This window comes from Enterococcus sp. AZ126, from assembly GCF_051714545.1.
Lineage (GTDB): Bacteria > Bacillota > Bacilli > Lactobacillales > Enterococcaceae > Enterococcus_L.
In genome coordinates, this window is sequence record NZ_JBIOSB010000001.1 from 692,055 (window position 1) to 922,740 (window position 230,686).

Here is a 230,686-nt window from a genome sequence, read left to right on the forward strand (position 1 = left end):
CTGCACCACGGATTTCCATAATAATATTTTTATCGTCATTGGGATCTGTAGGCAACAGTAAAATTTTGATCCGTTCTTCTAAAACTTCTTTTTCTTTCTTTAATTCTGAAAGTTCTTCTTTAGCCATTTCAGCCATTTCTGCATCTAACTTTTCACCTAATAATTCTTCCGTGTCGCTGATGCCTTCAACCACTTGTTTGTAACGACGATAAACATCCACTGTTTCACGGGTATTTGCTTCTTCTTTAGATAATTGCATAAAGCGTTTCGTATCACTGATGACTTCTGGGTCGCTTAATAATTCGCCCAACTCTTCATAGCGATCTTCGATTGATTGTAACTGATCGTACATAGTTAGTTGCTCCTTTTTAATTAAGTATCTGTCTTTTATTTTTCATTTTTTTACTGAGTTAATTATTTTTTACTTGTTCACCATCGATTGGCGGATGAAAATAGTGATTCCGACACACTGGATAATATGCTTCATTCCCGCCAATTTGAACTTGTGTTCCTTCATAAACAGGTTGACCATCGATATAATGTAGGTTCATCGTAGCTTTCTTATGACAGAACCAGCAGATTGTTTTTAGTTCTTCTAATTTGTCTGCATATAACATCAAGTATTTTGAGCCTTCAAATAATTCATTACGAAAATCATTCTTCAAGCCAAACGCCATAACGGGAATAGCCAGTTCATCTACGATTCGTGCAAAATCAATTACATGTTTTTTTTCTAGAAACTGTGACTCATCAACTAAGATACAATAAGGCTTATAATCCAGCTTTTGGATCAACTCATAAACATTCGTTTCTTTAAAAATAGGAATAGCTTCTCTTCTAAGGCCGATCCGGCTTGAAACAACACCTACGCCATCTCTAGTATCAAGTCCACTTGTCATAATGACAACTGGTTTATCTTGTTCTTCATAATTATGCGCCACTTTTAATATTTCAATGGTTTTTCCACTATTCATTGCGCCGTATTTAAAAAATAATTGTGCCATTACTCCGTCGTCACCTCTCGTTTAGTTCCTCTCGTATTTTACTATAAAACCAAAGTTTTTTACAGTGGTAAATTTATTGCTTATGTATTACAGAGTTTCTCTTAGCGGAAATTTTCTATATCTGCAGTCATACTTGCTCCTTTTTTTAAGAAAATAAAAAAAGGTAATCACTCCACTTTAATCAGTGAAACAATTATCTCATCTGCTTTATTAGCTATTTCTATTATATAATTTGGTCTCGTATGGGTGTAATTATCTGTCAGTGTTCTATCTTTACTTGCTTAGTAACGCTTTCCGAAAAAAATTTTTATCGCTATCACTAAAACATTTTTTTCGTTATTTAATTTGGGGGATTGTTATATCTGCAATTTAGTGATAAATAAGATATTTTTTTTCAAAGATTTGATGTCTAAATTACTGCTAAAAGTCATCAGATTAGTTTTAAGAGGTTTTCAGTCTGAATGATATAGAAGCTAACAACTCGTACCATAAAGACTTCTGTAGCCGTTAATAATAGGAATTCAAAAAAGAGAGAATAATCAATGTATTTGTCCCTCACACCCGATAAATTAAGTTTTTATAAGTCATCAAATTGCTCAGTTGTTTGTTTAAATGTTTGTTCCGCTTGTTTTACCCATTGCCCTTTTGCCGATGTTTTAAAACTAGATAAATAACTGGAACTTGTGCTTTTTAACCCGTTCATCTTTTCTTTTTCCATTTGATTAATCATTTGTTTACGGTTTTCAGCTGTTGCATGGCTTTGACTAGCCACAAATGTTTGAATTAACTTTTTTTCCAATTCTTTTCGGATATCTGCTAAATTTTCTTTTAATGCATCTAACATTTATGAATTCCTTTCTTTTCTTACTATTAAAATATCCTCTTCAAAGGACATTCTTTGTTTTCGATACGAAAGTCTTTGTTCTTCTTGCTCATCATCTAGTTTATTTAATGTTTTCTTAACGACCATTTGACCTTCTTCTTGTGCTTCCTGAAGGAATCTATAGGCTTGTTGCAATACTTCTGGTTCAGTAATTTCTTCTCTTTTTGCCATGTATCTCACATAATCAGCTAAACTTTCGATTTCTCTGCGAAACACCCGATTTTCCTGATGGACATCCTCTATTGTTTCTTCTATTTGTTGTTTTTCTTTTCTATAGTCTGTTTCTAACGCATCTAATTTTTTGGATAGCTCGCCTTCTTTTGCCATTACATGCTCCTTATCTGATTCGCTAACTCTTGGTCTGTTTCTAATTGTTTCGTAATTGACTCGCCTATTTTTTGCAACAACTCATCATAATTTCGGCTTATTTTTGTTACTTTTGCTAATTTTTCTTCATATTCATGAACTGGTTCTCTTACAGTGTTGCTTTCCGTTACGTTTCCCCTATCTAACGCATCCAGGCACTCTCCATATGATAAATGTTGACCTATCCCTTCTGCATTGGATTTAGTAGTTTTCCATAAATCCCCAGCATTCTTGATACCTTCTTTATACATCTGCTTGAGTTCTGTAATTTCACCACTAATTGTTTGTTTCATCCCTTTAGTGATAGCCATTGCTTCTGATGCATCCAGAAAAATCTCCTCTGATGAAGAAAGACCGCCACCACTTTTTATAAATTTTTTTCTCATCATTTCTATTGCGGATAACTGTTGAGTAACCATATACTTGGCTAATTGGAGACTTCCTTCTTTTGTAGCCTTAATGCTACCATCTTTATTAAATTCATATCCACCCCACATATGTTGGTCAATGAGTCCTACTTTTTGGGAATTTACTCTAATAACATTTCCTACTGACATTTTACCCGAACCATAACCGATTGCTATAATGTCTTTTGAATCAACATAATTAAATAATTTGTTTAGTTTTGTTAATACATCTGCTATTGCTTGTTGTTTAGGGGATAAAACACCATAAATATTGGGCCCTTCATAAAAAAAGCCACCTGCAATACGCAAACTATCTTTATCTGATAAATCTGAAACTGCATACTGTGCATTCATAGACCCAGTGAATGACCATAAACAAATACTTGTGCATTTGGATATAATTCCATGGCATTTTTTAAGGTTTCAGAGGATGATTGCAATTGTGGCATTGCTACAGCTCCACCACCATTAACCACTTGTATTCCTGTTGGAATATCATTTAGTAACCAGTCTTTTGCAGCATCTGATGATAACTCAAAAGAAGAACCACGATAAATTACCGTAACCTCTTTTACATGGTTTCTTTCAGATAAAGGCGAAGTTGGTGATACATAATTATCTGTAATAACAAATGATTGTTCCCCAGTGGATTTATCATTTACTTGAGATACATAACCTATCTTATTTTTCTCTTTTCCTATTTTTACTGGGTCTGATTCTTTATATGAATTATACTCTTGTTCAGCTATTTCCATTCTTTGTTTATCAGTGTAGTTATTACTCATCTAATTCCCCTCCAATAATCTTTCTAAATCTGAAGAATTTCCACCACCTTCATCAGTTAAATTCCCATTTTCATCTTTGTTGAGTGTGAAGAAAACATATAGATTAGATTTTTTATTAGCAAAAAGTGTTACATTTATCCCACCCATAGGATTATGTTTAATACTATCTTCATCAATTTCATACGATTTGATAATTCCTTCTTCTGTTAGTGCTTTCGGATCAAGTACTTTTAAACCATTTTCAAATACTTCTTTTGCTTCTTGACCATTCACAATCTTAATCATTTTATCCTCTTGTTTCTTATTGTCTAACATAACTTTCCCTCCAATCCCAATTATAATTATTACAATAATACCTATAACTACTAATAGCTTCTTTTTCATTTTCCACCTACTTTTTTCATTTACTAAACGAGTACTTATTATAATTAAACTTTAATTCTAATCATAATTTATTTTACCAAATGTACAATAAAATAGATAGTGTTGAAATTATGATTTTATTATACTAAGTTATTAATTACTTGCTGTAATTCAGTAACAGTATTGTTAATATCTAAGGGTTTTTCATTTTTTCATTACTCATTTTCTTTTCTCTCCTTTTCTTTGAAAAGAGTGAGTTCATCCTCTATAGATTGAGTTTGTTTTTTATAATGAATGGTATTTTCTTCTTGTTTATTTTCCAATTCTTTCATTGTACTATTCACAACCTTGTCCCCATCATCCTTACATTGTTCTAACAGATGGTATACGCTACTCATATTTATTGATTCACTATATTGGGCTTTTTGATAATGATAGCGGTAGTTTTCTGAAAGATTTTCTAGCTCACGACCAAACTTTTGCTTTTCATAAAACGCTTCTTCCAGCTCTTCTTCAATGTTTCTTTGGTTCTTTTCATACTCTGATTCCAACTCTGCTAATTGATTTAAATATGTTCTCTCCATCAGAGTTTATCCCCCTATTTGTCTGGCTAACTCTTGGTCTGTTTCGACTTGTTTATTTATTGACGATTGGATTTGCCCGATCAATTCATAGTATTCTTGTTGGATCGAAGATAATTCAGCTATTTTTTGCGCAAATTCTTCTTTTGGTTCTATTCGGACAAATGGCTCTGTTGCCCCACCGGCATTTAAAGAATCTACCACTTCTTCTTGAACTAATGTAGAACCTATAGAATCCCCCATTTTTACTGTATTCATCCATAACGTATCAAAGTCTTTTTTTGCTTCACGATACATTTTTTTGATATCATCTAGTTCGATTTGAAGGGTTTTACTCATTCCTTGTGTCAAAATCAATGCTTCAGCTGCATCTAAATAAATTTCTTCTGACGCTGATAATCCTCCACCACTTTTCAAAAACTTTGCTCGTAGCAATTCCAGACCAATTAATTTTTTTGTCGTATCTGTTTGAACTTTTTGTTGCGCTACATAAACTTTATTCAAGTCAGGCGTATGCCGGCGAATAAAATCCTGTTCTTTCTTTGTTAAAAAACCAGTGATATCATGCTCTTTGCCATTTTCTAGGATAATAATTTTTCCTGGATAGATACTTCTAGGAACTTCACCTGCAGCTTTATTTAATGGATCATTTTCAGACACAAAATAAATGATATTTCCGCTATATCTTCCAAATAAATCAGATAATTCTTGTTGATTCGACTTCTTTAGATTTCCTAATAAATTCATTAGAGGGGCTGAATTATAAAGTATAATATTGGGTATATTGTGTTGCATCCCCATAATAGTCCCATTTCTTCCACCTAAAGAATGGCCTGCGACTGTATCAATGGTATAGCCATTTGATTTTAAATCATTCATAAATTTGTTACTAGCATTAAAATATACAGAGGAAGGACCATCTCCTTTAAAAGCTATATTGCCCCATTGGCCAACATCTTTTGCACTCTCTAATTTGCCATTATCAAAGTTAGTACCTGCGAAACCAACCACAACTTTTCCTGTGTTGTTATCTAAAAATGCTACTCCACTTGAACTTGTTTTAGGGTCATAGAATGCATCTACTAGCTGGAGGTTAGAAGGGAACTGTCCATTATTTTTTAAATCGTTTATTTGAATATTTATATCCGAATTTGTTAATCCATTAACTTTTGCATTTTCAACTTCATAAGAAATAGTGGCTACTGTACTTGTTGCTTCGGAATCCTTCTTTAGTCCCTTATCTCTAATGTCATAATTACTCATTCGTAATATCCTCCTCTGATAGAGGTTGGAAATTTACATAGTCTCTAAAAACGATTGGCGGATTCTTAGAATAACGAATTTCTATATTTTTATTCCCTACTGAGCTACCTTCTAAATCACCCGTTCCTTTTAGTAATAACGTAGGTACTTTATCCATTGGGATATCATATCTTTCTCTCAACTCCTTAATATTTTGATTATCATTTGTTAATTGATATTCTAATTCATACATTGGAACTTCTGGGTTGTACATTTTTTTTATATTTTTATAATTATCTAATTTTTCAAAATTACCATATTGAACAAAAAATTGAAATTTTTGTATTTTCTTAGTGAGTTCATCCTCATTTAGCTCATTGACAGAATGTATCCCTTTCTCATCAAGGGTAATTGGATATTTATTTTCTTCAACTCCTTTTTTCACATCATCATAATACTTTCTTATGAAATAAAATCCTTTTGCTTTTCTAGTATTTCTATTTAACCTAAGTACCGCGCCTTCCGAATATACATCACCATCTACTTCATGGGCAATAGACATATTAGTTTGTAAAACCCAAACGCCCTTATCATCTTTATCAAATTCATCATCTCGATAACCTTCCAAATCGTAAAAACTCTCCAAATCTGGTGTTGGATACATAGCTAATACTTTCTCAAAACTTTGTTCAATTTCTGCTTTATTTTTTGTTTCACAACCAGTTAATCCACTCATTATCATCAGCCCTCCTAAAAACAAATATAATTTTCTCAAGATATTGTCTCCTTCATGACAGGATGAAATTTATTTACACTATAGTCAATATTTATTTTACCAAAAGTATCCTGAAATAGATAGCTATATATTACATTTTCGTTATTTAATTTTAAATACTGCTAATGTGAAAAAACATTTAGGTTCTATTTTCTTAGCAAAAAGTATTACATTTATCGTACTCAAAGTATTGCAAAACAACTCGAACTTGATTTAGAGTCGTAGAATGCATCTAATAGCTGAAGATTAGAAGGAAATTTCCCCTTTTCTTGTAGTGTATCAATTTGTTCTTGGACCTCTTTTAAAGGCACACTATTAACTAATGCATTTTCTACTTCACAAAAAATTGTTGATACTGCACTAGTTGCTTCACTATCTTTTTTTATACCTTTATCTTTGACTTCATATTTACTCACTTGTTAAATCCTCCTCAGAAAGAGGTTGAAAATCAATAGAATCTGTGAAAAATATACTTAATTTTTTATCAAATCTAAATTCTAACTGTTTATAACCAACCGAGTTACCTTCTAAGTCCCCAGTCCCTTTCAACAATAAAGTAGGTGATTTATCTGTAACAATATCATACTTGCTTCTCAATGCTTGAACATTGGAATCTTCATTTGTTAATTGATATTCTAATTCATACATTGGAACTTCTGGATTATACATTTTTTTTATATTTTTATATTTATCTAATTTATCAAAATTTCCATACTGAACAAAGAACTTAAATTTTTCAACCTTCCTTTTAATTTCTTCTCTTTGTACATTTTCTAATAAATGAAAACTATTTTCATCGTATATAACTGGATACTTTTCTTTCTCAATAGGCTTACTTAAATCATTAGAAGTTTTTCTAGTATAATAGAATCCTTTTGCTTTTCTTGTATTTATATTGATTCTTAGTAACATGCCTTCTGTAAATAAATCTCCTTCTTCTGTTTTACTCATTGAGAAATCAGAATTTAACACCCAAACTCCCTTATCATCTTTATCAAATTCATCATCTCGATAGCCTTCTATATCGTAAAAACTCTCCAAATCTGGTGTTGGATACATGGCTAATACTTTATCAAAACTTTGCTCAATTTCTGCTTTGTTTTTGGTTCCACATCCTGTTAATCCACTCATTATCAATAGTCCACCTAAAACTAAATATAAACTCTTTGCACTCTTCATGGTTTGTTTGCCTCCTAAAAAGGATAAAATACTATGTATAGCTAACAGTTTACCATTACTCTTACTAGTTGTCGTCATCTTTTTTATTAAAGTTTTAATTTAAATACTAATTGATCATATAAACTTACATCATTTATTTCTTAGTTATCATCTAACTCTGCTTAATTTCTATTTTTTATCTAGAATAAGACCTCGTACTTATCTAGTTTAGATAATACTTAAAAAAATCAATCTCAAATGGTTCATTTTTTTGCATATTTAAATGGTACTCTTAATAACTCTCTCAGCTAACTAGATACATGGTATTTTTTCGTCTAAATAAAGAAAGCGACAAGATCAAGACACATTTGCCTTGATCTTGTCGCTCAGTTATTTATTTTTGTGCGGAAGCAAAATTTGCTGCTTCTGTTCCAGATTGACGACCAAAGACGATAATATCCGCTACAGCGTTTCCGCCGATACGGTTTGCACCATGTAGTCCACCGGTTACTTCACCAGCTGCGTACAAGCCTTTGATTGGTGTTCCGTCTTCTTTTAATACTTCTGTTTTTGTATTAATTTTCACACCACCCATTGTATGATGGATTCCTGGTGCGATTTTGATTGCATAGTAAGGGGCTGTTGACAAATCATGATCCATCCCTGTCGTACGATTGAACTGTGTATCATCTTTTGATTGAACATCTTGATTCCATTGATCTAAGGTTTCTTTTAATTTTGCTTCTGGCATGTCGATTTTTTTGGCTAATTCTTCGATTGTATCACCTTTGACAACAAAACCTTGTTCATCATAAAAATCAATTGCTTTCGCACGATCACGAACGCCTTGATCAAAGACTAAATAGGCTGATTTTTCTGGTAATGCTGTAATTGCATCAGAAACTTTATCACGTGTATCCATTTCATTAACAAAACGTGTACCGTCTTGTGATACTAAAATTGCGCCTTCTCCACGAACCACTTCACCAATCAAATATGATTTTTCTTGTTGAACCGTTGGATGGATTTGGATTTCTTTCATATCAACGGTGGCACCACCAAGTTTTTCGATCATCTTGATTCCGTCACCCGTCGTACCTTCTTGATTGGTTGTTACATAATCTTTTAATTTTGGATCATATTCTTCAAGCATTTCTTTATTCGCACCGAAACCACCTGTTGTAACAATTACAGCTTTTGATTTGATTTCTTTGGTTTCTTTATCATCAAGTTTTACTTTAACTCCATCTACTTGTCCGTCATTCTCAATGATTTCAGTGACATCTGCATTCACGAAAAGTGGGATTTCTTCTTCTTTCACATTACGAACAAGTCCATCTACCAGATAGCCTCCGATTGCAGAACCATCAGCTGGACGGTGTGTACGTTTTTCACTCATACCACCAGTGATTGTTAAGTTACTTAATTCAATTCCTTTTGTATCTAACCAGTCAATTGCTCCTGCTGAATGATCCACGAAAAAGCGTAGTAATTCTTTATCGTTCGTTCCTTTTCCACCTTTTAACGTTTCTTCATAGAACTTATCATTACTATCTACGATACCTTCTTCTTTTTGATATTTTGTTTCAGAGGCATTCATACCCGAAGAAGATTTGATTGTATTTCCACCAGCAACTGGCATCTTTTCTAAAATAACTGGATTCATACCAGCCTCTTTTGCCTGCAATGCCGCCGTCATTCCAGCACCGCCTGCACCAACGATTATAATATCGTATTGATCTTTTAATTCACTCAAGTCTGTATAACCATTAGCTGAAGCGCCAGAAGTAACTTCTGTACTTTCTTTAGACGAATTACTTTTCTTCGCTGTTTTCTCTTGATCACTGGTACAGCCTACAGCTAATCCTGCAACTAGGCCAAGTGATAATATACTCATGATGATTTTTTTCAATTTTTCCTCACCTCAATAATTTTTGACCACACAATCCCCAATTCTTCACTTTAAAGATAACAATCAACCATCGAATGTGATTGTATTCACATCTTTTGAAGTAATTCCTCCTTTTTTTTAATCCATTACTTTGTCTATTAAAGAAAAATAAACAAAAAAATGTTACACCTTTCACAATAAAATAGCATATTCTGATCGACTTGTATTATATTCTCGTTTTTTTTAATCAATTTCTTATTTCTTCTAACCTATTCATTCTTTGTTTGCCCATCATTTATTTTCTGCTATACTTGACTTAATGATAATCAGGAGGTCTATTATGAATCGATTTCGACATTTATGGTTGGCTCAGCGTAAAGGAAGACGCTTTATTTCTAATAACTTTTCATCTATTCAAATAATTGTTTCATATTATATTATAATGACATTCGTTTCGTACTTACTATTTTGTTTACCATTTTTTAGAGAACCAGGTTCTCATGTTGTATTCATTGACATGTTTTTTATGGCGATCAGCACTGTAAGTGTTACGGGTTTATCCACATTTGATATTAATTCTGTTTTCAATGATCGTGGTGTGATTTTGCTGGAAGTGCTCTTTCAAGTCGGTGGTTTGGGTATTATGATGATTTCTACAGCATTTATTATTCTGTCCAAACGGAGAATTTCTCTAAAACAGCGTCAATTGATCATGACAGATATGAATCAGCCAAAATTAAGTGGTATCGTCCGTTTGATTCGAATTACATTTACAATTATTTTATGGTTTCAAGTAATTTTTGGTACATTCTTTTCGATTTATTTTTATTTTTCTGGCTATTATACTACTTGGTCAAAAGCAATTTTCTTTGGTTTTTATCAATCGATTTCGGCTGTTACAAACTCTGGATTTGACGTGACTGGAGATTCGATCATCCCATTTGCCAATGATTATATTTTTTTGTTGGTGATCATGTTTTTAATTTTTGTCGGTGGTATTGGTTTTCCAGTATTGATGGAGATTCGCGAGTGGCTGTTTTTTAAAAAGAAAAAACGTGGCTTGCCCTTCCGCTTTTCACTATTTAGTAAGATTGCGATATTAGCTTTTGTTATTTTGTTTGTTGGTGGGACGATTTTGATTTATTTGTTGGAAAAAGATCATTTATTTGTTGGAATGGGTGAGCTGCAACGTTGGATTACTTCGATGTTTTATTCTATGACTACTCGAAATGCTGGTCTGCAAATTAATGATTTAGGTGATTTTCAAGTTACAACATTGATTGTTTTTTCTTTATTGATGTTCATTGGATGTAGTCCAAGTTCTGTTGGTGGTGGAATTCGGACAACCACAGTTGCAATCATCGGTTTGTACTTATTTGCCTTTTTGAAAAGCGAGGATAAGATTAATGTGTTTGGACGTAGAATTGATGAAGATGATGTAAAAAAATCAATTGTCGTCTTTATGCTTTCGATGATCATGTGCTTTTTTGCCGTTTTATTTTTAACTGCAACAGAAGATCATCCGCTTATTGCGATAATTGTTGAAGTCGCTTCTGCTTTTGGTACAACTGGTTTATCCTTGGGTATTACTTCTGATTTAACAACAGTTGGTAAGTTAATGATCGCGCTTTTGATGTTTATTGGACGTATCGGCATGCTGTATACATTGCTGTTATTTGTACCAAAAGAAACGCGAGATATTGGTTATGAATATCCTTCTGAAAAAATTATTATTGGTTAAAAAAAGTGGTTGAGGCAAAACTGATTTTTAGTTTTGCCTCAGCCTCTTTTTCGATTAAATCATCACATTTACAATCAAATAAATCAAGAATAACCCTGAAATCAACCACATTGCTAATGGCAATTCCGATTTTTTCCCTGCAACCCACTTCGTCAATGGATATGCGACAAATCCAAACGCCATTCCATCAGAGATGTTCATCGTAAATGGAATCAACACAATCATCAGTATTGCAGGAAAGTAATCACTGAAATCATCAAAATCTAATGTTCTGATCTGTTGGATCATCAAGAAGCCCGTTATGATGATCGCTGGTGCCAATGCTGAATCTGGAATATAAGAAAGAAAAGGTAGAGCTAACAAAGCAAGGAAGAAACAGATACCACTCGTTATCGAGGTCAAGCCAGTTTTTCCACCTTCTTCAATACCTGTCGCACTTTCCGCTGCAGCAACAGTTGGACTTGTTCCAAAAACACTAGACAACAATGTTACAAATCCAGTTACCCGGTATGCCCGTAAATATTGTTTTTCGTCTGCTTCTGGCATCAAACCCTTAAGCAAACCCATTGACTCAAAAATCAAAATCATTGATAACGCAAATACTCCGAGTAAAAAGTTTTTAGAAAAGAACGAACTAAAATCTAATTGTAAAAAAATTTGAGAATAATGGCTTAATCCATTCAAAGAAAAATGTTCTGTCGGCGCTACCATATTAAAAATATTTGCAATAAGGGTTACGACCACAATCCCTATAAAAAAACTACCTTGAATCCCTTTTACAAATAAAATGACTGTTAAAACTAGTGAGAACAACGTCAACATCGTTAAACTGTTGTCTAAAGGTGCAAGCTGTAAAAAAGTGTGTTCGCCCCGTAAAATCAAATGCCCTTTTTCTAAACCAATCAAAACAAGAAAAAAACCGATCCCTACCGTGATACCTGTTTTTAACGTTTCAGGCACAACTTCTGCAAATAATTTACTAAGCTTCGTAAACGCAACCAATAAATACACGATACCTGCGCAAAAACTAACAGCCAAGGCCTGCTGCCAGGTCAAACCTAATGAAAAAACGAGTGTATAGGTAAAAAATGAATTGACGCCCATTCCAGTCGTTAAGACAATTGGTGCATCTGCAACGAATCCAATCAAGATCGATCCAATAATTGAAATAAAAATTGTTCCAAAAATCGTTAATTCTTTCGGCATTCCTGCTTCAGCTAAAATGACTGTATTCACCATAATGATATATGAAATGGCAAAGAATGACGTTGTTCCCGCTAAAATTTCTCGTTTTATATCTTCTTTTTTAAGTTTTTTCCAATTAAACATAAAAGTCCTCCTTATAATAAAAACAGAAATAGGCTTGCTCAGCTCTTAGAAATTGATGAAATCAGTTCTGTAGGTAGTGCTAGCCCATTCAATTCGATGTAGATTCACTGAATAAAATTATTTTTTACTCAAATTCCAACACAGTAAGAATAACATATTGAAAGCGCTTTTTGAAATTTCTAAAGTTTTTTTTATTTTTCCATATAATACTTACTACAGATCACAGCTACAATCCATTGATTTCATTTGCTGATTTTTCATAGATTTTATTTTTCATCGTCTTTTTTATTTCTCGCTCCTTGATATGATCCTAATATAGTAAGAAAGAGTAAAAGGAATTAATTTTTCTTTTTAATTGTGTTATTATAGATTGAGTTTATTCTTGCGTTTACTAATGATAGTTTATATAAATTGGAGGGCACTTTATGGGAATCAGAAGTCATGTAGCAATAGCTGCTGGAAAAACTTCTCAATGGGTATTGCAAACTTTCTTTAAAGGCGGTAGCAGTTATCCTGGAAAATTAGCATTAAAAATCGATCCACAAATTTTAGATACTTTAGCGAAAGATTATGAAATCATAGTAGTCACTGGTACGAATGGAAAAACCTTGACAACTGCGCTGACCGTTAATATTTTAAGACAGGAATTTGATCATGTATTGACCAATCCGACAGGGGCAAATATGGAACAAGGAATTGTTTCAACCTTTTTATCTGCTAAAAAGAAAGGTGCTAAAAAGAAATTTGCAGTTTTAGAAATCGATGAAGCAAGTTTAAGCCGTGTCACAAAATATATCGAACCAAAACTATTTTTATTTACCAATATTTTCCGAGATCAAATGGATCGCTACGGTGAAATTTATACCACATACAAACTCATCGTTGACGGTGCCGCTGCAGCTCCAAATGCGCCGATTCTTTGTAATGGTGACTCACCTATCTTCAATTCAATTGAAACAGTCAATCATAGAAAATATTATGGCTTTAATCATAAAGCTGACGAAGAACAAATGGCTCACTATAATACAGACGGATTACTTTGTCCAAAATGTCACCATATTTTACATTATAAGATGATCACTTATGCTAATCTTGGGAAATATTACTGCCCTAACTGTGGCTTCCATCGTCCTGAATTGGATGTTCAATTAACTGAGATGGTGGCCATGGATAATACTTCTGCTGATTTCGTGATCGATGGATCCCAATACAGTATTGGTGTCGGCGGCATGTATAATGTCTATAACGCTTTGGCTGCGACGTCTGTTGCCGAACATTATGGCGTTTCTCCTGAGAAAATAAGAGCTGGACTCAGCTATGACGAAAAAGTCTTTGGTCGTCAAGAAACCATCAATATCAATGGTAAATTATGTACCTTGGTGCTAGTCAAAAATCCTGTTGGCTTAAATCAAGTCATTGATATGATGGCACTTGCCCCTCACTCTTTCTCACTTGTTTCTTTACTAAACGCAAATTATGCGGATGGAATCGATGTTAGCTGGATCTGGGATGGTGATCACGAGTCATTTGCACAAATGAAGATTCCAGAAGTCATCGCAGGTGGTGACCGTCATAAAGACATGGCTTTACGTTTAAAAGTTGCAGGGATCTCTGAAGATAAATTAAAAGAAATTCCTAATTTAGACGATGTGATCACAGCAATCAAAGAACTACCAACAGAACATGTGTATATTTTAGCTACATATACTGCTGTTTTGCAATTACGTAAATTACTAACTACGCAAGGCTATATTACTAACTAGCCTATTGAAAAAAGAGAAATCAGAAATGAGGTAAAAAACAATGCCTAAAGAATTAGTTGTATGTCATTTATATGGAAATTTATTGAATACTTATGGTGATAACGGCAACTTATTGATGTTAAAATACCTTGCCGAAAAAATGAATGTAACGTTCCGTTCTGAAATCATCAGCATTCATGAGCCGTTTGATCCAAATAAATATGATTTAGTATTTGTTGGGGGTGGCCAAGATTTTGAACAGCTGATCATTTCAGATGATATCCAAACAAAAAAAGATACCTTGACTGAATACATTGAAAACGACGGTGTTATGCTAGCAATTTGTGGTGGGTTTCAATTACTAGGTCACTATTACATGGGTGCTAAAGGTGAAAAAATCCATGGGATCGGCGCTTTGGATCACTATACACTTAGTCAAGACAATAACCGTTATATTGGTGATATCGTGATTCATAATGAAGAATTTAATGAAACCTATTATGGTTTTGAAAATCATAATGGCCGAACCTTTTTAGGTAAAGGAGAACGTCCTTTAGGCAATGTCGTTAAAGGAAAAGGCAATAACAGTGAAGATGGTTCTGAAGGTGTCATCTACAAGAATGTCTTTGGTTCTTATTTTCACGGACCGATTCTTGCCCGCAATGAAAATCTATCCATTCGGTTGATCAAAACTGCGTTAGAGAAAAAATATAACGAGCCTTTCAATTTACCTCAAGAAATGGTGACAGCAGAATAAGAAAAAAAAGTGGCTAGGATATAACTCTACGAGTTATATCCTAGCCTTAAGTAATCCGAACAGATGCTTCTATCCCGACCTTTTTTTATGTTTTATGCATCCACTCCAGGCTCAGAAGCTATGATCGTCAAATCACCTTCAACACGCCATTTTGCGATATCATTTGGCAAAATAAAGCTGGTACCTTTTGTTAGTTCATAGCTTTCAGTCTTCGTAGTTTCAACCTCTTCAATAACCAATTGACCTACACCTTCAATAACTGTAGCTAATGTATACGGTGCATTTTTCTTTAAGTTCAATACACCATTGACTTGCCATTCGTAGACATTGAAAAACGGGGTATTTAAATACGTAATAATGCTGGATTGCCCTTGATTTTGTTGCTGAATTGATAATTGTGCCTCTTTTGCCGGAACTGTTGTTACATCCACAGATTGTTGAATGTGCAGCTCTCTAGCATTTCCTTGGTCGTCTTTTCTATCATAATCATACACACGATACGTGGTATCACTGCTTTGTTGTGTTTCTAAAATCATGATTCCTTTGCCAATCGCATGAATCGTTCCGCTTGGCACATAGAAAAAGTCACCCTTTTTTACAGGAACTTTCTTAAGCAAATCATCCCAGCGCTCTTCTTTGATCATTGCTTCAAGCTCTTCTCGGCTTTTCGCATTATGTCCATAAATAATCGTAGAACCCGGTTCAGCATCGATAATATACCAACACTCCGTTTTGCCAAGTTCACCTTCATGTGCTAGTCCATACGCATCATCTGGATGAACTTGTACAGATAGATCATCTTCAGCATCTAGAATTTTGGTCAATAAAGGAAAAACCTCCCCTTTAGCATTGCCGAATAATTCACGATGATTTGTCCAAAGTTCATCTAACTTTTTCCCTGAAAATTCACCATTTTCTACTGTACTAACTCCATGAGGATGTGCGCTAATCGCCCAGTCTTCCCCAATCTTATTATTTGGTAAATCAAAACCGAATACTGTGTGTAAACGATCGCCACCCCAAATTTTTTCTTGAAATACTGGTTTTAAAAATAAAGGTTGCTGCATAGTTTAGAGACTCCCTTCAAAATTTATACTCCTCAATTATACCACTAAAAAGAAAGCGATTCATCTTTGTTTGTTATTTTTTTCTATTAAATAAGTTTCGATGAGTTCATCTCTTTTTTTGATATATTCTGCTCTTTTATCCACTGGATGAACTCGATTAGAAAGAAATACAAATCCTTCCTTACCAATAGGATCGATCAATAAAAACGTTCCTGTATAACCAGTATGAAATAAAATCGACTGTCCCGTCAAATCAGTTTTCAAATCCCATCCTAAAGAGCGATGGCCTTTTTGATTAGGTGTTTGATCAATTAATAATGAGTGAATTGTATTTTTCTTTAATATTCGGTTCTCTTTATATAGCCCTTCATTCAAGTACATAGCTGTAAATTTTTTAAGATCAGTCAAATTAGTAAATAAACCAGCATTGGCTGCATGCTCTGCTAAAATAAATGCTTTTGGATCATGCGTTTGTCCACGAATCAAGCCACGAACCAGGTGATTTTCAGTCGGGATAATGGTAGAAGGATCCTTAGGTAAAAAAAGACTTTCTGACATATCCATCGGCTGTAAAACACGCTCTTTAAAAACCGTAATGACGTCTTTATCAAATAGTTTTTCTAGCATAAATCCAAGCAAAATAGTTCCAGTATCCGTATAAGCCACTTTTTGGCCTAAATCTGTCCCTGCCTGAACCTTATTGTATGCTGCTTTTAACTCCTCTTTTGATAATGCATCACGATTTTCAATATAACTTTGAATATCAGATGTATGTGTCAAAAGATGGCGAATCGTTATTTTTTCATCTTCAAAAGCCGCATAATAATTTTTAAACGGTGCATCAATGTTGATTGTTCCGGCTTCCATCAACTGTAAGACGACTGTTGTGGTACAAACAACCTTTGTCAACGAGGCAACATCAAAAAGCAGCGAAGGCTTTAAGGGTTCAACTGTAGGATAGAGTTGAGCATTTCCCCATGTGTGGTCTTCCGTCCCTTCATCCAGTACGAAAGAAAAGCTGGCACCAGGAAAAATCCCCTCATCAATGAAATCGTTTATTTTTTCTTTTGTTTTTTTATACATGATTTATTTTCCTCATTGTTTTTTCCCTTTTTTTATTTCTCTAATCTCTAACGAACCACCACTCAATTTCACTAGGATCATATATCGTTAAAATCGTTAGCTTTTTATCAACAAAAAATTCTTGTTTCTGCTTCTCCAAATGTTGTTTCAGCTTTTTCATTTCTTCTTCATGATTTATTGTCACAACAAAAAAATCTAAGCCTAGTATTTCTTCAGAAGTATCTACTTGTCTATCCTGTTTTTTTGAATCCTCTAAACGAATCCAAAATTTTTTATCATTTAAAGATAATGTATCAGCCGTTTTACCTTCAGAAATCATTCCTAAAATATCTTCATAAAATGAATGATGCTCTGCTTTATCTTGTACACATAATTTGAGGCAATCAAATCTCACATCTGCTGAAAGGCTAGAATATAAAATATCGCTTTGATCTACCAAGGATTGAATATCGAGTATTTCTTCTTTAAACTGGTCTGATGCTCCTTGATAGCTGATCTCTAATTTATTTCCTTCTGGATCTTCTAAAAATACACTCCTTCTATATTCTTTTTGTGTCGATTTAAGGATAGGATAGTTGTGAGCTGTTATTCTTCTTAAAAGACTGCCAAATTCTTCCTTTGTTGGAATCAGCAAAGAAAGACAAGCGGATTTCTCAACAAACTTTGTTTTTACTCTTTCAGAATCAGTTTCCTCTAATATCAATAATCGACTATTTTTCGCTTGCGATCCAAAGATAGAAAGATTATTCTCTTCTAATTTTAAAATAAATCCCAATACATTTTTGTAAAAACAAACCATTTTTTCCACATCTTCTATGTGAATAGCAACCGTTTTCACTTGCACATCTTTTGATAATTCAAAATTCTCCATTCGTCTTCCCCCTCGAATGTCTTCTTTATTTATTCTAAACATCTCAACTGAATTCAGCAAGCAAATGCTCTTTTAAACACCTAGCAAGTAGAGAACGTTTTTGAGAAAAAGATCGTTTTTTCTACTACATCACTCAAAAGAAGGGTATGAGCCAAAAGTAAAAATCACTTTTAGCTCATACCCTAGATACGAATAAATAATAAACACAGATACAAGCTCCTGTTTATTTCTCTAAATCAAAGACTCTCCACTCCATCCTTTTTACTATTTTATCTATCACTTAATTGTAGATAGCTTTGATCGGGTCCATTCTTGATGCACTGATAGCAGGAATGATCCCAAATATAACTCCTGTAAGAATGGAGACTACAGTTGATATGGTAAAAATTGATGGTGTCATAACTGGAACGATATTTACCAAACCACCGACTAATATTGAAAGAAGATATCCTAATCCAACACCGATCAATCCCCCCAGCAACGTTATAAAGGCTGCCTCCAATAAAAATTGCATCAGAATCATTCGAGGTTTTGCCCCAATTGCTCTGCGAATACCAATTTCTCGTTTTCTTTCTGTGACAGAAACGTACATGATATTCATCACACCAATACCGCCTACTAAAAGAGAAATTGCTGTGACCGCCATCAAGAACATCGTCACCCCACCAATTGCATCTTCCATTTGCTTTTGATTCTTTTGTTCTTGATCATTTTCCTTAAAAGTACCTTTAAGATCTGGGTGACTTTCATTTAAAATACTAACTGCTTGTGCAATAACTGTTTGTTTGTCAGTCCCTTCTTTTAATTTGAAATTAATACCGCTAATTGATTTTGACGTTGCCAGTTTATTATATGAGCTTCTTGATACAAAGCTACTAGACACAGCATCCCAATCTACAGAAATGTCTTGGGAATTCCCTAAAGATTCATAATCAAATGGTTCTAATATGCCAATCACTTTATACATATACCCGTTGATTGCAACAGCTTTTCCAATCAGTTCGCCAGGATCATCCATTTTCAAGCTTTGCTCAAAAATATCATGATTCAAAATGATTACATCTTTATTGATATCCCGATCATCAAAATCTCGTCCATATTTAATTTTGTTGTTTCCTTTATTAGAAGTGACCATTAGACTTGCTTTAGCCCCAAAATAATCCAACTCCATGCCCAAATTATCTCCCATCATTCCATCACCATACTGAGGATAAACGGATTCTACTCCATCGACATTTCTGACTTTTTTCATATCAACTCTAGAAAAACTATAATCTGGTTTTTCGTAAGTCATCATGCCAGAAAGACTTTCATCTTCCATAGTATAATGTAGCTTGACTACATTCGTATTCATAGCACTTGTTGCAGACAACACTTCTTTTTTCATGCCTTCTCCCAATGTTGAAATGGTTACAACCGAGGCAATTCCGATAATAATTCCGATCATCGTCAGAAAAACACGGAGTTTATGGGCTCTTAAACTCAATAATGTACTGATCAGTAGATTTGAGATCATCGAATCACCTCTTCTTCAAGAAAACGGCCATCTTTCATATGGATCACGCGCGTCGCATATTTTTTCATATCATTATCATGAGTCACCATCACGATTGTCTTGCCTTGACGGTTCAACTCTGTCAATAACTCCATGATTTCCGTTCCTGTTTCACTATCCAATGCGCCAGTCGGTTCATCTGCCATGATTAAAAGAGGATCATTAACTAAAGAACGTGCGATTGCTACACGCTGCTGTTGCCCACCAGACAATTCATTTACTTTTGCTTTTGTTTTTTCGCCTAACCCGACTAACTCTAAATATTTTTCAGCAATTTTGCGTTTTTCTTCATTACTTTTCTTCCCTTCATAGACGCATGGCAATTGTACATTTTGGCTAACGTTCAAGGAATTGATCAAAAAGAATTGTTGAAAAATAAATCCAAGATATTCATTTCGAAACTCTGATTTTTTATTTTCTGACAGCTTGGAAACATCCTCTTCTTTAAAAAGATAGTTACCATCAGAAACACGATCTAAAAAACCGATGATGTTCATCAAGGTTGTTTTTCCACTTCCAGATTTTCCCATGATCATAATGAATTCGCCCTCATTGATCGTAAGATCCAATGATTTTAAGACGTGCAATTTCTCTTTTCCAACAGGAAAATATTTATTGATTGCTTGCATCTGAATAAGAGGGCGTAGACTTTTTTCTTCTTGTATCATGTATACTCCTCCTATTCTTTAACTTCAGCCACTACTTCATCAGATTCTGTATTGTCATCTCCTACCAAATCGCCTTCTTTTACTGGTTTTTTAGAAGAAACTATAATTCGATCTGCTGACTCTAAACCGGAATTGATGATCGTATTTCCATCTTTTTCTTCACCTATTTGAACATCACGGCGAATCACTGAACCAAAATCGTTCACTAATACATATTTTTTCCCGTCTTGATCATGAATCGCTTTTTTCGGCACTTCGATTGGTTTATTATCGCCTAAATTGATCGTTGCCTGCATATGGTAGCCATTTTTGATTCCCTCTAATCTATCTAGAGATAATTTAACATTGTAGGTCGACATCGATCCATCAGTATTATTACTGTCACTTTGATTTTCTTTGGCCTCTGGAGGATTATCATCAATGTATGAAATTTTCCCTGTGACAGTTGTTCCACTTGAAACGACTGAAAGATTCGCTTTTTGATCCAAACCTATTTTCAATAAATCTTTTTCATTCACTTTTCCAGCAACATATAAACCATCTGATGTTAAACGAAGAATTGGTGCGTTTTCGTCTTTTACTTCGGGGATTGATACTCGCCCTTTGAATTTTGCTTTTGTTGAGATAAACTGATTCGTTGATAAATCAGCAATCGTTTGATTTGAGAATAAAATTTCTTCATCTACACTATCGATTTCTGCTTGGTGTTGTTCATTAATAGCAACACCTGTCGTTGTTCGATCTTCTTCTTTTGTTTTATTAAAATTATCAATCGCTCGATTCCATTTATTATAGATATTTTGTTTTTTTGTTGCTAATTTACTTAATGTATTATTTTGAGCTTCGATTTCTTTTGTTATTTCTTTATCTTCATACGTGAATAGTTCTGTTCCAGATTCCACAACATCTCCATTTTTTACTTTTATTTCAGGAGTGCTAGTCATTTTTGTATCTTTAGAAAATGCTTCAGCTTGTTCCGGTTGTACAACACCGTTAATATATACCTGTTCAATATCCGGTACTTCAAAATACTCGATCCCTAAATCTTCCCCAACTGGCTTTGCATTCGATTTAGCTTCTTTTTTCCCTCCTAATAAACTTGGAAGAAAAAAAATACCGATTAGTAGCAATACAACAATTCCTATAATGATCATTGTTTTTTTCTTCATCACTCTTCTCCTATCTCAATTTTTTAGTTATGATTTTTACTAACTTTGTTATCTTACTCTTTCATTTAACCATTATCCGGTTTGTCATACAAGTTACATTTTTGTAATTATCAGAATATTCAGTTTTTTAAAACTTGTTTTATTCTTTCATTATTGATTTCTCCACAGCAAAAATTGGGCGGGACAGAAGCGTTTATGTCCGAAGGATTTGCTTTTGCTCCAACCATTTATTCGGATCGCTCGTAGAGTGATGTGTACGCATTTTATTCTCTCGTCACAATTTTTATTTCCAAGCGCTCAGAATATTCTTGATTACTTTTATATAAACTTATCCTGATCAATATGACTGGATGTTTTATAAAATATACTAGCTAAATAAGTAACAGGATTTTAAAAAAATTTAGACAGTTTTATTGGACTGGACTAGTCACATGAATGTTCAAGTTACGTAAAAACTTTTCCCTGTGAAACGTCTATAGATAGAGTTAGTACTCTAAGAAGCTCTTTATGTTTTGAATTGTTCTTTTTCAGCCAAAAAGAAAAGCCTAGAGGGAGTTTTCTCTAGACTTTGCAATAATCGATTTAATTCTTTGGCTTTTCTTCACAAATAGTAGGTGAAAAAAGCTGTTTATATTGGCTATTGATACACTCCATTTTTCAACCAATTTAATTTTATTTTAAAGTTTTTAATGATTTGTTCAATATCATATTGAGAATTTTTTTCAAGTTGTCGATATCCTTCTACAATCGAAGAATAAACGCTATTCATGAGCATTTGCATCAATAGTTTAAATTCCACTTCGTTATGAATGGTTAAGTTAGAAAAGTTGATTGCTTTATAAATCTTATAGCCATGATATTTTTTTTGCCACTGTTCATCCTTTTTACCATTTGTGCTGAATTTAGGAGAAACTCGGCTATAGGCTTGATCATCCATATTCATAAAAAGATTTTGATAAAATGGGGCATGTTCCCCAGTCAATACTTCAAAAATCATTTTCGAAAAATACGTGGTCATCCCATCAAACAAATCACCATTTGCCTCTTTGATACATTTTTCAATATTTTTTTTACTATCTTGTCTTAATGATTCAAAATAGTAATAATACAAATCTTCCTTATCTTCAAAATATTGATAAAAACTACCTCTTGGTATCTCAGCTAATTTTACGATATTGGCAATTGATGCTTCTTTCAAAGGGGTTCTAGAAAATTCTATTGATGCTGCTTCCAAAAGTCTATGTTGTTTCTCCTCTGATAAATGAAAAAAAGTCTTTTTTGGCATTTATTACATCCCTTTCTTATATCACAGCTCAGCATATGACAAGGTGTCATATGGCACTTTGTCATTATAGCACCATGGAATAAAAAAGCAAGAGAACTTAGATTGAATGTGCTGAAATGTATCTTTTTACAAATAATTCATTAGATGAAAATCGTTAGAAAAACGAATGATTTCATCTTAGCTTACATTTAATACGTTCATTACTACATTTTTTACCTCGGCGACAACGTTTTCAAATGATTGATTTGCATTGATTATATAGCTGTTCGGATACGTGATCACTTTATTTTTATTCTGAATTTCTTGATCGTATAATGCACCGCGCTGTGTGATGATCACTTCGTCGTCTTCTCTTGTCTGTAATCTTACTAATACATTATTTTTAGATACCTCTAAAAAAATTGGAATAACCATGTTGCCAAATTGTTTTTCGATTTCTTGAAAGCCTTTGATCGTTAAAACATCATATGCATAATGATCCGTCGTTTTTTGAATCAACTCTGCGATTCCAACACCATATTGATTGCCATGATACGTATCATGTTCTGCTAATGCTCCTTTATCTACAAGCTGTTCAAATTGTTCTTTTGTTTCAAAATAATAATCTAAACCGTCTTTTTCTTCCTTGCGAATTGAACGTGTTGTATGTGAAATTACTTTATATTTTGAATTAAAAACGGCTTCTGCTACTTTCGTTTTTCCTGAACCACTCGGACCTATAATGACAAAAAATGGATGCTCTAATTTTTTTCTTTCCATTGGTCATTCCTCCTCACACCCCCACTATACAACAAGTAAGTGATGGCTTCAAAAATCATGATTAGACTGCAAAGAGAGAATTGTAAATTCAACATCTGTCTATTCTGAAAAAACCATCACTATTTTTGACTTTGACTAACTCTTTTATCGTGTAAAATAACCAGAGCAGTAGATCAGAATCTTCTTTGATCTACTGCTCTGGTTTATTTTTTATTTCAAGTCTTGGCCATTTGTTTCAATTACTTGTTTGTACCAATTAAATGATTTTTTCTCATAACGATTCATTGTGCCTTCACCGTTATCATCTAAATCTACATAGATAAAACCATAACGTTTACTCATTTCCCCTGTTGAAGCACTTACTAAATCAATACAACCCCAAGGTGTGTAACCCATTAAATCCACACCATCTTTAATCGCATCTGACATGGCTTCAATATGACGGCGTAAATAGTCGATTCGGTAGTCATCTGCCACATAAAAGTTTTCATCAACTTTATCGATTGCACCTAAGCCATTTTCAACGATGAATAATGGTTTTTGATAGCGATCATATAATTCATTCAACGCAATTCTCAATCCTTCAGGATCGATCTGCCAGCCCCATTCACTTGCTTCTAAAAATGGATTGCGTACACCGCCTAATAAGTTTCCAGTCACAGTATCTTCTTCTTCAGCAGTTTCATTGACGGCCGAAGACATATAATAACTAAAACCAATATAATCGACTGCATATTTTTTCATTAATTCTAAATCATCAGCTCCGATTTCTAACTCAGAAACGCCATACTTATCAAACATGCGTTGTTGATATGCTGGATACTCACCACGCACTTGAGCGTCTGTGCAATAGAAATTGAATTCTTGATTGTGTTCTAATGTTGCCATTTGGTTGACTGGATTTGCATCAATACTGTATGTTGTTGCGTAAATGATCATACAACCGATTTGCATATCTGGATTGATTTCATGACCGATTTTAACAGCTTTAGCGCTAGCTACAAATTGGTTATGCCATGCTTGGAAGATATTTTGATAATCATCAGCGCCAGTTGATTTGACCATTCCTTGACTTAACGCTGGGAAATGGAAGGCAGAATTGATTTCGTTGAATGTCATCCAATATTTCACTTTTTTACCATAACGAGTTAAGACAACTGTTGCATAGTTTTCAAAGAAGTCGATCATTTTACGATTTTTCCAACCGCCGTATTCTTTAGCTAAATGTAACGGCATTTCATAATGTGAGATTGTAATCACAGGTTCGATCCCCTGTTTCAAACACTCGTCGATCACTTGGTCATAAAACTTCAACCCAGCTTCATTTGGTGTCGTTTCATCACCTTTAGGGAAAATTCTAGCCCAAGCGATTGAGAAACGATAACATTTGAATCCCATTTTGGCAAATAACGCAATATCTTCTTTAAAACGACTGTAATGATCGATACCGCGATGATTTGGATAAATGAATTTGTCCTCATCGATTTCCCAATTAAACGTATCACTCCCTAAGATTTGAAAACGTTGTTTACCTCCTGGCATTGCATCTGCTACTGACAAACCTTTACCGTCCGTACGATAAGCACCTTCTAATTGATTGGCTGCAGTTGCACCGCCCCATAAAAATCCCTTTGGAAATACTGTTGTTTTGTTTGACATTTGCAATTCCTCCTAATTTTAGATACATAGCTTGATATCATAGAAATGTTATCGATTCTTTTGATCAACGAACAATTGCCAAGAAATCCTCTCCGTGTAAAACATCGACTTGATCCATGTCCAATACATCTAAATAATCACCACTATTTGTAACAACAACTGGTGTCACAATCGGATGCCCTGCTGCTTTGATTTTTTCAATATCAAATTGAATCAATAAGTCACCTTGTTTTACTTTATCACCTTGTTTCACTTTTATCTCAAATCCGTCACCATCCATTTCAACAGTGTCCATACCAATGTGCATCAAGATTTCTGCACCATCTTTTGTGGTGATACCTACCGCATGGCCAGTTGGAAATAGTGTTGTGATTTCTCCATCTGCTGGCGCATAAAGCTCCCCTAATGTTGGCTCAATAGCGATTCCTTTACCTAATGCACCAGATGAGAATACTTGATCTTCTACCTTGTCTAAAGGAATGATTTTTCCCGTAATTGGACTTGTTAAAATAATTTTATCATTTTTTTGACTATTTTGTACGTCTGAGCTCGTGCCGTTCGTTTTTACTGAAGTTTCGCTTCCGGCTTCTGGCTTATCATCGAATTTTAAAATAAAGGTTAAAACAAAGGCAATCACAAAAGCGATCACTGTGCCTATAACTGCTGCAACAAGACCCGATGTATCTTTTGTATCTTGTGGAATGAACCCTGGTAAACTCAATAAGCTAATCAAACCAAATACATAATTTTGAACATGGCTGAAACCAATAAAGGCACCTCCGACTGCACCACCAATACAAGCAGCGATAAATGGTCTTTTAAGTGGTAGTGTTACACCATAAACCGTTGGTTCTGTAATACCAAAGATGGATGTGATCGTTGAAGATAATGCTAAACCTTTCAGTTTTACATTTTTTGTCATAAAGAAGACTGCTAACGCCGCTCCACCTTGTGACAATACAGCTGGTAAAAGCATTGGTGCCATTGTATCTACACCACCACCTGCTGCTGAAAGATTTAATAACATGATCGGAACAAAGCCCCAATGCATTCCAAACATTACAAATACTTGCCATAATCCTCCCATAACTGCACCAGCAATCAACGGACTAACACCATAAATGCTATCGTATCCTTTTCCTAATAGATCACCTAAAATCGTTCCGATCGGGCCAATTGCAATAAACGTAACTGGAGCCATTACAAGAAAAACAGCTAAAGGAACACAAATGATTTGTAAGAAAGAAGGAATCACTTTCTTAAAGAAACGTTCAACATGACTTTGAACATATACAGCTAAAATGATCGGAATAACCGATGACGTGTATGCGCTTGCTCCGATAATCACTGGAATTCCAGCAAAACTTAACGTTTGTCCAGCTAGCGCCGTTATACTTGGATGAACGAGTGCCATTGCTAGACAGACAGCTAAAAACTCATTTGTTTTGAATTTTTTCGCTGCAGTAAAAGCTAAAAGAATCGGTAGGAACGTGAAAATCCCGTCTGCTATTGCAAAAAGAACAACATAAACACCAGATTCAGCAGTTAGCCAATCTAATGTAACAGCCAGCGTTAAAAAACCTTTTAAAACCCCAGCTCCTGCCATTGCACCTAAGAAAGGTGTGAATATAGAAGAAATAATATCGATTAACTGATTAAAAATATTGCCTTTAGGTCCTTCATCTTTTGCAGAATCATCATCGCCTAAACCACTATGTGCCATCAATTCTTTATAAACATCACTAACATGGCTGCCAATCACGACTTGATATTGACCACCGCTTTGAACTACTTGAATGACATCTGGATCTTGATTCAGTTTTTCAGTATCTGCCTTGCCCTCATTTTTTAATTTGAAACGTAGTCGAGTCGCACAATGGACGACGCTATTCACATTCTCTTCTCCACCGACAAGCGATAAGACACGCTCAGCAATTTCTTGATTTTTACTCATTTTATATACCCCTTTTCCTTAATTTTATATATAAAAAAACCTAAACTGAAAAAACAATGATTTTCTATACTTAAAAAATAAATATAGATCAATCGTTTGTTTTTTCAATCTAGGTTTTGCCTGCTAAACAGTAACAATCCGCTTCGATTGAAAATTAAATTTTTGATAGATAATTTAAATACTACATTTTTTTCTCTCCAGCTACTCGCTGAATATGAATAGTCAAATAAATCTGTTCTGCTTTATCGATCGGTTTTTGGTATTTTTTAACTAGATAATCATCGATCCTTTGAACTGATTGAAATGCTTTAGGATACTTACTTTGAATCAACTCGTAAAGAAAATCATCTTCTTCATCGTGTGCTTCATTTTGTAGATAACGTTGGGCAAAATATTGCAAATGTGTCACGATCCTTTGATAATTCAATGAATCTTCATCAAATAGCTTACCGAAATAACGGCTGATGATCGTTAAGATATCTCGCACCATCTCAGTAGCAGACATCGTCACTTCCATATTGCCATTGGCCTGTTCACTGTTGACAATGTGAAATGCGATAAAACCTGCTTCACTTTCCGAAAAATCAATGTTCAGTTTTTCCTTGATCAACGCTACGCCTTTTCGAGCTATAGCATATTCTTTAGGATAAAACTTTTTCGTTTCAAACATCAATGGATTGGGCATTTCAAGCCCTTCTTTGGCTCTCATAATGGCGTAATGCACGTGATCAGTCAACGTTAAGTAGATGTTAGATGAAAGTTCGATTCCTAAATCCTCTTCGGCCATGTCCACGATTTTTTTAACAATATCTACCTCTTCTAACGGAATATCCGCAAACAACTGCTGAAACTGTCCTGAAGTGATAGAGTCTTTTAGAACAAATTCTTTTTCAATGAACGTTGGATCGATCAAATCACCAATTTTTTTCTGAAATGCAAGTCCTCGACCCATACAGACAATCTCTTCACCTGATTCATTTTTTGTCATGACGACATTGTTGTTTAAAATTTTTTCAATATACATGATGAACCTCACTTTTACAAATACAAATGAAAAAAACCTAGAATCCGTCCAAAATAAAATGGTATGGAAGATTCAGGTTTTGCCTGCCGAACAGTAACAATCCTTATTACATGCACAGCATACCATTATTTTTATTCATTTGCAACCCTTTTCAAAAAAACAAATAAAATTATCCTCTGGGCAATGATTAAGAATTAGCAAAGTCAGATTGCAAACTTTCTGTAAAAGAGGTACAATCTTCCCAATAGTTTATAAATAATAAATTTTCAAAGGATGAATTCCATGTTTGAATCAATTTCTACACCCGATTTTGAAACACTTTACACTAAAAATAATCTTAATGTCATTGATATTCGTGAAACTGAAAGTTTTCTGCTAGGACATCTAGCGCACTCTATTTCATTACCCGCAACTATCTTGCCAAATATGTTAAAACAGTTAAATAAAGAAAAAACCTATCATATCATTAGTTATAGCGGACGCCGTTCTGAAATCATTGCGTCATTTATGGCCTCTAAAGGTTTTCATGCTGTCCACGTGATTGGTGGAATGAAGCAACTATCAACTGCTTCTTAGTTGGAAAAAACAGGTATTCAATAGTTGAATAGTTGTTTTTTTTATAGAATTTAAGTAAAAACATTGCTTTTCTTACTTTTTATTAGTAAAATAGTTTTTGTTTATAAATAATGATACTTAGGTATTCAAAGGAGATTTTATATGTCAAAATTACTTGTTGTTAAAGCACACCCACTTACTAAAGAGGAATCTCGCTCTGTCCGCGCATTAGAAACCTTTTTAGAAAGTTATCAAGCTCAAAATCCAGCAGATGAGGTCGATGTTCTTGATGTCTATGCCGATTTCGTTCCTGAGATCGATGAAGAGTTACTTTCTGGATGGGGTGCACTACGCACTGGTACTGATTTTACTGCTTTAAATGAAAGCCAACAAACAAAAATTGCACGTTTCAATGAATTGACAGATCAATTCTTAGGTGCTGACAAAGTAGTTATCGCGAATGCTTTATGGAATTTAAATGTTCCGACGCGCTTAAAGGCATGGGTTGATACTATCAACGTTGCTGGAAAAACGTTTAAATATACTGAAGAAGGTCCTAAACCTTTGACTAACGGTAAAAAAGCCTTACACATTCAATCAAATGGTGGTTTTTATGAAGGACAAGATTTTGCTTCTCAATATGTTAAAGGAATTTTAAACTTCATTGGTGTTGCTGAAGTTGATCAATTATTTATCGAAGGAATCGATCATCAGCCTGACAAAGCCGAAGAATTATTAGGTGCAGCAATGGATCAAGCGACAAATTTAGGAAAAACATTTTAAGAATACGAAAAAGTCTAGGACATAACTTTACGAGTTATGTCCTAGACTTAAGTAATCTGAATAAACGGTTGGAACAGAAGTAATCCTTTCGGAGATAATCTGTTCCAACCTCTTTTTTTATTCAGGTTTTTGTAGTTCTTCTTCTTCGTGGTATAAACTCGAAACATCCTTATACCATTCAAATATATGTGTAATTAGCACCTTAACTGCGGCGTAAACAGGAATACCAAGAATGACACCCACAACACCGAATAACTTTCCAGACGTCAACAGCACAACTAAAATCGTCACAGGATGAATATCTAATTGGCTCCCTAACACTAACGGTGAAATCACACGACCTTCTATTGTCTGTTCGATAACAAACACCACTAATACTTTAACTAATAAGACTGGACCACCCACAATTCCCAAAAAGACAGCTGGTACCATTGCTAGAAATGAGCCTAAATACGGAATCAAATTCAGAAAACCTGCTGTAATCCCCAAGGTAATAGCATAATCTAAACCGATAAAGGAAAAGCCTAAAATAAACATTACTGCTACGGCAAAAGCAACAGTTAATTGGCCACGAATATAAGAAGAAACTTGGGAATTGACTTCTCCTAATACTTTTAACGTAGGCTTGCGCATTTTATTCGGCAAAAACTTCATCAAATAAGGAGCTAATTGTTTACCGTCTTTTAAAAGATAGAACAATATAAATGGCATTGTGATGATTGCTACTACAACTGTTGCAACCGCTCCAACAAAACTTCCCAAACCTTGTACTGTAAATGTAGAAATATTACGAATAATATCTCCTAATGAACTACTCAACTTGTCCCCCATATCTTCTAACTGCGTTCGAAACTGGGCAAAAAAAGGATCGCTTAAAATCTCTTGCATTTTTTGATCGATCGTATCAATATATTGAGGAAAATGATTCCCAAAACTGATGGTCTGTTCTTGGATTTTCGGAACGATCACTACAAGTCCCCAGATGATCAACGCAATCACAATGATAAATAGGCCGATAATACTCCAAACGCGAGGTACTTGTTTTTTTTCCAGATAATCGACGACTGGATTCATTAAGTAATATAAAATGCCGGCCATGATCATCGGTAGACCAACAACACCGATGAACTGCCAAAGTGGCTTAAATAAATACGAAACCTTCGTAAAAACGAATAGGATCAACAAATTCAATAAAACAATCAATAATGTGGTCACGACTTGATTATTTAAAAACCAACGCCAAAACCAAGAAAGTCGCTTCTCTTTATTTTTCTCTTGTTCCATTCACTCACACTCCACGTGATATATATTCTATTGTTGATCCAACCTTGATTATTGGAAAATCATCTGGAGTAAGGTACAAGCCATTCACAATTGCATCATCTGCAGGCCTATCACCAAAAACCAAAGTCACATGTGCGATGCTATTTAAGTTATCGTTTGCAAAAGCCCCCACGTGATTAATCGTATATTCTTGTTCATCGATCTTTAATAGATCTCCTTGTTTCATTTCTATAGATTGGTTTTCTTGAAATTTTTGAATCACAGAATACTCTTTTAACCCCTCTGTGGCGCTCTCACCAAAAAGTATGATCATTGGTTCTTTTTCGTCTAATGCTCGAGCACCAATTTCAGTAACTATTGCTTTCATATACTTATCGCTCCTTCTGCAATTATTCACTCTTTATTATAACATATAACTTTTTTTCTTAGTTGATAATGTGGACTTTGTAAGCTACAAAAAAGACGAACAAGAAATTCAAGCATCTTGTTCATCTTGTCGCTTATAAAAAATATATCGTCTTCATTCACTAATTATCCTAATATCGTTACAGAAACTTGTCTCCTCCCCCAATTAATACACTGAGAGACGTCTGAGAAATGAAGATCGATAATGTTTCCTTTTATTGCACCACCTGTATCGCTGGCAATTGCTTCTCCATATCCTTCAACATATAATTTCGTACCTAACGGAATTACACTAGGATCAACAGCGATAGCCATCGGATCTACATATAGATCTTGTCCCATTGCGGTCAAATTCCCTCCACCAATAAATCCCTCATTACAGGAATAAGCTGTTGCTTCCATCATCATTGTTTGCTCTTTTTCTTTGGCTTTTTCAATTTTTTCTTTTTCTTCTTTTTCTATTTCTTTATTTAAAATATCAGTTTTTACTTGTTTAAAGGCTTCATTTTCCGTTACTGAATAAATCAGCGAGCTTGATAAATTTTGTGCAGTTTTTTCAGATACAACCTTATAGTTACTTAATCCCTTACTATCACTGTTTTTATGTTCTGCTGCATATACTGGTATTATTGATCCTGTAATAAAACAAGTAACAATAACTAAAATGGCCGTCCATTTTCTCTTCATTAAATGGTTTCCCCCTAAAATTCGTACGAAAGTTATCATATCACGCCACGAATGTTCAATGGTTACCATTTAATTAAAACTACGTTACAGACTGTTAGAAACCATTCTAAGGATTGTTACATTGGAAATAAAAAGAAAATTTCATTTTTATTTTACATTCTTTCAATTTTTTTATTACAAGAAACATTAGATTACAGAATAGTAACAACTACAAATATAAAAATGAATAAAAAAAATAATCCAAACAGAAATACAGTTTGGATTATTTTTACACTAAACACTTATTTAAAAAAGTCTAGAATATGAGTCCAAATTTCTTCTTTGAACACATCTTTTGGATTTCCTCCACCAATTACTCCATAACCGATCATTGTTCCGGCAACAAATAAAATAATCACTAAGGCAATCACTACTAAAACTTTCAACAAAGTCACTATAATATAGCGTGTCGAACTCATATCTACTTCCCCTTTTAGCTAACTGTTGACATTTTCTTTTCTGTCGCTTTTTCGTCGTTTACTCGTTCCACTTTAGCTCCTAATTTTTGAAGTTTTTTATGGAATTTATAGTAGCCGCGATCTAAATATTCTAAGTGTGATACACGAGTTATACCTTGGGCACGTAATCCAACTAAGATCAATGCAGCAGCAGCGCGTAAATCTGTTGCTTCTACAGCAGCACCTTGCAATGCTTGACTACCATTGATAATAGCAATATTACCATCCATTTTTACATCGGCATTCATTCGTTGCATCTCTTCTAAATGTTGGAAACGATTTTCAAAGACAGTCTCAGTTACAACACTTGAACCATCTGCCACCATTTGGATCGCAGTCATTTGAGCTTGCATATCCGTTGGAAAACCAGGATGCGGCATTGTTTTGACATCAGTTGGTTTGATCACTTTAGGTCCAACAACACGTAAACCGCCTCTTTCTTCACGAATCACAGCACCCATTTCAGTCAATTTAGAAATAAGCGGACGATTATGTTCTGGAATTGCTTCTTCGATCAGAACATCTCCTTCAGTCATTGCAGCTGCAACCATGAATGTTCCTGCTTCAATACGGTCTTGAACAATCGAATGTTCAACTGCATGAAGTTTTTCCACTCCTTCGATACGCATCATTTCAGTACCAGCTCCGACGATTTTAGCACCCATCTTGTTAAGGACATTAGCTAAATCAACGATTTCAGGTTCTCTAGCAACGTTTTCAATTACTGTCATACCTTTAGCTTTAACTGCCGCCATCATGATATTTTGAGTAGCACCTACGCTTGGAAAGTCTAAATAAATCGTATTTCCGATCAATTCATCGGCGATGGCTTCAATATAGCCATTTTTTTGAATGATTTTAGCACCTAATGCTTGGAAGCCTTTTAAGTGTAAGTCAATTGGACGTTTGCCAATTGCACAGCCACCAGGCATCGCAACTTTTGCATGACCATTACGCGCTAATAGAGGACCCATAACAACGATTGATGCTCTCATTTGGCTGACATACTCGTAATTTGCTTCGATGCCTAAAGGTTGTGTTGCATCTATTGTGACTTGGTTTTCTTCTTCATTAAATTCAATATCTACATTTAAGTGTTTGATTACTTGGTTCATTGTAAAAACGTCTGAAAGAATTGGTACATTATTTAATGTTGTTGTTCCTTCTTCTGCTAAAAGGGTTGCTGCTAAAATTGGCAATACTGCATTTTTAGCCCCTTCGATTTTCACAGTTCCTTTTAATTGGTTACCACCATGAACAATGATCTGTTCCATTTTGTTCCCCCCAAAAAAGTTAGAATTGGATGCTTCGCTCCAAAATCTTTTCTATTATACCACTAATTACCAACAAATAGTATCTTTTCTTTTTATTCATCATCCTTATGGGAAAAATACAATAAATAAGTTACGGCACAATGCAAGAAACTCTAAGAAAAATGAACTTGCAGTGAAACCAATAACAATTGAAAAAAGAACAATCAATAAGCGAACTTGAGAGGTTTGATGTATCTTAAAAAATTGCTCTACTCGAATAGATTGCATCGCCCAAAAACTAACGTATATAAACATTATATGACTGATGATTCGAACTAATGCATCAATACCAAAAAATTGCATAAATTGATCTCCTTAATTTAAAAGCGTAATGGGCTAATTTAGTCACAACTGACTTATTTCTAAAGCCACATACATAATTGCATAAAGATAGTTTATCATAGATTGTCTCAAACAAAAAATAAAGATTCTCGATTCTCATAAAATTAATATATGTATACTGATTTGACTTACAATAAAAGATAGAGTTTAAGACAAAAGTATTTTTTACTTTTGTCTCACCCTCCACTATTTTACGTATGTTTTGACACGTTGATTCGATTGATTGCTCGATGAAGTGCGACTGTTGCACGACGTAATTCATCAGAGTTTTCATTTTCTTTCGCTTTTTCAATCATGCGTTCAGCTCGTTTCTTAGCACGTTCTGCGCGGCTTACATCGATATCTCGTTCACGTTCTGCACTATCAGCAATGATTGACACAACATTATCACGGACCTCCATAATACCACCGTTCACAGCAATCCAATCGGTATGTTCATTCGTGTCGATTCTTTTTACACGAACTTCATCTATTGCTAAAGGAACAATGATCGGTGCATGTTTAGGTAAGATACCTATTTCGCCATCTGTTGTTTTTGCAACAACGATAGTTGCATGATGATCATAGACTAACCCATTAGGAGTAACCACATTGACAGTTAAATAATCCATTTTTGTGTCTCCTCCTTATTTAGTAGTTCAACGTTTTTGCTTTTTCGACAGCGTCTTCGATTCTCCCGACACTACGGAATGCTTCTTCTGGCAGATCATCGTATTTTCCATCAAGGATTTCTCTAAACCCTTTAACTGTATCAGCAACAGGAACGTAAGAACCTGGTTGTCCTGTAAATTGTTCTGCTACATTAAAGTTTTGTGATAAGAAAAATTGAATACGGCGAGCACGACCAACCAAGATTTTTTCTTGGTCAGATAACTCATCCATCCCTAAAATTGCAATGATATCTTGCAACTCACGGTAACGTTGCAATACATGTTGGACTTCTGTTGCAACGGCATAATGTTCGTCGCCTACGACTTCTGGCGCTAAAGCACTAGAAGATGAAGCCAGCGGATCCACGGCTGGATAGATACCCATTTCCGTTAAACGACGTTCTAAGTTAGTTGTTGCATCTAGATGGGCAAACGCTGTTGCTGGCGCTGGATCAGTATAGTCATCGGCTGGTACATAGATTGCTTGAATCGATGTGATCGAGCCTTTTTTGGTAGAAGTGATACGTTCTTGCAATTGTCCCATTTCAGTAGCAAGTGTCGGCTGATAACCAACGGCTGAAGGCATCCGACCTAGTAAAGCTGAAACTTCAGAACCTGCTTGTGTGAAACGGAAAATATTATCGATAAATAATAGCACATCTTGACCTTCAACATCACGGAAATATTCCGCAATCGTCAAACCAGTCAACGCCACACGCATACGCGCACCAGGCGGTTCATTCATTTGACCGAAAACCATAGCTGTTTTTTCAATAACACCAGAGTCTTTCATTTCAAAATAAAGGTCATTTCCTTCACGTGTTCGTTCACCAACACCAGTAAACACAGAAATACCACCATGTTCTTGAGCAATATTATGAATCAATTCTTGAATTAAAACGGTTTTACCAACACCGGCACCACCGAATAGTCCAACTTTACCACCTTTTAAATAAGGGGCTAGTAAATCTATAACTTTGATACCCGTTTCTAAAATTTCGTTGCTTGTGCTTAAATCTGCAAAATCAGGGGCTTTTTTATGAATGCCGCTACGTATTGCATCTTCTGGGAATGGTTCTTCCAAGTCGATTGTATCGCCTAAAACGTTGAATACACGGCCTAAAGTTTCTTTTCCAACAGGAACCGAAATTGGTTTTCCGGTATCGATAACTTCCATTCCACGCTGAAGACCATCTGTAGACTCCATTGCGATCGAACGAATAACGCCGTCGCCTAATTCTAATGCTACTTCCAGCACGACTTTTTGTTTTTCTTCGCCATTTTTGTATACGACTAATGCATTATTTATATCTGGTAAGGATTGATCTAGTGAAAATTCCACGTCAACAACGGGACCGATTACTTCAACAATCTTTCCTGAACTCATGTCTGTTTCCTCCGTTTCGTTTGAAGAGGCTATAAAACTATCGAGCGCTCGACAGTTTTATACCTAACGAGGTCGTAATAAAAACCTGTCTTCTCTATTACTTAGTAAAGACTTCAAGCCAAGCTGACTTGAATCTTGATTATTACTCTAATGCCGCTGCACCAGCTACGATTTCTGTGATTTCTTGTGTGATCGCACCTTGACGAGCGCGGTTGTATGAAATCGTCAAATCACTAATAATATTTTGTGCATTATCAGTGGCTGTCTTCATCGCTGTCATCCCAGCAGCATGTTCTGCTGTTTTTGCATCGATAATAGCACCATAAATCAAACTTTCGGCATATTGAGGCAACAAATTATCTAAGATAGCTTCCTCAGAAGGTTCTAGAATATATTCTTGCTCATATGTTGTTGCTTCTTCAGGATCTAAATCTGAAATTGGAAGCATCTGCTCTACTCGAAATTGACTCGTCAATGAATTGATATGGTGATTGTAACAAACGAACAATTCGTCAAACACTTCATTTTCGTACATTGAAGTCGCTGTCGAAACGATTTTTCTAACTTCATCAAAACTAGGCTGATCACTTAGGCCACGAAGTTCATATGCTACATTTATTCCACGGGCTTTAAAAAAATCTGCGCCCGTTCCGCCGATAGCAATCAAAACATACTCATCTTGAGATTTATGATCATCTGCCATCATTTTCATCGTTTGTTTCAAGATTGAACTGTTATAGCCACCGACCAATCCTTTATCAGAGGTGATGACGATATAACCCGTTTTTTTCACTGGACGTGATGTCAGCATCATATGATAGTTATCCGTTTCGGATACTCCTTCATGATCATATGAATCCAACACTTCTAGATCACTTAGCTGAGCTGCAACAAGATGCGTAACGATAGAACGGATTTTTGACGCATATTCTTGAAAACTTCTAGAAGCCGCTTCTGATTTCGTCAGTTTAGCGCCAGAAACCATCTGCATAGCATTGGTAATTTGGCTGGTTTTTTTCGTTGAAGCAATGCGTTGTTTGATCTCATTTAATGAAGCACCCAATTCTTGTCACCTCTCTTACGCATTTTGAATTGATTCAAGTGTATCTTTAGTTGTTAATCCTTCTGAATTAGCAGCACAAAAAATTTCTTTGAATTCATTGATTGCTGCATCTAAATCTTCTGATTTAGGTAAATCTTTTGTTGTACGGATCGTTTCAAAAAGTTCAGGATGCTTTCCATCTAAATAGTCAAATAGTTCTGATTCAAAATCTAGAATTTTTGCAACACTGATACTATCCAAAAATCCGTGTGTCAAAGCATATAAAATAACAACTTGTTTTTCTACTGCTAGTGGTGCATGTAATTTTTGTTTTAAAATTTCAACGGTACGACGACCACGATTTAATTTTGCTTGCGTTGCCGCATCTAAATCAGAACCAAATTGAGTGAAGGCTTCTAATTCACGGTAGCTTGCCAGATCTAAACGAAGGGTACCGGCTACTTTTTTCATTGCTTTGATTTGTGCTGAACCCCCAACACGTGATACAGAAAGACCGGCATCAACGGCTGGACGCGTGCCTGCATAGAACAAATCGCTTTCTAAGAAAATTTGTCCGTCAGTGATTGAAATAACGTTTGTTGGGATATAAGCAGAAATGTCTCCGGCTTGTGTCTCAACAAATGGTAAGGCAGTCATTGAACCGCCGCCTAATTCGTCACTTAATTTTGCCGCACGTTCTAATAGACGTGAATGTAGATAAAATACGTCACCCGGATAAGCTTCGCGACCTGGAGGACGACGTAAAAGTAATGAAAGTTCACGATAAGCTACAGCTTGTTTTGATAAATCATCAAAAATAATCAAAACATGTTTGCCGTTATACATGAATTCTTCACCCATAGCAGCTCCAGCATAAGGCGCAATATATAATAATGGCGCTGGTTGAGACGCACCTGCGTTTACGATAATCGTATAATCTAATGCACCATAAGCTCTTAACGTTTCAACTTGGTTACGAACTGTTGATTCTTTTTGGCCGATAGCAACATAAATACAAATGACATCTTGCCCTTTTTGATTGATAATCGTATCAATCGCAATCGACGTTTTACCTGTTTTACGGTCACCGATTACTAATTCACGTTGACCACGACCGATTGGTACCAATGCGTCGATTGCTTTAAGCCCCGTCTGCATTGGTTGATCAACTGATTTTCTTTGCATAACACCTGGAGCTGCTGCTTCAACCGGACGCGTTTTATCGGTTTTAATTTCGCCTAATCCATCAATTGGTTGACCTAATGGATTAACGACACGGCCGATCATTGCTTCACCTACAGGAACTTCCATGATTTTACCAGTTCGTTTAACTTTATCGCCTTCTCGAATGGTTTCAAAATCACCTAAAATAATAATACCGACATCATTGATTTCTAAGTTTTGCGCCATTCCATATGAACCATTAGAAAATTCAAGTAATTCTCCACTCATTGCATTCTCTAACCCATGGGCACGAGCAATTCCATCTCCAACATATGTGACAGTCCCAATTTCTTCAACTTCTAATTCTTGTTGATAATTCTTGATTTGTTCTTTAATCAAGGCACTGATTTCTTCTGCTTTGATAGCCATTCAATTCACCTCTTTATTGTGCTGAACGTTATTTTAATAACAATTCTTGGATTTGTTCTAACTGTTTGTGGATACTACCATCGATCACTTTATAATTGGCTTCTATAATTACACCACCAACAATATCTGGGTCGATTAAATTGATTAAATTAGCTCGTTCATAGCCTAAAAGTTTTGCTGCTTTTTCTTCCATTAATTGGTGTTGTTCCTTGGTCAACGGAATAGCTGTTGAAGCAGTACCTAAAAGCAAACTATTGTGCTCATCGTAACGTCTTTCATATTCATCAATCATCAATAATAAATCATTCATACGTGAGTAATTATAAACAACATATAAAAAGTTTTCCATCGTACCTTCATAATCACTAACTAAGTGCTTCATGATTTCATCTTTTTCATAAGGTTCCAAACGTGCATCACTTAGTATCTCACCTAAGTCGGGAACATCATGAAAAATTTCTCTTAGTGCGATCAAATCTTGATAAATGCTATCAGCTTCTTGGTTTTCAATTGCCAATTCAAACAAAGCTTTGCCGTAGCGTTTACCTACCGTATACTTATCTAACTTCATTTGACTTACCTAAGCCTTCGATATAAGAATTGATCAATGAATCATGTGCATCTGGAGTCAATTCTTTGTTTAATATTTTCTCTGCAATTTGAAGAGACAAATTTGCTACTTCATCTTTAACAGATGCTAATGCTTCTTCATGTTCTTGAGAAATATCAAGACGTGCTTTTTCTCGTAAACGTGAAACTTCATCATTTGTTTCTGCTAAGATTTTTTGGCGATTTTGGTCTCCATTCTCTTTCGCATGTTTAATAATATCTGCTGCTTCAGATTTAGAAGAAAGCAATTTTTGTTGACGTTCTTCTTGTAATTTAGCAGCTGCTATTCGAGATTGCTCTGCAGAATCTAAATCATTGGCAATTTTATCTTCACGTTTTTTTAACATATCAGTGATTGCTTCCCAAGCGAATTTCTTGATTAGAAGCATCAAAATTAGAAAAGCACCACTTACTACAATCATCGTACCTATTGTTGTACTTGGTCCTGCTTCACCAATTACTAAATAATTTAGCATGAAGTTTCAACTTCCTTTCTCTGCAATTCTCTGTGGTGATGTTGTTTAATTGGTTCTTTGTATGGTTTGGTCACCTTAATTGGGTGAAGTTTGATGTTTCTATTAATAGGTTACTTCTCTCTTCGTTCGCCAAGTACTGCTCAACATCTGCTTTTTTGTTTTGTTAAAGCTTTACAGTAAGCTTGTGTTCTTGACGGTCTGCTTTGCTTTGGAGAAGCTTGATGTTTCTTTTAATAGGTTACTTCTCTCTCTTCGTTCGCCAAGTACTGCTCAACATCTGCTCTTTTCTTTTGTTAAAGCTTTACAGTAAGCTTATGTTCTTGACGGTCTGCTTTGCTTTGGAGAAGCTTGATGTTTCTTTTAATAGGTTACTTCTCTCTCTTCGTTCGCCAAGTACTGCTCAACATCTGCTCTGCCAGAGGCAGTCGCAGTGTTTCGCAGCAAAGAAAGCAGCAACGCGTGGCGTTTTAAAAACTCAGCGTCCTGCCTTCTAAAGAGATTATTTAAGCACTAATAACAATGCAATAACTACACCTAGAATTGGAACCGCTTCGATCAAGGCTACCCCGATAAACATTGTTGTTCTTAATTGTCCAGCCATTTCTGGTTGGCGTGTCATTGATTCAATTGTTTTAGAGATAACTTTTCCGTTACCATACGCTGCTCCGACTGCTGCTCCAAAAACTGCGATTGCTGCTGCGATATAATTTAATCCGTCCATTTTTGTTTCCTCCTAAGAAATAGTTGTTTTTATTTATTGTTTATTCTTCGACTTCAACTTTGTGAGCCATGTAAACCATTGATAACGTTACAAATATAAATGCTTGAATTGCTCCTATAAATAATGAAAAGGCTAGCCAAATCATTTCAAGCGGTATCGCAAGTGGAATCGTCCAAAGTCCTACACTTGATACAAGTCCTGCAATCAGTCCAAGTAATACTTCACCCGCATAAATATTTCCATATAAACGCAGTGCCAAGGTAAGCAGGTTCGTAAATTCTTCCATCAACTTGATTGGCATTAGAAAAGCTACTGGACTTAAAAAACTATTTTTGAAATACCCTTTTAGACCAAAACGACTAACACTAAAGAAATGTGTTAAAGCAATCATGATCAAAGCTAAAGTTAATGTAACCATTGGATCAGCTGTCGGGCTCTTCCAATAAGTATAATCACCAATAGCGACTTTAGTCACTAAACCAATAATGTTCGCAACTAAAACAAACATGAACATCGTGAATGCTAGCAGGTGAAAATTTGTTACTTCTTTACTTGGCATATTGTCGGTAATAATACTCCGAACAAAATCAATGAGATACTCAATGACATTTTGTTTGCCTTTAGGTTTCAGTTTGAGATTCCTTGTGCAGAAATATACTATCCCGAAGACAACGACACAGGATAACAGAACCATCAAGCAAATCGTTCCATCAAACCAAATTGGCCCAATCTTGAAGAGTAATGTCTTCTCTTCCAAATTATTTCACCTCTTTTCCAACAAACTTGCCAGAAGCTTAAAAGGCTTCTATTTCTTAACCACACGTATCATACCACCAACACTAAATAATTTCAAAAGAATTTCATGAAAATTGGACACTTCTTTTAATATGACAAACTATTAAAGAAAATGTGTCTTATTGGTATTTGGTAGCACATAGGTCAGTTACTGAAAAAACGATGAAAACTCATCAGTTTCCTTACACTCTACCAAACTTTTCATATAAGTTAAAGCAAAGAAAACAAATATGCGAAAAAGAATAAATTTAGCATTGAAATTGTTTCATCTCATACATGAAATTCATACATTTTGATTTATTTAACGTAAATTATTTTTGAGTGTTCGGTTAATTTCACGATTGATCTCTTTACGTTTCAAATCTTCTCGCTTATCGTATTGTTTCTTTCCTTTTGCGAGACCGATCAGTACTTTGGCATAACCATTTCGTAGATATACTTTTAGTGGAATGATCGTGATTCCGGTATTTTTAGTCTCGGTAATTAGCTTAGCTATTTGCTTTTTGTGCAATAATAATTTTCTTGTCCGTAAAGGATCATGATTAAAAATATTCCCCTGCTCATAGGGACTGATATGCACATTGAGCAGGTAGACTTCTCCATTTCGAACTCTAGCAAACCCATCTTTTAAATTGATTCGTCCGTTTCTAATTGACTTGATTTCAGTACCTTGTAACACGATTCCAGCTTCCATTGTATCAACAACGGTATAGTCATGCCTAGCTTTACGATTTTGGGCAATCAGTTTCCCTTCCCCTTTTGGCATACCCATTCCTCCGCTTTCTATTTTTTCTTCTGTTTTTTTACTTTTTTCTTTTTAGCTACTTCTTTATAAAATGGCTTTTTGCCCTTTTTCTTGTTCTTCTGTGTAAATGATTTTTTATCCGTTTGCTTGCGATCAGAAGTTCTTCTGCGGCGACCATCTTGACGTTTTTTTTGTTTTGGCGTCTCGATTCTTTCTACTTCTTCTGCTTCAAGAAATTCAAAATCAATTTCTCTTGTTTCGGGATCAGCTTTATCGACTTTAACTTTAACTTTCTGGCCGATCTTCAGTGTCATTCCGGTTCTTTCGCCAACTAATGCCATATGATTTTCAATAAAATGGAAGTAATCTTGTTTCAAATTGTTGACGTGAATCAACCCTTCGATTGTATTTGGCAATTCTACAAAAAGACCAAAACGAGTGACAGAACTGATAATACCATCGTATTCTTCACCAATTTTATCAGCCATAAATTCTGCTTTCTTCATAGAATCGACTTCACGTTCAGTCTCAACAGCTCGACGTTCCATTCTTGAACTATGATCTGCAATGTCAGGTAAATCTTGTTCCCATTTTTCTTTTAACTTTTCTGAAACATTTCCTTCGTAACTACGAATCAATCGATGTACGATCAAATCAGGATAACGACGAATCGGTGAGGTAAAGTGAGTATAGTATTCTGCTGCCAAACCATAGTGTCCATAATTATCTTCTGAGTATCGCGCTTGTTGCATACTGCGTAGCAACATGGTATTGATCACTGCTTCTTCTGGTTTATCTGCTACTTGTTCTAAAACTTTTTGTAAGTCTTTAGGAGTGATATCTGCTTTCGTCCCTTTAACTAAGATCCCTAATACAGCTGCAAAATCAAAGAATCGCTGCATTTTTTCTTCTTTTGGCTGTTCGTGGATTCGATAAATAAAAGGGACTTTTAAATCGTTGAAATGTTTAGCTACTGTCTCATTGGCTGCCAACATAAATGATTCAATTAGCCGTTCGCCTACACCTCGTGTGCGTAATAAAATATCATGTGGATGTCCTTGTGAATCAACCAGTACTTTTGCTTCACGATCTTCAAATGAAATCGCACCTCGTTTTTCACGCATTTGTTCAAGAATATGATGCAGCTCACCCATTTCGTTAAACATCGCTACTAATTTTTTGTAGCGTTTCATCGTCTCTGGTTTTTGTTCTTCTAAAATTTCATTAACGGCTGTATAGGTCATACGTTCTGTTGTTTGGATCACGCTTTGGAAAATCTCATGGTTGACTACATACCCTTCTGGCGTTATCTCCATCTCACAACTCATAGTAAGCCTTGGCACATTAGGGTTCAGCGAGCAAATACCGTTAGACAATCTCTGAGGTATCATTGGGACAACTCGATCAGTTAGATAAACACTAGTACCACGTTCATATGCTTCTTGGTCTAACTCATTACCTTCTGTCACATAATAAGAAACATCTGCAATATGAACACCTAAAAAATAATTACCGTTTTCTAATTTGCGTACCGTCACTGCATCATCTAGATCTTTAGCATCTTCCCCATCGATCGTTACGATCATTTGATCACGTAAGTCTCTGCGGCCTTCGATATCTGCTTCTGAAATTGCATCAGGTACGTTGTCAGCTGCTTCGATCACTTCATCAGGAAAGCTTGTTGGAATCCCATGAGCCACCACAATCGATAAAATATCCATTCCAGGATCATTTTTGTGACCAACCACTTTTTTGACTATTCCCTCTAAACTCTTTGGGTACTCTTTTTCAGGGTAATGAGTCACTTCAACGATCACAATACTACCATCAACAGGTCTGATTCCTTGTGCAGCAATATTAAAGGTCAAACCAGTCATTTTTTTATCTTTTGGAACAGCATAACCATATAAGTCAGTCTCATTCACTTCTTTTTCGTCATAGGCGATAAACTCACCGACTACCTGCGTGATTGCACGAGTTTTGATTGCGATGACTTTTCCTTCCGCTCCACGGTCTGAAAAAGCATCGGCCGGTTGAACGATATCGATGACAACAATATCACCATCCATCGCAAAATTGACGGCTTCTTTTGGAATATAGACATCTGCTTCTTCTGGATCAATCGTTACAAAGCCAAAGCCACGTTCATTCGCACGAAAAGTCCCTTCGATATCTCCATTTTTTTGTGGTAGACGAATCTTACCTTTTTTATTGAATTCTACTAATTTTTCGCGTTCCATCAAGGCTACAGTCTGAACAAGTAATTTAAAATCTGAGCTCTTTTGCAGCTGCAAGCCTTCCGCTATTTCTTCCATAGAAAAACTTTTTTTCGTGTGCGTTTCCATAAAAGATAGGATTTTCTCCTTGATTGTTTGTTTTGTCATTCTTTCTCCTCATTCCAAGACAATGTATTCAAAAATGCGGATACATCTTGTTCTAATTGTTTATGATCTGGTCCAATCGTCAGCACATGTCCGCTATTTGGATACCAGTTTAATGTAAATCGTGTTTGCTGCAGTGCTTGGGCTGTCTTATAGACACCCATCGGATCAATCATTTGATCAACTCCTGCCTGCCCCATAAAAACGGGAACCGTAATTTGACCAAGCTTAGTTGCGGTCTTTTCCGAAAAAGTTTCAATATCTTTTAATTGAACACGAGAGGCTTCTTTGATTTTCACCATTCGTTTCACCCGTTCTTGATCTGAAATACCCGCTGTTTTTAAAACTTTATCGGCATATAAAACGAAATTTTCTGGAACACTATTTTTTACTGGAAAAATTGGTGAACAGAAGAAACCACCTCCGATGATTCCTTCTACTTGATCCGTTAGTGTGTTCATTGTAAAAATACCACCCATTGAAAGGCCAAAAACGGCTATTTCTTGGTAACCTTTTTCTTTTAAGAATTGAACGGCATCTAGTGTATCTTGCCACCAATCATTGGTTGATTTTCCCAATATATCTTCTGGTGCAACTGTTGCATGTCCAGAAAAATTAGGAGAATATACGGTGTAATTTTCTTTTTCTAAATAACGGCTCAACATCCGAACATCGTTGCTGCTTCCTGAGTAGGCATGCAAAAGTAATACAGCACGGGAACCATTTTGCGTAAACAATGGTTTAGGTAGACTTATTTTTTTCACTATCTAATTCACCTCATCCTCATTTTAGCACATTATCCAGTGAAAACCTTATGAAAAGAAAGATGTTGCACGAACTTTTCACTAATGCTTATCCAATTTTTTTTTAAGAAAAAAGCCCCTCAGTAAATGAGGGACTCCAAAGGTCTTACTTCGATGATAATAAAGCTAAAATAAATAATAGTAACATCCAAACAGCACCAATGATTGCTGTTGCGCGTTGCATAACAGCTTCAAATCCGCGTGCTTTTTGTTTACCGAAAAGTTTATCTGCGCCACCTGTAAATGCACTTGCTGCACTGTTTTGTTTACTTGGCTGCATCATAACGGCAATAACCATCACAACTGAAAGGATGATTACAAGTGCTAAAATAAAATTATACATAGTCTAATTCTCCCTTATTCACAAAATACATCTATTATACTTTAGCATATTTTCAATACAAATACCAGCTGTATTTATATAATCTTGATTTTTTTCTTCTATATTGAAAGAAAAAATGAGGAAGGACCAAAAATATTTACTTTCAAGAAATAGGAAGGAATTTCTGAAAATTGTTCTTTAAATTTTTGATGACTTTCGGGTTATTTCCGAACGGACTGTTTTTATATCACTATTTATTAGGTTCTTAAAACATCACTGTATTCAGGTTTTGTATCGAATTCTTTTTTAGCAAATGGACACAACGGAATAATTTTTTTCCCCTCACGCCGTGCTTTTTCTACACCGTTAAATACCAGTTTCTCAGCTAATTTTTGTCCTCTGTACGTCGGATCAACAAAAGTATGATCAATGATCATGATTTTATCTCCAGCATTTGACCAAGTCATTTCACCAATTTCATGATTATGATCGTTTAATAATACGAAGCGATCTTTTTCTTCTTTGATTTCCATTGTCATTTCCCGTCCTTTCGAATATATTTTAAAGCACCACTTGGACACGTATTAATTACACGAATATTCTCTTCCACACTACCATTATCCGTAATGATCCATGGTCGTCGGCCTACTTCAAAAACATCTGGATTACCGAAAACACAATTACCGATATGAGCGCAAATATCCTTACTGTAATAAATATCCAGTCCTTCTCCTGTATATTTACGGTACCCTTGCGATAAAAGTCGTTCTTCTGTTACATTTTTATCATTAATTTTACTTCCATCCATCATGTTTACCTCCTAATTTAAAAGCATAGCGGGCTCGTTCTGCTCTGTCAGAAAAATAGGGAAAGCTGAGCGTGGTGCTTTTTGCCACAAACAGATTTCATCTTTTTTCCGAAGAGCTAGCCCGTGAAGCTAGATAATAAAAGCATAGTGGGCTCGTTTTGCTCTGTCAGAAAAATAGAAAAAGCGGACTGTGATATTCTTTCTTTCGTCCAGTATTTATCTATCCACGGAGTCCTTACTATTGCAACATTCTTACTTACAAAACAATATTAAGTTTGATGAATTAATTCTAACAATTCAAATAGGTAGTTGCAACTATCTGTTCTCTTGATCTTATTATTTTAAATTAAAACTACTACTCAATCATTTTTTGCTCGTAAAGAAGAGAGAATAGACACTGTATCCACCACTTCTTGTAAAACCGCACCAAATAATGCTGGAATAATTCCTGTACTTGCTATAAGCATTAAAACTGTACAAATCAAAATACCGATCAAAACCGATTGTTTTGCGATTTTCATAGTATCTTTAGAAATTTTCACTGCTGCACTGACTTTTTCTAGATCGTCTTTCAATATTACGACGTCTGCTGTTTCACTCGCTGCAGTTGCCCCATGAGCACCCATGGCAATTCCAACGTCGGCAACAGCTAATGAAGGTGCATCATTTACACCATCTCCCACCATGATCATTGGACGTTTAGAATCAGGGATTTTTTTTAAGGCATCAATTTTATCTTGGGGCAAGCATTCTGCGTGAACTTCAGTAATTCCAACTTCTCTTGCAATGTCATCTGCTACTTTTTGATGATCACCTGTCAACATCAGCAAGTGGTCAATATGCAAGTCGCGCAATTGCTCCATTGTTTCTTTTGCTTCTGGTCGAATACTATCCGTAAAGGTAATATAGCCTAAATAATGTTCTTCTTGAGAAATGTAAATAGCAGTCTGATCCTTGACCTCTTCAATTTTTCGTTGTGAAACAAATGCGGGTTTGCCGACACGAATCATTTTCCCATCTATTATCGCTTTAACACCTGAACCTGTCATTTCTTCTAGACCGGAAACCTTTTTTAATTTTTCTTGTGCAGAAACAGAGTCTATAAGCGAACGTGCTAATATATGGCTCGATTCTTGTTCTGCGCTTGCCGCCAATATTAGTAAATCATCCGCAGAAAGCGTACCTTCTGGAACAACCTTATCTACAGATAATGACCCCTTTGTGATCGTTCCCGTCTTATCAAAAGCAACTGACTTTGTTTGCGCCATTTTTTCTATTGTGGTTCCAGTTTTTACGACAATCCCGTTTCTACTTGAACGGCTCATTCCAGCAACCAACGCGATTGGTGCTGCTAATATTAGTGGACAAGGGGAAGCTACAACTAATACTTCAGCGAACCTCGTTGGATCTTTTGAACTATACCAAGCTACCCCTGCGATTATATACGCTATAATCGTAAAAGGCACTGCATAACGATCAGCCATACGCACAAAATTAGCAGGTCTAGCTTCTGACTCTTTCACTAGTTTCACAATCGTTTGATATTGACTATCTGCTGCACTTTTTTCAGCTACCATTGTAAGAGAGTGATCACCATTAATTGAACCGGACATCAAAAAATCGCCCGTTTTTTTGTTCACTGGATGTGATTCACCGGTCAAAGAAGATTCATCAACAGTTGATGCCCCATTTGTGACATGACCGTCTACAGGAACAATTTCGCCTGGTTTCATAACAAGCTGATCCCCTACAACGACTTTTTCTGCCTCAATATCTGTCAATGCACCACTGATTAGCTGATGTGCTTTTTGCGGCGAATTATCCAACAATGATTTTAATTCTTTATTGGCTTTTTTTGCTGCATAATCTTCAAGAGAATCTCCGCCTGTCAACATGATCAAAATCATCAAACTAGCCCAGTATTCTCCAACTGCTAATGTTGCAATGATCGCTGTGATTGCTAAAATGTCTATACCATATTTGCCAGATTTCAACGTCTTTACCATCTCGATCAGCATTGACAACGCCATTACAGAACCTGTAATAACGATTACTCCATAAGCCCAAGCTTCTTGATGAAAAATAAATTCAAATAATAACGCTAAAACCCATGTTGTGATCGTGATCATCAATTTTGTCAAATGTTTCATTTAAGCCACTCCTTTAAAAAACGAACTTATCATACTAAGATTACACTTGGTTAGATAAATAACAAAGGTAAAAGACTTAAATGAAAATGATTGTCATTCTTTATTAGGATGTTTTCTACTAAAAAGGATGTGAGACAAAAGTAAAATCTACTTTTGTTTCACATCCTAAATGCGAATAAACGCTGGGATCACAAGCAATTTATTCTTATGAAATACTCCTACCCCAGTCACTTTCTATATAGTTAAATCACTCTTTTTTTCTTCTTCGTTTTTCTATTTTCTTTCCTTTTCTCAACCTCATATATCGCTCTTGTCATAAGTAAAGAAATGTAGTTAAAAATAGAACGACTACCAAGAACCAACGGTAGGTAGAACATAACATTTCTTGTAAACAGTGACGTCAACATAAAGAAATCACCAAAGAATAAGAAACATGCAATAAAGGCAATCAATAAAAGACTGATCATTATTTGTTTTTTTAAATCTAACGGTCGAGCTGCTCTTAATAATACTTGAAATCCTACACAACCTGTAAGCAAGACACACATTGTAGAAACATCTTGTTGTGATAAATCAAACCAGATACCCGCAAGTTGCAAGACTAAAATATTAAATACAACAGTCAACGCTCCGGGAACTGAAATTCGCAATATATTCGTCAAAAAATGCCCTTTGATCCGTTGATAATTCGGCTCTAGTGCCAAAATAAATGAAGGAATTCCAACAGTTAATGTATTGATAGGTGTAAGCTGTAATGGTGCAAATGGATAAGGTAAAAATAAAAAGATAAATGTTACTGCAAGAATCGCAGAATAAATTGTTTTTACCATATACATCGATGCAACACGTTCGATGTTATTGATGACTCTACGACCTTCATTCAGTACTTGGATCATTGAACTAAAATCTGAATTTAGTAAAACTACATCTGATACCGCACGAGCAGCATCACTTCCACTGGCCATTGCTACACTGACATCAGCTTCTCTCAATGAAAGAATATCATTGACTCCATCCCCGGTCATACAAGTCGTATGCCCATTTTGCTTCAAGGCTTGTATCAACTCTCTTTTTTGATAAGGGGTTACTCGACCAAAAACCGTTTTGTTTTCCACTAGTTCATTAAAGTTCTCTGAATCAGAAATAGTACTCATATCTACAAAATTTTCTGCTCCAGCAATTCCTGCTTGTTTCGCTATTTGCGAGACCGTGATCGGATTATCTCCAGAAATAACTTTTAATGTAACGTCTTGTTTCGCAAAATAAGAGAATGTATCGACTGCATTTTCACGAATCGTATCTGAAATAATGAAAATTCCAACTGTTTCTTTTACTTGAGGCAATTCAGGTTTTGTTAATTCGTCTGAGAAATGGACTAAAATCAGGACACGATCACCTTGCTCATTATATGGTGCAAGTTTTTCTTTTAAATCCTCAGGAACTTCAGAATAAATAAATTCTGGTGCTCCCATAACAAATGATCCCTTTTCTTCAAATGTTACACCACTCCATTTTCGATCAGATGAAAATGGGATCACTTCTTTGACATTCCATACAGATTTGGACAATGGGAATCTGCTTCTAAGAACTTTTGCTGTTGCATTTTGATCCGATAAGCCTGCCATCATTTCACTCATAGCAAGTTCTATTTCAGTTGTTGGAAATCCCGCTTGAGGAATCAACTCTTTAAAAGTCAATGTACCATCTGTAATGGTTCCTGTTTTATCCAAACAAATGGTATCTACTCGAGCAAGAGTTTCAATACAAGATAGGCGTTGGATTAAGGTCTGTTTTCTAGCTAAATTAGCTGCTCCTACCGCAAATGCCACACTAGTCAATAGCATCAAACCTTCTGGGATCATACTAATTAACGCACCAGAAACACCTAAAACCGTTTTGGGAAATGACTGCGTAGATTGATATTGAGACCAAAATAACAACAATCCGATTGGAATGATAGCAAACGTTAATCCCTTAATCAAAAGATTCAATGAATTCATTAATTCAGAAGTTGAACGTTTCTCCGTTTTCGCTTCTTTAGATAATTTGGAAACAAAATTATCTTCACCGACTGCAGTGATTTTGACAAATCCTAAACCTGAAGTGATAAAACTTCCGCTCATGATTTTGTCGCCATTTTGCTTCATGATCTTATCTGATTCCCCTGTTAGTAGTGACTCATCAACTTCCATCCCTTCTCCATGAAGCACAATGCCATCTGAAGGAACTTGATTCCCCAAGGTCAAAACTAATACATCTCCCAAGACAATTTCATCTTGAAAGATTTTAATTAATTTATTGTCTCTTAAAGCAGTCACCTCTGCTTTATTTACGATAGATAACTTGTCGATAGTCCTCTTTGCATGTATTTCTTGAATCACACCAATTGCTGTGTTGATAATGATGATCCAAAAAAATAAAGCATTTTTAGGATAGCCGACAGCAAACACCGCTACTGCTAAAAACAAGTTAATGAAATTAAATAGCGTTAGTGAATTATCTAAAACAATTTGCTTTGTTGTTCTAGATAAATCCTCAACCTCTTTGTTGATCTTTCCTTGTGTAGAAAGTTCCTGTACTTCTTGATCAGATAAACCTTTGATATCTGATGGAATCCGAATATCATTATCATTGATTGGTTGTGCCTTTTCTTCAGACGAAACAAACGCCTCATTATCTATATCTCTTTTTTTCCTAAACAATTTTTTCATATTTTCATTCACCTTCTTATTACTGTAATTAAGCCAATTGTAGAGTATATTCTTGATTATTTCAGATAACTAGTTTAATTTTACACTTTTTTTAACCATTTGAAAAAAATGAAGGAGATTAGATTTAAAACCAAGAGTAAAAAAAGAGATTGGACAGAAGCGTTTATTCGGACTTCTTAAGGGGAGGTTATGACTCGTAGAGTTATGTTTTAGCCTCTTTTTAATTGATTTTGATAAGTTCTCTCCTTGGCTATTTGAGTAGGGCAATTCTCTAGTGTGTCAAATTCCAGTTTATATATTTTTAATGCACTCACTCTATATTAGAGTGAGACCTTGTACTGTACGAGAACCAAATCAAAGAAAGTGAGATTTCAATCCACTCACTCTATATTAGAGTGAGACAAATGAATCTGGAACTAACTTTTGGGATTTTATATTTCAATCCACTCACTCTATATTAGAGTGAGACAACACATAAGTGACACTAAGCTAAGCAGCTGGGAAATTTCAATCCACTCACTCTATATTAGAGTGAGACCTTGCCATTATTTTTACCTCCTATTGGTTGTTTTATTTCAATCCACTCACTCTATATTAGAGTGAGACATAGATAAAGCTAAAAAAACAAACGTGATCAATATTTCAATCCACTCACTCTATATTAGAGTGAGACAGTTTTTTTGATCAGATAATTCTTGTATTCTTTTCATTTCAATCCACTCACTCTATATTAGAGTGAGACAGGTACTTACTTTACATTTGTTTCTAAAGCAGAAGATTTCAATCCACTCACTCTATATTAGAGTGAGACGTCGGCACTCTTTCATTAGGAGATTACTCCTGGAAAATTTCAATCCACTCACTCTATATTAGAGTGAGACGGCTATGCGACAGGAAACTTAGTCTATGGTGATTGATTTCAATCCACTCACTCTATATTAGAGTGAGACTCGTGTAGATGCTGGAAAATTAAAGTCCATCATTATTTCAATCCACTCACTCTATATTAGAGTGAGACTGTGAAAAAGAAGGTTTATTTGCCAAAATCTCCACATAAATTCCTAATTCCTCAAATAAATCCAAGTAAACATTAAATAAAAATGAGAAAAACAATTAAATCCAGCTTTTTTCTCTTGAATTTTGGTGCGAATCTGTCAGTGATTTCATGTTTACTTGAGGTTCGCACCAAAAACATCTATTTTTTTTTCTCTTACTTCCAAAAGTTATCAAAAATTGAAATGGGCATATGGCGTTTATGCTGCGTTTTTTTGTACCAGCTTTCGATCGTTTCTTTCGCGTTCCCTGATATTGTTTTTCCTTCAAGATAATCATCAATATCATCATAAGTTACCCCAAGCGCTACTTCATCTGCTACCAATGGTTTATCATCTTCTAAATCAGCAGTTGGAATTTTTGTATACAGCTCACTAGGTGAACCCAATTCTTTCAGCAACTCCTTACCTTGACGCTTATTCAAACGGAATAATGGTAAAATGTCTGCTCCGCCGTCACCATATTTTGTATAAAACCCCGTAATATTTTCAGCAGCATGATCTGTTCCAATCACAGCGCCTGCTTTCTCTCCTGCAATCGCATATTGAATGATCATGCGTTGACGAGCCTTCATATTCCCTTTATTGAAATCATTGATAGAAACCCCTGATTCTTCAAGAGAAAGTATACACGCATCAATTGCTGGCTTGATATTTACACGTAAAGAAACATCTGGTTGAATAAAATCTAATGCTTTTTTGGCATCCGCTTCATCAGCTTGTTCGCCATAAGGCAGGCGAACAGCAACAAACTGATACTGCGCATCTTTTGTTTCATCACGCATCTCTTCCATCGTTAATTGAGCAAGTCGTCCAGCTAGTGTAGAATCTTGCCCTCCGCTGATACCTAAAACAAATGTTTTTAAAAAAGGATACTTATATAAATAATTTTTCATAAAATCAATACTTTTTCGGATTTCTTCTTGTGAATCGATCTGTGGTTTTACACCTAGTTCTTCGATAATTGCTTTTTGTAATGGTTCCATAGAAAATCCCTCCTAATTTAAAAACGGAACAAATCGGCTGATCGTGTAGAAAATTAGCACTTTTGAATTGATAAAATCGAATTCGGGCAGAGCGCTAGCCCGCGCAGATCAGATGCTATTTACCTACCTTCACTCAGTGCTTTTACATCTACTCGTACTTTTTCAAGTAAACGCATTTTATGATTCCAGCACTCAGTCGATAAATCAACTGGATATTTTTGTGGATTAAGATCACGTTTGTATTCTTCCCATAGTGAATCAAGATTTTCTTTTGCGTAGCTTTTGATTTCTTCTAAAGTAGGCATTTCGTAAACTCGTTTTCCATCAACAAAAATATCTTGTAAAACAGCTCTCGCTTCAAAATCTCTGACTGTCTTATTAATAAAGGTATGGACTGGATGGAACATATAGATTTCTTCTTGCTTGCGTGGATCTTCATCCCACAAGGTGACATAATCACCTTCGGATTTTTTATCTGACTTCCGCGTAATACGCCAAACTTGTTTTTTCCCAGGTGTTGTCACTTTTTCTGCATTACTTGAAAGTTTGATAGTATCTTCCATCTTGCCATTTTCATCTTCAATTGATACCAATTTAAAGACCGCACCTAAAGCGGGTTGATCATAGGCCGTGATCAATTTCGTTCCAACGCCCCAGACATCGATTTTAGCTTTTTGCATTTTTAAACTTAAAATCGTATTTTCATCTAAGTCATTTGACGCATAGATTTTAGCTTCTGTGTAGCCTGCTTCATCTAATTGTTCACGCACGCGTTTTGAAATATAAGCCATATCCCCACTATCAAGACGGACGCCTAGAAAATTGATTTTATCGCCCATTTCCCTTGCTACACGAATCGCACTTGGAACTCCTGATTTTAAGGTATCGTAAGTATCCACTAAAAAGACACATTCTTTATGTGTTTGCGCATAAGCTGTGAAGGCATCATAATCATTTCCGTAAGACTGCACCAAAGAATGTGCATGCGTTCCACTGACAGGAATACCGAAGATTTTACCTGCTCGAACATTACTTGTCGCATCAGCTCCGCCAATATAAGCTGCACGCGTTCCCCAGATCGCTGCATCTAATTCTTGTGCCCGACGAGTACCAAATTCCATCAAAGGATCGTCCTCAATAACCGATTTAATTCGTGCCGCTTTTGTTGCAATCAGGGTTTGAAAATTTACCATGTTCAAAAGAGCTGTTTCGATTAGCTGACATTGCGCTAAAGGTCCTTCAACTTGAATCAACGGTTCATTATTGAAAACTAAATCTCCTTCTAAAGCAGAACGAACGGTACATTTAAATTCAAACTCTTTTAAGTACGTCAAAAAATCTTCCGGATAATCCTCTACTTCTCGAAGATAAGCAATATCTGTCTCTGTAAAAGTTAAATGCTCTAAATAATCGACCAGACGTTCCAAACCTGCAAAAATAGCATAACCATGATTAAAAGGCATTTCTCTAAAATAACATTCAAATACAGAATGTAAGTCTGCTCTACCTAATTTCCAATACGTTTGCATCATGTTGATTTGATACAGATCAGTATGTAACGTTAAGCTATCATCATCATAAACTTTCTTCATTTCAGTCTGCCACCCTTTATTTTTTCTAGAATTTTAATTTCTATTATAACAAAAAACTGTCTTTTTAACTAAAAACTTCTTTTAAGAAGCTTTTTTCTTGAAGATAAAAAACTTGCTGAAGAAGTAATTCAATACAACCACAGCAACTTGAGTCACCATTTTTGCCCAAAAATCAGAGATGTGCATCCATTCAATCATTAAAATCATCAAAGCCATATCAACAACGAATGATAAAATACGATACCAATAGAATAGTAGCATTTCTCTAACAAAAGAGCTAATATCCTCATGACTACTCGCAAAAACAAAGTACTTGTTTGTGAAAAAGGCAAACAACACTGATAAAAACCAACCAATTGCATTACTTATTTTATAGTCGATTTCTAATACATCCTTACAGATGAAAAAAATAACTATATTAACGATCGTCGTCGCCACACCAAAAACTAAATATGAAATCACTTCTTTATATTTATGAAATAATTCTTTCAACTTTCACGCTTCCTTTCGTTCCTCTTCTTATTTTATCAAAGTTAGAATAGAAATCCTACTGATTTTCCAGTTTCTCATATTTAATTATTGGTTTAGGAAAAAGTAATAGTATGAAATCACTTTGTTGCGATGCAAACCGATACGTTTAAAAAAGTAATTAAAAATGTTGCTTCCAATTACAACAAAATAATTCTACATAATTTAAACTCCCCAAAAAAAGTTAAATTACAACTTTTTCTGAGGAGTTTCTAGTTTATGAGGGAGTAATATTTTTTTGAATCACAATAATATCTTTTCGAGGTGCGCTAAATGAATAGCCTTTTTGTTGCATTTCATTTTTAACACCTATTTGAACTGTTACTTCGTCTCTTGTCGTGTTCAAAAGTTTTTTGATTACATATTCGACCTCTTTTTTAGCAATTTTCTTTTTAGTGTTGATCATAATGATATCGATCTTATCGAATGCATCAGCGTAAATAATTTGTGTACGATCGAGTGCATATAATTTAAAAAATTTAATTGCTTTAGTGCCAAATACAAACTTAGTGATATTGGGATAAAAATATTCTAAGTCCAGGTTTCGATTAATGGGGGTTTCAATTAATTTCATTTGTCTAGCTCCTTAATTATATATAACTTCTCTTGATAATCTCACATAAAAATTTTACTCTTTCATCTTCGCTTTGTAAATCAAAATATTCGTTTTTGTAAATAAATATGGTATGCTAAAAAACTGTTGACCTTTACGTTAGGTTAAGGTTTATACTAATTTCATACAGGAGGGGAAAAGATGGAATACACAATTAAAAAAATTGCTGAATTATCCGGAATCAGCACTCGAACATTGCGGTATTATGATGAAATCGATCTTTTAAAACCTGCACGTATCAATTCTTCTGGATACCGCATTTACGGAACGAAAGAAGTAGACAAACTGCAACAGATTCTTTTTTATCGTTCAATGGAGTTAAAATTAGAGGAAATCCAAAAATTGCTAAACACACCCAACTATGATCCCAAATACGCGTTACAGGATCATTATCGACAATTATTGGAAAAACGTCAGCAGATCGATCATCTTATCCTCACTGTAGAAAAAACATTGCGTTATCAAAAAGGAGAATTATACATGACTGACAAAGAAAAATTTGTAGGCTTTAAACAAAAAAAACTACAAGAAAACGAACAAACATATGGCAATGAAATCCGTAAAAAATATGGAGAAGAAACAGTAGAAGCATCTAATCAAAAATGGTTGAATCTAAGTGAAGAGGATTTTTCCAGCATGGAAACAGCTGAAGAAGAGATGCTTGAAGCCTTAAAAATCGTGATAGCGACCAAAGAATATCATTCAGATAAAGCTAAAACTGTATTTTTAAAACACAAAGAATGGCTACAGTATACTTCACCAGCCTATTCACCTGAAATGCATAGAGATTTAGGCCAAATGTATGTTGGTGATGAACGATTTGCGGCTTATTACGATGAACGAGCAGGAGCCTTAGCCGCTCAAACTCTAAATCAAATTATTCAAAATTTTGCAAAATAAACAAAAGATTCTTTAAACAATTAAAGGATTAAAGTATTTTAAGGGTCAAAAGTGTTCTTCTTTAAGCTACACCTTTGACCCTTAAATTCTTATGTGTACTAGCGAAAATCATTTCATTTGTTTTGAATGACTAAAATAGACCAAAGAAAGCAAATCCAAATAAAATCAGTAAAAAAATAGTTATTGCTGCTGATTTAAGTCTTCGTTTTCTCCGTTTCGCAATAAAATTGGCATTTTTCAAAAGCTCTTGTTTATAACTAGCAGCATACTTGATTTGCGTGATATCATAGTAAAAAAATTGCAATGGTTGTTCTAAGGTTTTCTCATCTAATTCATTCGTAAACCCCACTAATAATGTATACTGTCTGATTTTTGATGGGAAGTTTCGGGAATTTTTCTTTTTCAACTTTACAAATAGCTCTTGATCATCTAAAAAGTAATACGCTTGATCATCTTCTTGAACTTCGATCGATTCCATTTTTTGAAATTCTGCAGGTAATTCTCCTTTAATCTGCTGGAAATACCTTTCAAAGACTTCTGCACGTAAATAACGAAGAATATAGACAATTAAAACTATCTCAATAAGAAATAATAACACCAACACAGCTCTAACTATTGATTCAGATAAACCGATAGCAATAGCTGTTACCAACATGATTGCTAAAAGACTCATTAAATATTTTTGATACTGTTTCATGTACAATTGTCTGATGCCTGATTGATAATATTCTAGATCATGTTCGATATTCTCTTTGATTTCTTCCATTGTTACTCCTCCCACTTTACAATGTACTTTTTAACTTCCAATGATTTCGTCAAAAATAAAGGTGCCAACACCGCCATCTAAGCAATCGCCAATAATCAACTGACACTGCTCCTTTACAATTTCCTTAGCATTCCCTACTGCAACTGGAATATCGACAACTTCCAACATGGCTAAATCATTTTCACCATCGCCGATACCAAAACTACGTGCATCTGGATAATTTTTCATGAACTCATTAATAGCATTGCCTTTGCTACTCTTTGGATTAACAATTTCCAAACATTGTGTAAATGAAGAAAAAACATCTGCCGACTCACTACTCAATAACTCGCGCAACGTCTCATGCTCTTCATCGCTTGCTTCCATCAATTCTATTTTCATCACTTTTAATTCTGGATGTTTTTTCAAATAAGTAAATGGATCTTTCACATGCTGACATTGTTCTTTGAAGAATGCTTCTTTGAAGTCCATGATTTGCTTGCCAGTTTCTCCCATTGATTCAAGCTTTTGTCTCAATGCAAGTATATTCATTTCGTAATTTTCAACTGGTTTCAAAATGATTCCTTCATTCGTATGGATATGATAAAAAATAGCTCGTTCTTCTAAAATTGCGATGACTCTTTCACATTCAGCCATTGATACACAGTGATTGTACTGAATTGGTTCACCCACCAACTTATGTCCACCACCGTTACTAAAAATAACATCACACTCACTGTCTAATTCATTCATCAATTCAGTCAACTGCGCATAACCGCGCCCACTGATAAAAACAAAATGATCACCCTGATTTTGTAAAGCATAGATTGCATCATAGTTGACTTTTGGCACTTCACCGCCTAAATCTTGGAATGTTCCATCTATATCACAAAAAACAATATTCATTGGTCAAACTCCTTTTTCCTATCGATACATGGCTCTCTTTTTATACTCTATCCTTCATAAAAAAGCATGTATTTTATATTTTTAACTCTTTGAGTATAGCATAAAATCATTAGGATCTTTTTAAATTTATTCATAATGATCAATGAATCAATCCAGCTATTTTCTACTTGGTAATTTTTTTCATTTCAACTAAGCAAAAATAAATTCTTTGATACGGTTGGATTTCATACTGTGGTAAAATGATATATCTCAAATCTAATAAAAAGGAGCACACTTATTGGACTCAAAATCTTTTTTCTCTGGTAGCCAATTGAAATGGATTGCTATTATCGCTATGCTGCTCGATCATACTGCAAAAATCATTTCTTTTCAGCCCTCTGTAACACTGTCGGTTCCGTATGCATTTGAACCAACTACAAATAATTTGATTGATTTAAGCCAAGCTCTTTTCCCCGTATTTATTATGATCGGAAGGCTGGCTTTCCCTATATTCTGTTTTTTACTGGTAGAAGGATTTATTCATACTTCAAATACTAAAAAATATCTACTCCGTTTATCCCTATTTGCTTTCATTTCTGAAATACCTTATGATCTGGCTTTTTCACATCGAATAGTTGATTTGAAAAGCCAAAATGTCTTTTTCACCTTATTGATTGGTTTGTTAGCCATTATCGGTTTACAACGATTAAAGAATCACTCAGTAAAGAATATTTTTTTCTCTATCATTATAGTAGGATTAGGAATTTTTGCAGCGCAAGGGCTGCATACCGATTATGGCGGTTGGATTGGGGTTTTGTTGATTGTCGTTTTGTACCTATTTAGAGATTTTCATCTGTTTAAATGTGTTCTTGGAGCACTTATTCTTTTACAAAATAGTTGGTTTGGGTTGATTGCTTTTATTCCCATCTATTTTTATAATGGTCAGCGTGGAAAGCAATGGAAATATTTTTTTTATTGGTTTTATCCAGCTCATTTGTTGGTGTTAATAGGAATTCAACAGTTTTTGATTCTGCCTTATTTTGATTAGTTCAGAATTAGATTGAAAAATTAACTATTTTAATATAATTCGAAAACTGTATTTTATACTAAAAAAGGGTGTGAAACAAAAGTGAAATCCACTTTTGTTTCACACCCTAAATGCAGATACGAGTTGGTTACAGCAGCAATTCCTTCTGAAATAAGCTGACATTCGCAAAATTTGAAGGTCAATTTCCGTAAATTCCTACTTCTTTCTCAGGTTTAGCGCTTATGTCCCAGCTTCCCTTATTTTTACATCATGCCGCCCATCAGTCCGCCGTAAGCTAAGCTAGTTCAGATGGGTGTGAAATCTTATTAAAAAAGGGTTTGTAGTTCTTTTTTCTTTAGGAATAAAATAGGCTAGTTTGCACTTGTGTGAAAGTTTTGCCCCTTTTTTGCCCCTTTTAATAGCTTAATCCCTACTAAAAAAGTGGGGATTTTTATTATTTAATTAGGTAAAAGCCTTGACAATATATAACGTATGCGTTATAATGAATATATAGTTAAGGAGGTGGAAAAATGATAGACGACATAATAAAATGGCTAACAGCTCTCACGCTATTAGCCACAGCAATTCTAAACTTCTTAACAGCCACCAAGCAAGCTAAGAAGAAAAAGAAACGCAAAAAGTAAATTGATAGAGAGGGGTAACCCCCTCTTATATCTCCATTATATCAAAATATAAGGAGGAAAACAAAAATGCTAATATTTTATATTATTGCAGCTGTAATAGCAGTTGCGGGGCTCGTCTTAGCTATTAAAAATTATAAGGAGAACTAGATATGAAAAAGGAAAACAGCACGCCAGAATCACAAATTAGAGCAAGTAAAAACTACAGAAAAAGAATCAACTCCGATGAAGAGAAAAAAGCACATAGAAATTACATGACAAGTAAGAGGTCTGCTAAGTCGTTCATTAACACGAAAGCTACGCTTGAAGACTTAACGGAACTTGAGCTACTGATCGCAGAACGTAAAAACGAGTTACTAGTTTAATCTTAACGTTTTGTTTGGTATACTTATATAGAAAATTATATTAGGAGGATTATTATGAAAAAAGTGATTTACGGAGTTTTATTAATATCTGTATTTGGGCTTACAGCTTGTGGGAATAATGAAAAAGAAACGTCTTCTAGTAGTAAAGTTGAACAGTTAGAATCGAGAGTTAAAGATTTAGAGAGTAGTTCTAGTTCCGATGATAAGCACATTGATAGGACAAAGGATGAAATACTATCAGAAATTAAGTCAGATGCAAATAAAAAAATAGTGTCTGCTTTTATCGATAATGGGTTAAATGTTTACAATAATGGGACAGTTGCAGTCTTAGAAACGGAGAATACATCTAATGATATCCCAGAGTACTCTCCCGTTTATACGATGAATTTTGCGGAACAGAACAACGACCCTAATTTGTATTTTACGATCTCTATATTCGGTTCCCTAGAAGATTTAAACTCAGCCTACGACCTTAAAAGTAGTGAAGAATATGATTACTATTTATCAAAAAATGATCATATAAATGCACTAATGATTGGAGAAGCTGTTAAAAAATCAGATGAAACTGAAAATATTTTCAACAAATACAAAAAAGTCTTTGAACAAATCCAATAAAAAACAAGCCTACCTCAAATGAATGAGATAGGCTTTTTATAATTTCTTTTAATTAAAACTAATCAATCATATTTTTTCCTTACTCATCTACATTTTTCCAAAATGTTTTTGTGTTAGAGTGGACTTTGACTGTATATACTTCAAACGAAAGAATCACTGGATTCTCATGTTTTAATTGCTTTTGATATGTATTCAAGCGATCTTCAATCAATCTAAATTCTTCTATTTCCTCGACGCTGAAAGTTCCTTTTAGTAGCAAGCTCTCATGCCTCGATTCATTGTAACAGCAAACATTTCCTTTTTTGTCCTGCTGAATATTTTTTATAGTTTGTCCATCGCCATCTAAATAAAATTTTAAATTATAAAATCCTGCTCTTATAATTGGTTTTGACACAATAATTGTATTTGGGAAGCCATTACGATCATTTGTAGTTATCAAAAAAGACTCACAAGTTGAGAGCAATTCTTTTGCTTTCACAATAATATCATTTTTCATCTGCCATTCCCCCTATTTATATTTTAATATAACACAATATATAAAGGGCATGTTAGTATAAATAAAAAGGCTCTTTGTCAACTAATGTTGGTGAAGAAAATCCAAAGAATTAAATCAATTATTGTAAGGCCTAGAGGAAAATACCTCTAGGTTTTTCTATTCGGCTGAAAAAGAACGTTACCAAAGCATAAAGCAATTCTCAATTTAAAGTTATAAAAGTTACGAAACCCATACGCATTTCTCTTTAACACTTTGATATGGTTGTTCAAGCATTCCAATGGGCCATTGGAATAGGATAATTCTAGAGCATGCTTAATTTCATTTTGAACTTTCTTAAAGGTAGAAAAAACTGTTTGGTAATAGACGGGAAGTCCAGAACAATCTTGTTCTAATAGCGAGTGGAATCTTGTGTAGTCTCGTGTTTGTACCGCATAAAGAACGTTCTGATAACAGGTGTAACCAGATTTTAACTCCTCATCATATGCAAGGAGTCGATCAACGAGTTCTGTTTCTGTTAAATAGGTGCGGAAAGAAGGACGCCATTGGCGTTTTTCAAAATCGAGCTTCGATTGGTTCTTTTGAAGAAGTTTCCAGCACTTCTTCAAGTGTCGATATTTTTTTGCCTCTACAGTTCCTTTCTGGAGAAACAGATTCATTCGTTGAATGCGGTGTTTTAAAAAGGTTCGTCCAATGTGTTGGACAATGTGAAAGCGATCGAGAATAATCTGAGCCATAGGAAACAATTTTTTGACGAGAGAAAAATAAGGAGCGTACATATCACAAACGATATATTTTACACGTTCACGAACAGACAAAGAGAATCGTGAAAAATAACGTTGTAAAAAGGACAATTGACGGTTTTCAATGACATCAATTAACTGCTTTGTTTGACCATCCATCATGATAAAACTCATAGAAGCAGCGACCTGTTTAACCGATTTAAATTCATCAAAACAAAGGACTTCAGGCAAGGTCAGGCGATTGATTTTTTTCGGTTCATAAAATTGTTTCAAGACGCGATAGACAGAAGAAACAGAGACCTTCTTTTGACGCGCAATCTCACTCATAGACGTGACCTTTCTTAATCGATCGGCAATGGATAGCTTCACTTTCTTAGAAATCGAACACCCTTTTTGGATCAGACTTGTTTCAGCGACGAACGTTCTTTCACAGGAATAACAGAAGAAACGGCGTTTCTTCAAGCGTAAATACGTTTGATACTCAGACACATCGTTCATTAAAATAAGACAAGTCGTATAGCCCCAACGAATAATCTTTCCTTTTTCTTTCTCTCCACAATGAAGACAGGAGTGGGCTAAATAGTCTAATGTACCAGAAAATACCTGACAAATTCGTCCCTTAATGCGTTCTTTTTCTAAAGAATTTTCAGTAAAAGTAATGTTTAAGTCTAGAATATCTAAGGTATTTTTGATAAGATTGGTGTAAGACATCTTGATTTCCTCCTTTTAATTGGTTTTAGTCGACTTAATTCTAAAGGATATCGGGATGTCTTTTCTATTATTTTGCATTAAAAAAAGATGCCGGTGATTTCTCACCAACATCAGAAAGTATAGAGCCAATAAAAAACAACCCTATCTCTCAGTTTGAGGTAGGGTTGTTTTACAAAAAATCAAATTATTTACCAAGTTCTGCTTTTACTTTATTTGGAACGTCACTATCTGGAACTTGAGTGGGATTATTCACTCTATCTGTACTTATTTCTGCTTTAATAAAAGCTCCGGGGTCAAATGGCTTTGGATTTTCTCCAGACAGTTCAAAATCCATTTGCTTCTTATCTCCATTTTCTTTTACGAATATAACTTTGTATTTGTAAGAATAACTACCGCTCACTTTTTTACCATCTAAATCTAAAGTTTCGGCTTTCGTAGGTATTTCATTTGGAACTTGCGCATATGCTGTTGTAGTTTTATACGTTTGGTTGTAATAATTGAATCCAAAATATCCAGCAACACAGAGCACAACGATTCCAATCAGTCCAAGTATTTTCTTCATACTTTATCACCTCATATAATTTATTATAATTTAGTTTAGCATTTGGCGACCGATTTTCACCACATTTATAACTAACAAATTTGTAACTTTTATATCAGTCATATGAATCCTTTGCGTTGTATACTACAGACTATCAAAGATATTTTTACCAAGCAAAAAATACCGCTCTTGATGAGAGAGCGGCACGATTGTGATGAACGTATAGATAGGTACGTTCTTTTTTAATTTATAATGGTTGGGTGGGATTGTCAAAAAATTCTGGCCGTTTTGAATTAACTAGTTTGAAGTTTAAGAGTTCAGAGGATGCTACAGAGTTGTATCGATTACTTGTATTGAGTGCGGATATTGAGGACAGGATAGCAGAATTGTGCGAAAAAAGTGTGTAAAAATAAACCTACCTCGATTAAGAGATAGGTTTTTATATTTAGTCTAATACCCAATCACGTTTTTAATTACAGTTTTAATATCTGGAAAAAATGAAAATCTGTTGATCATATATAATAATGAAAAAGCAATAATCAACACTACTAAACCAATTAGCATCATAATTCTATATTTATCATAAATTGATAAAGATTCATCTACATATTTTTCCTTCAATCCGTCATAAGACAAATTGTTATCCTTTGCATCACCTATAACTCCTAACTCTTCAGTATAATTCTTCAAACTAACTAATAACGCCTCTTTTTGTTTTTTCTGATAAAAAATTAAAATGAAATTTACTATAAAATAGATGATATAACTTAAAAAAACTAGGTTAAGAATAGCAGACGTTTTTGAAGAATTAATGTTATTTAGCAAGCTTAGAAATATAGTCCCCAACAAACTCAAAATAACAGTTCTGAATTGTGTTATTAAAGTATTGGTTAAATCCTCAACCTTTCTAGCGGTACTAATGAACTCCTGTAATAGTTTATTTTTTTGACCTAGAAACAATTCAATTTCATCTTGAATGTATAAGTTAAAACTGAAATTCACAGACTTTAATATCTCTTCAATTTTTTCAACAAAGATTTTAGTATCCGAGTTTGTATCTAAATAAATCGTCATTGTGTTCCTTAATATTTGCAGTTTATCCTGATGTTTATCAGCATCCAATATAAAATCGAAAAGTTCACCTATTAATTTTTGCTTATCCTTTGAGATAGAAAAAGGCGTTATTTCCATGATTATAGTCTTGTGACCTCGTATAATATACTTTCGACTCTTTAAGTTTTTGTTACATACAATCCTAACAAAAGTACTTAACAACTCTTCGCTCACTCTGTCATAACCTTCATTATAAAGGTCGTTTTTCCATGTAATAGGATATTCCCAAAAATCTTTCAGTTTTACGTCGTCATAAATTGCGCTATAAATTTTGTTAAATTTCTTATATTGATCTATAATAAATTCATCTATTTTCTCATAAGTAATTCCATCTTTATCTTTATAGGGACATATATTTAGAAAAGGTGATTCAAATCGAGGACCCGTGCCCAATAACAAAAAAATATTCATCTTATGCTTTTTGCATACCCAATCTAATCGTTTCATAACATAGAAGAAGTTTTCTAAATTTAAAAATAGATAGCAATTACTTTGCTCTGTATTTGAAAAATATAATTTTTTGTTTATTTTCGTGATAATTTCCAATGAATCTTTTTTCATTCTATAAGTATCACTTGTTTGCTCTTTTAAATCACTAACAGAATGAACATCATTATACTTTTCTCCATTAATAAAAAAATCTGTAGAAACCATTCCCTCAATGGCTGGAATAGAATTTATTATACTTGTATCTATATCACACAAAAATAACTCTTCTTTAAAAATTATAGTGCTAGGAGATTCACTTGACACAAAATCAGAATACTTTTGGATAAATAAAGTCATTTCTCTAATCTTATTTTCCTCAACCATATTCTGTTCAACTCCTTCTCACTCAAATGAAATTATTTTTTCTCTTCCAAGCCTGCTTCCGGATAAATAGTAAGTACAAAGGTACCGTCATCCTGATAATTCTTATCGTATAAACCGTCATCAGCATCAGGTAAAATCTTAATTTCAATACTTTTATCAATTGATTGAAAAATTGTAGGGTTAATCTTTTCTACTGCAGGAGAAAATCCTGTTACCTCTCCAGGATATTTCCTCACCAAAGTCCTCTGAACCATACGCTTATACTCGCTTAAATCAGCATCTCTGCTTTCTTCGGGTAATAAATCTCTCACCAATGAATCAAAATCATTTTCCAAAGTAAAATACTCCCCAGTTAATAACCTTTGCTTAAATCTCTGATTAAACTCCATGAATATTTCTTTTGGTAATACATCCTTAAAAACAGAAACCATTTCTTTCTGATATTCAACAGTCAAATTTCGATCATCTGGTAGTATTTTAACATTTAAAAATTCTTCCATAAAATACTTTGCTGGTTCATTCGAGCTTTTTTGTCTATCTAGAGCAAAAAGATGCAAATCATTTTCAATATATTCGTTTTTACATAAAATAAGAGCGGCCTTATGCAGTTTTTCTCTTTTCGAAGGAAGCATTTCATTTCTCACTTTTATCGTTAAATCATCTCGTACTTCAACACCAGTATCGGGATCCATTTTTAATATACCTATATGATTATTTCCGTCTATAGAGTAAAGCAAAACAAACAAAGAACCATCACTCCTAGAAGATGTCCCCATCATAATTTTTCTCAACTTAAGTGCCATTTTTTTTGATTCATCAACAATAACTTGATCGATATTATCAACATCTTCCAAATGAGCGTATATTCTTTCGACATTACTTTTTATAGTATTTCCTTCTAAATCCCAAAATTGACATTTCTTTACAAACCCCTGCTCTCGTGACTGTTCGATATGTGTAGTAAAAAAATCAAAAGCTTCTAGCCCCTCTTGTTCATTTTCAAATTGAATCAGTGAATCAGCTAAGATAGCTCTATCCCCGCCATTTTTTTCCAAATTTAACTTATGTGCAATTATTTTAGAAATACTAACTGTCATATTAATTCCTCCATTTATTCATTACTATATGCTATCTACATTAAACCAGAAGAAAGTCAACAAAACAATAGTTTTATCAACTTTCATAGCATATATAACAAACTAGAGGTTATATTATTATTATAACACAAACGAAACAGGAACACCAGTTCTTTTTTCGGGTTTCCTCGATTTTTTTTTAGGATAGCTATATTCATTTCACTTGTTGATATGTACCGCCCTCCAATAAAGGAGGGCTATTTTAAAGCACTTATTGTAAAAAAAGTATTGACTCACTTTCGAGCTTATTGTAAGATAAATTCAACTCAATCGCGATGAGTAAAAAAAGGAAAGAAGGTTGATTGTATGAATTTAAAGAAAATGATGTTGGTATTTAGTTCTATACTATTAGTTGGTACTTATTTTTTGCCTGTTTCCCAAGCGTTCGCGAACGAAATTGTTTCCTCGCAATCTCAAAGAAATTATGACGACGAAATTTATTCTGGACTTTCCGAAGAAGGTAAAGCGCTATTTAAAGATAATCAAAGTAATTTAAATGAACTACGCCCTCAAGCGAGAGGTGTAAAGAAAAAAGCTATGGTTTTGGCTTTAAAATATGGCGGTAATTTACTTAGTAAAGTTGTCGGAATTTTAAGTAAGAAAAATGCAAATTTACTAAAAAAACATGCATTTTCGTTAGGTACATTTCTTGACTCGATCTCTACTTCGATCGAAGCGCGCTTAGTTTCTTTCATGATTCATGAATTAAAAATTCCCAGTTCTGCCGCTCGCACCATTGCATGGGCAATAAGCCAGTTCATATTTTAAAGTGAGGTGTAAAATTGAACAGTAATATCCAAAATGAATTGTTGAAAATTAAATACCATCAAAAATTATTGCTTATGATTACTCTGGAAGAAAACAAGGAAGAAACGCTATTTTTTCAAGGAGTCATAGATTTCGATTTGAGCGAAATACAAGTCAAAAATATTATTGAGATTGTGCAAGATGGTGAAATTGATGATTTGAAAAATTATCTTTTAAAAGAAAATATAAATTTTGATATCCATGCTTTGTTAAAATCCATGATTAATCAATCTATATTAATAGACAACTCAAAAAAACTTTTACTTGATCTAAATTAACTATGTACAAGCCCTCCTAAATAATCAGGAGGGCTATTTTATTACTTCCTTACCAACTTAATTTCAACTGCTTCAATGCCTTTACGTTGCCCAATAATACCGGCTTGTCGACCATCGCTTACCCACTCAGACCAACCAATTGACGATTGGTGGACACGATACACAATCTTGTACTGTTTAGCTAACTCACCGTTTAACGTCAACTTGATTGCTTCCATTTGTAAAGCTTTTCCTGTAGTTCCGTTAGTTCCTTTTTTATATCCAGTCCAACCTTTTTGCGCTATATGCGCATCAATGTTGACCCAATCTAATGAGTTATTGATCCGCACTTCGATTGCCTCTGCCGTGTTACTCTGTCCAGTTGATCCAGCAAGTTGGCTGTCTGCTACATATAAACCCCAACCGTGTTTTGTAAGGTGTAGACGATAAGATAGACCAACGGTTGGTGCTACATAACCGAGTTGTACAGGTTTGTCCTGGTTGTATTGGCTATATGTCCGTTTAACAATTTTAGACTGCGGTTGAACTGGTGCGCCGCCGACGTATCTGTAAATAGTTATTGGCGGTTGTCCGTTAATAGACCAGATAAAGTCATGCGGATTTACAGTAATGCCGTTATAACCGTAATTACAATGGATAATATTATCGTTATCATCTACAAAAATACCTGTATGGCCTGCAGCACCTAGCGTAAATCCTCGTTTGCCCCAGATAAAGACATCCCCTCGTTTGGCTGGATAGTTGCCATTTGTGTCAGGTTGGACTTGTTGCCATCCGTTACGCTCTAAATCATTAAACAACGTCTCTGTGTTGCCGATATTTGAGTTTGGTGGTAAAAAGCCCCCAGCAATTAATGCATAATAAACAGCACTGGAACAGTCATAACTTAATGGGCCATAACGGTAAATCATGCTATAGGTTACACTACCTTGTCTGTCAGACATCCATTTTAATGATGTATTGATATCACTCATCTTCATCACCCTTTCGTTGGTCGATTAAACGACTAAATAGTTGATGTAGCCCTGTTGAAGCAAGACCACTTAAAGCGCCATAAACAATGTTTTCTAAGCTTACGCCCTGATTTGCTACACAACCTAAAAAAGCCCCCAAAAGAGCTAATACAGTCGGGATATATTGATTACTTACTTCATCTAGCCATTTGATATGTTTGATGCAATACCCCACAATTAAACATGCAAGGACTACGATTGCAATATAGTATTGTTCTAAATCCATTATTTTTCTCCTCCTTCTATTTTGTCTATTCTTCGGTGGGCTTGTTTGGTTGATTGCTCAACAATAATCAGTCTTTCTCGGCTTTCCTTGTTTTCTTCTCGTATTGTCTTTAAATCATTTTCAATTCTCGTAACACCATTATTAATATTGCGAAGATCAACTAACATGCCAGTAGCTTCGGCAGCTTCTTTTTTGTCTTCTGATTTTTGATTTCTGCGGTAATTAACCAAGCCAAAATAGATACTTGCACAAATGGATGCAACTGTTAAAAGCACCATAATTTCAATTTTCATATGTCACCTACTCTCTAAATATTTTTTAATTAAGCTGTTCGTACCCACATATACACTGCATAATATGGTGGTAGATTGCTTTGCGAGTCGGATTTCCCTACAACATTTACACCTCCGCTTTGCATTCCTGATCCTGATTTAAAAGCCATTTGAGAGCTGTTAGTTGTATTTACTGACCATTCCGCAGCGTATGGAACATTTTTGCTATCTAAAGAACTAGAAGTGAGTCTCAATTGTGCATATACAGATCCATCACCTAATTCATGAATATGATTTTCTGCTCCTCCTATTTTTTTGGCCGTACTGAATTTTGTATTATTTTCGTCTACGCCTACAAGCATCCTCCCTTTAATTCGCTCCCATGTGCCAGTGTAAACAGTATTCGGATCGAAGTCTTTTAATACATTACTGATCACTGCCCCAACCTCATGTATCTCCTTTTTCACCACTTCAAAATTTTCTTGTATCGTTTCAGCGCTATTATCCATACCGCGATAAATTTTCTTTAGATCCATTTGTATATCCTCCTTTAAATAAACAGCTCAAACATCAACGATCGTTTCGTTTCCTCGTCGATGATCAAGTAATGTGTGTTATCAATTTTGACAAGATCGCCATCCGTTCTGTAAGCAAACGGTACAGACACGACACATGTTGTCGCATCTTTATGTGTAACTTGCGAAGCTACAGATTGGCTAGCAGATCCGCCGAATAAACCGACCGGTTCTGTTCCTAGCGGCATTACCCCTAAACCGTACGTCCATGTTCTGACATTTACTGTTGGCGGTGCATTCAAAGAATGGTTAATCGTTACATCAAATCCAACCGGAACATAAGTGATGAGTAATTTTTCTATATTTTCTAAACGGCCATCTAAAACAGGAAAAGTACCATAAGTTTCACTATCCCTCGCGTTGATCACTTCGCCGTCCACAGTTGCATTAGCTATAACATCCACCATCTGACGTTCAATACTAGTCTGGCGTTGTTCGACCTGCTCTTGACGCTTCAATGTGTCTTCAGATAAATCTTTTATTTTATTAAACAAAACGCTTGTATATTCCATCATTCTGGCTAAAGCTTCACGAACATGCCGTCTCCACATCTTAGTTCTAATCCAGAGTGCGAATTTTTGTGATAGTTCATCAATTTCACCGTGTTTGATTGCTTCTTCTACTTCATCTACATCTGTAGGATCCCTATATTCCACCTCAGTGTTCTCACCCGTCGGCTGTGTATCATAAAATTTTTGTTCTGGCATTTTTTACACCTACTTTTTCTGCAATTCTTCGATAATTTTTTTCAAATCATCAATTTCTTTTTGCTGTTTCTGTAAATTACTATTTTGTGCAGCAAGTTCTACTTGTTGCGCTTGGATAGTAGTGCCTTGATTGCTAAGAGTTTCTCCTTGCGCTGTCACATTTGTTTGTAACTCTGGTATCACTGCGGTAGCTTGATCCAATTCGATTGTTTTTTCATTAAATGCAATGGCTTGTGCTTGCAAATCAGCGACGTTTTTACCACTTTCGGTGATTCTTCCTTTAACTGTTTCAAGAGTTTCTTGAAGACCTTGATATCCAAGCTGATATTGAGAGAGTGTTTTCTTTCCGGTCCCGATAGTCAGAGTGATTCGTTGAGGATTCAAAATATCAATTTTTTTCTCAATCACTTGTAATGATTCTCTACCATAAAGAAGTTCATTTTCTATGGGATAAGAATTACCGATTTGGATCATTTCGTATCTACTATCCAACAATCCTAGTTCTATTGCTTCTACGGTCCACGTCACCAACATTAACCGCTGAGCTCTCAAGTAGCTTTCACCTCTACGTTTCAGAGTATATTTATCCGTTATATTAGGGAATTCAACTTCTCCCTGAATAACTCCAAATTTATCAACTAGTTTTTGATCAACTAAATAATCCTTTCCATTGTTTAGACTTCCAATTGTTACCTTAGGCCGGGAAAAATCCGTTCCTATGTCAATTTCGCTTGACGTCTCAATATCTTGACCAAGCGGCACGATCCTAGTTACTAACTCTGCTACGTCAATATCTCGTTCAGCACTTTTTAAATTTTTTGTTATTTGTAATGGTGTAGTAGATTCTGAGCCATAATCTGCTAAATAATCCAGATATAATCTACCTGCACTGGTTCTTAAAATAAAATAACCGCCTAAGCGGTCTAGCAACTTATCTTTAATTACTTCTGCTGTCTTACCATAAGCAAAACCACGATAAACAGGTTCGTCATCATTTACAGTCACTTTTCCTAAGTAAATTTTCTTGTATGCATCTACTTGGCTGTTATGAGTGTTTAATGCCCGTTCTAGAAAATTACTCACCGTCATCAATTGTGGTTTTAAATAATTCTGTGTGCTGTCATACAAATACGCTTTCTGATCCTCGCAAAGAATCTTTTCCACAAAATTTCCGTCTCCATCCATTGCATTCGTTATCTTGGCGACTCTTCCGCGAAACAAAACACTTTTATCAGGACTTTGTACAACGACCATGTTTATAATTGGCTCTATTTTCCGATAGGCTGGATTATTGATATTGATAGCAAAATCAAACGTACTGATCCCAATACCTTCAAGCGATAAATCCAATTCACCAGATACAATTTTATTGCCATAATTAGCGGGCTCATGGACAACCAAGCCCTCTTTATCTGTAGCATGACTATAAAGCGTAATCCTGTACATCAGACCATCACATCCTGTTCCATCGTAAAGCTTATATGCCCAGTACCAAAGACAGTTAAATAGTTTTCACCCCGATTTAACTTGAAAAAGATATCTGTGTTCTCTCCTTGCTTCACTTCAATTCGTAAGCCATCCTCTAATAAAATGAACATCGATGCGGTAGCTATTAAAGTCGGGCTTGTCGCATTTACTCCCTCATTTACTAATAATATTTTACGTTGCCCACGCACCCAGAAGCCTGTCCATTGATCAATTCCATCTACAAAGTAATCGATATCGAATTCATCGGAATAGCCGTTCGCATTTTTTAAAGCAAAAGGATAACAATCAAATACTAAAGACAGGGTTAATGAATTGTATTCATGACTGTCTTCTGCTGTCACGCTCTCGCATTTCCCGAGCCAATGGCATCCGTCTAACCAGGTATCATAAATGGGCATGATTTCATTCAACATTAACTGTTGTTTCGCTTCTTGCTCCAACAGCTTACGCTGATCATAAATTACCTGAGGCCGGTAAAGTTTGATTTCTACTTTTCTATTTTCAAAAACACGTTCTCCTAATAAACGAGAAAAATCATACACACCTTGCATATAAGGTATCGATTCAATAATTTCTTGTTCATCTGGACTAGGAGCACTATGTTCTATGACGTAAAAGCCAGATTCTTTGCTATTAAATCGTCCCATCTCCACGTACTCAATAATTTCCGTCATGATCGATACCTCCTAGCATAACTTGCTTGACCCCCTAAAAAACCGTCCATTTGATTGCCTATACCTCCAACCAATGCACCATTATCCAATACAACTTTCATATTTTTGATTGTATCAACCATTTCATCCAGCGTATTTTTAAGTTGGTTATTAGCCTGATACTCAACATTAAACTCAGTAGATACTTTGTTCGTTTTGTCTGTTACGGCTCCCTGTATATCATCAATCATATTTCTAGCACTAGCTACAGCAAGCTTTGTGTCTTCTTCGATACCAACCGCAACTCCTTGAGCAATAAATTTGCCGACAGTATCTCTGAATAAACGCGAAGGAGATTTTATTTCAGCTTTCTTCTTAGCTTCTTCGTTTACTGCCGTAACCAAATCTTTCATAGCACTAACTGCACCATCTTTTCCAGCCGTTATCCCTGTCGCCACACCAGCTGCCATGTTACTTCCTGTAGGTACAAAGTCGACTGATCTAGCCCCTAATTCTGCAGAATTGGCAAGGTTCGTTCCTGACGCTTTTGCGTTTGGATTCTGTTTGTTGATCCCGCTAACAAAACCACTACCGTTTGCATTTCCCGCAGCCTCATATTGACTTTTCTCTTTTTTAGCCGCATCCGAACCGGACCTAGCGTTATCCTTCGATACTTTTATTGTGTTAGGCTTTTGAGATTCTTGTCCTTTATTTAAAGATTGCATTAAGGTTTTCCCTACAGCATCCATATCTGTAGTTCCCGACTTCAAACCGTCTAATAGTTGATTTTTACTAGTTTGTCCGTTCGTAAACATTTCAGGCGGTAGAGCATTTAAAGTGTTCACAATATCTTCTTTGCTCATATTTGCCCATAACGAAGGGTCATTTGTCATTAACCCCTGCACTAATCCATTACTCGAATCGACACCGCGTTGGCGTAACAAACCTGATAACAACATCATTTGAGCATCAGTATCTGCACCCATCTTGACGTAAGATTGATAAATGCCTGCCAATTGCGTATCAGTTACGCCTTTCATTTGAGCCAATCCATTAGCGACAGTCAAAGCCTGCTCTTGCCCACCTCGTGACAAAAGATCAATAAGTTGAGCACCTTGAGTCATTTCAGTTTCAAGTATTTGAGCGTTGTTTTCTTGTAAACTAGTTATTTGGCTTTGGAACGCCGCTTTTTCTGATTCTGTTTTAGCTTTGCTTCGTTGCTCTTCCAATACTTTTATCTGGTCATTGTTTACCTTAGTCTGTTCAGCTTGTATCTCGCCTAGTGTTCTAAGACTATCAACAGCCTGCTTCCGTTCTTCATCGCTCAACCTTTGCCCATTAGCCATCCGACTAACCGCAGCATCCACAAAGTCTTGATTCTGTTTGGTTAATTCTGTTCTAATACTTTCAGTTCCTTCTTGCAAAGCTTGTCGTTGTTGGTCGTTCAATGCTTGACCTTCAACATTTTTATTTTCTTTTAGTTGTTTAGAGTAATCTTTGTATACAGTCAGCATGTCGTCATTACTTTTTTTAACTGTCTCGGTATACAAAGCTGCTGCATCCGCATAGATTTTTTGTTTGGCTTCCTCTGATTTTCCTTCTGCCGCCTCGATTTGTTTATTGTAATTATCGGTTGCAGACAATTGTTTCTCTTTGATCGAGTCAAGCAAATCAAGTGTAGTCTTAAAATATTTTTCTGTTGCAGTATTCGCACTTTCCACATTGAATGCATCTGTTAATTTTTGTTTCGCTTCATCTAATTTCGCCGAATAAGTACCTAAACCATCATTTGTCTCACCTATATTTGCTCTTAATGCCTTTATAGTTTCACCAGCTGTATTCGTTTCTTTGCCTAATTCTTTTGTTGATTCAGCTACGCCTTTCATAGCTGAATTATCAATAAGGTTTTTGAAATCGTCTTTGATTCCTGATAAATCATTTTTCATGTCTTTGAATGCCTTATCAGCACCTTTATTATCGCCTTTCATTTTTGCCCAAAGACCTTTGATAGCATTTCCGACTGCCGAGGCTGTTTTCACTACAGCTACGCCAGCAAAGACTAAAGACCTAAAACCATCTACAATTGAGGCTAATGCCACTAATAAAGCGCCACCCAAGATAATACCCAACCATTTAAATGAGTTACCTAATACTTTAAGAACAGGTTCAAAACCTTTGAACATGGATCCTAAACTTTTAATCGAATTACCTATTGCACCAAATGCAGATTTTGTGAAGCCTTGAATGTTCTGGAAATTCGACCTCCATGCTGCAACTAGGCCAGCAATTGCAACTCCTAGTAATAGGATTAATGCAGTGATGGGATTAGATAACATTGCGGTTGTTAAAACTCTTATTGCTGATACCCCTGCAGATGCCATTCCTTTAAAACCTAGCCCTATAACTTTGGTCGCATTTACCACACCATTGCTAAAAAACGGAAGAATTCCACCTGCGCTTATTATTGATGTGTTAAGATTTTTTAAATTTCTAACTGGACTCGCCACCGAACTTCCAAACGCTATCATTCTCCTCTGCCCCATATTAATAGCTGAAAGAAAATTTCTAGATTCTGGAACAAACGCCATAATTGATTTCGTAAAGGATTCAAAAATATTGGTTTTTCCAGTGGAGTGCAGTAGTTTTGTAGCGTTAAAAATCTCTCTATTTTTTAACACGAATGTCCCCACTCCATTAGTGAAAGTTGATAGTCCACTTTGGAAAGAATTGAACAAACCGCTGAATGCGCCTTTGGCAATAGTAGCCCCATTCATTAACTTAGTACCAAGTTCAGTGTTTAATTTAGAAATATCTCCAACTAAAGCTAAAGCTGACGAACCAAATGAAGCAAAATATCCTCCAATGCCATTAACGATTTGCAGCCCTTTAAAAGCAAAAACAAGCTTAGGTATTTGAGTTATCAATAACCCAATCTTATCCGCATTAGCAGAAATATAACCTGAAAACTGGATAATTTTAGCAGAGACTATTTGAACAGCATCTCTAAAACTCTCAATAGTTCCTTTGCTAGTTATAAATGCTTTACTAAATCCAGCCGCAGATGACAACACGTCCGTGAAAGCATTAGAAACAGCTGGCGCTATTTGTTTAAACGCTTGTTTCAAAATATCGATATATGGAGTGAGTAAAGTAAGATAAGCCTTAACCTTTTCAGCCATTCCTCCTACGGCAGTAGCAATTTTGGTCAAGTTTTCTTCTGCAAATTTGCCAGTAGCTGCAATCCATTCTTTGATCGTCAATCCGGTTAGTTTCTTAGCTAGTTCATCAAACTGAGTGATCATGGCCAATACACCACGAGTAACCGCCGCACCCATGTTGTCAATTACCCCACGCCATGTCGTACCAGCATTTTTAGCAGCACCAACTACTTTTACAACACCGTTAGTCCCTTCTGTCATGGCTGTTTCAACAGTATCCAGGAAGTCTGCAGCGCTTATCTCACCTTTTGATAAAGATTCCTGAACATCGTTAGAACTACGACCCATTGCTTTAGCATACATACCTACCGCATCAATACCGACATCAAACAATCGGTTGAGCTGATCCATTTCGACTTTCCCTTTAGTTCGCATTTTAGCTAATGCATCGGTAACGCCTGACAACTCATCGTTCGTACCTTTTCCGTATGCGCTGACTGCATCCGCCCATATGCCAACGGATTTAGTAGCTGCACCGATTTCCATTCCGCGGGAAACAAAGTTTTGTGTGGCTTTTGCTGCGACATCCAAACCATATGCTGTACCTTTCGTGATGCCTTTTAGGCTATCTAGACCAGCAGCCGTTTCTTGTGCAGAATATCCCATTAATTTCAATGTTTTATTAAATGAGTCCATCGTATCCGCACGACCCATCGCGGCCGATATTTTACCTGTCACTGTAGATACTGCCATACCAGCAACCTTTACAAGACCCATAGCACCCGCAATAGATTTCATGCTAGAAACAACTCCACCTGCGCTACCTGTAACTCCTTTTGCGCCAGAGCTAAACTTTCCGAGCAAACCACTAGCTTTTTGAAAGGTAGAAGTAAACCCATTATCTTTTGCTCGTAGTACGGCTGTGACGCTTTTGGATTCTGCCATCTAGTTTCCTCCTTTCCTCTGTGCTACAAGCTCCTTGGCTTGCTGTAATCGTGCCTGCATTTCATACAAGTCTTCTTTGGCTTCCTTTTTACCTTCTTGGCCAAACGCTCCTAAAATATTTTTTTCATTTTTTGAATGTGGATAAACATCTTCAACTTCTTTGTATAAAAATTTATCACCTTTTTTATTCATGGTTTTGAACATGCGATTTGCCAATCCCGCAAGAAATATATCTCGTGCCTTATCATTTTCGTTAAGTTGGTGCGCTTTCATTCTTAAACCGAACTCCCAAGGAGTCATACACTCAATTTCTTTTAAAGTGATTCCTTGGAAAGAACGAAAACAAGCTAAAACTAGTTCGTCATAGCTTGCTCCATTGCTGTCTCCACTTGATCTTCTGCCATTTGCATCATTTTCTCGATTGATTCTTTGATTTTCGTCACTCGTTTCTTCAACAATGGCGCTGATATTAAGAACCCGATAAAATTTTCAAATAAATTCTCCACCTCATCAGATGTTTCGAGGTAGTTTATAATATCTTGTTCTGACAATTCATCATAAGTAACTAGACTAGCTGATAAAACTTGCTTTAAAGATTCAGGATCCCCGTCGATTAAACCACCAATCAATAAGGTCAATCGATCAACTTCTTTCGTGTCGTTCGGTAGCGCATTAATTTCATTCAAAAATTTAAATCCAAATACTAAAGGGTATTTCTTGCCATCAATTGTAACTACTGCTTTTGTTGCTTTCTTAGACATATGTTTTCCTCCTAATATAAAAAGGAGAGGGATAATTTCCCACTCCTTTACTCAGTTACGGTTATCGTACTTGTTGCTGTTTTCCCATTAATTGTTGTTGCTGTAATTGTGGTAACACCTTCTGCAATACCAGTCACTTTCCCTTGTACTGGAGTAACTGTAGCCACCTGAAGATTAGACGATATAAACTGCACCGTTTTACTATGTGCCTCTTCAGGTAGTATGGTAGCTATTAACGTTTCTGTTGCCCCTATTGCGATAGTTACATCTGTTTTATCCAATGTGATACTATCGGGGCTTACTACTTTGGCGCTGTTTGTGGCTCATAGATTGCTTTTGGTTCTTGTGGTTTCGCATCAACGATAGTATCGTAGAAGAAAGCTTTTGCTAGTTCATCATTCTCTGCATCGACTGTCGCTTCACCATTTACTAGTAAGCCATTTAAATTAAGCGTGGTCGATACCGTGGAGTTACTTTCTGCCTCCGCAGCATCAGGAAAATTGCCTAAAATACCAGTACCATATTGCGCTTTGTACTTACGTTCTTCACCTTCTACAGGATTATCAAAAAAGATTCGCCACACTTCAATCTCTTCACCTTTTTCGTATGCGTATTCAAGCATATTAAAGACATCTGTGTTCGTTTTCAGGAATTCCATTTCGATATTTGACTCAATGCTACCACCAGAAGCCACGCTTCCATCTTTTGTAGCTTGAGTATCCACATTAGTTTCTCGGTTATAGGTATGACTCATTTCTAAAGCCAATATTCCTGCTTTTTTAAATGCCCGCTCTTTTTGTAAGCGGAACATTAATTTGACATTTTTACCATGAATTGCTTTTTCCATATTATTATCTCTCCTTATTATTGGAATTGTAATGTTATATCTAAAACACAATGGACAAGGTTAGTTCCACCTCCACTAGTATTTTCATAAAATGTTTGTGTGTCGCTAGCAATCGCTTGCCAACTGAAATGTTCAGTGCTCCTAGTTTCGTATATCGCTTTTTTGAGTTCTCCAAGCATCCGATCTGCTTCACGGCGTTTGTGATCGTAGCCGAAAACATGAATAATCAAGTTTGTTTTCCCAAGTGTCCTTGTTTTCGTTTGTTGGTCATTACTAAATTGCTCGCCTATAAACACATATGGGTAGGAGGCCTCATCATCCGGTAAATAATCATACGTTTCAAAACCTAATTTTTCAGAGGCTTTGAAAATACCATCGTAAATCTCGATATAAGGATTATTCATTTCATCAACCTCTCTATATTTTTTAAGAACTGTGGCCCAGCTACATTCTGAGCTTTCTTCATATAAAATTTCCCATAAATATATCGTGTACCGTATTCTTGATATGCGGCATAATCGGCGGAAGCTGTAACTTCGCCGGTCATTCCACCATCTTTAATTGATGGTGTTTCTGACCTCTTTAAATAACCAGTTTCTACAGGAGTATTTTTAGCTGCTTCTTTTGCCATAAACGCTGTATCTTGTTTGACTATCGTTTTGACATCTTCCAGCTTCCCTGCTTCTACAACTCCATTCAAGAGGGCTTCTATGCCTTCAAATCTTATGTTATAGTTCCCCACGATGCTCAGCTCCGTAAAAAGTTGATGCGTTTCTCAAACGTTGGCTTTTTACAATTTTGTAATATTTTTCATCAATTTTGAACCACCCACTACGATACTCTAAAGGTCTGCCAATTCTAAAAATAACTATCTGCTCTTTTATATCAGGAAACATGTTGGAAATTTTTTCTGCACTTACCTCAGTAACATTGGCAAAATAGCTGTCTTGTTCTGCTTTTTTACTGTCAAAGTAAACAATCCGTTTGTCGTACCTCATAGAAAATTAGCAACCCCTCTCCTAGGAGTAACATTCTTTTCTGCTTCTTCTTTGGTTTTCCAAGCTTCGATATCATCTTGAAACTCATCTAAAAGCTTTCCATAGTTGATTGTTTCCCCTTCTTGACCATAGGAGTTCATTCCTTCGTTCCCTTTTCGGTTAAATCGTTTAATGGTACATTCCACCACTATATAGTTTAAAACCTCAGGAACAGCATCTAAGAAACCTAGGCGAACGTTCAATTGCTGAGTAATACGCTTGATAAAATCTGTCAATTGTTTGTCTAAATCATCTTCTTCTATTTCCAGCGTCCGCTTAACTTCAGATAAAATAGTTGATTCGTCCATAAAAGCCTCCTTCTGAATAATAAAAAGGCTAGTCAATGACTAACCTCTCCTTTATTTCAATGACGGCAATACTGTAGCTTGAAATACGTTGTCTGCTTCTGGGAAACTTGGTAATGCAGTTCCAGCAGCTTTAGTCCATGTTCCGACTGGGTCAAGTTTTTCTTCGTAAACCATAGCAATAATATTGCCGACTTTATAATCATTTGAACCACCAGACAATAAACGAGATTCTTCTGGCGTCACTCCGAAAATAGATTCACCGGGGTTTTCTGATCCAAACATAACTAATTTATCCTCTGGGAAATACCTTTCCTTAACCAAAATTCCTGATGCATTTTCTTTATTGTATTTTGCATCGTATGTCGCAATAGTTGGCAACCCAAACTGTTGTAACATTTGATTTAACGATCCAGGAGTAGGTAATAGTCCAGCATCTTTGAAGTATGCCTTTACGCCTGTATTTTGTAAAATAGCATTACGAACTTTAGTTGATGTCAGCATTCTTGTAGGCATAGCATCTAAAGTTGATGCCCATTCTGTTAATAATCCGATAATATCTGTATTTGCTTTAGTAAAGTCAGCATTCGCTTGATGTTCTTCTGGAACGTTGTAGTCAACAACCAAGTCTAATCCATTCTCATCAAGTGTTACAATACCGTTTGCTAAAACCTCCATACGCATTTTTTCTACACGAGCGTTTACAGAACCAACCATTGAATATACATCGTTGTATACTTCTTGCTCTAAATAACGTTGTTCTTCCGCAGTGCGTGGGTTTCGTAATGCAATTAGATCCTTTTCTTTCAATTGGATTTTACGTTTGATAAATGCTAGTTCTTGAGCGCTTTTCGAAGCAACACGAGAAGCGATCTCTGCCTCTGTATCAAATGCGTGAACGCTAGCAATTGTAGGAATCTTAGAACCCGCTTTTAACACATCAAATTCTAATCCTTGTACTTTTCGAGACGGAAACAGTGACTCTCCTAATAGAATTGGTGCTTGACGATCATTTACATAATCTAATACATTTTTTTGTGAAAATAATTCTGCAATATTTGCCATTTGTTTATTCCTCCTATAATTTTACATATTTAATTGTTTTATAATTCTTTCTGCGATTAATTTGTGTCCTTTATCTCCTGGGTGAGTAATCCAACTATCATTGGCTATGATCGTAGTATCATCATCATAAGTGATTGTCATTCCTTTTGATCCCTGATTTACGGTTACGTTTAAGTCAACTAAAGGTACTAATTCAGCGCCGTACTCATTTGATAGCTCGTTTAAAATGGGTTGCATTACGCTCCCGAAGAATGCTCCCACTGTGACGATCCGCGCGTTTGGACATTTAAAGATTAAATCTCGCAATAGTTTAGGGTATATTGTTTTAAAGTAATTGCGACGCTCCTCCGTGTTTATGTTGTCGCCAATCTGCAAAATAATCAAATCCAAATCAGCCGAAAATTGATTTGCATTTGCAGTCATGTACGCGTCGTAATCACTTTGTTTAGTTCCCGTTTCTAACGTACCTACATGCAGTTTATTAAATGCTACAGCGCTATTTTTTTCTTTAATCGCTTCGGTCACATGGTGATAATAATCGGCCTTACTACTGCTAGCACACATACCAAAATTGCTAACACCGTGATCACCTTGACTGATTCCTAAAAGCAAAGAATTTCCCATAAATAAAACGTTATTAGGAATTGTTGGAACCGCACTTAGTTCTCCGATATCATTAACGTTCATCTTAAATTTTTTCCCTACATGCGAGATAAAAGGAAAGCTTATTTGTTGATCATCAGACTTTTTAGGCAAACGAGCATCAATATTCCCTAAAATATTCGTGAGACTTGGATCATAAATAGATAGTTGCTCAACGTCTTGTTCGACGATAGTTAAAACTGTTATTTTGATGGTTCCTGCGTTTGCTGTGCCAGTTCCATTATTAACCAATATTCTAAATGCTTTTGCATCGTTATAGACTGCATACCAAGGAGCGTCAAATTCAAAGCTATAATTGATTTTTCCACCAGATTCAGCAGCTACAGTCCCTTTCCTATCGTATTTCCAAGAATTTGCCGAGTTTTGATAACCAAGTTGCACCGTTGCTGAATCTATACCCGTCACTTCTGCTTCTATCGATACTTTTAAGAAATTACTATTTGATTTGAAAATGGGTGCTAACATACCGCTATTTGCATTTGTACTACTGAGCGTTGCGATAACACTGCCCTTTGAATATGCTATTGTTGCTCCAGCGAACAACGCCCAACCGCTAGTCATTCCTGTTAAACTTTCTTTTTCTGTGTTGACTACTTTTTGTAATCCAAGTTCACTTTCAGTAGTTAAAGAGTTTTCAACTCCATTTTCAATATTGTTAAGGAGAGCTGAAGCAATTTCTTCTTTTGGTCCCCACACATGTTTTTCGTACATTCTTACACCTCTATCCTGTTAAGTCTCTGTCTGTTATCCCCTCATCTGTCCTTGCGATTCGGGGAGTCTTAGGGCGTATGTGTTGGTAAAGCTAACATTTTCCCTGCAGCATCATAAAACTTAATTTCTCTCATTGCTATTTGCGCTTCGTCCGTCGGTTTAACTGGTAAACGCTCGATTAAGATATGTCCTTCTACAATCACGCCTACCGGTTGCGATCCGTTTGAAACATCCACATCATTGATCGTGATTCCTTCTGCAGTAGCGTCATTTTTTGGATATACAGACCCAGCCGGCAATACACCATCAACTACTCCTGCCGTTTTATCGTCCGCTTGTTTAGTAAATGAAATAAACTTTTCACTTTTGAAAAAATTAATATCTTTAACTGTTTGAGCTTTTTTTACATAAACCATTTATATTCCTCCTATTTAGTTGCCCAAGGATTAAGCTCAGGCTGTTTAGTTTTATTGTTGGCTTCTTTTGCCATTTGCGCACCACGAGAAAGAGTAGCTGACGTTGTGCCGTCGAGAGGTAGCTTAGACCCTAAACGTTTTTCAAAGTCTGCTTTGATGACTTCTCGTTCTGCTTCAATGGAAGTCAAGTAGGTTTTAACATTGTTTGAGGTCGTTTCTGCATCTTCAGATACAATCAATCTCAACATTTCTTTAGTAGGCTTAGAACCCTTATCGGAAACCATTCCACTAGCTGTTTCTGTCATTTCAGCTAACGCCTTCTCTCTTCTTAGATTATCGATTTCCGCTTGTAGTTTTTCTTTCTCGTAACCTGCTTTTTGTTTCTCGTCCATTTCAGCTAGTTTCTTTGCCTCGTCCTGTTCTTTTTGCTGTTCTGCCTTCCACTTAGCAAATTTAGCATCAATGATTTTGTTGACGTCTTCATCCGAATATTTTTTATCGGGTTCATTCGTCTCTTGCTCTTTTTCTGTTGCTTCTACAGTTTCTTCGGTAGTAGTGTTATCCGGATTATCACCACCGCCATTTGATCCTGTATCTTCCGCAAAAAACTGCAAGTTCATTTTCAATTTTGTTCTTTTCATGATAATCTTTCCTTTCCCATACCTTTTAACGTGGATAAATGCTTGCACTTCCATAGCTTTTAAAGTCATCAATGCTTGGACATAATAAAAAGCCTAGTGATCTGCCAGACTTACTCTTCCATATAATTCATTTCATCAATCAATTTTGATTTTAACGCTTCAAGAATCCCGATCATTTCTAAACGATTGCTCAAGGAGTAAGCCGTCACAAGCTCTTCGTTTTCATCGATTCCCACAACTGCTATTTGTTCCATATTCGTATGATTAAGTTCATCAATAATTGTTTGAACAGACACTCCACGTTCCTTTTCCTGTCTTTTTGCTAAAATATTATCCATAAAATCTATCAGTCTTTGTCACGACTAGACTTGAGCCTCCCATTTCTTAGCGAAATTTTCTTTCGATTTTTTGATCTTTTCAATTAGATAATCAATTCTGTCTCTCCAAGCCTCGTTGATAAATGAACACTCTTTACCTTGTAGATATGTCTTTGTTCCGTCTTCATCAGAAACAGATGCGAAATCGATGTGCATTACAGTTTGTAATTTTTCTAATTCCTCTTCTAATCCGGTGATAACTTTTAACTCTGCATTAAAGTCTTCTACTATTTTCTCGATATTCATCATTACACCTCGCTTTCTACAAAGGGAATTATGCTACAACGACAATTTGGATGAATAGGTGGCGCATTGTACCCTCTCTGAAGTTCTTGCAACAAGTATGATTTACCACGTTTAGATAAACAAACAGGACAAGCACTACTTTCAGGCACGAACTCAAATCGATCATAGCCAGCTTTTTTTATACAGTCAGCTTGTACAAACGTCTGCAAGTTTGTCGTCTCTGTCACCAACAGTCGCTTAGCTTGCGAATAAGTGGCATCAAAAGCTCCGCGAACATCTCTTATAAATACTTTGGGATTTTTACCCGATATTAGAGCCTGCCGTAGAATCCTATTAAGCTCCGTATTAAGTATTTCTCGGTGATTATCCCAAACGTCCATGAAATCAGCATATTCGTGAGAACGATAAATAAGCGCCTCAATTTGCGAGTTAGTCAAATTGATAGACTCTCCAAGTATGCCGCTTTGTCGTCTGTATTCTGTTTGTATGTTTGTCCTGAACCATTTGTACATTTCTTCTGCTGCGAGATCACCCATCTTAGCTATTTCTAATTCGATTTCATTTTGCAGTAACTGCAGACGATTGATCCGCATTTTTAAGTTGTACATTTTTAAATCTTTATTTGCCTTACTAGTAAAGTCGCGCTTTTTCACATACTCTTTAGCCTTGCTGGAAAAAGCTTCTACATCCATTTTACTAGCTCGTTTCCTTGCTTCAGCATAGGTGATTCGTTCTTCTTCAGCATACTGATTCCAAAACGATTCGATATCTTTTGATATTTCAAACCGAGCTAACTCAAGTTGATTTTTTATCACTTGGTTTCGTTTCTTCATCCGTCTTTCGACTTCTTGAGCGTTCAACCTCTCTCGATTCATCCAGTGATTCTTCGCCATCGTTATCACCTACTCCGCTAATTAAATTTTCAACAGTTTCTTTGCGTTCAGAATCTTCTGTTCTTTCGCTAACGACCCTTAACTGCTCCTCTTTTACCGGAACACCAGTTAATTTTTCAGCCATCTCAAATAACGTTTCATCGGATACAATCCCAACCATACCAGCAATAACTTTCATGATTTCCTCATCAGATTGCGGAACGTTCGGAGTAAAGAGGATCTCAATTTTATTTACTTTGTCATACAGTGAGTCTGGTTGCTTATCTGCAGACGCAAAAATAGACTTCACCTTATCGACGAAGCCTTGCGGTTTATTCAAATTATCTTTTAATGACCAGGAGTGAGTGAGTAATCTCAATCGGCGCATGATAGCTTTCTTCACCATACGTTCTTTGTTTTTCCTATCATTATCACTACCCCAGCCTTTAAAGCGGAATCCGATTCCAGATTGATTACTTCCTATATTTTCATCGGTGAAATCAATTAATGATGTGAAACGTAACATATCCGAAACTAATCGGTCGTTGTAAGCTTCAGTCCCTTGGGTATCATATTCTTTTTTTAGATAGCGTGCATCTGGTTCACTTCCCGTTTGCCCTTCACCATAATATTTTTTATCACCTAATACTAATAGTCTGGCTTGTAACATCTCTTTCAAAACTTCGCTTTTAGAGTTTTCTCCTTCTTCGTCCGCTGCCGTTTCCGGATTTCCTTTAATGAGCAAATATGCCTCTGAAGAATCCTGTTGAAAGTTTGCCATAGAAGATTGAGACAGGTCGTAAGCGTCAATATTATCTAAAACTGTTTCGAAATCACCTAGACGTTCATCGTTGTTAATCCATTCGTTAATTTGAACTGTATTAAAATACGTTTGTTCTCTATCGATTAAAGTCGAGTTATCATAGTCTTGTTCTTTTGACTCATACTGATAAAAATAACCATCATTCGCATAAATATCTATATAACTAGTTACTTCATCATTAAATTTAACGTTATAATAATGTACACCACACACCGAATTCTTATTTGTAGATGTATCATAAATGATAAACGTTTCTTCTGCGTTGAACTTAACCATCATTTCTTTTCCGAATTCGTCACGCCCTATATATTCAAATGCTCTTCCCAATGCAAGCACATCATCTATCACCAATTGATTGTGGTAATCTTCATTTGATTGGCTAGAAAATTCATTAATCTTATCAGCTATAGTTTTATCGCCACTATACTTTAAAGGATTACCTAAAAGTACACCTTTCTTAAAATTAACAATAAACCTACCCCAATCATTGGCAATTTTATTGTCGGCGCGATCGCTGCTTTTGTCTTCAGTGAATTTAATATTGTTTTGAGCGATTGAGTATCTCTTTAACTCTTGCAATCGAGGAACTTGTTTTTCTTGATGATGTTTAACAAATGTGACAATCATCTTGAAGATATCCTCATGTTCAAAATCAATCACTTCCTCTACAGAACCGTCTGCATACTCCATTGTCCTTTTGGGAAGTTTTTTAACTGGAACTCGATATACTTTGTTTGCCTCTGCGTCAAATCGCGATCCGTTTAATAATTTGATTGTCATTTAATCACCTACCTAATCCTAATTTCTTGAATGTATTTATCGTTTTCTTGACGTTTATTGGTTCTGGTTGTTTTTTCATATCCTCACTAAACGCGTAACGCGTAGCATCAATCGTGTGATTGTCCTTGTCCTCAAGCCTAGGTTTGGGATTACCATCTTTATCGGTCTGATAATCAATATTCTCAAACTCTCGTGCAATATTCGGTGTTCGCAATGGATCGATGCAGATAAAATCTAAATCGTCCAACCATTCCTCACCATATTCCACCGAGTCGGGGCCTTTCTTAACACCAGTTATTTTTTTAATGCCATGTTCATTTGCTAACTCAGCAATAGATTTAGGTTCAGCCGAATCAGCAAACATCCTGTCTGACTGGTAGCCCCTATCATTTAATTTCTTAGCAAACTCACGGTTGCTGATCTTAACGCCGTATATTTCATCAATTGCATAGATGCCATTCTTCTTCTTGTCGTAATGCCAGCGAACGAATGCCAACGGGTCAGTAGCATAACCAAAATCGACAGCGTTGCGGATGTTATCAAAATTAGCTACCATCTCATCTGTGATAGATCCTGCTTTAACTTGTAAATTGTCAAACGGCACAACACCAGAGCCGATTGCTTTGCCGTCATATTCCCATTCGGCGCGCCTAGGATTACGTTCTCTAGTTGCTTCTACCTCACTAAGAAATTCTTTAGATATAAAGGGATTATCTCTATACGTAGAATGATGCACAAAAGTATTTTTAGGCTGAAAACTTGTCTCATATTTCTTATTAACCCACGACTGTTTTCTTTTCGGCGGATTGTAACTGTAAAAGAATTTATAAAAAAGACCATCCTCTAATTCTCCACGTAGTAGAGAGTTAGTGATAGTCGTTACTTCGTCTTCATTTTTAAATTCAGCCAATTCCTCTATCCATCCTATAGCAAATGGAAATCTTGCATCTTTTAATGATTTAATTCGTTCGGGATTCTGGGCACCTCTGAAAATCATATAGTTGCCACGAGGAAGATACGTTATTTTTAATGGTGATTTGTTGCATTTAAACAGATGTGTCACTCCTTGTTGCTCAATCGCCCATTTCATCTGCTCATACAGCGATTGCTCAAGCGTATTGTCTACATAACGAATACCAACAGCATTTACAGCAAAGCGCATTAATAACTGCGTGATAATGTGTGCAATGTCGGATGATTTACCAGAACCACGACCGCCTTTACAAATAATGTTGAGAATATCTGAGTTGAGAGTGACTCGCCAAACCGAATGGAATTTCTTTGGTAGTAATTCCGATAGTTTTTTTCTAGCCATCGTCATCACCTATATCATCCTCAAAAATAGGGGTTTGAATATTAGTCACTTCTTGTTTACTCACTGGTGCAAACCCTCCACGATCAAGTATATCTTTTGCTGCATTGAACCTTACCATTTCAGATCGAGCAGTCATTAAAGCTAACATTGTGTTTAACGCTTTGCCAGATGATTTACCCATTATCTGTTGTATATATTCATCATATGCTTTTGTAAAATCTTCATCTTTTAGCCAGTTATACAAAGTCTGTTCGCTTACCTTTAGTTCTTCGGCGATTTCTCTCCGCTTCAAAGAACCTTCAAACAGCATATATATAGCCTTTTGATGCTTTTTATTCAGTTTCAAAAAATCACCTCCAATCTAAAATAAACTAAACTAAAACAACCGCCACGAATGACGGTTAGTTACGCTGTACACACTCCATTATTTTCTTTGTATAAATTTTTTAATTTGCCGAATATTCTTTTGATTTTCTTCATCCTATTCCCCTCCAAGCAAAACATATCACAGGTCATTATTTTTAAATTCAATAATTCTTTTAGAAGGGCTGCTGTATATAGTTCCTGGTGCCGAAAGTATCTTTTTTATTCTCTCTATGAAAATTCTTAACTTAAAACTTTTTTGGGAATGTAACTTATACTTTTTAATCACATAAGCTGTCTCAATCTTGCTAAGTCTTACCATTGAACACATCCCCTTTTTAATTTTATGTAAGATAAAAAGCCACCGCATAAGCGAGTGGCTCTGTTTAGTTCAATTTATAATGCAATTTCTTTTGCTGATTTTTCAAGAACCTCAAACTCTTCATCCCATAAATCTATTTCAGTTAAAAAGCCCTTTAGTATATGGTACTCAGAGGAATTCATCATAATTGATGCCAAAGTCCCACTGTACTCTTTATCTCTTTGAACTTGTTCCAATAATGATTGTACGCTGTTCCTAATGTCAGAGAACGAAGAAGTATTTTCTTTGCGCTCTTTCGGAATACTATTTTCGATTTTCTCCAATTGTTCAATTAAAGTATTGCCTAGTTCGAATCGCCTCAGCACATTCCTATCCAAATTATTCAAATTAAGAATTTTTATAGTAGCTTTTCCTACAGAATCCTTACCGATTAATCTAAAATTTTTCATTTCCAAATGTTCGTTTGGTATATCTATGGTAGGATCGATTATTTTTTCTGTCTTAGGATCATGATTTCCTTTTTTTATATTACATGTTTTACAAGATGGTAATAGATTATCCCACTCTACTACTTTGTCTTCATAGATACTTTTCGGAAAGAAATGGTCCACTTCCATGTATACTCCTGGAACCTCAAGCGGGGCTTCACAATATACACATTTTTTATTAGACATTTTCAATAATTCTTGCTTTATAAAATCCTTATTCCAAACAGGTTTTTTAGTATTTTTATATTCACTTGTGAGTTTTTCAACTTTTTCTTTGGTAAGTTGATCTGGTTTCGGAGTCCTAATTAAATTAATCATCTATTAATCCTGCCATTTGTATATCAATAATTTGTTTCAAAGGACTAATTGGATGCAACATTTCTTTTAATTCTATTGCAGTCTGTTTTATAACTATATCGTCACCATCGTCCAAAGCCTTTTCAAACTTTTCAAACGTCTCGGTATATACATTATTTTTTGTTTTCCCAACTCCCATGACATCTGATAATATTTCTTCCAAGGTCCAGCCTTTAAGCCCGTATTTACTTAGGTTAAGTTCTTTAATACGTACTTCATTATCTTCACTCTGTTCTAAAGGGATTATTTCGTCATTTTCAAGAGCTTGCAAAACACTTGGACTATGTGTCGTCAGAATAAACTGAGCTTTTTTAAATGTCTCCTTTAAGATTCTAATAATTTCATTCTGCCATGTCGGATGTAGATGTAAATCAATTTCATCAATTATGATAACACCTTCAAATTCACTAGCAACTATTTTATCATTAGGAAATCTGAACTCTATTTGCGAAATTATACCGATCAAAATAAATAGAACTGCCTTGAAACCTGCAGACTCATATTCAAAATAAACCTCGTTTCCTCTATCATTCATTATAATTTCATACGTTTTATAATCTGCTTTTACAAACGATTTATTAGAATCAATAATATTAAATACTTGTTTTATTAACTCATAATTCTTTACTTCGTAATCTTCCATATCTTCTTCTCGACCAGATGTTAAATATTTAGTGATCAGCCACGTTTTCAAATAAATAGACTGTATGTTTTTTTCATCTTGATAAGCAAGTTGTTCCATATCCGGATTTCTTGATAATGATTGTATGGATTGATATTTGATATCCCTGTTTATTGAGAAATATAGAATATTAGCTGTGTTATTAATTCTCGGGTTATACAAATCCTGATTCTCTGTTTGTGTTACTTCATTTGGGGCGATAGCACTAATGGTTACTTTCGTTTCTTTTGACTTAGCAGAATTGTCGTTTTCAAAATAAATAACTTTTAACAATCCTTCAGTTGTCCCAAATTTCTTTTTTAATTGATTGTTTCTAATATAGAATGGAGCTATCAATGTATTAATAATTGTAGTTTTCCCGACTCCATTAGATCCACAAATCACATTCATTCTAGGATTAAATTGGAGTTTCAAATCTGAAATATTACCTATATTTTTAATTTCAATTTCTTCAAATTTCATGCTCTCTCCTATATATATCTTTTTATCTATGATTATACCTCCCTTCATTAATTATTACTACATTTATAGTTTTACCTAAAATAAAAAGACCAGCTAAATGACTGATCTAGTGATTATGTACGCTCTCCGAAGAGAGGTTAGCTGCTACTGCAGCTCTTCTTTAATTTAAAGCACGACGGAGATCGAACAATCCGAGATCATTGCCTCTGTCATACCAACTGAGATAACAGGGCTCGAACCTGTGCCAACCTGATTAACAGTCAGGCGCTCTACCAACTGAGCTATACCTCAATTTATCCTTTAATCTATAGCCAGATGTTACCTCGACTATAGACGACCTTTCAGAAGGGTCTTACGTTAACTTAATAGTTGATTTTAAACTTTCTTAATCTTTAAGTTTCGTTTTAGTTTTTATCGTTATTATGATTTTACGAAATAAAACAAGGAGATGTTCACTATGCTAAAAACAATACTTTCAAAATTAAAACCAATTTCAAAAGATCTAGTATACGAGGTTGCTCTTTTAGGTGGTGCGCATCTAATATATGAATTCGTTAGTCATTTAGTATAATAATAACCCACCCACAGACTGTAAACTAGGTATTTACCTGTGAGTGAGTGTTAAACCACCTACAACACTCATTAATTCCAGTTGAATTTAGCTTTAATAGTTGTGTAATTGTTTGCTGTAGGTGATTTATCTTTGTATTTCATAATATCAATATATCATTATATTAAGGGTGTTGTGTGCCGTCTTTTTACCTAGTTGTGTGCCTAATTTACACCCCCATTCGTGCCGTCACTTCAGATTGAACCGTTTAGCTAAAGAATTAACGAGTAAGGAATCTTGTTTTTTGCATGCATCTTCTGATAAATGGATCAACTTTGATACTTTGACCCAGTTAGGCAACTCTTTAGGCCTACGCTCTTTGCTTCCGTTGTCACTTAAATATCTGTTCCTAACTAGATTAACTGCTTCATCTGAAATATCTTCAAGAAAATTATCTACAACACTCACATGCTTAACAGTAGCTAGAAACTCTTCATTGGTCCATACTCGTTCAGCTTCCGCCTCTTGCGGTGCAATATTTGAACTAACTCTTGAACCGCCGATATTTTCATCCGTTTCTTGATAAGGATAACGCAAGCTTTCTTCAATCTTTTTAATTTGTTTCTTTTCGTAATTGTGAAGACGCAGAACTTTTCTAGCATAGTTTCTAGCTTCTTCGCTTACTTTGTAATGTTTGCTCAATCCGCTACCCCTCCTGTATTATTTAAATAGTCCACCAAACGCCTGCTGCCTGTTCATGGACCCGTTGCGTTTAACACAATACTCACACATCAGCTATCGCCACCATAAACCACAATCGCCGACGGAAACGGCGCACGATCTCTTTTTTGTCCGTTGTCCTCAAAATATAAACGACCTCTTAAAAACTCGATCTCTGCTTTACCAAAAATGTAATCATGCCAATAACTTGTATCTGTCCTTGCTGGTATCAGGAAAACAATTGTACGATCTGGTTCTCTTTGATGCTCTTGCCATGCTTTAGCAAGCCACTTGCCTAATTGTCTACCGTATGGTGGGTTACAAAATACATTACCTTGCCACTCTTGGCTTAGTGCATCATCCTCAGCTATAAAATACTTTGGTAGTTTGGCATTGCCGTGACTTGCTGCTGCATCTAAATCAAAGTGATATTTATTGTTTAACTCGTTAAATAGATCCTGTGGTGTTTCCCAGTCTTGTTTGTTGCTTGTAAATAAGGCTTTATTTTCCATATCATCACAAAGGAGTAAAAAGCTTTTTAGTGTCGGCCGACAAACCTCCACTCCTTTCTTGGGTTAATATTCAGTTGATGCTAATAAAAATGGTACTTCCACCAAGGTTTTTCCTTTAAATCTATTTCTGAGTTCTTGCTGCAATGTGTATCTGTAGTAAAATTCAAAAGTCCTAGTAATCATTACTTCTTTCTCGCCAACTTTTAAAGGTTCGTGATTTTCGTGTGTACGACCAAAATTCAATCTTAAATAATCTAATTTTTCTTGATCGCTTACGTCACTATCTTGTTCAGCGACGTATTTTTTTGTTCCGTCGATTTCGAAAGCAGTCACTCCACACTCTTCGTCGCCGTATTCTTTTTTTGACCATTGCATAGCTTGTTCTTTACTGACTGCAACTACTAAATCACAATCATCTACCATATAAATATTTACTCTTGATAAATTATCTTCCATCCCTACTCATTCCTTTCACTTGCCTTTGTCTTTGTCTTTAACAATATAAGCGTCACCAGTATAGGTGATACTATAAAATGTCCCGCATATTTCGTAATTACTAAACACCCACATTTTACTCATTGTGATTCCTCTACCTCCTGCAGTTCTTCGGCTGTTTGGATGAGTTTTAAAGCTTGGTTGTCTTTTTTTATTACTGTACCATCCGCAAAAGTCACGTGACTATCATCTATATCAATAACTGTTTTAGTAACTCCGCATATTTCAGCTTCATCTCCATATTCAAACTCATCCACCTTACGCCCTTTAGCAGCAAACTGCTTGGCACGCTTAAACGTTGCTATCTGCTCGACGGTGGCTGGGTGTAGAGATGCATTTAGCAGTATATCTAGACTGCGATCCCTCTTAAATGATGCATCATGTAACTTAAAAAAAACTGTAACTTTATTTATTGCAGTAATTTTATAAATTGCGTGATGATCCGCGTAATACTCCCCGACCGCAAATGCTGGTTGGTGGTCATTCATGATTTGTGACCAAAGTGTAGGACTATTGTTATTATTTTCAATATCTAAATCTGGTTGGTGGTTCGATTGATACATAAACTTTTTAAGGTTGCATAAAACGGCTAACTCATCCGAGTTTAGTTCATCCCGTTTTTCTAACAATTTGATACTGGCTATTATATATGCTGTTTTCTCTGTCATTGCGAGTCCTCCCATTCCTTACGAATCCGATTTAACTCTTGATCAGCTTCTTCCTTTGTTTCAAACTCTAGCATTTTGCTATCTTTTATAAATGGACTCCAACCGCCTATGGTATTTTTCTCGATTGTATATTTTCCGATTGGTGTTTCAATCACCCTAAATTTTCCGTTACAATAAATCATTCTGCTTCCTCCTCAACTTCGACAAGTACATCTGACCAAGCATCTAATGTTCGCTCGAATAACTCGTTGGTAAAATTCATCTCACCATTTTCAAAAATTAATTTGGTGTAATCTCCCACATATACCCTAGCTTCGTATATTCTTCCTTCTTCACAGTAACGATCTTCTGCGCTAAAATTTTTAATACATCTAAACGTTCTTACTGTATAGGGTCTTTCGTATATTTTGCTCATTCCGTTTCCTCCTCTATAAATACCTCACCGATAGTACTATCTAAAAGCGCCTTAATTTCTTTAGATTTCTTTTCATCAAACGCTCTAGCTTCTTCACGGCTGCCAAAGCCACAATATGATCCGTTAAAGGTTTTAACATAATTTTTGTTTGTGCCATTATTTGACAGGATATAAATTAGTTTCATTCTGCTTCCTCCTCTAGCCAACCCTCTAAGTCTTTGATTAGCTCTTTAACTAGTTTCCTGTTTAATGGTGCTACATAAAAATCATCTTTGACTTGGAAACAGATTTGTTTATGCTCTTCATCCTCGAGAATTGACAAATTATTACTGCCTCTTATACGGTAATTTTTCAATCTTTTCAATTTTCTTCCCCCTCTACTGGTACAGCAAACGCCCAGTAACGTTCGCCGATGGCTTTGATTTCTTGTTCTGTGAATTGCCCCATCTTATAATTTGATTTGCAATGGCTGTTAAAAGCATCTAGCCAGCCTTGCTCTTTATTGTCTGTTGTGATGATAAATTTCATTTCTCCACCTCGTTTTTTGCTCTATCCTGTGCATACTTCATAAACTCTTCGATTGTTACGCCTTCTTCTTTGCATATTTTCTTAATTTCCTCGAAGTGATAGCCTTCTTTTAACTCAAAAGTTTCAGCATCACGATATGGGCGGTTCGCTTCTTCTCTGCGATTCCAAACGTTTTCCAATTTTTTCTCCATTATTTCTCCACCTCGAGTAATTCTGGATTTGCATGAATGTTTCCGATTATTATTAAATCCGCCGTGCAATTATTGGTGTCTGCAACATCATCAAAACTGTAAGAATCAAAAGGATTAATCCCATCAATGTAAAATTGATAGCAATCTTTTTCTACAGCCCCGACGTAACTATATTCGCCAGTCGTTTGTTTAACCACGTCCCCCTCAAATATCTCCACACCATTCTTGTCTTTTAGCCCTGTGGATTGCATGAGGATGACTTCGTCTGTCCGATACCACATCTCGCATCCATCAACTCCAATAGGCAAATCATCATTATCTCGAAAACTCAATTCACACACTGGTAAAACCTTGTTTATACTTTTTAAATACGCTCTAAACTTCGGTTCATTCATTCGGTTCAGTCCTTTCAGCATTTTCAAATCTCAATCCGCTTGGATGTGCTGTCTCTTTCTGTATATATGTTCCAATGCTGTTTCTGTTAATGTCATACTTGATAGACACTTCTTTTCTCGACGGAAACCATTCTTTCGTTCCGTCTGGATGGATTACATTGATTGGCTTGGATCTTCTTCCCATTGCTATACGTTCCTCGGCATCATTCATTGTTTTAACAATCTTATCTACCATGACCTCCGCTTTCGGATCGCCTAAATCCATCTTGATTAGGTATTTTCTTAAAAGTTGCTGCCTTGCTCTACGCTCATTCATTTTTATTCACCTCTCAGAAAGGAAGGTCATCATCAGAAATATCAATTGTCGAGCTTGCCCCACCAAATGGATCATCATTTAGCGGTGGCTTGCTCGGGTTAAAAAACTGTTCTTGTGATCCTTGGCTATTATCTTGCGTTTTAAACGTGTTATTTTGATTTGATGAACAATTACCCTCAAACTTGTTTGAAACGTCTGCATTTTGATTCTGCGACCCCTGAGCGTTATTTCTATCTTCATTCGCTTGTCTGGATTCTAATAATTGGAAATTCTCACAGACTACTTCAGTTACATAAACACGCTGACCTTGTTGATTCTCATAGCTTCTCGTTTGAATACGACCTGTTACGCCTAACAATGTACCCTTACGCGCATAGTTCGCCATTGTTTCAGCAGGTTTACGCCAGATAACACAGTTGATGAAGTCTGCTTCTCGGTTTCCATTTGCATTTGTAAAGTTACGGTTGACAGCAAGGGTAAAGGTTGCGACAGCTGAACCGCTGCTTGTATATCGTAAATTCGGATCAGCAGTTAACCTACCAACTAGTACAACATTGTTAATCATTATTTTCCTCCGCTCTATTCATCCTGACGGGTGTTACGAGATACAAATATTGTCCTTCTTTTATTTCCATCGTCATCGGTCTGACAGATGAATATAAAGTCATCTCAACATCATCTGCAACGTAACGATCTTTTGCATCTAATAAAAATTCGCAAGCGTCTATAATGTATTGCGCTTGAAAAGCAATTCTGAATGGTGACCCTTCGACTCTCGCATTAACTTTGATTTGTACTGGTTCTCCGTAATTCATTTTGTCGTGATAATTTATAAACTTAATGACATTATCAGAAATATCCATCTCAATAATTTCATTGGCTTGAGTATTTAATGCTTTAGCAACACGCAATAAGACTTCCAGACTTACAGTCACCGTGGTTTTTTTATTCTTTTTATCAGGCAACAATCTTTTTAAGTCAGGGTAAGGTTCCTCTTTAATCTCCATCGTCTTTACATCTTGATTAAATGTTTTATTGTGTTCATGGAAATTTTTAATGTATAGCACTCGGTGTGAGTCAGTCGCTGCTAGGCTTCCATCTTTATCGTAGTGCGCGCACTTTAGAATCGGTCTAGATTCAAATTGTGATACTGCTCGTTTTAGGTGTTTTAATAATTTATTAGATTTCATTGTTTATTTCCTCCACTTCTATTTCGTCTAAAATAGTTCTCTTGCCTTGTATAATCTCAATTGCTTCAGTCACGTTTCTGGCTACTCCGTTTAAAATCCCATTTTCATGAGCTGCCAGTAAAAATGCTTTTTGATCATCACTCAAAACTCCATCTGATTTTTTCACCTCAACGAAAAACAGTTTGTTATCGCCTTTACGTGAGCCAAATAAATCAGGGAATCCCTTTTCTAATCCAAAGCCACGAGTTTTATAGGTGAGCTTCTTTCCACTGTCAACTTGCCAACAGCGGTGACCAATGGCAATTAATGAGTTCTTGATTGATTTCTGGATATCTAGTTCTTTCATTTTTTACTCGCTTCCCACGCTGCAATTTGAGCGTCCAACGCTGCTTGTTCCTCTTTTGACAACTTAGCTTCTGGCGTTGGATTGGTTACCGACTCTGGCATAGTCTCTTCTCTGATTGATTGGCGTTGGTAGCTTCCTTGCTGTCTTGGTTTGCTATTGAGTTGATTAAGGTAACTCTCAAACTTGGTACCAAACAAAGTTTCAGGTCTAAGAAATTTCTGCATGTCCGCATCATCGAGCCATTCTTGAGTCTTTTTATCCACTACGGTATAAAAGTCTTGCTCAGAGAACCCCTCCGCTAGGCGTGCTTTAATTTTTTGCTGTGTTGCTTTAGTTTGGTATCGATAGCTTGTTTTGGCTTTTAGGTTTAGATAATCGATAACTTTTTTATAAATTGGTGGTTCGGTTGGCACATCGTCGGAGCTATCCGACAATATATCTATACTCTTATCTCTTATCTCTAACTCTTTCTCTAACTCTATACTCTGGGCGACATTTTCAAGACATCCGCTAGACAACGTCTGGACATTGTCCGTTTTCGCTCTTTGCAGTCTTTTTTGTTTTGCATATTCTGTTTCCGATCCAACAAGCTCATTTAATTGATTTATATATATTTCGCCACCATCTAATATCTGGATTAGACCGATTTTTTTGAAGATATCCATAGCTACTTTGATAGTGTCAACAGTAGAATTTGTTATCTTGGATAGTGTTTCTGCATCATAAGGAATTAGCATATTGCCCACATTTCTTGCTAAGATGCCGTCAGTTTTTAAAGACTTTAGACACAGCTTTAGATATATTAGGCAATACTCTTTCCCGTTCGTTTGTTCTTCTAACCATTCGATAGTGTCTTCTTCGAAAAAGTTTTCTTTTAGTTTGAGCCAGTAATAACGTTTTTTTTGTTTATCTGACAACGTACATTCCCCCGTTATTAATCTTCGATAAAATCAAACAATGTTTCCTCTTGCGTTTGTCCAGCTCCGTAACTGTAAAACTCGTCACTTTCGCCATTTTCTTCAATAGTTTCTAATTGCTCTTGTAGATCGCTTAGTTCATTTTCCATTTGTTCCAAATATTTAAGTTCAGTTTTTAAATCTTCCTCTGCTGATTCAAGCTCGGATTCTAATTCATCGACATCATCTTCGGCACAGCCAACGGTTAAATGTTGCTCTATTATTTGAGCTTCAAGTTTATATATTTTGTCTTTTATTTCTTCGATCATTGAAAGGTAACACTCCTAACTATTCATCTTTCACTGTCATTTTATAAATTAAACTTTCTTTTAATTCGTTTCCTACAATGACACTTTTCGTTATTTTTTCTACATTAATATCGCTTTTGGAAGAATGAGCTGCTATAAAAGCAAATGTTAGTATTTCAAGTAATATTTTCTTTTTATCTGACAGAGATTTTCTAATCCGTAGCCATTCTCGTTCAAAATCCGATGCCTTGTTACTGACCATATGTCACCCTCCTATCCTTAATTTCTTAATTGTTTCGTTTTTTAATTTGATACCTTTAACATGATATTTAGCTTTAAACGCTGTTAAACCAATTGTGTGTTTTTCCATATGGTGACCATGACACAGACCAGCAAAAGTATATTCGCTATGATCTACTTTCTTTCGGCTCCTACGGCCTAATGCCTTATCAAAGTGGTCAATCTCGGCTCCTGTTTTACCGCAAATACAGCACACTCTTTTAGTTATACATTTGTAAAAATAATACTCTTGGTTAGCTGGTAGAATCTCATAGCCTTTTTTAAACGGGATGTTATTTTCAAAGATGAAATCTAAAATGATATCAGCTAATAAATTAGCATCGCTTACTGTAGATTTGGAATCATCAGCGAGGCTTATATTTCGTCCGCTAATGCCCTCGAATAGAAAGTAGAAGTATTCCTTCAAATCTTCTGTTGACTGTCCATAATAGAGGAAAATATCCCCTATCAGCGCATAAATGAAATTACGCTGTTGAACTGTGAACCGCCGAGGGTCAATAAAGCGTACCTCGATGATCCTATCGCCTTCGTAACCCTCGTACATGGTCCTCAATCGATCGATATTCACTTGCTCGTTAATCTCTGCTTTTATTTCGTTGCCTTTAAATAATTGAAGCACTGCTGAGTATGTGTCTAACAAAGGTTTAAGCATTTAATTCACTTCTCTTTAGCTTCTTTTTTCTGTATTTTTTCAAAGTGAGTACGTAATTCATTTGCATATCGGATAAGAGTTTCAAATTCCTCTAAAGTAATATCATCTATAAAAGTTTGGACACCTTTTTTTCGTAATAAGCTTGCTGTCACTTCTTCATCGGTTTTCTCTTGTAATTTAGCTAATACTCCAATAAGAATTTTAAGTGATTGCACTTGCTCTTCTGTCGCTTTCTTAGGCGGCTGCAGCTTAACTCCTTCTAGTTCTGGATCTGATCCAGTCGGAATTTGGAATAGATTTGTCAAAGCATATTTCAATGCTCCTGTTTGAGCTTTATAAACTCCCTTGTCACCTGCATCTTGTCCAGTTCCAACACCTTTAAACATTCTAGTTTCGCCTGTCTCAGCATCTTCTATGGTATAAATCACTTCAATTGTCGTTCTGTATTCAGTCTTGCCTTTAGCTGTTAGTACTTCAGCAACATTATGGGAAACAATGTCCGAAAATAACGCTAACTCTCTTTTGGCTAATTCTTCACGTATAACTTGTTTAATATCACTCTCAGTAGCGTATGCATATTTATGAAAATCATTCCATCCTGTTTTTGGAATACGTTTTACTTCTTTTGTGATTTCTGCTATTTTGTGGATTAACTTTTTTTCCTCACTCATTGTTTATTCAACCACTCTTTCCCGCTGATAATTTCTAATTTCTCAGCAATCAAATTTGATGGGTCATATTCATCTAATGCAGTCATAAAGCCTTCTTGACTGCCAACAAATTTTTTCTCAACATCCTGACACTTGAAATACATGACGAAAACCCAATCACTCTCATATACAACATTTCCAAAATCATCTATATTCCAATTCGCTGTATCGTCTATTTCATCTCCATACTCCTGGTAAAACTCATCTGGCGGAGTAGTCAAATAATGATCCAATGCATCTGCTTCTTTTGGTGTCATTGTCAAAATCCACCTTTCCGTGGTATACTTTTGTTAATATCTTTTGTTAAGCGACTAACTAGGATTGCAGTCCTGTTGGTCTTTTTTTGTACTTCCGTGTAGTTTCCGACCGCAAAACGGACAATATTCAATTCTTACGGAAGAAACGAACACACCGTGTTCAAACAGCATTAATCTATGATTCTGATATTTGTTGCCTTTCCATGATTTGCCGATTCTGATTTTGTAGTTACGATTTGTTCGATCATTCCATATTCTCCGATTATTCAATCGTTTAAATTTCCTGCCTTGTGATGGCTCACAGTGATCACACATTTAAAAGCCTCCCTTATGCCGAGTCACGCATATCTTTAATGATGGTTATAGTTGCTGTTGACGGTTGCCAATTGTTGATATACTCATTTACTTTGTCAAAATCTTTTTGACGTAACTGGCTACGCGTAGAAACACCAGTAATTTGTTTAACTCCTGTGTTGATATCCTTATAAAGCGTTGCTAGCTGATCCTTGTTGGTTGCGTTATACCCTCTAGCGATTTCTTTTACTCTTTGATTTACTCTACGTCCGATATATCCGTAATCACTGGCATCAATCTTGGTATTTTCTTCAATTTCTGTTACTCGATCAGCAACTTCATCAACTCTTTTTGCTGTGTCTTCTTGAAATTCGTACATAAGTTTTAATTTGTCTCTTGGTGATTGTGGTAGCTGCTCTCTCTGTTTAATATGGGTCTCCATATCGTTAAAACGTTCAATATATTCCATAGCAAACTCATCGCCCTTAGAACCTGTCATTCTAGTACTAAAAAGTTCACAGCCTTTTTTTGTTAGCAAGAAGCAAGGTCTATCTTCTCCTTTGTTATCTGTATAGCTAGATTCGATAAAAAAACTGACCAGCGCATTTTTGCTCTTGTTGGCACGAGAAATAATTTTCCTAATATCTCTCAATACTTCTTTGTGATTTCTTTTAACCATTTTTGCTACTTCACGGCTATCTAATGTTTGTTCTAATACTTCCATGATTATTCCCCTTTCTTAAAAGTAAATACTTGTTCGATCGGAACTTCAAAAACTTCCGCAATATCATGTGCCAGTAGCAATGATGGATTGTACCTGTTTCTTTCTAGCTGAATGATCGTTTGTCTAGATTTACCCACCTTGTCAGCTAACTGCTGTTGCGTCATGCGATGCATTGCTCTGTAAACGTGAACGGAACTCTCAAATCTTGTTTCTTTCTTTGTTTCGTTAATTTCTTCTGACATTTTAAAATTCCTCCTTAATCAATAATTTTTCTTTTACGTCCATTAACTTTGATAATCTTAGGTAACTCAAACACTTTATTAAATACGTATACGGCTATCATGAAGAATCCAAATAACAGTGATTGACGGAACGAAAAGCCAATAAGTATAGCTAACGGTGTATCTAGTAGTGCATTAATTAGTTTGTGTTTCATTTCTGTCGCTCCTTTCTTAAAGCTTCTTGTTAAACTTCAGCAAATATATTAATATGCCTATTCCACCAAATAACTTAACTATGTTGAAGATCGCAGTTAGAACAATTATTATTTTTTCTGAAGTTGAGTAATGATTCATTTCGGCTACTCCTTTCCTAAATTCATGTTGTTAGAAATCATTCACCTTGGTATACTTTATCTATCAGCAAGTGGTCTGCTGAAATAAATTAAGGTGGTGAATTTATATATGGCTAAAGAAATCATTAAACCAGGTACAGATAACAAACCTGGAGGAAATTACAAAGAAGTAGGTCCTCGCGGTGGAAATGTACCTAAAGGTAGAGAAGTTCATATTGATCCAGGCGATCGACTACCTCCTACACAAAAACCAGGTAATGGTTGGGTTAAAAAGTAACCCTTTAAGTCGCTGTGACTGCAGCGGCTTTTTACAGTACAATTCTTTTTTTAGAAAAGCAGTAAGCTTTACCGAAAAAGTTTAATTGAATCCATGATTCAGCATATTTAGTTTCATTTTCAATATACTTAGTAATATGATGTTTAATCATTAATATTCCCTCCTCCTGATTTCTGTATTCTATCTACTACACTCCCCACCCACATCACCGCTAAAAACGCACACCCTTGCACCGTCTCGCCTGTGGCAAAACAGATGATTGATATGGTTAGTAGGATTAGGTTAGCTGCTACTAGTAGTATTGTTTCCACATTTCTAGCCTCCTTGGTTGGTTTTATTCAACCTTTGATAAATCCTTACTTTCACCCTTGCCAGCTTCTGAAACTTCATCTTTAAAGACTCCTTCTAACTCAACTCCGTGTCGTCGTCCAAAAGCCTTAATCAAAATATTCATCGCTTTGCGTTGAGCTGCGATGCTCGGTTCCCCATTTGTTTGAATTGTAGTTTTTACCAATTTCAGTTCCTCCTTCTAGGCTGAATTTTTCGTCTTGTACGGTTTAACCGTAATTCCAACTAAAAAAATAATATCATCGTACTTAACTTCGAATTCCTTCTCGATCTTATCAATCTTGGGAACATCAGGAAACGTTTGCCCAATTTCCCATTTTCGCCAAGTATCGGCCGATACACCGATTGACTTTGCAGCTTGTTGCTGAGTATATCCTTTATTAGCTCTGAGTGCTTTTAAAGTTACTTTCATGAGCCTCACCTCCTTTTCTTAATGTTATGATAATACGGTTAAACCGTAATGTCAACAGTTTTACGTATTTTATTATGGTTAATTCGTATTAATTGATATATTTTCTTGATTATATTACGGTTTTGACGTATAATTTTTTTTGAAAGAGGTGTTTATTATTAGTAATTTAGGTAATAAAGAAATCATGGCGAAAAATATTGTTAAATATATGGAGTTAAACGGCGTTGACAGAAATAAATTATCTGCCGATTTAGGAATTAGTTATACAACTATCACAGATTGGGTTAAAGGGAAGACTTATCCTAGAATTGATAAAATTGAGATGATGGCAAATTATTTCGGAATTAACAAATCAGACTTAGTTGAAGAAAAGAAGTATACGGATGAAAACACTCACTCTACCGTTTATAATACAGTTCTCAAATTAATGGAAAATGATAATCAGGCTTTTACGGATATAATAACAAATCTCGAAAAATTGAATGATGATGAAATTGAAATAGTTAGGAATATGGTTATTTCATTAAGTGCACTTAAGAAGAAAAAAGACTGAATAAGCTCAGCCTTTTTTAAAGTTTCAAAATTAATTCATAAAGAAATTTAATTTTTTCTATATCGTCGATTTCATTAATCATTTCTTTAATTAAGTCCCAATAATCCATACCAATACCTCCATTATTTTTAAAACTCCCGATAAAAATAAAAAGACAGTACATAAATTGCATGTACTGTCTCAAATTTATAGATATCTTACACAACCGTATAACAAATAGGCTTTATATTGACACAAAGTAAAAATATATGATGTTATTATGTCAATAGTTTGTTATACTAAGATTGTTGTAGCGATAGCTACATTATTAGAGTAGTACACTAAAGCTATATCTTTAGTGTCTGTTCCTGACGCTCGACACAGGTTGGTAGCCTGTGGATGTTGGGAACAGCTCTTTATTTTTTTTTGCTTTATTATGTTACCAACTTTTTATTTAATACTAAATTATAACTGATTTTTTTATACTCCAGAAGTAATAACGTATACTGATATTAATCCGCTTACCGCAGCAATTAAAGTAATCATCCTATTCCCTCCTCTATTCACATTTAAGAAAGTAATGTTTGCAAACTAATACGTCTCTATAGGTAAAGAATAACAAACTGATACCATAAAATAAAGAGCAATTTATTGATTTGTGAAATTGACATGTAAAACAGCTTTTTTTATTAATTTTATCTTATTTTATATTTTTAGCACGATTCTCATGTTAAAATCACATTTAGAGAGGGTGGAATACATGAATATAGGCGATACTTTACGTTTTTTTAGAACTAAACTTAAACTATCTCAAAAAGAAATGGCGCCAGAGTACATGGACTCATCAGCGTATTCAAGAATTGAAGGAAATGTAAGAAGTATTAAAATAGATGAGCTTCAAAATATTTTCGATAAAACGGGTATAAGCTCAGGGGAATTTTTCCGTTTTTTTGATTTAGATGATAACCAAACAAAGTTTAAAGATTTATACATTTATTGCGCTACCCACTTAGACAATAAAAGTAAAAAAAATAAACTACTTGATTATTACAAAAATTTAAAAACTATAGAACATAAAAATCCCACACAACTATCGAATTACATTGCTGTAAAAAACTACTTTGGATCACACTGGGATGAAGTAGATGAAATTAATCAACAAGAGGTTGATGATATTTTTAACGATTTGATGAAAAAGAAATTTTATTTGCAGCACGATTACATACTTGTATCTAATATAGCAAGATTGTTTTCTGCTAAGCAAATTGACTTAATCATTCCTAGAATTATTCCTGTACCGTTTGAAAAAAATAGAAATACTGAGACAAAAAAATTCGCTCACAACACTCTTATTAATATCATATCGCTTAAACTTTATGCTATGGATCATACTGGAGCTGAAAAGTATATAAAATTAGCACAAAAACAAAACAAGATGGAGACAGACTATAATTTTAAACTCAACTTACAATACCTGAATAACTTACTACAATACTTAGTTACAGGCGAAATGATTTATATTGAACGTGTCCATGATTTTATCCATATTCTAGAGGATATTGGAGAAAATCTTCATGCCAATCTAGTAAAGAAGGAAGTAAAAATTCTTACTCATGATAAAGATAGCGAGAAGATGTTGAATAGTTATGAGGTTGGCTTATTTAAACAAGATTAATATGACTAATGTAAATTGCGTAGTTTTTTAATCTCTTTCATGATACAATCATATTGTAAAAAATATTATATTTGAAAGAGGTAATCAACATGTCTTTTTGGGGTAATAATAAAAAAGCACTGAACCAAGATTCAAAATCATTCGATCCTGATAAAAAAATTGGAAATTATATGTGGATTGACAATAAAAATAATTTATTAATGATTTCTACAAAATATATGATGAAACCTAAATACCTTTTGAGATTCGATAACATACTTCGATACTCAGTATATCAAGATGACAAAGAAGTGACAAAGAAATCTGGATTAGGTAGAGCCGCAGTCGGAGGAGTATTGTTTGGTGGTGCAGGAGCAATTGTAGGAGCGCTCACAGGTTCTGAAACAAAAAAAGTTACGTGAAAAATCTTTGGATAGTTTTAGAATTAGATGGTAAAGATACAGAGAGCAAAAAAGCAATGATTCCGTTTATTAATATGTCAAAAACAGATACTAATTCTCAGCTATTTAAAAAGTTCGCTAGAGACTTAGAAAGTTGTTTATCTGTTTTAGATGGCATTTTGGCTCTAAAAAATTCTTTGAACAGCTTGGACACTCTAAGAGAGATGAAACAACTTTTAGATGATGGCATAATAACTCGAGGCGAATTCGAAATGAAGAAAAAAGAATTATTGAATTTATAACAGACTAGCCTTCCGGCTTTTCTTTTTTACAGAAAGGAAAAACCCTTATGAAACGAGCAGCACTTTATATACGAGTATCTAGTGACCAACAAGCGAAGTTTGGTGACAGCTTGCGAGAACAACAAGATACATTAAATGAATATGTAAACAGTCAAAAGGATATCATCGTTCATTCCGTCTATGTTGATGATGGAATAAGTGGTCAAAAGTTGGATCGCGACGAATTTACCAGACTATTGAATGATGTTAGGCACGATCAAATCGATCTAATTTTATTCACTAAGCTTGATCGTTGGTTTAGATCACTAAAACATTACCTTAATACACAGGATATACTTGAGAAACACGAGGTAAACTGGCTTGCCGTGTCTCAGCCTTATTACGATACGACAACCGCATATGGCAAAACATTTATAAATCAAGTGATGTCGTTTGCTGAGCTAGAAGCCCAAATGACTTCTGAACGCATGCTTTCCGTATTTAGTAATAAAGTAAAAATGGGCGAAGTTATTTCTGGGACAACTCCTTTTGGTTATTCAATTGAAAATAAAAAACTAGTGTCAAATGACCAAGCACCGATCGCCAAAAAAGTATTTGAATTTTATGACGAACACGCAAATCTAAACAAAACATCACGGTATTTGCTTGAAGAGTTTGGAATCCAAAGAAACACGCAGTCAATTCGAGAAATGCTGAAAAATACAAAGTACATTGGAATTTTTAGAGACAATGAAAACTACAACGAGCCAATAGTGAGTAAAACACTTTTTGAATCAGTAAATAGGCAATTAAAAATGAATAAAAAATCGAATACAAAACACGAGTACATTTTTAGTGGTCTATTAATCTGCGAAGATTGCGGAAGAAAAATGAATGCTGGAAAAAAAGCTTACTACTCAGCCAAAAGGAAAGACGGCACACGAACTCGATACCCTCATGTATCTATTTATAACTGTCGTTACGCGTATCAAGTGCCTAAATGCCCGAACACGAAAGTTTTGAAAGAACACATTTTAGAACAATACTTGCTTAGCGAGATTCCAGTCTTGCTGAAGCAAAAAGTTAATAGCATTAATCAAAAAAAGAACAATGATAACGACAAACAAAAAAGGCGGCAAGCCATAGAGAATAAGCTTGAACGTTTGAAAGCAGCTTACCTCAACGAGATTATTGGGCTTGATGAATACAAAGAAGATCGAGCAACTTTAATATCACAACTTGAGAAAATTGAAAAAATTGAAATACCAACCATAGATACAAGCATCTATACAAAATTTGCTGATATAAACTTGGAAGAACATTACGAAACTTTATCTTTAGCCGAAAGAAAACAGTTTTGGCGATCACTCGTCAAAGAGATAACCTTTAACAAGAACCGCCAGATAAAAATTGATTTGATTTAATTATATGCGGACGACGGGATTTGAACCCGCACGAGCTAAAGCCCACAAGACCCTCAATCTTGCATGTCTGCCGTTCCATCACGTCCGCTTCTGCTAGTCTACGAACAGGTGGTCACCTGTCTGCCATTCCGCCATGACCGCATTTTATAACTAAGTATCTACTTTCTAAATCTATGATAAAATACGCTCAAGTTTTTGTCAATCTTTCAAGAAAAATTCAATATTTTACTTTTACCATAAACGAATATCATCTTTTTTGCCTATAATCATATACCTGACACAACGCATCATACGATCGATCCACTTTTTCAGGTATTTCAATTGCGCCAATATAATTGCTTCCCTCAGGTCCATAACCGTTCTCATCATTTCTAAGCCGTGGAATTTCACCTAAAACTAACGAAAGAAAATAATCTCTGCTCCACAATCCATTAAGTCTATCTTCTTCAAAAATGATTTCTTCATTAACAGCTTTGACATATGGAACAATCGGAACATAATTTGTAAAAACAGCAGTTGTTTGTTGCCATTCTTTTTCAAAAGTTGCTTTGATTCTTCTTTGTAAAATAGGATCTTCCAATAATAAAACTTTTTTTGGATTTAAGCCTATAGATTTCACTTTATTTAATGAAAACAGTGCATTTTCACCAGAATTAGTGGAGGTACTCTCGGTTAAAAACAAAGTCTCATCTAAGTTATACTTTTGCTTGAAATACTCTAAATACATTTCCGTTTCACTTACATCATTAACCTTGATACCCATATTTTTAAAATTTTTCTGTAAAAATGGTGTTGCATGCCCAATACCGCCAACTAGCATAAATAAAGGTGCTGTTTTATTTTCAAATAATTGAACTAGTTCATCAGCTAGATATGGAAGACTATTGCCAGCTAGGATCGCAAGATCATATTCTCCAGCTATTGGTTCTTTTGCAGATAAATAGTTAATGACGGTGTTCCAATGTTGAATCATCTCTACTCTCCGTTCTGCTAATCTTATTATAATACCGTCTTTTCTATTTTTTGAAAAGACGGCATAATGTTACTTTATAGCTATAATTCTATTAGTTTTCCATGGCACTTTCCGCAAACATAGCGTTGCGTATTGACTCTTCGTTTTCGTAAAATCAATGTTTGGCATTTTTCGCACTGGTATTGATGGTAGGACTGTGGCTTTTGCTCCACTAATGGACGAACATAGCGACTTCCGCCGGTTTGTTTCAGTAACGATTTAAATTCAGGATCTTTGTGTTGATAGCCTTTGCCTTCTAAATGAAGATGATAATGGCATAATTCATGTTTGATTACATTGATTAATTCTGATTCCCCATAAAATTCAAATACTTTTGGATTAAAATCAATCTCATGTGAGCTTAAATGATAACGGCCTCCAGTTGTTCTCAAACGACGATTAAAAAAGGCCTTATGCTGAAACTTTTTACCAAATGAAGCCAAAGAAATCTCTTCGACCATTGTTTGCAATTGATCATCTGTCAATTCTTGCTTTGTTGATTGCCTTTCTTTAGAAAAACGACTCAAGGCTATTCTTTCCTTTCAGCTTGTGGCAACATCGTTAAGCTGATGCGCCCTTTCTTCGTGTCTACATCTTCCACCCATACAGTCACTACGTCTCCAACTGCAACAATATCGGTAGGGTGTTTAACAAATTTTGTGCTCAGTTTTGAAATATGCACTAAGCCATCTTGCTTCACACCAATATCAACAAAAGCGCCAAAATCAATTACATTACGAACCGTCCCTTGTAGCTCCATTCCAGATTTAAGATCTTCCATAGATAAGACATCTTTTCTTAAAAGAGGAGCCGGCATTTCATCACGCATGTCTCTTCCCGGTTGAACTAAAGCTGCTACTATATCTTTTAAGGTCTCACTACCGACAGCTAATTCAGTCTCTAATGCCGTTAAAGATAACCCCTTAATGCGTTGTGCAGCATCTGGTGTTCCAAGGTCTGCTAATTTCACGTCAGCTTTTTCTAAAATGGCTTTAGCAACATCATAACTTTCTGGATGAATTCCTGTATTGTCCAAAATATTTTTTCCATTTGGAATACGCAAAAATCCAATCGCTTGTTCATACGCTTTTGGTCCCAGACGCGGAACTTTTTTAACTTGATTACGAGCAGTGAATGCCCCATTCTCATCACGATAGACCATTAAATTTTGAGCAGTTGTTTTATTTAAACCTGAAATATGTTGTAATAGCTGTGGGCTAGCAGTATTAACGTTTACACCCACTTGGTTTACAGCGGTCTCTACAACAAAATCCAATTGTTCTGCTAACCGTTTTTGTGATACATCATGTTGATATTGACCCACACCGACTGCTTTTGGATCAATTTTTACAAGTTCAGCTAATGGATCTTGCAGGCGTCTAGCGATACTGACCGCACTTCTTTCTTCAACCTGCAAATCTGGAAATTCAGTTCTTGCCACATCACTTGCTGAATAAACTGAAGCTCCGGCCTCATTAACAATCACATAAAAAACATCTCGTTTGATTTGTTTTAATTGTTCTGCAACAAAAAGTTCTGATTCACGACTAGCTGTTCCATTACCGATCGCGACCATTTCAACCTGATATTTTTCGATCAATTTATTAAAAGCAGGACCAGCTGCTGCACGTTTTTCTCCTGAAGCTGGTTTGTGAGGATAGATTACTTGGATGGCTAACACTTTACCAGTTGCATCAACGATCGCCATTTTACATCCAGTCCGATAAGCAGGATCGAACCCTAAAACAACTTTCCCTTTAAGCGGCGGTTGGAGTAATAGATTCCGTAAGTTTTCGCCAAATATACTGATCGCTTGTTCGTCTGCTTTTTCAGTTAATTCATTACGAAGCTCTCGTTCGATTGCTGGACCAATAAATCGTTTGTAGCTATCTAAATAAGCAGTTTCAACGTAGGCTGCAGTTGGTGACTGCTTGTTGCTGCCAATTAATTGTCGTTCTAGGTAAGAACTGATTTTTTCTTCTTCTACCAAAATGGTTACTTTCAATATCTCTTCTTTTTCACCGCGATTTGTAGCTAAAACTCTATGAGAAACCATTTTGCTAACAGGTTCTGAAAAATCATAATACATTTCATAAACCGATTTTTCATCTTTTTCTTCATCTTTGACTAAACTAATATATTGACCATGCTTAAAGGTAAAGTCTCGAATCCAAGAACGAAATTTAGGTTCATCAGATACACGTTCAGCGATGATTTCATGCGCACCTTGTAGTGCCGTATCTGCTGAATCAACTTCTTTTTCAGCATCAATGTATTTTTCTGCTTCAGTGATGACATTTCCTTGCTCCGGAAAACTCATTAGCCAGTCTGCTAAAGGCTCTAATCCTTTTTCTTTAGCAATTGTCGCTTTGGTACGACGTTTTTGCTTATAAGGACGATACAAATCTTCTACTTGCTGCATTTTTGTCGCTTTTTGAATGGATTTCGCTAATTCATCTGTCAATTTGTCTTGTTCATCGATCAGACGTAACACTTCTTCTTTGCGTTTTTCTAAATTGCCTAGATAAGTATAACGCTCTTCGATTTCACGAATTTGAACTTCATCCAAACTACCTGTCATTTCTTTACGATAACGTGCAATAAAAGGAACAGTATTGCCTTCGTTCAATAAGGTCAGTACTGTAGTTAGTTGTTTCGGACGATACTCTGTCAATTCTTTTTGAAGTAAATCAACTACTTCTTGGTTATACGCTTCTGCCATATTTAACTACCTCTTTTCATTCAACATACTATTTCATTTTAGCATATTTCTCGGATGAAATATAGGACAAGCATAAAGCGTAAAAGAGGCTATGACGTAACTCTAAGAGATATAGTCTGGCCTTAAAATGGAGGGAGCAGAAGCAACACCTTCTTAGATAAGTTGGCATTCAAAAAAATTTGAAGAGCCATTTTCGTGAACTCCCACTTTTTTTTTGATGATTAAAAATCAGGCTGCCAGGGTCCCTTGACATTTTGATATTCAATATCTTGTACGATTCCATTTTTGTCAAAAATCACTCCATGAACGGAACCACCAAAAACAGCTCCACCATCTATCCCAATTTTATTATCGGATAACCATAAATCGGTTGTCTCCATATCACCATGAAGCATTGGTGTGATCGTATGACCAAAAACAATGGTTTTTCCTGTATTATTTTTACTTTGATGAAACGCTTCTCTGATCCATATAAAATCATGTGGGCTCGTTTCACGCCAATCTTTTTTAGCCAAGTCTACACCTGCATGGACAAATAGATAGTTCTCCCATTCAAAATACAATGGACGTTCAATCAAAAATGCAATCAATTCTTTATATCGGCTACGAATCATCATACTGATTTCTGTTGGAGAATATTCTTCCGTCGCTCCTTTATGGAGTAAACTTTCCATCGTTTCTTTACCGCCATTTCGAATATAACTAGTAAACCAATCTTCTGGACTTTTTAAAAACTGTAGAAAGTATTCTTCATGATTCCCTCTAAGATAAACTGCCCCATAATTTTCGACCAATTCTTTTCCAAGTAAAAAACTCTCTTTAGTCTTGGAACCTCGATCATTTAAATCGCCGATCAATACTAACTGATGCATCTTCGGATCAAAGTATTGGATTAATTGATTAAATAACTCATATTCTCCGTGGATATCACTGATTGCATAAACAAGTTTTTTCATAAATCCAGCCCCTTTACATCATTCTTTTCTTTTATTATATCGCAATAAGAAGTTTATGATTCAGATTAACAATCGAAAAAATGCAAGAATAGTCATTTATTTAGTAATATCGTAAAAATTGAAACTAATCTTAGACTTTTCATGAAAAAGAGAGTAAAATTATTCAAATGACAATATGTCATAAAATTTAGTAGGAAAGAGCTGAAATTTATGAAGAAGAAAACTATTTTCGGTATTCTTGCAGTTTTAGTTGTTGCGGTTGTTATTTTCTTGGTCGTTCAAGGAAATTCAGGAAAATCCAATGCTGTCACTGTTCGAAAAGGAGAAATAAAAAAAGAAACAATTGTTGAAAAACTTTCTACAACGGGCACCTTGATCCCAAATCAAACTCAAGCACTTATGGGGACAGGTAAAGTCGTCGATGTATTCGTTAAAACGGGTGATAAAGTAGAAAAAGACAAAGTTTTAGCAACGTACGACAACGGGTTACAGTTGATTGCTGGATTTGATGGTACAGTCACTCAAGTCAATATCAAAGCAAAACAAGCTGATACAAATGCGCAACAAGGAAGACCTTCGATTCAACTAGATGATCTTTCTACATTAAAAGTCCAACTACAACTAACAAATTCAGAAGCTTCAGCTGTAGCAATTGACCAAAAAGCTGAAATAATAAGTGGTAACCAAACATTTTCAGGAAAAGTCGCTGAAAAAGACCCCGCTGCTCAAAGTACTCAATCAGCTACAGGTACAACAGCAAGTTTAGCTGCTATCGTAAGCTTTGATCAAGCACCAGAAAACCTATTTTCTGGCTTTGATGTCGATGTTGATATCACAACTAATACAGTTGAGAACGTTCTTGCTTTGCCTATCGAAGCTTTGACATATAATGACAATAATGAACCGATCGTTTACGTGATCAAAGATGGTAAAGCGAAAGAAACAAAAGTTGAAATCGGCATTCAATCAGACAAATTGATCGAAGTGAAAAGTGGACTAAAAGAAGGCGAAACAGTCATTCTTTCTCCAAATTCTGATGTCAAAAACAATACTGAAGTAACCAAAGAATAGAAGGTGAAATGATTGATCGATTTAAAAGATGTAGTAAAAATCTACCGTACTGGTGGCGAAGAATTGGAAGCTTTAAAGCATGTCTCCTTGCATATTGCAGAAGGCGAATTCACTTCTATTATGGGTCCTAGCGGTTCTGGTAAATCAACCATGATGAATATTCTTGGTCTGTTAGATCGTTTTGATGAAGGTACTTATCACTTAAACGGCCAAGATGTAACGAATTTAACAAGCAACGAAAGTGCTCGCGTCAGAAACAAAGAAATCGGTTTTGTTTTTCAATCGTTTAATTTAATGCCACGAATGTCTTTACTAGACAATGTTGCACTCCCTATGGTTTATTCAGGAATTTCAGCAAAAGAGCGAAAAGACCGAGCATTGGAAGCATTGAGAAAAGTTGGTTTAGCGGATCGTGTCGCACATAGACCAAATGCTATTTCCGGTGGTCAAAAACAACGTGTCGCTATAGCCCGTGCTATCGTAAATGATCCAGCTGTTTTGATGGCCGATGAGCCTACAGGAAATTTAGATTCAAAAACAACCTTAGAAATCATGAAAATTTTCCAAGATTTAAATAATGCTGGTACAACCGTGGTCATGGTTACACATGAGCCCGATGTAGCGCAATATACCAAACGGATCGTGTCTTTTAGAGATGGAGAAATCATTGATGATCAGCCCGTATCCGAGCGTAAAACACTATAGAAAGGAGCCGTTCTCATGGGAATTATTGAAAGTTTTAAAATGGCGATCGATAGTATTTTAGCGAATAAAATGCGGTCGTTTTTGACTATGCTTGGAATCATTATCGGAATTGCAGCCGTTATCGCGATATTAGCTGTCGGTAATGGGGCAACCAGTCAGATCACCGGTACATTTAGTGATTTAGGTGCTTCTACGATATCCGTTTCCACTAGCCGAGATGCAACCGATAGTCAAAAAATCACGAGTAAGGATATCAGGGCATTAAAGGACGGTATTCCACAAATCGATTATCTCTCTCCGGTTGTCTCGATTCAAACAGTCGGAGCCACAAATGACAAATCCAAAGCAACCTTAGTCATGGCTGGAACCCCTGATTTGCAATACACGAATCAAGCAATGGATAAAGATATTATCTATGGTCGTTATTTCAATACAACGGAATACTCAGAAGCAAGTAAAGTAGCTGTAATAAGTGCTGATACGGCTCGTTACTTTTTCAACGGACGAGAAAATGTCATCGGTGAGAAAATCAACTTACGCGGGCAAAAAGGACAAATCAGTGCTCGAATTATCGGTGTGACTAAAAGTACCGTAGAAAAAATGGTGGGTTCCTTTGATGAAAAAGAAATGATGGGCTATATTTCAATTCCACTGACAACTGCAAATACTCTGAATCCAGATGCAACAAAAATCACGAGTTTAACTGTAATTGCCAAGTCTAAAGACGATATCGATGCCGTTTCTAAACAAATCGTAAATATCCTCTCTGTACGTCACAATACAGTTGGTGAAAAAGTCTATACTGCAACGAACTTTTTACAAGCACTCGATCAAGTAAATAATGTTTTAGGTTTGTTTATCAACTTTATTGCAGCTGTTGCTGCGATTGCTTTACTTGTCGGCGGTATCGGTGTGATGAATATCATGCTGGTTTCAGTCACTGAACGAACCAGAGAAATTGGAACAAGAAAAGCATTAGGTGCAACAGATAGTAACATCTTATTCCAGTTTTTAACAGAATCGGTTATTTTATGCTTGATTGGTGGACTGATTGGATTAACTTTAGGCGCAATTTTGGCGGTGACTGTCGCTAGTGCTTTAGATATTACTGCTCAGTTTACTTTAGGCTCGATTGTTGCTGTACTCCTATTTTCAAGTGCTATTGGCATTTTCTTTGGTGTTTATCCAGCTAGAAAAGCAGCAAAACTTGATCCGATCGAAGCATTACGATACGAATAATTGTTCAATAGTGAAAAAATCAGGACGAGATTCAATTCTCTGTCCTGATTATTTTAGCTACACTTCTTTTTTCATTCCTGCTGTGATGAAGTTAAACAACTCCTCAGGAATTTGAAAATGGCCAAATCTCAAACGTGATCGATATTCCTGCCACAACGGAAAATCTGCAACTGCCTGTAGTGGCACGGATTGAATATTTTTCAAAAAATCAATATCTTTTCTATCTGGAATAAAGCCTGGAGCCATTTCAAACGGATAGGCTTCTCCTGGTAAAATCTGTCCCAATGCAATGAACTCTTGGCAAGGTTCTTTGGTTTTCAAACTTTGTTTGGGTGCATAATAAATCAGCCAATCCCCCTCCTTCATCCGATTTAGAGGAGCTGATTTTCCGTGACATAATTGGCAAAAGCCACCAGCCACACCAAGTTCTACATGATCTTTAGAGGCAACGCCGATCCAATAATTCATACTATTCACCCCTTTTCATTTTTATAGATTAATGGTTTTTCTACTGCCCATACCTAAGATCATAATTGCCTGAGTGAAATGAATTTCATATAATTCCAGCATAGTTCCGGCTTGTTTGATATTTTCTTCATAACTTGGAATCTTTTGAATCCATTGGTCTGCAACATCAAAAACGGTTAAATGACTTTTTTTCACTTGAGCGTAATGCACTCGAATATGATTGGTATTTAAAGTTGGGATCGTTGTAAAGGCAACATTCGAATTTTTTTGAAACTCAGTAATTTTTTCATTTCCTTTGAAAGTCGAAAAGAAGAGACATTTCCTATCCTCATCATAAAAAAAGCTGACGATTCTTACATTAGGTATTTCCTCAACACTTGTTGCTAGGGCGATCTCTGTTTGCTCACTCATTATTTTTTTAAAAGTTTCTGTTATTTTCATAATCTTTTTACTCCTCATTTTTCATTTGTCTGACTGACAAGTTTAGTCTAACAAACAAACCCTGACAACTGATTGTCAGGGTTTGATAAATTTTTTATTTATAATTTATTTAACGTCCAAGTAACGGTATCACCATCTTTTAGAAAGTATTCAACAGCTCCTACATCAGGTTGTTTACCGTTCACATCATACATCCAATATTTACTCGCTTTTGCATCTTGCAGGTGCCCATCGATCCCACTGATAAAATCTTTTGCCATTTCAATTTTATAGTTTGTCTCCATAACAGTTTGTAATGATTCATCTTTTTTGACTTTCACTTCTTTTTTATCAAACTCTTTATCGTCTTCCTTCAAGATAATTGTGACTTTAAGCTGATCTTCGTTTGTTTTGGTTTGATCCTTTTCGTCTGTTGTTTTGCCACATGCTCCCAATAAGAAGAGTACCATAACGATCATGGCTGTTTTTATAATTTTTTTCATTTTTAGTTCCACCTTTAGTTAAATTATTTTATATTATATTTGATTAAAATTCGTTGAAGTTTTGTTTGAATTGATTTAAAAAGTAAACACAAGAAAAAAGCATTTGCAAAACAATATGAAATTGTATAGGGTACAGCAGTCAATAATAATGCCAGATATCGCTGCCAAGAAAAATAGCGATCTATCGAGAAAACGGTCCACACGTCCATAAAGAAGGAAAAGAACAGGCCTGCTAAGATTCCATAAAGGACTAAAAACCAGTAGCTTTTCCTAAGAATTTTCTGTATCCAAGGCAAACCAGCAACACAACCAATTAATCCCCAAGAAAACATTTGAAATGGTGTCCATGGTCCTTGACCAAATAATATATTCGACGTAATTGCAGACAATGAACCAACTAAAAATCCTACCTCAGAGCCTAAACAAATTCCTGAAATAATAATAATTGCCGTCATCGGTGTAATCGCTGGTATCATATAAAACAAAAACCTGCCCAAAACTGCAATAGCCGTCAATAAGGCAATCAGGACTAATTCTTTACTATTGATCTGCTTTTTTTCATAGCGGTAATAGATTGGGACGCAAGCACTGATTGCTAAAAACATAGAGATAATCTGATATTGACTAGTTTGAAATAGTAAAACACTCATAATGCCTAAAATAAGGAGAAATAATAATTTTATTACGATCCTTTTCGTCTCTTCTTTATTCATCAGAAACCTCTTTTGCTACTTTATAAGCGTCAATAACTTGTTCCGTTGTAACTAAATCGTCAAAGAAGTCACGAGAGATTCGACTAGCTGCAGTCGTATAAAATGTATGCTGGCTAAAAAATTCTTTTGGTGTCGCTGTTGTCAGTAAATTATTTTGAAAAAAGAGACCACAACGATCAGACAATTCTGCAGCAAAATCTAAATCATGCGTTACAACTAAGATTGTTTTTCCTTGTTTTGCTAATCCCTTGAGTAATAAAATCAACTGTTTTTTTCCATAGCTATCAATTCCCTTTGTCGGTTCATCCAATAATAAAATTTTCGCATCAACTAATAGTAATTTACCGAGTGCTGCACGTTGACATTCTCCATTACTTAAATCTAGAGGATGTTGTCCTAGGATTTCGTTTAAATCAAGTCTATCAGCAACATTTTTTATTCGTTTTAATTGTTCTTGTTCGTTTATTTTTTGATTGTGCAAATAATATTTATAATCCTCAAATACAGAATCTTTGATAAAAAGCATTTGCGGTTCTTGCGGTAAATAGCCGATCATTTGCCGCATTTTTTTTATTGGTTGATTTAAAACAGAGATTTTCCCGCGATAACAATCATAGATTCCAGCAATCACTTTCAATAATGTGGTTTTTCCAGTTCCATTTCCTCCGACTAAAGAAAAAATTTCTCCCTCGTATACGTCAAAATCTACACCGGCTAAAATATCGCGACTATTTTTTTCATAACGGAACCAAGTGTTTTTCAATTGAATACTTTTATTTTTTGATTGTTGATCAACGAAGGAGTGCTTTTCTTCTTTTGTCACCCCTTTAGAAGGAACATGCCTGGCCAAGAACTGCTTGCCTTGAACGACAGTGATTGGACATTGCTCAGATAATCCACTTGCGAGATAAATTTGCGTCGCACTAGGCAGACTGACAACAAAGCGACTATGATCGGTCTCATTTTTTTTGATTTTATTTGAAATATTTCTTGGGTTATCAGCAAAGATTATCTGGCCTTCATTAAGAAGAACGACTTTATCTGAATGAGAAAAAACAGATTCTAATCCATGCTCTGCTAATAAAATTGTTAAACCCATCTCTTTATTTAATCGTACAAGTATATCTAGAAATGTTTGTGAAGCAATCGGATCAAGCTGAGTTGTCGGCTCATCTAATATCAAAATATCTGGTCTCATAATCAAGACAGAAGCAAGATTGATCAGCTGCTTTTGCCCACCTGATAACTCACTTGTTTTATATTCAAGTAATTCTTGAATACCTAAAAAATTGGCCATTTCAGCAATTCGACTCTTAATTTCAGAAGCAGAAATGCCAATATTTTCCAGTCCAAAAGCCAATTCATGCCAAACTCTGTCTGTCACAATTTGATTTTCTGGATTTTGCATGACATAACCAATTTTACTTGTTGAAAAAAAATCTGGAAGGTCAGTTATTAGTTCATTTTTCAAATAGATTTTTCCTGTCTGACCACCGGCTGGTGTCAATTGCGGCTTCAACATTTTTAACAATGTTGATTTGCCGCTGCCAGAAGCACCACAGATCAAAATAAACTCACCTTGATCAATTGATAATGTCACTTCCTTCAAAACTATTCGATTACTTCCAGCATATTGAAAACTCAAATTCTCGATTTTAAGATAGTCCATGCGATCACCTCTCCAACTCGATTGAATAACGGTAAAAATGCTAGAATGAAAACAACTAAATAATTTAGCCAGTATTGCTGTACTAATAAATAGGAATGATCATAATACGGATAATAATTAAACTGATAACGACCATTCACCATGCCAACTATAAAAAAAATACCGGAGAGAAGAAATAGAATCAAAAGCAACATATCTGTTTTACTCAAACGATAACTTAGTCGACTGCTTCTAGTCATCATTCCATAACCTCGTGCTTTCATTGAATCAGCAGTATCCATTGCATTTTCTAATGACCAAGAAAATAATTGCCCAAACAAATCCAATCCATAAAATGCTCGATCACTAAAGCGTTGTTTTGGCATCTGCTGAACGGTTGTCTGTACTTGATTTAACTCTCGATAATAGTTTTGAAGCAATGGTATAAAGCGAAAAACTAGTGCTAAAATCAACGTAGCTTTAGGGAATCGTTTACCAAAAAGATAAAAAAAATGCTCGGAATCAATTGCTGCTTGTAAATTTTGGAAACAATAAATCACCGTTGCAATCATCATTCCCATAAAAAAACCATAGATAAATGCTTCCTTCGTAATCGGTTTGTTAAATAAAAAGAACAAAATCGTTGCTCCTCGGTGAACAAATAAAGGATTAGTTATCGTTATAATTGCTAAAAAAAATAAAGGATAAAACACCGATTTCTTTTTCTTCTCTTTCAAATGAACTAACTGGAGGAACAAACTCCCAAAGAAGCAAATACTTAGAATCACTGGATTTGTCGTACTCATTACTATCAAAAGCATTACGAAATAATAGCTAAAAAGGACTAATGGATGATATTCTTTAAAAAGAGCTTTGTTCATATCAGACTTCCTCTCTCTACTAGTTATTCGTTATTGAACAATAAAAAAATGTGACCGTTATCCTTTAATAAAATACCATGAGTATCCTTAAACAACATTCACATTATATAAATCTAAATAACGAATGTCAACATTTCTTGACTATCTACTGATCCATACCGATTTATTCATTTATTCTCACCACAAGAGATACTTTTTCGCTATAATAAGATGAATGATTTGCTGACACTATACAAAGAAAGGAAGCACTCCAATGAAAACAGAACGCTTACTCGCAATCACGATGATTCTATTAGATAAAAAACAAATCAGTGCTTCTCAATTAGCTAAAACACTTGAAGTTTCCGTTCGGACGATCTACAGAGATATTCACTCTCTTAGTGAAGCAGGAATACCAGTTACCACTTTACCTGGCATAAATGGTGGGATACAAATTATGGATAATTACAAAATAGATAAAAATTTTTTCACCTCTTCTGATATTACATCTTTACTGATTGCTTTAGAAAGTTTGTCTCAAAATGTCTCTCCGATTCAAATCAACCAAACGTTCGAGAAGATAAAAACACTTATTCCAGCAAATTTTTTAGAAGAAATTGAATTCAAATCCAACCAAATTGCAATCGACTTGACACCATGGACAAGCAATCATACACTACAGCCGTTTTTAGAAATTATCAAAACTGCTATGGATCAAAGCCGCTCATTATGCTTTGACTATGAAGATAACCATGGAAGAAAAACAAAACGAATCGTCGAACCTTATCGTCTAGTTTTAAAAGAAATCAGTTGGTATTTACAGGCTTATTGCCTAGAAAAAGAAGATTTTAGAACCTTTAAAATCTCAAGAATACAGAATTTAGCCTTTTCTTCTACTTTTGTTCCCCGAGAATTTAAAGCACAGCCATTAGGACATGAACCGTTCTATGGTAAAAAGTTTACGCTCATTACACTCAAAGTAACCAATAAAATCAGAGAACAACTGGTTGATAAATTTGGGCCGTTACACTATTCTCCTTATAAGGATACTGAAAAATTGATAGTTTCATTTCCTTTTATGGAAGATGACTTTGGCTATAATTTACTTTTAAGTTTCGGCAATCAATGTGAATGTCTCGAACCACCTCACGTTAGAGCTGAATTAAAAAGTCGTATCGAAAATTTACTCGAACTCTATCAAAACAATTGAAAATGAAAGAGCCTTTCCGTTGGCGCTTAGAAAGCATCAATGGATAGGCTCTTTACTTTTATTTCTTTTTCTTACCGCCAAAAGCATCTTTCATTTTATCAAAGAAGCCTTCTTCTTGTTGTTCACTTACCGTTTGACCGCCGGCTTTCGCAAATGCGCGTAAAGCTTCTTTTTGTTCGTCGTTCAAGTTTTTCGGTGTAATGATTTTAACTTTCACATGCTGATCTCCATTAGCTCCACCACGTAAGCGCGGTGCGCCTTTACCACGTAAGCGGAAGTTTGTTTCTGTTTGAGTACCTGCAGGAATTTTTAATTTTACATCTCCATGAACAGTCGGTACTTTGACCTCATCTCCAAGTGCTGCTTGTACAAAGCTCAATGGTAAATCATAGTAGATTTCTGAACCTTCACGGTCAAAAATAGTACTATCTTCTACGCTGAATACAACATATAGATCACCGTATGGTCCACCATTCATACCAGCTTCTCCTTGATTTGCCAAACGCATTTGTTGTCCATCTTCTACGCCAGCTGGAACATTGACTTTTACTGTATGTGCTTTTTTCTCATGTCCAGTTCCGTGACAAGTTGGACAAAGGTCTTTGATTTCTTTACCTGTACCATGACAAACATCACAGGTTTGGCGGCTCATTACACGACCAAGTGGTGTTTGACGTTCAACATTGATCGAACCAGAGCCATGACACTTGTGACACGTTTCAGGATGAGTACCAGGTTTAGCCCCGTTCCCACCACAGGTTTCACAGTTATCTTCTCGGTTATATTTAATTTCTTTTTCTACACCAAAGATAGCTTCTTCAAACTTAAGGTTGACTGTATATTGCAAATCTGACCCTTGTCTTGGAGCTGTTGGATCTACACTACGCGACCCACCACCAAAGAATGAATCAAAAATGTCTTCAAATCCACCAAAGCCGCTACTTGAAAAGCCGCCTCCGCCAAAGCCGCCGAAACCACCAGCACCTCCACCGTAATTTGGATCAGTACCTGCATGACCATATTGATCATAAGCAGCTTTTTTCTGTGAATCACTTAAAACTTCGTATGCTTCAGAAACTTCTTTGAATTTTTCTTCTGCACCCGCTTCTTTATTGATATCTGGATGATATTGCTTAGAAAGCTTTCGGTAAGCTTTTTTTATTTCGTCATCTGAAGCACCCTTTGATAAGCCTAGGACTTCATAATAATCTCTTTTCGTAGCCATTAGTTCCCCTCCAACTATTATTCCATTTATTAAAAAAGGATCGACGCCAATTTATTTATATAAAAACATCGTTGTAATCATACCACAAATTATCCTACAAATAAAGATAGGCAAAGACCAAAGCGATGACTTTGGTCTTTGCCAGCTTATTAGCGATTATTTGTCGTCGCCGTCTACTTCTTCAAAGTCAGCATCTACAACATCATCTGCTCCACCTTGTGCAGCTTCTGGATTTTCTTGTGCTTGTTGTTGCGCTGCTTGTTCATAAAGTTTTACTGTTAAGTTTTGAACGATTTCGTTTAATGAATCACGTTTTTCTTTCATTTGTTCGATATCGTTTGCTTCAACAGCAGCTTTTAACTCATCACGAGCATCTTCGGCTTTTTTCACTTCGTCAGCGTCTACTTTGCCTTCTAGTTCTTTCAATGTTTTATCAACAGTGAATAACAATGCGTCAACGTCGTTACGTAAGTCAACTTCTTCTTTACGTGCTTTATCTGCTTCCGCATTTGATTCAGCATCTTTAACCATACGTTCGATTTCATCATCTGACAAACCTGATGAAGATTTGATTGTGATTGTTTGCTCTTTTTGTGTTCCTAAATCTTTCGCACGTACGTTTACAATACCATTTTTATCGATATCAAAACTTACTTCGATTTGAGGCACACCACGAGGAGCAGCTGGAATATCTGTTAATTGGAAACGACCTAATGTTTTGTTATCCGCTGCCATTGGACGTTCACCTTGTAATACGTGAATATCTACAGCTGGTTGATTATCAGCAGCTGTTGAGAATGTTTGAGATTTACTTGTTGGAATCGTAGTATTACGATCGATCAACTTAGTAAATACGCCACCCATTGTTTCAATCCCTAATGATAATGGTGTTACGTCTAATAATACAACGTCTTTCACATCACCTGTGATAACTCCACCTTGGATTGCAGCACCCATTGCGACTACTTCATCAGGGTTAACTGATTTGTTTGGTTCTTTGTTTGTTTCTTTACGAACAGCTTCTACAACCGCTGGAATACGAGTAGATCCACCCACTAAAATAACTTCGTCAATTTCAGAAGGGTTCAAACCAGCATCTTTCAATGCTTGACGTACAGGAGTTTTCGTACGTTCTACTAAATCACTTGTTAATTCATCAAATTTAGCACGAGTTAAGTTCATTTCTAAATGCAATGGACCTGCGTCTCCTGCTGTGATAAACGGTAAGCTGATTTGAGTTGAAGTAACACCTGATAAATCTTTTTTCGCTTTTTCAGCAGCGTCTTTCAAACGTTGAACGGCCATTTTATCTTTAGATAAATCAACACCATTTTCTTTTTTGAATTCTGCTACCATGTAATCGATGATTTTATTATCAAAGTCATCTCCACCAAGTTCATTGTCACCGGCTGTTGATAATACGTCGAATACGCCATCACCTAATTCAAGGATCGATACGTCAAATGTACCACCACCAAGGTCAAATACTAAAACTTTTTCGTCTTTATCTGTTTTATCTAAACCATAAGCTAATGCTGCAGCAGTTGGTTCGTTCACGATACGTTCCACTTCTAAACCAGCGATTTTACCTGCGTCTTTTGTTGCTTGACGTTGTGCATCGTTGAAGTAAGCTGGTACTGTAATAACTGCTTTATCAACTTTTTCACCTAGATAATCTTCTGCGAAGCCTTTTAAATATTGTAAGATCATTGCAGAAACTTCTTGTGGTGTATAAGATTTGCCATCTGCTTCTACTTTATAGCCCGCTTCACCCATGTGACGTTTGATTGAGGCAATTGTATGTGGATTCGTTACAGCTTGACGTTTTGCAACTTCACCAACTTGAATTTCTCCATTTTTGAATGATACGACTGAAGGTGTTGTACGGTTACCTTCTGGGTTTGCAATGATTTTTGCTTCTCCACCTTCTAATACTGCAACTGCTGAGTTTGTTGTTCCTAAGTCAATACCAATAATTTTACTCATAATTAATGATCTCCTATCTTCTATTTTAATTTTTTTCAATTTATATTATACAAACATTTTTTTGCTGTTACTGTGCAACAACAACCATGCTTGCTCGTAAAACGCGGTCATGTAATTTATAGCCTTTTTGTAACACTTCAACGATTGTATCCGCAGGTACTTCGTCACTTGCTGGAATCGTTTGAACTGCCTGATGTAAATTAGGATCGAACACTTCACCCATTGTCGGGATTTCTTCGATGCCTTCTTCTTTCAAAGCAGCTTGTAAACTTTCAAGAACCATTGAGATTCCTTTTTTCAAGCTCGTACCTTGCTCATCGTCAACTTCTATCGCCATCGCACGTTCTAAATTATCGATAGACGGCAATAATTTTTTACCTAAATCTTGCGAACGATAACGAACAAGTAATTCACGTTCATTTTTAAACCGATTGCTCATATTGGCAATCTCAGCGCGTGCTCTTAGAAACTTATCTTCCATTTCTGACAATTCAGCGTTCGCACTTTCTAGCTCTGTCATTTCTATTTCTGTTTCAGAAACACCTGAATCATCGATAGCTTCCATGTGTTCTTCTTTTAATTCTTCATTTGTTTCTTCTTTATTACTCACTCTAGCAACTTCCCTTCTCATTTCCGTAGAATTAATAGAATTCTATATTTTCAACTTTATACTTATTGATCCAAAAACCGATAATAAGCACCAAGTTTTGAAGCTAATTCATGGCGGAAAACATCCACCAAACCAAACATTTTTGAATAAGGCATACTTGTGGGGCCTAACAAGGCGATAGTCCCTTTGCCGTGACCCGAGACTTCATAGGTTGCTGTAATCATGCTCATATGATCAAGTAAATCATTTCCTATTTCTGAACCGATTCGAATCGCTATTTGTGTATCGGCTTCTTCATCAGCTGTCAATAAATGAGTAATTTCATTTGTATTTTTCATAAAAGAATAAACAGATTTTAGTTGTTCGATGTTCTTTTCTACACCGAAATCTAGTAGATTCATACGACCACTGACGAAAACTTTTTCTTCAAACGCGTGTCCTAACATTGCATCAAATAGATTCATCATGCCATCTGGTGTTTGAAAATAACGATGTAAAATCATTGGGATTTCCGTACGTAGACGATGATAAACTGTCAGTAACGGTTGTCCTACCAATTTGTCATTGATTATTTGGGTCATCTTTTCCAAATCCTGACTTGATACAGATGACGGAATCGCAAATACTTGGTTTTCTACGTTGCCTTTATCTGTTACGATAATCGCGATGATTTGACGCTCATTTAATGGAACGATTCGAAAACCAGTCAATCTTCGTTCTTTCACTTCAGGTCCTAACGAAAAAGCAGTATAGCTTGTTAGGTCAGAAAGGATCTCAGCAGATTGTTCAATGATATCATTGATTTCATGAAACTCTTTACCAAAGGAATGGCGAATCGCTTCTAATTCATCATGTTCAACTTCCGCTGGACTTAACAAATGGTCCACATAATAGCGATAACCATCCATTGAAGGAATTCTACCAGAAGACGAATGTGTCTTCGCTAGCAATCCGTGTTCTTCTAAAGCTTTCATATCGTTACGAATTGTCGCAGAACTCGATTGAATGCCTTCTTCCATTAATTTTTTGGAACCTACAGGATTTCCTGTATTTGTGTATTCTTGGATGATAAGTCGCAAAATATTCTTTTGTCTTTCCGTTATCATAGTTACCACCCTTCATTAGCACTCATGTTGTTCAAGTGCTAATACAATTATTAATATAGCAAGTTCTCACAAAATTGTCAAGAGAAAAACAAACTTTTTTAGCACTCTTTATCATCGAGTGCTAAAAAAATAAAAAAGAAAGAAATCAGAGCCATTTAAACTCTAGTTTCATTCCTTTTTATTTTCCTATTCTTTATCTATGAGAAATGCTTCAAACACATCATTTCCTACGAAAAGTCCTTGTTCAGTGAGTTGGATATGATCTTCATTCTCCAACAGCAACCCTTTTTGGACCAACTCTGGAATCGTTTCTTTGTATACATGATCCAACGGTAAACCAAATTTCTCTTGGAAACGCGATTTTGATACGCCTCTCATTTTTCTCAAACCTAGAAAAAGTTCTTCTTCCATTTGATTATTTAATGTCAATAATTCTGTTTCAACAGTAGGCAATTGATTTTCCTTTAATGGTTTTAAATAGTGTTGTATGGGACCATGATTACGATAACGAGTATGGCCTAGATAGCCACTGGCTCCAGCTCCAAAACCATAGTAATGGTCATTATTCCAATAGACCAAATTGTGCTGGCTTTCTTGACCTTTTAAAGCAAAGTTACTTACTTCATATTGATGACGTCCTGCTTTTTCCATCGCAAGGATCGTTTCTTCAAACATTTGCGCTTCAACTTCCTGATCAGGTAATTGTAAGCGACCTTGACGTACCCAATTCATAAACATTGTTTTATTTTCTAAAATCAGTGAATACAATGAATAATGAGGTAAATCAAGCTCGATTGCTCGTCTTAAAGTGTCTCTAAATCCTTCTAATGTTTGGCCAGGTAATGCATAAATCAAATCAATACTTACATTCAAGAAGTCTTCTTTTTCTAAAAATTTCATTGTATCATAGACATCTTCAGCCGTATGTTTGCGACCAATTTTTTTCAAAAGCTGATCATCAAATGTTTGAACACCCATTGATAAACGGTTGACTCCATACTCTTTCATCACCTGTAATTTATCTTGTGTTAAATCACCCGGGTTTGCTTCCACTGTGAATTCATTTCCAGCTTCTATCGGCAAAAGTTCACGTACGCCTTTTAACAACACAGCCAATTGATTAGCCGATAAAGACGTTGGGGTTCCACCACCTATATAGATTGTTTTGGTATCTTTGCTTGGATATTGCTCTTTTGTCAAACGAATTTCGGTCAAAAGACTTTGGATATACTCATCTACTGGCTGACCTTCTAAAAAAACTTTATTGAAATCACAATAATAACAAATGTGTTCACAAAAAGGGATATGTATATATGCTGAAATGCTCGTTGTATCATTTTTCACTGTTTTTATTCCTCCAATTTGAAAGTCCTCTACTCTATTATATCTGTATATAAAAGACCCACTTCATCTTACCATATTCAATCATATAATGTTCTAATTTGATTCAATAAATTCACTATTTAATGTACAAAAAAAAGACACCTTGGTTCATTCCTAGAATCCAAAGTGTCCTAAAATTTCCGATTAAAGTAACTCTTGATATTTTTTCATATATATTTTTTTGATTACCGTTACTAAAAGTAAATACGCAATGATCGTTGGTATTAAATAGAAAAAGTAATTTCCTGGTAAAGGTGCAAATCCAATCGTTGCGCCTAAATTGGTAAATGGTAAAATTGTACCGCCTAAAATTCCAATTGAAGTGACCAGTGTCAATATACCTGATGCTCTACTTTGAAGGAACGGGATCTTTGGTGTTCTTAAAACGTGAAGCACCAACATTTGTGACCATAAAGATTCAATGAACCAACCTGCATGGAAAATCGCAATAAACAATAATTGCTTATCTGCTGTTAATGAGAAAAAGCTGCCACCCAAAATTGTTGGACAAATTATGAAATACATAAATAGATAAGTGACAATATCAAAAATAGAACTGGTCGGTCCAAACCATCTCATGAAAGAACCAATTGATTTTGCTTCCCATTTTTTTGGTTTTTCCACATATTCTGCATCGACATTATCCCAAGGTACAGACATACATGATGTATCATAAATTAAGTTTAAGAAAAGAGATTGAATCGGCGCAACTGGTAAAAAAGGTAAGAAGATGCTTGCTGGAATAACAGAAAATACATTACCAAAATTGGAGCTTGCAGTCATTTTGATATATTTCATGGTATTGCTAAATACTCTACGACCTGATATAATTCCTTGCTCTAAAACCATCAAATCCTTTTGTAATAAAATAACATCTGCCGATTCTTTTGCAATATCAACGGCCGTATCTACAGAAATGCCTACATCTGATACTTTCATGGCTCCAGCATCATTAATACCATCTCCCATAAATCCAACTGTTTGATCATTTTTTTTCAATGCTTTTACGATTTTTGTTTTTTGGTCTGGCGTTACTTTCGTAAAGATATTGTATTCAGTAACGATTTTTTCTAATTCAACTTCAGATAACTTACCTATTGCTGAACCATTGATCATTCTTTCAGTTCCCAGACCAACCTCTTTACAGACTGAACGTGTGACTAATTCATTATCTCCAGTTAAAATTTTTACAGAAACACCATTGTTTTTCAATGCTTTGATTGCCGCTGCCGCTGTTTCTTTTGGAGGGTCTAAGAATGCTAAATATCCTTGTAAAACCAACTCTTTCTCGTCTTCTACAGAATAATCATCTAGTTGATTATTGACTTTTTTATCAGCAATGGCCAATACTCGTAAGCCATCTTCATTTAATTCTTTGACTGTTTTTAGTACTTGTTTTTTTATCTCTTGCGTGAGTGGAATAATATTTCCCTGCTGGTTAATGTAAGAGCATGCTTGCAGCATCTCTTCTACTGCTCCTTTGGTGATTAATAGGCTTCGATTGGATCTTCTATCTTTAACAACCACACTCATTCTTCTACGATTAAAATCAAAAGGAATTTCATCTATTTTAAAATAATCTTCTTCGTCAATGGATAATTCTTTCGATGCTGCTTCAATAATCGCTTTATCAATCAAATTTCGTAAACCTGTCTGAAAGAAACTATTCAAAAACGCAGAATGCAATATTTCATGATCCTCTTGACATGAAGTGTTGTAATGGTACTCAAGAATAACCTTATCTTGCGTTAGTGTGCCCGTCTTATCCGTACACAGAATATCCATAGCGCCAAAATTTTGAATCGCATTGACGTTTTTCATGATCGTTCCTTCTTTGGCCATATCTCTAGAGCCTTTGACTAAATTTGTGGTAACGATCATCGGCAGCATTTCTGGAGTAAGCCCTACAGCAGTTGCGATTGCAAACATCAGCGCTTCACTCCAATTGCCTTTGGTTATTCCGTTTATCAAAAATACTGCTGGCGTGATGACCATCATAAAGCGGATCAATAACCAGGTGGTTTTATTTACGCCTATTTCAAAACTCGTTTTTTTATCATCATCTGCTACATCTTGTGCTATTTTTCCAAATAATGTATCATCGCCCACACGAACAACTACACCAATCCCGCTACCACTCACAACATTGCTCCCTAAAAATAGTAGGTTTTCAAAATCCGTTTGACTGTTCCTTGTGGTCACGACATTTTTAACTTTCTTTTCAACTGGAAAACTTTCTCCTGTCATTGCAGATTGAGAAACAAACAAATCCTTGGCATGGATCAAGCGGAGGTCTGCTGGAATCATGTCGCCAGCTGAGAGCTTCACTAAATCACCACAAACAACTTCGTCCATCGGGATTTCCATTTCTTTATTTTCTCTAGTAACAGTTGCAGTAATCTGAATCATATTTTGCAGTTTGCTGACCGCATTACTCGATTTTACTGATTGGACTAATGTCATCGTGCCACTTAATAAAACCATGATCAACATGATCAAGACACCCACAAGATCTTTTTCACTTGGTTCCGCGTACACATATTCAGTAAAAAACGAGATAGTTGCAAGTATCATCAATACTACAGTGAACGGAGTGACATAAGATTTTATCACCGTATAAACCAATGATTTCTTTTTATCATCAGTGATTTTGTTTACACCAAATTGCTCTTTTGAGCGTTTTATTTCTCTAGCTTTTAAACCTTCCCACGAGGATGAAAAATTTTCCAGTACTTTATCAATCGATAGATTAGCTAATTTCTGATACGCTTTTTCATGGATCATGTTCTTCATTTCTTTTTGCATCTAGATTATCCTCTTTTCTTTTAGTTGAGTTTCGCTTTATCGAACTATCTTCCGATATGATAACCACATCCTTTCCACACAAAAAGAGCGCACTGAAAACTCAGCGCACTTCGCCATGAGTCTTCACATTCGTTGAGTTTTGGCACTATACAACGTAAAAAGCCTAAGCTTTTAGCTACCTTAAGAAAAGCCTTAATTCGACAGTTCCTGTTCTACCCATTGGCGTCTCTCGACATTTTTGGGCAGTAGCCTATGTTTGTATAGGAGCCTCACCTAACAAGAAGAATTACATCATCAGTTTAATGAATTATTATTTTTTTTGATAGACAAAAAAAGGAATAACGGTATAAGAATAAACAGATAGCCTATTGACTCATCTTTTTTTGTGATGACTTTACGAACGAAGATTTAAACTTCGTTTGTAGAAAATCCATCCTTCTTTTTACAAAAAAACTTAGCCTTAAAGAATCCGAATAAACGATAGATGCAGAAGTAACTCCTTCGAAAATAAGTTGAAATTCACAAAAAGGAATAGCACTATAAGTAAATCGTAATGGCTTAGATTTATCTTCAAGACTATAATAAATATGAATAAACGCTTATGTGCCAACCTCAACATATAAGCGATCGTTCGTCATTTTTATCAGAAGGTAATATCCTGATAGAAGCCTCTTCAATTGGTCTGCTACCAATTAAAGAGGCTCTTTTCCTGATTAATCCATAATAATTTATACTTGTTTTGAAAGTTCAATAATATACTATTAATTTTTTATATATTTTTTCTAAAAAAGAACTATTTTAACTAAAATTATTTTATCTTGTATATGATTAGAGTTTTTTTCACTCAAGTGAAGGAGATGAACGAATGAAATTAAAACATCTAGATTATTTTTTAGAACTATGTAAATACAAAAATTTTACAAAAACCTCAGAGGAATTAGGTATTTCTCAACCTTATTTGAGTACTCATATTCGTGAATTAGAATTAGAACTAAATGCTCGATTGATAACAAGAGGCCACAATACCAATGAATTAACGCCAGAAGGATTTGTTTTAAAAACAAGAGGAGAAACGATTTTTCAGGAATTTGAAATGGCTATTAAAGAAATAAACTTACTGGTTCATACTGGAGAGACTGCAAAGATTAAAATTGGGACTAATTTAGCTGACACTGATTATTTGATTGCTAAATTACTAACAGAATTCCGTAACTATTACCCGACTGTTTCACTTGAGTATAGTTATTACGAAAATTTAGAAGATGTGCTTGAAAAAAACGAAATAGATATCGCAATTGGTATTCTATCTGAAACAAACACGAAAATAATAAGTGATTTGATATTCTCTGAATCCTATGTCGTCTTTACGAGTAATAACAATCAACTGGCCCATTTGAATGAAATATCAGCCGATCATTTGAAACAAATTCCTTTGATAAACTATTCGAAACAGATTTACGAAAAAAAAATAATCAGTTCATGGATTGAAACGAACTATCCACAGCTTAAAGATAATCGATATTATGAACTCCCTTCGACAATTTCAATATTAAACTTAGTTGATCAGGATTTTGGGGTAGCATTCCTCCCATACTCGCTAACAGAATCGCTTCCTCGTTATTTGAATGTTGCTTCTGTTGAAATGCTTGAAGCACCTTTTAGAAATATTTCTATCGGCTATTCTAGAAATACTTCACTGTCAAAAACACACAAACATCTAATTGAACAGCTTCAATATATCTTTTAATTTGCCTTTTGAAAGGAGTCAATGGTCATGGAATTAACGCATCTGAACTATTTTTTATCTCTCTGCGAAGAAAAACAATTCACGAGAGCTAGTAATAAGTTGAATATTTCGCAAGCTGCTCTAAGCAAGCAAATAAAAAATCTTGAAGACGAAATTGGAACAGCTTTATTTTTTAGAAACAGTGGAGAATGTCAACTTACACCTGCTGGAAAAATATTAGAAGCGCATTGTTGGCGTATCAAACAAGAAATGTCCTATATTTGCGAAGAAATTAATGATCTTTCTACCACAAAAAAAACTGCCAAGCCAACCTTAAATGTTGCTCTTTTTTTAAATGATCTAGAATTTAAATTAATGGATATTCTTTCTTCTTTATTTCGTGAGTATGAAGAGTTAAAAGTAAATACCATAATTTCAGATAACATCTTCAAGTCACTGGAAACAATGGAATGCGATATTGGAATTGGTCCTTCTGTAAAAAAAGTCCCCGCTGAAATAAATGAACTAATTATTTATTCAAATGAATACAATATTATTGTACGAAAAGGACATCCAGTCTTAAACAATAAAACACTCACTTTGGACTTATTCGACAACTATCCTTTTGTTTTTTTCAAAGAAAATTTTCTTGAAACAAAAACTATTTATAATTGGATGGCAATAAATCTTCCGAAAAGATCTCAAGAATATGATATTCAAGTTGATACGACTGAATTGATTCTTTACATTGTAAACAATACGGACACATTTTCTATCGTTCCACAATATTTAGAATGTCATTTAGATGATTTCAATATTGCATCCATCAATCATGAAACCCTCCCAATTAGAGCGATGTCTATTTATTATCTTAAAAATAAATACATGAACCCTCAGCTAAAACAAGTGTTGTCTTCATTTACCAATACTTCATTTTAATGACTACTACAAACAAATCAAAAAAACTCTAAATATAGACGGAAATTCATAAAAATCTAGATAATAGTTTTTATAAATTTCCGCATACTCCTCAAAGCTAAACACTGTTTTCAACTAATTGATCAGAAATTTAAGGGATTATCATTTTAAAAAACAAATTTGTGTTGCTTAATTATAATCTGTAGTTAGATTGTTTATTCCTAAAGCCTCCATCTTCTTAAACTCGCTTTGTGGAACCCCCCATAAATTAACAGACAATCCTTTACTTTGCGCTTTAGCTATCAGATCTGCTCGATCAACAACACAATCATATTTGATATCTAAACCAGCATTTTCACCTAGAGTGCTTACTTGATCAATCATTTGCTCATCTAAAGTAGTCGCTAAAAACTGAACTTGAGTATCTGGAAGACGTTTTTTCATTTCAATCAAATTGGGATAATCAAATGAGATTATTACTGCCGTATCCGCCATACCGTATGCACTAATTAAATTTGCTAGACTATCGTAATCACTTGATTCAAGGTTTTTGGCTTTGATCTCAATAAAAGGGATACTTTTTTTATTATTTATAATCGTTAGAAAGTCTTCTAACGTAGGAATCACTAATTGATCTTCTGAATAATTTTGCTTATTAGCTCCTTGATCGATGTGAAATAAGTTTATTTGAGCTAATGTCAGATCCTTTATTTTTCCTTTACCATTGGTCATTCGATCAATCGTTTTATCATGCATAATGACCCATTGCTTATCTTTCGTCAGCCAAATATCGGTTTCAATTCCCCAGCTATCGGATTGTTGAAAGGCAGGGATAGAGTTTTCAGGTGCAACTTTGTGATTGCCACGATGTGCGACATAGCGTATATCATCCATCATTTCATTAATTTCACTATTATCCGCAGAAATGTATCCTTCAGTTGTACGGTATATTTTGTTTTCTGAATTAAAAGCGATACCCTTTACGTAAGCTATACTATTCGTTGGTAATTGCTTAGCAACTTTTGACAAGGTTCTATCCTGAAAAAGGGTTGTTTCTTGCATGATACGGATCCGAACAGGACGATTAAGATCAATTGCTACTGTGCTCTCTTCTCCTTTGGCTGTTAATCCGTTCGTTGCAGTTAATTCTGAATTCACATGATAAACACCATTATTAAAATCAAAATCTTCGTAATCAATATGAACGTTATAGGTATTATCCATTTGTCGAATTCCTTCATATATTTTTTTATCGCTTTGATCCTCTTTGTGCCAAACAGAGACTTTGACTTTTTCAATCGTTGCCACACTTTTCGTTTTGATGTTTACATCAAATTGACCTTTCCCCACTTTAGAACGATCAATTTCAGCTTCTATAGTTGGCTGTTCCACGATGAATTCACCAAACTCAACAAGTTCCGTTTTTCCATTTTCTTTTGTAATCAAAAGTTTAATTTGATACCGTCCAACTTCTTGATGATTTTTTACGATAATATCCGATTCCCAGGTATCACTTTCAGGCTGATAAACACCTTGATAAAGCTTTAGATCGTTTTGCCCATTTAATTCGCCAAAGGTTGCAAATTCAACTTTTTTTATATGTTTCACGCTAGATAGATTTGCCTTTACTCGATAAACAGTCTGTTTATTGTCTTTATTTATTAAATGAAAAACTGGACGAGGTACAGGATATTTGATCCCCATATTTTGCACTACAGAATCAATCATATGTTCTGAAAATTCCCCTTTCACTTGACTTCCATCCATTAACGTTTTATGTTTTTTTTGAAAATCGATTGTATCTAAGTCTAATTTTACCGATAAAAAATGATAACCATCATAGGAAGGGTTCGTATTATCCTGATAATCAATGTTGATAGAAAACCAAATAAAGGAAGAAATTCCACCTAAGATAACTACTATAAACAAAATCAAAAAAAGAAATAGCCTTGTTTTTCTTTTCTGGTTTTCCTTTTTCTCCATACATTTCCCCTTAAGGTAAATTATTTTTTCTTAACTATCCTATTTATAGTATACAATTTATTTTTATTAAATGTGGAAAAGTCTACCTTTTATCTTTATTTTAAGATTGAAAGTAAAAATCGTATAAACAGTAGACGAAAATCCATCTGTTTATACGATTCATTAACGATTACTCAGTTTCACTGGAATCTGAAAACCAGTTTAACGAGTCTTTTTCAAAAAATAATCGGCTGTATCTTGTTCGTCTTGTTTTAGCTGAACGATCAAATTTTCTGCTCCATCAAACTTGATTTGGTCGCGCAAATAATGATTCCAAGATACGGTTACTTGTTCGCCGTAAATATCTTGATGGAAATCTAAGATGTAGACTTCCACTGTCAACTCGCGACCCTCACCAAAAGTATCATTGTGACCGATCGAGCCCATACCAACATGCCATTTTTCTCCAACTTGGATTTTGACAGCGTAAACTCCTACTCTAGGCAGACGAACAGTACTCTTCACTTTAATATTAGCAGTAGGAAATCCTAATAAACGTCCTCTGGCATCACCATGTACAACAGTTCCATCAGTTTCATAGACATAACCGAGTAATTCAGTGACCTCTTCCATTCTTCCTTGTTCCATCAAATCACGAATCCTTGTAGAACTGATTTTTACACCAGCTAATTCTTCTTTACTTACCGTTACGACTTCAAATCGATCGTTGGCATATCCAGGTAAATGGGCAACATCTGCAATTTCTTTAGGACCATAGGTATAATCAAAACCAGAAACTGCAACCGCTGCATGAAGTCCGACAATATATTGATCTACAAATTCCTGTGGCGCTAAGTGAGCAAAAGCAGAAGTAAATTCGATCACATACAAAATATCTACACCTAAGTTAGCCATCAACCGTTCTTTTTGTTCCAAACTGTTCAAATATTTCATATTTTCAGGTAAAACTTTTTGAAAAACAATGGACGGATGCTGATTAAATGTCATTACTGCCAGTTTCAAGCCTTTTTCTATTGCAATTTTTTTACCTGTTTCAATCACTTTTTGATGTCCACGATGAACACCATCAAAAAAACCTAATACCATCACAACATCATCTTCTGGGATCTGCTCCGAATTATAAGGATGTCGAATTGGAATAATTTGCATGATAAAACTTCTTTCTATTAATTATTTCGTAATACTTTACTGGGTTTTAATACATTGGGTTTAGTTGGATGAGCCATATATAAACTCACAACTTGATCTTGATAGAATAATGCGACTAAGTCTTGCGGCATCTCCTTCAAAGTCAATTCAGTTGGACTTAAGCGAACACCATTTTTGACTTTTTGATAAAGCTCATCCGCTAAATCAATGCGCTGAAATTGTTCGATAGCTGTTTCGATTGGTAATAGCGTTTCGTTGATTTCATTTTGCGCCATTTTTTCTGCAACTTGTTCTAACGTCAAGCATTGTTCAGCTGTTAAGCCACCGCTTGCCGTACGTGTTAAGTCGGACATATGAGCTGGCACTCCTAAAGCAAGGCCTGTGTCTACAGATAACGTTCTAACGTAGGTTCCTTTACCGCAAATGACTTTAAAACGCCACCGTTGCGTTCCTTTTGTTTCATCAAAAACAGGCTCACTCGTGCGTTCAAAAGAATAAATCGTCGCCTGTCTCTCTGGGCGGTCAACTTCTTCACCGTTTCTGGCATATTCATAAAGACGTTTGCCATTAACTTTAACCGCTGAAAACATTGGTGGAATTTGTGTGATAACACCTGTCATCGTCTGCATAGCATCATCGATTTCTTTATTTGAAAAAGCTTTAGACAGAGCTACTTTCTCTACTATTTCTCCACTAACATCTTCTGTTGTCGTAGAAAAGCCAAGTGTGATTTCTCCTTCGTATGTCTTGCCAGAGTCAACCATATATTCAATGACTTTCGTCCCTTTACCGATACAAATAGGTAAAACCCCAGATACATCAGGATCTAAAGTACCGCCGTGACCAACTTTTTTCGTATGTAAAATTTTCCTTAGTTTGAAAACACAGTCATGGCTGGTCATGCCCGCTTCTTTCCATAAAGGTAAAATACCGTCCATTTATTCGTTCCTCCAAAATTTAAGTATCAACTGGTTTATTATAGCATAGAAGCAGATAGGAATTCATTTTTTTAAAACTCATTTTGATCGATAATAAATTAAACAAAAAAATAGCTACTAGAAATGAACGATTACAACCACAGATAAAAAGTGTGAAACAAAACGAGTAAAAAAGTTTTGTTTCACACTAGTATCGTTAATGTAAATTGAATACCATTAAGTATTATTTTTATGCAGAGTGACCCACAATTACACCGCCAGCATATCCAAATCCAACACGTGTCATGCCAGGATTCAACTCCCAATCTCGGTGACCTGTACCAGATGGTGAGTCCATGTTCGTCTCATTATACCAAGCCATGATGACAGAATTACCTGGAGCAAACAAGAAGGCAATCACTTCATCTCCCCTATTCCAATGATCTGCTGGTACTTTGTAATCTTGCATGATCGACGAACGACCGCTTGCTGCAGCTGCAAGTCCTGCATCCCAGCTCACTGGATTCAAGCCATGAGCTGCTCGTAAAGAATTTAGCGCTTGAAACGTTGCATCCCCAGAAGTAACCGGCGGAGTTACTGGATCATCAGGTTTTTCTGACGGACCAGTGCTTCCTTGATCATTTCCATTGTTTCCTTTGTCAGGTTCATTCGTCGATTGATTCGTTTCATTAGTATTAGAAGGTGCCGCAGTATCCTCCGTAGTATTTTCGCTTTGAACAGTTGTTTTTTGCTCATTTGCAGTATCTGTCTTAGCCGTCTCAGCTTTTTTTACTTCTTTTTTCTTTGCTTCATTTGCAAGCTGAACTTTTAATGCTTCTTGCTGTTCTTTTAATAGTTTATTTTTTGAACTTTCAGCACCTGATGTTTCAGAATCGACTTCTGCTTTTAAAATATTCAAATCTGCTTGTTTGGCAACAAGATTTTCTTTTTCTTTTTCAAGCTGAATCTCGGCCTTTTCTACATTAGCTAAATTCGTTTGGATATCCGTCTTTTTACTTTCAACAAGAGCTTTGTCTTCTTTTTGTTGTTTAACTAAATCATTATTTGCTGTCATGATTGAGGAAATTGCTTGTACTCTTCCGACTGCATCCGTAATAGATTCTGAATTTAAAATCATATCCAGAATTTGAGTTCCTTGTCCATTGACTTGAACATTTCTTCCTTGTTTTTGAATTGCTTCAGTTCTTTTATTAATTCGCACATCTAATGCTGCGATGTCTTTTTTTAATTGTTCAGATTTCTGTACTAAGTCTGTCTTTTGTTTGTTTAGAGCAATCCCATCATCAAAAATAGACGAAATTTCTTCCTCCAACGAAGTAATTTGCGCTGCTACTCCTTTTTGTTTTTCTTTTAATGCTGTAATTTCTTTGTCTTGTTGTTCTATTTTTTTATCAGTTGTTTCAGCTAATGAACTCATTGGTACTATTGTTCCTGCAACTGTGATCATACTAACTATTAATAATGACAAATTCTTTTTCTTCACTATTAACCCTCCACTTTCTTCAACAGTATCTTTAATAAATCTTATACTCTAAATAATACCATACATTTCATTTATTAGATCGATAAAAGTGTTACAGTTCATTTCAATATAGTTACAAAAATAATTTTATTACAAAAAATAAGTAAAAAAGAGGCCAAGACACAAACACTTCTGTCCCAACCTCGAAGCCTCAACGTATCTTACTATAAACCTTAAAATAGGAAAATAGAGGGTAAACTCGTCTGTCGATGAGCTTACCCTCTAATCTTAGTATGTTTTAGTTAATCAAGTTTTCTATTCACCTTGATTCAATTTGCGGATCAAGTCATCAATATGGTTTCCATATTGAACAGATTCATCTTTTTCAAAAATTAGTTCAGGCGTTTTGTAAAGCGTCAAACGTTGTCCTAACTCTTTACGAATCAACCCTTTTGCTTTATCCAATCCTTGTTGCGCTTTTTGTTGATCAGAAGCTAGATCAGATAACAAACTATAGTAAATAGTCGCTTGCTGCAAATCTCCAGTTACTCGAACATCTGTAATTGTAATATCTTGCACACGTGGGTCCCTTACACGTTTTCTCAATATATCATTGATTTCACGCATAACTTCTTGACCTACTCGGCGGTCACGATAATTTGCCATACTGTTTCTCCTTCTTTCTTACTTTATTTAAAATTATTGTTTGATTTCTTCCATAACAAAACCTTCAATTACGTCGTCAACTTTAAGGTCATTGAAGTTTTCAACCATCGCACCACATTCAAAGCCAAGTTTAACTTCTTTAGCATCGTCTTTGAAGCGTTTCAAGCTAGATAGTTTGCCTTCAAAGATAACGATTCCGTCACGAATCACACGAACGCCACTATCACGACGAATAGAACCTTCTGTTACGTAACACCCTGCGATTGTTCCAACTTTAGATACTTTATAAAGTTCACGAACCGTCATTTGACCCGTAATTTTTTCCTCAAATTCAGGATCAAGCATCCCTTTCATCGCTGTTTCGATTTCTTCGATTGCTTTGTAGATGATACGGTGTAGACGAATATCAACTTCTTCTTGATCTGCTTGTTGTTTCGCTTGCGGTGTAGGACGAACATTAAACCCAATGATGATCGCATTACTTGCTGCGGCAAGTGTCACATCACTTTCATTGATTGCCCCAACAGCCGAATGAACGATTTTCACACGAACGCCAGCAACTTCGATTTTTTGCAAGCTTGCAGCAAGAGCTTCCGCCGTACCTTGTACATCTGCTTTGATGATTACATTAACGTCTTTCAATTCGCCTTCTTTTAGGCTTTCGAATAAGTTGTCTAATGTTACGCGATTATTTGATGAACGTTGTTCAAGCTGAGCACGTTTGCCACGTTCTTCACCCGCTTGACGAGCTGTTTTTTCATCTTCAAAGACAACGAAACGATCTCCTGCTTGCGGTACATCATTTAATCCGGTAATTTCAACTGGTGTTGCTGGACCAACCGCTTTATCACGGCGCCCGATATCATTTGTCATAACACGAACACGTCCAAATGTGTTCCCAACAACGATCGGATCTCCAACTTTTAGAGAACCTTGTTGTACAAGTAAAGTTGCAACAGGACCTTTCCCTTTGTCTAAACGGGCTTCGATCACTGTACCAATTGCGCGTTGAGTTGGATCAGCTTTCAAATCTTCTACTTCTGCAATTAAAAGAATATTTTCTAATAGTTCTTCAATATTTTGGTTAAACTTAGCTGAAATATTTACAAAGATTGTATCTCCGCCCCATTCTTCTGGGATCAAGCCATGTTCACTTAATTCTTGTTTTACGTGATCAGGATTCGCTCCTGGTTTATCTACTTTATTGACCGCTACGATGATCGGTACTTCAGCAGCTTTGGCATGATTGATTGCTTCAACAGTTTGCGGCATAACACCATCATCTGCTGCAACGACTAAAATAGTGATATCTGTGATACCAGCTCCACGAGCACGCATACTTGTAAAAGCAGCATGTCCTGGTGTATCTAAGAATGTAATTGGCTTACCATCGATATCGATTTGATATGCACCGATATGCTGAGTAATACCACCAGCTTCACCAGACGTTACGCGTGAATTACGTAAAGTATCAAGTAATGTTGTTTTACCGTGGTCAACGTGTCCCATGATCGTTACAACGGGTGGACGTGTTACAAGGTTTTCTTCAACTAATGCTTCTGGTTCGAAGAATTTATCGATATCAGCAACATCGATTTGAACTTTCTCTTGCGGTTCCATACCATAATCTACTGCCAGTAATTCAATCGTTTCTTTATCTAATGATTGGTTTTGGTTGACCATAACACCCATCATAAATAATTTTTTGATGATTTCAGCTGGCTCACGGTGAATTTTCTTCGCGATATCTGCTACGTTCATTCCTTCTGTATATTCTAATACATCTGGCAATTCACGGAATTTACGTGCTGGAACTGCTGGTTTTGTTGATTCTTGGTATTTGCCTTTTTTACCTTTTTTGTTGAATCTGTTGCGGTTTTGGTTATTATAACCACTGCGGTTACGATTTTGACCGCCTCCACCGAAACTATTGTTGCGATTCCCAGTATTCGTATTGTTACGATTTTGATTTCCTTGGGTATTATTACTATTTTGTCCTTGTTGCGGACGGTTTTGCTGTCCAGATTGCGCAGCTGGACGATTTTGGTTGGTATTTTGTGTGTTGCGGTTTTGGTTGGTACTTTGAGTACCACCTTGTGTATTGCGATTTTGATTGTTTTGTTGTCCTGCTTGTGCTGGACGGTTTTGATTTTGATTGTTTTGTTGCGGACGATTTTGCTGTCCTTGATTTGAACGGTTTTGAGTCATATTTTGGCTGCTTCCTTGCATGTTTCGATTTTGGTTGTTACGATTTTGGTTATTTTGTTGTCCTTGTGCTGGACGATTTTGATTGTTTTGTTGCTGTGGTCGATTTTGGTTTGGTCTATTTCCATTTTGGTTAGCTGGTTTTGGATTTGCTGGTTTTGTTTGCCCGTGACCACTCGGTGCTTGTGGTTTTGCGGCAGGTTTTTGTTGTGCATTTACAGGTTTATTGCCTCCAAATGAGTTACGAAGTTTGGATTCGTCCTCAGAGGAAATTGCGCCCATGTGATTTTTCACATCCATACCTAAAGCATGTGCTTTTTCGACAACATCTTTACTCGATTGATTGATTTCTTTTGCTAGTTCGTAAATTCTTTTTTTCCCCATGCAATCACCTTCCTAACCTTTGATTAGTTCCTTGAACTTCGTCGCAAAGCCCTGATCATTGATTCCGATCACCATACGTGTTCTGCCGATCGCTTGACTTAACTCTGAATGTAAAAACGACTCATTGCAAGAAACGTTGTAATAGGAACATTTGTCCCTAATTTTTTTTCTTGTATTCTCACTAGCATCGGAAGCGACAAAAACGAATTTTGCTTTATTGCTCCGGATATCACCGATGGTCAATTCTTCACCGGTCACTAGTTTTCCAGCTCTCATAGCCAAACCTAGTAAATTTAATATTTTTTCTTTATTCATTGCCAAACAACTCTTTACGTGCTTTTTGATGTTCAACATAGTCTAATAATTCTTGGTAAAAAACATCTGTCAATTTCGTTTCCAACACACGGTCTAAAATATGTTTATCCCAAGCTTCCTTTACTTCTTTTGGCTCAAGTGAAACATACGCTCCGCGTCCCGGCATTTTCCCTGTTGGGTCGATCGCCACTTCGCCTTCTTTAGAACGCGTGATCCGAACTAGTTCTTTTTTAGGTTTCATTTCACCAGAAACAACAGATTTGCGCATCGGGATTTTTCTTTTTTTCATTTTATTCCCTCCAAATCGTTAGACTTGTTCTTCGTCTTCTACTGTCTCTTCTTCAAACTCAACATTTTCGTAATCATCAGCTGTCATGTCAGATAAAACGATTGCTTCATCGTGCGCCTCTTCAAGTGTCTCTTGATTTTCTGCAGCTTCTGCGTAGTAGGCTTCCATTTCAGATTCTGGTTTGATGTCGATTTTAAAACCAGTCAATTTAGCAGCTAAACGTGCGTTTTGACCTCGTTTACCAATCGCTAAAGATAACTGATAATCTGGAACGACTACAGTACAAGCTTTGTTGTTGTTTGGATCAAAAATAACGTCTACGACTTGGGCAGGATTCAATGCGTTGCTGATGAATACTGCTGGGTCTTCACTCCACTCAACGATATCCATGTTTTCACCTTTTAATTCGTTCACGATTGCTTGTACACGTTGACCTTTTGGCCCTACACATGTTCCGACAGGATCGATATTCGGATCTGATGAACGAACAGAGACTTTCGAACGATCACCAGCTTCACGGGCAATGCTCACAATCTCCACAATTCCATCATACACTTCCGGGATTTCTTGTTCAAATAATCGCTTCAATAAGTCTGGATGGCTACGGCTAACAAAAACTTGCGGCCCTTTTGAAGTGTTCTCAACTTTTGAAACGTAGACTTTAATACGGTCATGGGGTTGATAAAATTCATTTGGCATTTGATCTTGCTTAGATAAAACAGCTTCGATCTTTCCTAAGTTTACATAGATGTAGCGGCGGTCTTGTCTTTCAACAATTCCTTGCATGATATCATTCTCATAAGCACTGAACTCGTTATAGATAATGTTTCTTTCAGCTTCACGAACACGTTGCAAAATAACTTGCTTTGCCGTTTGCGCTGCGATTCGACCGAAATCTTTTGGTGTGACCTCAAAACGAATTTTATCGCCCATCTCATAAGCTTTGTTGACTTCCATCGCTTCTTTTAAGGACACTTCAAGTTGTGAATCAAAGACTTCTTCCGTTACTTCTTTTACAGCATAAACATGGATGTTGCCTTTTTTACCATCAAATTCTACTTCAACGTTTTGGGCTTGCCCATAATGTCTTTTATATGCGGAAACTAAAGCTGCTTCCAATGCGTCAATCACAATCTCTTTAGAAATACCTTTTTCAGCTTCTAATGCATCTAGTGCATTTAACATTTCTTTGCTCATTTTTTTATCATTTCCTCCTACTGTCTAAATGAAAGGTGAACGGAGCTGGTCAACCTTTTGTCGGTCGATTCTTACAACTCGCGATAAGCTTTTGCTTGATCGTTTTACTTCGTTTAAAACTGAATTGCTAAACGAGCTTTTGCAATGTTATTTCGTTCGAATGTATAATCTTTTACTCTTGTTTTGATTTTGACTGTCAAGGTCAACTGATCTTTATCGATTGTTTTTAAGATACCTTCAAATTGTTTTTCACCATCGAACATTTGATAAAGTGAAACATGAATGTATTCTCCAACTGCTTTTTCATAGTCGCTTTCTTTCTTCAACGGACGTTCAGCTCCCGGAGAGGATACTTCCAAAAAGTACGCTTGAGGAATCGGATCAGGATCCATAGAATCAAGTTTTTCGTCTAGCTGTTCACTAACAAGTGCACAGTCTAAGATATCGATACCGCCTTCTTTATCAATAAAAACGCGGAGAAACCAGTCTCTTCCTTCCTTGACAAACTCTACTTCTACAAGTTCAAAATTTTGTTTTTCTAAGATTGGTGTGACTAACTCGGTAACAGTTTCCACAACACTACTCAAAATTTTCGCCTCCTTCGAGATTTATGTAACGTACTAGATCATAGAAAAGCGAAACGCTGGCTTAACCAGCTAGACCATAGAAAAACGAGAAAAATCAACGTTTTTTTCTATTTTCTTCCTATGTTACTCCATTAAAAAGAGTGAGCAGAAATCCGCTCACTCAAACTAGTATCATTACTTATAATGTATTCTAACACATATTTTCTGAAAACTCAACTTTACGTCATTAGAAAGCCATTTATCAGCAATTATCTTTATCCAAAGAAACATGCTTCACTTTTTTGCCCATTTGTTTTACTATTGATAAGAAAAGTTGAAAGGAGCGTCGTTATGTCTCAAATACAAGTAATCAAAGTAACAAAAGAAACGATGAAAAAAATGCAGACCTTTTATGAAAAACATCGTTTAAACAAAACAGTTCCTTACTCTGAATTTGTTGCCAGAATTGGAAATACGACAATTACAGCTTACACCTCTGGAAAAGTGGTTTTTCAAGGTTCGGATGCTGAAAAAATAGCAGCAAAATGGGGCAGTTCACTTAAAACGAATAAAAAAACTAGTTCATCCTCAAAAAAAACAACAACTTTACCTGCTAATTTCAGTAAACTTTCGGTCTTAGGCAGTGATGAAGTGGGCAATGGTAGTTATTTTGGCCCCGTTACTGTTTGTGCAGCTTATGTCGATAAAACCATGGTCGAAAAGTTGAAAGCTCTTGGCGTAAGAGATTCTAAGGAGTTGACCGATCCTCAAATCATCCAGCTTTCTAAAGTGGTCAAAGAATTGATTCCTTATAAACTACTAATTGTCGAACCAGAAAAATACAATCAGATCCAACCTAAATACAACGCTGTCCATATGAAAGTCGCCTTACATAATCAAGCGATCCACTTATTATTACGTGACATCGAACCAATCAAACCTGAAGCAATCCTGATCGACCAATTTACACCAGAAACAAATTATAAAAAATATGTACGAAGTGAAAAAAATCAGGTCAGCGAAACGTTATCCTTTATTACGAAAGGCGAACAATACCATGTTGCGGTCGCAGCAGCTTCAATCATCAGCCGAGCAGCCTTTTTAGAAGAACTAGATAAAGAATCTGCAGAATTGGGCATGAAAGTACCGTCTGGTGCAGGAGCGACTTCTGATAAGGTGGCCGCTAAAGTAATCGCTAAAGGTGGATTGGACTTACTAAGTAAATATGTAAAACTTCATTTTGCCAATACAGAAAAAGCGAAAAAAATTGCTGCAAAATAATAAAAAAGAAGATGTGACGAGACGCTTTGACTTTTTACAGCTTCGAATTTCCAATTAAAAGACGATACAAAAGTGCTTAGTTCTTTCTTATTTTTGAGAGCTAAGCACTTTTTTGTCCACCTGTTTTTTATTATTCAGCTTCTTGAATTTCTTTAGCTAAATCAGTATAATCGATTGCTGCATGAATAAACGTGTCATCATTTTCAGGAAAATGTTGCATCAATGTGTCCATCGGCTCGATTTCGATCGTTCCTTTTTCTAATTCAAATGCTATCAAATGACCCCCGAATGTTTGCTCATCGTCTATAAAGTGCAGATGAAAATCTGCTGCTGCAACGCCTTGAAACAACTCTGGCGTGAAAAAACCAACGATAGTTCCTGTAGTATTTTTTTTACTAAATTCGGGTTGCTCCTTAGATGCTTCAACTAGTCTTTTATATGGTTTTTCTTGTTTAGCCATTGCTCGAATACAGACGTCTTTAAACGTCCCATGTATTTTGATTGCGTGAAAAAGATTTTCACTTCTCAAGTGTTTACGAATCAGCTTAATGATTTGTGCGCTGTTTGCTTCACTAGTCACAGGTATAGAAAAAGATGGTCTAAACATTGTCACTGCGGCATATGGAGTCTTTTGTTCCTCATCTAGATCGATCAAAGCACCATCTTCTCTTCCTTGATAGGCTCTTCCATTTAAAATGATCAATTCTCCATCTAAACCTGATAAAGTACCAATCCCAAAATCCCCTTTTTTTAAAATGTTTGCGATTGTCTCAGTCCCATCCATCAAACCTGCCATTAATGCACCCAACGTTCCATGCTGATATAAGACTGCTTCTTCTGTCATTGTTATCCCCTTTCTGTAAAACTGATCTTGTAAAATTGTTTTATAAGCATTTCACTCTTTTTTTAATCGATTGAGATTACAATCATAGTTAAAACTTCTGCATATCTCACAAAATCGACTGGTAAAAGTTCATATCAGAAACACGATGCTTTAATACTTAGTAAATTTATCTCTATTCGCTTCAAAAATGTAACTAGATTGATCATTTATCAACTTTTTTCACCATAATTCCAGCACCTTTTCTGCTTCATTCCACGTTGTGTCACATTCATTTTGAAAACAGATTACATTACGTTTCATCACTCATAAAAATAGAATATTCGTAAAAAATTTAAATAAAAACATTATCTTTTTGATACAGTTTTCAACTCTGTATTATTTTTTATTATAGCACGCCTACTATTTTTTTGTTTACTCATTTGTCTGACACCCATAAGTGAAGATTTAGCTGAAACAATCGTTCCTCTATTCTTTATTTCTATTAACTTTTTTCTTTATATTTAAGAAAGAGTAAAGAATATAGATAGATGTATTTTTTTGGCATATTCACTTTTGTAGCGTGAAACCTCTAGACGATGGGATTTCTAGTTTAAAATAAAAAAAGTCATTATAAAAAAAGCATATTATAAAAAAATTAATATTTATCTCATTGACTTCATTAGAGATATTTACTATATTTAAGACGATCTGAATAACTTGTTAGGTGAGGCTCCTATGGAAACACAGGCTACTGCTCAAAAATGTCGAAAGACAGGAATGGGTAGGACAGGAATTGTCGAATTAAGGCTTTTCACAAAGTAGCTAAAAGCTCTGCTTTTTACGTTTCATAGTGCTAAAACTCAACGATGAGAATGATAAAAGGCTCTTTTTTGTGCTGAAATCAATCCCCTTCGCTGAGTTATTCTAAGCGGAGGTTTTTTGTTTTTGTAAATAATGTTGACAGGATTCTTACTCTTTAAAGGCGGAGAGACAAATCAAAGAAGGACTGTTTTCTTCATTTTATATTATCGATCGTGAAGATTCTTCTTTTATTTTGTGCCTGTTGTTATCCATTATTTTTTAGTCAAAATACCCTTTTTATCCCCCATCTAAATCAATTCCTAATGCCAAGCTTTATTTGATGATCAATTAAAATGATTAGCGAGGAATAAAAATGAAAACAGGAATGAAATTTTTAGTTTGTATACTTCTTTTGGTTCTCTTGATTATTATAGGAGTCGGCAGTTATACAGCAATCAGCTTTCATAATGGGAAAAAAATGGCTCAATCACAGGTAAACAAGAACAAGAATAATGATTTTTCTGGTGATCAGCAGACGAATATGAAAGAAATCACGATTATGATCATAGGTGATGACGGTCGAGAAGATGATGAAGATGGGGGACGCGCTGATACCTTAATGGTCGCCCACTATAACAGTGAAACAAAGCAACCCATATTAATATCAATTATGAGAGATTCTTATGTTTCAATACCGGGACATGGTTTGGAAAAAATCAATGCAGCCTATGCATATGGTGGAGCAGAATTAACGAGAAAAGTGCTTAATGACTCGTTTGGATTACCAATCAATTATTATATTTCAGCTGATTTTAATAATTTCATCCAACTGATCAATGAACTGTATCCAAAAGGCGTTGAAATCGATGCAGAAAAAGAGATCAATTTAGACAATGTCGATATAAAAAAAGGCAAGCAAATCATGGATGGCAACACATTGTTACAATATGCTCGTTTTCGAATGGACGAAGAGGGCGATTTTGGTCGCGTAAGAAGACAGCAACAAGTCATGGATGCTTTGGCTAAACAGTCCAAAGATGCTTTACCTCTAGCACAACTTCCAAAAATTGCTGGTGAAGCTGTTGGCTATTTGGATACAAACATACCTACTAACGTACTTATAGACTTAGCAAAAGATTTTCTTAAAGGGAATGTAAAAAATCTTGAAACATTATCTGTACCAGTTAAAGGGAGCTGGGCATTTAATGACTACACTGATGCCGGAAGTGTATTGGAAGTCGATGAGAAACTAAATGAAGAAGCGATTCATAAATTCTTGAATGATGGAGAAAGTCAATGAAACAAGTAAAGAGATTATCCAAACTTCATTACTTAGATTTTTATATTTTGATCCCTTATTTTATCTTATGTGTCGTAGGCATATTAATGGTCTATAGTTCCAGCTCTTACCAATTATTAGACAGTGATCTTGGAACTTCTAGTAAAGCAATCAAACAAATGATCTCTTTTATTTTTAGTTTAGTTTGCATGAGTATTGTGTATCGAATTAATTTGTCTGTTCTTCGTAAACCTAAAATCATGTATTTCATATTGGCACTTACTTTCCTTTCCATCATTGCCTTGCCGTTCATTGGAACGACAGTTGGTGGCGCAAAACGTTGGATCAACCTAGGCGTACTTTTGTTTCAACCTTCTGAGTTAGTTCCTTTAGTCATGATTTTATACTTGGCTGCAAACTTATCAAAAAATGATACCTTGGTTCCCTTTACGTTTAAAGACCATAAGCGATCGCTATTAGTCTCACTTTGCTTTATCCTTTTTGTCGCATTACAACCAAATATCGCAGGCGCTTCAATGATTTTCATACTTGTACTAGCCTTATTTTTATTTAGCGGTCTGTCTCCATTATTTACGTCACTGGCTTTAGTTGGCTTCATTGCGGCGAAACGGTTAGGAACTGTTCTTTTATTGTCGATTCCCACTAATTGGATGCCTCAAAAATTCAGCTATTTGGTGACAAGATTCGAAGTAATGCAAAATCCTTTCATCGACCCAACAGGGAAAGGATTCCAAACATCAAATGCTTACTATGCAATGCATAATGGCGGTTTTTGGGGATTAGGATTAGGAAATAGTATTCAGAAAAAAGGATTTCTTCCTGCCGCTGATACAGATTTCATCTTTGCAATTTGTATAGAAGAATTAGGATTGATTCTTTCTATCGGTATCTTATTTGCCGTTTTCTTTATTGTTGCTCGTTTATTCTTACTTGCAATAAAATCAAAAAATCTTTACTACTCTTATCTCTACCTTGGTTGTGGTATGTTGCTTTTACTTCAAGTGTCTGTAAATGTGGGCAGCCTGTTGGGTTACATTCCGATGACTGGACTTACCTTCCCTTTCATCAGCTACGGAGGCTCTAGTTTGTTAATACTAAGTATTACTTTAGGCATCGCTCTTAATGCACGCGCAACTGAGATCAGAGAAACTTATGAGCCGCAAGGAGGGATTTCATGAGAAAAGCATTACCTGCAAAAAGTGAACCAGTAAACTATGCCCTCCTCTTACCTGTTTTTCTTTTGATAATTATAGGATTTGTTGCACAGTATGGTGCTTTTCATGCTGATCCTGCTGTAGAATCTGTTATGCCTTTATTGAAAAAACAATTTTTATGGACTCTTTTAGGATTAGCGACAATGTTCACCACGATGTTTATTCCTATAAAATATTTATGGAAATTTACGCCAACGCTATATGGTTTATCCCTTTTTTTGATGGGATTACTGGTAAAATTTCACGATCCCGTTATGGCGGCGGCTACAGGAACAAAACGTTGGATTCGGCTGGGACCATTTTCATTTCAACCCTCTGAATTTATGAAACTTGGTTATATTTTGATGTTGGCCTATATTGTCACAAGAAGAAGACAACGCTCTGAAAGTCCATCAACTTTAAAAGAAGATTTTCGTTTATTGGGTGAATTATCCCTTGTCAGCCTCCCTGTCTTCGGATTGATGTTTTATCAAAAAGATTTTGGAACAAGTTTAGTTTTTATTTCGATTTTCCTTGGGGTAATCCTTGTATCTGGCTGTTCTTGGAAAATTTTGACGGTTGGTTTTGGGACTTTAGGTGTGCTTGGCGTCAGTGGTATTTTATTGGTTTTAACGGAGCGAGGACAAAAAATGCTTACCTATCTTCATTTCCAACCCTACCAATTCAATCGCATCCATGCTTGGCTTAATCCTTTTGAATATGCAGATTCGATTTCGTTTCAACAAGCAAGAGGTTTGACCGCAATCGGTTCTGGTGAAATGGTTGGACAAGGTCTGACAAATCTACAAGTCTATGTGCCTGTTCGAGAGTCAGATATGATTTTTACTGTAATTGGTGAAGCTTTCGGTTTTGTCGGGACCTGCGCATTGATTCTTTTGTTTTTTTACTTAATTTATCAAATGTTGATTTGTACATTAAATGCAAAACGTGAATTTTATGCCTATATTACGACTGGTGTGATCATGTATTTCTTGTTTCATATCCTTGAAAATATAGGGTCTAATATTGGATTGCTTCCATTGACGGGCATTCCTTTGCCTTTTATCAGTCAAGGCGGTACAGCTTATTTAGCTAATTTTATTGGCGTTGGGCTGATTCTTTCGATGTATTACCAGAAAGAAAAAGACTAGAGTATTCTTTTATTCATATTATGATCGGATTTGGACAGAAGTATTTAACCGTTAAAGTTATTAGGACTTCGCTTCTGTTCCCACCGTTTATCTGAAATCCATGTGAGTGAGATGTAACTGAAACAGTTATGTCCCACTCACATTATTTATTTTTAACTAAAATTCGAATAATGGAAATTCTTTTATCAGTATTCATAGAATATGCTCGTTATTAAAAAATTTTATAGAATAAATATATGATTAAAATGCACGTCCCATATTGTAAAGCTGTCAAAACTACAGCAAAAAGAACTCTTTTCTTATTTGGTCTTGTTTGCTCGATAGATGTGTAAATTAGTCGAATTAATTGAAGACTATAAATAGCCAGCGCAATAAATAAAATAGCAGGAGTTTTTACTGAAAAGAAGTAATTCAAGACACAGTAACTAGCTTGTGTTATTAATCCAACATAGAGCCAGCTGATTTCTTTCGACTTTGACACTGCTAACACCCCATTTTTTAAAGTAAATTTAGCATAAAAAAAGACGATTGATTTTATAAAACACTAAACTTGATGCCTACACTAGACCGAGACAAGCATATATAGACTATCTAACAAGGAACAGACTTTTTCTACCACATATCCTAATATAGAGCCCGAAATAAAACTGATCTGTGGTTTTGTTTCGGGCTCTTCAAATCCAGAATCTTTCATTATTTATCTCCCCAATCTTTTCAATAAAGAAAAAATAAATACTAAGAAATTCGAAACAAATGCTGGATCAGGAAAAATGATCAATGATCTGATTCTTTAGATTTAAGCTTTTTCTTGCGGACCTCTTTCGCCAATTTCTCAATGATAAATATCGCTGGGATTTGAGTGGTAACATCAGATTGGTCTATTTTTTCAATAGAAATATAATAAGGAATATTTATATCTGCTAAGCGAGCAATTGTTGATTTACTGTTATTTGTAACGGAAATTATTGAACTATCTGATAAATTTAAATGATTCAGGTACGTAATTATTTCATTTGTTTCGCCAGATACAGATAAAGCAATAATACACATTTTTTTTGCAAGTGTACTACTCAAATAATTAATAGGATAATTATTGGGATCTTCTATGCGAATAGCCATATTGAATAAAGAAGAAAAATACAACGCACCATACTCGGCTACTATATTAGATGTACCAATACCAATAAAAATAACCAATTCTTTTTCAAGTAATAATTATACTGATTCATCTATTTTATTTTTAAAAAAATTATCACTGGAACGAGTGATAAAGGTTATCAACTCTTCTTCTAACTCCGTATTATTCGTAGGTACACTCCCTTCTTTTGATGAACGAACGTATGCTTGTAAACGTATTTTAAATTCTGAGTAGCCTGAGGTTTTAAATTTTTTGCAAAACCTTAAAATACTTGCTGTACTTGTATGCGTATTATCTGCCAGTTCCCGTATAGACATTTTGTTCAACTCATCGAGATGTGAAATTACATATTTGTAAATAATTATATCTGTATCATTCAATACAGGGGTTTCCTCTAAAAATAACATATTATCTCCTTTGAATTTTAACAACGTTTTAGTATATATAAGCTTATATAAACACATGTCACATTTTGTGTCAACACTGTTACAAATGACAAAAGAATTACAATGTAACCGTTTCCTTTCCTTGTATATATTTTAGTAAAAAAAGAAACTATAATAAATAAAAAATAAGAAAAGAGGAATTATAGTGAAAAATGGTATTAAGATAGCCACTATTGGTGGCGGATCAAGCTATACACCAGAATTGATCGAAGGATTTATAAAACGTTATCATGAGTTACCTATTTCAGAACTTTGGCTAGTTGATATTGAAGCTGGTCGGGAAAAATTAGAGATTGTTGGCGCTTTAGCAAAACGTATGGTAGAAAAAGCTGGTTTACCAATCAAAATTGAATTGACTTTAGATAGAGAAGAAGCATTAAAAAATGCTGATTTTGTAACGACACAATTTCGCGTAGGTTTACTTAATGCACGCGAAAAAGATGAAATGATTCCATTTTAAAGTTCATTCTATTTTTAGTGACAGAACTTTTAGTAAAGGTTAATTAATAGCAATAATTTCTACTCGCTCAGCTAAAACCCAACCTGTCATACTATACATAAGAGGCCAACCACTATTCTTTTTTCTTCTAGTAAATCTTTATTACTTGAAAAAAAGTGTTTCATATCCAGCTTATCTAAATCTAAAATAATGCTATATAGTACTTCATCACTAAATTGATGCGCAATAGCACCTACAAATTCAATTCTTCTATTTGATTCTTCATTAGTTACATCAATCGTAAGTAGGCTATTTTTGAGATTAATATTGTAGTTTAAAATTTCGTAATCGTGTAGTGAGTTCATATTTTATTATTTTCCTTTTTAGCTTAGTTACCTTTTATTATTTATTCAAAATTATATTTTCAGGCTCACAGCCATTAATAATTTCAATGACAAAATAATGAAAGTATTCATTGCAAAATCAGTTTTCTTTAAGATACTTACTTTTCAAATCCATATATTCTTCATAAGCTTCATCTATTTTTTCTTTACATATTTTCTCCCATGAGCTGGCTAAGAATTCCTTCTTCTCACTGGCGTTCTCAACATTTGAATCGATATCCATCTCGCCTCCAAATCCTATACAATCTTCCACACCATGAACAAAGCCATTTCTTCCTGCATATGCTATTTCATGTTCTACAATAGTGCATCCTTCACTTGAATCAATAAGGTCTTTAAGTTTTGTTCCTTGTTCTAAATCTTGTTTCAAGTCCACATCATCGTCCAAAAAGAGTTCTATTAATATATGTTTCATCTTCATTTTATAATCCATCCTTATTTTTTATAATCATTTTTCGTAGATGACCTATTTGTGTGCTCTCATTATCGCATCTTATACAAATATGAATACTTAACACTATATATGTAAAAACCAGAAACCTTGTTAATTTAAGATTTCTGGTTTTTACTATTTAAGTCCCTGTTCTATCTCTAATGCCAGAACTATTAATAAAAATTACTTAACATCAATAATTTCCACTCGCTTAGCTAAAACCCATCCATTCATTCCATATGAAGAATATAAAACTTGGTAAGCTACATTTGCATTTCTGATTTCATTTTCCAGTTCCTCGAAGGAATCATACATGTATGAACCACGCTCTTTTTTCTACTTGCTGTAACAACCCTTCATTTTCTGAGAAAAAATCATCGAGTGGTCTTTACTCTAAATCTAAAATCACACTATAAGGTATTTCATCATAAAACTTATAAGTAAAAATATTATGAAATACTACTTGTTTTTCCTTTATGTCATTACTTATTTCTAAAGTTATCTTTTTTTCTTCGAAGTTTACAGTATAACTTTTTATTATATAATCATGCACATTCTTCATATCTACCATTCTCCTTTTCCATCTAGACTTTTTTCCCGATTTATTAAAAATAGATATTGGGAGACTTAACCATTCTAAACTAGTATAAACATACCAGTAAAGATACATAATAAGGTATAACTAATGTAAAATAAGGACATCATACGGATACAAAATAGCTTTCAGTTTAGCATTCAAAAAATCAAATGTTCTGACGGTGGCTTTTATTGTCTTGTTATTCAATAAAATTCTCATTTGTCCTAGCCTCTTTTTTAATGCCAAAATTCATAATAATACGCTTCATCATTTATTCAAAATTGTAATATCAGGATCAATAACACTTATAACTTCAATGACAAAATTAAGTGTGATTATTATATAGTGTTTCATATTTAAGTGCTCATATAAGCCTCCACTGGTTTTTTTTATAAGATTTCCGAAGTCTCCATCTTGCATCTCATAAATAACACTTTCAAATCCTTGTCCTTTAAATTTTTCAATTTCCTCATCACAGAAAATTCCTCTGAGATACATACCTTCATCAGCAACTCGCATAGCTTTAGTAGCGAAAAAATCAATTACAACCTTTTCCTTTTCATCTTTTCCGTATTCTAATTCTAGAACCAAACCATCCATATCACCACTTTTAATACTTACCAAATAGTCATGTCCACAGTGCGGTATCACTCCAGAAAATCTATCTATCCATTTTTCCATAATGTTTGAGTCTCCTTATTTGTATCTAATTTTGATTGCTGGTTTTCCATTTGGCCTTTGTATCTCAATTGTTGCCCCACCAGATTTACTTGTGGGTCTAACAATTACGGTTCGACCATCTTTTAAAGTTCCACTCATTCCATCTCCATTACTCAGATTTGACACATCATCTAGGTCTAACGAATTGAAATCATCCACGGCATCTGCGTAATCTCCAGGTTTTTCAAAATTTTTAGGATCATTTCTTTTATTTGTAGTTGTATCCTTTGCATCTTTCAAAACATTATCAATTGCCTTTTCTGCAGCTAAATTGATAGTAGGCACATTATTTATTTGATCCACAATAGATTGTCCGACTTTTACTGCTCCAGTCCCTTTTTTAATAGCATCCGCTATTTTTCCAGCTTTTCCGAGATTTCCTAATATACCGCCAAATCCAGGAGCAAGGGGCATTTCATTTTTCACAACTTTTATTTTTTCAAATTTATACTGATTTTTACTTAAGGAGTCCTTACATATTTCTAATTGAGCATATAGTTCTGGATACTTATCTGGAGAAACAATTTTTCCATCGTTCATCAGATACCAATGACCTAATTCATTTTTTACGATTTCGTACCCATCTAATTGACCAATCGCTTGTTTTACTTGTGCATCTTTCACTTTTTGTTTCATCTTTTCACGTTGCTTCCAACGTGTGTGAATAGGCTTGGCCCACGTCATATCTAAACGCTTCAAGTCAAATGTTCCTATTGCTGGATTCCATGCTTTAGAATTGGCTACTTGTGCTAAACCTGTGTTAAATTCTTGCTGACTCGCTTCATAATCTGAAAAGAAACCTGCTGATTGACCATCGTATGCATGAAATTTTTCTAATTTCTCTCGTCGTTTATCAATACTCTCACAGGCATTGATATATCTCCGTTCTAAATCTGGTCGCGGTGTTTTAGCGGTACTCATTTGGTGGTCTAAACGCTGCTTTAACTGCTCAAACTGATTGATTTCTTCTAGGATCAAATCTTCATCCGTATCAATCCCACTGACAGTTCCTTGATATTCACTAAGAAACTTTTTATGTGCACTTTCCAGCGCTTCACCTGTCATTATAGCAGATTGACATAACGGTGTATAAGCGACCATAAAATAATTTTTAGCTAAATCATATGCCTTACTGGAAAGCGGCGCAGATAGAAATAGTTGAATACTAGCTTGTAATGAATTGATGGCGTGATTGGCTTGTGTAGTCAATTGAGACGCTTGCGCTGATCGTGCCTGCGCTTCACTCACGTAAAATTTAAGCCCCATTTTCTTTTTCCTCTGATTTCTTCCAAAAAGCTTGTTGTTCTGCCTTTAGACTTTCTTCTTGATCAAACAATATTCGTTCATCTTTTTTTAGCTGAAGGAGTTGTTCATCAAATTCTCTTTGGGCTTTTTTAGCGAGATGAAGGCTATCGTCTCCTCTTTCTTCAAAAAAAGCTCGTTCCTCTGCTTCACAGTTTCCTAAAATAAAATTATAAGCAGCCTGTTCTTGTTACTGCAACTGGAAAAATTCTTCTTGTTGCTCTTCTATGTAGCGTTGCTCTTTTCTAATCGCTAACTGATCCTCTTGCAATTGTTCCAATCGAATTTTGAACTGATAATTTTTCCGATCAAATTCTTGTTGTTTCTGGATTTCACTCATAAAAGACCTCCTGGAAGATTAAATTTTTGTCAATTGTGCAATATTCTGATCGATTCGTTCAAATTCTTGCGCAACAGAATGAATGTTACCACCAGCGGAAACAACGCTGGTAGATAATGTCGCTAATCCTTGTTGATAGTTATTAATTGATTGTACAGCTGGTGCATTGCCTGAAACGTTGGTGCTAGAAGCCGATACAGAAACACTTATACTATTTAATGCACTGGCAGACTGACTAAAGGAAGCCGAAATACCACCGGCAATACTTGAATTACTATTAATAGCCATTTTGTTATTCCTATATAATCTTATTGTCTAATTTAGTTTATCATATACTAGATAAATTATAAATATGGAAACTAGATTAAAAAGAAACTATAGTGGCGTGTTTAAACAATCATATCAAAGTATTAAAAAGAAATACCTATGGCTTTCGTAACTTCTATAATTTCAAATTAAGAATTTTTTTACGTTTTTGGCACAATTTTTTTCAAGAAAACAAAAAACCTAGAGGGAAGTTCCTCTAGGAATCATACAAATCAATTTAATTATTTGGATTTTCTTCGCCAACATCAATTGACAAAGAGCTATTAAATTTCTATTCTTCTTCTTCCGCCATGAATGTATTGAATACTTCTTCAATCATATCCCATTCAGCATCTGTTTCGATTTGTTGTAATTCGCCTTCTGTTCCTTCATTGTTTTCGATGTAAGCATATGCTTGCAACTCAACATCTTCTTCTTCTGGAACACCAGCGGGATATAGAAGTACGTAATTTTTACCGAATTCTTCTTGTCCGTCAACGGTTAAAAGGATTTCGTATAATGTTTCATTTCCTTGTTCATCAACTAATGTGATATGCTCATGTCCTTCATGATCGTGATCATGGTTGTGCTCTTCTGTCATTGTCTTGCTCTCCTTTTATCTTACACTTGTATTTACAAGTCGATTAAATTTTATTGCTAGCACCGTCTAAATAATTTTGTAAAATCATGACAGCAGCTACTTTATCGATTACTTTCTTTCGTTTCGCTCTGGATGTATTAGCTTGTTCTACTAACATGCGTTCTGCCTGAACGGTGGTCAAACGCTCGTCTTGATACGTAACAGGAATTTGAAACAGCTCTTCGATTTTCTTACCATATGCCATTGATGCTTCAGCTCTAGGTCCGATCGAGTTATTCATATTCTTCGGTAAACCCACAACAAAACGAGTCACTTCGTATTCTTTAACTAATTCTGTCAAACGTTCAAAACCAAATTCTTCCTGCTCTTCATTGATCCGAATGATTTCCACACCTTGTGCTGTCCAGCCAAATGGATCACTGACAGCGATCCCTACAGTCTTTGAGCCAACATCAAGTCCCATTACTCTCATCGAATAGTGATTCCATGATCAGATAAGTAATACTTAACCAGCTCTTCCATGATCTCATCTCGTTCGTGACGACGAATCAAATTTCGAGCGTCTTGATAACGAGGAATGTAGGCGGGGTCTCCAGAAAGCAAATAGCCCACAATCTGATTGATCGGATTATATCCTTTTTCTTCTAAAGCCTTGTATACAGTAGCTAGAGTCTCACTTACTTCCTTCTTACGGCTGTCATCAAAATCAAAACGTACAGTTTCATCTGTAAAACCCATTTATCTACACCTCACTTTTATTCTATTCATACAGTCTCATTCTACTAAAAACAAAGCGAAACTACAAACAAAACTTAATATTTTCTTCTATATATTAAAGATTTTCTTTAAATTTAACAAAATAAGCTGATTATTCGATGGCTAAACTGCTTTTGGTCTTTGTTTTGATTGAAAGAAACTGAGAATTTTTTATATAACATGTTTTTTTATTGTATACTATACTAAAATCTTGAATACAAAATAAAGGAGTATTTTATGTTTATTTGGATCATCTTTGTGTTTAGTGTGTTATTCATTATCTTATTTCGTTTTTTTCTAAGTCAGTCAAAAAAACCGTCTGGAATCATTGGAGTACTAATGATGAATTTGTGGAACCCTGTTTATCTTCCCTTAGTTAAATGGTCCATGAGTAAGATTAAAATAAATGATGGCACTACTATTTTAGATATTGGTGTCGGCAATGGCGCTTCAAGTGATTTTCTTTTGCAGCAAGCTCATTCATTATCTTTAATAGGTATCGACTTTTCGGAAGCTGCGATCACACAAGCCAAAAAGAAATACGCTAACAAACAGATTCAGTTTGAACTAATGGATGTTCATTTTCTTACATTTGATTCTGAACGCTTCGATTTCGTTACGGCTTTTCAAACACATTTTCATTGGACGGATCTACATCAAGCTATACATGAAATTCATCGCGTTCTTAAACCTAACGGTATTGCTGTTTTTGCTTGCGAGACAGCAAAAATCAATTATTTTTTACCAGAATTAAAAAGAACAGCTGATTTTCAAGCTAAAATGTCCGGCTTTGGCTTTGTATTGGTAGATCACTATGGGACAGCTAAATGGAGCCTGTTTATTTTTAAAAAAATAAAATGATACCAAACGAAAAAGTCGTTTAATATCATCCTTTTATCTATATGTTTGACATAAGTTTGACCATCAACGCCTTTTGAGCATGAAGACGGTTGGCTGCCTCTTGGTAAATTACAGAGTGAGCTCCATCTATAATGTCAGCGGTCACTTCTTCTCCTCTGTGCGCAGGTAAACAATGCAAGAATAAGTAATCTTTTTTGGCTTGAACAGCTAATCGATTATTGATTTGAAATGTCTTGAATACTTCTTCCCGCTCTTTTTGTTCTGACTCGTCTCCCATACTTGCCCAAACATCTGTTATTAAGACATCTGCATTTTTAGCCGCTTGATCCGGGTCATTTACTATTTCGATTTTACTACCGCTTGCTTTTGCATTTTTTTTGGCAAGCTCAATAAATTGAGGCTTTGGTTCATAGCCTTTAGGTGTTGCGATCGTGACATCCATCCCAACTAAGCTACCGCCAATCAGAAATGAATGAGCCATATTATTGCCATCACCAATATAGGTTAATTTGATTCCTTCTAGTTTTCCTTTTTCCTCATAAATCGTTTGGAAATCTGCTAGTATCTGGCAAGGATGGTGATCATCCGTTAGTCCGTTGATTACTGGGATCGATGCTTCTTCTGCTAATTCTGCGACCATTTTATCTGAATAGGTCCGGATCATAATTGCATCAACATAACTAGACATAACGTTCGCTGTATCTTTGACAGGTTCACCTCGTCCCATTTGAGTATTTTTTGAATCTAGAACGATTGCTTGACCCCCAAGCTGAATAATTCCTGCTTCAAATGAAACGCGGGTTCGTGTGCTGTTCTTTTCAAAAATCATAGCTAGTATTTTTCCAGCTAAAACACCACGATAGGCTTCTGGATCGGCTTTAATTGCTACAGCAAGTTCAATGATCGATAAAAAATCCTCTTTTGTTAATTCGGTTAAATTTAAAATACTTTTGCCATACATTGAATTCATCTATATTACTCCTTTTACTAGAAAATTTAAGTCAACTCATCCTGACTCACCTATGAAACGAGATTATTTAAAACTTTATCTAGTATCGCTAATCCTTTCGTAATTTCTTCCTCAGTGATCGTCAATGGCGGTAGCAGTCGTAAAACGTTTTGACCAGCTTTTAATGTGAGTAACCCTTCTGCTTCTAATTGTTCCAATGTAGCATTTAGTGTCTCTTGGTCAGATACTTCAACACCGATCATCAGCCCTTTCCCTCGAACCTCTTTGATTATCGGATTATTTTCTGCAATTTGGGTTAAACCATGAAATAACTGCTGCCCTTTTTTTTGGACATCCTGCAAAAAAATTGGTTGATTGATACGCTCAACAACTTTATAAGCAACACGCATCGCCAATTTATTCCCGCCAAAAGTCGAACCGTGGCTGCCTGGCCCAAATGCTGTTGCTAAACTAGCCTTACCAACCATTGCCCCAACTGGGATCCCGTTTCCCAAACCTTTTGCCAGTGTGAAAATGTCTGGATCGATTTTATAGTGTTCATAAGCATATAAAGTACCTGTTCGTCCCATTCCCGTTTGGATTTCGTCAACGATCAGTAAAGCCCCAAATTTATGACAAAGTGATTGAACCGCTTGAATCCATTGTTCATCTGCTGGAGATACACCACCTTCCCCTTGGATCACTTCCAGCATAACAGCCGCTGTATGGTGATCGATAGTGGCTTTTAATGGTTCGATCTCATTAAAAGGCAAATAGACAAAATCAGGAACTAAAGGTGCGAACCCCTCATGGATACTATCTTGACCTGTCGCACTCATTGCGCCATATGTTCTACCGTGAAAAGAATTCACAAACGTGATGATTTTACTTTTCCCCGTTGCTTTGCGTGCTAATTTTATCGCCGCCTCATTTGCTTCTGCACCACTATTACAAAAATAGCTGATATAGTCTTTTCCATTCGCCAATTTCTCAGCTGTTTGTTCCTGTAAATGATTTTCATATAAATTAGGCGTATGCCATAAAAGATTTGATTGCTTCAGCAATTCTTGATTTAATTCCGGATCATTATAACCTAAGTTCATTACTCCGATACCACTAGTAAAATCCAGATAGTCTTGCCCCTTTTGATCGGTCAGAGTCTGTTTAGCTCCTTTGATCAATTCTAGTTCTTTTCTTTTATAATTCGGAAATAAATAACTCATGCAAAGACCTCCTTTGATTTGATGATCGTACCAGCATGCTGGATTTTATTTGTGATGTGAACTTCTTTTACGCCACCTTTAATCGCCGTTACAGCACTTTCTAATTTTGGTAGCATACCGCCTTTGATTATTTTAGCTGTTTTCAATTTGGGTACTTCGCTTGTAGAAAGTTCTTTCAACCATTGATCGTCCCTTTTCACTCCTGGGACATCTGTCAATAAATATAATTTTTCAGCTTGTAATTCTTCTGCCACCTTACAAGCTACATGATCAGCATTGATATTAAGCCATTCGCCATTTTTTGTTAAACCTAATGGTGCAATGATCGGAATATGTTTGGTTTCAAGCAAATGCTCCAACAATTCTGTGTCTACTTGTTTGACTTGTCCAACTGCACCTAATGTATTCTTATCAAGATATGCGCCAGTAATGATTTGACCGCAAGAAGCATTTAAACCAACAACTGAAAATCCTTCTTGTTGAAAATGAGTTGTGATCATCAGTTGGACTTGACCAATCAAAACCATTTGCGTTATTTTCAAGGTCTCTTCTGTCGTTACACGGAGTCCATCTTGAATCGCTACAGGTATATTCAAACGTTGCATCATTTCAGATATATAATGCCCTCCGCCGTGAACGATCACGACTTTTTTCCCTTCTTTTTGCCATTGATCGACTTGCTTGAAAAATGATTTTGTTAAGTTATCACTAGCTACTCCGCCCATTTTTATAACGATGACCTTCTTCATACTTGCCACTCCTTCTAAGTTTGACTTCCTCATTTTATTTACTGTTTAATTTTTATGGATAAATTGGTAACTGATCCAAGCCGCATCTTTCATCAAATCCTGCAAAAATATTCAAATTTTGGATTGCTTGTCCAGCCGCTCCTTTACCTAGATTATCGATGACTGTTACAATTGTGATCATATTCGTTTTTGGATTGTAGGCAAGTCCAATATCGCAATAGTTTGAGCCGATTACTTGTTTAAGTACTGGATATTGTCCGACTTCTTGAATCCGAATAAACGGACTTTTTTCAAAATGCGCTTGGTATAGCTGAACTAATTCCTCGTCAGAAATTGGTTGTTTTAATTTTGCATAGGCGGTTAAAAAAATTCCTCTGGTCACAGGAATCAACGAAGTTGAAAATTGAATCGCTGAAAGCTCCGGAGCCCATTTTTTTAACTGCTGGACGATTTCTGGAATATGCTGGTGACTATTCATTTTGTATAGTGTCATATTATCGTGAGTTTCAGAAAAATGAGTCATTTGGGATAGTCCTTTTCCCGCACCCGAAATGCCTGATTTGGCATCGATAACTATAGAATCTAAATCAATTTTGTTGTCTATTAGTAAGGGTGCTAAGGATAATTCTGTAGCGGTCGCATAGCAGCCTGGATTGGCGATCCATTTTGATTGTCTATTTTCTCGATATTCTGCTAAGCCGTAATCAAAATTTTGAATTACATTCAAAGGTGCTGGACTCGATCCGTACCATGTTTCATATTCACCCACTTCTTTTAAGCGAAAGTCTCCTGATAAATCGATTACAGGGAAATTGGCTGCAATAAACGGGAGAGCTAATTCTTTTGAAATACCGGATGGTGTTGCTAATAGGACTAAGTCACTTGTTTCCATGATTTTTTCTGGATTAATTGTTTCTAGAGGCAAAGAAACTAGTTGTTTCAAATGTGGATTAACATCTTCTAATGATTTTTTATTCATTGAATGACTGTGAATCGAAGCCACTTCAACAAATGGATGTTGCTTTAGGTAGCGTAAAAGTTCCAACCCACTATATCCTGTCACACCAACAATTGAGACCTTCATCTTTTTCACTTCTTTTCATTTTATTTTTTTAAAACACGTGTTGTTTTTCATATTATAAGTTTTTTGATTAGACAAGTCAACGGTTATTTATTTATTTTTTATGAATTAATTAAATAAATATGCAAAAATAACGAAAGCATTCATTTTAATTTGAATAAAAATAAATAGACTAGGATAGAACTCTACGAGTTCTATCCTAGTCTTAAGGAATCCAAATAAACGGTGCAGCAAAAGCAGATTCTTCAGAAATAAATGCTTCTGTCCTAACCTCTTCTACTTATTTTTTTAGTTCTAGTTTCCTTTATATCTTTTATACAGAAAGATAAATCGTGATTGTTCCATCTGCATTATATTGTTCAACATCACTTAAATAACTACGTCTTTTTTCTAGCGCTTCGTCTCCCCATATTTTTTGCCACGTTTCTCCTACGCCTTTAGGAGTCGCCTCTGTTACTACAATTTCTACATACTCACCGGCATGAATGATTGAACTATCAGAAAAATCAGCTTGCTCATTTCCTATCAATAAATCATAGTCTCCTTTAAAATTGCTTTCATAATTTGAATAGACCGCGAAAAATCCTCCCTCTAGTCGCATCTCAGGAACTTTATTCCATAAAGCAATAATTTCGTCTAAACGATGATTATTCGTTCGGATTTTTTTTCCTTTAATCCTTTTTTCTGTTAATTGAATGGCCATTTTATTCACTCCTTTTACATTTATGAGTTGAGCATAACACAAAAATACTGACAACTATCTGTCAGTATTTCAGTCAATTTTTAAATTTTTATAGATAAAATTGCACCATCACAATTCCGACTAAAATAAAAATACCTGGTAGATAATTTGACACTCTGATTTTAGTAATTCCCATAATATTCAAACCAATTCCTAAAATCATCAATCCACCGATTGCACTTATTTCACCCATCAGTAAATCCAATAGTTCTTTAGGAATATAACGCATCAAAACACTAGCAAAAACAGCGATAATACCTTGATAAAGAAAAACAGGAACTGCAGAAAAAAGTACCCCCACACCTAAAGTCGCGGTCAACATAATCGACATAAAGCCATCCATCACAGCTTTGGTCAATAGCGTTTGATGATTGTGTGCAACACCACTTTCAATTGCGCCAATGATTCCCATAGATCCAATCAGAAAAATCAGTGACGCTGTCACAAACCCTTCAGCAAAATTGCTACCCGGTTTTGCATATCGTTTTTCTAGCTTCAATCCAAGTGCATTCATCTTATCTTCGATTCCCAGTACTTCACCAAGCATTGCACCTAAACACAAACTAATCAGGATCACAATAAAAGATGATGTTTTAAACGCCATCTGAATACCTAATACTAAAACCCCAAGCCCAATAGCTTTCGTCACAGTGTCTTTCATTTGTTCTGAAATATTTCGTAAAACCGCTCCAAGTAGACTTCCAAGAGCAATTGCCACTCCATTAACCAAAGAACCCAATAAAATCATTTTTTCATCCCACTCTTTCTATATTTTCACACTTTTTCTTATTATACGACAAGAAGTGTTGAAGGGATATTCCAATGTTTAACTATTTTTAAAATAAGGAAATCGTTTTGCTATTTGTGCACAATGATTGAGAGATATTTTTATTTTTATTGTTCCGTGCTATTTTTTCTCTCAATAATCAACTATACTAATCTTAGATAAAATGATACAACGTAAAAGTGAGGAAAATAAATGACTACCATTGATATAGAAAAAGTCTTGGAGACCTGTTTACTGGCAGGTAAGATCATGTTAGAAAGTGATGCAGAAATGTATCGAGTCGAAGATACTATGAGTCGAATTGCTTTAGCATCTGGAAATTATCGCCTTGTAAGCTACGTCACACAAACAGGTCTTTTCGTGGGGCTGGATGGAACATCAACAATTCGGATGGTTCAAATTTTAAATCGTTCGATCAATTTGGAAAAAGTTTCCACAATCAATCAGCTTTCTAGAGAATATGTTGTTGGATGTCTTACATTAGATGAGCTTCTAGAACAGCTCAAAACGCTAGAACAAGAACGTAAGTTTTTCCCCTTATGGTTGAGATTTACCAGTGCCGCTATCGTCAGCGGAACAATCATGATTTTGTTTGGTGGCGTCTGGGCTGATTTGCTCTTAACTTGTTTAATTGGCGGTTTGGGTTATATTCTTTATTACTCCAGTTTAAGAGTGTTACGTATTAAATTCCTATCAGAATTTTTAGCTGCCTTCTTTATTGGTTGCGCGGCTCTTTTAAGCAGCAAAATCGGGTTAGGAGTTAATCAAGATATGATTATTATCGGCTGTGTAATGCCCCTTGTCCCAGGTGTTCAGATCACAAATGCATTGCGCGATTTACTAGCTGGACATTATCTATCCGGTGTGTCTAGAGGAACAGAGGCCATGATGACATCTTGCATGATCGGTTTTGCCATTGCATTTGTTTTCCAATTATTTTATTAGAAAAAACCTTTGTTGTTTTAGCAAACTCATTTATAAGATATAAGAATTTGGAGGTTTTCAAATGCTCAATTTACTGATTCAATTTTCCTTTAGCTTTTTCGCTTCAGCAGCATATGCCATCCTTACAAATGTGCCTAGGCGCTCTCTAGTTGCTTGTGGCTTATCTGGTGCAATTGGCTGGATGCTGTATTGGCTTTCAACTCAATTAGGTGCTAATGCTGCACTAGGCTCTCTCTTGGGTGCCTTGAGTGTTGCAGCTGTCAGTTTTGTCTGTTCACGAAAACTGAAATTACCTGTAACGATTTTCAACATCCCGGGAATGGTCCCTTTAGTCCCTGGTGGTCTTGCTTATCAGGCGGTAAGAAATGTCGTTATCGGAAACTATGAAACAGCGATTTATTCAGCCGTACAAGCAGTCATGATTGCAGGCGCAATAGCTTTAGGTTTAGTTTTATCTGAAGTGTTGAATCATAATATTCGCAACTTTAGAGAAAAACGAGATATCGTGAGTTTAATTAGAAAAAAAGAAGATAAAAAACACTAGCATTAATTACTAAAATGGGGTGAATCGATGAGTGTTATATAACTACTTTCATGAAAAATAATTAGAAAGGATAAAAATCTATGATCAAAAAAATCAATAACTTATCCCCTAATGAATTAGAAGAAATAATACAGATTTGGCTGACAGCTAATGGTGAAGCACACCCTTTTATTCCAGCATCTTATTGGCGAGATAATCTTGATTTTGTAAGAGAACAATTACCTCAAGCTACTCTTTATGTTTATCATGAAAAGAACAAAATCATTGCATTTTTAGGAATGAATGAACAATATATTTCGGGAATTTTCGTAAAGCGTCCTTACCGAAGTCAAGGCATCGGTCAAAAGTTGCTCAATACAGTGAAGAACAATCATGAAAGGTTGACACTTTCAGTTTATGCGAAAAATCAAAAAGCAGTTAAATTCTATATGAATCAAGGTTTTAAACAACTTAATGAACAACTAGATAACACCGGTGAACTAGAATACCATCTTGTTTGGGAAAAATAGACAAAAGGTTGTGAAACAAAAGTAACTGCTACTTTTGTTTCACAACCTAAATTAAAATAAACAGCCACAGCAGTTTTTAAAACGAACGGTAGACATACTGATTTTTCGGCTCTTCTACTTTCTTCACTTTTGTGACATCCACCATCGGAATGTCTCGTTTAAATGGGGCATAATAACCAGAATGGATCGTCCCGGTCAACTCTACCCAATCGTTATTTTTAAACGTCTGTCCTTCTGGCATATGCGTTAATAGGCCAAATACCCCAGAATCCGCTACACAATGAATAATTCCAAAACGGAAAACAAACAAATTCGCTTCCTCATTTTGAGAAGAATTAAATATGAATCCTTTGTACGTGATCGTCTTTCCAATAAACTCACTTGGATAATTATAGATCAATTCCATGACCTCTAAATAATTTTCTTCGGTGACTATTACGCTATTATCTTTAATATACCGTGTCAATGCTTGCTCCATTTGCTTATCATAATCTGTTTTGTCAAAATAAATGCTGGTATCCGGCTTTAAATATTGCGTCTCTACATCTGGATCACCAACAGATTCTTTACTTAAAGGGAAATTAAATCCCTTTGCTTCCACAATCGATGTATCTAAACTAACTGTAGGAAACATAAACCCAACAACTAAAGGTAATGCCAGTAAAATATAAGCAATTCCTCTTTGGTAAGGCTTATTTAAGCCATGATCGTGCTCATCGTCATGATGATGGTGATCTTCAGGTTTCTCTTCTTTATTCCAAAGGATCAGCTGTACCATCGCTAAGACAAACGAAAGAACCATCGATAAAGTAGCTAAGTAGCGATAATGTACATTTATATACTGATTCAATCTACCCGATACTTGTAAAAACATCATCAATGTCGTATAGCCAATTAAAATCAAAAATCGAATCATCTACTATTCCCTCCTTAAATTGCCAATGCGTACAAACTGACGACCAATGTTACAATGCCGACGAATTTTAACATAAAAGATGTTTTAAAATAACGCTTCATCATCAGTAAATTTTTGATATCCACCATTGGGCCAAAGACTAGAAATCCCACAACCGGTCCATTACCGAATAAACTCAATAACGATGAGCCGATAAACGCATCTGCTTCAGAACATAAAGATAAAGTAGCTGCTAAAACAAGCATCACAAGTATCGCTAACAATTTAGTATGCCCTAACTGTAACATTGCACCTGTCGGTAAATATGTCTGCATAGCAGCAGCTAATAATGAACCAAAAATTAAGTAACGTCCTGTATCAAAAAATTCATCAATCCCATGTGTCAGTACTGACCAGCTCTTACGCCAGAATGTTTCTTTTTCATGATGATGTTCTTTTGTCTCTATAACACAAGTATTCTCAATCGCAGATTCCTGTAAAATAGGCTCTTTGTTGACATAGGCCAACCAAACACCCACAACTAGGGCAACCAACATGCTGCCTAGAACACGCCAGATAACAAATTTAGCAGAATTTCCAAAGGCAATATAGGTTGAAAAAAGCACAATGGGATTAATGATCGGTGCCGTTATCATAAAAGCGAAAGCCGTATATGTCGGCACATCTTTTTTAACAAACTGATGCACGATCGGTACGATCCCGCATTCACATGAAGGGAAAAAGAACCCTAAGAAACTTCCCACGACGATCGACAAAAATTTATTTTTAGGCAATATTTTTTTGACCCGTTCTGGCGTTAAAAAGACATGTAAAGCACCTGAAATCACACAACCAAGCATGACGAACGGTAAGGCCTCGATTACGATCGATAGAAAAATAGTACCCATTTGCAAAACTGAATGAGGTAAAAATTGAAACATAAAATTCCTCCCACTGCTAAAAACAACACCAGTAATCAATCATTTTACGGATGCTTTTTTTAACACTCCAAAATATAACTAACTATACTGCACCTATCTAAAAAAAACAAGACACACTAGAACTTATTAAAAAATCTATAATCTATTCATTGGATAACAAAAAAATATAGGGCAAGAGACAAAACCTATCTGTTTTGTCTCTTACCCTAATCAACTTTTTCAAACGCTCAACTTTATCTATCAGATGGCAAATAACTCTGATGCTGATTCAGGATCTGTGTCATAAACATTAAAATCAAAATTAACACCTAAACCTTTTTCAGCTAAAATTGACTCCATCGCCATTCTAGCATGCTCTTTAGTATTATTCTCTTTACTCAAATGACCTAGATAAATTCGTTTCGTGTGATTCCCGATCACATCAGCCATCGTCAAGGCACCATCATCATTCGACAAATGTCCTTTATCGCCCAAAATTCGTTGTTTTAAACTCCAAGGATAGGGTCCCATACGTAAAATCTCAAGCTCATGATTACTTTCGATCAAGTATGCATCTGCATCTTTGATCGTTCCTCGTAAATGATCATTGCAATATCCTGTATCTGTCAGCATCACAAACGAACGATTGTTTTTAAAGAAACGGTAAAATTGTGGAGCCGCTGCATCATGAGAAACACCAAAACTCTCAATATCCATATCACCAAATGTTAAAACTTTTCCCATATCAAAAATATGTTTTTGCTCCACAGCAACATTTCCAATCAAAGGATCCATCGCTGCCCAAGTCTTTTCATTCGCATAGACATCTAATTTATATTTTCTAGCAAGAACACCCACGCCATGAATGTGATCCCGATGCTCGTGTGTGACTAAAATAGCATCCAAATCTTCTGGTTTGCGGTCGACTTCCGCTAGCAATGATGTGATTTTCTTTCCACTTAGTCCTGCATCAATAAGCAGCTTTTTGTTCTCTGTTTCGATAAAAAGGGAATTACCTGTACTGCCACTAGCAAGAATGCTGATGTTGAAAGCTTTCTCTTGACTCATTTTGTTTTTCGCTTCCCTTCTTTGTTCTACAGCTACTTATTATACAACTATCACTACTGATTTTCCACCTTTGGTACACTATTATTTGTAATGATTGTATTGCTCATAGCGTTGACCTGTTCTATCTGTAGATTACTCCCGCTGGATTTGACGCCAACAAACCATACAGGGACATATACATTCTTCTCGCGAATTTTATAAATTCTTGTATATGCTAGCTTCCTGAAAGAGATTTTAGCATTACTTGGAATTTTATTATTGATGTATAACGTTTCAATCGCATCTCGTTCAGATGATAAATCCGTCTTATCACGCAGCTCTTCAATCCCTTGAATATGCATTTGAGTATATTTATAGATTTTATATAAACCATCCGACTCATCAGAATTTTCCAATTTTAATGAGATTTGTGCTGTATCATCTTTAAATGGGATACTTTTATAGTTTTGAGAAACAATAAGTTCTGGAAACTCTCCGTCCAAATTAGAAAAATCAGCTAGGTAATGGTATTGACCTCCAAAGAGAACGCTATTTTTATCATTTAAAAAAGCTTCAAGTGATTTTTCAACATTTTTTTCATCAATAAAGTAGCTCGTTTGAGCATAATTCATTTGGGGATAGACTGTCAACAAATTATCGACAATTTCAATCCCGTTTTTAAAGAAGTTTCGGTCTCGTGTGTCCTGTTCAGATTGAATAGCATCATAAAAATTCGTCTGCTCACCACTTAAATAGTATCCTTCTTTTTTTTCTCCAGAAAGGGTTCCTTTATACGAGATGCCATCTTTGTTTAAACGTTTTTCAATGCTGTCTGTCTGATCAGAAAAAGAAACATTATTTTCTTCTTTTACTCCTGCTTGGTAAATACCAAATAAAAACATATTCAAGCCCAAAAAAGCGACGAAAAAAATCCATTCGATTCGTTTGAAGTCCATTATTCCACCTCCAAATTCGCCAGTTGTTCCAGCAATTCACGTTCTGGATACCATTTGTTTTCATAGCGAATGTACCATTCTGGAGTGAGATCGACAACTTGCGTAATTTCTTCGATTTTGTGCCAAGTATAACCAATCATGACCGAATTGATTTTTTCTGAATCCGCACCAGCAGCAATCAGTTGGTCTAATAAGTTTTCAGTACTTTTCAAAACAACTTCATCCTCTGAAGGAATTGGGACTTGAATCGTATCAACACTCGTTTCAATTACCACACTCGACTTTTCAGCCTTATCATTACCGATCGTGATTCTAACTTGTCCTTTATCATTTTCACTAAAGACTGGAAATCCTTCCACAAACGTACGATAATTAATCTCATTTTCAGTACGATCAAAGTAACGAATATTCCCCATATTTGTTCCTAATTTTTTTATATAGTTAAAACTGTCAGAATAGATATTATCCTCAGCTTTTCTGGAATCTAATTCACCATCAAAATGAATCGTTCCGAGTTTTTCATCTGCCGTCAAGCGTTCACTTCCACTCGTATAGGATAAATCCTTACTATCCTCATTGGTTTGAATGTTTTCTGTGTTAGAGAAAAAAGCATTGCGAAACTTCGTTACAGGTTGAGAAGCTAAAATATAACTATATTTTTTCATTTTTTGATTCTCTGACAAATAATAATGTTTGCTAGTAACTGTTTGTTGTTCTGAAATTGGGTTATATTGTACTCCGACTTTGTTCATTAAATTCAAGACTTTTTCGTTATCCATAGCAATGGATGCTTCATAGATATCTTTACGATCAAAATCCAAGAAGCGAATCTTATTTTGAGTTAAGTCAACTTGAATACAGGTAAAGTAAATTGGATCTACATCAATATCCGTCAACTTGAGATCTAATTGATAGACAGAAACATATTCTTTTAGCAAGAATGGCCCTTCATAGAGCAGTTCAAAGCCTTGGCCCATCGATAAATATTTTTCAAACTGTTCTGAATCACCTGCGACAGTTTGAGTCAATTTTCCAAATGAGCTACGTTTGATTTCATTTTGAATATTTGTGATTAAATTCTCACTCGTATTCATTTCTGCTTTTCCATCTTGCATACGAATCAATTGTAATGGTAAAAAGACATCTGTATCAATTCTTTCGTTCACAACAGTTGTCGCAAGTTGGGGATCATTTTTGAGTGGCTGTTCTTTTTTTGAGGAACTGAGCCAAATGCTGACTGAAAAATACAAGCTGAGCATCACTAAAAAGATCAAACCGATCCGTACGATTTTTTCAGTTGTTTTCATTCCCACCAATCCTCCTCATACGGTTCATAAGGCAAGGATATATAAAAGGTAGAACCTTGACCTTCCTGACTTTCTACCCATATTGCACCATTGTGGGCCTTTACTACTTCTCTTGAAATAGCAAGACCTAGACCCGTTCCGCCTTGTTCTCTGGCGCGGGCTTTATCTACACGGTAGAAGCGCTCAAAAACCTTGTTGACATCTTTTTTAGGAATGCCTAATCCTTGATCTGTCACACTAAAAACAACATTGTTATGTGTTTCAAGTAGACGACATGTGATTTCTCCGCCATCTGGAGAATATTTAATTGCATTATTTAAAATATTGTCCAAGACTTGAATTACTTTGTCTGTATCTAATTCCACCCATAAATCACGTTTAGTGAATTCTCTGTGGATCGTATAATTTTTATCATTTGTTTCGATCATCATATCGAAACGGTCTAAAACAAAATTGATCAATTCATTAAAATTAACATATTCTAGTTGTAATTCACCGTTGCCAGAATCCATTCTTGAAAGGTTCAATAAATCATTGATCATGCGAATCATACGATCTGTTTCTTCTAGTGTAACTTTCAGGAAATTAGGGGCAACCTCAGGATTTTCCCAAGCTCCTTCACTCAATGCTTCGATATAACTTCGCATACTGGTTAAAGGTGTTCGCAACTCATGAGAAACATTAGAAACAAACTCTCGACGTTCCCGTTCATTCTTCTCTTGTTCTGTTACATCATGAAGTACACATACGAGACCCGTAATAAAGCCAGACTCCCGACGGATCATTGCAAAATCAACACGAATGATCATTTGATCTTCTTCCATTGAAGATAGCGAACGATCAATCAAAATTTCTTCTGGCTCTTCTAATAATTTTCGCAATGTATAATCTGTTTCTATATCTAAAAGCTCCAATAAGGAAGATCCGATTACATCTTCGTCTTTGACATTCAATAAAGAGAGCGCCATTTCATTGATTGTAATGACCTTACCTCGCCTGTCTGTGGCAATAACGCCATCTGTCATATGAGCCAGTACACTGTCTAAACGATTTCGTTCGGCTTCCATGGTTTCTTGTGCTTCTTCGATTCGTTCAGAAAGTTGATTGAACGTTTCTGCTAACTGACCTAATTCATCTTTCCCATAGACTTTGACTTTTCCAGTGTAATCACCTTTGGCAATTCTTAGCGCTTGTTCTCGCATTTCCCCAATCGGCTGAGTGATTGATCGTGCAATCAAAATAGTCACAATGATCGAAATCGCCCCAGAAATGAGTGACGCTGTGAAAAAGATTCGAGCGGTATCTGTGATTTCCTGGTATTTGCCTTCCGTATTACTCTTAACATAAAGAACCCCGATGACTGTATCGCCAGTCGGGGATTGGATAGGCTGAACATTGATGTATACACGTTTATCATTATCAATCGCTGAATATTTCTTAGCACTGAAATCATTCAAATCACGATAATCATTCTTTTTACCAACGATCCCTTGCTGATTTAAGTCACTCGTCGCTCTTACGATGCCTTTATCATCAACCACACGGGCTTCGATCGTTTCAGCTCCTGAAAAATCGTTTAATGCCTTTTTTAAATTAGCATCGATCTCTGTTCGATCACGCTCTTTTTCGCCCAGCTTTGCGCTAAGAGTACTTGATAATTGGTTGACTTGTCGATCAACATTTTGTTTGTAGTCATTGATTGTTGTCGATTCCAACTCACGGATGAAGTATCCGCCAATAATTTGAATGGCAATCAATAATAACAAAATAAATGATAAGGCAATCTTAAAATTTACCGATTGAAAAAAGTGAACTTTTTTCTTCATAAATCACTACTCCTGTTCAGGGTTTCGAAGATAATAACCAACACCACGTCGAGTAACTAAATAGGTTGGATGACTTGGACTATCTTCGATTTTCTCTCTTAAACGACGCACAGTCACGTCAACCGTCCGAACATCACCAAAATAATCGTATCCCCAAACAGTTTGCAATAAATGTTCCCGCGTCATCACTTGTCCGATATGTTTTGCTAAATAATAAAGCAATTCAAATTCACGATGTGTCAGTTCGATTTTGCCTCCTCTTTTTGAGACCATGTAAGCTTCTGGATGGATTGTCAAATCTCCAATAGTCAGTTCTGATGGTGTTGCTGATTCTGTTTCTTTGGCACTACTTGCGCCACGGCGCAAGTTCGCTTTGACACGGGCTACGAGTTCGCGATTAGAAAATGGTTTCGTTACATAATCATCGGCTCCTAATTCTAACCCTAAAACTTTGTCAATTTCAGAATCTTTGGCCGTAACCATAATGATTGGCATATCATATGTTTTGCGGACTTCTCTGGCTACTTCAAGCCCATCCATTTTTGGTAACATTAAATCAAGAATAATTAAATCTGGTTCTACTTCTTTGACTTTTTCAACAGCTTCTTCGCCATCATAAGCTGTGAAAACCTCGTATCCTTCTTTAGTAAGGTTGTATTTCACAATTTCCGAAATCGGCTTTTCATCATCTACAACTAATATTTTCTTCATAAGAGGCACCTCTTTTTTATTTTGTCTTTTCATGGTTTATCCATATTCTCTCTTATTATACCTTATTTTGTCCACTGTTTCATCTTTGAGAAAAAATCCTTACCCTTTCTTATCTATATCTTGCAAAAACAAAGTCTTTCTGGCTATAATTAGGGATAAGTTTTATTAGAAGGAAGCGATTAAATGAAAGCACCACGACTGCAAGCAGGTGATGAAATTCGAGTCATTGCACCATCTAGCAATTTTTCACGTTTAACAGATTTAGGTATTGAAACCGCTCAGAAAAAAATAACTGATTTAGGATTTAAGGTTACATTTTCTGAACATATAAATGAAGAAGATGTAATTGGATCTTCTTCCATCATGAGCCGAGTCAAAGATTTGCACGCAGCATTTTCAGATGACAATGTTAAAGGGATTTTAACGGCTATTGGTGGTTTCAATAGTAATGAACTGCTGCCTTATCTTGATTTTGAGTTGATCAAGCGTCATCCAAAAGTTTTTTGTGGGTACAGTGATATCACAGCTTTATGCAATGCCATTACCGCTAAAACAAAATTACTTACGTACGTAGGTCCTCATTTTTCTAGTTTTCAAATGGATGAACTGCAAAACTATCAAACCGAAACCTTTTTACAGGCCACGACAGATGAGAAAGCTTTTGATGTGTCTGCCTCTGAATCATGGAGCCAAGATGAATGGTATTTACCTAACCCCAAACGGACCTTATTTGCCAATGACTGGAAAGTTTACAGCCGCTGTGACACTGTTACTGGAACTTGCTACGGCGGAAATCTAGGGACATTTCAATTGCTTTTCGGTACTCGTTTTTTACCAAATCTTGACAGAGCTATTTTGTTCGTTGAAAATGCCGAAGAGGATGATTACCATGATTTTGCTCGTGGTTTGGCCGCTTTACTTCAAGTCGTCAAACATCCTCAAGCCTTATTGATCGGACGATTTCCAAAGGAGACATTGATGACGGAAGAACGGCTTTTAGCTATTTTATCAAAATATCCTTTATTAAGAGAAATTCCTGTGATTTACGATATGAATTTTGGTCACACCCAACCAATTTTTACGATCCCGATCGGCGATCAGGCAACGGTCGATACTTTTCAGAAAAAAATTACCTTTTTTTAAAAATAAACACATGAATCGTTTCTCTTCAGAAAAGCAACGATTCATGTGTTTATTTTTTATATTCATTTTCTATTTCTTCTTATAGTTACAGATAGCATTTTTTGTAAATCCACTGGTTTTATCTATTTTTTGTATTAGAATCCACTCTAAAGATCGTTTACTAAAGGCTTCTTAGGTGATCACTTAAAATTAGTCTAAAAGCTGGATTCCAATTCCTAAAAGACCTGGTCCAGTGTGAACAACTAATGCCGGACTGATTGTTCCAAAATAAATCTTTTCTGCTTGAGGAAACTCTTCATTCAGCCTTTTGTAAAAACTTTCTGCTTCTTCTACCGCTTGTCCTTGGGCAACGGCTAGTACAAATTTCTTATGATCCCCAATAAACGCTTTTACTAATTCAAATGTTTTGTCCAAACTTTTCTTTCTACCACGCGCCTTAGCTACAGTATGATAGACACCTTCAGCATTACAAGAGATAATCGGGTTTAATTTTAGTGCATTTCCTAAAATCGAAGCAACCAAACCAATTCGTCCACCCTTTTGTAAATACTCCAATGTTGCAACATTAAAAAATACTTTTGCTTTCGTGACATCGTTCGTTAATCGTGTTTTGATTTCATTCCATTGAAGATCAGATTCAATCAACTTAGCAGCCTCAATCGCTTGTAAACCACTCCCGATTCCGATATTTTTTGTATCCAAAACAAATGTGTCCAATCCTTCAAATTCTTCTGCAATCAAACGAACCACATTAAATGTGCCACTCAATCCGCTCGAAATTGTAACAGCTAGTACTTTTTCATAGCCATCTGCCTTCATTTTTTCGAATATGTTTGTAATTGTTTGACCATCAGGTAAGGATGTACTTGGGATTTCTATAGGTAAACGCTCATAAACTTCTTCAGGTGAGATATCTACTTTGTCTGTATATGTACGATCTTTATAAATAATTTGTAATGGAATCATGTACATTCCATATTGTTCAACTAATTCTTGTGGCACATCTGTTCCAGAATCTACTAATAAAGCAATTTTTTCTTTATTCATTCACTTGTTCTCCATCTTCTTTTAAGTTTTTTTGTGCTAACTCAATAACCTTTTCAGTAAATAATTTGGTAGCAAACGATAAAGTCGCGCCTTTTACGATTAAATATTCTACTGGTATTGGTCGATCAAACGCTGCAACTGGTTCATTGTCTAATGCCTGAGCAACCACTACTGCTATAGCTGCCTCTTGCTCGTCGCAAAATAAATTATACGCTTCACGAATACCAACGGCCGAACCTTGATACAGAATCCCTTGCTTAATTTCTGGTATAGTCAAAACTTGTTTTAATAGCGTAATGGCTATTAAAAAAGCTAAATGTTTTTGATTGTATCGTTTTTTATTAGGAGCTGGAATCAAACCCAGCTTAACATAATTATTGACCATCGATGACGTTAATAATGTGTGTTTTTCCTTTAAAATAACTGGTGATAAATATCGTTCAACAAGCGTGATCACTTGATCCATGTATAACTCTATTTCGGGTAGTTCATGCCATCTTGGCAAGTGGACATCTACTAATTCTTTTCCCCAAACTTCTAAAGAGGATTTTATCTCACTCATATGCTCCCTCCTTCTGCTTACTAAAACAGTTTAACATTCTTTTCAAAAACATTCAATCTAGTATTTAAAACTAGATGAAAAATTATAATAAAAAGAGGCTAGGCATAACTCTACGAGTTATACCCTAGCCTTAATAAATCCGAATAAACGGTGGGAGCAGAAGCAACTCCTTCGGAAATAAGTTGAAATTCAAAAAAATTTGAAGAGCAATTTTCGTGAGTTTCCTCTTATTTCTCGGAGCTAAACACTTCTGTCCCAACCTCCTCTATCGTATCTGCTTCATATTTCTTAAAAATCACTAAAGCCATCATCATCTTCAGTGTTAGGTTTGTATGAATCAAACCAAAATTTGCTTCTTTTTGGCATATCATGTGAATCAAACAGATCACGAGGATCAAACCCTGAATTCATTTTACCAGCAGTTCTGCCAAAACCGTGACCATGACCTCCACGTCTACAATGCCTATTATGTCCTCTAAAATCACGTTCCTCTTCTGGAATTTCTGACTCTAGTGCTTCGAGTAATTTACTCATGATGATCTTGAAAGATTTTTGTTCCGATTCTGATAAAACATCAAAAATCGTTTCTTCTTCTTGCTTACTATCATCAGCTGCTGCCATTCCTGATTCGGTTAAACGAATCACCATCACACGACGATCACTTTCCAATGGTTCACGGCTGATATAACCATTTTTTTCTAGTTTTCCTAATAACTCACCTAGAGATTGCGGACGCATATCCAACAAATAAGATAGTTCTTTTTGGGTTGTTTCAGGTTTAAGCTTTAATAAATTCAACACTCTTCCTTGTCCTCTATGTGGATTACCAAAAGGTCCATTTTCTCTGCGGCGCTTCATAAAATATCTTTGCATCATTACTTGTAGACTTAGAAACTGTTCCATCAATGTTTGTTCTTCCATAATCGATTCCTCCATAAAATATTACTATAAATCAGGTACCTGTCTTTTATTATAAAGGTACCTGTTTAAAATGTCAACATACAATTTTATACTTTATTTTCAATCGCTTGATAAAGTTGATCCCATAAAAAAAAGCACCAGAAGCAACTCCTCGAGTATGCTTCCAGTAACTTAAAATACTTTTTTCAATTGTCTTTTTCCGAATAAAATCCCAATAAAGAAGAATAGTTCCAATAGAACAAAAAATAAAATAAAACTATGCATAAAATATTCTTCTGGCAAGACATTGATGATCGGATCAGTCATTGGATCAAACAACCAATCATCATTATTAAAAAACACGCCATGAAAAGCCACAAAAAATTGATCAAATCCAATAGCCATCAATACACCCAAAAATACTGGAATGAACATTCCCCACTGAAACGGACGAATCAATCGCCAGACTCGCTTTGTCTTGATCAAGTGGAAAACAAAGAACGCACTTGGAATCACTGTCACGAGTAATACGCCATAGCAGAGTAAAAACAGTCGTTTTACTTCGTAAAAATGAAAGGCACCACTTTTGGATACAGGAAAATCAGATAATTTCAAGGTATGATTAAACGGATTGTTTAAATAGGCCATCAATTCATCAAAATTTTTCAACACTGTTGGTTTATCCATATCTACATAATTTAAAATTTTCAACGAATCAATATCAAAAACATATAACAAACGGAAATTAATAGTGATCGTAATACTTAAAGAAATAATGGTCAAAATCAAACACACGATCCCAGCTCGCTCACGCCAAACCCAGTTTCTGTCTTTCATATCAAAACGTCCACTCATCTAGACTATCAACAACATATGTGGGCTGTTCAGGTAAGCTAGAAATAGCAGATTTTGGTGTAAAGCCTGATAAAACCAGTAAACTATCAATATTATTTTGAAGACCTGACTGAATATCGGTTTCATAATTGTCGCCAACCATTATGACATCTTCTTTCGTCATTTTCATGACTTTTAGTGCTTCATTCATGATGATTGCATTTGGTTTTCCGATCATAACTGGTTTTGTCTGCGTTGCCGTTTGCACTAGAGAAATGAATGAACCTGCTCCTGGTAACAATCCACGTTCGGTTGGAATACTTTTGTCTGGATTCGTGCCAATAAACGTCGCACCATTTCTGATACAAAGAGCAGCTGTCGCCAATTTTTCATAGTTAATATTGGTATCCAGACCGACAACAACATAATCTGGTTGTTCTTCATCCCACTTAAAGCCAGATGACAAAATCAAATCAACCAGTCCAGTTTCTCCAATCACGTAGACACGATTGCCTTTTCCTTGTTCTTTCATGTAATCAATCGTAGCTAGGCTTGCTGTATAAACAGTTTCAGCAGAAACATGGATATCAAATTCTTGTGCCAGTCGCAGGGCTACAGCTTCTGGTGTTTTTGTTGTATTATTAGTCACAAAAAGAAAGGGTAGCTTCGATTCTTGCAAGCGTTCAATAAATCGTTTTCCTGCTGGAATGACTTCGTTGCCTAAATAAATCGTGCCATCTAAATCAATTAAATATCCTCGATATTGTTTTTTCACAAATAATTACTCCTCACGTTGACGAATAGTAAATGAGCGGCCTTTGGCATCATTCTCTTTCTTCCCAATGACTGCTTTTTCAGGTTCACTTTCTTTGCGATTTTTGATCACTGGTTTTGCTTTATTAGTCACAGGTACACGCTTTTCTTGTGTGTGCGCTTGATTTTGATTTACTGGTTTTTTGTTTGGCTTTTTGCGACGTGTTTGTTGTTTTTCACGTTTCCCACCAACTTGTTCAATCACAAAATAAGCACAACCAAAGTTGCAGTACTCATATAAATAATCTTCCAGTGTATCGATTCTCTGTTCAGGAGCCGCTTTACGATTAGAATCGTTGAAAAAGCCTTTCAAACGAAGTTGGTCATAGCCCCAGTCACCCACAATATAATCATACCTTGAAAGAACATCACTAAAACGTTCTCCTAATCTTTCTGCATCGAAGGCTTCTCGGTGATTTTTCACTAAAAGGTATTCCCGTGAACCGATTGAAACGTGGATATCATCCACGAGTGTTACGATTTCACCTTTTTTCTTTTCTTTGACCGGTTCTTCTTTTATCTCTTCAAGGACAGCCGTCATCTCTTCTGTTAGGGTCGCTGTCGGTTCTACTTTGTGTTTCGTTTGTTTAGCTGGTTTAGTTGATTTATATGGTTTTTTTACTTTATCTGTCATTTTTTCACCGCCTAGATTTTATTATACCTTGTTTTTATAGGATTGGGTAGTGCTCGCTCAAGTAGTTGCCTAAGACTGTTCGGATAAATTCAGGAAAGATAAATTCAACCTTTCCTGCAAGTTCAATTGTCGGAAAAAAAGGAATAAACATAAAATGATCGACTGTTGTAAATGTATAGTTACGTGTTAGATTGATCGGCTGATCTTGCCATAAAACTTGTTTTTTCTTTTTATCATACGCTATACCATCATAATAAAGTTCTCCAAATACTTTACCACGAAAGCCCATTCCAGTTATCGGAAACTTGCGCAAATAGTGACGATTCTTTTCCATCTCTTTAAGCATGCGAATCAGCTCAGAACCAGGCAAAGTAACACGAATCAAATGCATTGGATGAGGTAAAGTTTGATGCAGTTGATCAGCATCAACAAGGCCATTTGGTATATCTGACAAAAATAAGCCATTGTTTAAAATTGCAGCTTCAGTCTGACCTTTTTCCCTTAAAGCTTTTAAAGTAGTCACGATCAACGGTTCTCTATCGTTTAAATCAACAAATAAAGGCTGAGGAATTTTAGCAATTTTTTTTGCTTGCAACAACTGGTGCCCTAAAGAAATATAGTTATTGATTTCGTTTTGATCCGCGGGTAATGCTGGTAACTCAGCTGTTGAGATTGCTTTAGCTTCACTATGGATGATTTCACCTTTGTCGATCGTTAAATGAACTTCTCCAATATAATAACCAAATTTGCCAGCAGCAGAGAGTTGTGTCGCATTGATTTTTTCACCATATTTGAACAAATGATGCGTATGAGAACCCAACAAGACATTAATTTCGGGAAATTCATTGGCAATTTTGATATCTTCATCGATTCCTAAATGGCTCATTAAAACTAAAATATCACATTTTGGCTGAACTTCTCTAATCAATTGCGGAAGTATCTCATTTGTTGACCGACTATCCCAGCCATTTGGGTTATAAGTCAAAGGGAACGGTGCAGTTAATGCCACCAAACCGATTTTCGTTTTTTCTTTTGTTTCTATAATTTTATAAGAACTCGCCCAATCAGGTGCTTGTCCAGTCTCTATATCAAATAAATTTCCTAATATAACATCAAAATTCCGATGATCATACAAATGATTCAACTGCTCTTTAGAATTTCCTACACCTTCATTATTACCAATCGTTACTGCGTCATAGTTGATTTGGTTCAACAATTCGATATTAGCATGTCCATCAGTGGCTTCTGTCAAAGGATGCCAACGATCGATAAAATCGCCTAAATCAACTGTTAGAACCGTTTTACCCAACTGCTTATATTTTTCCTTTTGACCTAGCAAGTATCTTCTGATCTTGGGCCAATTTTCTAAGTGTGAATGTATATCATTCGTATGAAAGATGACGATCTCTTCCATTACATCGCCCCCGATTTCAGTATATAAAAATATAGTACCATACTTCTTTAGAATGTTTAGTATAAATTAGCGTCTTGTCTGCTTTTTATCAGTAAAGAGAGCAACTTATCGTTGAATATCATACGTTTTTTGTTTCTAATCAATACTATCATCTAGCCGATCCTTAGTAGTCTTAGTCTATCTATTATTTATCTCCTAATAATGATACAATTATTAAAAAGTATTTGATATGGGTTTATAAAGAAAAGATGTTTTAAAAACTTTTTTTGCAATGAACGATGTATTTCTATCAAATAAATTCTTGTTCCATCAACGTTCGCTGGGTTTTATACACCGTTATTATAAATGACGAGTGACAACTAATTTTACGAATAAAGGAGAAAAATATGAAAATCAATGCACCTTTCGGCTCCATTTGGTTGGACGCAGATAACAAAGGTCTGACCGCCGTTTCTTTTTTTGAGATCACTAATCATAAAACCAATCATTTTACTGAACTTGCGGCTAAGGAACTCACAGAATATTTTTCTGGTGAACGGACACATTTTACAGTCCCTTTATCTATCAATAGTGGAACTGACTTTCAAAGAAGAGTCTGGAGCGCTTTATCTCAAATTCCTTACGGTGAAACCTGTAGTTATTTAGACATTGCCAAAGCAGTGGATTCGCCAAAAGCCGTTCGGGCAATTGGTCAGGCCAATAGCAAAAATCCAATTCCAATTATTGTTCCATGTCATCGAGTGATCGGTAAAAATGGGAAATTAACAGGTTACTTAGGTAGCTCAGAACTTGATGGGCTTACGATCAAAGAACACTTGTTAAACATAGAAAATGTGTCAATTGATAAAAATTGATTTCGCCTAACTGTCAAAAATAATAATAAATAACGGAAAACAAAACAGCATTCGTCTTGTTTCCCGTTATTTATTGTTGTCATATAAAAGAAAGAAAAATAAAACGACTAACTACTCGTTATTGTTTTTATCATCACTATCTTTACCCCGGTATTTTTCTAAATATTGTTCTTTTGTCATCACATCACCGACGCTCATATTAAATTCAACAAGCTCTAACCCGGTCATATAAGCAATCGATTCTTTCACTTTTTCAACAGTTTGATCAAAAACAGCTGAAATATCAACATCGTATTTGCAGATCACTGATACATCAACAGCCACTTGCTTGGTACCGACTTCAACGCCAACACCTTTTGTGACATCTTCATTGTCTCTAAAACGGTCTGCAAAATCTGTAAAAAGATTACCGCTCAAGCCTAAGATTCCCTCAACATCTGAAATAACCACACCTACGATTTTTTTGATCACGACATCATCAAATGTTAATTTTGTTTTTAATCCACCTGTATTATTTTCTACTTCTGCCATTTGCCTTCACTCCTTTAATATAATTTTAAATTCCTATCATAGATCTTATTGAATCTATTAAGGAATAAATATCCAAATCTTCATCTCGCATTTTTCCTATCACATATCCTATCGTTGCAAAAATCAATAAAACCAATGTTTTTCCAAAACCGATCAGTAATAACAGGAGCGCTAGTAGGAAAAACAACGTTGTCCAAATAATTCGAAAACGATAAGGTGCAAGCTGTTTGATAAAGCGTTCTTTCTTTTCTTGTTCCATGACGTCCCCCTCCTAAATCACCCGCGATTGTTTTTTACCTAAAACTGTAGATTCTGTTGGTTCTTTTTCTCTTAATTGAACCGTTACATGACTATCAATCGATTCTAAGGCTGTATCTAACGCACTTTGTATTGTTTGTTTGATCTCTTCTGCTAAAGGTTGAAAACGTTCTTTGCTTCGAACATCCACTTTTAACTTAACTGCTACTTTCTCTTTGCCTTTGATTTTGACGATCATTTTGGTTTTATCTGGATGAATAATCGTGCTGTAAGCATCTTCAACAAGTTGTTCTACAGTACTTTTAGGTATTTCGATCCGATTCTTACCATTTTTAACGATTAGACGTTTTCTTCGCCCTGAAACAGAAAGAACGACAATTAAACTAAGGAATAAAAGTCCTCCTAAAATGAGTAAAATCCATTCAAAAAAGGTAAATAACCATGGATAATTGTATAGAAGTTCGTCTACTTCATAAGACAACCAAGGTATGTCGATCAACTGACTAAGTATGCCTGCTGTTCCGACAAACAATAGGAGTATGAGTAATGCAAAAATAATTTTCAACAATCGTTTCATATACTTCCCTCCTTTTGAATTAGTTGTTTTGTTATTAATTAAATTGTACCCTCTATAAAAAACTATTACAAAAGATACGAATTCTCTTTTTTACAAGATAAAAAATTTAAGTTTATTTATAGTATAAAAAACGAGTAAATAGTTCTGTCTGAGTTTATCATTCAATGGGGTTATTGTGTCCATCGTTCTGTGATTTTATTCATCCAAATACTCTTCCTTAGAAAATTCTGTATCCTCATACTTACCACTGTCTCCATAGAAATAATTGTAGCGTTGTTTAAATTTGCGGAAAATGTAGGTAACTAGGACTTTGGTGATTGCATAGATAGGGATTCCAAAAATCAACCCAAACATGCCAAGCAAATCGCCCATTACCAACAATACAATGACGATCGTCAATGGATGGACAACGAGTCGTTTTCCCATCACTTGAGGTGCAATCAAATGACCATTTAACATTTGAACCAACATCCAAACTATACTCATCTTGAGAAACATACCGAATGAAACCATCAATGCTACAATCAAAGCGGGTATAAAGGCAATTACAGGACCGATATATGGAATAACGGCTGTGATTCCTACAATGATCGATAACGTACCTGAATAAGGTAGTTTAATCAGCCAAAAACCAATAAATGTCAATATACCAATCGCAATCGATACTAAAATTTGACCTTTTAGATAGGCACCAACTTGACTACTCATTGTTGCACCGATTTCTTTGGCATCATTTCTAAAACGTGGTGGTATGATCTTTAAAACAAAAGAGAAAAATTTCTGATCATCTTTTAATAGGAAAAAAGTAATGATTGGAGCTGTTACCATCACTAACGCGAAACCAGTCAACGTAGAGAAGACCGTAGAAGCGCCTTCAACAGCTTTACTAAAATAACTACCGATTCTATCGGATACACCATCAAACCATCGCTGAATGCCATCTAACGCATCTGCTAAGGGTTTCTCCAAAGCGGAATTATGGAAAAAATCAGTGACCATTTTGTTCAAATCATCCATATATTGTGGGAAACTCTTGATCAATCCATCTACTTGCTTTTGTAGTATTGGAACAACCAAAACAATCCCTAAAATAATCAACGAAATCAAAACGATAAAAATCGCTGAGACTCCATATACTCGTTTCACTTTGTGCTTCTCCAACCAATTGACTAAGGGGTTAAACAAATAATATAAGATTAATGCTAAAATTGTTGGACCAATAATCGTTTTGAAAACAACACCGATTGGTCCAAAAATAAAACCAACTTGGTTAAAAATAAAAATCACTGCTCCAATTAACAATAAGGCAACTAGAGTGAATAGTAAATTTTTTCCACCAAGAAATTTGATCCAACGTGTTTCTTGTTTCTTCTCCATTTTCTTCCCTCCTTAATTTTAGAATGTAACAGGCTCGTTTAGCTTCGAATAAAAATAGGAAAATCAGAAAATGGTGCTTTTTTACCCTATTCTGATTTTATCTTTTTTCGAGAAGCTAGCCCAAGGAACTAGATAGCCTAAATGTGTATTGGGCTCGTTAGCTTCGAATAAAAATAGGAAAATCAGAAATGGTGCTTTTTACCCTATTCTGATTTTATCTTTTTTCGAGAAGCTAGCCCAAGGAACTAGATAGCCTAAATGTGTATTGGGCTCGTTAGCTTCGAATAAAAATAGGAAAATCAGAAAATGGTGCTTTTTTACCCTATTCTGATTTTATCTTTTTTCGAGAAGCTAGCCCAAGGAACTAGATAACATCACTTCTTTATTGTAGCTAAAAAATCGTTTTCTGTAAAAAAAATTATCCTTCTTCAATCAAATAGAAAATCACCCAGCCGTTAGATAACAGACTGAGTGATTTTATTTGTTAATTCGCGGCTTTACGTCCTTTTCTTTGTGTTGCTTCCATAATAACAGGAAGGATCACTGGACGTCGTTTTGTCTGTTCAAACAAGTAACGACTCAATTGCTCACGAATATCTTGCTTTAATTTACTCCACTCAAAATCGCTGCTTTCAAGATGTTTTTCAACAATCTCTGTCACAATATTGCTGCTTTCTTTCATTAAGTCTTTGCTAGTTTTGACATAAACAAATCCTCTTGATGTAATTTTAGCAGGTGAAACAATACGTTTTTCACGACGATTGATTGTCACCACTGCGACAAAAATGCCATCTTCTGAAAGAATGCGACGATCACGAAGTACGATATTGCCAATATCGCCTACACCAATTCCATCAATCATGATATTGTCAGCTGTCGTACTGCCGGCAACGTTCATTTTTTGTTTGCTATACTCGAGAATATCTCCTCGACCAGTAATAAAAATATTTTTGTAAGGAATACCTAATTCATGCGCTAAGTCAGCATGTGCTGCTAATTGACGATATTCACCTTGAATTGGAATAAAATGTTTTGGTTTCATCAAGTTCAACATCAACTGCAAATCGTTAGGCGTTGCATGTCCAGAAACACGCATATTATCAGAGATTTGTTTTACCACACCACCTGCGCGGTACACGATATCCTCTGTTTTTGCCACAGCCGTCTCCATCGCAGTTGTCGGCGTTGTTGTAATATAGACCAAATCGCCTTCTTTGATTTTGATGACACGATGTGTGCCGTTAGCCATTTTTTGTAATGACTTGATTGGTTCACCCATTGTTCCTGTTTCTAAAATAACTAGTTGATCGGCTTGATATTTTTTCATGTCTTTTACACTAACGATCAACTCTTCACTTGGTAATTTTAATTTATCCAGTTTGATAGCTGTATTAATGATTCTTTGGAAATCTTGACCTGTTAAAACAATTTTGCGGTCAGAACGATGTGCGGCGTCCAATACTTGCTGCACGCGTTGCAAGTTACTCGCAACACAAGCGACGATGATTCGCCCTTCCCAATAACGGATCGTATCAAAGACTTCATCCGCGATCTGAAGCTCGGAAACCACCTGAGTTGGATTTTCAGCATTAGAAGAATCGCTCAATAATGCTAATACTCCTTCGTTACCGATTTCAGCTAAACGGCCAAAATCGGTTTGATACATTGGAATCGCACTTTGATCAAACTTGAAATCTCCAGTGTAAACAATATTGCCTTCTTTAGTTTTTAAATTGATTCCGATAGAATCAGGAATCGTGTGTGTTGTGCGGAAAAAACTGATTGTAGCATGTGCAAAATCGATTTCTGTATGCGCATCGACTACATGGAAATCATTAAAATCTTTTGAATCTGCATGATCTCCGACGTTTAATTTTGCTAATTCGATCGTTAATTCCGTACCGAATACTGGTACATGAACTTTAGATAAAAGATAAGGTAACGCTCCAATTGCATCGGCATGACCATGTGTCAAGAAAATTCCTGCAACACGGTCAATATTTTCCACCAAATACGTAAAATCGGGAATGACCACATCAATTCCTAATAGCTCATTTTCTGGATATTTTAATCCACAATCCAGTACAAAAATCTCATCTTCCACTTCTGCGATGTACATATTTTTACCATTTTCACGAACGCCACCTAAGGGAACGATTTTTATTGTACTCACTCATTTCACCTCTCTATGTTCTCATACCAAATCAAAGATCCAGTATGCTTAAAATTTTCGCTTTTTCTTCTGAAGTACATGATACAAGAGGCAAACGTAACTCACCAACGGAAATGCCGAGTTGATTCAACACCGCTTTTACTGGAGCCGGTGAAGGAACTGAGAATAATGCATTCATCTTCGGCAATAATTGACGCTGAATGCTTGCAGCTTTTTTTATTTCTCCGTTGTTTAGTGCTTGGAACATATCGTACATTTCAGAGCCAAACACATGGCTAGCAACTGAAATCACCCCTTGTCCACCTATAGCTTTTATTGAAAAAGCTAAGGAGTCTTCTCCAGTATACACTAAAAAGTCTTTTGGCGCCTTTTCTACCAACTCTGTCATTGCATCTAAACCAAAACACTCTTTGATTGCAATGATATTTTCCAATTCAGCAAGGCGTAAAGTTGTTGCTACATCAAGGCTTGCTACCGTTCTTCCTGGAACATTATATAAAATGATCGGTAAATCGCTCGCTTCAGCAATTGCTTTAAAATGTTGATACAATCCCTCTTGATTTGGTTTATTATAATAAGGTACGACCGCCAAACCTGCATCGATTCCTCTAATTGCAGAAAGTTCTTTTACAAATTCAACAGAATCACGAGTATCATTGGTTCCCACACCACAAATAATCGGTACTCTTCCATCAACTAACCGAATCACTTCATTGAATAACTCAATTTCTTCATCATGAGTCAATGTGGGTGATTCTCCTGTCGTTCCGGCTAAAATAAGTGCTTCTGTATGATGATTCAGCAAATGCTCAACTAATTGTGGTAGTTGTGCAAAATCGATTGCGCCACTTTCATCAAAAGGTGTGACCATTGCTGTAATTATCGTTGCATTTTCTAAATTCATACTTACTACCTCCTAATTTAAAAGCGTAGCAGGCTCGTTCAGCTCTGACTGGTAAATAGGAAAATAAGATTGAGGAGCTTTTTGCCTCATTCCTATTTTATCTTTTTCCCGAAGAGCTAGCCTGCGAAGCTGGATAACATTAAAGCGTAGCAGGCTCGTTCAGCTCTGAATGGTAAATAGGAAAATAGGATTGAGGGGCTTTTTGCCTCATTCCTATTTTATCTTTTTCCCGAAGAGCTAGCCTGCGAAGCTGGATAACATTAAAGCACAACAGCTCATCCAGAATTGATAGGGAAATGGAACTAAGGATTTCTCCTGCATTCACATTTTATCTTTCAAAAAAAGCTAGAGACTATTTAGACTCTCACTAAATCCATCTTATGCAGTGTTTCTGCAATTTGAACTGAATTCCAAGCAGCTCCTTTTAGTAAGTTATCAGAAACCACCCACATATGATAGCCATTATCAATATCGATATCTTGACGAATCCTTCCTACAAAGGTTTCTTTGCGATCAATACTGGTTAAGGCTTGGGGATAAATTTGCTGGCTTGGATCATCTTGCAAGACCGCACCAGGAGCCTCAGCAATTAATTGTTTGATTTTATTCACGTCAGAACCTTCTTCTTTGACCTCAATATAAATTGATTCAGAATGACCTGACAATACAGGAATACGGACACAGGTCGCAACGACTTTGATGGTGTCATCTTCCATGATTTTCTTTGTCTCATTGATCATTTTCCATTCCTCATACGTATAATCAGCATCTGAAAAGACATCAATTTGCGGTAACGCGTTGAATGCTATTGGGTAGTGTTTTTTATCACCACCAGCTGGTAGAATAGCTGCTTCCAATTTTTCAGCAGGCGTCCCGTCGATATACGCCAGCGCTTGCGATTTCAGCTCATTCATCGCATTGATCCCAGCTCCGCTGACTGCTTGATAGGTCGAAACGATCAAACGGTCCAAACCATATGCTTGGCGAATTGGTTCAAGTGCCACCATCATTTGAATAGTCGAACAGTTTGGATTGGCAATGATTCCTTTGTGACGTTTCAACGCTTGTGGATTAACTTCCGGCACGACTAAAGGTACGTCTGGGTCCATTCTGTAATGACTTGTATTATCTACAACTACAGCGCCTCGCTTGACCGCCTCCGGTGCATATTGTTTTGAGATACCTCCACCAGCACTGAATAAAGCAATATCGATATCTGTGAATGATTCGGGTACTAACTCTTCAACGACAAGCGTTTGTCCCTTAAACGCTATTTTTTTTCCCGCAGAACGTTTTGAAGCTAAAAGTTTTACCTGATTTATTGGTAAAGATGTTTCTTCCAACATCTCAATCATTTTTGTACCAACAGCACCAGTTGCGCCTACCACGGCAACATTATACATTTTTTTCATACTTATTGATCTCCTCTCAAATTACTGAAGAAAGTTGCTTTTCCTATTTTACCATAATATTGTCTTTTACTACATAGGAAGTAAAGTGATTTTGCTTTAATTTTGTCAAAAAAGAATAGGAAAATTTTGAATCCTAACCTTTCAAATCATTTTTTAATGGCATTCTTAGGATCTGTGCAACTTAGTCGACTAATTTTTTTTGCAGATTTATACTGATTTAGCCACACATTTTGGGAGGATGATTAGATGTACACAGTAGCAGATTATTTGCTTGATCGCTTAAAAGAGTTAGGGATCGATGAAATTTTCGGGGTTCCTGGAGATTATAATTTAAAATTTTTAGACCACATTACAGCAAGAAAAGATCTTACGTGGATTGGCAATGCAAACGAGTTGAACGCTGCTTATATGGCCGATGGTTATGCACGTGCGAAGGGAATTTCAGCATTTGTGACAACATTTGGCGTAGGTGAACTAAGTGCAGTCAATGGTTTAGCTGGAAGCTATGCGGAAAATGTACCAGTTATCGAAATTATTGGTTCACCTACCACAACTGTTCAAAATAATAAAAAACTTGTTCATCATACAATGGGCGATGGTGATTTCCTTCGTTTTGAAAGAATGCATAAAGAAGTGACCGCAGCGATTGCCCATTTGGACGCCCAAAATGCTACATCTGAGATTGACCGTGTACTGGCTATTGCTTTGAGCGAAAAACGCCCAGTTTATATTAATTTACCGATCGACATTTCTGAAATGAAAGTAAATAAACCAAAAGATTCTTTAAAACAATCACAAGAAAAGCTCGCTACTATTGAGCTTGAGCTATTAAAGAAAGTGGAAAAAGCATTACAGCACGCCCAAAATCCAGTCATTATCGCTGGACATGAAATTTTAAGCTATCATATTGAACAGCAATTAAATGAGTTCATTCAAAAATTTAATCTACCAGTAACAACTTTACCTTTTGGAAAAGGCGCATTTAATGAAGAGGATTCCCATTATCTAGGAACTTACACCGGATCAACAACGGTTGAACCTCTAAAAAGTCGTGTTGATACTGCTGATCTAGTTTTACTTTTAGGAGCAAAATTGACAGATTCAGCCACATCTGGTTTTAGTTTTGGTTTTACGGACAAGCAAATGATTTCAATTGGAATGACTGAAGTTCTGTTTTATGGAGAAAAATATGCAGGTATTCAGCTAGATCGTTTTGTTTCTGAATTAAGCACTGTATCTGTTTCTAAATATACAGATGAAATAGTTCCTGTCAAACGATCATCAAACCTACAAATTACAGATAAGAAATTAACTCAGAAACAGTTTTGGAAAATGGTGGAAGCTTTTATTATGCAAGGGGATACTGTGATCGGGGAGCAAGGCACTTCTTTCTTTGGCTTGACAAGTGTTCCGTTGAAAAAAGATATGCGCTTTATCGGCCAACCTTTATGGGGTTCGATCGGGTATACATTTCCTTCAGCATTAGGTAGCCAAATTGCAATGAAAAATAGTCGTCATTTGTTGTTTATAGGCGATGGTTCATTGCAGCTGACCGTTCAAGAATTAGGTACTGCCATAAGAGAACAGCTGACACCAATTGTTTTTGTGATCAATAATAATGGCTATACTGTTGAGCGGGAAATTCATGGTGCAACAGAACCCTACAATGATATTCCAATGTGGGATTATCAACAGCTACCGCTCGTATTTGGAGGCACTGATCAGACTGTAGCCACACATAAGGTCACCACAGAAATGGAATTAGATCAAGTCATGAAGGTAGCTAGAAAAGATACGAGACGATTGCAATGGATTGAAGTTGTGATGGATCAAGAGGATGCTCCTGAGTTATTAAAAAAATTAGCGAAGGTATTTGCAAAACAAAATTCTTAAACCGATCATTGTTACGATTGAATCTATTGACTTTCTAAAGTAATTTGTTATAGTTAAAAGCGATATTTACCTAATTTGAAGGAGTGAATAATATGGCTCGTGTTGAAAGTTTTGAGTTAGACCACAATACAGTGAAAGCCCCTTATGTTCGTTTAGCGGGTACTGAAAAAAATGGGGATGTATTGATTGAAAAATATGATCTGCGTTTCCTACAACCAAATGAAGATGAATTGCCAACAGCTGCTGTTCATACATTAGAACATTTATTAGCCGTTAATTTACGTGATCATCTAGAAGGAATCATTGATATTTCTCCTATGGGTTGCCGAACTGGTTTTTACATGATCATGTGGAATGAACATTCTGCAAAAGAAATTCGTGATGCGTTAGTGAACGTCTTGAATTTCATTGCCGAAACAGATTTCGTTCCTGCAGTTTCTGCTAAGGAATGTGGAAATTATAAAGACCATTCTTTATTTTCTGCACAAGAATATGCGAAGATTGTTTTAGAAAAAGGAATCAGTTTAGATCCTTTTGAACGAGTTTTATAAGAGATTTCAGTGAAAGTAGTCGGAATTGAAGTGTTTAGCCCTGATAAATAAAATCAGATTGCCTTTGCTTCGACTGTTTAGTCGTATTTAGGGTGTGAAACAAAAGTGAACATTGCTTTTGTTTCACACCCTTTTAATTATCCTAATGCAACATCTAAAATCATCATAATAATGAACCCCAGCATCACACCGAAAACTGCAAAATGTCGTTTACTCGTCACGGTCTGCTGCGCTTCTGGAATCAATTCCTCCACTACCACATAAATCATCGCACCAGCTGCAAATGCCAAAGCATATGGCAATAACAAACTAACTTTTGTCACTAAGACCGCTCCAATGATCCCAGCTATCGGTTCGACGATGCCCGAAGCTTGTCCGTATAGAAACGCTTTTTTTCGACTTAAATTTTCTTGTCTTAATGGAATCGAAACTGCTGCACCTTCCGGAAAATTTTGGATCCCAATTCCCAAAGCTACAGAAATAGCTGCTAATACTGCTTTTTTCGGATCATCTGCTGAGCTTGCTGCACCAAACGCTACCCCAACTGCTAAACCTTCGGGGATATTATGTAAGGTAATCGAAAAAACTAACAAAATCGTTCGCTTTAAATGACTAGGCAGTCCTTCTTTCTCGTGGTTTGGCCCAAAATGCATGTGTGGCAATGTCTTATCGGCCACATACAAAAATAAGCCGCCTAAACCAAAGCCAAAACTGACTACCAACCATGCAATGCTGCCATTTTCTTCTGCTTGTTTAATTGCAGGGTCTAGCAAAGACCAAAAGCTTGCTGCAATCATCACACCTGATGCAAAACCTAGCATCATATTAAGAATATCTTTTTTTATTTCCTTGAAGAAGAAAACCAAGCCAGCCCCCAAAGCTGTCATAAAATATGTGAACCCTGTCCCTACTAGTGCTTGTTGCCAAGCTTCCAAAGATAACAACCAATCAATTATTCTAAACACCCCATCTCTCAAAAGTACTTTCCATAACTTCACTTTACCATACCAACAATTTTATAACCACGTTTAAAGTAAAACAAGGAGGGAGTAAACAAAAAATTTGATATTAATTTATAGGATACGAATTTCAGTATACTCGATGAATTACTTACTGCTACAAACTTTACTATTCCAAAATAAGCTAATTTGAAAAAGTGAACTAAGAAGTGTATGTTCTACTATTATTGAAGCTAAAATTTAAAATTGCTCGCTGGTTTTCTATTGAGGAAATGGTGTATAATTCAAAAAAATGAAGATCTAGTCGTTAAAAAAAATAATCTGGTTAATGAATTTATTTTAAAAGGCTCTATACTTTCTGATGTTGGTGAGAAATCACCGGCATCTTTTTTTAATGCAAAATAATAGAAAAGACATCTCGATATCCTTTAGAATTAAGTCGACTAAAACCAATTAAAAGGAGGAAATCAAGATGTCTTACACCAATCTTATCAAAAATACCTTAGATATTCTAGACTTAAACATTACTTTTACTGAAAATTCTTTAGAAAAAGAACGCATTAAGGGACGAATTTGTCAGGTATTTTCTGGTACATTAGACTATTTAGCCCACTCCTGTCTTCATTGTGGAGAGAAAGAAAAAGGAAAGATTATTCGTTGGGGCTATACGACTTGTCTTATTTTAATGAACGATGTGTCTGAGTATCAAACGTATTTACGCTTGAAGAAACGCCGTTTCTTCTGTTATTCCTGTGAAAGAACGTTCGTCGCTGAAACAAGTCTGATCCAAAAAGGGTGTTCGATTTCTAAGAAAGTGAAGCTATCTATTGCCGATCGATTAAGAAAGGTCACGTCTATGAGTGAGATTGCGCGTCAAAAGAAGGTCTCTGTTTCTTCTGTCTATCGCGTCTTGAAACAATTTTATGAACCGAAAAAAATCAATCGCCTGACCTTACCTGAAGTCCTTTGTTTTGATGAATTTAAATCGGTTAAACAGGTCGCTGCTTCTATGAGTTTTATCATGATGGATGGTCAAACAAAGCAGTTAATTGATGTCATTGAAAACCGTCAATTGTCCTTTTTACAACGTTATTTTTCACGATTCTCTTTGTCTGTTCGTGAACGTGTAAAATATATCGTTTGTGATATGTACGCTCCTTATTTTTCTCTCGTCAAAAAATTGTTTCCTATGGCTCAGATTATTCTCGATCGCTTTCACATTGTCCAACACATTGGACGAACCTTTTTAAAACACCGCATTCAACGAATGAATCTGTTTCTCCAGAAAGGAACTGTAGAGGCAAAAAAATATCGACACTTGAAGAAGTACTGGAAACTTCTTCAAAAGAACCAATCGAAGCTCGATTTTGAAAAACGCCAATGGCGTCCTTCTTTCCGCACCTATTTAACAGAAACAGAACTCGTTGATCGACTCCTTGCATATGATGAGGAGTTAAAATCTGGTTACACCTGTTATCAGAACGTTCTTTATGCGGTACAAACACGAGACTACACAAGATTCCACTCGCTATTAGAACAAGATTGTTCTGGACTTCCCGTCTATTACCAAACAGTTTTTTCTACCTTTAAGAAAGTTCAAAATGAAATTAAGCATGCTCTAGAATTATCCTATTCCAATGGCCCATTGGAATGCTTGAACAACCATATCAAAGTGTTAAAGAGAAATGCGTATGGGTTTCGTAACTTTTATAACTTTAAATTGAGAATTGCTTTATGCTTTGGTAACGTTCTTTTTCAGCCGAATAGAAAAACCTAGAGGTATTTTCCTCTAGGCCTTACAATAATTGATTTAATTCTTTGGATTTTCTTCACCAACATTAGTTGACAAAGAGCCTTTTAAAAAAACTAAAAAAAAGCAGATGCAATTATAACGCATCTGCTGTTTTTCTATTTTATTTATTGTCATTTTTATGAAATTTTTCTTTGATATCCTCAAAACCGTCTTTGATTTTATCGCCTAATTTTTCAGCGCCATCTTTGATATCTTCACCAGCATCACGAGCTTTTTCTTTTGCATCACCAAATGCTGATTGTGCTTTTCCTTCAACTTCTTTGCCTTTATCATCTGTTACTTTACCTTGCACTTCTTTTGCTTTTCCTTCAACTTTGTCTTTTGCATCATTTACGCGTCCATCTAAATCTGCCATGTGAAAATACCTCCTAGTTAATTTATATTACATAACTAGCATAGCATCATTTTACAAAGGCTTCAAACGATTTGCTTTGTTTTTTAACGTTGAGCTGTTTAGTGTTCGTTCAACCATTGTTTCGCTTGATTGATTTCGTCCATAGTTATTTGATGACCTGAATTGGTGGTTGTGACCGTAACTTCTGCCTGCCTACTTTTTAATTGCTGAACCAATTGGTCTGATGCTTCTTCAGAAACGATAGGATCATATTTACCCACGGATAACCACAGTGCCTTATTAGAGAGTGAAAACCGTTGCGTATCCACCCCTAGCGACATTGGATGAAATAAAAGCGCATGTTTAATGGTAATTTTACGTTCCAACAAAATATGGGCAGCTATGTTAGCACCGTTTGAATACCCTACAATGATCCAATCTTCCAAAGGTATTGCTTCTTCTTCGCTGATAGAAGTAATAGCTTTTATTAGTCGATCACTTTCTTCTTCTAAGCTCACTAAATCAAATTGATTCAACCCATTTCGTTTAAAAAAACGATTCATACCAGATTCTTGAACTGTTCCTCGAAATGATAGGAGTGTAGCTTCTTCATTCAAAAAACGAGCAATTTCGAGCAATGAGGTTTCATCCCCACCAGTGCCGTGAAGCAGCAGTAACTTTTTTCCGTTTGGACTACCTTTTTCGATTATATACTTCATTTTTGATCCTCTTTTTTCTTATTTGGCATAATGACTAAATCTTTATAAACTTACTTTTAGTAAGCGTAAATTTATTTTAGCATCTTTCTTTCCAATTGTCATCTTCTGACACTTCGATTGAAAAGTAAATGATTCAGATAACTTTTTTTATTATTGTTACTATAATAAAAAGTGCAGATTTTTTCGCAAAGAATTCCTTGAACGATTTCATTTAAAGGTGTGGAACAAAAGTGACAGTCACTTTTGTTCCACACCTTTATTTTTTAACGTTTTTCCAATTCTTTTTTAGCTAATGCCAAACAACCGATCGTCCCTGGATCATCTTCTAATTCAGGTGTAACAATGTAGTTTTCTAAAGGTGGTGTTTTTACATAACCATTGAGGAGTTTTTTAAATTCATGATGAACTTTTGCTAACATTTGACGCTGTTTCATCACGCCCCCGCCAAAAATAATTACATCGGGTGCAAGTATCAATGTTGTATTGTAGGCCGCTTGTGCAATATAGTACGCTTCAATAGCCCAAATCGGGTCTTCTTCCGCTAGCTCTTGCCCTTTTTTCCCAGCTCGTTTTTCAATCGCTGGTCCTGCAGCCATCCCTTCCAAACAATCACTATGAAAGGGACAACTTCCCTTAAATCGATCTTCAGGGTGGCGCTTCACGATCATATGTCCCATCTCTGGATGACTGAACCCTTCGATAAAGCGTCCATCTTGAATAGCTCCCGCACCTACACCTGTACCAATCGTATAGTAGACACAACTAGATAACCCTTTTCCACTTCCAGAAACATATTCTCCATAAGCCGCCGCATTAACATCCGTTGTAAACGCAATTGGCACATCAAATCTACTTTTCATCGCCCCAACAAAATCATAATCTTGCCAAGCTAATTTTGGTGTAGAAGTAATATGGCCATAAGTCGGAGAATCTTTATGAATGTCAATCGGTCCAAACGAGCCGATTCCGATAGCTTTCAGCTTGTATTGCTTAAAAAACTCAATTACTAAAGCCATTGTTTCTTCTGGTGTTGTCGTAGGGAAACTGACTCTTTCAATAATCTCAAGATTTTCATTTCCGACACCACATACAAATTTTGTTCCTCCAGCTTCGATACTGCCTAATAATTGTTCTGTCATCTTTGCCACTCCTAGCTATTTTTTCTGTTACTATAATTCAATTCAAATCGTTTAAAATTAATTGATTTTATACATTGTTCTACTTTGGTACGTCGTCTCTGGATATAAAACAATATCACCAAATCCATCAAATTCAACTGCTCCTGGACTGACTTGCGTCTCTAAAGTGATCCCACCTTGATGAACAAGTTTCTTTCCTCGAATCTCAGGACCCTCTTCAAACTGCGCTGTAAAAATAACAACCGCAGGACGATCCGTATACATTTCAATAGAAAGTTCTTTATCTGGTGCAGTGATGATCGCTTGGGGCTTAACAAAACCTGTATGATTCAAAATAAAAGGATGATCCAATCCATTCACTAAACTATTTTGTTCATAATTCGTTTCGAATACTTGTTTCATTGTCTTAGATTGTCTAAAATCAAAAGGTGTCTCACTAACTGAACGTAATTCACCTGTAACGGTTGTATCCTCATTGACTACCGCAAATCGGTCAGCTTCTACAACTAATTCATGCGCATCAATTGATTGTGTTACGTCCCCTGTTAAATTAAAATAAACGTGATTGGTTGGATTATAAAGCGTTGCTTTATCTGTCTCTGCTTGATAATCAATGATCCATTCATTTTTGTTCGTTAGTGAATAGCTTACACGAGCGTTTAATTCTCCTGGAAAACCGTTTTCTTTATCAGGACTCACATATGAAAATATCACCGAAACTTGGTCGCTGCTTTGTTCTATTTTGGCATCCCAGATTTTCGCCTCAAAACTAGCTTCTCCACCATGCAACGTGTGCCCATTTTCAGGAGAAACTGGCAATTGATAGTTCTCATCATCGATTGAAAATGAGCCATTCCTGATTCTGCCAGCAACCCGTCCAATCGTTGCACCGAAGTACATATCCTTAGTATGATATTCCTGTTCAGTATCAAATCCTAAAACGATATTTCGTTCTTTTCCATTCACAGGCACGATCAGATCTACGATTCTTGCGCCTAAATCAGTCACATTCATTGTTATACCTGAATCATTCGTAAGCGAATACAAAATAGCTGTCTGTCCAAACTTTTTTTTACTGACCTTCAAATATCCCATCCCTTTCCAATTATTCAAACTAATAACTATTTTATCATTTTTTGATTCATTTTAATCTTTATTTTATCATTTTATAGTACTTTTGTTTGATTTTACAATAATTCTGTCAAGTTGCACTTTTTATTTTATAAAAAATAAGACCCAACTCATTACTGAGAAAGGTCTTATAACCATTGCTGTTTGAATTAAGCGTCTGGATTGGCGTTGGCATCTTTGATACCATACTTTTTGTTGAAACGGTCCACACGTCCGTCTGCTTGTGTAAATTTTTGACGTCCAGTGTAAAATGGATGAGAGTCAGATGTAACTTCGACACGGATTACTGGATAAGTATTTCCGTCTTCCCATTCAACTGTTTCATCAGAGTGCTTAGTTGAACCTGATAAAAATTTAAAACCAGTTGTTGAGTCCATAAATACGACTGGGTGATATTCTGGATGGATATCTTGTTTCATAGTCTTTTCGCTCCTTTGCCCTGATCCATTTGCTGCACCAGAGTTTATTTGTCGATATACAACACTAATATAATAGCATGATTCGTTTATCGATGCAATTATCTTTTAATATTTTTTTTCGCTTGTCTACCAAAAGAAACATCATGAAAATCTTCAAAGAATTTTTGATTATTTTTTGTTTTACGTAAAAATTTGACAAACTGTTCGGTATATTCTAAAGAATCACCTGTCATGTGATTACGCAACTTCCATGTTTCTTCTAACTGTTCTGATGACATTAGCAAATCTTCTTTACGAGTACCAGATTTTTTGATGTCGATTGCCGGGAAAATACGACGATCTGCCAAATCACGTGACAAGTGAAGTTCCATATTCCCGGTTCCTTTAAATTCTTCAAAAATAACATCGTCCATTCGACTTCCTGTATCCACCAAAGCGGTAGCCAGAATCGTCAGACTGCCACCTTCTTCAATATTTCTAGCAGCCCCAAAGAAACGCTTTGGTTTATAAAAGGCAGCTGGATCGATCCCCCCACTCAGCGTTCGACCGCTTGCAGGGATCACTAAGTTATAAGCTCGAGCTAGACGCGTGATACTATCCATCAAAATCACGACATCACGCTTATCTTCAACCAAACGCATTGCGCGTTCTAACACTAATTCAGACACACGAGTGTGATTTTGTGGTTGTTGATCAAATGTTGAAGAGACGACATCCCCTTTAACACTACGCTCAAGATCAGTCACCTCTTCTGGTCGTTCATCGATCAATAGTAATATCAATTCTACATCTGGATAATTTTCTGAAATGCCATTAGCAATTTCTTTTAACACACTGGTCTTACCTGCTTTTGGCGGTGCAACTATCAAGCCTCGCTGTCCAAAACCAACAGGAGAAAAGATATCAATCATGCGCGTTGATAGTCTACCAGGAGTTGTCTCTAATTTGATTTGATTTTCGGGGTAAAGTGGCGTTAATGCTGGGAAATGTGGACGTTCTTTTGCTTCTTCAGGATTTTTTCCATTGACACTTTCAACATGCATCAACCCATAATAACGTTCTGATTCTTTAGGAGGACGTGCTTTTCCAGCAACTTTATCACCGTTTCGTAACCCAAATCGACGAATTTGGGAAGAAGAGATATAAATATCTTCAGCACTAGGTCCATAATTAATGGGACGTAAAAAACCGTAACCATCTTGAGAAACAATATCCAAAATCCCTTCCATCAAGAAGAATCCTTGTTTCTCAGCTTGTGCTCTAATAACAGCTAAAGATAACTCTTTTTTGTTCATTTGACTATAATATGGAATCTTGAACTCTTTAGCATAAGAATAAATATCTTTTAATGTACTATTTTCAAGTTCTGCCATTGTTAAATAGTCGCTCATTTAGCCACCTCAATCTCTTCCGTTTCAATCATTTGGATATCAGCACCAAGGGCTGTCAGTTTTTCGATAATGTGGTCATAGCCGCGTAAGATGTACTCTACATTATAAATTGTTGTTGTACCTGATGCCATCAATCCTGCGATCACTAAACAAGCACCCGCTCGAAGATCTGAAGCCACGACTTCTGCACCATGTAATTGTGCTGGACCATTGATGATGATCATATTTCCTTCAATCGAGGCATCCGCTCCCATCCTCACGAGTTCTGGAATATGTTTTGTTCGTTGTGCGTAGATACTGTCAATAACCTCACCAGTTCCCTTAGCTTTTAACATCAAAGGTGTGATGGGCTGTTGTAAATCTGTCGCAAAACCTGGATAAGGATAGGTTTTAACAGTTGTCATCTTTAAATCATGAGATGGGTGTACTTCGATCATATCTTCTTCAATCGTCATTTTAACGCCCATTTCTTGTAATTTAGCAATAAAACTTTCTAGGTGTTCATAAATTACGTTACGAACTTTTACCCCTTCACCCATTGCAGCAGCTAGTGCTAAGTATGTGCCAGCTTCGATTCGGTCAGGAATAATTGAATGGCGGCAGCCATGTAATTTTTCAACACCTTCGATTCTGATAATATCCGTTCCTGCACCTCGGATGTTTGCCCCCATATTATTCAATAAAGTTGCAACATCGATAATCTCGGGTTCACGAGCGGCATTTTCGATGATCGTTTTGCCTTGTGCTTTAACGGCTGCTAACATTACATTGATTGTAGCACCAATCGAAACCATATCCATAAAAATTCGCGTTCCACGGAGTCCCTCTTCCGTCCTTAAATACATCGCACCATGTTCATTGGTCACTTTGGCGCCTAAAGCTTCAAATCCTTTTATGTGAAGATCGATTGGACGCGGGCCTAAATAACAGCCACCTGGAAGCCCTACAACTCCTTCACCAAATTTGCCTAGTAAAGAACCCATAAAGTAATAGGAAGCACGAAGACTATTGATTTTACCTTTAGGCATTGGAACAGAAACGATTTCAGTTGGATCGATGACTAACGTATTATTGCTAAAAGTTGTTTTAGCACCCATAATTTCTAAGATTTCAATTAATGAATGTACATCTTGAATATCAGGCACACCATCTAATGTTACTGGTGAATCAGCTAGAATAGCCGCTGGGATCAGTGCCACTGCACTGTTTTTTGCCCCACTGATAGATACTTCTCCTGTTAATGGACGATTGCCATTGATTACGATTTTTTTCATTTATTATTCTCACCTATCTATGTAAAACAAATAGTTTTATTTTTTTGTAATATACCCAAACCATTTTAACACATTAAGAGATAATAAAAAAGCCAACAACCATTCGCTTTGAGTTATTTTTAATGATTTTTTGTTTTCTAAACAGTTTTTGTTCATTTTTGAACAAAATAGTTTTATAAATGTTTTTTGACTATAAAAATAGCCCGAGACAAACTATAAATCAGTTTTGTCTCGGGCTGTTTATCATTATGCTTTATTAGCAGAACCGAACCATTCGATGCGTTGTTCAACTAATTCAGTAACAGCTTTTGTTCCTGGTGCTAATAATTTACGAGGGTCAAATCCTTTACCTTCAAGATCTTTGCCTTCTTCAATGTATTTGCGTGTTGCTGCTGCAAACACTTCTTGACACTCAGTGTTTACATTTATTTTAGAAACGCCCATTGAAATTGCTTTTTGAACTTGTTCTAAAGGAATACCTGATCCACCGTGTAATACTAATGGAATATCACCAACAGCGTCAGCAATTTCTTGTAAGTGGTCAAATGCTAATCCAGTCCAATTGTCTGGGTATGAACCGTGGATATTGCCGATTCCGCATGCTAGGTAATCAATACCAGTTGCAACCATTTGTACACATTCTTGAACGTCAGCTAATTCGCCAGAACCGATGATTCCGTCTTCTTCGCCGCCAATCGAACCAACTTCACATTCTACTGAAACGCCTTTAGCGTGAGCTTTAGCAACAACATCTTTTGCTTTTTCGATGTTTTCTTCAAATGGTAAGTGAGATCCGTCAAACATTACTGAAGTGTAGCCGATTTCGATACATTCTAATGCATCTTCGTATTCACCATGATCTAAGTGAAGTGCTACAGGTACAGTAATACCCATTGAATCGATTAAGTCTTTTACCAAATCGTAACATACTTGATATCCGCCCATGTATTTAGCCGCACCCATAGAAGTTTGGATCAAAACTGGCGCTTTTTTAGCTTCTGCAGCTTCAAGAATCGCTTTTGTCCATTCTAGGTTGTTTGTGTTGAATCCTCCGACACCGTAGCCGCCTTTGCGAGCTGCTTTAAGAAATTCAGTTCCTGATACTAATGGCATAATAAAATTCCTCCTAAGTTTTAAAAAAACTGTATTTGTTAAGGCTTATCCTTAACCAACAGTTATATTTTAGCAGACTTTTTAGTACTTTTCTACTAAAATTAACTTTTTCAGAAAACTTTTGTCCAGAGTTTCACAAAACTGTAGACACTTACTGCTTTTTGTCCAAAAAAAGAAGGAACTGGCTAATTAACCTCGTTCCATTCTTCATAATATTATAATGATAATCTCACCCATGTAACTAAAATAGTGATCAAACTGATAAAACCGATTAACCCATAAATCAACCATTTTTCTTGCTTTGAAACATCTGTCTGCTCTTTAGCATCTATCAAACTTAGATAAAAGAATAAACATAAAAGAAATCCAGGGACATTGACTGTAAATAATTGCTGAATCAAATTGAATTTCAAATAAAAGCCTAATAAGGAATGACGACAGTCACTTGATCGACCCAAAATGTACAAACCAAAAAGTTGAAAAATCAGTAACAAAACAACAATACTTGTTAAAGCCAAACTAGGAATGTTCATAAAAATGGTAAGTATCGGAACATTTTTAACTGCTGCTAGAATCAAACTATATAAACCAAATAACAGCGGAATCGTCAGCCAATAGCCAAATAATATTTTCTTCATTTTAACTGGGTGAAAAAATGCTGCCATCACGTTTCCTCCTCAAATTCATTATTCAAATACGTAACATATTTTCTATAAATCAAATCGACCAATACACTTAATCCAACTAGGGACTGTGCGATATGTTCTTTCCCTGACACTATGAACGCCGTGGAATAATAAAAGTACGCATATTGGGCATGTTCTGCAAAAAAATTATGAGAAAATGCAGTAATTGAGACGACTGGAATTTTCCGTGCATTAAGAGATAAAATATTTTCTTTGATGGCATCTGTTTCTCCACTTAACGAGACTATTAAAACGATGTCTTCTTTCGTGATCATGGACATACTAATATCCAATTCTGTTTTGACCGGGATAATGATCGAACGTTTGTCACAAACCATCAGCATCTTGGAAAACTCTTCAATCACTTTTCTTTGAGAATACCCAGTCGCATAACAATAAACAGTATTCGCTTTTTGGATTGCTTTACTTAATGACGTAAAATCGGTTTGTTGTGCTAATTTGACTGTGTTTTCAATATCTTTTGTTTGCAGATCTACTAAATCTGTTTCTGTCGTACCACTATTATTTTGTTTAGACTGGCGCATAAAATACTTAAATTCAGAATAACCAGAAAAACCTAATTTTTTAGTCAATCGTAAAATAGATGATTTAGAACTATGAACTTTTTCACCCAATTCAATAATACTCAGCTGCATAACATCGCGTTCATTTTCTAAAATATACCCTAAAATTGCCCAATCCATTTCACTTAAATGCTTTTGGTGTTTTTGCATCAATGTTTCTAAATTCATATTTGACCCCTCATCTCCTTAGTGTTCTTCCCTTAGTATAAAGGATGAAAATTCAAAACGATACTAAGGGAATTTGCTAAGGAAAACAATACCTAAACCTTTTAAGACAGTTTTGGCCAAAATTCTTTGTTTACTTCTATCAAATCATCTAAAATCTCTTGCGCAATGCGGGCATTTGGTACGATTCTTGACAGCATCAATGCTTGCCATAATTTTTGATAAGAACCTTCTGTCCAAGCTTCAACAACTAACTTTTCAACAGCAACTTGTTGTTCCATCAATCCTTTTTGGAAACGCGGAATCTTTCCTTGAACGATTGGTTCTGGTCCTCTACTTCCCACAATACATGGGACTTCTACCATTGCCGTTTCATCAAAATTGACGACAGCTCCTTGATTTTCAATGATCAATAGCATTCTTTCATGGGTGTTATAAGCAATCGCTCTTGCTAGATCAACGATATAAGAAGCGTGTTCATCAACTTCCAGTGTGGTTCCTTTGGCTGTGCCAGCTTTTGTGATTCGGTTACATTCACCAAAAACATGTTTTTCACGTCCAGCCATGACTTCATTCGCTCGTGTATATTCTGGATTTGCATGCGCGACTTCATCTTGAGGATAAAAATAATATTTTAAATACGTATTCGGCAATGTTGTGGGATCAACTGCATAAACTTCTTTGGCTTTAGAAAAAGTATGCATCCAACTGGCATCTGTATGTTGGGATTCTTCAATTTCTTCTTGCAATGAATAACCAAAATCTTTCACATGTTCTTTGATTTTTGGCATTAGATCATTGCCTTTTTTATCTCTGATATCTGTCCACCATCCGAAATGATTCAAGCCATAATAACGTACCACCATATCTTTTCTTGAATTTAGGCCAACTGATTTCGCCATACGTTCTTCAATACCGACTGGCATATCACAAATATTGATGATTTTGGTGTTAGGACGTAACTTTCTTGTCGCCTCAGCGACAATAGCAGCTGGATTGGAATAATTCAGCATCCACGCATCTGGTGAGTATTTCTCCATATAATCAATTAATTCTAAAACACCACCGATAGAACGCATCCCATAAGCAATTCCTCCTGGTCCGCAAGTTTCTTGTCCAATCACACCATATTTCAAAGGAATTTTCTCATCTTTTTCCCGCATGGCATAAAGTCCAACACGGATATGCGCCATTACAAAGTCAATATCTGTAAAGGCCGTTTTGGGATCAGTTGTTGCTAAAAATTGAATCTCTGGAGCTTGTTCTTTGATAATAATTTCGCAAGCATCTGCAATTTGTTTTTGTCTTTCTGGATTATTGTCATAAAATTTGATTTGTCTGATTGGAAATTTTTCCAAATTATCCAATAACATTAAAACAATTCCTGGGGTAAATGTACTTCCTCCGCCTGCAATTACAATTGAAAATTTCTTCATTTTTTTCCAGCTCCTTCATTTTTATTCATTTACTTGATTTTCAGTTCCTAATGTTAATAAGTTTTCAAATTGCTCTCTCACTTGAGGTACATCTAAACCAACGATTACTTGAAAGGCAGTACCACTTCTCACTACGCCATGTGCACCGCCTTCTTTAAATGCACTGTCAGGTGAAACGATCCCTTCATCTTTTACGGTAATTCTCAAACGAGTCGCACAATTGTTGACTTTTTCAATATTGTCACTGCCACCGAAAGCTTCCAAATAGACTGCTGCTTGTTCTGTATACTGGTTCGCGTTTGCAATAGCAATATCCCCTAAAGTTCCAGCTTTTTTCGCTTCTTTGTATTCTTTTTTGCTATATAATTTAACTTCTTGATCCTCCTCTTCTCTTCCTGGTGTGGCAAAATTAAATTTCAAGATCAATGCCCGAAAAACAACGAAATAGATCAACGTGAAGGATAAACCAATAATCAATTGTGTGAAAATCATTCCTTTATGATTGGCAAATAATGGAATCCAATTTTTCGCCAATAAATCGATAAATCCACCGCCCATATCCCCTACAACACCAAAGAAATACATCGTTGCTGCCATTGTTGCAGCAAGAATAGCATGGAGAACAAATAGCGGAGGCGCCACAAACAAGAATGTAAATTCCAACGGTTCTGTGATGCCAGCCAATACAGCAGTCAATGTAACTGGAATCAAAATGGCTAATACTTTTTTGCGCTTATCAGGTTTAGCAGTAAAATAAAAGGCTGCTGCGATTCCTGGTGAGGCAAATATTTTAGAATTTCCATGCAATGCAAAACCGCCTTGTGGAAATAACTGTTTGAGTGGCGTTGTTGTGCGCGCATATTCATTTAAATGCGCCATCCAATATTTGGTGATCCCATTTTCAACAACTGCTGGTCCAAAGACAAATGGTGTATAGATGAAATGATGCAATCCTGTAGGAATCAAGATTCTTTCTAAAAACGTATACAGCCAAACGCCAAAAGTTCCTGCATTTGCTAAGAAAGTTTGCATCGATCCAATACCCATTTGAATTTTGGGCCAAATAAGACAAATTAGAAACGCAATCGGCAACATCGCGAAAAATCCTAAAATGACAACCAACGAAGAGCCTTGGAAAATGCCTAAAAAGTCTGGCAATTTCGTATCAAAATAGCGGTTGTGTAACCAAACGACGATTGCTGAAACAAAAATGGCTCCTATAATGCCTGTGTCTAAGGTTTTGATTCCTGCAATCAGTTTCATTCCACTTTCTCCGCCGACTTCTTGGCTAAAATCAACACCAAAGAATGGACCAAAATACTCCAACATGCTGCTGATAAAATAATTACACGTTAGATAAATAACAAAAGCTTCCATCGCAGCACGAGCGTTGGCTTTTTTAGCTAGTCCAATCGGTAAACCAATAACAAACAATAATTCCATTTGATTGAATACCGTCCATGCACCATTTTCTAACACAGACCAAACGCCATACCAAACCGTTCCTTCATTTGCGATACTTCCCACGATCATCGGATTTTTAAATATAATCGCAAGCGCTACCATAATTCCAGAAAATGAAAATAGTAATACCGGGGTGAACATTGCTCCTCCAAACCGCTGCACTTTCTCCATCACTAGTGAAACACCCTCCTTCTATTAAATTGTTTTACACGTTAGTTATACCATTGTATGAATGCGCTATCAATCATTCTTCGGGTTTTTGGGAAGTCAGTCGTATGATTGAGAAAAAGTGTCAATCTTTGGGAAATTTACCAAATAAATATTTCCCGACTGCAAGACAAATCAGAACATCAAAAAAGGCTGAGACCTAACTCTACGAGTCATATCCTAGCCTTAATAAATCTGAATAAACGCTTCTGTCACAGCCTTATGGTAATCTCTTTAAAAACTATCTCTAGTTTTGCTTTTTTTTACGTTTCTTCATCTCTGGAAAGCTTCCTGTACTTTTAAATATCCTTTGCTCATCTTCATTCGCAAATCGTCCTAAGACTGAATGAGTAGGAATAATGTTCATAAAGGCATTTTCATCAACTTCATAAACGATTTGCTCCAAATCATATAATTCATAACGTGTGATCACCATCATGATCATTCGGCCTTCAACACCAGAATAACCACCCATAGATGGCAATAAGGTCATTCCTCTTATCATTTGTTTTGAAATCGCTTGTGTCACAATTTCTGGCTGGACGGTCACGATCATTGCTGTGATTTTTTGATGACTTGTGTGGATCGTGTCAACGACTTGAGTCATACAATAAATCGAAATGATCGTATACAACGCACTTTCCCAATCAAAAACAAAACCCGCAATCGCCACAATGATACCATTTAGCATAAACATATAATTACCGACAGTTTTCCCAGTAGTTTTCGATAGAACCAGTGAAATAACATCCATTCCGCCAGTTGTAAACCCCATTTTAAGTGACAAACCAGCACCGATGCCAATCAACACGCCACCCATGATCGCATTCATCAAAGGATTGGTCGTAATCACTTCGATCGGGATCAAAATAGTTGTCAAGGAAATCCAAGCTACATTTAAAAAGCTATAAATAGTTGATTCTTTTCCTAGCTTCATAAATCCCAAAACAAATATTGGAATATTTAATAACAAAATAAAAAGACCTGTATCAATCGTAATTCCAAGATGCGTATGCAATAATGTTGCAATGATCTGCGCCACCCCATTCATTCCAGCAGAAAAAACTTTTGCTGGAATCAAAAAAAAGTTCAAACTGATAGCGACTAAGATTCCGGTAACAAAAATCACTGCAAACTTCTTTAATGTCTCACTTTGTTTATATGACATAACCATTTTATTCATCCAAAAACCTCCCATTCATCTAAAAACCGCCAACATTTTTTACCGTTTTGTATAGTACTATTTAGATAAAAATCCCTCGAATTAGGATAACAGCTGATTCAAAAAAAGAAAAGAAAAAAAGTAGAAAATGAGGATTATTTTATTCTTATGTGGTAGCCGATCAAAAAAAATTCGTTTCTTGACTCAATTATTGCTGGAAAAACGTGTTTTTACTTGTTTCTTCCCTATTTAATGGTACTATAAAAGTAAGAAATAACGAGGGGAGAGGATCAAATGGCGGCAAAAGAAGCCAGCTTTGATGTAACATCTGAAATGAACATGGAAGAAGTCAAAAACTCGATTCAAATTGCATTAAAAGAAATCAAAAATCGCTTTGACTTTAAAGGGTCAATTGCAGATATAAAGCTAGAAAATAACAAATTAGTCGTAGTTGCAGAAGACGACTACAAAATCGAACAGGTCAAGGATGTCCTATTTAGTAAGTTAGTAAAACGAGCAGTGCCTATTAAAAATATCCACTTCTCAACGAGTGAAAAAGCCCTCGGCGGTTCTGCTCGACAATACGGTGATTTAATTAGCGGTATTGACAAAGAGAATGCAAAAAAAATCAATGTTGCCATTAAAAACTCTGGTATTAAAGTCAAATCACAAATTCAAGAGGATCAGATCAGAGTTACTGGAAAAAGCCGTGACGATTTACAAAAAGTCATCACATTGCTTAGAAATTTAGATTTACCAGTAGAATTACAATTTACGAATTTCCGTTAATAAAAAAGCCATAACTAGTTGTAAACGTTCATTTATCAGCTAGTTATGCTTTTTTATTTCGTTCATTCACTCAAAAAATCAGATAGTTCATGGGAATCTTTTCCACTATTTAAACCAACGATCAAGCGAATTCGGGCTTTTGGTCCATTTAGTCCCCTAGAAAAAATAATCCCCATTTTCTTTAAATTAACGCCGCCGCCTTCATAGTCATAAATATCTTCAGCGATTCCGTTAGAACAGCGAGAAACTAACACAATAGGAATATTTCTTGCTAAGAGTCGTCGAAGCGCAGGCAGCGTTTCTGGCGGAAGATTGCCAGCACCTAATGCTTCTATTACAATACCATCTGTTTTGTCATTATCCACTAAATCAAACAAACTTCCGTCCATTCCTGCATAAGCTTTGATTACATAGACTTCACCTGCGACATCTTGAACATCACAAATTTCTTGCGGACGTACTTCACTGGCAAAAAATGTTCGTTCTTTGGCAATCATCCCGATTGGGCCAAATGTAGGCGTTCGAAATGTGGCTACGTTTGTCGTATGGGTTTTTGTCACATAGCGCGCCGTATGAATTTCATCATTCATCACAACAAGGACACCTTTACCATAAGATTCATCTGAACATGCCGTAAAAACTGCACTAATAAAATTATATAATCCATCTGTCCCGATTTCATTACTTGAACGCATGGCACCTGTTAAGACGACAGGAATTTTATTTTCTAACGTAATATCTAAAAAATAAGCGGTCTCCTCAAGCGTATCCGTTCCATGAGTAATCACTACACCATCGATGTTTTCAGTATACGCTTTCTGGATGCGCTGCTTCAATTCCAGCATTCGTTCTAAGGTCATATGAGGAGAAGGGATATTAAAGATCGGTTCTACGATCAACTCAGCTTTTCCTGCTAACAATTCTTCTTGGTCAAGCAAGGGATTCATGCTATTTGTTGTCACATTTCCATCTGCTTCTTTTGACATTGAAATCGTACCGCCCGTATGTAGCACTAAAATTGTTTTCATCTTTTGTCCTCCAGTGATCTTTTTTATAGATAAACTATGAATGTTCTGCTCAAAAAAGAGCCGAGGATCAAAAACTTCGGCCTTTTATCGTCATTTGTCTTAAAATACTTTTTTTAGTATACCAGTAGAAAGCATTTTTTCCTATCACTATCTGTTTAATTCGATTGCCAAAATTGTTGTATCAGTTGTTTTGTCCGTTCATGTGAATAAGAGGTTTGAACCTGATCCCAATGAGGTGGGAAAAAACGTTGAACACCTGTTGTTGAAAAACGTTGATCCAAAAGCAAAACAATTCCTCTATCATTTGCATCCCTGATAACTCTGCCTGCGGCCTGTAAGACTTTATTCATACCAGGAATTTGGTATGCAAATTGGAATCCTTGATTTTTTTCTTGATCATAGTATTTTTTGATCAACTCTTGTTCATGGTTGATTTGTGGTAAACCAACACCAACAATCGCTGTACCGATTAAGCGACTGCCTTTTAAATCAATTCCTTCTGAAAAAATTCCTCCTAACACACAAAAGCCTACCAATGTTTCTGTCGGTTCAAACATAAATTCAGCCAAAAAAGCTTCTCGTTCTATTTCATTCATTTTGCTTGCTTGAATTTTAGTTTTGATTTGAGGATTTTTTTGTCGAAAGCGTTCATAAATAATAGCCATATATGAATAGGAAGGAAAGAAAACTATATAATTTCCTTTCTTTTGCTGGATCATATTCGTCAGGCTTTCAATGATTTTTTCATAACTATTCACTCGTTCTTTATATGTCGTCTGAATATACTTTTCGATAACTAATAGTTGGTTTTCTTTTGGAAAAGGACTTGGGATTCGATAACGCAAACTTTCCTTGCCGCCACCCAAAATTTCCTGATAGTAATCGAGCGGCGTTAAACTCGCTGAAAATAAAATACTTGCTTTGCCTTTTTCTAGTTTTTGTTGTAAAAGATAGCTCGGATCAATACAAAATTGCTTGACGATAATGTCATGATTCTGACAGTCTACATAGGTACAATAATGATCATCATACCCTTCACTGATTTTAGTATAATTCAACAATTCAAAGTAAACAGGTAAAATCTGATTAAGCTCAGTATGATCTTGATTTTCTGGAAGCCATTCTTTTATTTTTTCAGCGAGTGAATACGCTACTTTGACAAGCGAATCAATCGGTGCATTTTGGTGTAAAAAATCTGTTTTTTTCTCATCACAAACTTGTTTGATCTTGTCGAATTCTTTTTCGATTTTATTGAGCGCTCGGATTAGCTTTGTTTGTTTTTTATCAAGCAATTGTTTTAGCTCGGATAGTTTATTTTTGGATAAAACAGCTGAATACATTTCTCTTGAACGATTGACTAGATTATGCACTTCGTCTACTAAAAAAACATTTTCTTTTGGTTCTGTCTGCTCTTCAAAAAAACGCCTTAAGTAAACAACTGGATCAAATAAGTAATTATAGTCGCAAATCACTAAATCACACCACAAACTAACATCTAAAGACAATTCAAAAGGACATAAGCTGTGTTTACGAGCATAAATCTCAATAATCTCACGGGTAAACTGATTTTCATTATTTAGTAAATCCCATAATCCTTCATTCAAACGATCATAATAACCATTGGCAAAAGGACAAGCTTCTGGCGTACAATTGCGTTCTGTTAAGAAACAAATTTTATCTTTCGCAGTTAAAGTGACACTCTTTAGCTGTAGCTCCTTATTTTTCATCGCTTCCACAGCATCTTCAGCTACTTGACGCGTGATCGTTTTAGCCGTCAGGTAAAAAGCACGTTCTGCTTTTTCTTCCCCAATAGCTTTTAGTGTGGGAAATAGGGTCGAAATCGTCTTCCCCGTTCCCGTTGGTGCTTCTACAAACAGTTTTTGATTACTTAAAATCGTTTTGTACACGGCAACCGATAGTTCTCTTTGACCAGCTCGATAATCGCCATACGGGAACGGTAATTTTTGTAATGATCGATTTCGAGTTTTACGCCAATTCGCTTTAAAAATCAGCCATTGTTCATATTTTTGTGTCAGATCATCAAAGAATATTTTTAGTTCATCTTTGGTATACTCTTTTTCCTGTCTCGTGATTTGTTCGGTCGTCGTCTGATAATAAGTCAATTGTAAAGTGATTTCATCTAAATCTTCTTGTTGGCAATAAATATGTCCATAACACATTACTTGATACCAATACATCTCTACTTGTTCTTCCAGCAAATCTGAAAATAAAGGTTCCGAAGTTTTGATTTCATCAATCACAGTTCTTTTTTTATCATCAATGAAAATACCGTCTGCGCGGCCTTCGATTATGTATGTTTGCTGATTTAATTCTATGTTGATAGCTAGTTTGATTTCTTTTTGATAATTTTCTCCAGCACTTTTCTGAAGCTTCCGATGGATTTTGGCTCCTTCTAACGCTGTATGTTCACTCGTGTGCCTAGCATCGATGCTCCCTCTTCTTAAAATAAATTCCACTAACCTGCGGACTGCGATTCTTTGCGTACTCTGCATGTTCGATCCCACCTATCCTCTCCTTATTATAGAACATACATTCGCAAAATAAAAGAGGGACTTGATAAACAATGATATCAGAAGGAACTACTTTACAAATGAAGGAGAATTCACAAAAATCGGCAAAACAATTTTCATGAATGTCACCCTCATTTCTCATAACCAAACGCCTCTATCTTGAATTATATATAAAACGTAATGATTTATTCAATCACTATTACTTCAATTTCAAAAGACAAATCAAGTAGAATAATCACTATTTATTTTGACATATTCATAACTTAAATCGCAACCGATCACCTCAAAATTTTCTGACCCTTGATTTAAATCAACGGTTAAATAAATGTCTTCATTTTCTTCAATGTATTTAGCAATTTTATTGATGTTTTGTTTTTCTTCATGGCTATTTGAAAAAATTGGATACTTACCATAAAAAATCTCTACTTTATTCTGATCAAAAATCAACCCTTTTGTTTTGCCAAGAGCCATCGCAATACGTCCCCAGTTAGGATCATGTCCAAACAACGCTGTCTTTACCAAAGGTGAATTGATGATCGATTTGCCCGCGTTTTTTGCTTGTTCTTTACTTTCAGCATTTTTAACGGTGACGAACATTGTCTTAGTCGCACCTTCCGCATCTTTTACAACATCCAATGCTAAATCTTTACAGATTTGATTCAACGCAGTTTCGAATGCTTTTTTTTCAACTGTATAATGACCACTAGCTAAAAACGCTACAGTATCACTAGTACTGGTATCCGTATCGATGCTGATCGTATTGAAAGATTGGTCAACTGAATTTTTCAACAGAGGATAAATTTCTTTTTTCTCTATTTTGGCATCTGTCAATATGTAAGCCAACATCGTCGCCATGTTTGGCTCAATCATTCCCGACCCTTTCACGATCCCTAAAATCGTCGCCTCACCAACTTTTAGACTTCGAACTTTAATTCGTTGATCTGTCGTCAAAATAGCATGAGCAAAATCTTCATAGTTTTCTTTCAACTCGATCGTTTCTACATCTAAAAATTCTTCAATCATTGCGATGGGTAATTGTGGTCCGATCACACCTGTAGAAGACGGGAGAATATTTTCTTTTTCAATCATCAGTTTTGTTGAAAGTTTTTCTAAGATTTTGTATTCATTTTCTCTACCCGTTTTGCCTGTTGCAACGTTAGCAATCCCACTTGTCACTACCACTGCTTGTAATTCAGCATTTTTCACGTGCTCTTTACCGATCGGGATACATTCACCGCAAAATGTATTCTTTGTAAAAACAGCTGCAGCATGACAAACTTCATCTGCTACGATCAATCCAAAATCTTTTCTCTTTTTCTTTATCCCAATATGCATTCCGTAAAATTTAAACCCCATTGGCCCTTTTTCATACACTTCCATCACTTACACCATCCCGTATATTCATAATCATCTGTATTTCACTAATTTTATAAAAGTATAAATCAAAGCGGAAGGTTAGTCAATGTATTTTATATCATTTATTAGCTAAATTAAGAATTTTAATTCAAAATTATGTATTTAATGAATATTAATTGCATAAAAAAACAGTATCTAGAATTCTCCAGATACTGTTTTTTTATTTTTGTCGACTTAGTTATTTTTACCAAAAATACGTAAAAATGCTAAGAATAAGTTGATAAAGTCAAGATATAATTGTAAGGCGAAGAACACTGCGATACCTGTTCCTGCTTGCCCGCCTGTTTCATTGTAGGCTAGGCGAATTCTCTGATTGTCATATGCTGTAATACCAGCAAAGATCAAAACCATCAAGATTGAAATGAAAAATGATACCGCATCGCTACGTAAGAAAAAGAAATTAACGACCATCGCAATGATGATCCCGATCAACGCGCTATATGCGGCGTGACCCATTGCAGATAAATCTTTCTTTGTAAACATCCCAACTAATGACATTGCACCAAATGTTGCCGCAGCACTTACAAAAGCACTCACCACTGTTGCTTGAGCGTATAGAAGTAGAGTAGCTGAAATTGTCACGCCATTTAAAATGGAATACAATAAGAACCCACTGACCGCTAAGCTAGGATTTTTTTGTGCTTTAAATCCTAAGAAAAAAACCAAGCCAATTTGTAAAATCCATAAACCAAAAAATAAAGCTGTAGAATGTAATAATGTCATCAAAACATTAGGATAAACTGTTAAAATCAAATAGGATACTAAGGCACTGACTCCAATTCCCATCGCTAAAAATGCGTAAATTTTTGAATAAAACTTATTCAAGCCAACATTGGCTACTGTTCCATTATTCATCTATTTTTCCTTCTTTCTCTTCTAAATCTACTAATGTAACTTGAGGGGGCTGAACCATTACGACCGCATCAAGGACACGATCCTCTTCCTCATTCACGGCTTCGATCGAAATCGTCACAACATCTTTCATTTTATCTACTTTGATCACTTCAAATTGAAATGTCAGTGTTTCATAATGAAAAACTGGCTCCACAAAATTCACAGAAAAATTGACCACATGAGATCCAGGCCCTGGTAAATGCTTTGAAATAGCACTAGTAATGATTCCCATCAGCATGATCGATGGTACGATTGGTTTGCCATATTCTGTTTTTTGGGCATAATCATGTTGGATATATAAGGGGTTGGCATCGTTTGTCAAGCCCAAATAAAGAAGTAACTCTTTATCTTCGATCGATTCGGTTAAAGACAGCGAATCGCCTTCCTCAATATCTTCGATGGTTTTGCCTAATTTTCTCGGTTTTCCGATATTCAAATTAGTACACCTCCACTAATGATAAGATAATTGTACCAAAATGACGCTAAAAGGCAAGTTAAAAAGAAGAAGCTTCAACAAAACACAAGAATATGCTATTGAGACTCCTTCTTCAAGATTATTTTTTCTCTTTTTTATAAAACACTTCTAGTTGTATTACTTAATAACGTTTCATAAGCTTGTTCAAATTTCTGAACATCGCCTGCTCCCATAAAGACCATTACAGCATTTTCATGATCTAAAAGCGGAGATACATTCTCTTCTTTAATAACTTGTCCGCCTTTTTGAATTTTGTTCCCTAGATCTTCGATTTTCACATCACCTTTTTGTTCTCTAGCAGAGCCAAAGATATCACAAAGGTAAACAGCATCCGCCAAATTCAAGGCTTCAGCAAATTCATCCATCAACGCAATTGTACGTGTAAAGGTGTGCGGTTGAAAGACAGCAATAATCTCTTTATCCGGATATTTTTGACGAGCGCCATCGATTGTCGCTATGATTTCTGTTGGGTGGTGAGCATAATCATCAACAATGATCATGTCAGAAACTTTTTTCTCTGTAAAGCGGCGTTTTACGCCTTCAAAGGTCAGCATCTCTTCTGCCACTTTTTTCATGTCTAAGTTTTCAAAATAAGCTACCGCAATCACGCCTAATGCATTCATGATATTGTGTTGACCAAACGCCGGTAAAACAAAGTGGCCAACAAATTTTTCATCATGATAAACATCAAAAGAAGAACCTTGTGTAGTTCGTTCGATATTTTTAGCTTGTATATCATCGTCATCTGCTAGTCCATAATAGTAAACTGGAACATCTGTGTTTAACTGGCGTAAATATTTATCATCACCATAAGCAAAAATTCCTTTTTTCACTTGTTTCGCCATTGTTTGAAAAGCAGAAAATACATCTTCAATACTCTTAAAATAATCTGGATGATCAAAATCAATATTGGTCATGATCGCATAATCTGGTGAATAAGCTAAGAAATGACGACGATACTCACAAGCTTCAAAAGCAAAAAATTCAGCATTTGGATCACCATGTCCTGTTCCGTCACCAATCAAGTAACTTGTTGGCGCGATCCCAGTCAATACGTGAGAAAGTAAGCCAGTTGTACTTGTTTTCCCATGCGAGCCTGTCACAGCTACACTTGTGTAAGGCTCGATGAAACGACCAATAAAATCATGATAGCGAATAATTTCTGCCCCTAATTCTTTTGCACGAACCAATTCCTCATGCGTATCAGGAAATGCATTCCCAGCTATCACGATCATTTCTTTTGTGATATTTTCTTTATCGAAAGGTAAAATAGTAATACCAGCTTTTTCTAAATCACGTTGTGTAAAGAAATACTCTTCCACATCAGAACCTTGCACAGTTAATCCTTTTTCAAACAATACAAGTGCTAATGAGCTCATTCCTGAGCCTTTGATTCCAACAAAATGGTACAATACGTTTTCTTGCTTTTTCATGATAATCCTCTTCTCTTACTGGCTATATGTAAAAATCAATTTCATTATTATATAAAAATCGTACGATTCCCATTATCGTACAAATTCAAAAAATAATCAACCCAAAACAGTTAGATAATTTTCTAAGAAATAAAGAGACTTCATTAAATATCAGTCACTGAAAATTTCAATACAGACTCTACTTATAGTAGGTTTCTTTAGCTCATATTAATATGTAGGAACTGTGACTGTATTTCACGATAATTTCAGAGCTGCTGAACCAATGTTTAGTCATTTTTACTCACCATCTTTTAGCATAACACCACAGATATAATGCATTATTATTCGACAAAAAAAGGGCTAGTATGACTTTCGGCTCAATACCAAAATCATACTAACCGATCAGTTAGTTATTCTATTTGCCATTTTCAAGCTCCTATCAATCGAGACAAAAACAATCGATAGACTTTTTGAAATACACTGATACAACTCTGTAAGGTTTTAACGTACATTTTCCTATTTAAAATACTGGCTGTTCTCTAGTTCCATGCTTGAATCTTCAATAATACCACTTAAGGACTTATCTAAGATACCTCGTTTTTTCTCATGTTCTGCTTCAGCTACTTTTTGACCATAGGCAGTTTGGCTTTTGGCATTTTCTTTCGCAGTTTTCAGTTCTTTTCGAGAGCGTGGTAATGTATGGCTGATATCTTCTTCTTTACCAAAGCGTTCCATATCGGGTTTGATTTGTTGGTATTGACGTCTTGTTACTGGTATTTCAGGTGAATCTTTAGGAATGTTGAATTTTTGAACTGTTGGGTCTTCATTTCCTTTCACTTGAAATGCTACTGGTTCATCGTCAAAAAGTAAATAAGAACTTTTGTCTTTTCTCATCGCTTCCGTTAATTCTTGTTCTGTCAAAGTGGGTGTTTTTTCTTCTGGGATGACAGAAGCTGGAATATATTTCGGTACAAAATAAGAGCGAGTATCATAGGTAAAATCCTTTGAGAATGCTGTTCTATTTTTGTTAGAAGTGTGCTGAGAACCAAAACCGTACGAACTTCTTTTAGGCATATTACCAAATAAATTATTCTTTTGCTTTGGTGATGCTGTTTTATTATGCGTCATCATATAATTTGGCAAATTAGATTTATGACGGGCTAATTCATCCACTTGTTCCTGACTATGAGAAACATGTTGATTGTTGGTTTTCGTCGGTTGTTTTTGAGGCACCGGCTGAGTGCTTATTGGCTCTATGATTGGTGTACTTTGCTGCGTTTGGGCTTGAGTGCTCATCTTATTGAGCATTGGCTCTTCTTGAAATAATGTGCGTTTATTTTCAGAAACTAATTTTACGCCTACCTCGTCATCATACGCCGGAAAACGAAAATGTTTTCTTTTTATTTGTGTTGGGTTTCCCATTCAAGTCATTCCTTTATTCTACTTTATTGTCAATTCTACCATAAAATAGTGGAATTCTAAACAAATTACCCTACTTTTTCTTTTTTCTCGTTGTAATTTTATCAAAATTTCTCAATGCATATAAAAAAGAGTCGTTGAAATGAAGTATAAAAACTTCCTTCAACGACTATTTTACTATTTAGTTTCTATGGGTAGATACGATTTAATAAACGTGGGAATGGGCTTGCTTCACGAACATGCTCAATTCCAGCTAACCAAGTAACCGTGCGTTCCAAACCTAGACCAAAGCCTGAATGCGGAACAGAACCGTAACGGCGTAAATCTAAATACCAAGAATATTCTTTTTCATCTAGATCATGGTTACGAATTTGTTCTAGTAGGTAATCATGATCGATTGCTCTTTCAGAACCACCGATGATTTCACCATACCCTTCTGGTGCAATCATATCCGCACAAATCACAACGTCATCACGTGTAGGATGTGGTTTCATGTAGAATGCTTTGATTGCTTTTGGATAGTTTAAAATGAAGACAGGACGGTCAAATGAATTGGCAATAAACGTTTCATGCGGTGAGCCAAAATCATCTCCCCACTCAATATCGTCAAAACCATTTTTCTTCAACAACTCAACCGCTTCATCATATGAAATACGAGGAAATGGTAGTTGTGTGTATTTTTTAAGGACTTCTCTGTCACGTTCTAAAATATCTAGGGCATGATCACAATTGTCTAATACGCTTTGAACTAAGAATGCGACATACTGCTCTTGCACTTCTAAACTTTCTTCTTGGTGCATAAACGCCATTTCAGGTTCGATCATCCAAAATTCGATCAAATGACGACGTGTTTTTGATTTTTCTGCTCTAAACGTTGGACCAAATGAGAATACCTTACCAAATGCTAATGCGGCTGCTTCCATGTATAATTGTCCACTTTGAGAAAGATAGGCTTTTTGATCAAAATAGTTTGTTTCAAATAAATCGGTCGTACCTTCTGCTGTACTGGCAGTTAGAATAGGCGGATCGATTTTTACAAAGTTGTTGTTATTGAAAAATTCATACGTCGCACGGATAATTTCGTTACGGATCTGCATGATTGCATGCTGACGAGACGAACGTAGCCATAAGTGACGATGATCCATCAAAAAGTCAGTCCCGTGCTCTTTTGGTGTAATTGGATAATCATGACTTTCACCAATGACTTCAATCCCTGTTACACCGATCTCATAACCGAATTTTGAACGGCTATCTTCTCTGATTTCACCAGTGATCCAAACAGATGTTTCTTGTGTTAAGCTTTTAGCTAATTGAAAGACTTCTTCCGGCACTTCACTTTTCACTACAATACCTTGGAAATAAGCTGTTCCATCACGTAATTGTAGAAAAGCGATTTTTCCGCTTGAACGTTTATTCGCGATCCAAGCACCTATTTTTACTGTTTCACCTATATGATTTTTTGAATCAATAATTTGAATTTGTTCCACGATCGTCTCTCCATTCATTCTATTCTTTTACCTATCCCGAATTAAAATATTGCTCTTGTTGATTTTTTCTCAATAAATAGTGCCATTCGTTTAGCTGCTTCTTTTAAAGTCTCTAAATCAGTAGCATAACTAATTCGAATATTTTCTGGTGCTCCAAATCCAGCCCCCGTCACAAGTGCAACTTGCGCTTCAGCTAGTAAATCATCCACCCACTTAGTAACATCTGTATATCCGCACATCGTTAATGTTTCTTTGATATTTGGAAATAGGTAAAACGCACCATGAGGTTTTTCCAATTTGAAACCTGGCAATGCTGCAAATAGCGGATAAATTTCATTTAAACGTGCTTCAAAAGCTTGTCTCATGAATTCAACAGTGTCTTGTTCACCGACCAATGCTTCTATTGCAGCATATTGACTGACTGCCGTAGGATTACTGGTTGATTGTGACGCAATATCATTCATTGCTGAAATAATCGCCTCTGCCCCGACTGCATATCCAATACGCCAACCTGTCATGGCATAACTTTTAGAAACCCCATTGATTATGATCGTTTGTTTTTGAATCGCTTCAGATAAAGTTGCGATTGGCGTAAAGTCAGCTCCATTATAAACCAGTCTACCGTATATATCATCTGATACGATCAGGACATTGTTTAAGACTGCCCATTCGCCAATTTTACGTAATTCTGCTTCAGAATAAATCATTCCTGTTGGATTAGATGGTGAATTTAAAATCAATAATTTCGTTTTTTCAGTTTTTGCCTCTTCTAATTGCTCAACAGTCACTTTAAATTCTTTTTCCTGAGCACATGAGATGAACACAGGGACACCTTCAGCTAATTTAACTTGTTCACCGTAACTTACCCAATATGGAACTGGGATGATCACTTCATCATTCGGATTCAATACAGCTTGAAAAAGAAGATATAAGGCAAATTTAGCACCATCGGTTATGATCACATTTTTTGTCTGATAACGCAACTGATAGTAGGTTTCAATATGTTTTACAACTGCTTCTCGCAATTCTTTGATGCCCGCAGAAGGCGTGTAATAACTTGCTTTTCCACTTTTGATGGCGTTAATTGCAGCTTGCTGGATATTTTTAGGCGTGGTAAAATCCGGTTCACCAACTGTTAAGCTTAAAATATCTTTCCCTTCAGCTTTTAAGGCATTGGCTTTCGCTGCCGCTGCCAGCGTAACAGAGGGTTCTAATTTTTGTGCACGTCTCGATATGTCCATAGTATCGCTCCATTCATTTTTTATCAGAAATAGTACTGTTCAGCACCAATAAATTCGATGATTTTTAACAATCATTAGCTTGCTTCATCAAATACTTCTTTGAGTGTGCTTATTTTTAGTCACCTATCATTTTAACCCTATCTCGTCAGACATTTTTAATGACCATGATTTCTTCGGCATTTTCAAATGATAGTAGATAATAATTTAATGATCCGTCATCCCCTTTTGTCACGACCTCCCAAGTGGGTTTGTCCTTATAAAGACCTAAGCTGATTTTTTGGATATTTTTTTCTTTATAGTCGGTTTCAATGATCTGGCGGATATTGTCTTCTGCCACACCATCTTTTTGATTTAAGACTGTCACGTTTTCACCGGATTTTGGAATAATCACAGCTAATGATTCTCCTTTATCGTCTTTACCTGTCACGCTGAAGTATGTTTTTTTTCTGGTAAACCAATAAAAATGATCGACTGTTTCTAAATGTGCCTGTTCCTTTGCGATTTCCGTTGCTTCTTTTTCCGCTTGTCTTCTTGGTTGCGTTGAGCGAATATAGAAAATACTAATCATCACAATGATCACTAATAAACTCGCAATTATGCCGACTAAGATTTTGATTTTTCTTGATTCATTTTGATCTTCTTGTTCTTGCAATCGACTCGCCCTTTCCAAACTTACTGGCTACTATTATAGCAGAAAATCAATCAAATTTAATAGATAGCAGATAAATTTATTTATTTAAAAATTCTTTTAGTTCCATAGTTATTTCCCTTAGTGATTCTTCTTTGACTGGTAAATTTTTTGGTAAGGCTTTTAACATACGTTTACCATACTTAGCAGTCACTAAACGCCTATCTAAAACAACTAGCGCTCCTTTATCACCGTCGGAACGAATCAAACGACCTAAAGCTTGGCGTAAACGTAAAGCTGCTTTGGGTAAAGCTTCATGAGTGAATGGGTTGACTCCCTTTTCTTCAAGATAGTCATAACGTGCTTTGACAAAAGGCCTTTTGGGATTTTCAAAGGGTAGTCGTGTTACGATCAAAAGCGATAATGCTTCTCCCGGCAGATCCACTCCTTCCCAAAAACTGTCAGCGCCTAATAAAACACTGTTTTTAGAATGGGCAAACCGTTTCAATATTTTTTCTCGACTACCGCTGATACCTTGCGCTAAAAGCTCTCTACTTTCATTTAAAAACTGCGGATGCAAACGATAGTAAACACTAGTTAAAATCTCATGTGACGTGAACAGAACCAACATTGAACGATCTTGTTGTGACAATTCTTGAATCACTGATGCGATATAAGCTGAAAATTCTGCAGTATTTGCCTGACTAATTGCAATCGCTTTTTTTGGAATATATAAACGAGCATTTTGTTCATAGTCATAAGGATCGGGTAGCGTTTTAAATAAAACATCTGTCAAGCCTAGTTTATTTGGCAAATACTTCTTATCGTTACCAAATTTCAAGGTACCACCTGTATACAAAATCCTCTGGTATCGATCATACCAGGTTGTCTCTGGTAAAATGCTCGCTTCTAAGTCATTAATTGCAAGCAAACCATAGCCTTGAGGTATGTGAGTGTACTCTTTGATCCAATGTGGATGCCATTCATTAACATAAATATCAAAACAGCTGTAGATTGTTTTGATTCGTTCAAAAAACTGCAGTAGACTAACAAATGTAATCCGCTCAGTTGTCGTATATTTTTCCAACTGATTCAAAATCGACTGCTGCAATCTATTTTGAATTTCTTGCATTTCAGTCAAGAGAATCTCGATCTTTTGGATTGAATTCTCTCCATTTAATGATAACTGATCAAACAATGGCTTGGTCAATAAAACCGCATCTGTAATTTGTTGCTTATCATTTGTAAACAGTTGGTTTATTTCATAAAAGAAATCGCTAAACTCTTCGACTAAATCATTTAATGCCTTAGAATAAATACGGACTAAGCGCTGTTCTTGTGAATCTGATTCGAAAATTTGGTTGATTTGATCAAATAATTGATCGTCTTCCAAATAAAGAGTTGCCTGTTTTTTGAAAGAAACATAATTAAATTGTCGATTAGCAATCTTCCCAGCGATATCAGGTAGGTGATGTGCTTCATCAATGATTAAATAGGAACTTTTAGGTAAAAGTGGGACTTCTCTTAGCGTCTCTTGAGATAAAAAAGCATGATTAACAATCAAAACATTACTTTGTCTAACTTTTTTATAAAGAAAACGCACAAAATCCTCTTGATACAATGAATCTTGATCAGATAAAAAATCAATGCCTCTATGAGCAACATCCCGCCAAAAAACATGATTAAAATTCGTTAATTGTAGCTCATCAAGATCACCTGTATCTGTTTCTACTAGCCAAACTAAAACGCCCATTTGATACAGTGCATATTGTTTTTGCGGTACCGGATTTTTCAAAGTGGCTTTAAATCGCTGTAGATCTATATAATGGCGGTGGCTTTTAATAATTGTCGCATGTAACGGTTTAGGACAAATTCGATTGGCTAAAGGAATATCTTTTTCTATTAATTGATTTTGCAAAACAATAGAAACAGTACTGATAATAACAGGATTTTCAGGTGTTGCCAAATAACTTAAAGGGAATAAATAACCAAGCGTTTTTCCAGTTCCAGTAGCAGCTTCAATAAACAAATTTTTATTTTCATCATTCGTAAAATGCTCATAAACTAAGTTCATCATTCGACTCTGTTCTGAACGATAGCCGATTTTATCTGCAAAGACTTTTTCTTTTGTCTTTTTCTTTTGTGGAAAAATTGGTTTTCCGTATAGCTTTTCTTCATACAGCGGCACCACTTTTTTTCTCAAGGCAATCCCAGAAACGACATGTTGTTCATTTGCTAAAGGTTGAATATCTGTTTTCATTTCTTTATATATGTGATGGATATAGGTACTCGTATCCATTCCGGTTTGTTGGCTCAACTGATCGATCATTTCCATCGTGATCAGTGGTAAACGACGCATTTTTGCTTCGATCAACAATAGAAGTTCTGCTGTGACTTGCGCATCACTATCTGCTTGGTGAGGATTATCATGAATCAGACCTAAGCTTTCAGACAAGTCACCTAGACGGAAACTTTTTTCTGTCGGTAAAAATATCTGAGCCAACTCGACTGTGTCAATTCCTGGAATCTTTAATTTAGGTGTGCCACAACGGAACAGTTCTTGCGTTAAAAAGGAATAATCAAAGTAAATATTATGTGCAACAAATACAGTATCCGCTAATAGATTATAAATCGTCAGCGCTACATCTTCAAAATAAGGTGCTTTTTGTACGCGAGAATTACTGATCCCTGTTAGTTGCTGGATCTGTTTGGAAATGGCTTGATTCGGATTGATATCAGTTGCAAAACGGGAAATAATCACTCCTTCTTGGATCAATACACAGCCGAATTGAATAATCCGGTCCACCATTGGATCGGTTCCGGTTGTTTCTAGATCAACTACTGCATATATCTGCTTATCTTTCATGGACATTCCCGCCTTTCCTCTATCCTTGAAAAGTATACTACAAAATCAACTATTTTTTTAGTATTAGTTTGAATCGATATTTGATAAAGAAATTTCAATGACTGCTTTTATGTACGTTCATTCTACTTATTTTCTTATACGATCCCTTTTTCTATTCAACAAAAAAGTAATCACTCTTTATTTATTATCAGAATGACTACTCTGTTTTAAAAGATTTATCTATTTAATTCTTTATTCATTTATTTTATTCATTTTTCGAATAAATTAAATACTTCGACTCTTTAATGAGGTCATCGTAGACAAAATCAACAGGAAATCGTATGTCGTTTTTTAAATAGAGCTCACTTATTCTAGGACCGATTTTTTTTACAATTGCTTTATTTTCTGCACTATCAACAAAAACAACGTAACTAAATTCATTTTGATTCTTCATCAATGCTAGAAAAACTTGGTCTATTGATGGCTCTTTTTTAGCATATTCAACGAGAAAATCAATTATTACTTTAGGTGGTATCTCTGGTTGACCTATTTGGATCGCGGTGTTCTCTTTTATAGTATATTGTGTTGTAAATACTGTACGGTTAAGTGTAACGCTATCGGAATGAGGATTTATCCAGATATAATCGATTACATTATTTGTTTCAAATAACTCGACCAAGCCATTGTAATCAATTGTTATAAAGTTGTCACTTTTTTTATAAGATGGAACTCTCTGAAAAACATCTGTATATGCTATAAGAAACTGTTCTCCTTGTGTTGTTACTGACACACTTAATTTATTATTTGAATTCACATCAATAATTAGACCAGAAGAATTTTTAAGCCACTCGATAATTTTGTGAATACTTTCTTCATTTCGTGGAAAATAAAAATAATTTTTGGTTTTTTTTTTTTTAAACATATTAAAAAACAACTTCTTTTTACCTAGCTTTCTCTTATTTATTTACATTAAGCAACTATTAGCCTGTCGTTTCTTTGTTAGAATAATACTTTATATTTTTATTGTTCCGTTTAGCGTAAGCAATTTCTTTTTTTGTACTTTCTCCAATATAGCCATCAACATCGATCACAAAGATTTCATCGGATATATCTATTTTTTTGAAATGAATCCTTCCGAATAACGTAGCTTCTTCTTTCGAAATTTCACGGCTTTTATCTTGTTCAAAAAGCAATGGGCTTATTACTGCAAATCCTTTTCTAGTAAGCATTGCTTCACTTTCTCTGAACTCTTTTATAAACTTTGTTGAGCCACATAATATAATGACTTTTATATCATTCATAAGTCTATCCTTTTTCTAGTCTTTTTTTGACGCCATCTGCTTCATACGTGATTTTGCAAATCGTTTTAGGTTCTTCTTCAATGTTAGAAATTAGATATGAACAAATGAAACACTAAAATTCCTAACTTCAAAAAGATGTCGCTTCACTGGTCAAAATTATTCATTAACATTGATTTTTATTATAATATACTTGTATTTCAAAATATACTATAGAAGGTGAGTTTTTTATGAATATTAAGTATAAACAAAAAAAACTATCAATTGAACAGCTTAAAACAATCATTTGTAGATCGGGCATTCATCGACAAACGGACAATGATCAAAAATTAGAAAACATGATCAATCATTCAACATTATTGATTTCTGCATGGGACCAAGACAAAATAGTTGGTTATATTAGGGTTTTAACAGATTACGGCGATGTAGCATACGTAGCAGATTTGGCTGTTGACAAAGACTATTGGGATAACGGGATTGGCAGAGAACTAATGAACCAAGTAATTGAATTAGTAGGCACAGAGATACATATCGTTTTACTTGCTTCTGAATTGGCTAAAGATTATTATAGTAAATTGGGCTTTTGCCATGATCCCAGGGGTTATGTAAAATTACCGAAAAATCCTTCCCTTTCAGATTGGACTGTTTAACTAAGAGCAGCCCATACTGAATAAGAAATAAACTAAAACTTACTATGCTCACATTTTAGTATAGACAATTTAAATTTCACCGGTACCATCATACTACGAAAAGCAGTCAGAAAAAAATGAGCTTGGAACAGAAGCCTTTAACTCCGAGAAACAAGTTTGCCAACCCGTTTCAATAGTAAATACACCCGTCAACAGTTATAGGATTCTCACTACTTTTTTGAATGTTTACTAGACTGTTGTACCATATTGAATAGTGTTTGAAATTGACCTTTAAAAGACATTGTCTGCTCGAAAATATCTTCTCCATCGTTCAACATTTTTACAGTTACCCAGCCAAGAGTCTCTGTAATGGTACTGGCAACACTAGCATTGATTGCAGCACCGGCAACTGTTCCTATACCAGGAAGAAATTTGATGATATTACCAACGGCACTTTTCCCTAAGCCAACAACCACAATTTCTTTTCCAACACTTTTCCCCATACTTTCAGACCATGATTGCCCAAATAATTTATGTAAACGAGCCATCATTGTCAATTGAATTGGAACAAGTAAAAGAGCATCTGAAAAAGGGATTGGTGAACACCCTACAATTGCGGCAGTTAAGGATGCCGCATGAACTGTTTGGTGACACTTTTTTCGTGTATCTTCATCAACACCTTCTAAAAATTCATCAAATATACCATCAAATTGGCGTTTACTTTTAGCTAAGACTTTTTCCGCTTGCTCTTTTGATTTCCCATAACTACTAAGAATAATTGAAGATGTTTTTTTCGGGAATTTTTTTATGACTTCAGAAAAAAAAGAGTCAAATTCTTTTTCTTCTGCTTTATTTGCTGTAATTGACCGTTTAGTTTCTTTTTGTTGCTCGCTTTTGATTGCTTTTTTTAGATCTGATTTATTTTTGTCCGCAGTTTTCTTTCTGAAAATTTTTTTCATGTGTATTCCCTCCATAAGCTATGTATATCTTGCAATTGTTTTAATTATTATTCTTTCGTTTTATCATACATGAAAAATCTTATTTAACCAAAGGACATCACTTTTCAAACGAGAATACAGGATATATAACCAGTAGATAATGAACTAATACCATCCTATTTTATTAAAGTTTTTCTTACTCTTAATTGTATTGACTATTGTGTAGCATCATTTCTCAAATTGTTTTTAATTAGACTATAAAAAATAGACTGAGACAAAACGATTTACGTTTCGTACCAGTCTGGTAAAATATATCATTTTTTTGTTACTTCTAATTAGTTCTCAACTGGCATTAAGCTTAGATTTTGCATATATTGATCCATTAAAATATACCCTTCTAAACGGCGCAGTAAATCAACCGAGCAACGGACTTTTTTGCCGAATAATGAACGGCTGTATGCAATTTCCCGCATTTCCTGCAGGAACTCATCTAAGGAAGAGACTAATCCACCACAACTTAAACGACCGCAAATCAAGACATCTTCTTTTCGTTGTCTTAATACTTGCCCCCATGAATAATTCAAATATTCTGCTTGACTGATTTGTGCAAGTAGATCAGACCGTAAAACGCTTTTCTTTTGAACTGCGGCCTTTTTACTCCCTAATCGCATACGTTTATTCATAAAACACAAATAGATCTCATCTTCTAAGTTCTCCATCTCACTTTTAGTAAAATTCGGTACTTTTGCAGGAGCTTCAAAGATTTTACAAGCTTTTAATTGTTTTGAAAATCGTGGCCAGTTGCTTGGCGTCGCTTTTTTTGTTTTTCTTTTCTTAAAGACTAGAAACGTAAGATCTACAGGTTCAGATTTCGTATTTTCCTGTGTTATTTCTTTCTTCGTATCAGGTTCAACGATCTCAGTCGCTTTTTCTATCTCGATTTGCTTACGTTTTAACTCGATTGACGAACGTTCTTTTTTTGATTCTACATTATTTTCTACCTTTTTGATTGCTGAAATTGTAGGTTCTTCTTCTGCTTGGAAATCGTCTTGAATTGGTTTTTTCGCCAATTCGTGCTCCGACTTTTTTTCTGTTTCTTCTCCTACTTTTTCTTCGACTACTTCTGCTTCGACTACTTCCTCTGGCATTTCTGATTCTACAGATTCTTCTGTCATAGCTTCATCGATCAGCTCATCTTCTATTGTTTCAGTTTCATCAAAATCAGAAGTATCAACTGATGCTTTTTCTGATTTTTCTTCTTCGACCATTAAAGGTTGTGCTCTCTTAAGATGGATCGTCTGGATGCTTCTAGAAATAATTGGATTACTTTTTGGTGTATACATTTCGATTTTCCCGTGATTGATCGTCTCTGTTAAATCACTGATCATTTTGCGTAAGCGGAAAATCTCGTTGGATGTTTCAAGCATTTGCTTCATCATCCCTTGTATTTCATCAGATTCCAATGTTGATTCTCCTCGAGAAACAAGCGACCGCTCCTCTTTTTCAAGAGTAATATCCTCAAACCATTGCTTTAAGTTTATGCGAAGATCTCTTCTAGTCGGCTCAAAACTTCCCATCAGTAATGTATAGTACATAACTTCCGTTTCAACATACATATAAATCTTTTTAACGACTAATGCTTCAAATTCCTCTGATTCATCCCAGCTATCGCAAATTGCGTCAAAAAACGCTTCTCCTTCAGCTAAGTTTTGATAATCTTTTGCTAAGTTTAACTTTCGCACTAGATAAAATGAATACGGCGTGTCTACATTATCGGCATAAATTTCACGGCCAAGATAATCGGGATCAACTTCTTTACAAAGGTAGGTTGATCGTTCTTCTTTTTCTGATTGACGTTTTCGCTTACTAATCATTCTCACTTCCTCAATTTTTTTCCTGTGTAAATCGTATCATCTTTTTAGAAAAAAAAACAGACTTCATACTCTATTATACCTATAAAAATGAAAAAATGTTCTCATTTTTTTACAAATATACGAAATTAAAAGAAAAACAACAGGCAAATTTCACTTTTGAACTTTATAAACTAAAGAATCATCGGATAAAATAGCGTATATTTATCACTTAATATAAAAATAAAAATCAAAAATAATTGCAAAAAAACAAAGGCTAAGACATAACTCTACAAGTTATACCCTAGCCTTAAGGAATCCGAATAGTAACGGTTCATTAACGTTTTTTTACTTATCCACTACTTCTTTTTTCTCTTCTCTAACAGCATGAAGTCCTAATTTTATCTCTCGTCTTTTTTGAATCAAGACATATATAAATCCAATCAAAAATGGTAAAACAAAGCTGCCAAAGCGATACAACAACAAAGATGACACTGCATCAATAGTTCCAACTAACGGTTTAAATAGTAATAAATAAACAAATTCAAATGGACCAATTCCAGCAGGCGTCGGAAATACACCCGACAAAATAACTGCAAAACTAGTAAAAGAAAGAACCAAAAGAAAATCAATATTCGGATGATTCTCTACTAATACCACATATGGAATCACATACCAAAAAAGTAACTTCGCTACATTCCAGCAAAAAATTCGAATCATGGCTGAACGGTCTTTAGTAATTGTTTGAACTGTTTCTCTTAAAGAATAAATTTGTAGATTGCATTTATCTACCCAATCTCGTAATTTTTTCCGCTTAAAGTGTTTATTCGTCCATTTTATTAAAATCAGTTGAAGTCTGATACTACTTGAAAGAATCAATAGTGAAAAAATAATCACAAATGTCAAGATAACACCGACTAAAATAAATGGAATCATTTTTGGCGCATGAGAATAAAATAAAGAAAACTGAAAAATCAATCCAAGTATCGACAGAAAAATAACAGCAAGTTTATACATGATCATGTGCAACGCTGTCACGCCAACACCTTGAGAAACCGCAAGACCTTTTTTTCTATAAAAATAAATTTCAGAAAGCAGTGTCCCTGTTCCAAATGAAATCACACGATAAAAGGCAACATAACATGATGTGAAAAAGCCATCTTTTGTTTTGAAGTCTTCTTCAAAATGAGAAACAATCTCTTTGATCGAACGACCTTCGACGATTTGATAAATGATACCTAACAAGACGACTAATGTCACAACAATCCAGCTAGTATTCATTAATTGGGCAAAAATATCGCTAAGTGAATTATCCATCACGTAGATGATTATGCCGATAATAATTGCCAGCAAACCTATATTAAGAAAAACTTTTGTTTTAGAATTGCTTATCATAGTTTCTCCCCACTAAATTTGTATTCAAGATTATCTCTTATAACTAAAGTAAATAAAAGCAACAGCCACAAGTGTACCAAAGATAAAGAAAAAATAAAAGCTTAATTTTTTTGTTTTGTGATGAAAAAGTTGCTGAGCTACTAAACCACCGATTCCCCCTCCAATTAATCCTATAAATAAAAGATCAAATTCAGGAACCCGCCATTTTTTTCTTTTAGCTCGCTGTTTATCTAGGTACATCACAAAAAACTCAAAAAAATTTACAATCAACAAATATACCAACGGTAAATATTTCAACAACCCTGTCATTCATTTTCCTCCAAAAATTTATACCTTCAATAGATTACCTTGAAAGGCTAACTTGTGTAACGTTCGTTCGGCAATCTAATAAAAATTGCTACTAAGATTCGGGTACAAAAACACTCAAACCATGTTTAATGACTTTCATTTGAACAGGTAGATCCTCACTAGGATCACCGTCTACACGAGTCCCCACTTTCTTTTCATTTAAGCTTTTGATCGTTATTTCAGCAGCAGTTATATATTTGATATCAGGAAGTTCATAGATTTTACCTACAATAATTTTAGGAAGATAAAACGCTAATTTGAAAAAGTTTAGCTTAGGTAAAATAGTTAAATGAAACAGTCCATCATCTGGCGATGCCGAATCATCAAAATTCGTATAACCACCGACAGAATTGGTCATTGTCACCGTGACCAATTGTGTTTTTCCTTGCCATTGTTCATCTTCCGTTTTTATTTCCAAACGATAGCGTTTTTTCTTAGCGAGTAATTTGAAGAAATTTTTCACAAAAATGAGTTTCCCATATTTTTGTTTGTCTTCTTGACTGATCCGAGCGGCTGTATCTGCTAAAATACCAATTGTCATTGTGCTTATGATCACTTTTTGATTGATCATACCATAATCTATTTTTTTGGTTACTCCACCTAAAATAATAGCAGCCGCATCTTCAAATTTCACTGGAATACCCAAAACTTTTGCCATATTATTGACCGTTCCACCAGGTAATAAGCCAACATTTAAATGAGGCAACTCTTCTTTGAAATCTTCTACATTGTGATTGATCGTGCCATCTCCACCAATAAAAATCAGTGTATCGATCTTTTCACTCTTTGCTTTTTCAACTGTTTTTTTACTATCACAATCAGGTCCCACTTGTTCTAATAAAAATTGTGTGTCGCTCTGACCATGATCTTTTGCATACTCTACAAACTGCTCTGCTAATTCTTTTCCTTTATCCTGACCAGATGTTTGATTAAAAAGAATCATTACTTTTTCCATTTCGATCACGTTTCCTTCCAATTTAAGAGTG

General features: G+C 35.6%; 248 protein-coding genes, 2 tRNA genes, 3 pseudogenes, 1 CRISPR repeat array and 2 riboswitches (1 of these 256 running past the window's edge). Of the genes and pseudogenes, 40 read left to right on the plus strand and 213 right to left on the minus strand.

Annotated features, from left to right (window positions below):
• The 13 genes from prfA to IGI43_RS03355 all read right to left on the minus strand — a co-directional run.
• Positions 1–352, minus strand: the 5' end (the start) of a protein-coding gene (prfA, locus tag IGI43_RS03295; protein ID WP_208928023.1) for a peptide chain release factor 1. Its footprint begins 722 nt before the window's first position; only the first 352 of its 1,074 coding nucleotides appear in the window; its start codon is at positions 350–352; its stop codon lies beyond the left edge, outside the window.
• A 58-nt stretch (positions 353–410) separates the two neighbouring features.
• A complete protein-coding gene (locus IGI43_RS03300) occupies positions 411–1,004 on the minus strand; it encodes a thymidine kinase (RefSeq protein ID WP_438756408.1) in 594 nt (197 codons plus the stop codon).
• Positions 1,005–1,581: 577 nt separating this feature from the next.
• On the minus strand, positions 1,582–1,848 hold the full coding sequence (locus IGI43_RS03305; RefSeq protein ID WP_438756409.1) for a hypothetical protein: 267 nt from the start codon (positions 1,846–1,848) through the stop codon (positions 1,582–1,584).
• Positions 1,849–2,214: a hypothetical protein gene (locus IGI43_RS03310; protein WP_438756410.1), complete on the minus strand. Its 366-nt coding sequence runs from the start codon at positions 2,212–2,214 to the stop codon at positions 1,849–1,851.
• Entirely contained in the window at positions 2,214–3,014 is an 801-nt protein-coding gene (locus IGI43_RS03315) for a hypothetical protein (protein ID WP_438756411.1), read from the minus strand. Before IGI43_RS03315 ends, IGI43_RS03310 begins: the two co-directional genes overlap by 1 nt.
• Entirely contained in the window at positions 3,011–3,445 is a 435-nt protein-coding gene (locus IGI43_RS03320) for a hypothetical protein (RefSeq protein ID WP_438756412.1), read from the minus strand. Before IGI43_RS03320 ends, IGI43_RS03315 begins: the two co-directional genes overlap by 4 nt.
• Positions 3,446–3,829 carry a DUF1310 family protein gene (locus IGI43_RS03325; RefSeq protein ID WP_438756413.1) on the minus strand — a complete coding sequence of 128 codons (384 nt, stop codon included), beginning with the start codon at positions 3,827–3,829 and terminating at the stop codon, positions 3,446–3,448.
• A gap of 194 nt (positions 3,830–4,023) precedes the next feature.
• Complete coding sequence (locus tag IGI43_RS03330) at positions 4,024–4,392, minus strand: hypothetical protein (protein WP_438756414.1); 369 nt, start codon at positions 4,390–4,392, stop codon at positions 4,024–4,026.
• Positions 4,393–4,398: 6 nt separating this feature from the next.
• Complete coding sequence (locus IGI43_RS03335) at positions 4,399–5,652, minus strand: hypothetical protein (RefSeq protein WP_438756415.1); 1,254 nt, start codon at positions 5,650–5,652, stop codon at positions 4,399–4,401.
• Positions 5,645–6,406, minus strand: a complete 762-nt coding sequence (locus IGI43_RS03340; protein WP_438756416.1) for a tandem-type lipoprotein — start codon at positions 6,404–6,406, stop codon at positions 5,645–5,647. Before IGI43_RS03340 ends, IGI43_RS03335 begins: the two co-directional genes overlap by 8 nt.
• Positions 6,407–6,588: 182 nt before the next feature.
• Entirely contained in the window at positions 6,589–6,822 is a 234-nt protein-coding gene (locus IGI43_RS03345; RefSeq protein ID WP_438756417.1) for a hypothetical protein, read from the minus strand.
• On the minus strand, positions 6,815–7,585 hold the full coding sequence (locus tag IGI43_RS03350; protein ID WP_438756418.1) for a tandem-type lipoprotein: 771 nt from the start codon (positions 7,583–7,585) through the stop codon (positions 6,815–6,817). Before IGI43_RS03350 ends, IGI43_RS03345 begins: the two co-directional genes overlap by 8 nt.
• A 373-nt stretch (positions 7,586–7,958) precedes the next feature.
• Entirely contained in the window at positions 7,959–9,476 is a 1,518-nt protein-coding gene (locus tag IGI43_RS03355; RefSeq protein WP_438756419.1) for a flavocytochrome c, read from the minus strand.
• A gap of 319 nt (positions 9,477–9,795) precedes the next feature.
• Between IGI43_RS03355 and IGI43_RS03360 the strand changes: the two genes are divergently transcribed.
• On the plus strand, positions 9,796–11,196 hold the full coding sequence (locus IGI43_RS03360; RefSeq protein WP_438756420.1) for a TrkH family potassium uptake protein: 1,401 nt from the start codon (positions 9,796–9,798) through the stop codon (positions 11,194–11,196).
• A 54-nt stretch (positions 11,197–11,250) separates the two neighbouring features.
• Here IGI43_RS03360 and IGI43_RS03365 read toward each other — a convergent pair whose 3' ends face one another.
• Positions 11,251–12,525 (minus strand): NCS2 family permease, encoded by a 1,275-nt coding sequence (locus IGI43_RS03365; protein ID WP_438756421.1) that lies wholly within the window; start codon positions 12,523–12,525, stop codon positions 11,251–11,253.
• A 425-nt stretch (positions 12,526–12,950) separates the two neighbouring features.
• On the opposite strand from IGI43_RS03365, the gene IGI43_RS03370 reads away from it, so the two are divergent.
• Positions 12,951–14,288 carry a MurT ligase domain-containing protein gene (locus tag IGI43_RS03370; protein ID WP_438756422.1) on the plus strand — a complete coding sequence of 446 codons (1,338 nt, stop codon included), beginning with the start codon at positions 12,951–12,953 and terminating at the stop codon, positions 14,286–14,288.
• A 40-nt stretch (positions 14,289–14,328) separates the two neighbouring features.
• The gene (locus IGI43_RS03375; protein WP_438756423.1) at positions 14,329–15,024 is read left to right on the plus strand and encodes a type 1 glutamine amidotransferase; all 696 of its coding nucleotides are present in this window, start codon (positions 14,329–14,331) and stop codon (positions 15,022–15,024) included.
• A 92-nt stretch (positions 15,025–15,116) separates the two neighbouring features.
• On the opposite strand, the gene manA is transcribed toward IGI43_RS03375, so the two are convergent.
• From manA to licT, 11 genes are all read right to left on the minus strand, one after another.
• Positions 15,117–16,091 (minus strand): mannose-6-phosphate isomerase, class I, encoded by a 975-nt coding sequence (gene manA, locus IGI43_RS03380; RefSeq protein ID WP_438756424.1) that lies wholly within the window; start codon positions 16,089–16,091, stop codon positions 15,117–15,119.
• Positions 16,092–16,151: 60 nt separating this feature from the next.
• Positions 16,152–17,174, minus strand: coding sequence for a serine hydrolase domain-containing protein (locus IGI43_RS03385; protein WP_438756425.1), 1,023 nt, complete (start codon positions 17,172–17,174; stop codon positions 16,152–16,154).
• A gap of 40 nt (positions 17,175–17,214) precedes the next feature.
• On the minus strand, positions 17,215–18,045 hold the full coding sequence (locus tag IGI43_RS03390) for a VOC family protein (RefSeq protein ID WP_438756426.1): 831 nt from the start codon (positions 18,043–18,045) through the stop codon (positions 17,215–17,217).
• 280 nt (positions 18,046–18,325) lie between these two features.
• Positions 18,326–19,561 carry an ABC transporter permease gene (locus IGI43_RS03395; RefSeq protein WP_438756427.1) on the minus strand — a complete coding sequence of 412 codons (1,236 nt, stop codon included), beginning with the start codon at positions 19,559–19,561 and terminating at the stop codon, positions 18,326–18,328.
• A complete protein-coding gene (locus IGI43_RS03400) occupies positions 19,558–20,268 on the minus strand; it encodes an ABC transporter ATP-binding protein (RefSeq protein ID WP_438756428.1) in 711 nt (236 codons plus the stop codon). The genes IGI43_RS03395 and IGI43_RS03400 overlap by 4 nt, the downstream gene beginning before the upstream one ends.
• An 11-nt stretch (positions 20,269–20,279) precedes the next feature.
• Entirely contained in the window at positions 20,280–21,437 is a 1,158-nt protein-coding gene (locus IGI43_RS03405; protein ID WP_438756429.1) for an efflux RND transporter periplasmic adaptor subunit, read from the minus strand.
• A 637-nt stretch (positions 21,438–22,074) separates the two neighbouring features.
• Positions 22,075–22,722, minus strand: coding sequence for a TetR/AcrR family transcriptional regulator (locus IGI43_RS03410; protein WP_438756430.1), 648 nt, complete (start codon positions 22,720–22,722; stop codon positions 22,075–22,077).
• Between the two features lie 177 nt (positions 22,723–22,899).
• Positions 22,900–23,481 carry a guanylate kinase gene (locus IGI43_RS03415; RefSeq protein WP_438756431.1) on the minus strand — a complete coding sequence of 194 codons (582 nt, stop codon included), beginning with the start codon at positions 23,479–23,481 and terminating at the stop codon, positions 22,900–22,902.
• 210 nt (positions 23,482–23,691) lie between these two features.
• A complete protein-coding gene (locus IGI43_RS03420) occupies positions 23,692–25,140 on the minus strand; it encodes a glycoside hydrolase family 1 protein (RefSeq protein WP_438756432.1) in 1,449 nt (482 codons plus the stop codon).
• Positions 25,141–25,204: 64 nt separating this feature from the next.
• Complete coding sequence (locus IGI43_RS03425) at positions 25,205–27,094, minus strand: beta-glucoside-specific PTS transporter subunit IIABC (protein WP_438756433.1); 1,890 nt, start codon at positions 27,092–27,094, stop codon at positions 25,205–25,207.
• Between the two features lie 181 nt (positions 27,095–27,275).
• Complete coding sequence (gene licT, locus IGI43_RS03430) at positions 27,276–28,118, minus strand: BglG family transcription antiterminator LicT (RefSeq protein ID WP_438756434.1); 843 nt, start codon at positions 28,116–28,118, stop codon at positions 27,276–27,278.
• A gap of 282 nt (positions 28,119–28,400) precedes the next feature.
• Between licT and IGI43_RS03435 the strand changes: the two genes are divergently transcribed.
• Entirely contained in the window at positions 28,401–28,694 is a 294-nt protein-coding gene (locus IGI43_RS03435; RefSeq protein WP_438756435.1) for a rhodanese-like domain-containing protein, read from the plus strand.
• Positions 28,695–28,835: 141 nt separating this feature from the next.
• A complete protein-coding gene (locus IGI43_RS03440; protein ID WP_438756436.1) occupies positions 28,836–29,456 on the plus strand; it encodes an FMN-dependent NADH-azoreductase in 621 nt (206 codons plus the stop codon).
• A 117-nt stretch (positions 29,457–29,573) separates the two neighbouring features.
• Here IGI43_RS03440 and IGI43_RS03445 read toward each other — a convergent pair whose 3' ends face one another.
• From IGI43_RS03445 to IGI43_RS03570, 26 genes are all read right to left on the minus strand, one after another.
• Positions 29,574–30,740: an AI-2E family transporter gene (locus IGI43_RS03445; protein WP_438756437.1), complete on the minus strand. Its 1,167-nt coding sequence runs from the start codon at positions 30,738–30,740 to the stop codon at positions 29,574–29,576.
• Between the two features lie 4 nt (positions 30,741–30,744).
• Positions 30,745–31,107, minus strand: coding sequence for a PTS glucitol/sorbitol transporter subunit IIA (locus IGI43_RS03450; protein WP_438756438.1), 363 nt, complete (start codon positions 31,105–31,107; stop codon positions 30,745–30,747).
• Positions 31,108–31,271: 164 nt separating this feature from the next.
• Positions 31,272–31,832 carry a 3D domain-containing protein gene (locus tag IGI43_RS03455; RefSeq protein WP_438756439.1) on the minus strand — a complete coding sequence of 187 codons (561 nt, stop codon included), beginning with the start codon at positions 31,830–31,832 and terminating at the stop codon, positions 31,272–31,274.
• A gap of 281 nt (positions 31,833–32,113) precedes the next feature.
• On the minus strand, positions 32,114–32,290 hold the full coding sequence (locus IGI43_RS03460; RefSeq protein ID WP_069639825.1) for a DNA-directed RNA polymerase subunit beta: 177 nt from the start codon (positions 32,288–32,290) through the stop codon (positions 32,114–32,116).
• A gap of 14 nt (positions 32,291–32,304) precedes the next feature.
• The gene (murA, locus tag IGI43_RS03465) at positions 32,305–33,603 is read right to left on the minus strand and encodes a UDP-N-acetylglucosamine 1-carboxyvinyltransferase (RefSeq protein WP_438756440.1); all 1,299 of its coding nucleotides are present in this window, start codon (positions 33,601–33,603) and stop codon (positions 32,305–32,307) included.
• 105 nt (positions 33,604–33,708) lie between these two features.
• Positions 33,709–33,945, minus strand: coding sequence for a DUF1146 family protein (locus tag IGI43_RS03470; RefSeq protein ID WP_438756441.1), 237 nt, complete (start codon positions 33,943–33,945; stop codon positions 33,709–33,711).
• Positions 33,946–34,175: 230 nt separating this feature from the next.
• Positions 34,176–34,595, minus strand: coding sequence for a F0F1 ATP synthase subunit epsilon (locus IGI43_RS03475; RefSeq protein ID WP_438756442.1), 420 nt, complete (start codon positions 34,593–34,595; stop codon positions 34,176–34,178).
• 19 nt (positions 34,596–34,614) lie between these two features.
• Complete coding sequence (gene atpD, locus IGI43_RS03480; protein WP_438756443.1) at positions 34,615–36,021, minus strand: F0F1 ATP synthase subunit beta; 1,407 nt, start codon at positions 36,019–36,021, stop codon at positions 34,615–34,617.
• A 142-nt stretch (positions 36,022–36,163) separates the two neighbouring features.
• Positions 36,164–37,084, minus strand: a complete 921-nt coding sequence (locus IGI43_RS03485; protein ID WP_438756444.1) for a F0F1 ATP synthase subunit gamma — start codon at positions 37,082–37,084, stop codon at positions 36,164–36,166.
• 15 nt (positions 37,085–37,099) lie between these two features.
• Entirely contained in the window at positions 37,100–38,656 is a 1,557-nt protein-coding gene (gene atpA / locus IGI43_RS03490) for a F0F1 ATP synthase subunit alpha (protein ID WP_438756445.1), read from the minus strand.
• Positions 38,657–38,684: 28 nt separating this feature from the next.
• The gene (gene atpH, locus IGI43_RS03495) at positions 38,685–39,227 is read right to left on the minus strand and encodes an ATP synthase F1 subunit delta (protein WP_438756446.1); all 543 of its coding nucleotides are present in this window, start codon (positions 39,225–39,227) and stop codon (positions 38,685–38,687) included.
• The gene (gene atpF / locus IGI43_RS03500; RefSeq protein WP_438756447.1) at positions 39,214–39,741 is read right to left on the minus strand and encodes a F0F1 ATP synthase subunit B; all 528 of its coding nucleotides are present in this window, start codon (positions 39,739–39,741) and stop codon (positions 39,214–39,216) included. Before atpF ends, atpH begins: the two co-directional genes overlap by 14 nt.
• 499 nt (positions 39,742–40,240) lie before the next feature.
• Complete coding sequence (gene atpE, locus IGI43_RS03505) at positions 40,241–40,462, minus strand: F0F1 ATP synthase subunit C (RefSeq protein ID WP_069654656.1); 222 nt, start codon at positions 40,460–40,462, stop codon at positions 40,241–40,243.
• Positions 40,463–40,502: 40 nt separating this feature from the next.
• Positions 40,503–41,219: a F0F1 ATP synthase subunit A gene (gene atpB / locus IGI43_RS03510; RefSeq protein WP_438756448.1), complete on the minus strand. Its 717-nt coding sequence runs from the start codon at positions 41,217–41,219 to the stop codon at positions 40,503–40,505.
• A gap of 339 nt (positions 41,220–41,558) precedes the next feature.
• Positions 41,559–42,023 (minus strand): SsrA-binding protein SmpB, encoded by a 465-nt coding sequence (gene smpB / locus IGI43_RS03515; protein ID WP_438756449.1) that lies wholly within the window; start codon positions 42,021–42,023, stop codon positions 41,559–41,561.
• Between the two features lie 17 nt (positions 42,024–42,040).
• A complete protein-coding gene (gene rnr / locus IGI43_RS03520) occupies positions 42,041–44,386 on the minus strand; it encodes a ribonuclease R (RefSeq protein ID WP_438756450.1) in 2,346 nt (781 codons plus the stop codon).
• Complete coding sequence (locus IGI43_RS03525; protein ID WP_438758805.1) at positions 44,383–45,150, minus strand: alpha/beta hydrolase; 768 nt, start codon at positions 45,148–45,150, stop codon at positions 44,383–44,385. The genes rnr and IGI43_RS03525 overlap by 4 nt, the downstream gene beginning before the upstream one ends.
• Positions 45,151–45,292: 142 nt before the next feature.
• Entirely contained in the window at positions 45,293–45,529 is a 237-nt protein-coding gene (gene secG / locus IGI43_RS03530; RefSeq protein WP_438756451.1) for a preprotein translocase subunit SecG, read from the minus strand.
• 236 nt (positions 45,530–45,765) lie between these two features.
• Positions 45,766–46,041: a GNAT family N-acetyltransferase gene (locus tag IGI43_RS03535; protein WP_438756452.1), complete on the minus strand. Its 276-nt coding sequence runs from the start codon at positions 46,039–46,041 to the stop codon at positions 45,766–45,768.
• 2 nt (positions 46,042–46,043) lie between these two features.
• Positions 46,044–46,316 carry a (4Fe-4S)-binding protein gene (locus IGI43_RS03540; protein WP_438756453.1) on the minus strand — a complete coding sequence of 91 codons (273 nt, stop codon included), beginning with the start codon at positions 46,314–46,316 and terminating at the stop codon, positions 46,044–46,046.
• A 359-nt stretch (positions 46,317–46,675) separates the two neighbouring features.
• Complete coding sequence (locus IGI43_RS03545) at positions 46,676–48,466, minus strand: heavy metal translocating P-type ATPase (RefSeq protein WP_438756454.1); 1,791 nt, start codon at positions 48,464–48,466, stop codon at positions 46,676–46,678.
• 242 nt (positions 48,467–48,708) lie between these two features.
• On the minus strand, positions 48,709–51,177 hold the full coding sequence (locus IGI43_RS03550; protein ID WP_438756455.1) for an HAD-IC family P-type ATPase: 2,469 nt from the start codon (positions 51,175–51,177) through the stop codon (positions 48,709–48,711).
• 298 nt (positions 51,178–51,475) lie between these two features.
• Positions 51,476–52,195: direct repeats of the CRISPR family, unit length 34 nt; unit sequence ATTTCAATCCACTCACTCTATATTAGAGTGAGAC.
• A 192-nt stretch (positions 52,196–52,387) separates the two neighbouring features.
• Positions 52,388–53,215 (minus strand): ammonia-dependent NAD(+) synthetase, encoded by an 828-nt coding sequence (gene nadE, locus IGI43_RS03555; protein WP_438756456.1) that lies wholly within the window; start codon positions 53,213–53,215, stop codon positions 52,388–52,390.
• A gap of 119 nt (positions 53,216–53,334) precedes the next feature.
• Positions 53,335–54,807: a nicotinate phosphoribosyltransferase gene (locus IGI43_RS03560; RefSeq protein WP_438756457.1), complete on the minus strand. Its 1,473-nt coding sequence runs from the start codon at positions 54,805–54,807 to the stop codon at positions 53,335–53,337.
• 81 nt (positions 54,808–54,888) lie between these two features.
• Entirely contained in the window at positions 54,889–55,299 is a 411-nt protein-coding gene (locus IGI43_RS03565) for a GtrA family protein (RefSeq protein WP_438756458.1), read from the minus strand.
• A 253-nt stretch (positions 55,300–55,552) separates the two neighbouring features.
• Positions 55,553–55,909, minus strand: a complete 357-nt coding sequence (locus IGI43_RS03570; protein WP_438756459.1) for a DUF1827 family protein — start codon at positions 55,907–55,909, stop codon at positions 55,553–55,555.
• A gap of 180 nt (positions 55,910–56,089) precedes the next feature.
• On the opposite strand from IGI43_RS03570, the gene IGI43_RS03575 reads away from it, so the two are divergent.
• Entirely contained in the window at positions 56,090–56,848 is a 759-nt protein-coding gene (locus IGI43_RS03575; protein WP_438756460.1) for a MerR family transcriptional regulator, read from the plus strand.
• A gap of 130 nt (positions 56,849–56,978) precedes the next feature.
• Here IGI43_RS03575 and IGI43_RS03580 read toward each other — a convergent pair whose 3' ends face one another.
• Both IGI43_RS03580 and IGI43_RS03585 read right to left on the minus strand, forming a co-directional pair.
• The gene (locus IGI43_RS03580) at positions 56,979–57,614 is read right to left on the minus strand and encodes a hypothetical protein (protein WP_438756461.1); all 636 of its coding nucleotides are present in this window, start codon (positions 57,612–57,614) and stop codon (positions 56,979–56,981) included.
• A 30-nt stretch (positions 57,615–57,644) separates the two neighbouring features.
• Positions 57,645–58,499, minus strand: a complete 855-nt coding sequence (locus tag IGI43_RS03585; RefSeq protein ID WP_438756462.1) for an HAD-IIB family hydrolase — start codon at positions 58,497–58,499, stop codon at positions 57,645–57,647.
• A 277-nt stretch (positions 58,500–58,776) separates the two neighbouring features.
• On the opposite strand from IGI43_RS03585, the gene IGI43_RS03590 reads away from it, so the two are divergent.
• From IGI43_RS03590 to IGI43_RS03600, 3 genes are all read left to right on the plus strand, one after another.
• Positions 58,777–59,526, plus strand: coding sequence for a TraX family protein (locus IGI43_RS03590; RefSeq protein ID WP_438756463.1), 750 nt, complete (start codon positions 58,777–58,779; stop codon positions 59,524–59,526).
• 772 nt (positions 59,527–60,298) lie between these two features.
• Positions 60,299–60,511, plus strand: coding sequence for a hypothetical protein (locus IGI43_RS03595; RefSeq protein ID WP_438756464.1), 213 nt, complete (start codon positions 60,299–60,301; stop codon positions 60,509–60,511).
• A gap of 54 nt (positions 60,512–60,565) precedes the next feature.
• The gene (locus IGI43_RS03600) at positions 60,566–61,126 is read left to right on the plus strand and encodes a hypothetical protein (RefSeq protein ID WP_438756465.1); all 561 of its coding nucleotides are present in this window, start codon (positions 60,566–60,568) and stop codon (positions 61,124–61,126) included.
• Positions 61,127–61,205: 79 nt separating this feature from the next.
• Here the strand turns inward: IGI43_RS03600 and IGI43_RS03605 are convergent, their stop codons facing one another.
• The 5 genes from IGI43_RS03605 to IGI43_RS03625 all read right to left on the minus strand — a co-directional run bounded on the left by IGI43_RS03605 (position 61,206) and on the right by IGI43_RS03625 (position 66,637).
• Positions 61,206–61,622 carry a pyridoxamine 5'-phosphate oxidase family protein gene (locus IGI43_RS03605; RefSeq protein WP_438756466.1) on the minus strand — a complete coding sequence of 139 codons (417 nt, stop codon included), beginning with the start codon at positions 61,620–61,622 and terminating at the stop codon, positions 61,206–61,208.
• Positions 61,623–61,768: 146 nt separating this feature from the next.
• Positions 61,769–63,073, minus strand: a complete 1,305-nt coding sequence (locus IGI43_RS03610) for an ISL3 family transposase (RefSeq protein ID WP_438756467.1) — start codon at positions 63,071–63,073, stop codon at positions 61,769–61,771.
• Positions 63,074–63,257: 184 nt separating this feature from the next.
• On the minus strand, positions 63,258–63,635 hold the full coding sequence (locus tag IGI43_RS03615; protein ID WP_438756468.1) for a YxeA family protein: 378 nt from the start codon (positions 63,633–63,635) through the stop codon (positions 63,258–63,260).
• 429 nt (positions 63,636–64,064) lie between these two features.
• Positions 64,065–65,540 carry a hypothetical protein gene (locus IGI43_RS03620; protein WP_438756469.1) on the minus strand — a complete coding sequence of 492 codons (1,476 nt, stop codon included), beginning with the start codon at positions 65,538–65,540 and terminating at the stop codon, positions 64,065–64,067.
• Positions 65,541–65,572: 32 nt separating this feature from the next.
• Entirely contained in the window at positions 65,573–66,637 is a 1,065-nt protein-coding gene (locus IGI43_RS03625) for a nucleoid-associated protein (protein WP_438756470.1), read from the minus strand.
• Positions 66,638–66,982: 345 nt separating this feature from the next.
• Between IGI43_RS03625 and IGI43_RS03630 the strand changes: the two genes are divergently transcribed.
• Both IGI43_RS03630 and IGI43_RS03635 read left to right on the plus strand, forming a co-directional pair.
• Entirely contained in the window at positions 66,983–67,444 is a 462-nt protein-coding gene (locus tag IGI43_RS03630) for a hypothetical protein (protein ID WP_438756471.1), read from the plus strand.
• 14 nt (positions 67,445–67,458) lie between these two features.
• Positions 67,459–67,761: a hypothetical protein gene (locus tag IGI43_RS03635; protein WP_438756472.1), complete on the plus strand. Its 303-nt coding sequence runs from the start codon at positions 67,459–67,461 to the stop codon at positions 67,759–67,761.
• A 41-nt stretch (positions 67,762–67,802) separates the two neighbouring features.
• Here IGI43_RS03635 and IGI43_RS03640 read toward each other — a convergent pair whose 3' ends face one another.
• The 54 genes from IGI43_RS03640 to IGI43_RS03905 form a co-directional block, all read right to left on the minus strand.
• Positions 67,803–68,735, minus strand: coding sequence for a peptidoglycan amidohydrolase family protein (locus tag IGI43_RS03640; protein ID WP_438756473.1), 933 nt, complete (start codon positions 68,733–68,735; stop codon positions 67,803–67,805).
• A complete protein-coding gene (locus tag IGI43_RS03645; protein WP_438756474.1) occupies positions 68,728–69,000 on the minus strand; it encodes a phage holin family protein in 273 nt (90 codons plus the stop codon). Before IGI43_RS03645 ends, IGI43_RS03640 begins: the two co-directional genes overlap by 8 nt.
• Positions 69,000–69,293, minus strand: a complete 294-nt coding sequence (locus IGI43_RS03650) for a hypothetical protein (protein ID WP_438756475.1) — start codon at positions 69,291–69,293, stop codon at positions 69,000–69,002. Before IGI43_RS03650 ends, IGI43_RS03645 begins: the two co-directional genes overlap by 1 nt.
• Positions 69,294–69,322: 29 nt before the next feature.
• On the minus strand, positions 69,323–69,808 hold the full coding sequence (locus IGI43_RS03655; protein WP_438756476.1) for a phage baseplate protein: 486 nt from the start codon (positions 69,806–69,808) through the stop codon (positions 69,323–69,325).
• Between the two features lie 14 nt (positions 69,809–69,822).
• On the minus strand, positions 69,823–70,554 hold the full coding sequence (locus IGI43_RS03660) for a hypothetical protein (RefSeq protein WP_438756477.1): 732 nt from the start codon (positions 70,552–70,554) through the stop codon (positions 69,823–69,825).
• 9 nt (positions 70,555–70,563) lie between these two features.
• Positions 70,564–72,000 (minus strand): phage tail spike protein, encoded by a 1,437-nt coding sequence (locus IGI43_RS03665; RefSeq protein WP_438756478.1) that lies wholly within the window; start codon positions 71,998–72,000, stop codon positions 70,564–70,566.
• On the minus strand, positions 72,000–72,716 hold the full coding sequence (locus IGI43_RS03670; protein ID WP_438756479.1) for a hypothetical protein: 717 nt from the start codon (positions 72,714–72,716) through the stop codon (positions 72,000–72,002). Before IGI43_RS03670 ends, IGI43_RS03665 begins: the two co-directional genes overlap by 1 nt.
• A complete protein-coding gene (locus tag IGI43_RS03675; RefSeq protein WP_438756480.1) occupies positions 72,713–76,798 on the minus strand; it encodes a tape measure protein in 4,086 nt (1,361 codons plus the stop codon). Before IGI43_RS03675 ends, IGI43_RS03670 begins: the two co-directional genes overlap by 4 nt.
• Positions 76,799–77,071 carry a hypothetical protein gene (locus tag IGI43_RS03680; RefSeq protein WP_438756481.1) on the minus strand — a complete coding sequence of 91 codons (273 nt, stop codon included), beginning with the start codon at positions 77,069–77,071 and terminating at the stop codon, positions 76,799–76,801.
• An 80-nt stretch (positions 77,072–77,151) separates the two neighbouring features.
• A complete protein-coding gene (locus IGI43_RS03685; RefSeq protein WP_438756482.1) occupies positions 77,152–77,559 on the minus strand; it encodes a tail assembly chaperone in 408 nt (135 codons plus the stop codon).
• 47 nt (positions 77,560–77,606) lie between these two features.
• On the minus strand, positions 77,607–77,840 hold the full coding sequence (locus IGI43_RS03690; RefSeq protein ID WP_438756483.1) for an Ig-like domain-containing protein: 234 nt from the start codon (positions 77,838–77,840) through the stop codon (positions 77,607–77,609).
• A 20-nt stretch (positions 77,841–77,860) separates the two neighbouring features.
• A complete protein-coding gene (locus tag IGI43_RS03695; RefSeq protein ID WP_438756484.1) occupies positions 77,861–78,406 on the minus strand; it encodes a phage major tail protein, TP901-1 family in 546 nt (181 codons plus the stop codon).
• A gap of 17 nt (positions 78,407–78,423) precedes the next feature.
• Entirely contained in the window at positions 78,424–78,810 is a 387-nt protein-coding gene (locus IGI43_RS03700) for a tail completion protein gp17 (RefSeq protein ID WP_438756485.1), read from the minus strand.
• Positions 78,807–79,148 carry an HK97-gp10 family putative phage morphogenesis protein gene (locus IGI43_RS03705; RefSeq protein WP_438756486.1) on the minus strand — a complete coding sequence of 114 codons (342 nt, stop codon included), beginning with the start codon at positions 79,146–79,148 and terminating at the stop codon, positions 78,807–78,809. Before IGI43_RS03705 ends, IGI43_RS03700 begins: the two co-directional genes overlap by 4 nt.
• Positions 79,135–79,404, minus strand: coding sequence for a hypothetical protein (locus IGI43_RS03710; protein ID WP_438756487.1), 270 nt, complete (start codon positions 79,402–79,404; stop codon positions 79,135–79,137). The genes IGI43_RS03705 and IGI43_RS03710 overlap by 14 nt, the downstream gene beginning before the upstream one ends.
• On the minus strand, positions 79,401–79,751 hold the full coding sequence (locus tag IGI43_RS03715; RefSeq protein WP_438756488.1) for a phage head-tail connector protein: 351 nt from the start codon (positions 79,749–79,751) through the stop codon (positions 79,401–79,403). Before IGI43_RS03715 ends, IGI43_RS03710 begins: the two co-directional genes overlap by 4 nt.
• A 51-nt stretch (positions 79,752–79,802) precedes the next feature.
• Positions 79,803–80,813 carry a major capsid protein gene (locus IGI43_RS03720; RefSeq protein WP_438756489.1) on the minus strand — a complete coding sequence of 337 codons (1,011 nt, stop codon included), beginning with the start codon at positions 80,811–80,813 and terminating at the stop codon, positions 79,803–79,805.
• 21 nt (positions 80,814–80,834) lie between these two features.
• Positions 80,835–82,187 carry a hypothetical protein gene (locus IGI43_RS03725; protein ID WP_438756490.1) on the minus strand — a complete coding sequence of 451 codons (1,353 nt, stop codon included), beginning with the start codon at positions 82,185–82,187 and terminating at the stop codon, positions 80,835–80,837.
• 68 nt (positions 82,188–82,255) lie between these two features.
• Entirely contained in the window at positions 82,256–82,603 is a 348-nt protein-coding gene (locus IGI43_RS03730) for a hypothetical protein (protein WP_438756491.1), read from the minus strand.
• An 11-nt stretch (positions 82,604–82,614) separates the two neighbouring features.
• Positions 82,615–83,244, minus strand: a complete 630-nt coding sequence (locus tag IGI43_RS03735) for a DUF4355 domain-containing protein (protein ID WP_438756492.1) — start codon at positions 83,242–83,244, stop codon at positions 82,615–82,617.
• 110 nt (positions 83,245–83,354) lie between these two features.
• Positions 83,355–83,582: a hypothetical protein gene (locus IGI43_RS03740; protein ID WP_438756493.1), complete on the minus strand. Its 228-nt coding sequence runs from the start codon at positions 83,580–83,582 to the stop codon at positions 83,355–83,357.
• Between the two features lie 24 nt (positions 83,583–83,606).
• Entirely contained in the window at positions 83,607–83,867 is a 261-nt protein-coding gene (locus tag IGI43_RS03745) for a hypothetical protein (protein WP_438756494.1), read from the minus strand.
• Positions 83,868–83,869: 2 nt separating this feature from the next.
• Positions 83,870–84,742 carry a minor capsid protein gene (locus tag IGI43_RS03750; RefSeq protein ID WP_438756495.1) on the minus strand — a complete coding sequence of 291 codons (873 nt, stop codon included), beginning with the start codon at positions 84,740–84,742 and terminating at the stop codon, positions 83,870–83,872.
• A complete protein-coding gene (locus tag IGI43_RS03755) occupies positions 84,663–86,342 on the minus strand; it encodes a phage portal protein (RefSeq protein WP_438756496.1) in 1,680 nt (559 codons plus the stop codon). Before IGI43_RS03755 ends, IGI43_RS03750 begins: the two co-directional genes overlap by 80 nt.
• Before the next feature lie 4 nt (positions 86,343–86,346).
• Positions 86,347–87,663 (minus strand): PBSX family phage terminase large subunit, encoded by a 1,317-nt coding sequence (locus IGI43_RS03760; protein ID WP_438756497.1) that lies wholly within the window; start codon positions 87,661–87,663, stop codon positions 86,347–86,349.
• Positions 87,650–88,003 (minus strand): phBC6A51 family helix-turn-helix protein, encoded by a 354-nt coding sequence (locus IGI43_RS03765; RefSeq protein ID WP_438756498.1) that lies wholly within the window; start codon positions 88,001–88,003, stop codon positions 87,650–87,652. Before IGI43_RS03765 ends, IGI43_RS03760 begins: the two co-directional genes overlap by 14 nt.
• 413 nt (positions 88,004–88,416) lie before the next feature.
• Positions 88,417–89,148: an HNH endonuclease gene (locus IGI43_RS03770; RefSeq protein WP_438756499.1), complete on the minus strand. Its 732-nt coding sequence runs from the start codon at positions 89,146–89,148 to the stop codon at positions 88,417–88,419.
• Entirely contained in the window at positions 89,141–90,331 is a 1,191-nt protein-coding gene (locus IGI43_RS03775; RefSeq protein ID WP_438756500.1) for an AAA family ATPase, read from the minus strand. The genes IGI43_RS03770 and IGI43_RS03775 overlap by 8 nt, the downstream gene beginning before the upstream one ends.
• Positions 90,332–90,549: 218 nt before the next feature.
• Positions 90,550–90,622 (minus strand) — tRNA-Asn (locus IGI43_RS03780).
• Between the two features lie 508 nt (positions 90,623–91,130).
• The gene (locus IGI43_RS03785) at positions 91,131–91,583 is read right to left on the minus strand and encodes a hypothetical protein (RefSeq protein ID WP_438756501.1); all 453 of its coding nucleotides are present in this window, start codon (positions 91,581–91,583) and stop codon (positions 91,131–91,133) included.
• Positions 91,584–91,672: 89 nt separating this feature from the next.
• On the minus strand, positions 91,673–92,113 hold the full coding sequence (locus IGI43_RS03790; RefSeq protein WP_438756502.1) for a DNA N-6-adenine-methyltransferase: 441 nt from the start codon (positions 92,111–92,113) through the stop codon (positions 91,673–91,675).
• Positions 92,114–92,176: 63 nt separating this feature from the next.
• On the minus strand, positions 92,177–92,569 hold the full coding sequence (locus IGI43_RS03795) for a hypothetical protein (protein WP_438756503.1): 393 nt from the start codon (positions 92,567–92,569) through the stop codon (positions 92,177–92,179).
• A gap of 119 nt (positions 92,570–92,688) precedes the next feature.
• Positions 92,689–93,276, minus strand: a complete 588-nt coding sequence (locus tag IGI43_RS03800) for a hypothetical protein (RefSeq protein ID WP_438756504.1) — start codon at positions 93,274–93,276, stop codon at positions 92,689–92,691.
• Entirely contained in the window at positions 93,273–93,458 is a 186-nt protein-coding gene (locus tag IGI43_RS03805) for a hypothetical protein (protein ID WP_438756505.1), read from the minus strand. The genes IGI43_RS03800 and IGI43_RS03805 overlap by 4 nt, the downstream gene beginning before the upstream one ends.
• Positions 93,455–93,691 carry a hypothetical protein gene (locus tag IGI43_RS03810; protein ID WP_438756506.1) on the minus strand — a complete coding sequence of 79 codons (237 nt, stop codon included), beginning with the start codon at positions 93,689–93,691 and terminating at the stop codon, positions 93,455–93,457. The genes IGI43_RS03805 and IGI43_RS03810 overlap by 4 nt, the downstream gene beginning before the upstream one ends.
• Positions 93,688–93,876, minus strand: a complete 189-nt coding sequence (locus tag IGI43_RS03815; RefSeq protein WP_438756507.1) for a hypothetical protein — start codon at positions 93,874–93,876, stop codon at positions 93,688–93,690. Before IGI43_RS03815 ends, IGI43_RS03810 begins: the two co-directional genes overlap by 4 nt.
• A complete protein-coding gene (locus IGI43_RS03820) occupies positions 93,873–94,055 on the minus strand; it encodes a hypothetical protein (RefSeq protein WP_438756508.1) in 183 nt (60 codons plus the stop codon). Before IGI43_RS03820 ends, IGI43_RS03815 begins: the two co-directional genes overlap by 4 nt.
• Complete coding sequence (locus IGI43_RS03825; RefSeq protein ID WP_438756509.1) at positions 94,052–94,219, minus strand: DUF1642 domain-containing protein; 168 nt, start codon at positions 94,217–94,219, stop codon at positions 94,052–94,054. The genes IGI43_RS03820 and IGI43_RS03825 overlap by 4 nt, the downstream gene beginning before the upstream one ends.
• Complete coding sequence (locus IGI43_RS03830) at positions 94,216–94,410, minus strand: hypothetical protein (RefSeq protein ID WP_438756510.1); 195 nt, start codon at positions 94,408–94,410, stop codon at positions 94,216–94,218. The genes IGI43_RS03825 and IGI43_RS03830 overlap by 4 nt, the downstream gene beginning before the upstream one ends.
• Entirely contained in the window at positions 94,410–94,805 is a 396-nt protein-coding gene (locus IGI43_RS03835) for a YopX family protein (RefSeq protein WP_438756511.1), read from the minus strand. The genes IGI43_RS03830 and IGI43_RS03835 overlap by 1 nt, the downstream gene beginning before the upstream one ends.
• Positions 94,798–95,121: a hypothetical protein gene (locus IGI43_RS03840; RefSeq protein ID WP_438756512.1), complete on the minus strand. Its 324-nt coding sequence runs from the start codon at positions 95,119–95,121 to the stop codon at positions 94,798–94,800. Before IGI43_RS03840 ends, IGI43_RS03835 begins: the two co-directional genes overlap by 8 nt.
• Positions 95,122–95,134: 13 nt before the next feature.
• Positions 95,135–95,686, minus strand: a complete 552-nt coding sequence (ssb, locus tag IGI43_RS03845) for a single-stranded DNA-binding protein (protein WP_438756513.1) — start codon at positions 95,684–95,686, stop codon at positions 95,135–95,137.
• Complete coding sequence (locus IGI43_RS03850; RefSeq protein WP_438756514.1) at positions 95,679–96,311, minus strand: DNA polymerase III subunit beta; 633 nt, start codon at positions 96,309–96,311, stop codon at positions 95,679–95,681. The genes ssb and IGI43_RS03850 overlap by 8 nt, the downstream gene beginning before the upstream one ends.
• Positions 96,301–96,657: a VRR-NUC domain-containing protein gene (locus IGI43_RS03855; RefSeq protein WP_438756515.1), complete on the minus strand. Its 357-nt coding sequence runs from the start codon at positions 96,655–96,657 to the stop codon at positions 96,301–96,303. The genes IGI43_RS03850 and IGI43_RS03855 overlap by 11 nt, the downstream gene beginning before the upstream one ends.
• Complete coding sequence (locus IGI43_RS03860; protein WP_438756516.1) at positions 96,654–97,574, minus strand: conserved phage C-terminal domain-containing protein; 921 nt, start codon at positions 97,572–97,574, stop codon at positions 96,654–96,656. Before IGI43_RS03860 ends, IGI43_RS03855 begins: the two co-directional genes overlap by 4 nt.
• Before the next feature lie 17 nt (positions 97,575–97,591).
• The gene (locus IGI43_RS03865) at positions 97,592–97,882 is read right to left on the minus strand and encodes a hypothetical protein (protein ID WP_438756517.1); all 291 of its coding nucleotides are present in this window, start codon (positions 97,880–97,882) and stop codon (positions 97,592–97,594) included.
• A 19-nt stretch (positions 97,883–97,901) separates the two neighbouring features.
• A complete protein-coding gene (locus IGI43_RS03870; protein WP_438756518.1) occupies positions 97,902–98,123 on the minus strand; it encodes a hypothetical protein in 222 nt (73 codons plus the stop codon).
• Between the two features lie 3 nt (positions 98,124–98,126).
• Positions 98,127–98,813 (minus strand): putative HNHc nuclease, encoded by a 687-nt coding sequence (locus tag IGI43_RS03875; protein WP_438756519.1) that lies wholly within the window; start codon positions 98,811–98,813, stop codon positions 98,127–98,129.
• 5 nt (positions 98,814–98,818) lie between these two features.
• Positions 98,819–99,484: an ERF family protein gene (locus tag IGI43_RS03880; protein WP_438756520.1), complete on the minus strand. Its 666-nt coding sequence runs from the start codon at positions 99,482–99,484 to the stop codon at positions 98,819–98,821.
• The gene (locus IGI43_RS03885; RefSeq protein ID WP_438756521.1) at positions 99,481–99,780 is read right to left on the minus strand and encodes a hypothetical protein; all 300 of its coding nucleotides are present in this window, start codon (positions 99,778–99,780) and stop codon (positions 99,481–99,483) included. The genes IGI43_RS03880 and IGI43_RS03885 overlap by 4 nt, the downstream gene beginning before the upstream one ends.
• Positions 99,781–99,834: 54 nt before the next feature.
• Positions 99,835–100,095 (minus strand): hypothetical protein, encoded by a 261-nt coding sequence (locus IGI43_RS03890; protein ID WP_438756522.1) that lies wholly within the window; start codon positions 100,093–100,095, stop codon positions 99,835–99,837.
• Positions 100,096–100,108: 13 nt separating this feature from the next.
• Positions 100,109–100,798: a Rha family transcriptional regulator gene (locus IGI43_RS03895; protein WP_438756523.1), complete on the minus strand. Its 690-nt coding sequence runs from the start codon at positions 100,796–100,798 to the stop codon at positions 100,109–100,111.
• 2 nt (positions 100,799–100,800) lie between these two features.
• The gene (locus IGI43_RS03900; protein WP_438756524.1) at positions 100,801–101,040 is read right to left on the minus strand and encodes a helix-turn-helix transcriptional regulator; all 240 of its coding nucleotides are present in this window, start codon (positions 101,038–101,040) and stop codon (positions 100,801–100,803) included.
• A gap of 14 nt (positions 101,041–101,054) precedes the next feature.
• The gene (locus IGI43_RS03905; RefSeq protein WP_438756525.1) at positions 101,055–101,234 is read right to left on the minus strand and encodes a hypothetical protein; all 180 of its coding nucleotides are present in this window, start codon (positions 101,232–101,234) and stop codon (positions 101,055–101,057) included.
• A 247-nt stretch (positions 101,235–101,481) separates the two neighbouring features.
• On the opposite strand from IGI43_RS03905, the gene IGI43_RS03910 reads away from it, so the two are divergent.
• Positions 101,482–101,649, plus strand: a complete 168-nt coding sequence (locus tag IGI43_RS03910) for a YjzC family protein (RefSeq protein WP_438756526.1) — start codon at positions 101,482–101,484, stop codon at positions 101,647–101,649.
• Positions 101,650–101,983: 334 nt separating this feature from the next.
• On the opposite strand, the gene IGI43_RS03915 is transcribed toward IGI43_RS03910, so the two are convergent.
• Together IGI43_RS03915 and IGI43_RS03920 are read right to left on the minus strand one after the other, a co-directional pair.
• Positions 101,984–102,163, minus strand: coding sequence for a hypothetical protein (locus tag IGI43_RS03915; RefSeq protein WP_438756527.1), 180 nt, complete (start codon positions 102,161–102,163; stop codon positions 101,984–101,986).
• 15 nt (positions 102,164–102,178) lie between these two features.
• Positions 102,179–102,409 carry a helix-turn-helix transcriptional regulator gene (locus tag IGI43_RS03920; protein ID WP_438756528.1) on the minus strand — a complete coding sequence of 77 codons (231 nt, stop codon included), beginning with the start codon at positions 102,407–102,409 and terminating at the stop codon, positions 102,179–102,181.
• Between the two features lie 184 nt (positions 102,410–102,593).
• On the opposite strand from IGI43_RS03920, the gene IGI43_RS03925 reads away from it, so the two are divergent.
• The 5 genes from IGI43_RS03925 (at position 102,594) to IGI43_RS03945 (ending at position 106,701) form a co-directional block, all read left to right on the plus strand.
• Positions 102,594–102,962: a helix-turn-helix domain-containing protein gene (locus IGI43_RS03925; RefSeq protein ID WP_438756529.1), complete on the plus strand. Its 369-nt coding sequence runs from the start codon at positions 102,594–102,596 to the stop codon at positions 102,960–102,962.
• Between the two features lie 739 nt (positions 102,963–103,701).
• Complete coding sequence (locus IGI43_RS03930; RefSeq protein ID WP_438756530.1) at positions 103,702–104,616, plus strand: helix-turn-helix domain-containing protein; 915 nt, start codon at positions 103,702–103,704, stop codon at positions 104,614–104,616.
• Positions 104,617–104,705: 89 nt separating this feature from the next.
• On the plus strand, positions 104,706–105,017 hold the full coding sequence (locus tag IGI43_RS03935; RefSeq protein ID WP_438756531.1) for a hypothetical protein: 312 nt from the start codon (positions 104,706–104,708) through the stop codon (positions 105,015–105,017).
• Positions 105,014–105,298 (plus strand): SHOCT domain-containing protein, encoded by a 285-nt coding sequence (locus tag IGI43_RS03940; protein WP_438756532.1) that lies wholly within the window; start codon positions 105,014–105,016, stop codon positions 105,296–105,298. The genes IGI43_RS03935 and IGI43_RS03940 overlap by 4 nt, the downstream gene beginning before the upstream one ends.
• Positions 105,299–105,345: 47 nt before the next feature.
• Positions 105,346–106,701: a recombinase family protein gene (locus IGI43_RS03945; RefSeq protein ID WP_438756533.1), complete on the plus strand. Its 1,356-nt coding sequence runs from the start codon at positions 105,346–105,348 to the stop codon at positions 106,699–106,701.
• Positions 106,702–106,706: 5 nt separating this feature from the next.
• Here the strand turns inward: IGI43_RS03945 and IGI43_RS03950 are convergent.
• The 5 genes from IGI43_RS03950 to IGI43_RS03970 form a co-directional block, all read right to left on the minus strand.
• Positions 106,707–106,789 (minus strand) — tRNA-Leu (locus IGI43_RS03950).
• Positions 106,790–106,948: 159 nt separating this feature from the next.
• On the minus strand, positions 106,949–107,674 hold the full coding sequence (locus tag IGI43_RS03955) for an ElyC/SanA/YdcF family protein (protein WP_438756534.1): 726 nt from the start codon (positions 107,672–107,674) through the stop codon (positions 106,949–106,951).
• Positions 107,675–107,754: 80 nt separating this feature from the next.
• Complete coding sequence (locus tag IGI43_RS03960; protein ID WP_438756535.1) at positions 107,755–108,240, minus strand: SprT family protein; 486 nt, start codon at positions 108,238–108,240, stop codon at positions 107,755–107,757.
• Positions 108,241–108,242: 2 nt separating this feature from the next.
• Complete coding sequence (locus IGI43_RS03965) at positions 108,243–110,435, minus strand: Tex family protein (protein WP_438756536.1); 2,193 nt, start codon at positions 110,433–110,435, stop codon at positions 108,243–108,245.
• Between the two features lie 221 nt (positions 110,436–110,656).
• Positions 110,657–111,391: a metallophosphoesterase gene (locus tag IGI43_RS03970; protein ID WP_438756537.1), complete on the minus strand. Its 735-nt coding sequence runs from the start codon at positions 111,389–111,391 to the stop codon at positions 110,657–110,659.
• A gap of 210 nt (positions 111,392–111,601) precedes the next feature.
• Here IGI43_RS03970 and IGI43_RS03975 point away from each other — a divergent pair, with 210 nt between their 5' ends.
• From IGI43_RS03975 to IGI43_RS03985, 3 genes are read left to right on the plus strand one after another with little or no spacing between them, the layout of a single operon-like run.
• Positions 111,602–112,462, plus strand: coding sequence for an efflux RND transporter periplasmic adaptor subunit (locus IGI43_RS03975; protein WP_438756538.1), 861 nt, complete (start codon positions 111,602–111,604; stop codon positions 112,460–112,462).
• A 12-nt stretch (positions 112,463–112,474) separates the two neighbouring features.
• Positions 112,475–113,167: an ABC transporter ATP-binding protein gene (locus IGI43_RS03980; RefSeq protein WP_438756539.1), complete on the plus strand. Its 693-nt coding sequence runs from the start codon at positions 112,475–112,477 to the stop codon at positions 113,165–113,167.
• A gap of 15 nt (positions 113,168–113,182) precedes the next feature.
• Positions 113,183–114,406, plus strand: a complete 1,224-nt coding sequence (locus IGI43_RS03985) for an ABC transporter permease (RefSeq protein WP_438756540.1) — start codon at positions 113,183–113,185, stop codon at positions 114,404–114,406.
• Positions 114,407–114,463: 57 nt separating this feature from the next.
• Here the strand turns inward: IGI43_RS03985 and IGI43_RS03990 are convergent, their stop codons facing one another.
• From IGI43_RS03990 to IGI43_RS04015, 6 genes are all read right to left on the minus strand, one after another.
• Positions 114,464–114,874 carry an EVE domain-containing protein gene (locus IGI43_RS03990; RefSeq protein ID WP_438756541.1) on the minus strand — a complete coding sequence of 137 codons (411 nt, stop codon included), beginning with the start codon at positions 114,872–114,874 and terminating at the stop codon, positions 114,464–114,466.
• Positions 114,875–114,895: 21 nt separating this feature from the next.
• Complete coding sequence (locus IGI43_RS03995) at positions 114,896–115,315, minus strand: pyridoxamine 5'-phosphate oxidase family protein (RefSeq protein ID WP_438756542.1); 420 nt, start codon at positions 115,313–115,315, stop codon at positions 114,896–114,898.
• A 98-nt stretch (positions 115,316–115,413) separates the two neighbouring features.
• Positions 115,414–115,797 carry a DUF4430 domain-containing protein gene (locus IGI43_RS04000; protein ID WP_438756543.1) on the minus strand — a complete coding sequence of 128 codons (384 nt, stop codon included), beginning with the start codon at positions 115,795–115,797 and terminating at the stop codon, positions 115,414–115,416.
• Positions 115,798–115,820: 23 nt separating this feature from the next.
• Entirely contained in the window at positions 115,821–116,510 is a 690-nt protein-coding gene (locus IGI43_RS04005) for an ECF transporter S component (RefSeq protein ID WP_438756544.1), read from the minus strand.
• Positions 116,503–118,179, minus strand: coding sequence for an ABC transporter ATP-binding protein (locus tag IGI43_RS04010; RefSeq protein WP_438756545.1), 1,677 nt, complete (start codon positions 118,177–118,179; stop codon positions 116,503–116,505). The genes IGI43_RS04005 and IGI43_RS04010 overlap by 8 nt, the downstream gene beginning before the upstream one ends.
• On the minus strand, positions 118,152–119,039 hold the full coding sequence (locus tag IGI43_RS04015; protein WP_438756546.1) for an energy-coupling factor transporter transmembrane component T: 888 nt from the start codon (positions 119,037–119,039) through the stop codon (positions 118,152–118,154). Before IGI43_RS04015 ends, IGI43_RS04010 begins: the two co-directional genes overlap by 28 nt.
• Positions 119,040–119,292: 253 nt before the next feature.
• Between IGI43_RS04015 and IGI43_RS04020 the strand changes: the two genes are divergently transcribed.
• Positions 119,293–120,228, plus strand: a complete 936-nt coding sequence (locus tag IGI43_RS04020) for a helix-turn-helix transcriptional regulator (protein WP_438756547.1) — start codon at positions 119,293–119,295, stop codon at positions 120,226–120,228.
• A gap of 58 nt (positions 120,229–120,286) precedes the next feature.
• On the opposite strand, the gene dnaJ is transcribed toward IGI43_RS04020, so the two are convergent.
• From dnaJ to mgtA, 6 genes are all read right to left on the minus strand, one after another.
• Positions 120,287–121,453 carry a molecular chaperone DnaJ gene (dnaJ, locus tag IGI43_RS04025; RefSeq protein WP_438756548.1) on the minus strand — a complete coding sequence of 389 codons (1,167 nt, stop codon included), beginning with the start codon at positions 121,451–121,453 and terminating at the stop codon, positions 120,287–120,289.
• Positions 121,454–121,609: 156 nt separating this feature from the next.
• Positions 121,610–123,439, minus strand: a complete 1,830-nt coding sequence (gene dnaK / locus IGI43_RS04030; RefSeq protein ID WP_438756549.1) for a molecular chaperone DnaK — start codon at positions 123,437–123,439, stop codon at positions 121,610–121,612.
• Positions 123,440–123,506: 67 nt separating this feature from the next.
• Entirely contained in the window at positions 123,507–124,049 is a 543-nt protein-coding gene (gene grpE, locus IGI43_RS04035) for a nucleotide exchange factor GrpE (RefSeq protein ID WP_438756550.1), read from the minus strand.
• Between the two features lie 62 nt (positions 124,050–124,111).
• A complete protein-coding gene (hrcA, locus tag IGI43_RS04040; protein ID WP_438756551.1) occupies positions 124,112–125,155 on the minus strand; it encodes a heat-inducible transcriptional repressor HrcA in 1,044 nt (347 codons plus the stop codon).
• A gap of 186 nt (positions 125,156–125,341) precedes the next feature.
• Positions 125,342–126,499, minus strand: a complete 1,158-nt coding sequence (hemW, locus tag IGI43_RS04045) for a radical SAM family heme chaperone HemW (protein ID WP_438756552.1) — start codon at positions 126,497–126,499, stop codon at positions 125,342–125,344.
• A 183-nt stretch (positions 126,500–126,682) separates the two neighbouring features.
• Entirely contained in the window at positions 126,683–129,343 is a 2,661-nt protein-coding gene (mgtA, locus tag IGI43_RS04050) for a magnesium-translocating P-type ATPase (protein WP_438756553.1), read from the minus strand.
• A 117-nt stretch (positions 129,344–129,460) separates the two neighbouring features.
• Positions 129,461–129,631, minus strand: a riboswitch (M-box (ykoK) riboswitch).
• Between the two features lie 577 nt (positions 129,632–130,208).
• Between mgtA and IGI43_RS04055 the strand changes: the two genes are divergently transcribed.
• Together IGI43_RS04055 and IGI43_RS04060 are read left to right on the plus strand one after the other, a co-directional pair.
• Entirely contained in the window at positions 130,209–131,090 is an 882-nt protein-coding gene (locus tag IGI43_RS04055; protein ID WP_438756554.1) for a LysR family transcriptional regulator, read from the plus strand.
• Between the two features lie 27 nt (positions 131,091–131,117).
• Positions 131,118–132,008, plus strand: a complete 891-nt coding sequence (locus IGI43_RS04060; RefSeq protein WP_438756555.1) for a LysR family transcriptional regulator — start codon at positions 131,118–131,120, stop codon at positions 132,006–132,008.
• Between the two features lie 168 nt (positions 132,009–132,176).
• Here the strand turns inward: IGI43_RS04060 and IGI43_RS04065 are convergent, their stop codons facing one another.
• From IGI43_RS04065 to rimP, 10 genes are all read right to left on the minus strand, one after another.
• Complete coding sequence (locus tag IGI43_RS04065; RefSeq protein ID WP_438756556.1) at positions 132,177–133,970, minus strand: glycerophosphodiester phosphodiesterase family protein; 1,794 nt, start codon at positions 133,968–133,970, stop codon at positions 132,177–132,179.
• A 201-nt stretch (positions 133,971–134,171) separates the two neighbouring features.
• Complete coding sequence (ribF, locus tag IGI43_RS04070; protein ID WP_438756557.1) at positions 134,172–135,119, minus strand: riboflavin biosynthesis protein RibF; 948 nt, start codon at positions 135,117–135,119, stop codon at positions 134,172–134,174.
• Positions 135,120–135,136: 17 nt separating this feature from the next.
• Positions 135,137–136,057 (minus strand): tRNA pseudouridine(55) synthase TruB, encoded by a 921-nt coding sequence (truB, locus tag IGI43_RS04075; protein ID WP_438756558.1) that lies wholly within the window; start codon positions 136,055–136,057, stop codon positions 135,137–135,139.
• A gap of 229 nt (positions 136,058–136,286) precedes the next feature.
• Positions 136,287–137,540, minus strand: coding sequence for a coiled-coil domain-containing protein (locus tag IGI43_RS04080; protein WP_438756559.1), 1,254 nt, complete (start codon positions 137,538–137,540; stop codon positions 136,287–136,289).
• Positions 137,541–137,834: 294 nt separating this feature from the next.
• Positions 137,835–138,185, minus strand: coding sequence for a 30S ribosome-binding factor RbfA (gene rbfA / locus IGI43_RS04085; protein ID WP_438756560.1), 351 nt, complete (start codon positions 138,183–138,185; stop codon positions 137,835–137,837).
• Between the two features lie 33 nt (positions 138,186–138,218).
• Positions 138,219–140,774, minus strand: a complete 2,556-nt coding sequence (infB, locus tag IGI43_RS04090; RefSeq protein ID WP_438756561.1) for a translation initiation factor IF-2 — start codon at positions 140,772–140,774, stop codon at positions 138,219–138,221.
• Between the two features lie 12 nt (positions 140,775–140,786).
• Complete coding sequence (locus IGI43_RS04095) at positions 140,787–141,089, minus strand: YlxQ-related RNA-binding protein (RefSeq protein WP_438758806.1); 303 nt, start codon at positions 141,087–141,089, stop codon at positions 140,787–140,789.
• Positions 141,082–141,378: an RNase P modulator RnpM gene (rnpM, locus tag IGI43_RS04100; protein ID WP_438756562.1), complete on the minus strand. Its 297-nt coding sequence runs from the start codon at positions 141,376–141,378 to the stop codon at positions 141,082–141,084. The genes IGI43_RS04095 and rnpM overlap by 8 nt, the downstream gene beginning before the upstream one ends.
• Positions 141,379–141,396: 18 nt before the next feature.
• Positions 141,397–142,575: a transcription termination factor NusA gene (nusA, locus tag IGI43_RS04105; RefSeq protein ID WP_438756563.1), complete on the minus strand. Its 1,179-nt coding sequence runs from the start codon at positions 142,573–142,575 to the stop codon at positions 141,397–141,399.
• Between the two features lie 113 nt (positions 142,576–142,688).
• Positions 142,689–143,162 carry a ribosome maturation factor RimP gene (rimP, locus tag IGI43_RS04110; protein ID WP_438756564.1) on the minus strand — a complete coding sequence of 158 codons (474 nt, stop codon included), beginning with the start codon at positions 143,160–143,162 and terminating at the stop codon, positions 142,689–142,691.
• A gap of 330 nt (positions 143,163–143,492) precedes the next feature.
• Between rimP and rnhC the strand changes: the two genes are divergently transcribed.
• A complete protein-coding gene (gene rnhC / locus IGI43_RS04115) occupies positions 143,493–144,422 on the plus strand; it encodes a ribonuclease HIII (RefSeq protein ID WP_438756565.1) in 930 nt (309 codons plus the stop codon).
• 130 nt (positions 144,423–144,552) lie between these two features.
• On the opposite strand, the gene budA is transcribed toward rnhC, so the two are convergent.
• Positions 144,553–145,266, minus strand: a complete 714-nt coding sequence (budA, locus tag IGI43_RS04120; protein ID WP_438756566.1) for an acetolactate decarboxylase — start codon at positions 145,264–145,266, stop codon at positions 144,553–144,555.
• A gap of 688 nt (positions 145,267–145,954) precedes the next feature.
• Positions 145,955–146,124, plus strand: a riboswitch (M-box (ykoK) riboswitch).
• 295 nt (positions 146,125–146,419) lie between these two features.
• On the opposite strand from budA, the gene IGI43_RS04125 reads away from it, so the two are divergent.
• From IGI43_RS04125 to IGI43_RS04135, 3 genes are read left to right on the plus strand one after another with little or no spacing between them, the layout of a single operon-like run.
• The gene (locus IGI43_RS04125; RefSeq protein ID WP_438756567.1) at positions 146,420–147,346 is read left to right on the plus strand and encodes an LCP family protein; all 927 of its coding nucleotides are present in this window, start codon (positions 146,420–146,422) and stop codon (positions 147,344–147,346) included.
• Positions 147,343–148,524 carry an FtsW/RodA/SpoVE family cell cycle protein gene (locus IGI43_RS04130; protein WP_438756568.1) on the plus strand — a complete coding sequence of 394 codons (1,182 nt, stop codon included), beginning with the start codon at positions 147,343–147,345 and terminating at the stop codon, positions 148,522–148,524. Before IGI43_RS04125 ends, IGI43_RS04130 begins: the two co-directional genes overlap by 4 nt.
• Positions 148,521–149,690, plus strand: coding sequence for an FtsW/RodA/SpoVE family cell cycle protein (locus IGI43_RS04135; RefSeq protein WP_438756569.1), 1,170 nt, complete (start codon positions 148,521–148,523; stop codon positions 149,688–149,690). Before IGI43_RS04130 ends, IGI43_RS04135 begins: the two co-directional genes overlap by 4 nt.
• 774 nt (positions 149,691–150,464) lie before the next feature.
• On the opposite strand, the pseudogene IGI43_RS04140 reads toward IGI43_RS04135, so the two are convergent.
• Positions 150,465–151,235: pseudogene (locus IGI43_RS04140) on the minus strand (MurR/RpiR family transcriptional regulator).
• A 184-nt stretch (positions 151,236–151,419) separates the two neighbouring features.
• Between IGI43_RS04140 and IGI43_RS04145 the strand changes: the two are divergent.
• A pseudogene (locus IGI43_RS04145) lies at positions 151,420–151,728 on the plus strand (6-phospho-beta-glucosidase); the annotation flags it as partial.
• A 92-nt stretch (positions 151,729–151,820) separates the two neighbouring features.
• Here the strand turns inward: IGI43_RS04145 and IGI43_RS04150 are convergent.
• From IGI43_RS04150 to IGI43_RS04185, 8 genes are all read right to left on the minus strand, one after another.
• Positions 151,821–152,078, minus strand: coding sequence for a hypothetical protein (locus IGI43_RS04150; protein ID WP_438756570.1), 258 nt, complete (start codon positions 152,076–152,078; stop codon positions 151,821–151,823).
• A gap of 118 nt (positions 152,079–152,196) precedes the next feature.
• Positions 152,197–152,538, minus strand: coding sequence for a hypothetical protein (locus IGI43_RS04155; RefSeq protein WP_438756571.1), 342 nt, complete (start codon positions 152,536–152,538; stop codon positions 152,197–152,199).
• Between the two features lie 195 nt (positions 152,539–152,733).
• Positions 152,734–152,865, minus strand: a complete 132-nt coding sequence (locus IGI43_RS04160) for a hypothetical protein (RefSeq protein WP_438756572.1) — start codon at positions 152,863–152,865, stop codon at positions 152,734–152,736.
• 73 nt (positions 152,866–152,938) lie between these two features.
• Positions 152,939–153,112 (minus strand): hypothetical protein, encoded by a 174-nt coding sequence (locus IGI43_RS04165; RefSeq protein WP_438756573.1) that lies wholly within the window; start codon positions 153,110–153,112, stop codon positions 152,939–152,941.
• A 282-nt stretch (positions 153,113–153,394) separates the two neighbouring features.
• Positions 153,395–153,808, minus strand: coding sequence for a hypothetical protein (locus tag IGI43_RS04170; RefSeq protein WP_438756574.1), 414 nt, complete (start codon positions 153,806–153,808; stop codon positions 153,395–153,397).
• Between the two features lie 15 nt (positions 153,809–153,823).
• The gene (locus tag IGI43_RS04175) at positions 153,824–155,113 is read right to left on the minus strand and encodes a hypothetical protein (RefSeq protein WP_438756575.1); all 1,290 of its coding nucleotides are present in this window, start codon (positions 155,111–155,113) and stop codon (positions 153,824–153,826) included.
• Between the two features lie 226 nt (positions 155,114–155,339).
• The gene (locus IGI43_RS04180) at positions 155,340–155,489 is read right to left on the minus strand and encodes a hypothetical protein (RefSeq protein ID WP_438756576.1); all 150 of its coding nucleotides are present in this window, start codon (positions 155,487–155,489) and stop codon (positions 155,340–155,342) included.
• Between the two features lie 18 nt (positions 155,490–155,507).
• Complete coding sequence (locus tag IGI43_RS04185; protein WP_438756577.1) at positions 155,508–155,777, minus strand: TIGR04197 family type VII secretion effector; 270 nt, start codon at positions 155,775–155,777, stop codon at positions 155,508–155,510.
• A 98-nt stretch (positions 155,778–155,875) separates the two neighbouring features.
• On the opposite strand from IGI43_RS04185, the pseudogene IGI43_RS04190 reads away from it, so the two are divergent.
• Positions 155,876–156,016: pseudogene (locus IGI43_RS04190) on the plus strand (transposase); the annotation flags it as partial.
• Between the two features lie 71 nt (positions 156,017–156,087).
• On the opposite strand, the gene IGI43_RS04195 reads toward IGI43_RS04190, so the two are convergent.
• From IGI43_RS04195 to IGI43_RS04205, 3 genes are read right to left on the minus strand one after another with little or no spacing between them, the layout of a single operon-like run.
• On the minus strand, positions 156,088–156,396 hold the full coding sequence (locus IGI43_RS04195; RefSeq protein ID WP_438756578.1) for a DUF1292 domain-containing protein: 309 nt from the start codon (positions 156,394–156,396) through the stop codon (positions 156,088–156,090).
• A 43-nt stretch (positions 156,397–156,439) separates the two neighbouring features.
• Positions 156,440–156,868, minus strand: a complete 429-nt coding sequence (gene ruvX, locus IGI43_RS04200; RefSeq protein WP_438756579.1) for a Holliday junction resolvase RuvX — start codon at positions 156,866–156,868, stop codon at positions 156,440–156,442.
• Positions 156,865–157,134, minus strand: a complete 270-nt coding sequence (locus IGI43_RS04205; protein ID WP_010760982.1) for an IreB family regulatory phosphoprotein — start codon at positions 157,132–157,134, stop codon at positions 156,865–156,867. Before IGI43_RS04205 ends, ruvX begins: the two co-directional genes overlap by 4 nt.
• 360 nt (positions 157,135–157,494) lie before the next feature.
• Between IGI43_RS04205 and IGI43_RS04210 the strand changes: the two genes are divergently transcribed.
• On the plus strand, positions 157,495–158,013 hold the full coding sequence (locus tag IGI43_RS04210; protein WP_438756580.1) for a class I SAM-dependent methyltransferase: 519 nt from the start codon (positions 157,495–157,497) through the stop codon (positions 158,011–158,013).
• A gap of 37 nt (positions 158,014–158,050) precedes the next feature.
• On the opposite strand, the gene argF is transcribed toward IGI43_RS04210, so the two are convergent.
• The 6 genes from argF to IGI43_RS04240 all read right to left on the minus strand — a co-directional run bounded on the left by argF (position 158,051) and on the right by IGI43_RS04240 (position 163,505).
• Positions 158,051–158,983 carry an ornithine carbamoyltransferase gene (argF, locus tag IGI43_RS04215; RefSeq protein WP_438756581.1) on the minus strand — a complete coding sequence of 311 codons (933 nt, stop codon included), beginning with the start codon at positions 158,981–158,983 and terminating at the stop codon, positions 158,051–158,053.
• A 50-nt stretch (positions 158,984–159,033) separates the two neighbouring features.
• Positions 159,034–160,185 carry an acetylornithine transaminase gene (locus IGI43_RS04220; protein ID WP_438756582.1) on the minus strand — a complete coding sequence of 384 codons (1,152 nt, stop codon included), beginning with the start codon at positions 160,183–160,185 and terminating at the stop codon, positions 159,034–159,036.
• Positions 160,182–160,934, minus strand: a complete 753-nt coding sequence (gene argB, locus IGI43_RS04225) for an acetylglutamate kinase (RefSeq protein WP_438756583.1) — start codon at positions 160,932–160,934, stop codon at positions 160,182–160,184. The genes IGI43_RS04220 and argB overlap by 4 nt, the downstream gene beginning before the upstream one ends.
• Before the next feature lie 52 nt (positions 160,935–160,986).
• Positions 160,987–162,018: an N-acetyl-gamma-glutamyl-phosphate reductase gene (gene argC / locus IGI43_RS04230; protein ID WP_438756584.1), complete on the minus strand. Its 1,032-nt coding sequence runs from the start codon at positions 162,016–162,018 to the stop codon at positions 160,987–160,989.
• 310 nt (positions 162,019–162,328) lie between these two features.
• Positions 162,329–162,718, minus strand: a complete 390-nt coding sequence (locus IGI43_RS04235) for a GyrI-like domain-containing protein (RefSeq protein ID WP_438756585.1) — start codon at positions 162,716–162,718, stop codon at positions 162,329–162,331.
• 88 nt (positions 162,719–162,806) lie between these two features.
• Complete coding sequence (locus IGI43_RS04240) at positions 162,807–163,505, minus strand: DUF554 domain-containing protein (protein ID WP_438756586.1); 699 nt, start codon at positions 163,503–163,505, stop codon at positions 162,807–162,809.
• Between the two features lie 231 nt (positions 163,506–163,736).
• Here IGI43_RS04240 and IGI43_RS04245 point away from each other — a divergent pair, with 231 nt between their 5' ends.
• The 3 genes from IGI43_RS04245 to IGI43_RS04255 all read left to right on the plus strand — a co-directional run bounded on the left by IGI43_RS04245 (position 163,737) and on the right by IGI43_RS04255 (position 165,542).
• Entirely contained in the window at positions 163,737–164,489 is a 753-nt protein-coding gene (locus IGI43_RS04245; protein ID WP_438756587.1) for a threonine/serine exporter family protein, read from the plus strand.
• Positions 164,490–164,550: 61 nt separating this feature from the next.
• Positions 164,551–165,033: a threonine/serine exporter family protein gene (locus IGI43_RS04250; RefSeq protein WP_438756589.1), complete on the plus strand. Its 483-nt coding sequence runs from the start codon at positions 164,551–164,553 to the stop codon at positions 165,031–165,033.
• Positions 165,034–165,113: 80 nt separating this feature from the next.
• Positions 165,114–165,542, plus strand: coding sequence for a GNAT family N-acetyltransferase (locus tag IGI43_RS04255; protein WP_438756590.1), 429 nt, complete (start codon positions 165,114–165,116; stop codon positions 165,540–165,542).
• Positions 165,543–165,618: 76 nt separating this feature from the next.
• Here the strand turns inward: IGI43_RS04255 and IGI43_RS04260 are convergent, their stop codons facing one another.
• The 7 genes from IGI43_RS04260 to yycF form a co-directional block, all read right to left on the minus strand.
• On the minus strand, positions 165,619–166,458 hold the full coding sequence (locus IGI43_RS04260; RefSeq protein ID WP_438756591.1) for a TIGR03943 family putative permease subunit: 840 nt from the start codon (positions 166,456–166,458) through the stop codon (positions 165,619–165,621).
• A gap of 14 nt (positions 166,459–166,472) precedes the next feature.
• Positions 166,473–167,378: a permease gene (locus IGI43_RS04265; RefSeq protein ID WP_438756592.1), complete on the minus strand. Its 906-nt coding sequence runs from the start codon at positions 167,376–167,378 to the stop codon at positions 166,473–166,475.
• Positions 167,379–167,618: 240 nt separating this feature from the next.
• Positions 167,619–168,425: an MBL fold metallo-hydrolase gene (locus IGI43_RS04270; RefSeq protein ID WP_438756593.1), complete on the minus strand. Its 807-nt coding sequence runs from the start codon at positions 168,423–168,425 to the stop codon at positions 167,619–167,621.
• A gap of 53 nt (positions 168,426–168,478) precedes the next feature.
• Complete coding sequence (locus IGI43_RS04275; protein ID WP_438756594.1) at positions 168,479–169,360, minus strand: two-component system regulatory protein YycI; 882 nt, start codon at positions 169,358–169,360, stop codon at positions 168,479–168,481.
• The gene (locus IGI43_RS04280; protein WP_438756595.1) at positions 169,360–170,667 is read right to left on the minus strand and encodes a YycH family regulatory protein; all 1,308 of its coding nucleotides are present in this window, start codon (positions 170,665–170,667) and stop codon (positions 169,360–169,362) included. The genes IGI43_RS04275 and IGI43_RS04280 overlap by 1 nt, the downstream gene beginning before the upstream one ends.
• Positions 170,664–172,493, minus strand: coding sequence for a cell wall metabolism sensor histidine kinase WalK (walK, locus tag IGI43_RS04285; protein ID WP_438756596.1), 1,830 nt, complete (start codon positions 172,491–172,493; stop codon positions 170,664–170,666). Before walK ends, IGI43_RS04280 begins: the two co-directional genes overlap by 4 nt.
• A gap of 6 nt (positions 172,494–172,499) precedes the next feature.
• On the minus strand, positions 172,500–173,204 hold the full coding sequence (gene yycF, locus IGI43_RS04290; RefSeq protein ID WP_438756597.1) for a response regulator YycF: 705 nt from the start codon (positions 173,202–173,204) through the stop codon (positions 172,500–172,502).
• 183 nt (positions 173,205–173,387) lie between these two features.
• On the opposite strand from yycF, the gene IGI43_RS04295 reads away from it, so the two are divergent.
• Positions 173,388–174,347, plus strand: coding sequence for a S66 family peptidase (locus IGI43_RS04295; protein ID WP_438756598.1), 960 nt, complete (start codon positions 173,388–173,390; stop codon positions 174,345–174,347).
• A gap of 189 nt (positions 174,348–174,536) precedes the next feature.
• On the opposite strand, the gene IGI43_RS04300 is transcribed toward IGI43_RS04295, so the two are convergent.
• The 7 genes from IGI43_RS04300 to IGI43_RS04330 form a co-directional block, all read right to left on the minus strand.
• The gene (locus tag IGI43_RS04300) at positions 174,537–175,394 is read right to left on the minus strand and encodes a DegV family protein (protein ID WP_438756599.1); all 858 of its coding nucleotides are present in this window, start codon (positions 175,392–175,394) and stop codon (positions 174,537–174,539) included.
• Positions 175,387–175,956 carry a DUF1836 domain-containing protein gene (locus tag IGI43_RS04305; protein ID WP_438756600.1) on the minus strand — a complete coding sequence of 190 codons (570 nt, stop codon included), beginning with the start codon at positions 175,954–175,956 and terminating at the stop codon, positions 175,387–175,389. Before IGI43_RS04305 ends, IGI43_RS04300 begins: the two co-directional genes overlap by 8 nt.
• 288 nt (positions 175,957–176,244) lie before the next feature.
• On the minus strand, positions 176,245–176,877 hold the full coding sequence (locus tag IGI43_RS04310; protein ID WP_438756601.1) for a MarR family winged helix-turn-helix transcriptional regulator: 633 nt from the start codon (positions 176,875–176,877) through the stop codon (positions 176,245–176,247).
• A 171-nt stretch (positions 176,878–177,048) separates the two neighbouring features.
• On the minus strand, positions 177,049–177,693 hold the full coding sequence (locus tag IGI43_RS04315; protein WP_438756602.1) for a TIGR01906 family membrane protein: 645 nt from the start codon (positions 177,691–177,693) through the stop codon (positions 177,049–177,051).
• Between the two features lies 1 nt (position 177,694).
• Entirely contained in the window at positions 177,695–178,465 is a 771-nt protein-coding gene (locus IGI43_RS04320) for a TIGR01457 family HAD-type hydrolase (protein ID WP_438756603.1), read from the minus strand.
• A gap of 6 nt (positions 178,466–178,471) precedes the next feature.
• Positions 178,472–179,137 carry a YutD family protein gene (locus IGI43_RS04325; protein WP_438756604.1) on the minus strand — a complete coding sequence of 222 codons (666 nt, stop codon included), beginning with the start codon at positions 179,135–179,137 and terminating at the stop codon, positions 178,472–178,474.
• Between the two features lie 34 nt (positions 179,138–179,171).
• Entirely contained in the window at positions 179,172–180,551 is a 1,380-nt protein-coding gene (locus IGI43_RS04330) for a bifunctional metallophosphatase/5'-nucleotidase (RefSeq protein ID WP_438756605.1), read from the minus strand.
• A 386-nt stretch (positions 180,552–180,937) separates the two neighbouring features.
• Here IGI43_RS04330 and IGI43_RS04335 point away from each other — a divergent pair, with 386 nt between their 5' ends.
• On the plus strand, positions 180,938–181,405 hold the full coding sequence (locus IGI43_RS04335; RefSeq protein ID WP_438756606.1) for a methylated-DNA--[protein]-cysteine S-methyltransferase: 468 nt from the start codon (positions 180,938–180,940) through the stop codon (positions 181,403–181,405).
• A gap of 111 nt (positions 181,406–181,516) precedes the next feature.
• On the opposite strand, the gene IGI43_RS04340 is transcribed toward IGI43_RS04335, so the two are convergent.
• From IGI43_RS04340 to IGI43_RS04370, 7 genes are all read right to left on the minus strand, one after another.
• A complete protein-coding gene (locus tag IGI43_RS04340) occupies positions 181,517–181,936 on the minus strand; it encodes an Asp23/Gls24 family envelope stress response protein (RefSeq protein ID WP_438756607.1) in 420 nt (139 codons plus the stop codon).
• A 25-nt stretch (positions 181,937–181,961) separates the two neighbouring features.
• Positions 181,962–182,195: a DUF2273 domain-containing protein gene (locus IGI43_RS04345; RefSeq protein ID WP_438756608.1), complete on the minus strand. Its 234-nt coding sequence runs from the start codon at positions 182,193–182,195 to the stop codon at positions 181,962–181,964.
• Positions 182,196–182,207: 12 nt separating this feature from the next.
• Positions 182,208–182,771 carry an alkaline shock response membrane anchor protein AmaP gene (gene amaP / locus IGI43_RS04350; protein WP_438756609.1) on the minus strand — a complete coding sequence of 188 codons (564 nt, stop codon included), beginning with the start codon at positions 182,769–182,771 and terminating at the stop codon, positions 182,208–182,210.
• Between the two features lie 195 nt (positions 182,772–182,966).
• Positions 182,967–184,148 carry an AI-2E family transporter gene (locus IGI43_RS04355; RefSeq protein WP_438756610.1) on the minus strand — a complete coding sequence of 394 codons (1,182 nt, stop codon included), beginning with the start codon at positions 184,146–184,148 and terminating at the stop codon, positions 182,967–182,969.
• A gap of 484 nt (positions 184,149–184,632) precedes the next feature.
• Positions 184,633–186,321: a ribonuclease J gene (locus IGI43_RS04360; protein ID WP_438756611.1), complete on the minus strand. Its 1,689-nt coding sequence runs from the start codon at positions 186,319–186,321 to the stop codon at positions 184,633–184,635.
• Positions 186,322–186,352: 31 nt separating this feature from the next.
• Positions 186,353–187,225, minus strand: a complete 873-nt coding sequence (dapA, locus tag IGI43_RS04365; RefSeq protein ID WP_438756613.1) for a 4-hydroxy-tetrahydrodipicolinate synthase — start codon at positions 187,223–187,225, stop codon at positions 186,353–186,355.
• A 356-nt stretch (positions 187,226–187,581) separates the two neighbouring features.
• Complete coding sequence (locus IGI43_RS04370) at positions 187,582–188,637, minus strand: aspartate-semialdehyde dehydrogenase (protein WP_438756615.1); 1,056 nt, start codon at positions 188,635–188,637, stop codon at positions 187,582–187,584.
• A 246-nt stretch (positions 188,638–188,883) separates the two neighbouring features.
• Here IGI43_RS04370 and IGI43_RS04375 point away from each other — a divergent pair, with 246 nt between their 5' ends.
• Both IGI43_RS04375 and IGI43_RS04380 read left to right on the plus strand, forming a co-directional pair.
• Complete coding sequence (locus IGI43_RS04375; protein ID WP_438756616.1) at positions 188,884–190,530, plus strand: alpha-keto acid decarboxylase family protein; 1,647 nt, start codon at positions 188,884–188,886, stop codon at positions 190,528–190,530.
• Positions 190,531–190,622: 92 nt separating this feature from the next.
• Positions 190,623–191,081 (plus strand): S-ribosylhomocysteine lyase, encoded by a 459-nt coding sequence (locus IGI43_RS04380; RefSeq protein ID WP_438756617.1) that lies wholly within the window; start codon positions 190,623–190,625, stop codon positions 191,079–191,081.
• Positions 191,082–191,218: 137 nt separating this feature from the next.
• On the opposite strand, the gene IGI43_RS04385 is transcribed toward IGI43_RS04380, so the two are convergent.
• Entirely contained in the window at positions 191,219–192,037 is an 819-nt protein-coding gene (locus tag IGI43_RS04385) for a ZIP family metal transporter (protein WP_438758807.1), read from the minus strand.
• 475 nt (positions 192,038–192,512) lie between these two features.
• Here IGI43_RS04385 and IGI43_RS04390 point away from each other — a divergent pair, with 475 nt between their 5' ends.
• Positions 192,513–193,817: an ISL3 family transposase gene (locus IGI43_RS04390; RefSeq protein ID WP_438755906.1), complete on the plus strand. Its 1,305-nt coding sequence runs from the start codon at positions 192,513–192,515 to the stop codon at positions 193,815–193,817.
• Positions 193,818–193,953: 136 nt separating this feature from the next.
• Here IGI43_RS04390 and IGI43_RS04395 read toward each other — a convergent pair whose 3' ends face one another.
• The 13 genes from IGI43_RS04395 to IGI43_RS04455 form a co-directional block, all read right to left on the minus strand.
• Entirely contained in the window at positions 193,954–194,208 is a 255-nt protein-coding gene (locus tag IGI43_RS04395) for a CsbD family protein (protein ID WP_438756618.1), read from the minus strand.
• Positions 194,209–194,306: 98 nt separating this feature from the next.
• Positions 194,307–194,906 (minus strand): alpha/beta hydrolase, encoded by a 600-nt coding sequence (locus IGI43_RS04400; protein ID WP_438756619.1) that lies wholly within the window; start codon positions 194,904–194,906, stop codon positions 194,307–194,309.
• Between the two features lie 263 nt (positions 194,907–195,169).
• A complete protein-coding gene (gene scrK / locus IGI43_RS04405) occupies positions 195,170–196,045 on the minus strand; it encodes a fructokinase ScrK (protein WP_438756620.1) in 876 nt (291 codons plus the stop codon).
• A 57-nt stretch (positions 196,046–196,102) separates the two neighbouring features.
• A complete protein-coding gene (locus IGI43_RS04410; RefSeq protein ID WP_438758808.1) occupies positions 196,103–197,140 on the minus strand; it encodes a galactose-1-epimerase in 1,038 nt (345 codons plus the stop codon).
• A gap of 185 nt (positions 197,141–197,325) precedes the next feature.
• A complete protein-coding gene (locus IGI43_RS04415) occupies positions 197,326–197,595 on the minus strand; it encodes a type B 50S ribosomal protein L31 (RefSeq protein WP_438756621.1) in 270 nt (89 codons plus the stop codon).
• A 98-nt stretch (positions 197,596–197,693) separates the two neighbouring features.
• Entirely contained in the window at positions 197,694–198,986 is a 1,293-nt protein-coding gene (gene rho, locus IGI43_RS04420) for a transcription termination factor Rho (protein WP_438756622.1), read from the minus strand.
• Entirely contained in the window at positions 198,983–200,260 is a 1,278-nt protein-coding gene (locus tag IGI43_RS04425) for a UDP-N-acetylglucosamine 1-carboxyvinyltransferase (RefSeq protein WP_438756623.1), read from the minus strand. Before IGI43_RS04425 ends, rho begins: the two co-directional genes overlap by 4 nt.
• A gap of 246 nt (positions 200,261–200,506) precedes the next feature.
• Positions 200,507–201,373, minus strand: coding sequence for a class II fructose-bisphosphate aldolase (locus tag IGI43_RS04430; RefSeq protein WP_010760933.1), 867 nt, complete (start codon positions 201,371–201,373; stop codon positions 200,507–200,509).
• A gap of 215 nt (positions 201,374–201,588) precedes the next feature.
• Positions 201,589–202,038, minus strand: a complete 450-nt coding sequence (locus IGI43_RS04435) for a hypothetical protein (RefSeq protein ID WP_438756624.1) — start codon at positions 202,036–202,038, stop codon at positions 201,589–201,591.
• On the minus strand, positions 202,038–202,811 hold the full coding sequence (locus IGI43_RS04440; protein WP_438756625.1) for a MurR/RpiR family transcriptional regulator: 774 nt from the start codon (positions 202,809–202,811) through the stop codon (positions 202,038–202,040). Before IGI43_RS04440 ends, IGI43_RS04435 begins: the two co-directional genes overlap by 1 nt.
• Positions 202,812–202,912: 101 nt before the next feature.
• Entirely contained in the window at positions 202,913–204,244 is a 1,332-nt protein-coding gene (locus IGI43_RS04445) for a 6-phospho-alpha-glucosidase (RefSeq protein ID WP_438756626.1), read from the minus strand.
• 21 nt (positions 204,245–204,265) lie between these two features.
• On the minus strand, positions 204,266–205,882 hold the full coding sequence (locus tag IGI43_RS04450) for an alpha-glucoside-specific PTS transporter subunit IIBC (RefSeq protein WP_438756627.1): 1,617 nt from the start codon (positions 205,880–205,882) through the stop codon (positions 204,266–204,268).
• Positions 205,883–206,162: 280 nt separating this feature from the next.
• Positions 206,163–207,098: a YitT family protein gene (locus IGI43_RS04455; RefSeq protein ID WP_438756628.1), complete on the minus strand. Its 936-nt coding sequence runs from the start codon at positions 207,096–207,098 to the stop codon at positions 206,163–206,165.
• Between the two features lie 273 nt (positions 207,099–207,371).
• On the opposite strand from IGI43_RS04455, the gene IGI43_RS04460 reads away from it, so the two are divergent.
• Positions 207,372–207,866, plus strand: coding sequence for a YajQ family cyclic di-GMP-binding protein (locus IGI43_RS04460; RefSeq protein WP_438756629.1), 495 nt, complete (start codon positions 207,372–207,374; stop codon positions 207,864–207,866).
• Between the two features lie 62 nt (positions 207,867–207,928).
• Here IGI43_RS04460 and IGI43_RS04465 read toward each other — a convergent pair whose 3' ends face one another.
• The 13 genes from IGI43_RS04465 to IGI43_RS04525 form a co-directional block, all read right to left on the minus strand.
• Positions 207,929–208,894, minus strand: coding sequence for an asparaginase (locus IGI43_RS04465; protein ID WP_438756630.1), 966 nt, complete (start codon positions 208,892–208,894; stop codon positions 207,929–207,931).
• Between the two features lie 155 nt (positions 208,895–209,049).
• Entirely contained in the window at positions 209,050–211,407 is a 2,358-nt protein-coding gene (locus IGI43_RS04470) for an ATP-dependent DNA helicase (protein WP_438756631.1), read from the minus strand.
• A 240-nt stretch (positions 211,408–211,647) separates the two neighbouring features.
• Positions 211,648–212,805, minus strand: coding sequence for a bifunctional glutamate N-acetyltransferase/amino-acid acetyltransferase ArgJ (gene argJ / locus IGI43_RS04475; protein ID WP_438756632.1), 1,158 nt, complete (start codon positions 212,803–212,805; stop codon positions 211,648–211,650).
• 210 nt (positions 212,806–213,015) lie between these two features.
• A complete protein-coding gene (locus IGI43_RS04480; RefSeq protein ID WP_438756633.1) occupies positions 213,016–213,696 on the minus strand; it encodes a Bax inhibitor-1/YccA family protein in 681 nt (226 codons plus the stop codon).
• On the minus strand, positions 213,689–214,171 hold the full coding sequence (locus IGI43_RS04485) for a MaoC family dehydratase (protein WP_438756634.1): 483 nt from the start codon (positions 214,169–214,171) through the stop codon (positions 213,689–213,691). Before IGI43_RS04485 ends, IGI43_RS04480 begins: the two co-directional genes overlap by 8 nt.
• Before the next feature lie 134 nt (positions 214,172–214,305).
• Positions 214,306–215,643 (minus strand): UDP-N-acetylmuramate--L-alanine ligase, encoded by a 1,338-nt coding sequence (gene murC / locus IGI43_RS04490; protein ID WP_438756635.1) that lies wholly within the window; start codon positions 215,641–215,643, stop codon positions 214,306–214,308.
• A 495-nt stretch (positions 215,644–216,138) separates the two neighbouring features.
• Positions 216,139–217,044 carry a hypothetical protein gene (locus tag IGI43_RS04495; protein ID WP_438756636.1) on the minus strand — a complete coding sequence of 302 codons (906 nt, stop codon included), beginning with the start codon at positions 217,042–217,044 and terminating at the stop codon, positions 216,139–216,141.
• Between the two features lie 185 nt (positions 217,045–217,229).
• A complete protein-coding gene (gene asnS / locus IGI43_RS04500; RefSeq protein ID WP_438756637.1) occupies positions 217,230–218,528 on the minus strand; it encodes an asparagine--tRNA ligase in 1,299 nt (432 codons plus the stop codon).
• Between the two features lie 41 nt (positions 218,529–218,569).
• Positions 218,570–219,769, minus strand: a complete 1,200-nt coding sequence (locus IGI43_RS04505; protein WP_438756638.1) for a pyridoxal phosphate-dependent aminotransferase — start codon at positions 219,767–219,769, stop codon at positions 218,570–218,572.
• 145 nt (positions 219,770–219,914) lie between these two features.
• Complete coding sequence (locus tag IGI43_RS04510) at positions 219,915–220,421, minus strand: cell wall elongation regulator TseB-like domain-containing protein (protein ID WP_438756639.1); 507 nt, start codon at positions 220,419–220,421, stop codon at positions 219,915–219,917.
• A 76-nt stretch (positions 220,422–220,497) separates the two neighbouring features.
• Entirely contained in the window at positions 220,498–223,263 is a 2,766-nt protein-coding gene (locus IGI43_RS04515) for a helicase C-terminal domain-containing protein (RefSeq protein WP_438758809.1), read from the minus strand.
• Between the two features lie 244 nt (positions 223,264–223,507).
• Positions 223,508–224,164 carry an enhanced serine sensitivity protein SseB C-terminal domain-containing protein gene (locus IGI43_RS04520; RefSeq protein ID WP_438756640.1) on the minus strand — a complete coding sequence of 219 codons (657 nt, stop codon included), beginning with the start codon at positions 224,162–224,164 and terminating at the stop codon, positions 223,508–223,510.
• Positions 224,165–224,222: 58 nt separating this feature from the next.
• A complete protein-coding gene (locus IGI43_RS04525) occupies positions 224,223–224,543 on the minus strand; it encodes a hypothetical protein (RefSeq protein ID WP_438756641.1) in 321 nt (106 codons plus the stop codon).
• Between the two features lie 227 nt (positions 224,544–224,770).
• Between IGI43_RS04525 and IGI43_RS04530 the strand changes: the two genes are divergently transcribed.
• A complete protein-coding gene (locus tag IGI43_RS04530) occupies positions 224,771–225,190 on the plus strand; it encodes a GNAT family N-acetyltransferase (RefSeq protein ID WP_438756642.1) in 420 nt (139 codons plus the stop codon).
• Between the two features lie 209 nt (positions 225,191–225,399).
• Here IGI43_RS04530 and IGI43_RS04535 read toward each other — a convergent pair whose 3' ends face one another.
• The 5 genes from IGI43_RS04535 to IGI43_RS04555 form a co-directional block, all read right to left on the minus strand.
• Positions 225,400–226,128 carry a YcjF family protein gene (locus IGI43_RS04535; RefSeq protein ID WP_438756643.1) on the minus strand — a complete coding sequence of 243 codons (729 nt, stop codon included), beginning with the start codon at positions 226,126–226,128 and terminating at the stop codon, positions 225,400–225,402.
• Between the two features lie 314 nt (positions 226,129–226,442).
• Entirely contained in the window at positions 226,443–227,981 is a 1,539-nt protein-coding gene (locus IGI43_RS04540) for a hypothetical protein (protein WP_438756644.1), read from the minus strand.
• Between the two features lie 324 nt (positions 227,982–228,305).
• The gene (locus IGI43_RS04545; RefSeq protein ID WP_438756645.1) at positions 228,306–229,352 is read right to left on the minus strand and encodes a lysylphosphatidylglycerol synthase transmembrane domain-containing protein; all 1,047 of its coding nucleotides are present in this window, start codon (positions 229,350–229,352) and stop codon (positions 228,306–228,308) included.
• 30 nt (positions 229,353–229,382) lie between these two features.
• Entirely contained in the window at positions 229,383–229,661 is a 279-nt protein-coding gene (locus IGI43_RS04550) for a DUF1294 domain-containing protein (RefSeq protein ID WP_438756646.1), read from the minus strand.
• A 91-nt stretch (positions 229,662–229,752) separates the two neighbouring features.
• Positions 229,753–230,655 (minus strand): diacylglycerol/lipid kinase family protein, encoded by a 903-nt coding sequence (locus tag IGI43_RS04555; RefSeq protein WP_438758810.1) that lies wholly within the window; start codon positions 230,653–230,655, stop codon positions 229,753–229,755.
• Positions 230,656–230,686 lie beyond the last annotated feature (31 nt).

What these genes read in the sequence shown, in the direction of transcription:
- IGI43_RS03300 (WP_438756408.1), bottom strand. Translation starts at nt 1,004, where the DNA reads ATGGCACAATTATTTTTTAAATACGGCGCAATGAATAGTGGAAAAACC.
- IGI43_RS03305 (WP_438756409.1), bottom strand. Translation starts at nt 1,848, where the DNA reads ATGTTAGATGCATTAAAAGAAAATTTAGCAGATATCCGAAAAGAATTG.
- IGI43_RS03310 (WP_438756410.1), bottom strand. Translation starts at nt 2,214, where the DNA reads ATGGCAAAAGAAGGCGAGCTATCCAAAAAATTAGATGCGTTAGAAACA.
- IGI43_RS03315 (WP_438756411.1), bottom strand. Translation starts at nt 3,014, where the DNA reads ATGAATGCACAGTATGCAGTTTCAGATTTATCAGATAAAGATAGTTTG.
- IGI43_RS03320 (WP_438756412.1), bottom strand. Translation starts at nt 3,445, where the DNA reads ATGAGTAATAACTACACTGATAAACAAAGAATGGAAATAGCTGAACAA.
- IGI43_RS03325 (WP_438756413.1), bottom strand. Translation starts at nt 3,829, where the DNA reads ATGAAAAAGAAGCTATTAGTAGTTATAGGTATTATTGTAATAATTATA.
- IGI43_RS03330 (WP_438756414.1), bottom strand. Translation starts at nt 4,392, where the DNA reads ATGGAGAGAACATATTTAAATCAATTAGCAGAGTTGGAATCAGAGTAT.
- IGI43_RS03335 (WP_438756415.1), bottom strand. Translation starts at nt 5,652, where the DNA reads ATGAGTAATTATGACATTAGAGATAAGGGACTAAAGAAGGATTCCGAA.
- IGI43_RS03350 (WP_438756418.1), bottom strand. Translation starts at nt 7,585, where the DNA reads ATGAAGAGTGCAAAGAGTTTATATTTAGTTTTAGGTGGACTATTGATA.
- IGI43_RS03360 (WP_438756420.1), top strand. Translation starts at nt 9,796, where the DNA reads ATGAATCGATTTCGACATTTATGGTTGGCTCAGCGTAAAGGAAGACGC.
- IGI43_RS03365 (WP_438756421.1), bottom strand. Translation starts at nt 12,525, where the DNA reads ATGTTTAATTGGAAAAAACTTAAAAAAGAAGATATAAAACGAGAAATT.
- IGI43_RS03370 (WP_438756422.1), top strand. Translation starts at nt 12,951, where the DNA reads ATGGGAATCAGAAGTCATGTAGCAATAGCTGCTGGAAAAACTTCTCAA.
- IGI43_RS03375 (WP_438756423.1), top strand. Translation starts at nt 14,329, where the DNA reads ATGCCTAAAGAATTAGTTGTATGTCATTTATATGGAAATTTATTGAAT.
- manA (WP_438756424.1), bottom strand. Translation starts at nt 16,091, where the DNA reads ATGCAGCAACCTTTATTTTTAAAACCAGTATTTCAAGAAAAAATTTGG.
- IGI43_RS03385 (WP_438756425.1), bottom strand. Translation starts at nt 17,174, where the DNA reads ATGTATAAAAAAACAAAAGAAAAAATAAACGATTTCATTGATGAGGGG.
- IGI43_RS03390 (WP_438756426.1), bottom strand. Translation starts at nt 18,045, where the DNA reads ATGGAGAATTTTGAATTATCAAAAGATGTGCAAGTGAAAACGGTTGCT.
- IGI43_RS03395 (WP_438756427.1), bottom strand. Translation starts at nt 19,561, where the DNA reads ATGATCTCAAATCTACTGATCAGTACATTATTGAGTTTAAGAGCCCAT.
- IGI43_RS03400 (WP_438756428.1), bottom strand. Translation starts at nt 20,268, where the DNA reads ATGATACAAGAAGAAAAAAGTCTACGCCCTCTTATTCAGATGCAAGCA.
- IGI43_RS03405 (WP_438756429.1), bottom strand. Translation starts at nt 21,437, where the DNA reads ATGAAGAAAAAAACAATGATCATTATAGGAATTGTTGTATTGCTACTA.
- IGI43_RS03410 (WP_438756430.1), bottom strand. Translation starts at nt 22,722, where the DNA reads ATGCCAAAAAAGACTTTTTTTCATTTATCAGAGGAGAAACAACATAGA.
- IGI43_RS03415 (WP_438756431.1), bottom strand. Translation starts at nt 23,481, where the DNA reads ATGGAAAGAAAAAAATTAGAGCATCCATTTTTTGTCATTATAGGTCCG.
- IGI43_RS03420 (WP_438756432.1), bottom strand. Translation starts at nt 25,140, where the DNA reads ATGTCAAACAAAACAACAGTATTTCCAAAGGGATTTTTATGGGGCGGT.
- IGI43_RS03425 (WP_438756433.1), bottom strand. Translation starts at nt 27,094, where the DNA reads ATGAGTAAAAATCAAGAAATTGCTGAGCGTGTCTTATCGCTTGTCGGT.
- licT (WP_438756434.1), bottom strand. Translation starts at nt 28,118, where the DNA reads ATGTATATTGAAAAAATTTTAAACAACAATGTCGTCATGACAAAAAAT.
- IGI43_RS03435 (WP_438756435.1), top strand. Translation starts at nt 28,401, where the DNA reads ATGTTTGAATCAATTTCTACACCCGATTTTGAAACACTTTACACTAAA.
- IGI43_RS03440 (WP_438756436.1), top strand. Translation starts at nt 28,836, where the DNA reads ATGTCAAAATTACTTGTTGTTAAAGCACACCCACTTACTAAAGAGGAA.
- IGI43_RS03445 (WP_438756437.1), bottom strand. Translation starts at nt 30,740, where the DNA reads ATGGAACAAGAGAAAAATAAAGAGAAGCGACTTTCTTGGTTTTGGCGT.
- IGI43_RS03450 (WP_438756438.1), bottom strand. Translation starts at nt 31,107, where the DNA reads ATGAAAGCAATAGTTACTGAAATTGGTGCTCGAGCATTAGACGAAAAA.
- IGI43_RS03455 (WP_438756439.1), bottom strand. Translation starts at nt 31,832, where the DNA reads ATGAAGAGAAAATGGACGGCCATTTTAGTTATTGTTACTTGTTTTATT.
- IGI43_RS03460 (WP_069639825.1), bottom strand. Translation starts at nt 32,290, where the DNA reads ATGAGTTCGACACGCTATATTATAGTGACTTTGTTGAAAGTTTTAGTA.
- murA (WP_438756440.1), bottom strand. Translation starts at nt 33,603, where the DNA reads ATGGAACAGATCATTGTTCATGGTGGTAACCAATTAAAAGGAACTGTG.
- IGI43_RS03470 (WP_438756441.1), bottom strand. Translation starts at nt 33,945, where the DNA reads ATGCAATTTTTTGGTATTGATGCATTAGTTCGAATCATCAGTCATATA.
- IGI43_RS03475 (WP_438756442.1), bottom strand. Translation starts at nt 34,595, where the DNA reads ATGGATTATTTAACTGTCAATGTGGTTACTCCTAATGGGTTAGTCTAT.
- atpD (WP_438756443.1), bottom strand. Translation starts at nt 36,021, where the DNA reads ATGAGTTCAGGAAAGATTGTTGAAGTAATCGGTCCCGTTGTTGACGTG.
- atpA (WP_438756445.1), bottom strand. Translation starts at nt 38,656, where the DNA reads ATGGCTATCAAAGCAGAAGAAATCAGTGCCTTGATTAAAGAACAAATC.
- atpH (WP_438756446.1), bottom strand. Translation starts at nt 39,227, where the DNA reads ATGAAGTTAGATAAGTATACGGTAGGTAAACGCTACGGCAAAGCTTTG.
- atpF (WP_438756447.1), bottom strand. Translation starts at nt 39,741, where the DNA reads ATGCTAAATTATTTAGTAATTGGTGAAGCAGGACCAAGTACAACAATA.
- atpE (WP_069654656.1), bottom strand. Translation starts at nt 40,462, where the DNA reads ATGGACGGATTAAATTATATCGCAGCAGCAATCGCAGTTTTTGGAGCA.
- smpB (WP_438756449.1), bottom strand. Translation starts at nt 42,023, where the DNA reads ATGCCAAAAGGGGAAGGGAAACTGATTGCCCAAAATCGTAAAGCTAGG.
- rnr (WP_438756450.1), bottom strand. Translation starts at nt 44,386, where the DNA reads ATGACAAAACAAACAATCAAGGAGAAAATCCTATCTTTTATGGAAACG.
- secG (WP_438756451.1), bottom strand. Translation starts at nt 45,529, where the DNA reads ATGTATAATTTTATTTTAGCACTTGTAATCATCCTTTCAGTTGTGATG.
- IGI43_RS03535 (WP_438756452.1), bottom strand. Translation starts at nt 46,041, where the DNA reads ATGGAAATCAAAGAAGAAAAAGATCGCTTCGTATTATTAAACGATCAT.
- IGI43_RS03540 (WP_438756453.1), bottom strand. Translation starts at nt 46,316, where the DNA reads ATGGATGGAAGTAAAATTAATGATAAAAATGTAACAGAAGAACGACTT.
- IGI43_RS03545 (WP_438756454.1), bottom strand. Translation starts at nt 48,466, where the DNA reads ATGAAACATTTGACAAAATTGATGATCACGATCACAACATGGGTTTTA.
- IGI43_RS03550 (WP_438756455.1), bottom strand. Translation starts at nt 51,177, where the DNA reads ATGAAAAAATTGTTTAGGAAAAAAAGAGATATAGATAATGAGGCGTTT.
- nadE (WP_438756456.1), bottom strand. Translation starts at nt 53,215, where the DNA reads ATGGAACCATTACAAAAAGCAATTATCGAAGAACTAGGTGTAAAACCA.
- IGI43_RS03560 (WP_438756457.1), bottom strand. Translation starts at nt 54,807, where the DNA reads ATGAAGAAAGTTTATGATGATGATAGCTTAACGTTACATACTGATCTG.
- IGI43_RS03570 (WP_438756459.1), bottom strand. Translation starts at nt 55,909, where the DNA reads ATGAAATTAATTGAAACCCCCATTAATCGAAACCTGGACTTAGAATAT.
- IGI43_RS03575 (WP_438756460.1), top strand. Translation starts at nt 56,090, where the DNA reads ATGGAATACACAATTAAAAAAATTGCTGAATTATCCGGAATCAGCACT.
- IGI43_RS03580 (WP_438756461.1), bottom strand. Translation starts at nt 57,614, where the DNA reads ATGGAAGAAATCAAAGAGAATATCGAACATGATCTAGAATATTATCAA.
- IGI43_RS03585 (WP_438756462.1), bottom strand. Translation starts at nt 58,499, where the DNA reads ATGAATATTGTTTTTTGTGATATAGATGGAACATTCCAAGATTTAGGC.
- IGI43_RS03595 (WP_438756464.1), top strand. Translation starts at nt 60,299, where the DNA reads ATGAAAAAGGAAAACAGCACGCCAGAATCACAAATTAGAGCAAGTAAA.
- IGI43_RS03600 (WP_438756465.1), top strand. Translation starts at nt 60,566, where the DNA reads ATGAAAAAAGTGATTTACGGAGTTTTATTAATATCTGTATTTGGGCTT.
- IGI43_RS03605 (WP_438756466.1), bottom strand. Translation starts at nt 61,622, where the DNA reads ATGAAAAATGATATTATTGTGAAAGCAAAAGAATTGCTCTCAACTTGT.
- IGI43_RS03610 (WP_438756467.1), bottom strand. Translation starts at nt 63,073, where the DNA reads ATGTCTTACACCAATCTTATCAAAAATACCTTAGATATTCTAGACTTA.
- IGI43_RS03615 (WP_438756468.1), bottom strand. Translation starts at nt 63,635, where the DNA reads ATGAAGAAAATACTTGGACTGATTGGAATCGTTGTGCTCTGTGTTGCT.
- IGI43_RS03620 (WP_438756469.1), bottom strand. Translation starts at nt 65,540, where the DNA reads ATGGTTGAGGAAAATAAGATTAGAGAAATGACTTTATTTATCCAAAAG.
- IGI43_RS03625 (WP_438756470.1), bottom strand. Translation starts at nt 66,637, where the DNA reads ATGACAGTTAGTATTTCTAAAATAATTGCACATAAGTTAAATTTGGAA.
- IGI43_RS03630 (WP_438756471.1), top strand. Translation starts at nt 66,983, where the DNA reads ATGAATTTAAAGAAAATGATGTTGGTATTTAGTTCTATACTATTAGTT.
- IGI43_RS03640 (WP_438756473.1), bottom strand. Translation starts at nt 68,735, where the DNA reads ATGAGTGATATCAATACATCATTAAAATGGATGTCTGACAGACAAGGT.
- IGI43_RS03645 (WP_438756474.1), bottom strand. Translation starts at nt 69,000, where the DNA reads ATGGATTTAGAACAATACTATATTGCAATCGTAGTCCTTGCATGTTTA.
- IGI43_RS03650 (WP_438756475.1), bottom strand. Translation starts at nt 69,293, where the DNA reads ATGAAAATTGAAATTATGGTGCTTTTAACAGTTGCATCCATTTGTGCA.
- IGI43_RS03655 (WP_438756476.1), bottom strand. Translation starts at nt 69,808, where the DNA reads ATGGATCTAAAGAAAATTTATCGCGGTATGGATAATAGCGCTGAAACG.
- IGI43_RS03660 (WP_438756477.1), bottom strand. Translation starts at nt 70,554, where the DNA reads ATGCCAGAACAAAAATTTTATGATACACAGCCGACGGGTGAGAACACT.
- IGI43_RS03665 (WP_438756478.1), bottom strand. Translation starts at nt 72,000, where the DNA reads ATGTACAGGATTACGCTTTATAGTCATGCTACAGATAAAGAGGGCTTG.
- IGI43_RS03670 (WP_438756479.1), bottom strand. Translation starts at nt 72,716, where the DNA reads ATGACGGAAATTATTGAGTACGTGGAGATGGGACGATTTAATAGCAAA.
- IGI43_RS03675 (WP_438756480.1), bottom strand. Translation starts at nt 76,798, where the DNA reads ATGGCAGAATCCAAAAGCGTCACAGCCGTACTACGAGCAAAAGATAAT.
- IGI43_RS03680 (WP_438756481.1), bottom strand. Translation starts at nt 77,071, where the DNA reads ATGAAAGCGCACCAACTTAACGAAAATGATAAGGCACGAGATATATTT.
- IGI43_RS03685 (WP_438756482.1), bottom strand. Translation starts at nt 77,559, where the DNA reads ATGTCTAAGAAAGCAACAAAAGCAGTAGTTACAATTGATGGCAAGAAA.
- IGI43_RS03695 (WP_438756484.1), bottom strand. Translation starts at nt 78,406, where the DNA reads ATGGAAAAAGCAATTCATGGTAAAAATGTCAAATTAATGTTCCGCTTA.
- IGI43_RS03700 (WP_438756485.1), bottom strand. Translation starts at nt 78,810, where the DNA reads ATGAATAATCCTTATATCGAGATTTACGATGGTATTTTCAAAGCCTCT.
- IGI43_RS03710 (WP_438756487.1), bottom strand. Translation starts at nt 79,404, where the DNA reads ATGAGGTACGACAAACGGATTGTTTACTTTGACAGTAAAAAAGCAGAA.
- IGI43_RS03715 (WP_438756488.1), bottom strand. Translation starts at nt 79,751, where the DNA reads ATGGACGAATCAACTATTTTATCTGAAGTTAAGCGGACGCTGGAAATA.
- IGI43_RS03720 (WP_438756489.1), bottom strand. Translation starts at nt 80,813, where the DNA reads ATGGCAAATATTGCAGAATTATTTTCACAAAAAAATGTATTAGATTAT.
- IGI43_RS03725 (WP_438756490.1), bottom strand. Translation starts at nt 82,187, where the DNA reads ATGTACGAAAAACATGTGTGGGGACCAAAAGAAGAAATTGCTTCAGCT.
- IGI43_RS03730 (WP_438756491.1), bottom strand. Translation starts at nt 82,603, where the DNA reads ATGGTTTATGTAAAAAAAGCTCAAACAGTTAAAGATATTAATTTTTTC.
- IGI43_RS03735 (WP_438756492.1), bottom strand. Translation starts at nt 83,244, where the DNA reads ATGAAAAGAACAAAATTGAAAATGAACTTGCAGTTTTTTGCGGAAGAT.
- IGI43_RS03740 (WP_438756493.1), bottom strand. Translation starts at nt 83,582, where the DNA reads ATGGATAATATTTTAGCAAAAAGACAGGAAAAGGAACGTGGAGTGTCT.
- IGI43_RS03745 (WP_438756494.1), bottom strand. Translation starts at nt 83,867, where the DNA reads ATGAATATCGAGAAAATAGTAGAAGACTTTAATGCAGAGTTAAAAGTT.
- IGI43_RS03750 (WP_438756495.1), bottom strand. Translation starts at nt 84,742, where the DNA reads ATGAATCGAGAGAGGTTGAACGCTCAAGAAGTCGAAAGACGGATGAAG.
- IGI43_RS03755 (WP_438756496.1), bottom strand. Translation starts at nt 86,342, where the DNA reads ATGACAATCAAATTATTAAACGGATCGCGATTTGACGCAGAGGCAAAC.
- IGI43_RS03760 (WP_438756497.1), bottom strand. Translation starts at nt 87,663, where the DNA reads ATGACGATGGCTAGAAAAAAACTATCGGAATTACTACCAAAGAAATTC.
- IGI43_RS03770 (WP_438756499.1), bottom strand. Translation starts at nt 89,148, where the DNA reads ATGATTAATTTAATTAGGACTCCGAAACCAGATCAACTTACCAAAGAA.
- IGI43_RS03775 (WP_438756500.1), bottom strand. Translation starts at nt 90,331, where the DNA reads ATGAAATTTGAAGAAATTGAAATTAAAAATATAGGTAATATTTCAGAT.
- IGI43_RS03790 (WP_438756502.1), bottom strand. Translation starts at nt 92,113, where the DNA reads ATGGAAAATAAAGCCTTATTTACAAGCAACAAACAAGACTGGGAAACA.
- IGI43_RS03795 (WP_438756503.1), bottom strand. Translation starts at nt 92,569, where the DNA reads ATGGAAGATAATTTATCAAGAGTAAATATTTATATGGTAGATGATTGT.
- IGI43_RS03800 (WP_438756504.1), bottom strand. Translation starts at nt 93,276, where the DNA reads ATGACAGAGAAAACAGCATATATAATAGCCAGTATCAAATTGTTAGAA.
- IGI43_RS03805 (WP_438756505.1), bottom strand. Translation starts at nt 93,458, where the DNA reads ATGATTTATTGTAACGGAAAATTTAGGGTGATTGAAACACCAATCGGA.
- IGI43_RS03810 (WP_438756506.1), bottom strand. Translation starts at nt 93,691, where the DNA reads ATGAGCAAAATATACGAAAGACCCTATACAGTAAGAACGTTTAGATGT.
- IGI43_RS03815 (WP_438756507.1), bottom strand. Translation starts at nt 93,876, where the DNA reads ATGAAACTAATTTATATCCTGTCAAATAATGGCACAAACAAAAATTAT.
- IGI43_RS03825 (WP_438756509.1), bottom strand. Translation starts at nt 94,219, where the DNA reads ATGAAATTTATCATCACAACAGACAATAAAGAGCAAGGCTGGCTAGAT.
- IGI43_RS03830 (WP_438756510.1), bottom strand. Translation starts at nt 94,410, where the DNA reads ATGGAGAAAAAATTGGAAAACGTTTGGAATCGCAGAGAAGAAGCGAAC.
- IGI43_RS03835 (WP_438756511.1), bottom strand. Translation starts at nt 94,805, where the DNA reads ATGAATGAACCGAAGTTTAGAGCGTATTTAAAAAGTATAAACAAGGTT.
- IGI43_RS03840 (WP_438756512.1), bottom strand. Translation starts at nt 95,121, where the DNA reads ATGAATGAGCGTAGAGCAAGGCAGCAACTTTTAAGAAAATACCTAATC.
- ssb (WP_438756513.1), bottom strand. Translation starts at nt 95,686, where the DNA reads ATGATTAACAATGTTGTACTAGTTGGTAGGTTAACTGCTGATCCGAAT.
- IGI43_RS03850 (WP_438756514.1), bottom strand. Translation starts at nt 96,311, where the DNA reads ATGAAATCTAATAAATTATTAAAACACCTAAAACGAGCAGTATCACAA.
- IGI43_RS03855 (WP_438756515.1), bottom strand. Translation starts at nt 96,657, where the DNA reads ATGAAAGAACTAGATATCCAGAAATCAATCAAGAACTCATTAATTGCC.
- IGI43_RS03865 (WP_438756517.1), bottom strand. Translation starts at nt 97,882, where the DNA reads ATGATCGAAGAAATAAAAGACAAAATATATAAACTTGAAGCTCAAATA.
- IGI43_RS03870 (WP_438756518.1), bottom strand. Translation starts at nt 98,123, where the DNA reads ATGGTCAGTAACAAGGCATCGGATTTTGAACGAGAATGGCTACGGATT.
- IGI43_RS03875 (WP_438756519.1), bottom strand. Translation starts at nt 98,813, where the DNA reads ATGCTTAAACCTTTGTTAGACACATACTCAGCAGTGCTTCAATTATTT.
- IGI43_RS03880 (WP_438756520.1), bottom strand. Translation starts at nt 99,484, where the DNA reads ATGAGTGAGGAAAAAAAGTTAATCCACAAAATAGCAGAAATCACAAAA.
- IGI43_RS03885 (WP_438756521.1), bottom strand. Translation starts at nt 99,780, where the DNA reads ATGACACCAAAAGAAGCAGATGCATTGGATCATTATTTGACTACTCCG.
- IGI43_RS03890 (WP_438756522.1), bottom strand. Translation starts at nt 100,095, where the DNA reads ATGTGTGATCACTGTGAGCCATCACAAGGCAGGAAATTTAAACGATTG.
- IGI43_RS03895 (WP_438756523.1), bottom strand. Translation starts at nt 100,798, where the DNA reads ATGGAAGTATTAGAACAAACATTAGATAGCCGTGAAGTAGCAAAAATG.
- IGI43_RS03900 (WP_438756524.1), bottom strand. Translation starts at nt 101,040, where the DNA reads ATGTCAGAAGAAATTAACGAAACAAAGAAAGAAACAAGATTTGAGAGT.
- IGI43_RS03905 (WP_438756525.1), bottom strand. Translation starts at nt 101,234, where the DNA reads ATGAAACACAAACTAATTAATGCACTACTAGATACACCGTTAGCTATA.
- IGI43_RS03910 (WP_438756526.1), top strand. Translation starts at nt 101,482, where the DNA reads ATGGCTAAAGAAATCATTAAACCAGGTACAGATAACAAACCTGGAGGA.
- IGI43_RS03920 (WP_438756528.1), bottom strand. Translation starts at nt 102,409, where the DNA reads ATGAAAGTAACTTTAAAAGCACTCAGAGCTAATAAAGGATATACTCAG.
- IGI43_RS03925 (WP_438756529.1), top strand. Translation starts at nt 102,594, where the DNA reads ATGGCGAAAAATATTGTTAAATATATGGAGTTAAACGGCGTTGACAGA.
- IGI43_RS03930 (WP_438756530.1), top strand. Translation starts at nt 103,702, where the DNA reads ATGAATATAGGCGATACTTTACGTTTTTTTAGAACTAAACTTAAACTA.
- IGI43_RS03935 (WP_438756531.1), top strand. Translation starts at nt 104,706, where the DNA reads ATGTCTTTTTGGGGTAATAATAAAAAAGCACTGAACCAAGATTCAAAA.
- IGI43_RS03945 (WP_438756533.1), top strand. Translation starts at nt 105,346, where the DNA reads ATGAAACGAGCAGCACTTTATATACGAGTATCTAGTGACCAACAAGCG.
- IGI43_RS03955 (WP_438756534.1), bottom strand. Translation starts at nt 107,674, where the DNA reads ATGATTCAACATTGGAACACCGTCATTAACTATTTATCTGCAAAAGAA.
- IGI43_RS03965 (WP_438756536.1), bottom strand. Translation starts at nt 110,435, where the DNA reads ATGGCAGAAGCGTATAACCAAGAAGTAGTTGATTTACTTCAAAAAGAA.
- IGI43_RS03970 (WP_438756537.1), bottom strand. Translation starts at nt 111,391, where the DNA reads ATGAAAAAACTTGTTTATGCAATCAGTGATATCCACGGAGAATATGAG.
- IGI43_RS03975 (WP_438756538.1), top strand. Translation starts at nt 111,602, where the DNA reads ATGAAGAAGAAAACTATTTTCGGTATTCTTGCAGTTTTAGTTGTTGCG.
- IGI43_RS03985 (WP_438756540.1), top strand. Translation starts at nt 113,183, where the DNA reads ATGGGAATTATTGAAAGTTTTAAAATGGCGATCGATAGTATTTTAGCG.
- IGI43_RS03990 (WP_438756541.1), bottom strand. Translation starts at nt 114,874, where the DNA reads ATGAATTATTGGATCGGCGTTGCCTCTAAAGATCATGTAGAACTTGGT.
- IGI43_RS03995 (WP_438756542.1), bottom strand. Translation starts at nt 115,315, where the DNA reads ATGAAAATAACAGAAACTTTTAAAAAAATAATGAGTGAGCAAACAGAG.
- IGI43_RS04000 (WP_438756543.1), bottom strand. Translation starts at nt 115,797, where the DNA reads ATGAAAAAAATTATAAAAACAGCCATGATCGTTATGGTACTCTTCTTA.
- IGI43_RS04005 (WP_438756544.1), bottom strand. Translation starts at nt 116,510, where the DNA reads ATGAATAAAGAAGAGACGAAAAGGATCGTAATAAAATTATTATTTCTC.
- IGI43_RS04010 (WP_438756545.1), bottom strand. Translation starts at nt 118,179, where the DNA reads ATGGACTATCTTAAAATCGAGAATTTGAGTTTTCAATATGCTGGAAGT.
- IGI43_RS04015 (WP_438756546.1), bottom strand. Translation starts at nt 119,039, where the DNA reads ATGAACAAAGCTCTTTTTAAAGAATATCATCCATTAGTCCTTTTTAGC.
- IGI43_RS04020 (WP_438756547.1), top strand. Translation starts at nt 119,293, where the DNA reads ATGAAAACAGAACGCTTACTCGCAATCACGATGATTCTATTAGATAAA.
- dnaJ (WP_438756548.1), bottom strand. Translation starts at nt 121,453, where the DNA reads ATGGCTACGAAAAGAGATTATTATGAAGTCCTAGGCTTATCAAAGGGT.
- dnaK (WP_438756549.1), bottom strand. Translation starts at nt 123,439, where the DNA reads ATGAGTAAAATTATTGGTATTGACTTAGGAACAACAAACTCAGCAGTT.
- hrcA (WP_438756551.1), bottom strand. Translation starts at nt 125,155, where the DNA reads ATGATAACGGAAAGACAAAAGAATATTTTGCGACTTATCATCCAAGAA.
- mgtA (WP_438756553.1), bottom strand. Translation starts at nt 129,343, where the DNA reads ATGCAAAAAGAAATGAAGAACATGATCCATGAAAAAGCGTATCAGAAA.
- IGI43_RS04055 (WP_438756554.1), top strand. Translation starts at nt 130,209, where the DNA reads ATGAAATTAAAACATCTAGATTATTTTTTAGAACTATGTAAATACAAA.
- IGI43_RS04060 (WP_438756555.1), top strand. Translation starts at nt 131,118, where the DNA reads ATGGAATTAACGCATCTGAACTATTTTTTATCTCTCTGCGAAGAAAAA.
- IGI43_RS04065 (WP_438756556.1), bottom strand. Translation starts at nt 133,970, where the DNA reads ATGGAGAAAAAGGAAAACCAGAAAAGAAAAACAAGGCTATTTCTTTTT.
- ribF (WP_438756557.1), bottom strand. Translation starts at nt 135,119, where the DNA reads ATGCAAATTATTCCAATTCGACATCCTTATAATTCGGAGCAGATCCCA.
- truB (WP_438756558.1), bottom strand. Translation starts at nt 136,057, where the DNA reads ATGGACGGTATTTTACCTTTATGGAAAGAAGCGGGCATGACCAGCCAT.
- rbfA (WP_438756560.1), bottom strand. Translation starts at nt 138,185, where the DNA reads ATGGCAAATTATCGTGACCGCCGAGTAGGTCAAGAAGTTATGCGTGAA.
- infB (WP_438756561.1), bottom strand. Translation starts at nt 140,774, where the DNA reads ATGGGGAAAAAAAGAATTTACGAACTAGCAAAAGAAATCAATCAATCG.
- IGI43_RS04095 (WP_438758806.1), bottom strand. Translation starts at nt 141,089, where the DNA reads ATGAATAAAGAAAAAATATTAAATTTACTAGGTTTGGCTATGAGAGCT.
- rnpM (WP_438756562.1), bottom strand. Translation starts at nt 141,378, where the DNA reads ATGAAAAAAAGAAAAATCCCGATGCGCAAATCTGTTGTTTCTGGTGAA.
- nusA (WP_438756563.1), bottom strand. Translation starts at nt 142,575, where the DNA reads ATGAGCAAAGAAATGTTAAATGCACTAGATGCATTAGAAGCTGAAAAA.
- rnhC (WP_438756565.1), top strand. Translation starts at nt 143,493, where the DNA reads ATGTCTCAAATACAAGTAATCAAAGTAACAAAAGAAACGATGAAAAAA.
- budA (WP_438756566.1), bottom strand. Translation starts at nt 145,266, where the DNA reads ATGACAGAAGAAGCAGTCTTATATCAGCATGGAACGTTGGGTGCATTA.
- IGI43_RS04125 (WP_438756567.1), top strand. Translation starts at nt 146,420, where the DNA reads ATGAAAACAGGAATGAAATTTTTAGTTTGTATACTTCTTTTGGTTCTC.
- IGI43_RS04130 (WP_438756568.1), top strand. Translation starts at nt 147,343, where the DNA reads ATGAAACAAGTAAAGAGATTATCCAAACTTCATTACTTAGATTTTTAT.
- IGI43_RS04135 (WP_438756569.1), top strand. Translation starts at nt 148,521, where the DNA reads ATGAGAAAAGCATTACCTGCAAAAAGTGAACCAGTAAACTATGCCCTC.
- IGI43_RS04150 (WP_438756570.1), bottom strand. Translation starts at nt 152,078, where the DNA reads ATGAACTCACTACACGATTACGAAATTTTAAACTACAATATTAATCTC.
- IGI43_RS04155 (WP_438756571.1), bottom strand. Translation starts at nt 152,538, where the DNA reads ATGAAGATGAAACATATATTAATAGAACTCTTTTTGGACGATGATGTG.
- IGI43_RS04160 (WP_438756572.1), bottom strand. Translation starts at nt 152,865, where the DNA reads ATGTATGATTCCTTCGAGGAACTGGAAAATGAAATCAGAAATGCAAAT.
- IGI43_RS04165 (WP_438756573.1), bottom strand. Translation starts at nt 153,112, where the DNA reads ATGAAGAATGTGCATGATTATATAATAAAAAGTTATACTGTAAACTTC.
- IGI43_RS04170 (WP_438756574.1), bottom strand. Translation starts at nt 153,808, where the DNA reads ATGGAAAAATGGATAGATAGATTTTCTGGAGTGATACCGCACTGTGGA.
- IGI43_RS04175 (WP_438756575.1), bottom strand. Translation starts at nt 155,113, where the DNA reads ATGGGGCTTAAATTTTACGTGAGTGAAGCGCAGGCACGATCAGCGCAA.
- IGI43_RS04180 (WP_438756576.1), bottom strand. Translation starts at nt 155,489, where the DNA reads ATGAGTGAAATCCAGAAACAACAAGAATTTGATCGGAAAAATTATCAG.
- IGI43_RS04185 (WP_438756577.1), bottom strand. Translation starts at nt 155,777, where the DNA reads ATGGCTATTAATAGTAATTCAAGTATTGCCGGTGGTATTTCGGCTTCC.
- IGI43_RS04195 (WP_438756578.1), bottom strand. Translation starts at nt 156,396, where the DNA reads ATGACAGAAGAGCACAACCATGATCACGATCATGAAGGACATGAGCAT.
- ruvX (WP_438756579.1), bottom strand. Translation starts at nt 156,868, where the DNA reads ATGAGAGTAATGGGACTTGATGTTGGCTCAAAGACTGTAGGGATCGCT.
- IGI43_RS04205 (WP_010760982.1), bottom strand. Translation starts at nt 157,134, where the DNA reads ATGGGTTTTACAGATGAAACTGTACGTTTTGATTTTGATGACAGCCGT.
- IGI43_RS04210 (WP_438756580.1), top strand. Translation starts at nt 157,495, where the DNA reads ATGAATTTGTGGAACCCTGTTTATCTTCCCTTAGTTAAATGGTCCATG.
- argF (WP_438756581.1), bottom strand. Translation starts at nt 158,983, where the DNA reads ATGAATTCAATGTATGGCAAAAGTATTTTAAATTTAACCGAATTAACA.
- IGI43_RS04220 (WP_438756582.1), bottom strand. Translation starts at nt 160,185, where the DNA reads ATGAGTTATTTATTTCCGAATTATAAAAGAAAAGAACTAGAATTGATC.
- argB (WP_438756583.1), bottom strand. Translation starts at nt 160,934, where the DNA reads ATGAAGAAGGTCATCGTTATAAAAATGGGCGGAGTAGCTAGTGATAAC.
- argC (WP_438756584.1), bottom strand. Translation starts at nt 162,018, where the DNA reads ATGAAGGTCTCAATTGTTGGTGTGACAGGATATAGTGGGTTGGAACTT.
- IGI43_RS04235 (WP_438756585.1), bottom strand. Translation starts at nt 162,718, where the DNA reads ATGGCCATTCAATTAACAGAAAAAAGGATTAAAGGAAAAAAAATCCGA.
- IGI43_RS04240 (WP_438756586.1), bottom strand. Translation starts at nt 163,505, where the DNA reads ATGATTTTATTGGGTTCTTTGGTTAATGGAGTGGCAATTGCTCTTGGA.
- IGI43_RS04245 (WP_438756587.1), top strand. Translation starts at nt 163,737, where the DNA reads ATGACTACCATTGATATAGAAAAAGTCTTGGAGACCTGTTTACTGGCA.
- IGI43_RS04250 (WP_438756589.1), top strand. Translation starts at nt 164,551, where the DNA reads ATGCTCAATTTACTGATTCAATTTTCCTTTAGCTTTTTCGCTTCAGCA.
- IGI43_RS04255 (WP_438756590.1), top strand. Translation starts at nt 165,114, where the DNA reads ATGATCAAAAAAATCAATAACTTATCCCCTAATGAATTAGAAGAAATA.
- IGI43_RS04260 (WP_438756591.1), bottom strand. Translation starts at nt 166,458, where the DNA reads ATGATTCGATTTTTGATTTTAATTGGCTATACGACATTGATGATGTTT.
- IGI43_RS04265 (WP_438756592.1), bottom strand. Translation starts at nt 167,378, where the DNA reads ATGTTTCAATTTTTACCTCATTCAGTTTTGCAAATGGGTACTATTTTT.
- IGI43_RS04270 (WP_438756593.1), bottom strand. Translation starts at nt 168,425, where the DNA reads ATGAGTCAAGAGAAAGCTTTCAACATCAGCATTCTTGCTAGTGGCAGT.
- IGI43_RS04275 (WP_438756594.1), bottom strand. Translation starts at nt 169,360, where the DNA reads ATGGACTTCAAACGAATCGAATGGATTTTTTTCGTCGCTTTTTTGGGC.
- IGI43_RS04280 (WP_438756595.1), bottom strand. Translation starts at nt 170,667, where the DNA reads ATGAAAACAACTGAAAAAATCGTACGGATCGGTTTGATCTTTTTAGTG.
- walK (WP_438756596.1), bottom strand. Translation starts at nt 172,493, where the DNA reads ATGAAGAAAAAAGTTCACTTTTTTCAATCGGTAAATTTTAAGATTGCC.
- yycF (WP_438756597.1), bottom strand. Translation starts at nt 173,204, where the DNA reads ATGAAGAAAATATTAGTTGTAGATGATGAAAAGCCGATTTCGGAAATT.
- IGI43_RS04295 (WP_438756598.1), top strand. Translation starts at nt 173,388, where the DNA reads ATGAAAGCACCACGACTGCAAGCAGGTGATGAAATTCGAGTCATTGCA.
- IGI43_RS04300 (WP_438756599.1), bottom strand. Translation starts at nt 175,394, where the DNA reads ATGAATAAAGAAAAAATTGCTTTATTAGTAGATTCTGGAACAGATGTG.
- IGI43_RS04305 (WP_438756600.1), bottom strand. Translation starts at nt 175,956, where the DNA reads ATGAGTGAGATAAAATCCTCTTTAGAAGTTTGGGGAAAAGAATTAGTA.
- IGI43_RS04310 (WP_438756601.1), bottom strand. Translation starts at nt 176,877, where the DNA reads ATGGAAGAACAAACATTGATGGAACAGTTTCTAAGTCTACAAGTAATG.
- IGI43_RS04315 (WP_438756602.1), bottom strand. Translation starts at nt 177,693, where the DNA reads ATGAAAGACAGAAACTGGGTTTGGCGTGAGCGAGCTGGGATCGTGTGT.
- IGI43_RS04325 (WP_438756604.1), bottom strand. Translation starts at nt 179,137, where the DNA reads ATGACAGATAAAGTAAAAAAACCATATAAATCAACTAAACCAGCTAAA.
- IGI43_RS04330 (WP_438756605.1), bottom strand. Translation starts at nt 180,551, where the DNA reads ATGGAAGAGATCGTCATCTTTCATACGAATGATATACATTCACACTTA.
- IGI43_RS04335 (WP_438756606.1), top strand. Translation starts at nt 180,938, where the DNA reads ATGAAAATCAATGCACCTTTCGGCTCCATTTGGTTGGACGCAGATAAC.
- IGI43_RS04340 (WP_438756607.1), bottom strand. Translation starts at nt 181,936, where the DNA reads ATGGCAGAAGTAGAAAATAATACAGGTGGATTAAAAACAAAATTAACA.
- IGI43_RS04345 (WP_438756608.1), bottom strand. Translation starts at nt 182,195, where the DNA reads ATGGAACAAGAAAAGAAAGAACGCTTTATCAAACAGCTTGCACCTTAT.
- amaP (WP_438756609.1), bottom strand. Translation starts at nt 182,771, where the DNA reads ATGAAACGATTGTTGAAAATTATTTTTGCATTACTCATACTCCTATTG.
- IGI43_RS04355 (WP_438756610.1), bottom strand. Translation starts at nt 184,148, where the DNA reads ATGGAGAAGAAACAAGAAACACGTTGGATCAAATTTCTTGGTGGAAAA.
- dapA (WP_438756613.1), bottom strand. Translation starts at nt 187,225, where the DNA reads ATGAATTTAGAAAATGCAACGATAATTACAGCAATGGTCACACCTTTT.
- IGI43_RS04370 (WP_438756615.1), bottom strand. Translation starts at nt 188,637, where the DNA reads ATGAAAAAAATGTATAATGTTGCCGTGGTAGGCGCAACTGGTGCTGTT.
- IGI43_RS04375 (WP_438756616.1), top strand. Translation starts at nt 188,884, where the DNA reads ATGTACACAGTAGCAGATTATTTGCTTGATCGCTTAAAAGAGTTAGGG.
- IGI43_RS04380 (WP_438756617.1), top strand. Translation starts at nt 190,623, where the DNA reads ATGGCTCGTGTTGAAAGTTTTGAGTTAGACCACAATACAGTGAAAGCC.
- IGI43_RS04390 (WP_438755906.1), top strand. Translation starts at nt 192,513, where the DNA reads ATGTCTTACACCAATCTTATCAAAAATACCTTAGATATTCTAGACTTA.
- IGI43_RS04395 (WP_438756618.1), bottom strand. Translation starts at nt 194,208, where the DNA reads ATGGCAGATTTAGATGGACGCGTAAATGATGCAAAAGACAAAGTTGAA.
- IGI43_RS04400 (WP_438756619.1), bottom strand. Translation starts at nt 194,906, where the DNA reads ATGAAGTATATAATCGAAAAAGGTAGTCCAAACGGAAAAAAGTTACTG.
- scrK (WP_438756620.1), bottom strand. Translation starts at nt 196,045, where the DNA reads ATGACAGAACAATTATTAGGCAGTATCGAAGCTGGAGGAACAAAATTT.
- IGI43_RS04410 (WP_438758808.1), bottom strand. Translation starts at nt 197,140, where the DNA reads ATGGGATATTTGAAGGTCAGTAAAAAAAAGTTTGGACAGACAGCTATT.
- IGI43_RS04415 (WP_438756621.1), bottom strand. Translation starts at nt 197,595, where the DNA reads ATGAAACAAGATATCCATCCAGAATATCACCCAGTCGTATTTATGGAC.
- rho (WP_438756622.1), bottom strand. Translation starts at nt 198,986, where the DNA reads ATGAGCGACTATTTAACAATGGCAGAACTTGAAAATAGTACATTAAAA.
- IGI43_RS04425 (WP_438756623.1), bottom strand. Translation starts at nt 200,260, where the DNA reads ATGAAAAAAATCGTAATCAATGGCAATCGTCCATTAACAGGAGAAGTA.
- IGI43_RS04430 (WP_010760933.1), bottom strand. Translation starts at nt 201,373, where the DNA reads ATGCCATTAGTATCAGGAACTGAATTTCTTAAAGCAGCTCGCAAAGGC.
- IGI43_RS04435 (WP_438756624.1), bottom strand. Translation starts at nt 202,038, where the DNA reads ATGGCAGCATTTTTTCACCCAGTTAAAATGAAGAAAATATTATTTGGC.
- IGI43_RS04440 (WP_438756625.1), bottom strand. Translation starts at nt 202,811, where the DNA reads ATGAATTTAGAAACATTGATGCAAAAACACCAAAAGCATTTAAGTGAA.
- IGI43_RS04445 (WP_438756626.1), bottom strand. Translation starts at nt 204,244, where the DNA reads ATGAAGAAATTTTCAATTGTAATTGCAGGCGGAGGAAGTACATTTACC.
- IGI43_RS04455 (WP_438756628.1), bottom strand. Translation starts at nt 207,098, where the DNA reads ATGAATAAAATGGTTATGTCATATAAACAAAGTGAGACATTAAAGAAG.
- IGI43_RS04460 (WP_438756629.1), top strand. Translation starts at nt 207,372, where the DNA reads ATGGCGGCAAAAGAAGCCAGCTTTGATGTAACATCTGAAATGAACATG.
- IGI43_RS04465 (WP_438756630.1), bottom strand. Translation starts at nt 208,894, where the DNA reads ATGAAAACAATTTTAGTGCTACATACGGGCGGTACGATTTCAATGTCA.
- IGI43_RS04470 (WP_438756631.1), bottom strand. Translation starts at nt 211,407, where the DNA reads ATGCAGAGTACGCAAAGAATCGCAGTCCGCAGGTTAGTGGAATTTATT.
- argJ (WP_438756632.1), bottom strand. Translation starts at nt 212,805, where the DNA reads ATGGAAGTGTATGAAAAAGGGCCAATGGGGTTTAAATTTTACGGAATG.
- IGI43_RS04480 (WP_438756633.1), bottom strand. Translation starts at nt 213,696, where the DNA reads ATGAATAATGGAACAGTAGCCAATGTTGGCTTGAATAAGTTTTATTCA.
- murC (WP_438756635.1), bottom strand. Translation starts at nt 215,643, where the DNA reads ATGAAAAAGCAAGAAAACGTATTGTACCATTTTGTTGGAATCAAAGGC.
- IGI43_RS04495 (WP_438756636.1), bottom strand. Translation starts at nt 217,044, where the DNA reads ATGGGAAACCCAACACAAATAAAAAGAAAACATTTTCGTTTTCCGGCG.
- IGI43_RS04505 (WP_438756638.1), bottom strand. Translation starts at nt 219,769, where the DNA reads ATGGACATATCGAGACGTGCACAAAAATTAGAACCCTCTGTTACGCTG.
- IGI43_RS04515 (WP_438758809.1), bottom strand. Translation starts at nt 223,263, where the DNA reads ATGAAAGATAAGCAGATATATGCAGTAGTTGATCTAGAAACAACCGGA.
- IGI43_RS04520 (WP_438756640.1), bottom strand. Translation starts at nt 224,164, where the DNA reads ATGTTTAAAAAAAAAAAAACCAAAAATTATTTTTATTTTCCACGAAAT.
- IGI43_RS04525 (WP_438756641.1), bottom strand. Translation starts at nt 224,543, where the DNA reads ATGAATGATATAAAAGTCATTATATTATGTGGCTCAACAAAGTTTATA.
- IGI43_RS04530 (WP_438756642.1), top strand. Translation starts at nt 224,771, where the DNA reads ATGAATATTAAGTATAAACAAAAAAAACTATCAATTGAACAGCTTAAA.
- IGI43_RS04535 (WP_438756643.1), bottom strand. Translation starts at nt 226,128, where the DNA reads ATGAAAAAAATTTTCAGAAAGAAAACTGCGGACAAAAATAAATCAGAT.
- IGI43_RS04540 (WP_438756644.1), bottom strand. Translation starts at nt 227,981, where the DNA reads ATGATTAGTAAGCGAAAACGTCAATCAGAAAAAGAAGAACGATCAACC.
- IGI43_RS04545 (WP_438756645.1), bottom strand. Translation starts at nt 229,352, where the DNA reads ATGATAAGCAATTCTAAAACAAAAGTTTTTCTTAATATAGGTTTGCTG.
- IGI43_RS04550 (WP_438756646.1), bottom strand. Translation starts at nt 229,661, where the DNA reads ATGACAGGGTTGTTGAAATATTTACCGTTGGTATATTTGTTGATTGTA.
- IGI43_RS04555 (WP_438758810.1), bottom strand. Translation starts at nt 230,655, where the DNA reads ATGGAAAAAGTAATGATTCTTTTTAATCAAACATCTGGTCAGGATAAA.